205 protein-coding genes, 4 tRNA genes and 2 pseudogenes are annotated in these 214,713 nt (G+C 67.7%); 130 read left to right on the forward strand and 81 right to left on the reverse strand.

What is annotated here, in order from left to right; genetic code table 11:
* The first annotated feature begins 181 nt into the window (after positions 1 to 181).
* Positions 182 to 367, forward strand: a complete 186-nt coding sequence (locus Q9R27_RS11270) for a DUF3073 domain-containing protein (RefSeq protein ID WP_311252479.1) — start codon at positions 182 to 184, stop codon at positions 365 to 367.
* 23 nt (positions 368 to 390) lie between these two features.
* Here Q9R27_RS11270 and Q9R27_RS11275 read toward each other — a convergent pair whose 3' ends face one another.
* Complete coding sequence (locus Q9R27_RS11275) at positions 391 to 1,479, reverse strand: Glu/Leu/Phe/Val dehydrogenase dimerization domain-containing protein (protein ID WP_311252480.1); 1,089 nt, start codon at positions 1,477 to 1,479, stop codon at positions 391 to 393.
* Between the two features lie 194 nt (positions 1,480 to 1,673).
* On the opposite strand from Q9R27_RS11275, the gene Q9R27_RS11280 reads away from it, so the two are divergent.
* The gene (locus Q9R27_RS11280; protein WP_311252481.1) at positions 1,674 to 1,868 is read left to right on the forward strand and encodes a BldC family transcriptional regulator; all 195 of its coding nucleotides are present in this window, start codon (positions 1,674 to 1,676) and stop codon (positions 1,866 to 1,868) included.
* Positions 1,869 to 1,884: 16 nt separating this feature from the next.
* Here Q9R27_RS11280 and Q9R27_RS11285 read toward each other — a convergent pair whose 3' ends face one another.
* Together Q9R27_RS11285 and Q9R27_RS11290 are read right to left on the reverse strand one after the other, a co-directional pair.
* The gene (locus Q9R27_RS11285; RefSeq protein ID WP_311252482.1) at positions 1,885 to 4,479 is read right to left on the reverse strand and encodes an SCO7613 C-terminal domain-containing membrane protein; all 2,595 of its coding nucleotides are present in this window, start codon (positions 4,477 to 4,479) and stop codon (positions 1,885 to 1,887) included.
* Between the two features lie 48 nt (positions 4,480 to 4,527).
* The gene (locus tag Q9R27_RS11290; protein ID WP_311252483.1) at positions 4,528 to 5,190 is read right to left on the reverse strand and encodes a hypothetical protein; all 663 of its coding nucleotides are present in this window, start codon (positions 5,188 to 5,190) and stop codon (positions 4,528 to 4,530) included.
* Positions 5,191 to 5,291: 101 nt separating this feature from the next.
* On the opposite strand from Q9R27_RS11290, the gene Q9R27_RS11295 reads away from it, so the two are divergent.
* On the forward strand, positions 5,292 to 5,690 hold the full coding sequence (locus Q9R27_RS11295; protein WP_311252484.1) for a hypothetical protein: 399 nt from the start codon (positions 5,292 to 5,294) through the stop codon (positions 5,688 to 5,690).
* Between the two features lie 74 nt (positions 5,691 to 5,764).
* Here Q9R27_RS11295 and Q9R27_RS11300 read toward each other — a convergent pair.
* Positions 5,765 to 5,838 (reverse strand) — tRNA-Phe (locus tag Q9R27_RS11300).
* A gap of 134 nt (positions 5,839 to 5,972) precedes the next feature.
* Between Q9R27_RS11300 and Q9R27_RS11305 the strand changes: the two genes are divergently transcribed.
* The 6 genes from Q9R27_RS11305 (at position 5,973) to Q9R27_RS11330 (ending at position 9,041) form a co-directional block, all read left to right on the forward strand.
* Positions 5,973 to 6,045 (forward strand) — tRNA-Glu (locus Q9R27_RS11305).
* Positions 6,046 to 6,096: 51 nt separating this feature from the next.
* The gene (locus Q9R27_RS11310; protein WP_311252485.1) at positions 6,097 to 6,414 is read left to right on the forward strand and encodes a helix-turn-helix domain-containing protein; all 318 of its coding nucleotides are present in this window, start codon (positions 6,097 to 6,099) and stop codon (positions 6,412 to 6,414) included.
* 72 nt (positions 6,415 to 6,486) lie between these two features.
* The gene (locus Q9R27_RS11315) at positions 6,487 to 7,074 is read left to right on the forward strand and encodes a hypothetical protein (protein WP_311252486.1); all 588 of its coding nucleotides are present in this window, start codon (positions 6,487 to 6,489) and stop codon (positions 7,072 to 7,074) included.
* Between the two features lie 210 nt (positions 7,075 to 7,284).
* A tRNA-Asp gene (locus Q9R27_RS11320) sits at positions 7,285 to 7,361 on the forward strand.
* Between the two features lie 68 nt (positions 7,362 to 7,429).
* Positions 7,430 to 8,680: an MFS transporter gene (locus Q9R27_RS11325; RefSeq protein WP_311252487.1), complete on the forward strand. Its 1,251-nt coding sequence runs from the start codon at positions 7,430 to 7,432 to the stop codon at positions 8,678 to 8,680.
* Between the two features lie 19 nt (positions 8,681 to 8,699).
* A complete protein-coding gene (locus Q9R27_RS11330) occupies positions 8,700 to 9,041 on the forward strand; it encodes a metallopeptidase family protein (protein WP_311252677.1) in 342 nt (113 codons plus the stop codon).
* A gap of 12 nt (positions 9,042 to 9,053) precedes the next feature.
* On the opposite strand, the gene Q9R27_RS11335 is transcribed toward Q9R27_RS11330, so the two are convergent.
* Positions 9,054 to 10,058, reverse strand: a complete 1,005-nt coding sequence (locus tag Q9R27_RS11335; RefSeq protein ID WP_311252488.1) for an ATP-binding protein — start codon at positions 10,056 to 10,058, stop codon at positions 9,054 to 9,056.
* 117 nt (positions 10,059 to 10,175) lie between these two features.
* Here Q9R27_RS11335 and Q9R27_RS11340 point away from each other — a divergent pair, with 117 nt between their 5' ends.
* Together Q9R27_RS11340 and Q9R27_RS11345 are read left to right on the forward strand one after the other, a co-directional pair.
* Positions 10,176 to 11,630, forward strand: coding sequence for an NAD(P)/FAD-dependent oxidoreductase (locus tag Q9R27_RS11340; RefSeq protein ID WP_311252489.1), 1,455 nt, complete (start codon positions 10,176 to 10,178; stop codon positions 11,628 to 11,630).
* 331 nt (positions 11,631 to 11,961) lie between these two features.
* A complete protein-coding gene (locus Q9R27_RS11345) occupies positions 11,962 to 14,154 on the forward strand; it encodes an RNA degradosome polyphosphate kinase (protein ID WP_311252490.1) in 2,193 nt (730 codons plus the stop codon).
* Between the two features lie 88 nt (positions 14,155 to 14,242).
* Here Q9R27_RS11345 and Q9R27_RS11350 read toward each other — a convergent pair whose 3' ends face one another.
* Positions 14,243 to 15,217: a hypothetical protein gene (locus Q9R27_RS11350; RefSeq protein WP_311252491.1), complete on the reverse strand. Its 975-nt coding sequence runs from the start codon at positions 15,215 to 15,217 to the stop codon at positions 14,243 to 14,245.
* A gap of 131 nt (positions 15,218 to 15,348) precedes the next feature.
* On the opposite strand from Q9R27_RS11350, the gene Q9R27_RS11355 reads away from it, so the two are divergent.
* From Q9R27_RS11355 to pstB, 5 genes are all read left to right on the forward strand, one after another.
* Positions 15,349 to 16,203, forward strand: coding sequence for an NUDIX domain-containing protein (locus Q9R27_RS11355; RefSeq protein WP_311252492.1), 855 nt, complete (start codon positions 15,349 to 15,351; stop codon positions 16,201 to 16,203).
* A 169-nt stretch (positions 16,204 to 16,372) separates the two neighbouring features.
* The gene (locus tag Q9R27_RS11360; RefSeq protein WP_311252493.1) at positions 16,373 to 17,506 is read left to right on the forward strand and encodes a phosphate ABC transporter substrate-binding protein PstS; all 1,134 of its coding nucleotides are present in this window, start codon (positions 16,373 to 16,375) and stop codon (positions 17,504 to 17,506) included.
* A gap of 94 nt (positions 17,507 to 17,600) precedes the next feature.
* Positions 17,601 to 18,557, forward strand: coding sequence for a phosphate ABC transporter permease subunit PstC (pstC, locus tag Q9R27_RS11365; protein WP_311252494.1), 957 nt, complete (start codon positions 17,601 to 17,603; stop codon positions 18,555 to 18,557).
* 5 nt (positions 18,558 to 18,562) lie between these two features.
* Positions 18,563 to 19,651 carry a phosphate ABC transporter permease PstA gene (gene pstA / locus Q9R27_RS11370; protein ID WP_311252495.1) on the forward strand — a complete coding sequence of 363 codons (1,089 nt, stop codon included), beginning with the start codon at positions 18,563 to 18,565 and terminating at the stop codon, positions 19,649 to 19,651.
* Positions 19,652 to 19,674: 23 nt separating this feature from the next.
* Positions 19,675 to 20,454 carry a phosphate ABC transporter ATP-binding protein PstB gene (gene pstB / locus Q9R27_RS11375; RefSeq protein WP_311252496.1) on the forward strand — a complete coding sequence of 260 codons (780 nt, stop codon included), beginning with the start codon at positions 19,675 to 19,677 and terminating at the stop codon, positions 20,452 to 20,454.
* Positions 20,455 to 20,561: 107 nt separating this feature from the next.
* Here the strand turns inward: pstB and Q9R27_RS11380 are convergent, their stop codons facing one another.
* From Q9R27_RS11380 to Q9R27_RS11395, 4 genes are all read right to left on the reverse strand, one after another.
* Positions 20,562 to 21,563, reverse strand: a complete 1,002-nt coding sequence (locus tag Q9R27_RS11380; RefSeq protein ID WP_311252497.1) for an inorganic phosphate transporter — start codon at positions 21,561 to 21,563, stop codon at positions 20,562 to 20,564.
* 3 nt (positions 21,564 to 21,566) lie between these two features.
* Positions 21,567 to 22,184 (reverse strand): DUF47 family protein, encoded by a 618-nt coding sequence (locus Q9R27_RS11385; protein WP_311252498.1) that lies wholly within the window; start codon positions 22,182 to 22,184, stop codon positions 21,567 to 21,569.
* Between the two features lie 129 nt (positions 22,185 to 22,313).
* Positions 22,314 to 22,490 carry a hypothetical protein gene (locus Q9R27_RS11390; RefSeq protein WP_311252499.1) on the reverse strand — a complete coding sequence of 59 codons (177 nt, stop codon included), beginning with the start codon at positions 22,488 to 22,490 and terminating at the stop codon, positions 22,314 to 22,316.
* Positions 22,491 to 22,715: 225 nt separating this feature from the next.
* Positions 22,716 to 22,919 (reverse strand): cold-shock protein, encoded by a 204-nt coding sequence (locus tag Q9R27_RS11395; RefSeq protein ID WP_045548871.1) that lies wholly within the window; start codon positions 22,917 to 22,919, stop codon positions 22,716 to 22,718.
* Positions 22,920 to 23,460: 541 nt separating this feature from the next.
* On the opposite strand from Q9R27_RS11395, the gene Q9R27_RS11400 reads away from it, so the two are divergent.
* Together Q9R27_RS11400 and Q9R27_RS11405 are read left to right on the forward strand one after the other, a co-directional pair.
* Positions 23,461 to 23,533: transfer RNA gene (locus Q9R27_RS11400), tRNA-Lys, on the forward strand.
* Positions 23,534 to 23,626: 93 nt separating this feature from the next.
* Positions 23,627 to 27,742, forward strand: a complete 4,116-nt coding sequence (locus tag Q9R27_RS11405) for a hypothetical protein (RefSeq protein ID WP_311252500.1) — start codon at positions 23,627 to 23,629, stop codon at positions 27,740 to 27,742.
* Positions 27,743 to 27,748: 6 nt separating this feature from the next.
* Here Q9R27_RS11405 and Q9R27_RS11410 read toward each other — a convergent pair whose 3' ends face one another.
* Positions 27,749 to 28,255, reverse strand: a complete 507-nt coding sequence (locus Q9R27_RS11410; protein ID WP_311252501.1) for a GNAT family N-acetyltransferase — start codon at positions 28,253 to 28,255, stop codon at positions 27,749 to 27,751.
* A gap of 82 nt (positions 28,256 to 28,337) precedes the next feature.
* On the opposite strand from Q9R27_RS11410, the gene Q9R27_RS11415 reads away from it, so the two are divergent.
* A complete protein-coding gene (locus tag Q9R27_RS11415) occupies positions 28,338 to 28,994 on the forward strand; it encodes a PaaI family thioesterase (RefSeq protein ID WP_311252502.1) in 657 nt (218 codons plus the stop codon).
* Positions 28,995 to 29,111: 117 nt separating this feature from the next.
* Here Q9R27_RS11415 and Q9R27_RS11420 read toward each other — a convergent pair whose 3' ends face one another.
* Positions 29,112 to 30,578: a hypothetical protein gene (locus Q9R27_RS11420; protein WP_311252503.1), complete on the reverse strand. Its 1,467-nt coding sequence runs from the start codon at positions 30,576 to 30,578 to the stop codon at positions 29,112 to 29,114.
* Positions 30,575 to 31,675, reverse strand: a complete 1,101-nt coding sequence (locus Q9R27_RS11425; RefSeq protein WP_311252504.1) for a hypothetical protein — start codon at positions 31,673 to 31,675, stop codon at positions 30,575 to 30,577. The genes Q9R27_RS11420 and Q9R27_RS11425 overlap by 4 nt, the downstream gene beginning before the upstream one ends.
* A gap of 70 nt (positions 31,676 to 31,745) precedes the next feature.
* On the opposite strand from Q9R27_RS11425, the gene Q9R27_RS11430 reads away from it, so the two are divergent.
* Both Q9R27_RS11430 and mshD read left to right on the forward strand, forming a co-directional pair.
* Positions 31,746 to 32,813: an alpha/beta hydrolase gene (locus tag Q9R27_RS11430; RefSeq protein ID WP_311252505.1), complete on the forward strand. Its 1,068-nt coding sequence runs from the start codon at positions 31,746 to 31,748 to the stop codon at positions 32,811 to 32,813.
* Positions 32,813 to 33,688 (forward strand): mycothiol synthase, encoded by an 876-nt coding sequence (mshD, locus tag Q9R27_RS11435; protein WP_311252506.1) that lies wholly within the window; start codon positions 32,813 to 32,815, stop codon positions 33,686 to 33,688. The genes Q9R27_RS11430 and mshD overlap by 1 nt, the downstream gene beginning before the upstream one ends.
* A gap of 99 nt (positions 33,689 to 33,787) precedes the next feature.
* Here mshD and Q9R27_RS11440 read toward each other — a convergent pair whose 3' ends face one another.
* A complete protein-coding gene (locus Q9R27_RS11440) occupies positions 33,788 to 34,513 on the reverse strand; it encodes a response regulator transcription factor (RefSeq protein ID WP_311252507.1) in 726 nt (241 codons plus the stop codon).
* A 43-nt stretch (positions 34,514 to 34,556) separates the two neighbouring features.
* Between Q9R27_RS11440 and Q9R27_RS11445 the strand changes: the two genes are divergently transcribed.
* A complete protein-coding gene (locus tag Q9R27_RS11445; RefSeq protein WP_311252508.1) occupies positions 34,557 to 34,850 on the forward strand; it encodes a MoaD/ThiS family protein in 294 nt (97 codons plus the stop codon).
* A 69-nt stretch (positions 34,851 to 34,919) separates the two neighbouring features.
* On the opposite strand, the gene Q9R27_RS11450 is transcribed toward Q9R27_RS11445, so the two are convergent.
* Complete coding sequence (locus tag Q9R27_RS11450; RefSeq protein ID WP_311252509.1) at positions 34,920 to 35,345, reverse strand: thioredoxin family protein; 426 nt, start codon at positions 35,343 to 35,345, stop codon at positions 34,920 to 34,922.
* A 107-nt stretch (positions 35,346 to 35,452) separates the two neighbouring features.
* On the opposite strand from Q9R27_RS11450, the gene Q9R27_RS11455 reads away from it, so the two are divergent.
* Together Q9R27_RS11455 and Q9R27_RS11460 are read left to right on the forward strand one after the other, a co-directional pair.
* Positions 35,453 to 36,271: a hypothetical protein gene (locus Q9R27_RS11455; protein ID WP_311252510.1), complete on the forward strand. Its 819-nt coding sequence runs from the start codon at positions 35,453 to 35,455 to the stop codon at positions 36,269 to 36,271.
* A 12-nt stretch (positions 36,272 to 36,283) separates the two neighbouring features.
* The gene (locus Q9R27_RS11460; RefSeq protein WP_311252511.1) at positions 36,284 to 37,378 is read left to right on the forward strand and encodes a glycosyltransferase; all 1,095 of its coding nucleotides are present in this window, start codon (positions 36,284 to 36,286) and stop codon (positions 37,376 to 37,378) included.
* A gap of 10 nt (positions 37,379 to 37,388) precedes the next feature.
* Here the strand turns inward: Q9R27_RS11460 and Q9R27_RS11465 are convergent, their stop codons facing one another.
* Positions 37,389 to 38,042 carry a methyltransferase domain-containing protein gene (locus Q9R27_RS11465; RefSeq protein ID WP_311252512.1) on the reverse strand — a complete coding sequence of 218 codons (654 nt, stop codon included), beginning with the start codon at positions 38,040 to 38,042 and terminating at the stop codon, positions 37,389 to 37,391.
* A gap of 70 nt (positions 38,043 to 38,112) precedes the next feature.
* Here Q9R27_RS11465 and Q9R27_RS11470 point away from each other — a divergent pair, with 70 nt between their 5' ends.
* Positions 38,113 to 38,814: an FkbM family methyltransferase gene (locus tag Q9R27_RS11470; RefSeq protein WP_311252513.1), complete on the forward strand. Its 702-nt coding sequence runs from the start codon at positions 38,113 to 38,115 to the stop codon at positions 38,812 to 38,814.
* A 21-nt stretch (positions 38,815 to 38,835) separates the two neighbouring features.
* Complete coding sequence (locus tag Q9R27_RS11475) at positions 38,836 to 39,438, forward strand: hypothetical protein (RefSeq protein ID WP_311252514.1); 603 nt, start codon at positions 38,836 to 38,838, stop codon at positions 39,436 to 39,438.
* 142 nt (positions 39,439 to 39,580) lie between these two features.
* On the opposite strand, the gene Q9R27_RS11480 is transcribed toward Q9R27_RS11475, so the two are convergent.
* The gene (locus Q9R27_RS11480; RefSeq protein WP_311252515.1) at positions 39,581 to 41,005 is read right to left on the reverse strand and encodes an MFS transporter; all 1,425 of its coding nucleotides are present in this window, start codon (positions 41,003 to 41,005) and stop codon (positions 39,581 to 39,583) included.
* A gap of 42 nt (positions 41,006 to 41,047) precedes the next feature.
* The gene (locus Q9R27_RS11485; RefSeq protein ID WP_311252516.1) at positions 41,048 to 41,995 is read right to left on the reverse strand and encodes a hypothetical protein; all 948 of its coding nucleotides are present in this window, start codon (positions 41,993 to 41,995) and stop codon (positions 41,048 to 41,050) included.
* Between the two features lie 60 nt (positions 41,996 to 42,055).
* Here Q9R27_RS11485 and Q9R27_RS11490 point away from each other — a divergent pair, with 60 nt between their 5' ends.
* Complete coding sequence (locus Q9R27_RS11490) at positions 42,056 to 43,372, forward strand: lipopolysaccharide biosynthesis protein (RefSeq protein WP_311252517.1); 1,317 nt, start codon at positions 42,056 to 42,058, stop codon at positions 43,370 to 43,372.
* Here the strand turns inward: Q9R27_RS11490 and Q9R27_RS11495 are convergent.
* The 3 genes from Q9R27_RS11495 to Q9R27_RS11505 form a co-directional block, all read right to left on the reverse strand.
* Positions 43,314 to 44,189 carry a hypothetical protein gene (locus Q9R27_RS11495; protein WP_311252518.1) on the reverse strand — a complete coding sequence of 292 codons (876 nt, stop codon included), beginning with the start codon at positions 44,187 to 44,189 and terminating at the stop codon, positions 43,314 to 43,316. The two genes, Q9R27_RS11490 and Q9R27_RS11495, sit on opposite strands and share 59 nt — an antisense overlap.
* 208 nt (positions 44,190 to 44,397) lie before the next feature.
* On the reverse strand, positions 44,398 to 44,679 hold the full coding sequence (locus Q9R27_RS11500) for a hypothetical protein (RefSeq protein WP_311252519.1): 282 nt from the start codon (positions 44,677 to 44,679) through the stop codon (positions 44,398 to 44,400).
* A gap of 10 nt (positions 44,680 to 44,689) precedes the next feature.
* Positions 44,690 to 45,379 carry a CatB-related O-acetyltransferase gene (locus Q9R27_RS11505; protein WP_311252520.1) on the reverse strand — a complete coding sequence of 230 codons (690 nt, stop codon included), beginning with the start codon at positions 45,377 to 45,379 and terminating at the stop codon, positions 44,690 to 44,692.
* Positions 45,380 to 45,592: 213 nt separating this feature from the next.
* On the opposite strand from Q9R27_RS11505, the gene Q9R27_RS11510 reads away from it, so the two are divergent.
* From Q9R27_RS11510 to Q9R27_RS11535, 6 genes are all read left to right on the forward strand, one after another.
* On the forward strand, positions 45,593 to 45,850 hold the full coding sequence (locus Q9R27_RS11510) for an acyl carrier protein (protein ID WP_311252521.1): 258 nt from the start codon (positions 45,593 to 45,595) through the stop codon (positions 45,848 to 45,850).
* A gap of 7 nt (positions 45,851 to 45,857) precedes the next feature.
* Positions 45,858 to 47,213, forward strand: coding sequence for a class I adenylate-forming enzyme family protein (locus Q9R27_RS11515; protein WP_311252522.1), 1,356 nt, complete (start codon positions 45,858 to 45,860; stop codon positions 47,211 to 47,213).
* Positions 47,210 to 47,968 carry a 3-oxoacyl-ACP reductase FabG gene (gene fabG / locus Q9R27_RS11520; RefSeq protein WP_311252523.1) on the forward strand — a complete coding sequence of 253 codons (759 nt, stop codon included), beginning with the start codon at positions 47,210 to 47,212 and terminating at the stop codon, positions 47,966 to 47,968. Before Q9R27_RS11515 ends, fabG begins: the two co-directional genes overlap by 4 nt.
* Positions 47,965 to 48,795: a hypothetical protein gene (locus Q9R27_RS11525; protein WP_311252524.1), complete on the forward strand. Its 831-nt coding sequence runs from the start codon at positions 47,965 to 47,967 to the stop codon at positions 48,793 to 48,795. Before fabG ends, Q9R27_RS11525 begins: the two co-directional genes overlap by 4 nt.
* The gene (locus tag Q9R27_RS11530; protein WP_311252525.1) at positions 48,792 to 49,826 is read left to right on the forward strand and encodes a class I SAM-dependent methyltransferase; all 1,035 of its coding nucleotides are present in this window, start codon (positions 48,792 to 48,794) and stop codon (positions 49,824 to 49,826) included. Before Q9R27_RS11525 ends, Q9R27_RS11530 begins: the two co-directional genes overlap by 4 nt.
* Positions 49,827 to 50,039: 213 nt before the next feature.
* Positions 50,040 to 51,059 (forward strand): type IV toxin-antitoxin system AbiEi family antitoxin domain-containing protein, encoded by a 1,020-nt coding sequence (locus Q9R27_RS11535; protein ID WP_311252526.1) that lies wholly within the window; start codon positions 50,040 to 50,042, stop codon positions 51,057 to 51,059.
* 171 nt (positions 51,060 to 51,230) lie between these two features.
* Here the strand turns inward: Q9R27_RS11535 and gmd are convergent, their stop codons facing one another.
* A complete protein-coding gene (gmd, locus tag Q9R27_RS11540) occupies positions 51,231 to 52,211 on the reverse strand; it encodes a GDP-mannose 4,6-dehydratase (RefSeq protein WP_311252527.1) in 981 nt (326 codons plus the stop codon).
* Positions 52,212 to 52,327: 116 nt separating this feature from the next.
* On the opposite strand from gmd, the gene Q9R27_RS11545 reads away from it, so the two are divergent.
* Positions 52,328 to 53,200, forward strand: a complete 873-nt coding sequence (locus Q9R27_RS11545) for a class I SAM-dependent methyltransferase (RefSeq protein WP_311252528.1) — start codon at positions 52,328 to 52,330, stop codon at positions 53,198 to 53,200.
* A 118-nt stretch (positions 53,201 to 53,318) separates the two neighbouring features.
* On the opposite strand, the gene Q9R27_RS11550 is transcribed toward Q9R27_RS11545, so the two are convergent.
* Positions 53,319 to 54,374: a glycosyltransferase family 4 protein gene (locus Q9R27_RS11550; protein ID WP_311252529.1), complete on the reverse strand. Its 1,056-nt coding sequence runs from the start codon at positions 54,372 to 54,374 to the stop codon at positions 53,319 to 53,321.
* A gap of 171 nt (positions 54,375 to 54,545) precedes the next feature.
* Between Q9R27_RS11550 and Q9R27_RS11555 the strand changes: the two genes are divergently transcribed.
* The 7 genes from Q9R27_RS11555 to Q9R27_RS11585 all read left to right on the forward strand — a co-directional run bounded on the left by Q9R27_RS11555 (position 54,546) and on the right by Q9R27_RS11585 (position 60,611).
* Complete coding sequence (locus tag Q9R27_RS11555) at positions 54,546 to 55,520, forward strand: NAD-dependent epimerase/dehydratase family protein (protein ID WP_311252530.1); 975 nt, start codon at positions 54,546 to 54,548, stop codon at positions 55,518 to 55,520.
* Positions 55,521 to 55,548: 28 nt separating this feature from the next.
* Positions 55,549 to 56,817, forward strand: a complete 1,269-nt coding sequence (locus tag Q9R27_RS11560) for a glycosyltransferase family 4 protein (protein WP_311252531.1) — start codon at positions 55,549 to 55,551, stop codon at positions 56,815 to 56,817.
* Positions 56,814 to 57,530, forward strand: a complete 717-nt coding sequence (locus Q9R27_RS11565) for a hypothetical protein (RefSeq protein WP_311252532.1) — start codon at positions 56,814 to 56,816, stop codon at positions 57,528 to 57,530. The genes Q9R27_RS11560 and Q9R27_RS11565 overlap by 4 nt, the downstream gene beginning before the upstream one ends.
* A complete protein-coding gene (locus Q9R27_RS11570; RefSeq protein ID WP_311252533.1) occupies positions 57,531 to 58,481 on the forward strand; it encodes a sugar transferase in 951 nt (316 codons plus the stop codon).
* Positions 58,482 to 58,945: 464 nt separating this feature from the next.
* Positions 58,946 to 59,407, forward strand: a complete 462-nt coding sequence (locus tag Q9R27_RS11575) for a DUF4395 domain-containing protein (RefSeq protein ID WP_311252534.1) — start codon at positions 58,946 to 58,948, stop codon at positions 59,405 to 59,407.
* A gap of 57 nt (positions 59,408 to 59,464) precedes the next feature.
* Positions 59,465 to 60,313: a sulfurtransferase gene (locus Q9R27_RS11580; protein WP_311252535.1), complete on the forward strand. Its 849-nt coding sequence runs from the start codon at positions 59,465 to 59,467 to the stop codon at positions 60,311 to 60,313.
* 1 nt (position 60,314) lies between these two features.
* The gene (locus Q9R27_RS11585; RefSeq protein WP_311252536.1) at positions 60,315 to 60,611 is read left to right on the forward strand and encodes a DUF1416 domain-containing protein; all 297 of its coding nucleotides are present in this window, start codon (positions 60,315 to 60,317) and stop codon (positions 60,609 to 60,611) included.
* A gap of 241 nt (positions 60,612 to 60,852) precedes the next feature.
* On the opposite strand, the gene Q9R27_RS11590 is transcribed toward Q9R27_RS11585, so the two are convergent.
* From Q9R27_RS11590 to Q9R27_RS11620, 7 genes are all read right to left on the reverse strand, one after another.
* Positions 60,853 to 62,061 (reverse strand): glycosyltransferase family 61 protein, encoded by a 1,209-nt coding sequence (locus Q9R27_RS11590; protein WP_311252537.1) that lies wholly within the window; start codon positions 62,059 to 62,061, stop codon positions 60,853 to 60,855.
* Between the two features lie 138 nt (positions 62,062 to 62,199).
* Positions 62,200 to 63,012 (reverse strand): FkbM family methyltransferase, encoded by an 813-nt coding sequence (locus tag Q9R27_RS11595; protein WP_311252538.1) that lies wholly within the window; start codon positions 63,010 to 63,012, stop codon positions 62,200 to 62,202.
* Positions 63,013 to 63,136: 124 nt separating this feature from the next.
* Positions 63,137 to 64,486, reverse strand: a complete 1,350-nt coding sequence (locus Q9R27_RS11600; RefSeq protein ID WP_311252539.1) for a hypothetical protein — start codon at positions 64,484 to 64,486, stop codon at positions 63,137 to 63,139.
* A gap of 2 nt (positions 64,487 to 64,488) precedes the next feature.
* A complete protein-coding gene (locus tag Q9R27_RS11605) occupies positions 64,489 to 65,883 on the reverse strand; it encodes a polysaccharide biosynthesis tyrosine autokinase (protein WP_311252540.1) in 1,395 nt (464 codons plus the stop codon).
* Between the two features lie 227 nt (positions 65,884 to 66,110).
* Positions 66,111 to 67,073: a hypothetical protein gene (locus tag Q9R27_RS11610; protein WP_311252541.1), complete on the reverse strand. Its 963-nt coding sequence runs from the start codon at positions 67,071 to 67,073 to the stop codon at positions 66,111 to 66,113.
* A gap of 175 nt (positions 67,074 to 67,248) precedes the next feature.
* Entirely contained in the window at positions 67,249 to 67,677 is a 429-nt protein-coding gene (gene dtd / locus Q9R27_RS11615) for a D-aminoacyl-tRNA deacylase (protein ID WP_311252542.1), read from the reverse strand.
* A 196-nt stretch (positions 67,678 to 67,873) separates the two neighbouring features.
* The gene (locus Q9R27_RS11620) at positions 67,874 to 68,704 is read right to left on the reverse strand and encodes a 3-keto-5-aminohexanoate cleavage protein (protein WP_311252543.1); all 831 of its coding nucleotides are present in this window, start codon (positions 68,702 to 68,704) and stop codon (positions 67,874 to 67,876) included.
* A gap of 57 nt (positions 68,705 to 68,761) precedes the next feature.
* On the opposite strand from Q9R27_RS11620, the gene Q9R27_RS11625 reads away from it, so the two are divergent.
* Positions 68,762 to 69,322 (forward strand): hypothetical protein, encoded by a 561-nt coding sequence (locus Q9R27_RS11625; protein WP_311252544.1) that lies wholly within the window; start codon positions 68,762 to 68,764, stop codon positions 69,320 to 69,322.
* Positions 69,323 to 69,454: 132 nt separating this feature from the next.
* Here Q9R27_RS11625 and Q9R27_RS11630 read toward each other — a convergent pair whose 3' ends face one another.
* Positions 69,455 to 69,817, reverse strand: a complete 363-nt coding sequence (locus Q9R27_RS11630) for a DsrE family protein (RefSeq protein ID WP_311252545.1) — start codon at positions 69,815 to 69,817, stop codon at positions 69,455 to 69,457.
* Between the two features lie 210 nt (positions 69,818 to 70,027).
* Here Q9R27_RS11630 and Q9R27_RS11635 point away from each other — a divergent pair, with 210 nt between their 5' ends.
* The 3 genes from Q9R27_RS11635 to Q9R27_RS11645 all read left to right on the forward strand — a co-directional run bounded on the left by Q9R27_RS11635 (position 70,028) and on the right by Q9R27_RS11645 (position 72,123).
* Positions 70,028 to 70,519, forward strand: a complete 492-nt coding sequence (locus tag Q9R27_RS11635) for an FABP family protein (RefSeq protein WP_311252546.1) — start codon at positions 70,028 to 70,030, stop codon at positions 70,517 to 70,519.
* Positions 70,516 to 70,929: a transcriptional repressor gene (locus Q9R27_RS11640; RefSeq protein WP_311252547.1), complete on the forward strand. Its 414-nt coding sequence runs from the start codon at positions 70,516 to 70,518 to the stop codon at positions 70,927 to 70,929. Before Q9R27_RS11635 ends, Q9R27_RS11640 begins: the two co-directional genes overlap by 4 nt.
* A gap of 228 nt (positions 70,930 to 71,157) precedes the next feature.
* Positions 71,158 to 72,123 carry a glycine cleavage T C-terminal barrel domain-containing protein gene (locus tag Q9R27_RS11645; protein WP_311252548.1) on the forward strand — a complete coding sequence of 322 codons (966 nt, stop codon included), beginning with the start codon at positions 71,158 to 71,160 and terminating at the stop codon, positions 72,121 to 72,123.
* 75 nt (positions 72,124 to 72,198) lie between these two features.
* Here the strand turns inward: Q9R27_RS11645 and Q9R27_RS11650 are convergent, their stop codons facing one another.
* A complete protein-coding gene (locus Q9R27_RS11650) occupies positions 72,199 to 72,657 on the reverse strand; it encodes an acyl-CoA thioesterase (protein ID WP_311252549.1) in 459 nt (152 codons plus the stop codon).
* A 73-nt stretch (positions 72,658 to 72,730) separates the two neighbouring features.
* Here Q9R27_RS11650 and Q9R27_RS11655 point away from each other — a divergent pair, with 73 nt between their 5' ends.
* Together Q9R27_RS11655 and Q9R27_RS11660 are read left to right on the forward strand one after the other, a co-directional pair.
* Positions 72,731 to 73,096, forward strand: a complete 366-nt coding sequence (locus Q9R27_RS11655; RefSeq protein ID WP_311252550.1) for a phosphomannose isomerase type II C-terminal cupin domain — start codon at positions 72,731 to 72,733, stop codon at positions 73,094 to 73,096.
* An 81-nt stretch (positions 73,097 to 73,177) separates the two neighbouring features.
* Complete coding sequence (locus Q9R27_RS11660) at positions 73,178 to 73,738, forward strand: ATP-binding protein (RefSeq protein ID WP_311252551.1); 561 nt, start codon at positions 73,178 to 73,180, stop codon at positions 73,736 to 73,738.
* Positions 73,739 to 73,975: 237 nt separating this feature from the next.
* Here the strand turns inward: Q9R27_RS11660 and Q9R27_RS11665 are convergent, their stop codons facing one another.
* Positions 73,976 to 74,926, reverse strand: a complete 951-nt coding sequence (locus Q9R27_RS11665; RefSeq protein WP_311252552.1) for an MBL fold metallo-hydrolase — start codon at positions 74,924 to 74,926, stop codon at positions 73,976 to 73,978.
* A 20-nt stretch (positions 74,927 to 74,946) separates the two neighbouring features.
* The gene (locus tag Q9R27_RS11670) at positions 74,947 to 75,888 is read right to left on the reverse strand and encodes a fumarylacetoacetate hydrolase family protein (protein WP_311252553.1); all 942 of its coding nucleotides are present in this window, start codon (positions 75,886 to 75,888) and stop codon (positions 74,947 to 74,949) included.
* Between the two features lie 153 nt (positions 75,889 to 76,041).
* On the opposite strand from Q9R27_RS11670, the gene Q9R27_RS11675 reads away from it, so the two are divergent.
* From Q9R27_RS11675 to Q9R27_RS11715, 9 genes and pseudogenes are all read left to right on the forward strand, one after another.
* Complete coding sequence (locus tag Q9R27_RS11675) at positions 76,042 to 76,725, forward strand: TetR/AcrR family transcriptional regulator (protein WP_311252554.1); 684 nt, start codon at positions 76,042 to 76,044, stop codon at positions 76,723 to 76,725.
* A gap of 239 nt (positions 76,726 to 76,964) precedes the next feature.
* Entirely contained in the window at positions 76,965 to 78,221 is a 1,257-nt protein-coding gene (locus Q9R27_RS11680; RefSeq protein WP_311252555.1) for a cytochrome P450, read from the forward strand.
* A gap of 23 nt (positions 78,222 to 78,244) precedes the next feature.
* A complete protein-coding gene (locus tag Q9R27_RS11685; RefSeq protein WP_311252678.1) occupies positions 78,245 to 78,448 on the forward strand; it encodes a ferredoxin in 204 nt (67 codons plus the stop codon).
* A 1-nt stretch (position 78,449) separates the two neighbouring features.
* On the forward strand, positions 78,450 to 79,493 hold the full coding sequence (locus tag Q9R27_RS11690; protein ID WP_311252679.1) for an NAD(P)/FAD-dependent oxidoreductase: 1,044 nt from the start codon (positions 78,450 to 78,452) through the stop codon (positions 79,491 to 79,493).
* Positions 79,493 to 79,723, forward strand: a pseudogene (locus Q9R27_RS11695) (indolepyruvate ferredoxin oxidoreductase subunit alpha); the annotation flags it as partial. The gene Q9R27_RS11690 and the pseudogene Q9R27_RS11695, both read left to right, overlap by 1 nt.
* Before the next feature lie 14 nt (positions 79,724 to 79,737).
* On the forward strand, positions 79,738 to 80,469 hold the full coding sequence (locus Q9R27_RS11700) for a CoA transferase subunit A (RefSeq protein WP_311252556.1): 732 nt from the start codon (positions 79,738 to 79,740) through the stop codon (positions 80,467 to 80,469).
* A gap of 1 nt (position 80,470) precedes the next feature.
* Positions 80,471 to 81,118, forward strand: coding sequence for a 3-oxoacid CoA-transferase subunit B (locus Q9R27_RS11705; RefSeq protein WP_311252557.1), 648 nt, complete (start codon positions 80,471 to 80,473; stop codon positions 81,116 to 81,118).
* Positions 81,115 to 82,287 carry a thiolase domain-containing protein gene (locus tag Q9R27_RS11710; protein ID WP_311252558.1) on the forward strand — a complete coding sequence of 391 codons (1,173 nt, stop codon included), beginning with the start codon at positions 81,115 to 81,117 and terminating at the stop codon, positions 82,285 to 82,287. The genes Q9R27_RS11705 and Q9R27_RS11710 overlap by 4 nt, the downstream gene beginning before the upstream one ends.
* Positions 82,262 to 82,645: a response regulator transcription factor gene (locus Q9R27_RS11715; protein WP_311252559.1), complete on the forward strand. Its 384-nt coding sequence runs from the start codon at positions 82,262 to 82,264 to the stop codon at positions 82,643 to 82,645. The genes Q9R27_RS11710 and Q9R27_RS11715 overlap by 26 nt, the downstream gene beginning before the upstream one ends.
* A gap of 10 nt (positions 82,646 to 82,655) precedes the next feature.
* Here the strand turns inward: Q9R27_RS11715 and Q9R27_RS11720 are convergent, their stop codons facing one another.
* The 5 genes and pseudogenes from Q9R27_RS11720 to Q9R27_RS11740 form a co-directional block, all read right to left on the reverse strand.
* Complete coding sequence (locus tag Q9R27_RS11720) at positions 82,656 to 84,362, reverse strand: AMP-binding protein (RefSeq protein WP_311252560.1); 1,707 nt, start codon at positions 84,360 to 84,362, stop codon at positions 82,656 to 82,658.
* Positions 84,363 to 84,730: 368 nt separating this feature from the next.
* A pseudogene (locus Q9R27_RS11725) lies at positions 84,731 to 85,939 on the reverse strand (IS3 family transposase).
* A 331-nt stretch (positions 85,940 to 86,270) separates the two neighbouring features.
* On the reverse strand, positions 86,271 to 86,876 hold the full coding sequence (locus Q9R27_RS11730; RefSeq protein ID WP_311252561.1) for a TetR family transcriptional regulator: 606 nt from the start codon (positions 86,874 to 86,876) through the stop codon (positions 86,271 to 86,273).
* A gap of 1 nt (position 86,877) precedes the next feature.
* Positions 86,878 to 88,290, reverse strand: a complete 1,413-nt coding sequence (locus Q9R27_RS11735; RefSeq protein ID WP_311252562.1) for a TRAP transporter large permease — start codon at positions 88,288 to 88,290, stop codon at positions 86,878 to 86,880.
* On the reverse strand, positions 88,290 to 88,790 hold the full coding sequence (locus Q9R27_RS11740; RefSeq protein ID WP_311252563.1) for a TRAP transporter small permease: 501 nt from the start codon (positions 88,788 to 88,790) through the stop codon (positions 88,290 to 88,292). Before Q9R27_RS11740 ends, Q9R27_RS11735 begins: the two co-directional genes overlap by 1 nt.
* A gap of 369 nt (positions 88,791 to 89,159) precedes the next feature.
* Between Q9R27_RS11740 and dctP the strand changes: the two genes are divergently transcribed.
* The 13 genes from dctP (at position 89,160) to Q9R27_RS11805 (ending at position 105,153) form a co-directional block, all read left to right on the forward strand.
* The gene (gene dctP / locus Q9R27_RS11745; protein WP_311252680.1) at positions 89,160 to 90,251 is read left to right on the forward strand and encodes a TRAP transporter substrate-binding protein DctP; all 1,092 of its coding nucleotides are present in this window, start codon (positions 89,160 to 89,162) and stop codon (positions 90,249 to 90,251) included.
* Positions 90,233 to 92,710 carry an AMP-binding protein gene (locus tag Q9R27_RS11750; protein WP_311252564.1) on the forward strand — a complete coding sequence of 826 codons (2,478 nt, stop codon included), beginning with the start codon at positions 90,233 to 90,235 and terminating at the stop codon, positions 92,708 to 92,710. The genes dctP and Q9R27_RS11750 overlap by 19 nt, the downstream gene beginning before the upstream one ends.
* On the forward strand, positions 92,703 to 93,491 hold the full coding sequence (locus Q9R27_RS11755) for an enoyl-CoA hydratase/isomerase family protein (protein ID WP_311252565.1): 789 nt from the start codon (positions 92,703 to 92,705) through the stop codon (positions 93,489 to 93,491). Before Q9R27_RS11750 ends, Q9R27_RS11755 begins: the two co-directional genes overlap by 8 nt.
* A 57-nt stretch (positions 93,492 to 93,548) precedes the next feature.
* On the forward strand, positions 93,549 to 94,319 hold the full coding sequence (locus Q9R27_RS11760; RefSeq protein ID WP_311252566.1) for an SDR family NAD(P)-dependent oxidoreductase: 771 nt from the start codon (positions 93,549 to 93,551) through the stop codon (positions 94,317 to 94,319).
* 79 nt (positions 94,320 to 94,398) lie between these two features.
* On the forward strand, positions 94,399 to 95,643 hold the full coding sequence (locus tag Q9R27_RS11765; RefSeq protein ID WP_311252567.1) for an acyl-CoA dehydrogenase family protein: 1,245 nt from the start codon (positions 94,399 to 94,401) through the stop codon (positions 95,641 to 95,643).
* Positions 95,640 to 96,677, forward strand: a complete 1,038-nt coding sequence (locus tag Q9R27_RS11770; RefSeq protein WP_311252568.1) for a phosphotransferase family protein — start codon at positions 95,640 to 95,642, stop codon at positions 96,675 to 96,677. The genes Q9R27_RS11765 and Q9R27_RS11770 overlap by 4 nt, the downstream gene beginning before the upstream one ends.
* Before the next feature lie 2 nt (positions 96,678 to 96,679).
* Positions 96,680 to 97,960 carry an acyl-CoA dehydrogenase family protein gene (locus Q9R27_RS11775; protein ID WP_311252569.1) on the forward strand — a complete coding sequence of 427 codons (1,281 nt, stop codon included), beginning with the start codon at positions 96,680 to 96,682 and terminating at the stop codon, positions 97,958 to 97,960.
* Complete coding sequence (locus Q9R27_RS11780) at positions 97,953 to 98,702, forward strand: SDR family oxidoreductase (protein WP_311252570.1); 750 nt, start codon at positions 97,953 to 97,955, stop codon at positions 98,700 to 98,702. Before Q9R27_RS11775 ends, Q9R27_RS11780 begins: the two co-directional genes overlap by 8 nt.
* 564 nt (positions 98,703 to 99,266) lie before the next feature.
* On the forward strand, positions 99,267 to 100,274 hold the full coding sequence (locus Q9R27_RS11785; protein WP_311252571.1) for a glycosyltransferase family 4 protein: 1,008 nt from the start codon (positions 99,267 to 99,269) through the stop codon (positions 100,272 to 100,274).
* A complete protein-coding gene (locus Q9R27_RS11790; RefSeq protein ID WP_311252572.1) occupies positions 100,271 to 102,352 on the forward strand; it encodes a glycosyltransferase in 2,082 nt (693 codons plus the stop codon). Before Q9R27_RS11785 ends, Q9R27_RS11790 begins: the two co-directional genes overlap by 4 nt.
* Positions 102,353 to 102,451: 99 nt before the next feature.
* Complete coding sequence (locus Q9R27_RS11795) at positions 102,452 to 103,393, forward strand: NAD-dependent epimerase/dehydratase family protein (RefSeq protein ID WP_311252573.1); 942 nt, start codon at positions 102,452 to 102,454, stop codon at positions 103,391 to 103,393.
* Between the two features lie 194 nt (positions 103,394 to 103,587).
* Positions 103,588 to 103,977 carry an acyltransferase gene (locus Q9R27_RS11800; RefSeq protein WP_311252574.1) on the forward strand — a complete coding sequence of 130 codons (390 nt, stop codon included), beginning with the start codon at positions 103,588 to 103,590 and terminating at the stop codon, positions 103,975 to 103,977.
* Positions 103,978 to 104,103: 126 nt separating this feature from the next.
* Positions 104,104 to 105,153 carry a glycosyltransferase gene (locus Q9R27_RS11805; protein WP_311252575.1) on the forward strand — a complete coding sequence of 350 codons (1,050 nt, stop codon included), beginning with the start codon at positions 104,104 to 104,106 and terminating at the stop codon, positions 105,151 to 105,153.
* Here the strand turns inward: Q9R27_RS11805 and Q9R27_RS11810 are convergent.
* Genes Q9R27_RS11810 through Q9R27_RS11820 form a run of 3 tightly spaced genes read right to left on the reverse strand, consistent with a single transcriptional unit; the run spans position 105,135 to position 107,755 of the window.
* Complete coding sequence (locus Q9R27_RS11810) at positions 105,135 to 106,058, reverse strand: sulfotransferase (RefSeq protein ID WP_311252576.1); 924 nt, start codon at positions 106,056 to 106,058, stop codon at positions 105,135 to 105,137. The two genes, Q9R27_RS11805 and Q9R27_RS11810, sit on opposite strands and share 19 nt — an antisense overlap.
* A 13-nt stretch (positions 106,059 to 106,071) precedes the next feature.
* On the reverse strand, positions 106,072 to 107,370 hold the full coding sequence (locus tag Q9R27_RS11815; protein WP_311252577.1) for an oligosaccharide flippase family protein: 1,299 nt from the start codon (positions 107,368 to 107,370) through the stop codon (positions 106,072 to 106,074).
* Between the two features lie 10 nt (positions 107,371 to 107,380).
* Positions 107,381 to 107,755: an acyltransferase gene (locus Q9R27_RS11820; protein ID WP_311252578.1), complete on the reverse strand. Its 375-nt coding sequence runs from the start codon at positions 107,753 to 107,755 to the stop codon at positions 107,381 to 107,383.
* Here Q9R27_RS11820 and Q9R27_RS11825 point away from each other — a divergent pair.
* The 3 genes from Q9R27_RS11825 to wzy all read left to right on the forward strand — a co-directional run bounded on the left by Q9R27_RS11825 (position 107,702) and on the right by wzy (position 110,534).
* A complete protein-coding gene (locus Q9R27_RS11825; protein WP_311252682.1) occupies positions 107,702 to 107,944 on the forward strand; it encodes a hypothetical protein in 243 nt (80 codons plus the stop codon). The genes Q9R27_RS11820 and Q9R27_RS11825 overlap by 54 nt on opposite strands.
* Before the next feature lie 129 nt (positions 107,945 to 108,073).
* On the forward strand, positions 108,074 to 109,177 hold the full coding sequence (locus tag Q9R27_RS11830; protein WP_311252579.1) for a glycosyltransferase: 1,104 nt from the start codon (positions 108,074 to 108,076) through the stop codon (positions 109,175 to 109,177).
* A gap of 121 nt (positions 109,178 to 109,298) precedes the next feature.
* Positions 109,299 to 110,534: an O-antigen polysaccharide polymerase Wzy gene (gene wzy / locus Q9R27_RS11835; RefSeq protein ID WP_311252580.1), complete on the forward strand. Its 1,236-nt coding sequence runs from the start codon at positions 109,299 to 109,301 to the stop codon at positions 110,532 to 110,534.
* Between the two features lie 68 nt (positions 110,535 to 110,602).
* On the opposite strand, the gene Q9R27_RS11840 is transcribed toward wzy, so the two are convergent.
* The 4 genes from Q9R27_RS11840 to Q9R27_RS11855 all read right to left on the reverse strand — a co-directional run bounded on the left by Q9R27_RS11840 (position 110,603) and on the right by Q9R27_RS11855 (position 115,666).
* Entirely contained in the window at positions 110,603 to 111,895 is a 1,293-nt protein-coding gene (locus Q9R27_RS11840) for a GTP-binding protein (RefSeq protein ID WP_311252581.1), read from the reverse strand.
* A complete protein-coding gene (cysD, locus tag Q9R27_RS11845; RefSeq protein WP_311252582.1) occupies positions 111,895 to 112,809 on the reverse strand; it encodes a sulfate adenylyltransferase subunit CysD in 915 nt (304 codons plus the stop codon). The genes Q9R27_RS11840 and cysD overlap by 1 nt, the downstream gene beginning before the upstream one ends.
* A 60-nt stretch (positions 112,810 to 112,869) precedes the next feature.
* Positions 112,870 to 114,153, reverse strand: coding sequence for a Vi polysaccharide biosynthesis UDP-N-acetylglucosamine C-6 dehydrogenase TviB (gene tviB, locus Q9R27_RS11850; RefSeq protein WP_311252583.1), 1,284 nt, complete (start codon positions 114,151 to 114,153; stop codon positions 112,870 to 112,872).
* 556 nt (positions 114,154 to 114,709) lie between these two features.
* Positions 114,710 to 115,666: a sulfite exporter TauE/SafE family protein gene (locus tag Q9R27_RS11855; RefSeq protein WP_311252584.1), complete on the reverse strand. Its 957-nt coding sequence runs from the start codon at positions 115,664 to 115,666 to the stop codon at positions 114,710 to 114,712.
* Between the two features lie 254 nt (positions 115,667 to 115,920).
* Between Q9R27_RS11855 and Q9R27_RS11860 the strand changes: the two genes are divergently transcribed.
* The gene (locus tag Q9R27_RS11860) at positions 115,921 to 116,373 is read left to right on the forward strand and encodes a hypothetical protein (protein WP_311252585.1); all 453 of its coding nucleotides are present in this window, start codon (positions 115,921 to 115,923) and stop codon (positions 116,371 to 116,373) included.
* Between the two features lie 21 nt (positions 116,374 to 116,394).
* Here the strand turns inward: Q9R27_RS11860 and tviB (Q9R27_RS11865) are convergent, their stop codons facing one another.
* From tviB (Q9R27_RS11865) to Q9R27_RS11880, 4 genes are all read right to left on the reverse strand, one after another.
* Positions 116,395 to 117,675 carry a Vi polysaccharide biosynthesis UDP-N-acetylglucosamine C-6 dehydrogenase TviB gene (gene tviB / locus Q9R27_RS11865; protein ID WP_311252586.1) on the reverse strand — a complete coding sequence of 427 codons (1,281 nt, stop codon included), beginning with the start codon at positions 117,673 to 117,675 and terminating at the stop codon, positions 116,395 to 116,397.
* A 225-nt stretch (positions 117,676 to 117,900) separates the two neighbouring features.
* Positions 117,901 to 118,176, reverse strand: coding sequence for a hypothetical protein (locus tag Q9R27_RS11870; protein ID WP_311252587.1), 276 nt, complete (start codon positions 118,174 to 118,176; stop codon positions 117,901 to 117,903).
* Positions 118,177 to 118,411: 235 nt separating this feature from the next.
* Positions 118,412 to 118,546 (reverse strand): hypothetical protein, encoded by a 135-nt coding sequence (locus tag Q9R27_RS11875; protein ID WP_311252588.1) that lies wholly within the window; start codon positions 118,544 to 118,546, stop codon positions 118,412 to 118,414.
* 40 nt (positions 118,547 to 118,586) lie between these two features.
* The gene (locus Q9R27_RS11880; protein WP_311252589.1) at positions 118,587 to 119,537 is read right to left on the reverse strand and encodes an SEC-C domain-containing protein; all 951 of its coding nucleotides are present in this window, start codon (positions 119,535 to 119,537) and stop codon (positions 118,587 to 118,589) included.
* Positions 119,538 to 119,621: 84 nt separating this feature from the next.
* Here Q9R27_RS11880 and Q9R27_RS11885 point away from each other — a divergent pair, with 84 nt between their 5' ends.
* Positions 119,622 to 119,810 (forward strand): CopG family transcriptional regulator, encoded by a 189-nt coding sequence (locus Q9R27_RS11885; RefSeq protein WP_311252590.1) that lies wholly within the window; start codon positions 119,622 to 119,624, stop codon positions 119,808 to 119,810.
* Between the two features lies 1 nt (position 119,811).
* Positions 119,812 to 121,014: an L-2-hydroxyglutarate oxidase gene (gene lhgO / locus Q9R27_RS11890; RefSeq protein WP_311252591.1), complete on the forward strand. Its 1,203-nt coding sequence runs from the start codon at positions 119,812 to 119,814 to the stop codon at positions 121,012 to 121,014.
* 348 nt (positions 121,015 to 121,362) lie between these two features.
* Here lhgO and cysC read toward each other — a convergent pair whose 3' ends face one another.
* A complete protein-coding gene (gene cysC, locus Q9R27_RS11895; protein ID WP_311252592.1) occupies positions 121,363 to 122,541 on the reverse strand; it encodes an adenylyl-sulfate kinase in 1,179 nt (392 codons plus the stop codon).
* A 172-nt stretch (positions 122,542 to 122,713) separates the two neighbouring features.
* Here cysC and Q9R27_RS11900 point away from each other — a divergent pair, with 172 nt between their 5' ends.
* The 3 genes from Q9R27_RS11900 to Q9R27_RS11910 all read left to right on the forward strand — a co-directional run bounded on the left by Q9R27_RS11900 (position 122,714) and on the right by Q9R27_RS11910 (position 124,209).
* Positions 122,714 to 123,142: a helix-turn-helix domain-containing protein gene (locus Q9R27_RS11900; RefSeq protein ID WP_311252593.1), complete on the forward strand. Its 429-nt coding sequence runs from the start codon at positions 122,714 to 122,716 to the stop codon at positions 123,140 to 123,142.
* 9 nt (positions 123,143 to 123,151) lie between these two features.
* Complete coding sequence (locus Q9R27_RS11905; protein ID WP_311252594.1) at positions 123,152 to 123,793, forward strand: hypothetical protein; 642 nt, start codon at positions 123,152 to 123,154, stop codon at positions 123,791 to 123,793.
* Positions 123,794 to 123,915: 122 nt separating this feature from the next.
* Positions 123,916 to 124,209: a DUF2516 family protein gene (locus tag Q9R27_RS11910; protein WP_311252595.1), complete on the forward strand. Its 294-nt coding sequence runs from the start codon at positions 123,916 to 123,918 to the stop codon at positions 124,207 to 124,209.
* Between the two features lie 174 nt (positions 124,210 to 124,383).
* Here Q9R27_RS11910 and Q9R27_RS11915 read toward each other — a convergent pair whose 3' ends face one another.
* Positions 124,384 to 126,279, reverse strand: coding sequence for a polysaccharide biosynthesis tyrosine autokinase (locus Q9R27_RS11915; RefSeq protein ID WP_311252596.1), 1,896 nt, complete (start codon positions 126,277 to 126,279; stop codon positions 124,384 to 124,386).
* Positions 126,280 to 126,491: 212 nt separating this feature from the next.
* Here Q9R27_RS11915 and Q9R27_RS11920 point away from each other — a divergent pair, with 212 nt between their 5' ends.
* Positions 126,492 to 128,330 (forward strand): nucleoside-diphosphate sugar epimerase/dehydratase, encoded by a 1,839-nt coding sequence (locus Q9R27_RS11920; RefSeq protein ID WP_311252597.1) that lies wholly within the window; start codon positions 126,492 to 126,494, stop codon positions 128,328 to 128,330.
* Between the two features lie 75 nt (positions 128,331 to 128,405).
* Here Q9R27_RS11920 and rfbB read toward each other — a convergent pair whose 3' ends face one another.
* Positions 128,406 to 129,404: a dTDP-glucose 4,6-dehydratase gene (rfbB, locus tag Q9R27_RS11925; RefSeq protein ID WP_311252598.1), complete on the reverse strand. Its 999-nt coding sequence runs from the start codon at positions 129,402 to 129,404 to the stop codon at positions 128,406 to 128,408.
* Positions 129,405 to 129,478: 74 nt separating this feature from the next.
* On the opposite strand from rfbB, the gene rfbA reads away from it, so the two are divergent.
* Positions 129,479 to 130,339 carry a glucose-1-phosphate thymidylyltransferase RfbA gene (gene rfbA, locus Q9R27_RS11930; RefSeq protein WP_311252599.1) on the forward strand — a complete coding sequence of 287 codons (861 nt, stop codon included), beginning with the start codon at positions 129,479 to 129,481 and terminating at the stop codon, positions 130,337 to 130,339.
* Here rfbA and Q9R27_RS11935 read toward each other — a convergent pair.
* Complete coding sequence (locus tag Q9R27_RS11935) at positions 130,336 to 131,586, reverse strand: LCP family protein (protein ID WP_311252600.1); 1,251 nt, start codon at positions 131,584 to 131,586, stop codon at positions 130,336 to 130,338. The two genes, rfbA and Q9R27_RS11935, sit on opposite strands and share 4 nt — an antisense overlap.
* A gap of 162 nt (positions 131,587 to 131,748) precedes the next feature.
* On the opposite strand from Q9R27_RS11935, the gene Q9R27_RS11940 reads away from it, so the two are divergent.
* From Q9R27_RS11940 to Q9R27_RS11960, 5 genes are all read left to right on the forward strand, one after another.
* A complete protein-coding gene (locus tag Q9R27_RS11940; RefSeq protein WP_311252601.1) occupies positions 131,749 to 132,582 on the forward strand; it encodes an N-acetylmuramoyl-L-alanine amidase in 834 nt (277 codons plus the stop codon).
* A gap of 9 nt (positions 132,583 to 132,591) precedes the next feature.
* Positions 132,592 to 133,518, forward strand: a complete 927-nt coding sequence (locus Q9R27_RS11945) for an NADP-dependent oxidoreductase (RefSeq protein WP_311252602.1) — start codon at positions 132,592 to 132,594, stop codon at positions 133,516 to 133,518.
* A 10-nt stretch (positions 133,519 to 133,528) separates the two neighbouring features.
* Positions 133,529 to 134,437 carry an alpha/beta hydrolase gene (locus Q9R27_RS11950; protein WP_311252603.1) on the forward strand — a complete coding sequence of 303 codons (909 nt, stop codon included), beginning with the start codon at positions 133,529 to 133,531 and terminating at the stop codon, positions 134,435 to 134,437.
* A 265-nt stretch (positions 134,438 to 134,702) separates the two neighbouring features.
* Positions 134,703 to 134,849, forward strand: a complete 147-nt coding sequence (locus tag Q9R27_RS11955; RefSeq protein WP_311252604.1) for a hypothetical protein — start codon at positions 134,703 to 134,705, stop codon at positions 134,847 to 134,849.
* Positions 134,850 to 135,018: 169 nt separating this feature from the next.
* Positions 135,019 to 136,017 carry a type IV toxin-antitoxin system AbiEi family antitoxin domain-containing protein gene (locus Q9R27_RS11960; RefSeq protein ID WP_311252605.1) on the forward strand — a complete coding sequence of 333 codons (999 nt, stop codon included), beginning with the start codon at positions 135,019 to 135,021 and terminating at the stop codon, positions 136,015 to 136,017.
* Between the two features lie 33 nt (positions 136,018 to 136,050).
* Here Q9R27_RS11960 and Q9R27_RS11965 read toward each other — a convergent pair whose 3' ends face one another.
* Together Q9R27_RS11965 and Q9R27_RS11970 are read right to left on the reverse strand one after the other, a co-directional pair.
* Entirely contained in the window at positions 136,051 to 136,812 is a 762-nt protein-coding gene (locus Q9R27_RS11965) for an SDR family NAD(P)-dependent oxidoreductase (protein ID WP_311252606.1), read from the reverse strand.
* Positions 136,812 to 137,981 (reverse strand): acyl-CoA dehydrogenase family protein, encoded by a 1,170-nt coding sequence (locus Q9R27_RS11970; protein ID WP_311252607.1) that lies wholly within the window; start codon positions 137,979 to 137,981, stop codon positions 136,812 to 136,814. Before Q9R27_RS11970 ends, Q9R27_RS11965 begins: the two co-directional genes overlap by 1 nt.
* 102 nt (positions 137,982 to 138,083) lie before the next feature.
* Between Q9R27_RS11970 and Q9R27_RS11975 the strand changes: the two genes are divergently transcribed.
* Positions 138,084 to 138,656, forward strand: a complete 573-nt coding sequence (locus Q9R27_RS11975; RefSeq protein ID WP_311252608.1) for a TetR/AcrR family transcriptional regulator — start codon at positions 138,084 to 138,086, stop codon at positions 138,654 to 138,656.
* A 63-nt stretch (positions 138,657 to 138,719) separates the two neighbouring features.
* Here the strand turns inward: Q9R27_RS11975 and Q9R27_RS11980 are convergent, their stop codons facing one another.
* The 10 genes from Q9R27_RS11980 to Q9R27_RS12025 all read right to left on the reverse strand — a co-directional run bounded on the left by Q9R27_RS11980 (position 138,720) and on the right by Q9R27_RS12025 (position 147,491).
* Positions 138,720 to 139,100: a carboxymuconolactone decarboxylase family protein gene (locus Q9R27_RS11980; RefSeq protein WP_311252609.1), complete on the reverse strand. Its 381-nt coding sequence runs from the start codon at positions 139,098 to 139,100 to the stop codon at positions 138,720 to 138,722.
* A 146-nt stretch (positions 139,101 to 139,246) separates the two neighbouring features.
* The gene (locus tag Q9R27_RS11985) at positions 139,247 to 140,095 is read right to left on the reverse strand and encodes an NAD(P)-dependent oxidoreductase (protein ID WP_311252610.1); all 849 of its coding nucleotides are present in this window, start codon (positions 140,093 to 140,095) and stop codon (positions 139,247 to 139,249) included.
* Positions 140,096 to 140,201: 106 nt separating this feature from the next.
* Positions 140,202 to 140,954, reverse strand: a complete 753-nt coding sequence (locus tag Q9R27_RS11990) for an SDR family oxidoreductase (protein ID WP_311252611.1) — start codon at positions 140,952 to 140,954, stop codon at positions 140,202 to 140,204.
* Between the two features lie 40 nt (positions 140,955 to 140,994).
* Positions 140,995 to 142,491 (reverse strand): aldehyde dehydrogenase, encoded by a 1,497-nt coding sequence (locus tag Q9R27_RS11995; protein WP_311252612.1) that lies wholly within the window; start codon positions 142,489 to 142,491, stop codon positions 140,995 to 140,997.
* Positions 142,488 to 143,135: a hypothetical protein gene (locus Q9R27_RS12000; RefSeq protein ID WP_311252613.1), complete on the reverse strand. Its 648-nt coding sequence runs from the start codon at positions 143,133 to 143,135 to the stop codon at positions 142,488 to 142,490. Before Q9R27_RS12000 ends, Q9R27_RS11995 begins: the two co-directional genes overlap by 4 nt.
* 1 nt (position 143,136) lies before the next feature.
* A complete protein-coding gene (locus tag Q9R27_RS12005; protein WP_311252614.1) occupies positions 143,137 to 143,349 on the reverse strand; it encodes a ferredoxin in 213 nt (70 codons plus the stop codon).
* A complete protein-coding gene (locus Q9R27_RS12010; protein WP_311252615.1) occupies positions 143,346 to 144,788 on the reverse strand; it encodes a cytochrome P450 in 1,443 nt (480 codons plus the stop codon). The genes Q9R27_RS12005 and Q9R27_RS12010 overlap by 4 nt, the downstream gene beginning before the upstream one ends.
* Positions 144,785 to 145,558, reverse strand: coding sequence for an SDR family oxidoreductase (locus Q9R27_RS12015; protein ID WP_311252616.1), 774 nt, complete (start codon positions 145,556 to 145,558; stop codon positions 144,785 to 144,787). Before Q9R27_RS12015 ends, Q9R27_RS12010 begins: the two co-directional genes overlap by 4 nt.
* Positions 145,555 to 146,865 (reverse strand): cytochrome P450, encoded by a 1,311-nt coding sequence (locus Q9R27_RS12020; protein ID WP_311252617.1) that lies wholly within the window; start codon positions 146,863 to 146,865, stop codon positions 145,555 to 145,557. The genes Q9R27_RS12015 and Q9R27_RS12020 overlap by 4 nt, the downstream gene beginning before the upstream one ends.
* Positions 146,862 to 147,491, reverse strand: coding sequence for a TetR/AcrR family transcriptional regulator (locus Q9R27_RS12025; RefSeq protein WP_311252618.1), 630 nt, complete (start codon positions 147,489 to 147,491; stop codon positions 146,862 to 146,864). The genes Q9R27_RS12020 and Q9R27_RS12025 overlap by 4 nt, the downstream gene beginning before the upstream one ends.
* A gap of 137 nt (positions 147,492 to 147,628) precedes the next feature.
* On the opposite strand from Q9R27_RS12025, the gene Q9R27_RS12030 reads away from it, so the two are divergent.
* Together Q9R27_RS12030 and Q9R27_RS12035 are read left to right on the forward strand one after the other, a co-directional pair.
* Positions 147,629 to 148,423: an SDR family oxidoreductase gene (locus Q9R27_RS12030; protein ID WP_311252619.1), complete on the forward strand. Its 795-nt coding sequence runs from the start codon at positions 147,629 to 147,631 to the stop codon at positions 148,421 to 148,423.
* 175 nt (positions 148,424 to 148,598) lie between these two features.
* Positions 148,599 to 149,051: a carboxymuconolactone decarboxylase family protein gene (locus Q9R27_RS12035; protein WP_311252681.1), complete on the forward strand. Its 453-nt coding sequence runs from the start codon at positions 148,599 to 148,601 to the stop codon at positions 149,049 to 149,051.
* Between the two features lie 79 nt (positions 149,052 to 149,130).
* Here Q9R27_RS12035 and Q9R27_RS12040 read toward each other — a convergent pair whose 3' ends face one another.
* Positions 149,131 to 149,988, reverse strand: a complete 858-nt coding sequence (locus tag Q9R27_RS12040) for an enoyl-CoA hydratase (RefSeq protein WP_311252620.1) — start codon at positions 149,986 to 149,988, stop codon at positions 149,131 to 149,133.
* 31 nt (positions 149,989 to 150,019) lie between these two features.
* Positions 150,020 to 151,003 carry an NAD(P)H-quinone oxidoreductase gene (locus tag Q9R27_RS12045; RefSeq protein WP_311252621.1) on the reverse strand — a complete coding sequence of 328 codons (984 nt, stop codon included), beginning with the start codon at positions 151,001 to 151,003 and terminating at the stop codon, positions 150,020 to 150,022.
* A 202-nt stretch (positions 151,004 to 151,205) separates the two neighbouring features.
* Between Q9R27_RS12045 and Q9R27_RS12050 the strand changes: the two genes are divergently transcribed.
* From Q9R27_RS12050 to Q9R27_RS12130, 17 genes are all read left to right on the forward strand, one after another.
* Complete coding sequence (locus tag Q9R27_RS12050; protein ID WP_311252622.1) at positions 151,206 to 152,432, forward strand: acyl-CoA dehydrogenase family protein; 1,227 nt, start codon at positions 151,206 to 151,208, stop codon at positions 152,430 to 152,432.
* Positions 152,432 to 153,187: a glucose 1-dehydrogenase gene (locus Q9R27_RS12055; RefSeq protein ID WP_311252623.1), complete on the forward strand. Its 756-nt coding sequence runs from the start codon at positions 152,432 to 152,434 to the stop codon at positions 153,185 to 153,187. The genes Q9R27_RS12050 and Q9R27_RS12055 overlap by 1 nt, the downstream gene beginning before the upstream one ends.
* A complete protein-coding gene (locus Q9R27_RS12060; protein ID WP_311252624.1) occupies positions 153,184 to 154,557 on the forward strand; it encodes a CoA transferase in 1,374 nt (457 codons plus the stop codon). The genes Q9R27_RS12055 and Q9R27_RS12060 overlap by 4 nt, the downstream gene beginning before the upstream one ends.
* A 1-nt stretch (position 154,558) precedes the next feature.
* On the forward strand, positions 154,559 to 155,764 hold the full coding sequence (locus Q9R27_RS12065) for a CoA transferase (protein ID WP_311252625.1): 1,206 nt from the start codon (positions 154,559 to 154,561) through the stop codon (positions 155,762 to 155,764).
* Positions 155,757 to 156,947 carry a thiolase C-terminal domain-containing protein gene (locus tag Q9R27_RS12070; protein WP_311252626.1) on the forward strand — a complete coding sequence of 397 codons (1,191 nt, stop codon included), beginning with the start codon at positions 155,757 to 155,759 and terminating at the stop codon, positions 156,945 to 156,947. The genes Q9R27_RS12065 and Q9R27_RS12070 overlap by 8 nt, the downstream gene beginning before the upstream one ends.
* Before the next feature lie 14 nt (positions 156,948 to 156,961).
* The gene (locus Q9R27_RS12075) at positions 156,962 to 157,378 is read left to right on the forward strand and encodes an OB-fold domain-containing protein (RefSeq protein WP_311252627.1); all 417 of its coding nucleotides are present in this window, start codon (positions 156,962 to 156,964) and stop codon (positions 157,376 to 157,378) included.
* Between the two features lie 102 nt (positions 157,379 to 157,480).
* Entirely contained in the window at positions 157,481 to 158,785 is a 1,305-nt protein-coding gene (locus Q9R27_RS12080) for an acyl-CoA dehydrogenase family protein (RefSeq protein WP_311252628.1), read from the forward strand.
* Positions 158,782 to 159,900: an acyl-CoA dehydrogenase family protein gene (locus Q9R27_RS12085; protein ID WP_311252629.1), complete on the forward strand. Its 1,119-nt coding sequence runs from the start codon at positions 158,782 to 158,784 to the stop codon at positions 159,898 to 159,900. Before Q9R27_RS12080 ends, Q9R27_RS12085 begins: the two co-directional genes overlap by 4 nt.
* Before the next feature lie 132 nt (positions 159,901 to 160,032).
* Positions 160,033 to 160,830 (forward strand): FCD domain-containing protein, encoded by a 798-nt coding sequence (locus Q9R27_RS12090; protein WP_311252630.1) that lies wholly within the window; start codon positions 160,033 to 160,035, stop codon positions 160,828 to 160,830.
* A gap of 47 nt (positions 160,831 to 160,877) precedes the next feature.
* Positions 160,878 to 162,503 carry a thiamine pyrophosphate-binding protein gene (locus Q9R27_RS12095; protein ID WP_311252631.1) on the forward strand — a complete coding sequence of 542 codons (1,626 nt, stop codon included), beginning with the start codon at positions 160,878 to 160,880 and terminating at the stop codon, positions 162,501 to 162,503.
* A gap of 95 nt (positions 162,504 to 162,598) precedes the next feature.
* A complete protein-coding gene (locus Q9R27_RS12100) occupies positions 162,599 to 163,705 on the forward strand; it encodes a phosphotransferase family protein (protein ID WP_311252632.1) in 1,107 nt (368 codons plus the stop codon).
* Positions 163,706 to 163,800: 95 nt separating this feature from the next.
* On the forward strand, positions 163,801 to 164,094 hold the full coding sequence (locus Q9R27_RS12105) for a hypothetical protein (RefSeq protein WP_311252633.1): 294 nt from the start codon (positions 163,801 to 163,803) through the stop codon (positions 164,092 to 164,094).
* 22 nt (positions 164,095 to 164,116) lie between these two features.
* Positions 164,117 to 165,580 carry an AMP-binding protein gene (locus Q9R27_RS12110; protein WP_311252634.1) on the forward strand — a complete coding sequence of 488 codons (1,464 nt, stop codon included), beginning with the start codon at positions 164,117 to 164,119 and terminating at the stop codon, positions 165,578 to 165,580.
* Positions 165,581 to 165,610: 30 nt separating this feature from the next.
* Positions 165,611 to 166,504, forward strand: coding sequence for an SDR family NAD(P)-dependent oxidoreductase (locus Q9R27_RS12115; RefSeq protein ID WP_311252635.1), 894 nt, complete (start codon positions 165,611 to 165,613; stop codon positions 166,502 to 166,504).
* On the forward strand, positions 166,501 to 166,953 hold the full coding sequence (locus Q9R27_RS12120) for a MaoC family dehydratase (RefSeq protein ID WP_311252636.1): 453 nt from the start codon (positions 166,501 to 166,503) through the stop codon (positions 166,951 to 166,953). The genes Q9R27_RS12115 and Q9R27_RS12120 overlap by 4 nt, the downstream gene beginning before the upstream one ends.
* A gap of 60 nt (positions 166,954 to 167,013) precedes the next feature.
* Positions 167,014 to 167,490 carry a MarR family transcriptional regulator gene (locus Q9R27_RS12125; RefSeq protein WP_311252637.1) on the forward strand — a complete coding sequence of 159 codons (477 nt, stop codon included), beginning with the start codon at positions 167,014 to 167,016 and terminating at the stop codon, positions 167,488 to 167,490.
* Positions 167,487 to 168,809 carry an MFS transporter gene (locus Q9R27_RS12130; protein ID WP_311252638.1) on the forward strand — a complete coding sequence of 441 codons (1,323 nt, stop codon included), beginning with the start codon at positions 167,487 to 167,489 and terminating at the stop codon, positions 168,807 to 168,809. The genes Q9R27_RS12125 and Q9R27_RS12130 overlap by 4 nt, the downstream gene beginning before the upstream one ends.
* On the opposite strand, the gene Q9R27_RS12135 is transcribed toward Q9R27_RS12130, so the two are convergent.
* The gene (locus Q9R27_RS12135) at positions 168,796 to 169,665 is read right to left on the reverse strand and encodes a TIGR03619 family F420-dependent LLM class oxidoreductase (RefSeq protein ID WP_311252639.1); all 870 of its coding nucleotides are present in this window, start codon (positions 169,663 to 169,665) and stop codon (positions 168,796 to 168,798) included. The genes Q9R27_RS12130 and Q9R27_RS12135 overlap by 14 nt on opposite strands.
* Before the next feature lie 167 nt (positions 169,666 to 169,832).
* On the opposite strand from Q9R27_RS12135, the gene Q9R27_RS12140 reads away from it, so the two are divergent.
* The 6 genes from Q9R27_RS12140 to Q9R27_RS12165 all read left to right on the forward strand — a co-directional run bounded on the left by Q9R27_RS12140 (position 169,833) and on the right by Q9R27_RS12165 (position 175,757).
* The gene (locus Q9R27_RS12140) at positions 169,833 to 170,846 is read left to right on the forward strand and encodes an extracellular solute-binding protein (protein WP_311252640.1); all 1,014 of its coding nucleotides are present in this window, start codon (positions 169,833 to 169,835) and stop codon (positions 170,844 to 170,846) included.
* Positions 170,847 to 170,889: 43 nt separating this feature from the next.
* Positions 170,890 to 172,026, forward strand: coding sequence for an ABC transporter ATP-binding protein (locus Q9R27_RS12145; protein WP_311252641.1), 1,137 nt, complete (start codon positions 170,890 to 170,892; stop codon positions 172,024 to 172,026).
* Between the two features lie 80 nt (positions 172,027 to 172,106).
* Positions 172,107 to 173,756, forward strand: coding sequence for an iron ABC transporter permease (locus tag Q9R27_RS12150; RefSeq protein WP_311252642.1), 1,650 nt, complete (start codon positions 172,107 to 172,109; stop codon positions 173,754 to 173,756).
* Between the two features lie 23 nt (positions 173,757 to 173,779).
* Entirely contained in the window at positions 173,780 to 174,310 is a 531-nt protein-coding gene (locus Q9R27_RS12155; RefSeq protein WP_311252643.1) for a thioesterase family protein, read from the forward strand.
* A 33-nt stretch (positions 174,311 to 174,343) separates the two neighbouring features.
* Positions 174,344 to 175,522, forward strand: coding sequence for an amidohydrolase family protein (locus Q9R27_RS12160; protein ID WP_311252644.1), 1,179 nt, complete (start codon positions 174,344 to 174,346; stop codon positions 175,520 to 175,522).
* Positions 175,523 to 175,532: 10 nt separating this feature from the next.
* Positions 175,533 to 175,757 carry a hypothetical protein gene (locus Q9R27_RS12165; protein ID WP_311252645.1) on the forward strand — a complete coding sequence of 75 codons (225 nt, stop codon included), beginning with the start codon at positions 175,533 to 175,535 and terminating at the stop codon, positions 175,755 to 175,757.
* A 193-nt stretch (positions 175,758 to 175,950) separates the two neighbouring features.
* Here Q9R27_RS12165 and Q9R27_RS12170 read toward each other — a convergent pair whose 3' ends face one another.
* From Q9R27_RS12170 to Q9R27_RS12185, 4 genes are all read right to left on the reverse strand, one after another.
* Positions 175,951 to 177,297 carry an FAD-binding protein gene (locus Q9R27_RS12170; RefSeq protein WP_311252646.1) on the reverse strand — a complete coding sequence of 449 codons (1,347 nt, stop codon included), beginning with the start codon at positions 177,295 to 177,297 and terminating at the stop codon, positions 175,951 to 175,953.
* 71 nt (positions 177,298 to 177,368) lie between these two features.
* Positions 177,369 to 178,751 carry an amidohydrolase family protein gene (locus tag Q9R27_RS12175; protein WP_311252647.1) on the reverse strand — a complete coding sequence of 461 codons (1,383 nt, stop codon included), beginning with the start codon at positions 178,749 to 178,751 and terminating at the stop codon, positions 177,369 to 177,371.
* Positions 178,748 to 180,097, reverse strand: a complete 1,350-nt coding sequence (locus Q9R27_RS12180) for a CoA transferase (protein WP_311252648.1) — start codon at positions 180,095 to 180,097, stop codon at positions 178,748 to 178,750. The genes Q9R27_RS12175 and Q9R27_RS12180 overlap by 4 nt, the downstream gene beginning before the upstream one ends.
* Complete coding sequence (locus Q9R27_RS12185; protein WP_311252649.1) at positions 180,084 to 181,109, reverse strand: enoyl-CoA hydratase/isomerase family protein; 1,026 nt, start codon at positions 181,107 to 181,109, stop codon at positions 180,084 to 180,086. Before Q9R27_RS12185 ends, Q9R27_RS12180 begins: the two co-directional genes overlap by 14 nt.
* A gap of 136 nt (positions 181,110 to 181,245) precedes the next feature.
* Here Q9R27_RS12185 and Q9R27_RS12190 point away from each other — a divergent pair, with 136 nt between their 5' ends.
* The 3 genes from Q9R27_RS12190 to Q9R27_RS12200 all read left to right on the forward strand — a co-directional run bounded on the left by Q9R27_RS12190 (position 181,246) and on the right by Q9R27_RS12200 (position 183,883).
* A complete protein-coding gene (locus tag Q9R27_RS12190; RefSeq protein WP_311252650.1) occupies positions 181,246 to 182,091 on the forward strand; it encodes an LLM class F420-dependent oxidoreductase in 846 nt (281 codons plus the stop codon).
* A 6-nt stretch (positions 182,092 to 182,097) separates the two neighbouring features.
* Entirely contained in the window at positions 182,098 to 183,402 is a 1,305-nt protein-coding gene (locus Q9R27_RS12195) for a hypothetical protein (RefSeq protein ID WP_311252651.1), read from the forward strand.
* 151 nt (positions 183,403 to 183,553) lie between these two features.
* Entirely contained in the window at positions 183,554 to 183,883 is a 330-nt protein-coding gene (locus tag Q9R27_RS12200) for a nucleotidyltransferase domain-containing protein (RefSeq protein WP_311252652.1), read from the forward strand.
* Between the two features lie 202 nt (positions 183,884 to 184,085).
* Here Q9R27_RS12200 and Q9R27_RS12205 read toward each other — a convergent pair whose 3' ends face one another.
* Positions 184,086 to 185,159, reverse strand: coding sequence for an Rpn family recombination-promoting nuclease/putative transposase (locus tag Q9R27_RS12205; RefSeq protein ID WP_311252653.1), 1,074 nt, complete (start codon positions 185,157 to 185,159; stop codon positions 184,086 to 184,088).
* 86 nt (positions 185,160 to 185,245) lie between these two features.
* The gene (locus Q9R27_RS12210; RefSeq protein WP_311252654.1) at positions 185,246 to 186,031 is read right to left on the reverse strand and encodes an IclR family transcriptional regulator; all 786 of its coding nucleotides are present in this window, start codon (positions 186,029 to 186,031) and stop codon (positions 185,246 to 185,248) included.
* Between the two features lie 166 nt (positions 186,032 to 186,197).
* Between Q9R27_RS12210 and Q9R27_RS12215 the strand changes: the two genes are divergently transcribed.
* Together Q9R27_RS12215 and Q9R27_RS12220 are read left to right on the forward strand one after the other, a co-directional pair.
* On the forward strand, positions 186,198 to 187,838 hold the full coding sequence (locus tag Q9R27_RS12215; RefSeq protein ID WP_311252655.1) for an acyl-CoA synthetase: 1,641 nt from the start codon (positions 186,198 to 186,200) through the stop codon (positions 187,836 to 187,838).
* Complete coding sequence (locus tag Q9R27_RS12220; RefSeq protein WP_311252656.1) at positions 187,835 to 188,641, forward strand: enoyl-CoA hydratase; 807 nt, start codon at positions 187,835 to 187,837, stop codon at positions 188,639 to 188,641. The genes Q9R27_RS12215 and Q9R27_RS12220 overlap by 4 nt, the downstream gene beginning before the upstream one ends.
* A 25-nt stretch (positions 188,642 to 188,666) precedes the next feature.
* Here the strand turns inward: Q9R27_RS12220 and Q9R27_RS12225 are convergent, their stop codons facing one another.
* Entirely contained in the window at positions 188,667 to 189,428 is a 762-nt protein-coding gene (locus Q9R27_RS12225; protein WP_311252657.1) for an enoyl-CoA hydratase-related protein, read from the reverse strand.
* Between the two features lie 197 nt (positions 189,429 to 189,625).
* Here Q9R27_RS12225 and Q9R27_RS12230 point away from each other — a divergent pair, with 197 nt between their 5' ends.
* The 7 genes from Q9R27_RS12230 to Q9R27_RS12260 all read left to right on the forward strand — a co-directional run bounded on the left by Q9R27_RS12230 (position 189,626) and on the right by Q9R27_RS12260 (position 196,639).
* A complete protein-coding gene (locus tag Q9R27_RS12230; protein ID WP_311252658.1) occupies positions 189,626 to 190,804 on the forward strand; it encodes an ABC transporter substrate-binding protein in 1,179 nt (392 codons plus the stop codon).
* Positions 190,805 to 190,871: 67 nt separating this feature from the next.
* On the forward strand, positions 190,872 to 191,753 hold the full coding sequence (locus Q9R27_RS12235) for a branched-chain amino acid ABC transporter permease (protein WP_311252659.1): 882 nt from the start codon (positions 190,872 to 190,874) through the stop codon (positions 191,751 to 191,753).
* The gene (locus tag Q9R27_RS12240) at positions 191,753 to 192,862 is read left to right on the forward strand and encodes a branched-chain amino acid ABC transporter permease (RefSeq protein ID WP_311252660.1); all 1,110 of its coding nucleotides are present in this window, start codon (positions 191,753 to 191,755) and stop codon (positions 192,860 to 192,862) included. The genes Q9R27_RS12235 and Q9R27_RS12240 overlap by 1 nt, the downstream gene beginning before the upstream one ends.
* On the forward strand, positions 192,859 to 193,617 hold the full coding sequence (locus Q9R27_RS12245) for an ABC transporter ATP-binding protein (RefSeq protein WP_311252661.1): 759 nt from the start codon (positions 192,859 to 192,861) through the stop codon (positions 193,615 to 193,617). Before Q9R27_RS12240 ends, Q9R27_RS12245 begins: the two co-directional genes overlap by 4 nt.
* On the forward strand, positions 193,604 to 194,296 hold the full coding sequence (locus Q9R27_RS12250) for an ABC transporter ATP-binding protein (RefSeq protein WP_311252662.1): 693 nt from the start codon (positions 193,604 to 193,606) through the stop codon (positions 194,294 to 194,296). Before Q9R27_RS12245 ends, Q9R27_RS12250 begins: the two co-directional genes overlap by 14 nt.
* Positions 194,297 to 194,311: 15 nt before the next feature.
* A complete protein-coding gene (locus Q9R27_RS12255) occupies positions 194,312 to 195,871 on the forward strand; it encodes an AMP-binding protein (RefSeq protein WP_311252663.1) in 1,560 nt (519 codons plus the stop codon).
* A gap of 69 nt (positions 195,872 to 195,940) precedes the next feature.
* On the forward strand, positions 195,941 to 196,639 hold the full coding sequence (locus tag Q9R27_RS12260) for a TetR/AcrR family transcriptional regulator (RefSeq protein ID WP_311252664.1): 699 nt from the start codon (positions 195,941 to 195,943) through the stop codon (positions 196,637 to 196,639).
* 46 nt (positions 196,640 to 196,685) lie between these two features.
* On the opposite strand, the gene Q9R27_RS12265 is transcribed toward Q9R27_RS12260, so the two are convergent.
* Positions 196,686 to 197,300: a TetR/AcrR family transcriptional regulator gene (locus Q9R27_RS12265; RefSeq protein WP_311252665.1), complete on the reverse strand. Its 615-nt coding sequence runs from the start codon at positions 197,298 to 197,300 to the stop codon at positions 196,686 to 196,688.
* Between the two features lie 112 nt (positions 197,301 to 197,412).
* On the opposite strand from Q9R27_RS12265, the gene Q9R27_RS12270 reads away from it, so the two are divergent.
* Entirely contained in the window at positions 197,413 to 198,513 is a 1,101-nt protein-coding gene (locus Q9R27_RS12270; protein WP_311252666.1) for a CaiB/BaiF CoA-transferase family protein, read from the forward strand.
* Between the two features lie 62 nt (positions 198,514 to 198,575).
* Here the strand turns inward: Q9R27_RS12270 and Q9R27_RS12275 are convergent, their stop codons facing one another.
* Positions 198,576 to 200,144 carry an AMP-binding protein gene (locus Q9R27_RS12275; RefSeq protein ID WP_311252667.1) on the reverse strand — a complete coding sequence of 523 codons (1,569 nt, stop codon included), beginning with the start codon at positions 200,142 to 200,144 and terminating at the stop codon, positions 198,576 to 198,578.
* A 228-nt stretch (positions 200,145 to 200,372) separates the two neighbouring features.
* Between Q9R27_RS12275 and Q9R27_RS12280 the strand changes: the two genes are divergently transcribed.
* The 3 genes from Q9R27_RS12280 to Q9R27_RS12290 all read left to right on the forward strand — a co-directional run bounded on the left by Q9R27_RS12280 (position 200,373) and on the right by Q9R27_RS12290 (position 204,496).
* On the forward strand, positions 200,373 to 200,999 hold the full coding sequence (locus tag Q9R27_RS12280; protein WP_311252668.1) for a TetR/AcrR family transcriptional regulator: 627 nt from the start codon (positions 200,373 to 200,375) through the stop codon (positions 200,997 to 200,999).
* Positions 201,000 to 201,179: 180 nt separating this feature from the next.
* A complete protein-coding gene (locus Q9R27_RS12285) occupies positions 201,180 to 202,742 on the forward strand; it encodes a carboxyl transferase domain-containing protein (RefSeq protein WP_311252669.1) in 1,563 nt (520 codons plus the stop codon).
* An 8-nt stretch (positions 202,743 to 202,750) separates the two neighbouring features.
* A complete protein-coding gene (locus Q9R27_RS12290) occupies positions 202,751 to 204,496 on the forward strand; it encodes a biotin carboxylase N-terminal domain-containing protein (RefSeq protein WP_311252670.1) in 1,746 nt (581 codons plus the stop codon).
* Between the two features lie 43 nt (positions 204,497 to 204,539).
* Here the strand turns inward: Q9R27_RS12290 and Q9R27_RS12295 are convergent, their stop codons facing one another.
* Positions 204,540 to 205,142, reverse strand: coding sequence for a hotdog fold domain-containing protein (locus tag Q9R27_RS12295; RefSeq protein WP_311252671.1), 603 nt, complete (start codon positions 205,140 to 205,142; stop codon positions 204,540 to 204,542).
* Positions 205,139 to 205,528, reverse strand: coding sequence for a Rid family hydrolase (locus Q9R27_RS12300; protein WP_311252672.1), 390 nt, complete (start codon positions 205,526 to 205,528; stop codon positions 205,139 to 205,141). Before Q9R27_RS12300 ends, Q9R27_RS12295 begins: the two co-directional genes overlap by 4 nt.
* Positions 205,529 to 205,660: 132 nt before the next feature.
* On the opposite strand from Q9R27_RS12300, the gene Q9R27_RS12305 reads away from it, so the two are divergent.
* From Q9R27_RS12305 to Q9R27_RS12315, 3 genes are all read left to right on the forward strand, one after another.
* Entirely contained in the window at positions 205,661 to 207,253 is a 1,593-nt protein-coding gene (locus tag Q9R27_RS12305) for an AMP-binding protein (protein WP_311252673.1), read from the forward strand.
* A 10-nt stretch (positions 207,254 to 207,263) separates the two neighbouring features.
* Positions 207,264 to 210,518 (forward strand): carboxyl transferase domain-containing protein, encoded by a 3,255-nt coding sequence (locus Q9R27_RS12310; RefSeq protein WP_311252674.1) that lies wholly within the window; start codon positions 207,264 to 207,266, stop codon positions 210,516 to 210,518.
* A gap of 376 nt (positions 210,519 to 210,894) precedes the next feature.
* Positions 210,895 to 212,100 (forward strand): acyl-CoA dehydrogenase family protein, encoded by a 1,206-nt coding sequence (locus tag Q9R27_RS12315; RefSeq protein ID WP_311252675.1) that lies wholly within the window; start codon positions 210,895 to 210,897, stop codon positions 212,098 to 212,100.
* A gap of 80 nt (positions 212,101 to 212,180) precedes the next feature.
* On the opposite strand, the gene Q9R27_RS12320 is transcribed toward Q9R27_RS12315, so the two are convergent.
* Positions 212,181 to 214,713, reverse strand: a 2,533-nt coding sequence (locus tag Q9R27_RS12320; RefSeq protein WP_311252676.1) for a LuxR C-terminal-related transcriptional regulator, incomplete at its 5' end; no start/stop codon positions are given.

The raw sequence follows: 214,713 nt of genomic DNA on the forward strand, positions 1-214,713 counted from the left end.
CGGGCAAAAACCGGCTGGTTCTGTTCGCTGGTAGGGAAAAAGGCCCATCCTGCGGACCCTGGGTGTGCGGTAATGACCAGGGAGCAGGTAGCGTTGGCCCCACGAATACCGATCAAGATAGCCCGGGCGCTTCGGCCTAGCAGCCGACAGCCCCGGCCAAGCGCGCGAAGGGGTCGATCCTATGGGACGCGGCCGTGCCAAGGCCAAGCAGACCAAGGTTGCACGCGACCTGAAGTACCGGACTCACGAGACGGACTTCGGGGCGCTCGCCCAGGAACTGCACGGAGCCAAGAAGCAGAGTTCGTCGGAGTCTCGCGATGATGAGTACGACGACTGGTCGGACTACTCCGAACCACCGCGCGACTGACGCCGTGACGCGTGGGGCGTGGCTCAGCGGTTGAGCCACATCCCGCGCAACCGGCCGACCTCACGCATCCGCCGCTCCGCAAGCCGGTCCGCGGCGATCGCCGGGGGTACGCCGTCGGTGCGAGCGACCTCGAAGACTGCACGTGTGGTCTCGAAGATGCCGCTCGCTCGCTGCTGCGCGCGCTCGAAGTTGAAACCCTCGAGTTCGTCGTACACCTGGATCAGGCCGCCGGCGTTGACGCAGTAGTCGGGCGCATAGAGGATCCCGCGGTCGGCCAGCGCCTTCTCGATGCCCGGGTGGGCGAGTTGGTTGTTCGCGGCGCCGCAGACGATCTTCGCGCCCAGCGTCTCCACCACCTCGTCGCTGAGAGCACCGCCCAGGGCACAGGGGGCGTAGACGTCGATCCCGGATGCGAGGAGAGCCTCGGTGGAGTCGACCACGGTGACGTCAGGGTGCTCGTCGCGGATCCGGTCCAGCGCGGGCTGCCACACGTCGGTGACCACCACGTTGGCGCCGTCCTCGAGGAGGTGTCCGACGAGGTGGCGGCCGACCTTGCCGACGCCGGCCACGCCGACAGTGCGCCCGGTGAGGGTCGGTTCGCCCCAGACGGCCTCGGCAGCGGCGCGCATCCCCTGGAAGACGCCGTACGCCGTGAGCACCGAGCTGTCCCCGGCGCCGCCGTGGGCGACGGTGCGGCCGGTGACGTACGACGTCTCGCGGGCGATCTCGTCCATGTCGACGCTGAATGTGCCGACGTCGCAGGCGGTGTAGTAGCGGCCGTTGAGTGACTCGACGAAACGGCCATAGGCGCGGAGCAGCACCTCGGACTTGTCCTGGTTGGGGTCGCCGATGATCACGGCCTTGCCGCCGCCGAGGTCGAGCCCGGCCAGCGCGGCCTTGTAGGACATGCCGCGGGACAGGTTGAGCACGTCGGCCAGGGCTTCGCCGGTGCTCGGGTAGGCGTGGAAGCGGGTGCCGCCGAGGGCGGGGCCCAGGGCAGTGGAGTGGATCGCGATGATCGCCTTGAGGCCGCTGGCCTCGTCATGGCAGTGGACGACCTGCTCGTGCTCGTGGTCGAAGATGTCGTGCCCGTAGGCGGGGGATGCGGTCATGGTGACGACCTCTCTGTGCGGGAGCCGGTGGTGGTGGCTCGATCTCGGTGGACCCACAGGGGTGACGTGGGTCTCACTCCCACCATAGGGCGTTGGCAGCGGCGGAGGGGAATCGACCGGCGAGGTCCGCGGATTAGGTTGGCTGTGTCAAACTCTGTCGGGTAGAACCGGACATATCCGAAGAAAGAGGAGCCATGTCGTCCCCCAACAATGACTCTGACAACCTGCTCACCCCCTCCGAGGTTGCGGCGTTGTTCCGAGTGGATCCCAAGACGGTCACCCGCTGGGCCAAGGCCGGCAAGATCGGGTCCATCCGGACGTTGGGTGGCCACCGCCGCTTCCGTGAGTCCGAGGTGATGCAGCTCCTCGGCACCGAGTCCCAGGACTGACCCGGGGCCTGACTGCTCAGCGCAGGTGGCGCAGCCGGTCCGCGGCATCCTTGACCTGGGCCAGGCTCCGCTCCCAGGTGGCGCCGACGACGATCAGGGTCAGCCCGATCAGCCCGATCACCAGCCACTGCGGGATCACGTCCACGTGCGCCAGTTCGCGGATCACCAGCATCGCCCCGGCCACGCCGCCGATGATGATCGGCGCCGACCAACGCAGTGCTGCCCCGGCCATCACCGCCACCGAGCAGCCGATGCCGAGCAGCAGCGCCCGCAGTGAGACCGGGTCACCGAGCGCCAGCAGCAGTGACGGCATGGTGGCCAGGACCAGGCCGGTGCCCAGCGCCCGGAGCGAGCCCATCTGGGGGCGGCGCGCCATGGTGACCACGCCGACGACCAGGAGCACGACCGCGAGCGGCAGCGTGTAGGCCTCGACCACGTCGACGCCGACCTGCTCCAGGCGCAGCCACTGGGCCAGCGTGAGCAGGGCCAGGGCACCCCACGCCACCCAGCGGCGGTGCGCGTTGACCAGGGCAGTGATCGCCATGAGTACGCCGGCAACGGTCAGGTCGATCGCGGTCCAGGCCTGCTCGTTCCCCGCGCCCATCCCGATCGACAGGGACGTGGCGACCAGGGCAGTCGCGGCCACGGGCACTTCCCGGGTGAGCCGGGCCCGGGTGATCGCCCAGAGGCCGATCACGACCAGGATCGGCGCCGCCCGCCACGACTGGTCCACGTCGGCCAGGTGCAGCACGGTCCAGGTGAAGACGGCCGCCGCCGGCGCCAGGAGTACGTCGCCGATCCCGCGGACCGCGATCCGCCCGGAGGCGGCCAGGGCCAGGGACCCTGCGACGACGGCACCCGTGGTGATCGCGGTCAGGACGTCGGAGATGCTGCCGGTCAGGAGCGCAACGAGGGTTGCCGCACCCGCGACGCCGGTGCCGGCCACCACGGCAACCTCATCGGAGGACCGCAGGGCGACCAGTGCTGCTGCGGTGGCCACCAGGAGCAGCACGATGACTGCCAGCGCTGCGGGGGCGCCGTACGCACCGGGCAGGAGCGCGGCCGACCCGACGGTGAGCACGGCGGTTGGAACCACCCAGCGCGGCGTCTGTGCGGACCTGAAGAGGTGCGGGGTCAGCAGCATGACCGCCACCCAGGCCGCTGCGACCAGGCCGAGCACGGTGAGCGGCAGGGCGAGCGGGTAGTGCCACGGTTCCGGATCGTCCGGCAGGCGGACCCCGGCACCACTGGTCCAGGTGCCGTGGTCCAGGTGGGCCTCCATCGCGTGGCCGAGGCGCATCGTGGCGTGACTGGTCAGGGCAAGTGCGGCCGAGACGACCGGCGCCGAGATCGCCCACGCCCAGGCGTCGCGCCGGAAGGTGACGGTGAGCATGCCCAGGGCGACGAAGAGCAGCGCCACCCCCACCACGACGATCGGCTCCTCGTCGCTGGCCGGGCCGGCGAGCACGAAGGAGATCACGGCCACGGCGGCGCCCAGGCCGGTCACGCGGACCGGGAGGGGCAGGGGGCGGACCACGGCCAGGGCGCCGGCCAGGGCAGCGGCGACCAGGAGCGGCCACACGGTCAGGCCGCCGAAGAACGCGGCGTACGTCGGGTCGCCGTCCAGCCGGCCGAGCCCGGTGACGACCAGGAAGAGCCACCAGTAGATCGTCACGATGGCGAGGGTCACCGCGCTGATCCGCAGGCGGAGCGCGTGGCATCCGGCAGCCAGCACGAGGGTGGCGACCAAGCCGGCGGTGACGCCGGCGGCGCCGTCGATCATGACGGCCAGTGCGCCGCTCCCGGTGGCCCAGGCCAGCGCGCTGATCAGTTGGGCGCTGATCAGTCGGCCGATCCGGGCCCGGGCAGCGACGAGGGCGACGACCAGCGCCACGGCGCCGATCACGCAGCCCAGCACCAGGGTGAACGTGTCGCCGTCCATCTGCGGCAGCCAGCCCGAGGAGCGGGCGCCGAAGACGTCGACCACCAGGAAGCCCAGGGCGACCGTGGTGAAGGCCTCGGCGCCGCCGCGCAGTTCGCGGTGCGCGAGGAAGGTTGCGGTGGCTGCGGCGGCTGCGGTCAGCCCGAGCAGTACGGCGGTGCGTCCGCCGACGCCCATCTGGCTCCAGGCCACCGCGATGAAGACGATGGCGGCCACCAGCAGGCACAGGGCGCCGAGGCCGAGCAGGATCTTCGCCCCCGATTCGGCGGCGAATCCGGTCCGGGCCGGGGCAGGTCGCGGGGCGGGGAACGCGGGAAGGCCAGCGGTGCCGGGGCCTTGGCCGGACGGGGCTGGTGCGGCCGGGACTCGGGCTGGGGCTGCGGGGGCCGGGGCTGGGTTCCCGGCGGAGGGAGCAACCGCGGGTGCACCGACCGGAACGGTGCCGGTTGCCGGGACGGCCGCGGCGGGGCCCGCCGTACGGGCGGCAGTCGAGTTCGCCGACAGCCGCAGCAGGTCGGCGACCAGGCCGTCAGCGCGGGTCAGGGTGCGGAAGAGCTCCTGGGCCACCGACCCGCTCAGCGTGGTGTGGCAGGACGGGCAGGTGTGCGCATTGCGCGCCATGGTGGCGCGGCAGACGGGGCAGACCTCGGTGTCGGCATATCGGAACATGCCCCCATCCTTCCCCCGGGCGGGGCCGACGTACCCCTGCCGAAGGACTCAATCGGGCTGAGTATCCGTACCCATTCCTTCGCGCGCCGGCGCTTGGCGGTCCTCGGGCGAGTTCGGCAGGAACTGGGCAGCGAGGGCGGGCCAGGCATTGTCGATCAGGCTGGGCAGGTCGATCCGCATCGCCTTGCGTACGTGTGGCTTCTCCAGTTCGCGGGCCACGAAGCGCAGGATGAAGCGGCGCAGTTCGCCGTCGATCCCGGCCACCTTCTGCAGCAGCGCGGAGCGGCGCGAGTCGGCGCTGACGCTCAGCACCACCTCGTCCTCGGTCGGCGGGTGGATCACCCAGTTGATGATCAGCGGGTCCTCGAGCTCCATGGTGAGCTCGAGTGGCAGTTGTACGTCGGCCAGGAAGCGGGCGTGGTCGACCTGCATGTCCAGGTCGAAGGTGACCGCGACGGGGAGGATGAAGCGGAAGCCCGGGAGGTCGCCGGGGAGTTCGTCGCCGTACGTCTTGCCGAACGTGCCGGACGCGGTGATCCTGGCGAGCTTGCGTCCCGGTCCGGCTCCGATCGGCCCGAGGTGGAACGTCTCGCCCAGGATCCGGTCGATCGAGGCGAAGACGCGCTCGCGGGGCAGGACCAGGCGGATGAAGTCGGAGCCGAACCGTTCGAATCCGGGGAAGACCGCTGGTGGAGTGGGAGTCTCGGACACGGGGAAGAACCTATCCCGAACGCCTGGTGAGTAGGGGTGCTCAGCACGGTTTGAGTGTTTCGGCCGTGGTGTGCGACGAGTCCGGATCGGAGGATCGTGGCATGAACCAGACACCGCACCTGCACCCCGCCCCCGGTCATCCGTCACCGAGCCGTCCGGGCTCCGGTTCCGGCTTCGGCCCCGGTTGGGTGGTGGCGGCGTGGATGGCGACCGCAGCGGTGGTCGCCGTCCTGGCGCTGAGCGGCTACCTGGTCTGGGACACCATCGACTTCATCGAGAGCACCGGTCCTGAGGACGACGCTTCCCTGGCCGGCGTCGGCTTCATCGTTGCGGGGATCTTCGCGATCCCGGCGATCCTGGCCGGCGCCCTCCTGGTCGCCAGTGTGCTGGCCCGCAACGCGGTCACCGCGCGGAAGGTCCTGGTCGCGCTCGGCGCCACGATCATCGGGCTCGAGGCGATGCTCCTGGCGCCGAACCTCGTCCTGCTGCCGGGCTTCTGAACCGCCGGGACCTGGGTGGGAACCGTCCGGGAATGACCGAAGCCGCGATCCGGGGATCGCGGCTTCGGGGGCTGTGGCCAGGGGCGGGGTCGAACCGCCGACCTACCGATTTTCAGTCGGTCGCTCGTACCAACTGAGCTACCTGGCCGGGCCGCAGAGAAGATTACCCCACTGGCTCGGCTGGGTGAAAATGCCATTCACTTTGGTGCTCGCCGCTGCCTGCGCCTATGCTGTACCGGCCCGGGAGCACGTCGTACGACGCGGTCGCGGGTGCAGCACCAGGCCCCCATCGTCTAGCGGCCTAGGACGTCGCCCTTTCACGGCGGTAGCACGGGTTCGAATCCCGTTGGGGGTGCAAGTGAACAGATAAACTGGCAAGTGTTCATGCGACGGGTAGGCTGGGCTCATGAACCTCGCACTGCGCCTGACTCCGGAAGACCTGGCTGATCGCAAGAGTGCCACCCAGTCCGTCATCGCGTTCCTGCGTGAGGCGGAGAAAGTGGGGGCTTCGGTCGAGCTGTCGGCTGAGGCCCCGTTCCTGACGCCGGAGCAGGCGGCGAAGCAGCTCGGCCTCTCGCGTCCGACCATCTCGCGCCGGATCAAGGCAGGCGACTTGAAGGCCGTCAAGGTCGGCAACCGGAACCGCATCCCGGTCGCCGAGTTCGAGCGCTTCCGCGACGACTACCTCGACGAACTGGCCAGCGGCCTTGCCGACGACCTCTGAGTGACCGGATGACTCGGGTCTATCTGGGATGCCAACGTCCTGGTCCCGTCCTACGCGCGCACGCTGCTGGTGATGGCTGCGCCACTGTCGGACTTCACGGTGACCTGGAGTCTGCATGCAGAAGCCGAGGCCGAGCGTCATCAAGAGTCCGGAGCTGCACCGATCTCGGTCCTTCGCAAGCGGTTCGGTTGGGATGTTCTCGTTCCTGATGGCAACATCGAACTGAATGACACCGACGCCAAGGACAAGCCGATTCTGTCCGCCGCCTCGAATGCGGGGGCTAAGTTCGTCATCACGGAGAACGTCAAGGACTTCGGCGTCAAGGGCCTTGCGAGGTTGCAGATGTCTGCAGTGCACCCGGATCTGTTCCTCGCCAACCGCATCGACGTCGAGACATACCGCGACATCCTCACTCGACTGGGGCGAGTGCGAACTAGAGAGCCGAACACGGCGATAGAGATCCATCGTGTCGAGACGGGGACGCATCTGCCGCTCTTGGCGGCAGGTATGGAGGATGCCTATTCGGTTGCCTTCAATGCGCCCGCGAAGGCCAGTCCGCGCCTGGCCTTCCGCGGTGTCCGGTGTGTCGCATGTGGCGAGCTCCTCGATGATTCCGCCGACCTGAAGACCGGCCTTGGGCCCGAGTGCCGCAAAGCGTGAGCGGTCGACTGGGGGCGACCTCGCGTTCGTGGCGGTGGCTTGTGCGCCACGAGTGGTCACTCGGAGCCATTCCAGGCCGTTTTTCAGGTCTCCCAGTGACCACTCGGCATGCACGTCGAGAGGAGGAGTCGAGTCGCTTCCTGCTCCCGATTGGGAGACACGGGCCGGGATGGGTTATCGTTCATCCGCTTCCTCGTGAAGCAAGCACCTGGCCCCGTAGCGCAGTTGGTTAGCGCGCCGCCCTGTCACGGCGGAGGCCGCGGGTTCGAGTCCCGTCGGGGTCGCCATCGACGCGAGGCCCACTCCAGTGCGGAGTGGGCCTCGCGCCATGTTGGCACCAGCAAGGTGGTTGACCATGGGAGCAGTGCCCGACAGTGCCGAGCAGGCACGGATCCAGCGGCGTACGTTGCGGGTCGTCGTCGCCAGCCAGGTGCTCGGCGGCGCCGGGCTGGCCGCCGGGATCACCGTGGGCGCACTGCTCGCCGAGGACATGCTCGGCTCCGAGGGCCTGGCCGGCCTGCCGACCGCACTCTTCACCCTCGGGTCCGCGCTCGCCGCCTTCCTGGTTGGCCGGACCAGCCACCGGTGGGGACGCCGTGTCGGCCTCGGTGCCGGCTTCGCGATCGGCGGGCTCGGTGCGCTCGGTGTCGTACTGGCCGCGATCGTGGACAGCGTCCCGCTCCTCTTCGTGGCGCTCTTCGTCTACGGCGCCGGCAGCGCCACCAACCTGCAGGCCCGGTACGCCGGCACCGACCTTGCCGAGCCCGAGAAGCGCGGATCGGCGATCAGCGTCGCGCTGGTCTCCACCACCCTCGGCGCCGTCGCCGGCCCCAACCTGGTCGAGCCACTCGGCGACCTGGCCGATGCGCTCGCCATCCCCACGCTCTCGGGGCCGTTCCTGCTGGCAGCGGTGGCCTACCTGGCCGCGGGGTCGGTGCTGCTGGTCCTGCTCCGGCCCGACCCCTACCTCGTGGCTAGGGCGATCAGCGCCGCGGAGGAGGCCACGCGCGATCCCGCGCTGCCCCCGGCCGACCTACCCCGGCCGGAGGTCGGTGCCTACGTCGGCGCCACGATCATGGTGCTCACCCAGATCGCGATGGTCGCGATCATGACGATGACCCCGGTGCACATGCGCGCCCACCACCACGAACTGGGCGCTGTTGGCCTGGTGATCGGCCTGCACATCGCCGGCATGTACCTGCCTTCCCCGGTCACCGGCATCCTGGTCGACCGGTTCGGCAGGACCACGATGGCGATCGCAGCAGGGGCGACGCTGCTGGCCGCCGGTGTGGTGGCCGCCCTCGCCCCGGGCGACTCGCTGGGGATGCTGGTCCTGGCCCTGGTGCTGCTCGGGATCGGCTGGAACTTCGGCCTGATCGCCGGCACCGCGCTCGTCGTCGACGCCACCGTGCCGCAGAACCGTCCCCAGACCCAGGGCACGATCGACGTGCTCATCGCGCTGGCCGGCGCCGGCGGAGGAGCGATGTCCGGCGTGGTGGTGTCGTGGACCAGTTTCGAGACCCTGTCCCTGGTCTTCGGTGCGCTCTCCCTGGTGCTGGTCCCGGTGCTCGTGTGGGCCCAGCGGCAACAGCAACCCGTCAGGTAGGTTCGCCACCGTGATCGAGATGGGGCGGGACGCGTTCGAGGCGCTGGTGGACCAGGCGCTGGACGAGATCCCGGACGAGATCGCGAACCTGGTGGAGAACGTGGTCGTCCTGGTCGAGGAGGAGCCGCCCGAGGGCGAGCCGGACCTGCTCGGACTCTATGAGGGCGTTGCGCTGACCGACCGGCAGGCGAACCATGCGATGGAGTTGCCGGACCGAATCTTCATCTTCATGAACCCGTTGCTGGAGATGTGCCGCGACGAGCAGGAGCTGGTCGAGGAGGTCACGATCACCGTGGTCCACGAGATCGCCCACCACTTCGGGATCGACGACGCCGCCCTCCACGAGCTCGGCTGGGGCTGAGATCGCGCTCGGTCAGCGGACCTTCGGGGCCACCGTGGTCAGGCCCGACCAGGGTTGCGGCTCGAGGCCGTCGTACTGGCGGAGCACCTGGGCGATGAACCAGTCGCGGAACTCCACCTGCTGCTCGTTGGCGGCCACCGAGAGCAGGCGCTCCTCGCGGCAGAAGGCGTCGGCCAGGTCGAGTACGTCGCGCATCTGGGTCAGGAACTCGGGCACCTCCGCGCTGAGCCGGACGGTGAAGTCGGCCGTCGCGGCGCCCTGCTCGATGGCGTGGTTGAGCTCCTCCATCCCCGGCGCCTCCCGGATCTCGGCGTCGAAGCGCTCGAAGAGTGCGGTCAGCGTGCCCGCCACCGGATAGTCGCCCTCGTGGGCCAGTGCCAGGAGGCGCAACTCGCGACGGAGCTCGCGGAACTGGCGGCGCCAGTCCAGGAAGACGGCGATGGGGAAGTCGGAGAAGACGACCTGGTGCGGTGCCTCCCCGGGCCGGGGCGTGGCGATGTGGCCGCTCGGGGCGGAGGAGAAGACCTGGCCGGTCAGGTCGGGCTCCTCCACCGGGCCGTCGGCCGGCTCGAACCAGACGACCTTGCCGTCATCGAGGAGGTCGGAACCCCAGGCGTGGGAGACCATGGCGACCATGGCCAGGCCGCGGCCGAAGGTGGCGAAGAGTTCGTCCTCCTCGGTCATCGCCTGGTTGGAGACCGGTGGGTCGAAGGAGCCGTCGAGCACCTCGATGCGCGGGTGGCGCCGGGTGCCCCGCACCCGGACCTGGATCGGTGGGGAGCCGTGCAGGATGGCGTTGGTGACGAGTTCGGAGATGCCGAGTTCTGCGTTGTCGGCGAGGTCGTCGCGCCCCAGTTCGTGGCAGGCCTCAGTGACCCAGCGGCGCGATTCCTTCACGGATCGCGGACTGGCCTCAAGAGTCAGTTCCCCCCTGCTCAGAGGCAAATCATCACCTTCGGATGGTTTGTTCCGTGCTCCCCAGTGTGGGAGATGCCACAGGCATATTCCCGGCCCCACGCTGGTTGAAACATGGAGTTCCTGAAATTTCCGCGATGGCCGGTTTCAGTGATCCGGACCGTTGGTGGGAACATGGAGCAAGGCACTTGACACACCAGAAGGAAGGCCTTGAGGCAGATGGCAAGCGAGAACAACGGCAAGCACCAGGTGGTCGTCGTCGGCTCCGGATTCGGGGGCCTGTTCAGCACCAAGTCCCTCAAGCGTTCCGACGTCGAGGTGACCATGGTTGCCAAGACCACCCATCACCTGTTCCAGCCGCTGCTCTACCAGGTCGCCACCGGCATCCTCTCCCAGGGCGAGATCGCCCCGCCGACCCGTGAGGTGCTGGCCGGGCAGAAGAACGCCCAGGTCCTGCTGGGCACCGTCACCGACGTCGACCTCGAGGCGCGCACCGTCCGTCACCACGTGCTCGGGCGCGAAACGGTCACGCACTACGACACCCTGATCGTCGCGGCCGGCGCCAGTCAGTCCTACTTCGGCAACGACCACTTCGCCGAGTTCGCCCCGGGGATGAAGAGCATCGACGACGCCCTCGAGCTCCGGGGCCGGATCTTCGGTGCCTTCGAGATGGCCGAGAACGCTGCTGCCCGCGGCGAGCCGACCGACCACCTGATGACCTTCGTCGTGGTCGGCGCTGGCCCCACCGGTGTGGAGATGGCCGGCCAGATTGCGGAGATGGCGCACAAGACGCTGCGCAAGGACTTCCGCTCCATCGACACCCGCAAGGCGCGGATCATCCTGCTCGACGCGGCGCCCCAGGTGCTGCCGCCGTTCGGTGCCAAGCTGGGCGCCAAGGCCAAGCGCGAGTTGGAGAAGATCGGTGTCGAGGTCCAGCTCGGCGCCATGGTCGTCGCCATGGACGAGCGCGGCCTGGAGGTCAAGGACAAGGACGGCACCACCCGCCGGATCGACTCGGTGGCCAAGGTATGGGCTGCCGGGGTCCAGGCGAACCCGTTGTCGAAGACGCTCTCGGAGCAGAGCGGTGCGCCCCTCGACCGTGCTGGTCGGATCTCGGTCAACCCGGACCTGACGCTGCCGGGCTATCCGGAGGTCTTCGTCCTCGGCGACATGATCTCGCTGGACAACCTCCCCGGTGTCGCGCAGGTGGCGATCCAGGGCGCCAAGTACGCCGCCAAGGAAATCGACAACCGGCTCAAGAACAAGGCCCCCCAGCCGCCCTTCAAGTACTTCGACAAGGGCTCGATGGCGATCATCTCCAAGTTCCGCGCCGTCGCCAGTGTGGGCAAGCTGAAGCTGAACGGATCGCTGGCCTGGTTGATGTGGCTGGCGGTGCACCTGATCTATCTGACCGGCTTCAAGAACCGGATCAGCGCCCTCCTCTCGTGGGCAATCACCTTCATCGGCAACGACCGCTCGGAGCGGACCGTGACCGAGCAGCAGATCTTCGCGCGCCTGGCGCTGGAGAAGATCGAGGGCACCACCCGCCTGGTCAGTGCACCGGGCGAGTTCGACGCCGCGATGGAGGCCAAGCGTGCCGAACTCGAGGAGAAGGCCGCCGAGGAGACCCGCCTGACCGACCAGGGCAAGCGCGGGGTCCACGTCGACGCCTGAGGAGTGAGCCGGAGGCGACCCGAGGAACGAGGGTCGTTGGAGGTGAGCCCCGCAGGGCGGCGACAGGTGGGTTGAGTCGACGCCTGAGGAGTGAGCCGGAGGCGACCCGAGGAACGAGGGTCGCCCACCAGGCCGGAACGGTGCACATGCACCCGAACGGCCCCGGAAGCGCCGGCTCCAGGGCCGCAACGGTGCATATGCGCCCAACCGGCCGGCATACGTCGTCAGGTTGGGCGCCCGAGCGGCCGGCGTACGTCGTTGACTGCGCGCGCCCAACCGGCCGACGTACGTCGTCACCTGCTGTTCACCCGGTCCTGTCACACTCGATCGCATGACGCAAGACAGCCTGCCCGCGCACGTCGTGGGTGCCATCGAGGAGGGCCCGGTCGAGCCTGGATTGCATGCGGTGACCAGCACCGGGACGTTCGACATCGAGCCGCCCTATGTCCCGGATGCGGCCGACATCGCCGGGCTGGAGGCGTTCGAGGACCGCTTCGGTGACCGGGAGCTGTCGTGGCTGCACTTCAACGAGCGGGTCCTGGAACTGGCCGAGGACCAGGACATCCCGCTGCTGGAGCGGGCCCGGTTCCTGGCCATCTTCGCCTCCAACCTGGACGAGTTCTTCATGGTCCGCGTGGCCGGCCTGAAGCGGCGGATCGCGGCCGGGGTGGCGGTGCGCAGCGCCAGCGGCCACCTGCCCCGCGAGGTGCTCGAGTCGATCTGGGAGAACACGTCGCAGCTGATGGCCCGCCATGCCGCGGTCTTCCAGGACGAGGTCATCCCGGCGCTGCGGGCTGAGGGGATCGAACTGGTCCGCTGGGAGGCGCTGGACAAGGAGGAGCAGAAGCTGTGCAAGCGGCTCTTCAAGGAGCGCGTCTTCCCGGTGCTCACCCCGCTCGCGGTCGACCCGGCGCACCCGTTCCCCTACATCTCCGGCCTCTCGCTCAACATTGCCGTCCTGGTCCGCAACCCGAAGACCGGCAAGGAGCACTTCGCCCGGGTCAAGGTGCCGCCGATCTTCAACCGCTTCGTCGCGCTCGGCAACCAGCGGTTCGTCCCGCTCGAGGACGTCATCGGGGAGCACCTCAAGCGCCTCTTCCCGGGCATGGAGGTGGTCGAGGCACACACCTTCCGGGTCACCCGCAACGAGGACCTCGAGGTGGAGGAGGACGACGCGGAGAACCTGCTGGCCGCGCTGGAGAAGGAACTGCTGCGCCGCAAGTTCGGACCGCCGGTCCGGCTCGAGGTCGAGGAGTCGATCAATCCGCGGGTGCTGGACCTGCTCATCTCCGAGTTGGGGGTCACTGATGCCGAGGTGGTCCGGCTCCCCGGGCCACTGGACCTGCGGGGCCTCAACGACATTGCCGACCTGCCGCGCGAGGAGTTGAAGTACCCGGGCTTCGTGCCGACCACGAACATCCAGCTCGCGCCGGTCGACTCGGCGAGCCCGGTCGACGTCTTCACGTCCGCCAACCGCGGGGACGTGCTGTTGCACCACCCCTATGACTCGTTCGCCACCAGCGTGCAGCGCTTCATCGAACAGGCGGCCGCGGACCCGCACGTGCTGGCGATCAAGCAGACGCTCTATCGCACCTCGGGTGACTCGCCGATCATCGACGCCCTGGTCGATGCCGCCGAGGCCGGCAAGCAGGTGCTGGTGATCGTCGAGATCAAGGCCCGCTTCGACGAGTCCAACAACATCCGCTGGGCGCGCAAGCTCGAGCACGCCGGCTGCCATGTCGTCTATGGCCTGGTCGGGCTGAAGACCCACGCCAAGCTCTCGATGGTGGTCCGCGACGAGGGGGAGTCCGGCGGGGGCATCCGCCGCTACACCCACATCGGCACGGGCAACTACAACCCCAAGACCGCTCGCCTCTATGAGGACTTCGGCATGATCACCGCCGATCAGTCGATCGGGGAGGACGTCGCGCACCTGTTCAACAACCTCAGCGGTTATTCGCGCAAGCCCTCCTATGACCAGTTGCTGGTGGCGCCGGACTCGATCCGTGACGGCCTGGTCGAGCAGATCCACGCCGAGATCGCCCACCACCAGGCCGGTCGCCCAGCCGGGATCCGGCTCAAGGCCAACTCACTGGTCGACGAGGCGATCATCGACGCTCTCTACCTGGCCTGCCAGGCCGGGGTCGGGGTGCAGGTGCTGGTCCGCGGCATCTGTGCCGCGCGACCCGGCGTACCGGGCCTCTCGGAGGCGATGCAGGTCCGCTCGATCCTGGGACGCTTCCTCGAGCACAGCCGCGTCGTGGAGTTCGCCAACGGTGGTGAGCGGGTGACCTGGATCGGCTCGGCCGACATGATGCACCGCAACCTGGACCGTCGGGTCGAGGTGATGGTCCGCCTGCCCAGCGAGGAACTCGTCCAGCAGGTCGCCGACGTGCTGGACATGGCGTGGGACCCCGCAACCGATGCCTGGGAGCTCGGCCCGGACGGGTGCTGGACGCGCAACCGGGGATCGCAGCACCTGCACGAGATGCTGATCGAGGCGCACCGGCGTACCAAGCGCTGACGATCAGCAGGCGGTTCCGAACGCAACGATTGAGCTTTCGCGCATCAACAATTGAGCGTTCGCGACACAACCGCTGAGCGTTCGTGGGTCAGCAGGCGGCGAGGAGGACCGGGCCCGAGGTGAGGTTGCTCAGCGGGTAGGAGCGGTCGTCCGCCTGCCCGGTGAGTACGACGTGGTGCCCGTCGGCCTCGGCATCGGCCAGGGTGAACAGGGAGCGGTAGTCGACGCCCTGGCCGGGGTCGTCCGCGCCGGCCAGGGCGCGGCGGGGTGCCAGGTTCCGCTCGGCCCGGTCGTCGTCCTCGAAGCCGAACACGATCCGGATCCGGGAACCGGGCTCGAGGGCGACCAGATAGCCGGTCAGCGGGGAGACGCCCCCGGCCTGCTCGACCAGTGATGCGGCAACCGCGCGCGCTTCGTCATCCGCGCTGCTCATGCTCAGTGCCTCGCAGGCGAAGTCGCCGGCGAAGGCGGTGGCGACCAGCGGTTCGGCGCCCGCGGTCAGCCCGGACAGGTCGAGGCCATCGGCGTCGCCCCGGGCGACCCGGACCGCGGACTCCAGGTAGGGCGCCTGGTCGGAGGCGAGCAGCAGGCCCTGGTCGGCCAGGAAGGCGACATTGGTCAGTTCGAAGGTGGTCAGGCCCAGGTCGTTGACGGTGGTGGCGCTGCCCTGCCAGACCGCGCCGTCCATCGCGTCGTCCCCGGGGCGGGGCCACCCGGCGGCGGCGAACCCGTCCGCCACCGACGCGACGTCGTCGAAGGAGAGGATCACCACCAGGCCGTCGCGTGACTGGCCCATGATCTCCCACTGCGCATCGACGGGGGAGAAGCCGATGCCGGCCTCGAGCCGCTCGGCCGAGGAGAGCAGTGAGGAGACGGCCAGGTCGCGGTCGGCGAGTTCGTCGGCCATGTCATCGGGCCCGACCTCGGCGCCGACTTCGTCGCGTACGGAGTCCCAGTCGGTCCAGGTGACCCGGAGCGTCTCGGCCGGCAGCATGGCCGCCGCTCGCTCGAAGTCGGTGGCCCTGGGCCACAGCAGCCAGGCCACCCCGGCGACGACTGCCACCACCAGCACCACCAGGGCGGTGACCAGGGCGACCCGGCGACGGGGAAGCGGTAGCGAATTCAGGACGACTCCTCGGTGGCGTTGTCCGGACAGGGTAATGCGGTCCGGTCGCGATCTCTTACTCTGTGGGCATGCCGCAGCCCGAGGTCATTGCCGCAGGCGTCGTCGTACGGTCCAAGGGGGCGGTGCTGCTGGTGCATCGCCCGGCGTACGACGACTGGTCGTTCCCCAAGGGCAAGCTCGACCGGGGCGAGCACATCACCACTTGCGCGGTGCGCGAGGTGCGCGAGGAGACCGGCCTCGACGTGCGGCTCGGGGTGCCGCTGACCAGCCAGCACTACCCGGTGGGCCGGCGGGACAAGGTGGTCCACTACTGGGCCGGGCGCGTGGTGGGGGAGCGCGACGTCTCCGGCTATGAGCCCAACAAGGAGATCGATCAGGTCCGCTGGGTCCCCCTCGACGAGGCAGCCGGGCTGCTCACCCATGCGCGCGACCGCGACACCCTGGCCGAGGCACGGACGTTGCCGGCGAAGACCGACGTCCTGGTGGTGCTGCGCCACGCCGCGGCCCGCTCCCGCAAGCAGTGGCGCCAGGACGACCGGCTCCGCCCGCTGCTGGCCGTGGGCACCGTGGCGGCACGCCGGTTGGCGCCCGTCCTGGCGGCGTACGACGTGAAGCAACTGGTCTCCTCCAGCAGCCTGCGCTGCCTGCAGACGCTGGCCCCGTACGCCGAGGCGACGGGCCGGGCGGTGGGTGCCACCGATGCACTCACCGAGCAGGACGCGACGCCGGAATCGGTGCTGGAGGTCATCGGCCGGATCATCGAGCAGCAGCGGCGCACGGTGCTCTGCTCGCACCGACCGGTGTTGCCGGATGTCTTCGCGACCCTGGGCGTGGCGGACCCGGGCCTGGATCCGGGCGAACTGGTCGTGGTGCACCACCGCGGCGGCCGGATCGTGGCCACCGAGAGCCATCTGGCCGGCTGAGTCAAGGGTCAACGGCGGCGTTCATGTGATCGTCGTCTCTTCTCCGCGTGGGCGTGGCCAAGGTGACCGGAGCCGTTCACCGTGCATTCACCTGCGCCGCCGGATCCGGTCACTTCGCGCCGCTTCACTTCACGACGTCAACACATTCACGTCCACCAGGAGCATTGAAGTGAAGCGCACTTCCTTCCGCCGCGTCGCGGCACCCGCCGTCGCGACCGCAACCATCTTCGCCCTGGCCGCCTGCGGTGGCGGCAACGAGACCGGCGAGAACCAGATCGAGGGCGACTCCGGTGACGCCTCCGTCTACGAGGGCCTCACCGGCACCCTGACCGGCGGTGGCGCCTCGTCGCAGAAGTCGGCCCAGGCCGCATGGGCCGCCGGCTTCGGCACCGTTGCCCCCGACGTCACCCTCGAATACGCCCCCGAGGGCTCCGGCGCCGGTCGGGAGAACTTCATCTCCGGCGGTTACAAGTTCGCCGGCACCGACTCCTACCTCAAGGCCGAGGAGCTCGCTGCAGCGACCGAGACCTGCATGGGCACCGCGCCGATCCAGATCCCCAACTACGTCTCCCCGATCGCGATCATCTTCAACGTCGACGGGGTCACCGACCTGCAGCTGAGCCCGACCACCCTGGCCGACATCTTCGCCGGCAAGATCACGAAGTGGAACGACCCGGCCATCGTCGCCGACAACGAGGGCAACGCGGGCGCCGCCAACCTGCCCGACGCCGCGATCCGCGCCGTCCACCGCTCGGACGAGTCCGGCACCACGGAGAACTTCACCGAATACCTCTCCAAGGTCGCGGCCGAGAACTGGACCGCCGGTGCGATCGAGACCTGGCCGAAGGAGTTCGGTGGCGAGGGCGCCAAGGGCACCGACGGCGTGGTCAAGTCCGTCACCGACGGTGAGAAGAACGCCATCGGGTACGCCGACGCCAGCCAGGCCGGCCAGCTCGGCCAGGCCAAGATCAAGGTCGGCGAGGACTTCGTCGGCCCGTCGGCCGACGCCGCTGCCAAGATCCTGGACGTCTCCCCGCCGGCCGAGGGCGCGGGCGAGAACGCCCTCGTCTTCGACCTGGCCCACGAGACCACCGAGGCCGGCACCTACCCGATCGTGCTGACGTCGTACCTGCTGGCCTGCCAGCAGTACGCCGACGCCGAGACCGGCAAGCTGGTCAAGGGCTACCTGACCTACATCCTCTCCGAGCAGGGCCAGAAGATCGGCTCCGACGAGGCCGGCTCCGCGCCGCTCTCGCCGAAGTTGAGCGAGCAGGCCAAGGCCATCGTCGAGAAGATCAGCTGACCGATCAGGTCGTCTGTGGATGGGGCGGACCACGACCGGTCCGCCCCATCTGCCGTGATCGGAACCAGTTCGTGAAGCTGTTCATGGAGGTCCAGTGAGCACCACCCTCGACCCGGCGCCCCCCGCCGCGGAGGAGTCGGCCGGAGCACGCCCGCCCACCCGGATGGGCGACGTCATCTTCAGCAAGGCCGCGCTGATCGCCGGGGTCCTGGTCATCGCCTTCCTGGCCGGTGTCGGCGCCTTCCTGGTGATCCAGGGCATCCCGGCGCTGGATGCATCCGGCGCCGACGCGTACGGCGAACCCAGCATCTGGCGCTTCGTCGGGATGCTGATCTATGGAACGATCTTCGCCTCGCTGATCGCGATGCTGATCGTCACCCCGCTCGCCATCGGGCTGGCTCTGGTCATCTCGCACTATGCCCCGCGCAGTATCGCGCGACCGGTCGGCTACCTGGTCGACCTGCTCGCCGCCGTGCCCTCGGTCGTCTTCGGGCTGTGGGGCCTGGAGGTGCTCGCCCCCAGGTTGCTGCCGGCGTACAACTGGCTCAGTGAGAACGCCGACTGGCTGCCGTTCTTCACCGGCACCGTCAACCAGCGCTCGCTGCTGACGGCCTCGATCGTCCTGGCGCTGATGGCGCTGCCGATCGTGACCGCGATCCTGCGCGAGATCTTCGCCCAGACCCCGCGTGCGCACGAGGAGGCCGCCCTGGCGCTCGGCGCCACCCGGTGGGAGATGATCAAGATGGCGGTCTTCCCCTACGCGCGCTCCGGGATGGTGGCCGCGGTGCTGCTCGGCCTGGGCCGGGCGCTGGGCGAGACGATGGCCGTGGCGATGGTCCTCTCCGCCACCGGGACCGGGTTCGTGACGCTGAGCGTCATCTCCCAGGACAACCCGAACACGATCGCGGCCTTCATCGCCAACAACTACGCGAACGCCTCGGGGGAGAAGATCAACACGATGGTCTTCGCCGGCCTGGCGCTGTTCGCGCTCACGTTCGTCGTCAACTTCGCGGGGCGCTGGATCGCCACCCGCGGTCAGGTCAAGGGGTGAGGACGATGACCCAGGACACCGTTGCGCCGGTCAAGCAGGGCCCCACGATGGGCATCACTGCCGGCCAGTTGCCCCGCTTCGCGTCCCTCATCGTGGCTGCTTTCGCGCTCGTCGCCGGGTTGTTGCTCGGCACGCTGCTGGGCGCCGGGATGTTCGGCACCGTCCTGCTCTCCTGGCTCTTCTTCGTGATCGCCCTGCCCCTGTGGTCGCGCGTGGTCGAGGGGCGGCGCAAGGCGGCGGACCGCTCCGTCCAGGCGCTGGTCTGGTCGATCTTCGTGCTCGCCATGGCACCCCTGGTCAGCCTCATCTTCACCGTGGTCAGCAAGGGCGGACCGGTCGTCACGCCGGACTTCCTGCAGCGCGACATGAGCGGCTTCGCCGAACTCGGCCAGGGCGGCGGCATCTACCACGCGATCATGGGGACCATCATGGTCACCGCGATCGCGGCGATCATCGCGATCCCGATCGGGGTGCTGACCGCGATCTACCTGGTGGAGTACGGCGCCGGGAAGCGGCTTGCCTCCACGATCACCTTCCTGGTCGACGTGATGACCGGCATCCCCTCGATCGTGGCCGGCCTCTTCGCCGTCTCACTCTTCATGCTGCTCACCGGGAATCCGCTGCCGCGCCTGGGCCTGGGAGGCGGTGTCGCGCTGTCGCTGCTGATGATCCCGACCGTGGTCCGCTCCGTGGAGGAGATGCTCAAGCTGGTCCCCGACGATCTGCGCGAGGCGTCGTACGCCCTGGGCGTGCCGAAGTGGCGCACCATCACCAAGGTGGTGCTGCCGACCTCGGTGGCCGGCATCGTCACCGGCATCACCCTCTCGGTGGCGCGGGTCGCCGGCGAGACCGCGCCGCTGCTGCTCATCTGCGGGGTGGCCCGGGAAGCGAACTGGAACCCGTTCGAGGGCTCGGTGCAGACGCTGCCGGTCTTCATCTACGGCTCGCTGAGCAGCACTGCCGACGCCAAGTACGGCGACATCTGGCTGGACCGCGTCTGGGGCGCGGCGCTGGTGCTGATCGTCATCGTGATGGCACTCAACCTGATCGCCCGCATCATCGGGAACGTCTTCGCGCCCAAGACCGGTCGCTGACAACAGAAGGACTGCAACAACACATGGCCAAGAGCATCGAGGTCCGGGACCTCAACATCTATTACGGCGACTTCCTCGCGGTGCAGGACGTGAACGTCCACATCAAGGCGAAGTCGGTCACCGCCTTCATCGGCCCCTCCGGGTGCGGCAAGTCGACGGTGCTCCGTTCGCTCAACCGGATGCACGAGGTGATCCCCGGCGCCCGGGTCAGTGGCGAGGTCGTTGTCGACGGCCAGTCCCTCTACGCGCCGGCGGTGGACCCGGTCGCCGTACGTCGCCAGATCGGCATGGTCTTTCAGCGGCCGAATCCGTTCCCGACCATGTCGATCTATGAGAACGTGCTGGCCGGCAACCGGCTCAACGCCAGGAGGATGAAGAAGTCCGAGGCGGACGACATCGTGGAGCGCTCGCTGAAGGGCGCCAACCTGTGGACTGAGGTCAAGGACCGGCTGGACAAGCCCGGGATGGGGCTCTCCGGGGGGCAGCAGCAGCGCCTGTGCATCGCGCGGGCGATCGCGGTGGAGCCCGAGGTGCTGCTGATGGACGAGCCCTGCTCGGCGCTGGACCCGATCTCCACGGCTGCGGTGGAGGACCTGATCCACGAGTTGAAGAGCGACTACACGATCGTGATCGTCACCCACAACATGCAGCAGGCGGCCCGCGTCTCCGACGAGACCGGCTTCTTCAACCTCAAGGCGGTCGGGGAGCCCGGCCACCTGGTCGAGTTCAACCCGACGGCGAAGATCTTCTCCAACCCGGACAACGAGGCCACCGAGGCGTACGTGTCGGGCCGCTTCGGCTGAGCCGCCCGGCCCCACTTTTGCCCATGTAACGCGGGGTTATCGTCGCTCAAGTAGTGCTGTGCGCCCCGTTTCGGTCAACAGCACCGCACAAGTGCGACGGTTTCGCCTCAGAGCACCTCGAGCAGGAAGTGGCACACGTAGTAGCTCGCCGCAGCCATCGCGCCGGCTGCGGGGAAGGTGAGCACCCAGGCCCCGAGGATGGACTTGGCGACGCCCCAGCGGACCGCGGACAGGCGCTTGGTTGCGCCGACACCCATCACCGCCGAGGTGATCGTGTGGGTGGTCGAGATCGGGGCCTCATAGACGTACGCCGTGGTGTAGAGGACCCCGGCCGCGACCGACTCCGCCGCGAAGCCACGGGGAGGGTCGAGGTGGATGATCCGTCGGCCCAGGGTGCGCATGATCCGCCAGCCACCCGACCAGGTGCCGAGTGAGATCGCGGCGGCCGCGGCGAAGATCACCCAGAAGGGCAGGGGGTCCCCACCCGCGACGTACCCACCAGCGAGCAGCGCCAGGAAGATGACACCCATCGTCTTCTGGGCGTCCTGGAGCCCGTGGCCCAGGGCCATCGCCGCGGCGGAGACGGTCTGCGCGAAGCGGAAGCCGCGCTGCGCCTTCGACGGGTTCGCCTTGCGGAAGATCCACATGATCGCCACCATCACCACGAAGCCGGCGCCGAAGGCGAAGAACGGCGAGACCACCATCGGGATGACGACCTTGTCGACGATGGTGCCCCAGTGCACGGTGACACCGGCGGCCATGGCGGCGCCGGCGAGGCCGCCGATCAGGGCGTGCGAGGAGGACGACGGAAGTCCGAAGTACCAGGTGATCATGTTCCAGGCGATGGCGCCGAGCAGGCCGCCCATCACGATGACCAGGCCATGGGATCCGTCAGGTGGTGTGATCACCTCACTGACGGTCTGGGCAACCTTCTGCCCGAGGAAGGCGCCGACGAAGTTCATCACAGCTGCCATGGCCAGGGCCACGCGCGGCGTCAGCGCGCGCGTCGAGACCGACGTCGCGATGGCGTTGGCTGCATCGTGGAACCCGTTGGTGTAGTCGAAGACCAGGGCCACGACGACCACCAGGGTGATGATCGCGAGTTCCACGCGTCAGGACTCCTTGACCGCGATCTGCTCGACGATGTTGGCCACCGTCTCGAAGGCGTCGATGGCACCTTCGAGTGCCTCGACGATGTCCTTGAGCTTGATCACTTCGAGTGCATCGAGCTTGCCGTCGAACATGCTGGCCAGGATCCGGCGGTGGCTCTTGTCGCCGGTGTTCTCCAGGCGGTTGACCTCGATCCAGTATTCGTCGAGGCCCTTCATCGCCTGCAGTCGCGGCATCGCGGCAGCGGTCAGGTCGGCGCACCGCTGCAGCACCTCGACCTGGCTGGACGCTTCGGCCGGCAAGGACTCCACGTCGTACAGGAGGATCAGGTCGACTGCTTCTTCCATATCGTCCATCACGTCGTCCAGCGCGGATGCCAGTGCGTAGATGTCCTCGCGGTCGAAGGGGGTGACGAAGGTGCTGTTCACCCGCCGCACGATGGCGTGGGTGGTCTCGTCGGCGGCGTGCTCGGCGGCGCGCATCTGCTCGGCGATCGCCTTGCGGTCCCCTTCTCCTCCCAACATCTCTGCGAGGAGTGCGGCGCCCTTGACAAGGTGCTGTGCGGATTCGGCGAAGAGGTCGTAGAACGACGCGTCAACCGGTCGGAAACGAAAAGCCACGGAAAACTCCTGATGAGGAGGACCTGAACGCAAACACTGTAGGGGTTGGATCCGCGTGTCGCCCAAATCGGTTCACTGCTCGACCGCGTGGGGCGTGAGCGCCGCCACTGCGTGGGGGCGCCGTGGCGCTCAGGAGTCGGCGCCAGGGCGCTTGTCGCGGTGGGGCTTCACCCCGAGGAGTTCGTCGATCTGCGCCTGGGAGAGGGGCGTCTCGGAGGCACTCGCCGCGATGATCAAGCTGGTGGTCAGCTCGACCTCGTCCAGCAAGTCGGCGTCCTCGAGCGAGACGTCGAACTGATCGCCCACCTCGTGTCACTCCTGACAGCTCGGAGCCTCCCCTGACGCCCGCGCGGGCATGGCTCCCGGGTCCATGGTGCCCCGTGAACGGTGGAAAGAAACCCGGAACGGGGACAAAAGGCCCGGTTGGTGCCCGGAAATGGCCCAGAGGCTCCATCCCGACCGGGATGGAGCCTCTGGTCAAAGTCGGGTCAGCAGACCCTTCTTCGTGTCTCGATCAGTCCAAGGACTGGATCAGAGGGGGCGAACGTTCTCCGCCTGGGGACCCTTCGGGCCCTGGGTGACGTCGAACTCGACCTTCTGGTTCTCGTCCAGCGACTTGTAGCCGTTGGTCTGGATTGCCGAGTAGTGCACGAAGACGTCGTCGCCGCCGTCCTCCTGCGCGATGAAGCCGAAGCCCTTCTCAGCGTTGAACCACTTAACAGTGCCCTGAGCCATTGCTCAATACTCCTTAGTCGGGGCGAGGTGCCGTCACTTCAACGGCCCCACATCAGCTGCGGTGACACGTCGCTCCGACTCGTGGAGGGCCCACGAAGAAGAAACGCCGTTGGATCACAAACTCCGCGGGCGTCAGCCTTGCTGGAACTTGCACCTAATGCAGGCACGAGCCTACCAACCACCGGGGGAAATGGAACCTTCGTCGGACATCAATCTGTGGAAAACGGCGAACTCTTCATTGCGGGTGGGTGAACACGTGTACGCCGTGCGGGTTCCGGGGCCACGACGGCGACCCCGAGTACGCCGAGCCGGCACGTGTTGACGCGTCGGGGCGGGGTGGGTGCGTGGGTCCGGTACGCCTACACCTGCAGCCGCCCAGGCAGCCTGAACCGACGCCTTCGTGCGTGCTTCGATACGCTGCACGCACCACTGGTGGCCCAGGCACAACCGGGCAGGTGGCGGGTCTGATCGAGCAGGTGCGCGGACGGCCCGGGAGGGCTCACCGCCGTTCCGGAACGCCACGCACGTCCTCAGCCAGCCCGGGCCCTTAGCTCAATTGGCAGAGCACCGGACTTTTAATCCGTTGGTTGTGGGTTCGAGTCCCACAGGGCCTACTCATCGCCGTTCGTGGCCGGTTGCGACAACTTGTTGACCAAATGTGAGCAACTAGGCCCATAACGTGCCCGGAAGTAGATAGTTTTGGGGGCATGGGCACAACTCCGGAGGACTCGGGTGATCCGGGCCTGCCACTGATCGACCAGTGGCTGGCCAAGCGGGTCGTTCCCGGAGCGACCCCTGAGACCGATGCGGAGGCCCCGCACGGCGAGCCAGAGGTGGGCGAGGAGGAACTCGACCCGCTGACCGCTCCGCTCCCGCAACTGCTCCGCCACGAGGAGACGCGGCGTACGGGCGAGATCCCGGTGATCAAGGAATCCCTGGCCGAGACGGTGGCACCAGTGGTGGCTGAACCCGTTCCAGCCCCGCCAGCGCCCGAACCGATCGTGCCCCGCGGAGCCATGCCGGCACGCGGGAGCGGCCAACTGAGCGACGAGGAGCGGCGCGACAGGTTGGCGGCCATGTTGCAGAAGCGCCTGGCGCCCAAGGAGGAGGCCGAGGCCCCCGCCGTCGAGGCAGCCCCGCCGCCGGTGCCGCGCCGCTCGCACCGTGCCGCGACGCGGCCCCCGGCGCCCCTCACGCCGGCAGCGAGCAGCGAGTGGCAGCGTGCGCTCTTCAATCCTGCTGATCTGGTGGAGCCGACGTCCCCGGCTGCTGACGAGGTGGTTGCTGGCGCCGAGCCCGTCGAGGAATCGGTGCTCGAACCGGTCGAGCAGCCGGTGATTGAGCCGGTTGCGGAGGTCGCGGCGCCCGAGGACGAGGCCCCCGAGCACCCGGGGCCGGACGAAGCTGCGCCTGCGGAGGTCGTTGCCGAGGAGCCGGCTGACGATGATCTGGTCGCCGAAGAACCAGCTTCCGAAGAACCAGTCGCTGAGTCGTCGGCCGTCGAAGAGGCGCGTGCTTCCGATCCGTTGTCGGACCCGTTCTTCGAGGCAGTCTCCGACGAAGCGGACGCAGAATCCGCCCCCGCCGAATCCGCCCCCGCCGAATCCGACGAGATTACGGAATCGCTGGACACGCCGGCCGTCGAGAGCGCCCCGGACCCGTTGTCCGACCCGTTGCCAGAACCCTTGGCCGCACGTGTGCTTGACCCTCTGTCGGACCCGTACTTCGAGACCGATCTCGACGGGGATGCGCTTGAGGACGAGCCCGCCGTCGAGGAGCCCGCCGCCACGGCGCTTGAGGACGAGGCTCCTGGTGACGTGGCAGCCGATGAGGAGGCGAGTGTCGCCGTCGAGGCGGATGCCGAGGCCGACGAATCGATTGCCCAGCAGCCGGACGCCGGGGCTTCGGACACTGAGGTCTCGGACGCGGATGACGAGGACTACTACGAGGACGACGAGCCGGTCCAGGCTGGGATCGAGGTCGCTCTCGACGAGGTGGTCCCTGCAGCCGAGGCTGAGTACGACGAGGATTACGGCGACGAGGACTACGACGAAGGGTCCGAGGGTGAGGACGAGGTCCACCCGGATGAGGTGATCGAGTCGGATTTGGTGGCTGCCCCGGAACAGGCAGTCACGCCCGAGCCTGAGCCTGAGCCCGAAGTCCAGGTGGTTGCGGAGTCGACGATCGAGGAGACCGCGCCGGCAACGGACGACGTGGACCTGGACGAGATCGGGCCAGCCGCTGTCGTGGAGCCCGCCGCCGAGGAGCCTGCCGCGCACGACGAGGAGTTCGTAGCGGAGGTGGCCGCGGAACCTGGCGTGTTCGACGAGCCGGTCGCCGCGGAACCCGAGGTGTTCGACGAACCCCAGACGGTGCCGACGCCGGTTCAGGTGGACGAGCCGGAAGTTGCGGAGGCCCAGGCAGATGAGGGCGAGGACGCTGCTGATGCGCCGGCCCCGGACGCAGGACGGGACATTGCTGCGCTGGACCCGACACAGTTGGCCAGCCCCGATCGAGGCGGTTATGAGCCCACGGCACCGATGGACGTCTTCGCCGCGCTGCGCGCCGACGAGGAGACCACGGGCGAGATCGATCACCGCGAGGTGCTGGAGGAACTGGCCCGTCAACGGCGGGACGCAGAGCGAGCCGAGGAGCAGCCTGAGCCCATCACTGGGGGTCGTCGCTCGGTCGAGCCTGCCGCACCGCAACTCTCCGACGCCGCCATCATGGAGCCGGCACTCGCCGCTGTCATGCGTGAGATGGAGGACGAGGAACCGAAGAAGCGCGGTCGGTTCTTCGGGCGGCGCAACAAGAAGTCCACCGGTGATGCGATTCGTCGTGCTGCCACTCCGCCTGGCCAGCGGCGCAAGGAGATCCAGGACCCCGACGACGACATTCCCGGTTGGCTGAGCGAACTGGCCACGGAGCGTCCGGGCGAGGCGTTCTCGGCGCTGCCGGACGAGCCGGTGGAGGAGCCCGTCGAGTCGGCGCCCGGGCCGGAAGCGGAACCCCTCGTTGAGCCCGTTGCCGAGGATGTCGTCGAGCCCGCGCCCGAGCTGGTGGTCGAGGACGTCGCCGAGCCTGAGCCGGTCGCCGAGCCCGTGGTTGAGCCCGAGCCTGAGCCGGTGGTCGAACCGGAGCCGGAGCCCGTGCCCGTCGTCGAATCTGTGGTTGAGGATGTTGTCGAGCCCGAGCCCGAACCGGCCGTCGAGTCCGAGCCGTGGGCGGCCGTTGAACCGGAGCCCGAGTTTGTTGTCGAGCCCGCCCCGGAACCGGTAACTGACGAGGCCCTCGAGCCGGATTCGGAGCCGGTGGTTGAGGTTGAGGATGTCGTTGAACCTGAGCCGGTGGTCGAGGACGTCGTCGAGCCCGAGCCTGAGCCCGTCGTTGAACCGGAGTCCGAGTCCACGCCCGAACCGGTCGTCGAGTCCGAGCCGGTAACTGACGAGGCCTTCGAGCCGGAGCCGGTGATCGAGGACGTGGTCGAGCCCGAACCAGAGCTTGAGCCAGAGTCCGAACCGGTGGTCGAGGAAGCTCCTGAGCCGGTGGTCGAGGACGTCGTCGAGCCGGAGCCGGCGCCCGAACCCGAGCCAGAAGCTCCCAAGTTCATGACGCTGGAACAGATCCTTGCTGCGGCCACTGCCCGCACCGGCGACACCACCCTCTCCAAGCCGGTCATCGAACCGCAGCCCGAAGCGGTTACTGAGCCTGAGCCCGTGCCGGTTGTTGAGGACGCCGTCGAACCTGCGGCCGAGCCGCAGCCGCAGCCTGAGCCGGAACCGGGAACCGCGGCCGAGGAACCCACCCTGGACCCGTACGCCGCGTTCAGGCCGCAGACACTCAGCGAGCCCGTGCCAGCGCCCGAACCCGTGCCAGCGCCCGAACCAGACCCGGTGCCTGCGCCGGAAGAGCCTGTGCCGGTCGACGTACCCGAGCCGGTCGCGGAACCCGCACCCGTCGAGGAGATCGAGCCCGCCCCTGTCGCCGCGGCCGCGCTACCGGCGGAGGAGTTCGACGAGGACTACGACGAGGACTACGAGTCCGACCTGGACGAGGACTACGACGAAGACGCCGGTGACTACGAGGACGACGTAGAGGACGAGGAGGCCCCGGCTCCAGCGCCGGCAGTCCCCGCCGCGGACGTCGACCGTCGCAAGGCCGCCGCAGCCGAGGTCTTCGCCGCCGTCACCGAGACGGACGCCCCGACCGCCGACGAGGCACCTGAGGCAGAGGCACCGCGCGAGCCCGCTGCCGAGAAGAAGCCGGCCAAGCCCCTGCCGAAGGTCAAGGAGCCGAAGAAGCCCAATGAGCCCAAGCCCGCGCCGGTCAAGGCGGAACGGCCGAAGAAGGAACCTGCCACCAAGGCAGGATCGGGGCCCCTGCCGGAGAAGATCGAACTGACTCCGCAGCGCGGCACCCAGCGCCTGCTCGGCACGCTGCTGCTCTTCGGCTTCATGGCAACCTGCCTGCTCGGCTGGATCGCCTGGGACACGAGGACCACCCAGCACATCGCCTACGCCGCCACGGCCGGCGTACTGACCCTGATCCTGTGGGGCGCCCACTCGACCGCCGAGCCCGCCAAGATCGTGGTGGAGCGCGGACTGCTCGACATCCGCTCGAACGACAGCCACCACCGCTTCGACCTGGCCAGCCCCTACACGAAGCTGGAGGTCCTCGGCACCCCCGGGCGACGCGGCTGGAAGGTCCACATCCTGCGCAAGTCGATGCCGCCGTACGTCATCGACGACTCGATGGTGGACCCGCACGAGTTAACCCGGATCCTGGACCACTACGAGGAAGCCCGCAGTCGGCCCACCCACTGACCGGGGTCAGATCCAGAAGCGCAACTTCCCCTGGCGCTCGTCCTCCAGCACGCCACCGTTCTTCTCGATGGTGCGCCGCGAGCCGGCATTCTCCACGTCGCAGGTGACCAGCACCCGCTCGATGCAGAGCCCACGCGCCTCGGCCACGCCCAGGGCCAGTGCCCGCGAGGCATGCCCCTCGCGCCGCCGGGAGGGGCGCACCGAATAGCCGATGTGGCCGCCCTGCTCGAGCAGGAACTCGTTCAACTCGTGCCGGATCGCGAGGAAGCCGATGAAGTCGTCGCCGGCGGTGATCCAGCGGAACGTGCAGTGCACCAGCCCGGGCGGCATCACCGTCGCCGGCTCCTCCTGGGCCAGGCGGTCCGCAACCATCGCCTCGAAGTCCTCGCGCGACGGCGCCACCGGCGGCGTACCGAAGTAGCCCGCTCCGTCCAGGCCGACCCCGCCGAATTCGTCGTACGCCGCACGCCAGCGGTCGTACCAGGCAACGTCGGGCCGGATCAGCTCGGTCATCGCGCCAGTCAACCAGCCAGGTGACGAGGGTGACAACGCGATGACGTAGGAGTTGGTGACTACACAGGACTAGGGTTGCGCCATGTCTGACTACCGCATCGAGCCCGTCACCGATGAGCAGCTCGCCCGCGAGCAGGAAGTCCAGGGCGGGCTCGCCGAGAGCACTCGGCGCTTGGTCGATGCGGTGCTGCGCAGCACGGTTGCCGAGGAGGAGCTGATCGCGGCCCGGGCCGAGATCGACGCCCTAACCGAGCGGCTCACCGTCTCGCAGATCCCGAGCAGCTATGGCGTCTCGATCGACCCGGAGCGCAAGTCGGCCCGCAACTACGGCAACGCCGTGGTCGGCCTGCGCAACGCGGTCGCGCCGCCGCTGAAGGTCATCTGGCCCGAATCGGGCCGGGCCCGTTCCGAGTTCCACCTCGGTGCGGCGTACGAAGGTCCGCCCGGACTCGTCCACGGCGGCGTCAGCGCCCTCATCCTGGACCAGATCTCCGGCGAGGCAGCCGCGTCGGGCGGGCACGCAGGGATGACCGGCACGCTCACCCTGCGCTATGAGCGCGGTACGCCGCTGGGTGACCTGTACGCCGAGGCGTGGGTCGACCGCCTCGACGGCATCAAGACCATCGTCAAGGGCGAGATCGGCGACGCCGATGGCCCGACCGTCCGCTGCGAGGGCATCTTCATCATGCCGCGCTGGGCCCGTGAGGGCGGCGACGGACGCCCCTCGATCTTCGAATAGGTCGCCGCGAGGAGCTGGAACGCTGCACGTGCACCGAAACGGCCCTGGAAACCGGCGTACGGGGGCCGCAACGGTGCATGTGCACCCGAACAGCCGGCGCCCCGAGCGCGCCCACCCTCAGAAGCGCCGGCTCCCGCTCGACCGCGACGAGGACCGACTGCTCCGCCCACCACCGGAGGACCGGCTCCGCGAGGACGAGGACGAGGACGAGGACGAGCGGCCACTCGACGAGCCCCCGCTCCACCGGCTGGTCGAGGAGTTTGACTCCCACACGAAGTGCACGCCGCGCGAGGGCTCCTTGGTCGGTCCGCTGAACGAGAGCGCCCGCACCCGCTGCGCGGTCGGGGCCGGGTGGCGACGCCGCTGCCAATAGCCGTCCAGGTAGGGCTTGGAGGCGATGTCCATGTCCCAGTAGAAGACCGGCTTGCCGTCCTTGACGAAGGTGCGCACCTGCGGCTGCCGCTTCGCCTCGACCTCGGCCAGGCACGCGTCGCAGGCCTCGACGGTGCGGGTGACGCCACCCTTCGGCTTGTACGACGTGGTGCCCGTGCTCGGTCCGTGGCGTGGGTCGAAGAAGCACGGCGCCGTACGTCGCGGCTGCTCCTTGCCGGCCCGCAACGCCTCGATCACCGCCAGCCAGTAGCGGGCATCCGCGAGCCGGGTGGTGACCTCACTGGCCTGCTTCGCGGTCTCCATCGTGTCCAGCTTCTGGCGCGCGGACTCGACCAGGTCGAGCACCTTCCGGGTGGCACTGACCAGCTGGTTGCCCGCCTTGCCGGGGACGAGTTCGTCGGCCCCGGTCACCGGCGGCAGCGCGGCGACCCGGGCGGAGAGCTCGACGACCTCCTCGTTGAGGGGGGCGTGCAGCACGGCCATGGTCTCCTCGTTTGCCCGCTTCTCGGCGACCTTGCGCCGCCAGAAGCGCCACAGCCAGACGGCGGCGCCGATGACGGCCACGATCCCGGTCAGCCAGGCCAGGTACCACCAGAACGGGCGGTCGATGTCGTCCCCGGAGTCGATGAACGTGGCGATCATCCGCTCATAGCCGGGGGCGCAGCAGTCCACTGCCTCGTTGACCGCACCCTCCACGTCGTACGTCGGTCCGTCCTCGGCGAACTGGACGGCCGAGAACTCCCGGTCCCGATCGTCATGGACCAGCACCAGATAGATGCCGTCCGCGCCGACCCGGTCATAGAGCTGACCGACCAGTTCCTCACCCATCCAGGCCATCCGGCGTCCCTCGTCGTCGAGGATCTTCGCCTTGTCGATCACCGCGATCCGCATCGGGCCATCCGCGGCCCGCGCGGCAGCGTCCAGTTGCTCGACCTCGGCCTGGCTGAGCTTGCGGTCCTCGATGACGACCGGATCCACCCAGACGCCGGGCCGGGCCACCTCCTCGGCAACCGAGGAGAGATAGGCGCGAGCCTGGCCTTTCGGTGCCGTGGACGGTGCCGGATCGTACGACGGGTAGGGGTCGTTGTCGGTGGTGCCCGGCCCGATCCCGCCCGTCTGGATCAGGACGTAGAACCCGATGAAGGCCACCCACACCAGTCCCTTGACCAGGGGTGCCAGATTGATCCTCATCCTTCTCCTCCGTCGAGTCGTGCTCCTCCGCTGAGTCGTTCCAGACAGGCCCGGCACACCGGCACCGGGCGCTCCACGCCACCAGCCGGCGCCCACGACCAGTCGGTCACCGAGATGCCATGGCCCGGGTCCAGGAAGCAGGGCGCTCGCCGGGCCGGTGGCGGCGTACCGTCGATCCGGGCCCGCGCGCACTCGATCTGCCAGCGCGCATGGTCGGTGATTTCGGCCAGTTCGCGCAGTTCGTCGTCGGTGGTGAGGCCGTCCACCCGGCGCGACGCCTCGGCGTACCCGTCGAGCGCGGCCTGGACATGGGCAGCCACGGCGGGATCGGTGGTCGGCAGGTCCTCGCGGTCGAGTTGCTCGCCCAGGCGGGTGACGTCCTCCCGGGCCAGCGCGAGCCGCTCGACGACGGTGTCGTGCTCGTCGGGCTGTACGTCGAAGCTCGGCCGGTATTCGGCCGGCCCGGACCAGCGTTCCCGGCCGTGGGCGCGGCGGCGACGCCTGAGCAACGCCGGCTTCACGAAGATGGCGCCCACCCCGATCGCGGCGACCAGCAGGCCGATCCTGATGTACGGCCACGGGGAGCGCCCGTCGGGTGAGTCGGGGGCGCCGAGGTCGTCGAGTACGCCGTTGAGTGTCTCCGCGAGCTGGCCCAGGGTGTGCTGGGCGACCTGGTCGGCCATGATCGGGCCGACCGGATCGTCGGTGCCGATCGCCGCGCCATAGGTGCCGACGCCGCCGAAGGCGACGATGTAGATCCCGTCCGGGCCGTGCACGTCGGCCAGCGCCTCGATGAACCCGATCGCCTTCTGCGGGTCAGTGGCGCCCGGCAGGTCGTCGAACGCGGACGCCGGCAGCACCGCAATGAAGACGTCGTTGCGCCAGCCGTCGATCCGGTCACTGATCTGGTTGGCGTCGTCCGGGTCCAGGGCACCCGAGCGGCTGCTGAGGTAGACCGGGTCCTGCGCCCACGCGTCGGAGATCTCGGCCAGGAGGGCGGGGTCCGGCTCGCTCGTTGCTGTGCTGGCTGCTGCTGTGCCGGGCAGGGCCAGGGCGCCGAGGATGAACGCGGCGAGGGCGAGGGCGGCACGGATCACGGGACCTGTCTACCCCGAACCGGGCCGGCTGACACCCCGGCCTGCCGGGGGCGCGGGTAGGTTCTGGACCATGGCATCGACAGTCATCGCATCGACCCTCCGGGCAGCACTGGCCGCCCAGGTCGCCGTGAAGCGGACCGTGCTCACCACCGTGCTGGGCCTGCCCGACGCGGTGAAGCGAGGCATCGCCGGCAAGCCGGTGGTCCGCGACGGCCTCACCCTCGACCTGGAGACGCAGCTGATCCTGCGGCTGCAGCAACTCACCCGCGAGACGCCGGCCGAGTCCGTGCCGATCGAGCAGGGGCGGGAGATCCTGGCCGTGCAGAGTTCCCTGGTCGGGGGCAGTCAGCCGATCGCACTGACCGCCGACGGCCAGGTGGGCGGCGTACCGACCCGCACCTATGTGCCGCGGCGGCTGCTCGCCAGCGACGCCCGACCGACCCTGGTCTTCTTCCACGGCGGCGGATTCATCTACGGCGGCGGGCACACCACCCACGACGCGGTCTGCCGCTTCCTGGCCGAGCAGGCGGGCGTACAGGTGATCTCGGTCGACTACCGGCTGGCGCCCGAGCACCCGTTCCCCGCGGCGTACGACGATTGCCTGGCCGCCTTCCGTGCCGTCGCCGCCGACCCCGTCCTGGTCAAGGCCGACCCCGGGCGGATCGCGGTCGGTGGGGACTCGGCCGGGGGCAACCTGGCCGCCGTGGTCGCGCTCGCCGCCGCCCAGGAGGGCTTGCCGCTGGCGTTCCAGTTGCTCATCTATCCGTGCACCGACTTCGCGGTGAAGTCGGCGAGCCGCCGGGAGCTCAGCCAGGGCTTCTTCCTCACCGACGAGTTCATGGACCTGGCCGAGGAGTCCTACCTGGCCGGCGCGGACGTCCGCGACCTCCGGCTCTCCCCGATCTATGCCGCCGTCCCCGACGGGCTGGCCCCGGCCCACGTGGTGACCGCCGGTTTCGACCCGCTGCGCGACGAGGGGGAGGCGTATGCGAAGAAGCTGCGCGACAAGGGAGTGCAGGTCACCCACGTGCGCGAGGAAGGGATGATCCACGGCTTCCTCAACATGGTCGGCGTGGGGAACTCCGGCCCCCGCGCGGTCGGCGACATCGCCGACCAGTTGGCTGCGGGGCTCTCCTGATGGCCGCCGAACCGGTCGCCCCGGTGGAGGTCGACGCCTGGTCCGACGAGGTGGCCGAGGCCCTGGCCCGGATCCGCGCCGCCTGCCGGGATGTCGACGGGCAGGACCCGCTCGACGAGGCCGCCGACCTGGGCCTGCGCCACCACGGCCTGGCCGGGGCGCGCCTCTGGTTGGCCGGCTCGTCAGGGTTCGCGCTGTTGCGCGGTGACGGGGTGGACCTGGCGGTGGCGCCGTCCGCCCGGGGCACCGGGGTCGGTGCCGCCCTGGCCGAGGCTGCAGCCGACGCCGGTGCCCGCGAGGCCTGGTCGCACGGGGACCATCCGGGGGCCGCGGTGCTCGCTGCGCGGCACGGGTTCGCCCGGGCACGGGAGTTGTGGGTGATGCGCCGGCCGGTCGCGCGCGCCCTCCCTGAGGTGCAGCGCCGCGGAGGGCACGACGTACGGGAGTTCCGCCCCGGTGACGAGGCCGAACTGCTCCGGATCAACGCGGCCGCCTTCGCCGACCACCCCGAGCAAGGCGCGATGGATGCCGCGAACCTGGCCGAGCGGATGGGTGAGCCGTGGTTCTCGCCGGCCGGGCTGCTGGTCGCCGTCGAGCCGGGACCGGACGGGGTGATGCTCGGCTTCCACTGGACCAAGGTGCACTCGGCCGGCGTCGGCGAGGTGTACGTCGTCGGCATCGACCCGACCGCCCAAGGCCGCGGACTCGGCAAGGAACTCACCCTGGCCGGTCTGCACCACCTCGCCTCGGTGCTGGACGACGACGGCGAGGTGATCCTCTACGTCGAGGCTGACAACCTGCCCGCCCGCGCGGTCTACGAGGGCCTGGGCTTCACCCACGCCGACGCCGACACCCACGTGCAATACCGCCGGTAGTCCCACGAACGCTCACCCATTGCGTCGCGAACGCTCACTCGTTGATGTCCGAAAGCTCAATCGTTGCGGTCACGAAATCAACGAGTGAGCTTTCGACCATCAACCATTGAGCGTTCGTGTGTCCTCGGGGGCGTCGGTGGTTTCGCGGGGAGGGGGCATGAAGCGGTAGCCCACGTTGCGGACGGTGCCGATCAGGGTCTCGTGCTCGGGGCCGAGCTTGGCGCGCAGGCGGCGTACGTGGACATCGACGGTGCGGGTGCCGCCGAAGTAGTCATAGCCCCACACCTCCTGGAGCAACTGCTGGCGAGAGAAGACCCGCCCGGGGTGCTGGGCCAGGAACTTCAGCAGTTCGAACTCCTTGAAGGTCAGGTCGAGGGGGCGCCCGGAGAGCTTCGCGGTGTACGTCGCATCGTCGACGACCACGTCCCCGCTGCGGATCACGTGGGACTCGGGGTCGTCGGCCTCACGTTGCGCGGCCAGGCGTCCGATCGCCAGCCGGATCCGGGCGTCGAGTTCGGCCGGGCCGCAGGTGTTGAGCACGACGTCGTCCATGCCCCAGTCCACCGCCACCACCGCCAGTCCGCCCTCGGTGACGATGAGGACGACCGGGACGTCGGTGCCGGTGGTGCGGATCAGGCGGCACAGGTCGCGGGCCTGGGCGAGTTCGTTGCGCCCGTCGATGAGCAGCAGGTCCGCTTCGGGGGCCTCGAGCAGCGCGCTGCCCTCGGCAGGGAGCACCTTGACCTGGTGGCTCAACAGGGCCAGCCCGGGGATCACCTCGGCCGAGGGTTGCAGGGCGCTGGTCAGCAGGAGGAGGGTGCTCACGGCGTCTCCTTCCCGCTCGGACGTTGATGGCAGGATATCGCTTGTGAGCCCAGTCGATGCGCACCAGCCGGAACCCGGACCGCAGGTCGTGGTCCGTTACTGGGCCTCGGCGCGGGCCGTGACCGGCGTCAACGAGGACTATTTCGACGTCGATGACGTGATCACCCTGAGCCAGGTGCGGGAGCAGATCCTGGCCCGTCACCCCGACGCCGAGCGGGTGATCGGGGCCTGCTCGGTGCTGCTCGACGACGAGCCGGTGGGCCGGTTCGATCCCGACCAGGTGCGGATCCGGCCCGGGCAGTCAGTGGAGTTCCTGCCGCCGTTCGCCGGCGGCTGATCCCTCCGCGAGCCACTGCGATGTCGGTTGCTGTCACCACGTGACGGTGAACGACACGTCAACGCGTCGTCAGGACTGGGCCAGCGCGGCGATGACCTGGTCTTTGCTGGGTGCGCCGGCGGCCCGGGTGACCTCGTGGCCGGCCGCATCGAGGACCAGCGTGGTCGGGGTCCGCATCACCTTGAGCTGGCGGACCAGGTCCAGGTGCAGTTCGGCATCGACCTCGACGTGGACGACGCCCGGCACGATGGCCGCGACCTCGCCGAGGGTACGGCGCGTGGCCCGGCACGGCGCGCAGAAGGCGCTGGAGAACTGGAGCAGGGTGGCCCGCTCGCCGAGTTGGTCCTGCCAGGGCGTCCCGGCCAGCAGCGACGGCGGCGCGTCAGCAGGCGGCGTACGCCCGGCACGGAACCGGCCGTCGGTGCTCAGCCGCCAGCCGCCGAGGGCGAGCACCAGCACCACGACGACGAGGAGGATGATCAGGCCGGGGGTCACACGGGGTCAACGACGCAGGCGCCCGCGGGATTCCCGTAGCCTCCGACGCGCTGCGGAGTTGTCCCCGGTGACAGGTGACGCAACCGGGTGACAGGTGGATCGAGGGCATGGGAGCCAGGGACCAACTCCAGCAGGTACGCCGCCTCGTGCCGGCCTCGCGGCTGCCGGGCATGGTGGCCGACAAGGTCGACAAGCTCTGGGCCGACCCTGCCTATCGCGAGCTGAACGAGGCGCCGATGCGGTTCCTGCTGGCGCGCACCGACCGGGCCGGTGAGGTCCCCGAGCTGGCCCGCAAGTACGCCGAGCACGCGATGATGCGCCGCTGGATGCGGTGGAAGCCGCACCTGATCACCCGCCAGGAGATCCGCGGGACCGAGCACATCGACCGCAGTCGTCCGGTGATCCTCAACTTCATGCACCACCACCAGTTCGACGGGCTCTTCGGCTCACTGAAGCGGGTCGGCGTCGAATGCCACGTCCTGGTGCTGGACGCGGCGATGCAGCCGGACGCACCGATCGACATCCGCCAGCACGTGAACGTGGTCCGCCGTGGTGGCCCCCTGGTCTCCACGGCCGGCGGCAGCCAGGCGGTCATCGATGCGATGGCCCCCGGGGTGGTGATGGCGATGGCCTCCGATGTGCCCGGCCAGACCGAGGTCGAGTTCCTCGGCCAGCGGGTCCGGGGCTCCTTCGGGGCTGCCAGGATCGCGGCGCTGACCGACAGCCAGGTCGTGGTGGCCACTGCGGAGCGCGGGGGGGATGCCCCCTATGTGCAACTCCACGCGCCGCTGGAGCCGGGCGACTTCGCCGACCCGAAGGACCTGCTGGACGCGATGCTGCGCCTCCACGAGCCGGCCATCCTGGCCTGGCCCGAGGCGCTCGAGGACCCGGGCAGCCGCTTCGGGAAGCTGGACGAGGTGGTGTGATTGGCTACCGGCGTGAGCGCAACCCTGATCGTTGAACCCGACCCGAGCGGGCACCGCTTCCAGGCTGTGGCGAACGTGGCGCGGGTGGCGCGGCGTACCGGCGAGGCGATCCTGCTGACCTCGACCAAGGGGCGGGAGGACGACGCGTTCGACGGGTTCCTGGCCGACGTCGAACTGGACGTCGTGGTGGTCTTCGACGAGGTCTATCCCGCGACCCGCGAGATGGCCCGCCAGATCGCGGCCGTGTGCCGCGAGCGCGACGTGGCGACGGTGATCGTGATGGACGCTGACCAGTCTCTGAAGAAGTGGTGGTACGTCGCCCGCCCGGCGTTCAAGGGTCTGGCCCGCAAGCCGCGGGTGATCTTCATGCTCACCCGCTATCCGGCCAAGCTCGGCCTGCGCGACACGTTCGGCTGGAAGTTGCGGATCTCCAAGGGTGGCCTGGCGCTGCTCTCCCGCGCCAACGGCACGGTGCACCGCTTCGCCGGCTTCGCGGGCCGCGACGACATGAGCCCGGGGTGGATCGTCAAGCGCGCCCGCGACCCTGCGATCAGCCTGGCCCACTCCCGGGACCGCGCCGAACTGCGCGCGAAGCACGGGCTGGATCCGGACCTGCCCCTGATCGGCATCTTCGGCGTCGTCGGTGAGCGGAAGAACGCCCCGATGATCCTGGACGCGATGGAGCACGCCGGGGTGGAGGGGCGCCTGGTCCTGGCCGGCAAGGTGACGCCCGAGGTCCAGGAGTGGCTGGACGGCCTGGATGAGGAGCGCCGCGGACGGATCGTGGTGCGCCCCGGATTCCTGACCGACCAGGTGATGGACGAGATGGTCGCCGCGGTGGACGTGGTGCCGCTGGCGCTGACCAACAACGGGCCCAGTGGGATCATGGGCAAGGCGCTGGCTGCCGGCGTACCCGTGGTGACCGCGGGTTCCGAGGTCCGTGCCCGCGAGGTGCGTGCCACCGGGGGCGGGATCGCGGTGGCGCTCACCGTTCCCGACCTGGGCGCAGGCATCCGGCAGGTGCTCGACGGCGACGGCATGCGCCCGGGCAGCGTGCCACCGGCGACCGCGGACGCGTTCGCGGAGACCCTGCTCGGCCTGCGCTGAAGCGCCGGGATCAGGCAGTCGCCTCGATCGCCATCTGCGCCCGCTCCGACCCGGAGCGCTGGTCGAGCCCGGCCAGTGCGGCGTGGTCGCTCTCGCCGAGCTCGCAGCGGGTGACCTGGGAGAACCCGGCGCGCTCCAGTTCCGCGCCCAGCGTCTCGGGGTCGTAGACATACCCGGAGTGGTGGCCGAACTCGCCGATCGGGATCCGGACCAGGTCCAGTGGGTGCTCGACGGTCAGCCCCATCGACGCGTAGTGCTTGCCGGCCGGGCTGGCCAGCGGGTCTGCCCCGGAGAGGTAGAGCTCGATGTGATGGCGGATGTCGGGGGTGACCAGCCGGATCACGCCGCCGGGGCGCAGGCACCGCTTCGCCTCGGCGAGCATGGCGCGACCGGCCGCGAGCGGGATGTGCTCGATCACGTTGTCGGCGTACACGAACTCGACCGAGTCGTCCTCGAGCGGCCAGGTGACGGTGGCGTCGAGGTAGTTGCGGGCCAGGGCGCTGACGTTGGTCACCACCCACCCGGGCCGCTTCGCGGTGCCGCCGATCTCGAGCTTGATCGGACGGGCGGCATCGGCCAGCGTGCGGGTGATCCGCCGCTTGGCGACGGGATGGTTGACGACGCGTACGCCGGTGCGGGCCATCGCCCTCAGTCGTGGATTCACGCTCGGAAGGCTACGGCAGGGATGTGGCGCCGGCCACCATCCGGGACGTGTTGCCCCTATGCTCTGGGGCGTGTCCCGGTTCGATCGCCCCGCCCGCTTGGCCGCCGAGTTGCTCGCCCGCCGTGGTTTCGAGGTGCGCCGTCATCCGGCCGCGCGCCGGCAGAATCTCTTCGCCCGCCACGGCGTGGACCTGGTGCTGGACGTGGGCGCCGCGAACGGGGGCTATGGGCGGCAACTGCGCGAGTTCGGCTACACCGGCCGGATCGAGTCGTTCGAGCCGTTGCGTACGGCGTACCTCGACCTGGTCGCCGGCACCGACGCCGGCTGGCGCGCCCACCACCATGCGCTCGGTGCCGAGGCCGGGGAGGCCGAGATCAACGTGGCCTCCAACTCCAACTCCAGCTCACTGCTGCCGATGCTGGACGCGCACCGCGAGGCGGCACCCGAGGTGGACTACGTGGGCACCGAGACGATCACCGTGAAGCGGCTCGACGACCTCGACGTGTTGGGCACCGCACGGGCGCCGTTCCTCAAGATCGACACTCAGGGCTTCGAGAAGGCGGTGATCGAGGGCGGCCCGGCCGTGATCGAGAAGTGCGTGGGGATCCAGCTGGAGATCTCCTTCGTGCCGCTCTACGAAGGCGGGATGCTGGCCGACGAGGCGATCGCTTGGGGCTATGCGAACGGCTTCCGGATCGCCGTCATCGAGCAGGGGTACGCCGCGCCCACCGGTGAAGTGCTGCAGATGGACGCGGTCTTCTTCCGCGCCTGAGTTGTAGGGAAGGATCGACCCATGTCCACACTCACCTCCTCGGCGGGCCTGAGCTTCACCCAACTGGTCTTCTCCGACCTCGAGCGTTATCGCCCGGACCGCCCGGCGAACTGGCCGCGGGTGCTGATCCAGTGCATCGGCCATCCCGGCATGGTCGCCTCGATCATCCTGCGCGCCCAGCAGAAGGCGCACCAGGCCGGGCGCACCCGGCTCGCGTTCGTGCTCCGCTCGGTGGGGATGTATCTGCTCAGCGCCGACTTCGTGCCCGGCATGGACGTCGGTCCCGGCCTGCTGATGCCGCACCCCAACGGGATCGTGATCGGCAACGGGCTGCGGGTCGGTGCCAACGTCACCTTCGGCGGCGGGATCACGGCCGGGGTGAAGCAGCCTGACGCGCCGCCCGAGGATGGCTTCCCCGAGATCTGTGACGGGGCGATCGTGCTGGCCAATGCGGTGCTGGCCGGCCCGGTGCGGATCGGCAATTATGCCCAGGTCGGCGCGAACACGGTGGTCCTCTCCGATGTCGCCGACAACGCGGTGGTCTTCGGCGTACCCGCGAAGAAGGTGGCCACCCGCAAGGCGATCATCCCGGGCTCGTACGAGGAGATCGCCCCCGCCCCCTGAACCCTACGTTCTTCGGTGATTTCCCAGCTGTAACGCGGGGTTACGGTCGCTGGAGTAGGGCTGCGACGCGCCGATTCGTCAACAGCACCGCACAAGTGGCCGGCGTACGCCGGCCTGCCGGACGTACGCCGTGCAGCACCGCTCACAGGTCGGTCAGGGCAGCATCCGCCTCGGCCTGGGGGCCACGGTGCCGCGGCAGCGCGAAAGTGAGCGCCAGCGCACCAGCAGAGGCGGCGATGGTGATCCAGATGGCTACGTCGAACCCGGTCGAGGAGGGGAACGCGTGGCCGCCGACGGTGATCGTCATCGAGGCCAGCACGGCCGCTACCGCTGCCGAGGAGATCGAACTGCCGATCGAGCGCATCAACGCGTTGAGCCCGTTCGCGGCACCTGTCTCCGAGACCGGGACCGCGCCCATGATCAGGGCCGGCATCGCGGCATAGCCGAACCCGACACCGGCACTGATCAGCGACGAGCCGAGCACGATCTGCCAACTCTCCTCGCGCAGCAACAGGAAGACCAGATAACCACCCAGGATCGTCGCGCACCCCAGCGCCAGTGACGTCCGCGGTCCGCGCAGCGCCGAGATCCGGGCCGAGACCGGTGAGGCGAGCAGCATGGCCAGCCCGCCTGGCGCCATCATCAGGCCGGCTGTGAGCATGTCGTGGCCGAGCCCATAGCCGGTCGAGCGTGGCGCCATCATGATCTGCATCGGGATCAACGAGACGGCGAACATCGCGAACGCCATCAGCACCGAGACGCCGTTGGTGACCAGCACCTGGCGCCGGGCGCTGACCCGCAGGTCGACCATCGGGGCGGGGATGCGCAGTTCCCACCTGCTCCAGCCGGCGAAGATGACCGCCGAGGCAGCGACCAGGCCGAGCGTGGTCGGACTGGTCCATCCCCAGGTGTCGCCCTTGGTGATCGCGACGAGCAGGGCGACCAGGCCGGCGGCCAGGCCAAGCGCACCGGGTACGTCGATCGGGCTCGGCGTACGCACGGGGGATTCGGGGACCAGGCGCCAGACCGCGAAGAGTCCGACCGCGCCGACCGCGGTGGCGACCCAGAAGAGCGTGTGCCAGTCGAAGCGGTCCGCGATGAACGCGGCCAGCGGCAGCCCCAGTGCCCCGCCGAACCCCATCGACGCACTGACCAGGGCGATCGCCCCGCCGACCCGCTCGTGGGGCAGTTCGTCGCGCAGGATGCTGATGCCCAGCGGGATCGCCATCATCGCGGCGCCCTGCAGCGCACGCCCCACCAGCATCGGCGCGAGGCCCTCGCCGAGCGCGCAGGTGGCCGAGCCGAGCGTCAAGGCGGCCAGCGCGACCAGCAGCACCCGGCGCTTGCCGAACATGTCCCCGAACCGCCCGCCGATCGGCGTCATCACCGAGCCGACCAGCAGCGTGATGGTCAGCGCCCACGACGCGTCGGCGGCGTCGGCGCGCAGGATCGTGGGCAACACCGGGACCAGCGGCACGATCATGGTCTGGGTCAGGGACGCCGCGATCCCGCACAGGGCGATGACGAGGGTGATGGCGCGCGCCTGCGCCGGCTGCGGGGAGGGCACGGTCGAGCAGCGTAGGCGATGCTTGCCGTGGTCAACGAATTGTCAGCGGAAGCCCTTCAACCGCGGATCCAGGCGGGCCTTGGCCCGGAGCACGCGCTCCGCCGTACGCCGCGCCACACCGCCGCGGCGCGGAGCAGCGGGCATCGCGCTGTAGCGGCGCACCGAGTCGGCCAGCCCCTCGGCCAGCACCGCCGCGGGGTCGGCGTCGGGCAGCACCCGCTGCGCGATCGCGGTCCACACCCGGCGGTCGATCCGGGTCCGTTGCTCGAGCAGTTCCCGGGTCTCGGGCGTCATCTCGCTGGTCAGGTCGGTGGCGACCACCGGCGGATAACTGGCCCGGTCGTTGAGCCGGATCCCCTCCAGTTCGACGCCGAGCGAGGCGCCGAGTTCGGCCATGAACTGGCGGTTCTCCACCACGTTGACGTGGTGGAAGGAGTCCAGCCGTGCCATCGCGGCATCGAAGAGCGCATCATCCTCGGCCGGATCGATGAACGAGGTCGGCGATAGGCGCTCCTCGGGCCAGACCAAGAACCGGGTGATGGTGTTGTCGATGTTCGGCGCGATCATCGCGTGCTGGAGGTATTCGGCAAGCGGTCGCCGCGCGATCCGGGTCGGGTACGCCGGACCCCAGTTGCGCAGGTCGATCTCGGTCATCGAACGCGAGTGGACCCACTGTGAGATCACCCGGCAGGCCGGGTTGCGCAGGATCGTCACGTGGGCGACGCCCGGATAGCGGACCTGGGTGGTGCCCGGTGAGATGTGCCCGGTGACCAGTTCCGCGTCGGGGAGGTCGGCGGGGCGGCGTACGAACTTGGCCTGCAGGGCGGGCGCGGCGTCCTCGAGCTTGTCGTAACCGCCGACCAGGGAGAAGTCGAGGAAATAGACGTCACTGGCCGGCTGGAGCGCCTCGAGCAGGGCGGTCCGCACGGAGGTGCCGGCGCACTTGGGGATGTGGTTGAAGACGAGGGGGAGCACAGGGGAGGTCGCCACGCCCCGCTCAACGTGCCGCTGCGCGGGGAGGTTACGGAGCCGAGGCCCTAGGGTGGCCGCGTGGGCGCAGAGTCGGCAGTGAAGGTGGCGGGCAAGGAACCCGGCGACAAGCTGGTCCTGCTGCTCATCGCTGGATCGGGGATGCTCGCCCAGTTCCTCTCCCTGGTGGCCGGCATCATCGTCGCCCGGATGGTCGGCGTGGAGGGCCGCGGCCAGGTGGTGATGGTCGGCGTCCTGGCCCAGATGGCCTCGCAGTTGACGCTGGGCGGCAGCCTGCCCAATGCGATCAGCAAGGAACTGGCCACCCACGGACTGCGCGCCCGCGACGGGCTGCGTGGCCTGGTCGGTCGCTGGGTGCTGTGGGGATGCCTGGCCGCGACGGCCGCCGGGATCGCGATGTTGCTCAACGAGGGCCCCGGGATCACCCCGGAGGTCGTCGCGCTGGCGATCGGCACCGGCCTGATGGCGCTGAACGGGATGACCGCCCGGATCCTCGTCTCCTCGATGCTCGGCGAGGGGGCGGACGGCCTGGCGATCGCGCTGACCGGGCTGCTGCCGCAACTCGCTGCCGCGCTCGTGCTCGGCGGCGCGCTGGCGCTCGGCGTCGACTGGGGACCGGTCGAGATCGTGGCGGTGATGCTCTTCGCGCAGAGCCTGGTGCTGGCCTTCCGGTTCCGTGCCCTGGCGCCCTCGCGCGGCCGGGACGTACAACCGCTGGACCGCTCCGAACTGGCCCGGCTCGCCCGGCGTACCCACATCGGCAGTGTCGGCCCCCTGGACGGGCTCTCCCTGGACCGGGCGCTGGTCGGCGCGCTGGTCGGCAGTGTCGGGCTGGGCCTCTATTCGGCGGCCGTGGCACTGGGCAGCCTGGCCACCATGCTCGGCGGCATCGTGGCGATGGTCGCGCTGCCCCGGATCGCCGCCGCCCAGGCCGCCGGCGGCACCGAGGAACGTTCGGTGGTACGCCGCTGGCTGGTGCTGGCCGCGATCCTGATGGTCGGCTCCGCGGCGGTCTTCATGGCGGCCAACCCGTTCGCGATCCCGATCCTCTTCGGCGAGGAGTTCCGCGGCGCCATCGCCTGCGGCTACTGGTGCGTCGCGGCCAGCGCCTTCCTCGCCTTCCGGAGGGTGCTGATCGCGGTGCTGCAAGGGCGCGGCCGTGGCGGGTTCGCGTCGTGGGCCGAACTGGCGCTGACCCCGTTCGTGGTGCTGGCCGCGCTGCTCGGCAATCTCTTCGACGACGTGGAGTACGTCGGGATGGGCATGCTCGGCGTCGGGATCGCCTCGTGCGTGATCCTGGGTGTCGCGGTACGCCGACTCACCCCGGCGCCGGCGCTAGCGCGCGCCGCAGCACCAACAGGCGACGCAACAGGGTGACGTCATCGGTCACCCACGGCAGCCGGGTGGCCACCGCATGCACTGCGCCGGGCCGGTTCCAGGCCGCGGCGCGGAGGTGGCTGATCCGTGCCCGCAGCCGGGACCGGGTGGTCGCGACCCGGCGCGACAGCGCGGCGATCGCCTCGGCCGGGATGAGTGGATCCAGGTGGCTGGGCCCGGTGAGCGCACCCTCGACGGCAGCGGGATCGGAGAGCAGCAGGTGGCGCCAGTCGGGTGAATAGCCACCCTGGCTGGCGAAGGGCACGGTGAACGCCTCCGGCGCCGCCTCGCGGATCGCGGCGCGATAGAGCGCCTTGCCGCGGCGCTGCTCGGGGGAGAGGCGGGCAACCAGGTCGAGCACCTGCGAGTCCAGGAACGGGTTGACCACCTCGCGCTGGGCGCCGGCGAACCGCTCGCGCCACGGCATGATCCCGTTGCGGAGCCGCTCGCAGAAGTAGAGTTCATCCTTGACGTCGTGCAGGTCGTCACCACCGCGACCGGTCAGCACCGGCGCCACGGCCGTCTCGACCAGGGAGTCCAGCGCCCCGGCCAGGCCGCGGGTCGCCTCGCGACCGAGCACCGGGCGCAGGCCGGCCAGGGCACGGCCCCCGTGCAGATAGATCGATTCGCCGAGGTCACGCGGGCTGGTCAGCGGGACGTCGTTCCAGCCGAAGCACTCGTCGCCGACGACCACCGGCACGTCCTCGGGCAGGCCGCGGGTCCACACCCGCACCTCGTCGCAGAAGTTGGTGACCCCCTGGCCCAGTTCGGCGTTGTCGGCCAGGAGCCGGGCCAGGTCGGGATCGACCGATTCCACGACCGTGTGGGACCAGCCGGCCTCGGCAGCGATCCGGGCCGCCAGTGCTGCATCGCTGCCGGGTCGGGGGTGCCATGGGCATAGGAGAACGTCTCCACGTCGGTCCGTCCCAGGCGGTGGCTCAGGATGCCGGCGATACCACGCGCGTCGTACCCGGCGCTCAGCGAGAGCAGGGCGGGCTCCGGCACGTGCCGGTCCACCGCGGCGATCAGTGCTCGGCGTACGCCGTCACGTCGGGCGGGCGCGGCTCGGCACGGACCGACGGCCGCGTCGGGTCGCGGCGGTCCAGGTAGTGGCGCTGGGTTCCGGTCCGGTCGGTGACCCACTGCTCGGCCGGGCCGCGGACGAGGTGGAGCAGGAAGGAACCCTCCAGGTCGGCCCACGTCCCCGAGATGGCCGAAGCGACCACGGCGGCATCGCCCCCGACCACCCGGCCGAGCACGCGCACCGGACCGGTCGGGGTGGGCACCTCGCGCCAGGTGCGACTCACGCGCGTCGGCTTACCGGCTGGATGAGCAGAACGCGCACGGGGCCGGGTCGGCCAGGTCCGGGTCGTGCGCGGCAACGAACCCGGCGACGTCGGACGAGTGGATCACCGACTTGTGCGCGGCGACCTTCTCCACGGACCAGTCCCACCACTTGATCCGCAGCAGTGCCTCGCGGGTCGGCTCGTCGAATCGGTAGCGGATGTGCTTGGCCGGGTTGCCGCCGACGATCGAATACGGCTCGACATCCTTGACCACCACGGCGCGGGTGGCGACGATCGCGCCGTCGCCGATGGTGACCCCCGAGGTGATGATCGATTCATAGGCGGTGAAGACGTCGTTGCCGATGACGATCGGGCCGTTGCTGTGGATCGCGCCGGGGGTGTCCACCCATTCGCCGTCCTCGACGTGGGCGTGCACGGTGCTGACCCAGTCCGCGTGGTGCACGCCGCCGGGGATCATCAGCGTCGAGTAGTGGAACCCGCAGTACTTGCCGATCCGGATCGTCTCCCCGTCGTTGGGCACCGTCTTGAGCACCCGCATCGTCGGATAGCTGGGGTATTCCCAGGTGATGTCCGCGCCGGCGGCCGAGTCGTAGTAGGTCATCTGGTGCCCGTCGACCCATTGGCGCACCCGGGCCTTGAGCTTCTCGGTCAGCCGCGCTTTCAGGCCGCGGGGCTGCGGATATTTCATCTCGGCTCTCACGCCGCCGACCCTAGTGCGTCGTACGCCGTTTGGACCACCGCTGTGCGGGTGTGGCTGTCGGCGCGGGCGGGCCGACGACGGGCGGCACGTCGTAACCCGAGCGTTGCTGTTTCGTTGCAGCAGACGAGTGTCCAGCCGGTCACGAGCACGTAGTCTCGGCGTACTGGTCCGTCACGCTGTCCACCTACGCTCATCCCCCCAAGGAGCAACCCGATGGCCATCGCTGCTGCCGACGTCGAGAAGGTCGTCCGCGAGTTCGTCGCCCGCGCCAAGGAGGACGCGCCCGCCTTCGACAATGACACCCCGCTCTATGCCGACGGCGTCGGGCTGGACTCCCTGGAGACCGCGGAGCTCTCCGCCGTCCTCGAGGACGAGTTCGACACCGACCCGTTCTCCGCCGACGAGATGCCGCAGACACTCGGCGAGATCCTCGCCTTCTATGCGGGCGAGACCGCCGCGGCCGGGGCCTGAACGCGCCTTGATCGAATTGGTCCGGCGGGTCGCCGCGACCGACCCGGACCGGGTGGCGGTGGTGACCCACGAGGTGTCGCTGACGTACGCCGAGCTCCTGGCCGCCTCCGAGCGGGCCGCCGCCCGGCTGCGCGCCAGCGGGATCGCCCGACTGGCCACGGTCGACGCGGAGGCGACCACGCTGTTGCCGGTGTTGCTGGCCGGTGCCGAGGCCGGCGTCGAGGTCTGCCAGTACCCACCCGTGGGCCCCGGCGAGGTGGCCGCGCTCGCCGAGCGCTTCGAGCACGAGGTCGTCCTCGGGCCGGCGTACGGGAACCTCGAGTCGGCGCAAATTTGCGCCGACTCGCTGAAGAACACCGCCGAGTCGGCGCGAGTTTGCGCCGACTCGGCGCGGCCGCACCTGGTGCTCACCACCGGGACCACCGGCGCCCCCAAGGGTGTCCGCCACGACTGGGACCGCCTGGTCGCCTCGGTACGCCGCGTGGCACAGGCCCCCGACACCCCCGAGCAGCGGTGGTTGCTGGCGTACGGGCTGCACCAGTTCGCCGGACTGCAGATCCTGCTCCACGTCTTCGCCGCCGGCGCCACCCTGGTCGCGCCGGCGCCGCGCCGCCCGATCGAGGGCCTGGCCGCGATGCGCGCCCTGGGCGTGACGCACGCCAGCGCCACCCCGACGTACTGGCGGTTCCTGCTCGCCGAGATGCGCGCCGACGGCGGCCCGGTGCCGGCGCTGCGCCAGGTGACCCTGGGTGGGGAGGCGATCCCCGGGCCGCTGCTGGAGCGGATCCGTGCCGCGTTCCCCGGGGCGGGCGTCTCCCAGGTGTACGCCGCCAGCGAGTTCGGCTCGTCCGGCTCGATGCGCGATGGCCGCCCGGGCCTGTCGACCAGCGTGCTGGAGCGTGGCGAGGACGCCGACGTGCAGATGCGGATCGTCGACGGCGAACTGTGGGTCCGCTCCCGGGTCGGGATGCTCGGCTATTGGGGCGAGGAGCCCGTGGACGCCGACGGTTGGCGCGCCACCGGCGACACCGTCACCGTCGAGGGCGACCGGATCCTCTTCGCCGGCCGCGTCTCCGACATCATCAATGTGGGCGGGGTGAAGGTGCACCCGTTGCCGATCGAGGAGCGGGTGGCGGCGCTGCCGGGGGTCGATCTGGTCCGCGTCTTCGGGCGCCCCAACGCGATGACCGGCGCCATCGTCGCGGTCGAGATCGTGGCCGCCCCGGAAGCCGACACACCCGCCCTCAAGGACGCCGTCCGTGCGGCCTGCGCCGACCTGCCCGCGGCGGCCCGCCCGCGCAGCATCAAGTTCGTAGACTCACTGGGCACCGCCGGTGACAAGATCGTCAGGAGAACCCCTTGAGCGAGACCCCCACCGCCCAGACCGCCACCGGGCCGCGTGTCGTCGTCGTCACCGGTGGCAGCCGCGGGTTGGGCGCCGGGATCGTGCAGTCCTACCTCGACTCCGGCGACCTGGTGGCCACCTGCTCCCGCTCGGTCACGCCCGAGGTGGAGGCGTGGCAGGCGGCCCATCCGGACCGGTTCTTCTTCGCCCCCGCGGACCTGGCCGTGCGCGAGGAGGCCGACGCGTTCGTGAAGGCCGCGGTCAAGCAGTGGGGCCGCATCGACGTGCTGATCAACAACGCCGGCGTGGCCCGGGACGGGATCCTGGGCACCTTCTCCGACGACGACATCGACACCGTCATCGACCTGAACCTCAAGGGCACCCTCTATGTCACGCGCGCGGTCAGCCGGCGGATGCTGGCCCGGCGCAGCGGCTCGATCGTGAACATCTCCTCGGTGGTCGGCCAGTCGGGCTATCGCGGGCTGAGCGTCTATTCCGCCTCCAAGGCGGCGCTGGACGGGATGACCCGGTCGCTGGCGCGCGAGCTGGGCTCGCGCGGGATCACCGTCAACGCGATCGCCTCGGGCTATCTGCGCACCGAGATGAGCCACGGCCTGGACGAGGAGCAGCTCGGCCAGATCGTCCGGCGTACCCCGGCCGGTCGCCTCGGCGAGCCCGACGACATCGCGCGGGCCTGCCAGTTCCTCACCGACCCGCGCAACACCTATGTCACCGGGACGGTGTTGGTCGTCGACGGGGGGCTGACCGGATGACGGCCCGGAAGTTGCCGCTGCGGGTCCTGGTCAAGGGCGCTTCGACGGTCAACTGGATCTCTCCGATGGGTGGACCGCGCACCGATTTCACTTTCCCCCGGGCGCTGGAGGAGCGGCTGCTCGCCGACGGGCAGCCGTGCCAGGTGCAGACGATCACGATGACGTCGGAACAGACCTCGAAGATCCTCTCCACCTGGCAGCGCGAGGTGCTCGGCTATTCGCCGGACGTGATCGTGCTGGTCTATGGGCACTACGAGACGATCCACCTCTTCCTGCCGCGCTGGCTGGAGCGGCATGCCAACTCACTGCGAGCCAGGCCCCGGCTGTGGAATCGCCTCTATCGTGAGAAGCTGCTCCGCCCGGTCTGGATGGCGCTGGCACAGGTCCAGGCCCGGCTCGACCGGATCGTCCCGACGATCCGAGCCAACCGGCCTCGGCACGTCGTCGCCGACCTGGAGCGCTACATCGGCCACGTGCAGCAGGCCGGCTCCCCGCTGGTCTACTGCTTCGAACTGTTGCCCCCGACCGAGCGCTTCCGGAGCTGGTTCCCGGGGATGGCGGAGCGGATCGGCATCATGAACAACGCGATCGCCGACATGGTCGAGCGGATCGACCTGCCCCACGTCCGTTATTTCCGGGTGGCGCCGATCGCCGACCGGGTCTCGGGCGGCGACCCGGAGTTGGCCACCCCCGACGGCTTCCACTATTCCCCCGACCTGCACCGTGCGATCGGGGATGCGCTGGCCGAGGACATCGGGGCATGGGCGGCCACCCAACCGCACCTGGCCGGCGCCCCGGCGCCGGCACGAGACGAAGGAACCGCATGAACACGTCGTACGAACCGGGTCCGGGCGGCGTCGAGCCGGGCCGCTCCGAACCGCGCAGTGCCAAGCAGAAGGCCCTGCGTTTCCTCCCCGCGCCCCTGGTCGAGCTCCTGGACCGCATCGTCTTCCGGATCCGTCGGCGGCGGATCCGGCTCGTGCAGGGTTTCTTCGGCCTGTTCGGGTTCAACGTGGTGAAGAAGGCCGACTACTACTCGACGCTGCCGGTGCTCTCCGAGATCGAGGAGACGCGGGCGCGGTGGGACCGGCCGAGCGAACTCGCCGGGCTGGACATCTCGGTGCCGGCGATGCGGGAGCGGCTCGGTGCGCTGGCCGACAAGTGGGAGGCGGAGTTCGTCTCCTCGACCGGCGACTACCTGACCAACACGCGCCGCGGCTTCGGGCCGGGCTATCCGGAGTTCGACGCCCGGACCCTCTACTACTTCCTGCGCGAGCACAAGCCGAAGCGCTATCTCGAGGTCGGCTCGGGCCTGTCGACGTACTACGCGTCGCTGGCAGGTGCGCAGAACGCGACGGCCGGTTCGCCACTGTCGATCACCTGCGTAGAGCCCTACCCGTTCGGTGCGCTGCGGACCCTGCCCGACTTCACCCTGGTCGAGGGGTTCGTCCAGGACGTGCCGGTCTCCCGCTTCGAGGACCTGGAGGCTGGTGACGTGCTCTTCATCGACTCCTCGCACGCGCTGAAGATCGACTCCGACGTCGCCTATCTCTTCCTCGAGGTGCTGCCGCGGGTGAAGCCTGGGGTGTTCGTGCACATCCACGACGTGCACTTCCCGTTCAACGGACCGTTCCCGGCCGACACCTGGCTCTTCGGTGAGCGGTGGCCGGTCTACTGGAACGAGGCGATGGTGGTGCAGACCTTCCTCGCCTTCAACGACTCGTTCGAGGTGCTGCTCTCGGTGCCGATGCTCCGCCACCACGACGAGGCCTTCCTGACCGGCCGCTTCCCCGCGTACACGCCCCTGGCCAAGGACCCGAACCCGCCGTCCTCGCTCTGGCTGCGGCGTACCCGCTGACCCCCCCCGCGCCGCCTTTTCCCATGTAACGCGGGGTTATCGTCGCTGGAGTAGTGCTGTGCGGCCCCTTTTCGTCTACAGCACAGCACAAGTGCGAGCGCCAGCGGGCCGGGTGAACCCGCTTTCCGTGCACAGGCACGTCCGCAGGTTGTGTTATCCACAGGTACGACGTCACGCAGCCACCCGGGGATCGAACTGGGTGAGCCTCGGTGCATGCAACCTCAACTTGCCTACTGGGCCAACAAGCAGCACGGACTCGTCACCCGCCGACAGGCGCTGGAAGCCGGCTACACCGAGCGCGAGTTACGCACGCTGACGGGCCATCGCGGGCGGTGGCACACCGTACGCCGTGGCGTCTACATCCGCCGGGAGGAGTGGGAATCCCACGACGCCCGCACGGGCCAGGCGCACCGCCTCGTCCTGGCTGCGCACCTCACGATGAACCGTGACCACGTGATCAGCCACGGGTCCGCCGCACTCCTGCACGGGCTGCCGATGCTGGATCCGCGCGACGGACTGGTCCACATCACCCGCCCCGGCGTGACCGGGTCGCGGACCGAGCATGCGGTCAAGCACCACAGCGCGGCGTACAGCGCGGAGCAGGTGGTCCTGCTCGACGGCGTACCTGCCCTCGACCTGGCCCGCACCGCCGTCGACATCGGGCGCGAGCACGGCACGCTACACGGTGTCGTGGTGGCGGATGCGGCGCTGCAACTGGGGGCCACGCGCAAGGACCTGTGGAACGCCATCGAGCCGATGGCCTGCTGGCCCCACGTCACGGCCGCGCGGGCCGGGATCGAACTCTGTGACCCGGGTGCCGAATCGCCCGGGGAGACCATGCTGCGGACCCTGATCGTGGAGATCGGCCTGGGGCCGGTGGAGACCCAGTTCGCCGTCCCGGTGGGCGACCGCATCTGCTACGCGGACATGCGGGCCGGCCGGCTCCTGTTCGAGTTCGACGGCCGGGCGAAGTATCGCCGCATCGACCAGGGAGGCTTTGCCACGGCGGACCCGGGCGAACTGGTCTTCGCAGAGAAGGTGCGCGAGGACGGGATGCGCGGCGTGGGCTTCGGTGTAGCGCGGGTGATCTGGGAGGAACTCATCGGCCGCCGCGCCCGCGAGGCGACCAAGGCCCGGCTCCTGCGCGAGTACGCCGAGGCGACGGCGCGGTTCGGGACCGAACTCCCGGTCGACTGGCCGATCCTGCCCAAGCGGGTACGTCGCGCTGCCTGACGCGTTCCGGCGCTGAGCGTTCCCGCCGTACGCCGAGTGGGCGGCGTACGGCGGGCGACTTGTGCGGTGCTGTTGACGAAAAAGGGCCGCACAGCACTACTCCAGCGACGATAACCCCGCGTTACAGCGAGGAAGGCGGGCGCGCGCTACAGAGCGGAAGGGCGGAATCAATCAGGAGGACTTGCCCAGCAACCTCGCCAGGTCCTCCCGGTCGGCGTCGACCATGATCCGGGCCAGGTCCAGGGCGGTGGTCTCGGCCTTCCAGCCCAGGAGTTCGTGGGCCTTGGAGGAATCACCGATCAGCGCGTCGACCTCGGAGGGGCGCTCGAACGACTCGTTGTAGCGGACGTACTTCTCCCAGTCCAGGCCGGCATGGGCAAAGGCGGCCTCACAGAAGTCGCGCACCGTGTGCCCGACTCCGGTGGCCAGCACATAGTCGGACGGCTCGTCGGCCTGCAGCATCCGCCACATGCCCTCGACGTACTCCGGCGCGAACCCCCAGTCGCGGACGGCGGAGAGGTTGCCGAGTTCGACGTGGTCCCAGATCCCCTCCTCGATCGCGGCGACGGCCTTGGTGATCTTGCGGGTCACGAAGTTCTCCCCGCGCCGCGGCGACTCGTGGTTGAACAGGATCCCCGACACCGCGAAGAGCCCATAGGCCTCCCGATAGTTCACCGTCGTCCAGTGCGCCTGCAGCTTGGAGGCGCCGTACGGCGAGCGCGGGTGGAACTTGGAGTCCTCGTTCTGCGGCGGCGGGGTCGCCCCGAACATCTCCGAGGTGGAGGCCTGGTAGAAGCGGCAGTCGATGCCGGCGGCGCGGATCGCGGAGAGCAGGTGCAGGGTGCCGATCGCGTTGGTCGAGGTGGTGTAGTCAGGCATCTCGAAGGAGACCTTGACGTGTGACATCGCGCCCAGGTTGTAGACCTCGTGCGGCTCGATCGCGCGAACCAGGTTGACCAGTGACACCCCGTCGGTCAGATCGCCGTAGTGCAGGGTGAGGTTCGGATTCGCGTTGAGGTGGTCGATCCGGCTCCGGTTCAGCGCGGAGGAACGCCGGACCAGGCCGTGTACGTCGTACCCCTTGGCGAGCAGCAACTCGGCGAGGTAGGAACCGTCTTGGCCGGTGATCCCGGTGATGAACGCGCGCTTCATGGGACTCAACACTAGACCGTCCGGGGCGCTTGGATCGTCGAGGTGCGCCACCAGCGTCATCTCCCCAATGCGGACCGGAGGCGGTAGCGTGTACGACGACCCCTCGGGAGGTTCCCATGACGTGTGACTGCTGCGCCGCCGACGACTGGCGACCGCTGTTCAGCGAGAACGACATCAGGCTCGGTCATTGCTCGCAGTGCGACCTGCACTCGATCGAGGAGATCCCGGCCGGCGACGTCCGGATGACCGAGATGGAGGAGGGGCACTACGCGGGAACCCAGCAGGTCCTCGACGCGCGGCGGCAACTTGCCGCCGAACGGGTGCTGACCGAACGATTCTCCCGGTTCGTTTCCCAGGCACAGCGGCACGCACCGGGCGGCGCCTGGCTGGACCTGGGTTGCGGCGGTGGCCTGCTGATGCAACTCGCACAGGAGGCTGGCTATCAGGCCGAGGGGATCGAGCTGAACAACGAGCGTCGCCAGATCGCCGAGGAGGCCACCGGTGCGCCGGTGCACGGTGCCCCAGTCGAGGATGTTGCCTTCCCCGACGACTCCTTCGATGTGATCAGCATGATCAACGTCTTCTCCCACCTGACCAGTCCGGCCCGGACCTTTGCGGAACTGCGCCGGATCCTCCGCCCCGGTGGTGTCCTGGTCATGGCGACCGGTGAGATCACCGAGGGTGCGCGGGCACACCACATGCTCAACTGGAACCTCGGCGACCACCTCCACTTCTTGGGCGATCGGACCATGGAGCAGTACGCCGAGCGGTTGGGGTTGACCATTCTCGAGCACGAGCGTCGGTGGTTGCCCGACGAGATGTTCAGCCGGGAATGGCTGACTGTCAAGGGCCGCTCCCCGGTGAAGAACGGGATCAAGACGGCGATCCGGGTCACCCCGGGTGGGCTCAAGGCGCTCCGCGCGGTGATGCTGCGTCGGCAGGCAGGATCGGCGGCACACTCAGGTGTCTTCGTGATCGCGGCGGCCTGATTCCGCGACGCGCGCACTCTGGTCCATGTAACGCGCCGTTCATGCGACTTTGCACCCTGCCGGCGCGGTGCAAACCCTCGTGGACCGGGCGTTACATGGGCGAGGGGCAGGCCGGGCCTCAGCGTCGCCGCTCGAGTTCCTCGTGCAGGTTCCGCGCCCAGATCCGCGGGGTCAGCCGCGAACCCAGCGCCTGCGATCCGCGCGACATCTCCTCGAGCCGCTCCGGCCCGGCCGCCGTCATCCGCTCCATCGCGGTCACCAGTTCGGACTTCGAACCGGCCGCTGCGGTCCAGCCGTTGAAGCCGTCCTGGAGCAGGTGCGGCGCGGCGCCGACCCCGTCCGAGCAGATCACGGGCAGCCCGGCGACGGCGGCTTCGTGCACGACCACGCCGTACCACTCGATGTGCGAGGGCAGGATCAGGCAGGAGACCTCCTGCATCCGCGCCGCCAGTGCCTCGGGCTGCATGAACCCCTCCAGCCGTACGCCGTCGATCCCGGCGAAGTCCTTCTTCAACGGACCGTCGCCGACGATGTCGAGCTCCCACGGGTCCGGGACGCGGGTGCGGTATTCGGCGTATGCCTCGGCCAGCAGGGTCGGGGCCTTGTGCCAGATCAGCCGTCCGGTGAAGAGGAAGCGGCGCCGCGAGGCGAGCTCCGCGCCGGTGCGCGGGCCGCGGTCGAAGAGGTCGGTGTCGGCCGAGTTGGCGCCGCGGATCACCTGGCTGCCGTCGAAGCCGATCCGTTTGGCGAAGAGTTCCGAACGCTCACCGGGCACCCAGACCGCGTCGAAGAGAGGCGTGACATAGGCATAGCGGGCGACCAGGCCGGCGTACTGCTTGGGGGTGCCGTGCCAGAAGTTGGAGGAGAACATCACCCGCAGTGCGCGGCGGCGGAACTTCTTCATCACCGCGCGATAGCCGGCGCCGTCCCACGACCACATGATCACCACGTCGGGCGCGAACGCCTCGATCTGCGGCACCAGCTCGGCGGCGCTCGGCATGTCGGGGTTCCACACGATCCGCTCCACCTCGCGGGTGAACTTGGTCTTGTCGAACTCCGCGAACGGCATCGTCGGCGGGTGGACCAGCAGGATGTCGTCGCCGAGCGCGGCGAGCTCGCGGAAGCAGACGTCCTGGTAGGCGGTGAGACCGGTCATGAGTACGGCGATTCGCACGGGTTTGCCTCGCAGGGGGAGGGGAGCAGTCGGCGTGACCCTAGCAGCGATGGCGCGTGCGAGAACCTGTTTCAGATTCGTACGTGACCCGCTAGTAGTTCGCTCGTTGCACAGGTCATAGAACCGCTGCACCCCCAGGCAGCGGTCATGGTTGGTGGAGGTTCGTGCCCGATGTCCGTAGACGTCCTTGTCGCCGGTGGCGGCGGCTTCATCGGAGGCCACCTGGTGGCCGATCTGCTCAAGCAGGGCCTCAGCGTCCGCTCGGTCGACGTGAAGCCGACCGACGAGTGGTATCAGGTGCACCCGGATGCGGAGAACGTGGTCGCGGACCTCTCCCGCCGCGAGAACGCGTTCGCCCAGACCGACGGTGCCCGCAACGTCTACATGCTCGCCGCCGACATGGGCGGGATGGGCTTCATCGAGAACAACAAGGCGCTGTGCATGCTGACCGTGCTGACCAGCACCCACATGCTCGAGGCCGCGCGCGCCGCCGAGGTGGAGCGCTACTTCTATTCCTCGTCCGCGTGCGTGTACGCCGCCGACAAGCAGACCGACACCGACATCACCGCCCTCAAGGAGGCCGACGCCTATCCGGCGATGCCCGAGGACGGCTATGGCTGGGAAAAGCTCTTCAGCGAGCGGATGGCTCGCCACTTCGAGGAGGACTTCGGGCTGACCACCCGAGTCGCGCGCTACCACAACGTCTACGGTCCCGAGGGCACCTGGGAAGGGGGCCGGGAGAAGGCGCCGGCGGCGGTCTGCCGCAAGATCGCCACCGCGGTGATCACCGGCGAGCACAAGCTCGACATCTGGGGCGACGGTGAGCAGACCCGGTCCTTCATGTACATCGACGACTGCGTCAAGGGATCGCAGATGATCCTGAACGGCGACGCAGGCGAGCCGGTCAACCTGGGCAGCGACGAGCTGGTCAGCATCAACCAGCTCTACTCGATCGTCGAGGAGATCGCCGGGATCAAGTGCGAGCGGAGCTACCAGCTCGACGCCCCGCAGGGTGTGCGCGGTCGCAACTCCGACAACACCCAGATCAAGGAGACCTATGGCTGGGCGCCGTCGATCTCACTGGCCGACGGTCTCGCCGAGACCTACGCCTGGGTCTATGACCAGGTGAAGCGGAAGATCGGCTGAGGCCCCCCGGGGCCTCGGGAAGCCTCAGATGCGGATCCTTCTCCACGACTACAGCGGTCACCCGTTCCAGGTTGAGCTCAGCCGGGAGCTGGCCCGCCGTGGGCACCGGGTGACCCACTCCTATTGCCCGGCCTGGCCCTCGGGCAAGGGGCACCTGGTCGCGGAGCCGGGGGAGACGCTGGTCTTCGATCCGGTCGGTCCCACCGAGGCGATCGACAAGTCCCGCTTCGTACGCCGCCTCTGGCTCGACCTGGTCGTCGGCTGGGAACTGCTGCGACAGGTACGGCGTACCAAGGCGGACGTGGCGATGCTCTCCAACGCCCAGGTGCCCACCCTGGTCGTCTTCGCGCTCGGCATGGTGCTGCTGCGCCGGCCGTGGGTGTTGTGGCACCAGGACGTGTACGCCGTCGCGCTGCGCTCGTTCGCCGGTGGCGGCAAGCTCGGCCGCAAGTTCGCGGTCGTGGCCGCTGCCTTCGAGATCGCGGAGAAGTGGACCTCGCGCCGCGCCGCCGCAATCGTCGCCATCGCTGAGGCCATGGTCGGCGTGCATGAGCAGTGGGGCACCGCGCACAAGACCACGGTGATCCCCAACTGGGCGCCGCTGGACGAGATCGTCCCGGTCGCGCGGCACAACGCCTGGTCGGCCGAGCACGGGCTGGACGACGTCACCACGCTGCTCTATTCGGGCACCCTGGGGCTCAAGCACAACCCGGAGTTGCTGGTCCAGCTCGCCGAGGCCGTACGTCGTGCCGGTCGGCCGGTGCGCCTGGTCGTGGTGAACACCGGCCCGGCCGAGGAGGTGCTGCGCCAGGAGGCGGCCCGGTTGGGCGTGGACCTGGTGCTGCTGCCGTTCCAGCCCTATGAGCGGCTCCCCGAGGTGCTCGGCTCGGGTGACCTGCTGGTGGTGCTGCTGGAGCAGGATGCCGGTGCGTTCTCGGTGCCGTCGAAGACGCTCTCCTACCTGTGTGCCGGGCGCCCGATCCTGGGGCTGATGCCCTCGGAGAACCTGGCCGCCTCGCTGATCGAGGAGGTCGGTGGCGCGGTGCTGGCGCCGGTGCCGGCCTCGGTCGACGCGGCCGGTGCCTGGGCGGCCGCGCTGCTGGAGGACCCCGAGCGGTGCGCGGTGATCGGCAAGGAGGCGCGTTCGCTGGCCGAGTCCGAGTTCGCCCTGGGCGCGATCGCGGACCGGTTCGAGGCGATCCTGGTCGGTGCTTCCGTTGGCGCTGGTGCTGCCAGTGTCGCGGGGGCTGCCGGCGCGGGACGGGGCCCGGGCGCGGAAGGCGGGGGAGCGCGATGAGCGAGCCGGTCACCGTCGTCCTCGGGCCACGCACCCGCCTGGGTGCGGAACTGGTCCGCAACGCCGTCGCGCGCGGTGAGCGGGTGATCGCGCTGGCCCGCCACGACAAGGACGCCGAGGCGCTGGCGGAGCTCGGCGGCGCGGTCGAGGTGATCGATCCGCCCACCCTGGGCTCCCTGGTCGGCCAGCCCGACGCGGTGCGCCTCCACGTCTGCGCGATGGGCCCGGTGCACACCTGGCAGGAGCAGGTGGACCCGGCCGAGGTGGCCCGCGACCTGTCCATGGTCGAGGCGGTCCTGGAGTGGGGCGGGGCAGCGGCCCACGTCGTCCAGGTGTCCTCCGTGGTGGCGCTGGCCCCGGGCCCGGACCGGCGTTCGTACGGCGGCTGGAAGAACCTCGTCGAGCACGAGGTGCGCGCCGCGGCCCAGCGCCACGGGGCGGAGTTCTCGGTGGTCTATCCGGGGCGCCTGGTGGAGCGCTCGGACGGGCGGATCAAGAACTTGTTGCACACGCCGTACCCTCGCGCGGCCTCGCTCGTTGAGAAGTCTGGAAGCAAGGCACCGACCGCTCGGGTGATCGGAGCAGACGCCAGGATCTGGCTCCTCGTGCATGGCCTGAAGGTCATGGTTCGCGGGGTCGTGGGATCTGGTGGCACTGGTCAGGGACGCAGCGCTGTTGGGGGACGGCCTGCGGGGAAACAGGGAGAGCGTTAGATGCGGAAGAAGCGGGTCTTCGACCTCGTGATGACCACTGCTGGCGCCCTCGTCTGGGTCCCCGTCGTGGCCATGGCAGCCTTGCTGGTCCTGCTCTGCTCGGGCCGACCGATCTTCTACCGGTCGATGCGTCGCGTCTCCGCCGACGAGCCGGTCCGGGTGGTGAAGTTCCGGACGATGGTCCGCAACGCCGCCCAGATCGCCAACCGCGAGACCGTCTCCGTGGAGGAGGCCGGCACCCGGTTCCTGAACATCCCCGGCGACTCGCCGCTCTACACGAAGATCGGTCGCCTCCTGGAGAAGGTGGCGCTGACCGAACTGCCCCAGTTCACCCACGTGCTGCGCGGCCAGATGTCGCTGATCGGCAACCGCCCGCTGCCGCAGAACGTGATGGACTGCCTGGGCGAGGAGTTCGCCGACGTCGAGGACCGCTTCCTCACCCCCGCCGGCCTGACCGGGCCTTCCCAGTTGGTGGGTCGCGACTTCCTCTCCGATGCCGACCGGCTGATGCTCGAGGGCGCCTACTGCCGCGGCTCGCTGCGCAAGTACTCCATCCGCCTTGACCTGCTGATCCTGCTCTACACGATCCTGATCGTGCTCCGGATCAAGCAGCCGTTCACGCCCGAGGGTGTCGTCGAACTGGTCAACCGCTACACCACCGAGCCGATCCGGGTGCCCGCACCGCCGAAGGCGCTCGAGCCGGCACCGGTCCTGGTCCCCGCCTCGCCGTGGGTGGCCCTGCACAACCGGGTCTCTGCCGGCGGCCACGTCGCCATGATCCCGGCCCCGCGTACGACGTCCGGCTCGGTCGCCTTCGGTGGCTCCCCGCTGGCCGCGTCGATGGGCGTCGACCAGGCGGCGTACGCCGGTGCCTCCGGCTTCGGCCGCGGCAGCGCCCTGCGCTCCGGCGCCGACGTGGTCCCGCCGCGACGCGCCCCCCGCCTCCACTGACGCGCCGCCCCTTTCGGCTGTAACGCGGGGTTATCGTCGCTGGAGTAGGGCTGTGCGCCCCTTTTCTGTCAACAGCACCGCACAAGTGTCGGCGTACGCCGCGCCACACCACCGCACGAGTGGACCGAGCGGCATCGCACTCATCTCATAAAGCGAGACGAGTGTCCACGATTCAAGACAAGGATTCGGCCGCCCGGTTTGTCCGGGGTAGCCTTCCTTCCATGTTCTCGACCATGCTGACCAAGCGCCGCGCAGTGGACCACTGCCGCACGCGCTCGGCGCTGTGTCGAATGTCCTGACGGGACACCCCTCGCAAGGCCCAGGTCCGTCGGAGCACCGACGCAGACCGCCGCCGCGACCCCGTGCCGCCACCTGAGCGCGTGCACAAAGAGGTGTCCCCACCCGGTGCGGAGCACACCCGCCGCCCCGGAAGAGTCCATGACCGACCAGGACCAGGGAGCACCATGTCCAGCCATGCAGAATCCAGCCGGATCGATCCGCGCGGACCCCAGTTCGCAGCAGCATTGACCTCGGTCGTTCTAGCCGTCGTCCTGCTCACCGCGCCGGGCGGATTGGGCGTCGGGCTGCTCGGCGTACAGGCGCTCCTGTTCGCGATCGGCGCCGGCCTCGGTGTCCAGAAGACCCCTCACGCAGCGATCTTCAAGGCACTGGTCCGGCCGCGGCTCGGCGCGCCGGCCGAACTCGAGGACGCCGCGCCGCCGCGGTTCGCCCAGGCGGTGGGCCTCGGCTTCGCCCTGGTCGGCCTCGTGGGCTACCTGACCGGCGCCACCCTGGTCGGCCACATCGCGGTCGGGTTCGCCCTGGCCGCAGCCCTGCTGAACGCAGCCTTCGCGTTCTGCCTCGGCTGCGAGGTGTACCTGCTCGGCAAGCGCCTCACCACGCGTACGCCGGCCCCCGTCGCCTGAAACCACGCACACATCCACACCAGACAAGACCTGCAGCAAACCAGAAAGAGAGAAGCAATGAGTCGCGAAGACACCCTCGTCACCACCCAGTGGGTCGAGGAGAACATCGACAACGACCAGATCGTCCTGATCGAGGTCGACGAGGACACCACGGCGTACGACAAGGGCCACATCCGCAACGCCATCAAGTTCAACTGGACCACCGACCTGCAGGACCAGGTCCGCCGCGACATCATCAGCAAGGAGGGCTTCGAGGCCCTGCTGAGCAAGAACGGCGTCAGCAACGACCACACCGTGGTGCTCTACGGCGGCAACAACAACTGGTTCGCCGCCTACGCCTACTGGTACTTCAAGCTCTACGGCCACAACGACGTCAAGCTCGTCGACGGCGGTCGCAAGAAGTGGGAGCTGGAGTCGCGCGAGCTGACCCAGGACATCCCCGAGCGCACCCCCACGACGTACACCGCGCAGGAACTGGACACGTCCAAGCGCGCCAACCGTGACGACGTCGTCGCCGCGATCGGCAACAAGAACCTGGTCGACGTGCGCAGCCCCGACGAGTACGCCGGTCGCCTGCTCGCCCCGGCCCACCTGCCGCAGGAGCAGGCCCAGCGCGCCGGCCACCCGCCGACCGCTGCGAACATCCCGTGGAGCAAGGCTGCCAACGACGACGGCACCTTCAAGTCCAACGAGGAGCTGAAGGCCCTCTACGAGGAGGCCGGTGTCGACTTCTCCAAGGACACCATCGCCTACTGCCGCATCGGCGAGCGCTCCTCGCACACCTGGGTCGTGCTGCACGAGCTGCTCGGCTACGAGAACACCAAGAACTACGACGGCTCCTGGGTCGAGTACGGCTCGCTGGTCGGTGTGCCGATCATCCTCGGCGACGAGCGCGGCGAGGCCTGACATGTGCGGCGCAGTTGAGGGCGGTCTCTCGCTCGACGGCATCGACGTGTCCACCCAGGCCGTGGTCCAGGGCCAGGTGACCCGCAGCGGCGAGCCCGTGGGCAACGCCTACGTGCGGTTGCTGGACCGGACCGGCGAGTTCACTGCCGAGGTGCCCACCTCGGCGACCGGCCACTTCCGGTTCTTCGCCGGCAATGGCGAGTGGACGCTGCGCACGCTGGCTGCCGGCGCGGAGACGACCGACAAGAAGGTCGTCGCCTCCGTTGGCTCGGTGGCAGAGGTCGCCATCGCGATCTGATCCATCTGGTACGCCGCAACGCGGGGTCGCTGGTCGTGTGCCGGTGGTCCCGCGTTTGGCATTTGCGGCCACGCCCGCCCGTTCCGGCGCATATGCACCGCATCGGCCCCGGAATCGCGCGGATCAGGGCCGAACGGGTGCATATGCACCGCATCGGCCCCGGAATCGCGCGGATCAGGGCCGAACGGGTGCATATGTACCCGACCGGAGCCGGGTGGTTGGTCCGGGCGGCGTACCGGCGTCAGGCGAGCAGTTCCTCGACCGCGCTCCGCAAGGCAGTGATCGAGACGGTGATGTCGCCGTACACGTTGCGTCCCGGCAGGCCCGGCGCCGCCGCGGGCCCCTCGCCGACCAGGTAGCGATACCGCGCCTGCCCGAGGTTGGCGGTGATCGCCCAGAACCCGGGGTTGAGGTATGACGGGTTGAAGAGTTCCAGCACGCGTACGTCGGGCGGCGAGAAGTTCAGGTTCGTCAGCCCGGCACCGTGCGGCGCGACCACGACGGAGGCCGCCGCGAAGGTGTCGATCTGCTCCTGGACCGGCAGCGTGCCCGGGTCGATGACGGTGAATCCGAGCGGGCACAGCACGGCAAGCACCTCGGCCTCGTTGACCACGCGCCGCGAGTTGCGTCGATCACCGCGGGTGACATAGATCCGCTCGGGTCGCCCGGTGCTCGCGGAGGCCGGCGGCAGCGTACGGCGCAGGAAGTCGGTGGTCCACCGCGGCGCCAGGCATGCCTTGTTGGTGAGGTTGGGGACCAGCAACCGCTCGGCACGGAAGGCGCTGTGCTTGCGCGGCGAAATCGTCCGGTACGCCGTCAACCCGGCCAGTTCGAGCAGTTCCCGCCCGAAGCGCGGCTCGGTGTTGGCCAGGATCGCATCGGGGCGCAGGTCCGGGAGTGCCTCGCGCAGGATGCCCCACCGCGGCAGCAGGTCCATCAGGTAGTGGTAATAGTTCACCCCGGTCGCCCGGGTGGCCAGCGAAACGAGCGTGCCGTCGACGTACTCGGGCTTCGGCAGCCGGGTGCGCAGATAGATCGGGTGCTCGCGCGGGCCGAACACGTCGAAGTAGTGCGACGTCTCGTGGTCCAGGCGACCCGACGCGGTCAGGTGCGCGGAGTAGTTGCCGATCACCTGGCCGCCGGGAAGTTCCAGGACGAACCGCGGCGGCACGTCGTACGTCGTGACGCTGCGCCACCACTCGATGCCGGCCGGCGTACCGGAGGGAGCGGGGCGGTCAAGGTGCTCGGCAGGTCCGGCCGGGTGGAGGAGTGCCCCGGGTTCGGCGGCCGCGGTGTCGGCGGATCGCAGGTGCGCCTGCACGGGTACGCCGCGGTCCCCGAACGCCGGTGCGAGGGTGCGGGAGACGGCGCCGACGCGGCGGGTGGCGAAGCGGTGGGTGCGCTTGACCAGCGGGAAGAGCGGCTCGAGTGCCGAGGGGAGCCGGGGCACGCGGTCCTCCTTCAATGCCGATGACGGGCCGACTGGTGCGGTGCTGTTGTCGCCACTTGTGCGGTGGTGTTGACGGAAACGGGGCGCACAGCGCTACTCAAGCGACGATAACCCCGCGTTACAGCTGGTTGGGGCAGGTCAGGGGAGCGGCGTGCGGGAGAGCCAGGCCAGGCCCAGGTTCTTGCCGCCGGGGGCGGGGTCGCGCGCGACCTCGGACAGCCCGATGCCGGCGAACCAGTCACGCAGTTCGGACCAGTCGCGGCCGGGCAGGTCGTGATACTCCATCACCACCCGCTGCACCGAGGCCCAGTCGGCCGGGTCCGAGTTCAGGATCATGTCGTATTCGGCGCCCTCGATGTCCATCTTGACCACCTCGACCGGACCCGCCGCCATCGAGAAGGCCTTGACCGCCGGCACGCACGGCACCGAGATGGTCGCCAGGCCAGCCTCGCCCAGGTGGAGCACGCCGTTGTGGCCGGACCCGTCGCCGTGGGAGGCCATCTGCAGTTCGCCCTCGTGGTCGGAGACGGCGATGTTGTGGGCCACTACGCGGTCGCCGATCCCGTTGGCGGCGATGTTCTTCTGCAGGTATGCATACGTCCCCGGGGTTGCCTCGAAGCAGACCACCTGTCCGGTCGGGTGCGCGTGCGCGAAGGCCAGCGCGAACGACCCGATGTGGCCGCCCATGTCGACCGCGACCGGGTTCGCCGACAACCCGGAGGTCATCCAGCCGATCCGATAGGCGTCCTCGACCAGCGCCTCATAGACCGGGAACCGGGCCCCGGGCACGTTCGGCGCGAGCACGTCGTACCCCTTCACCTTCAGGGTGATGTCGGCCGGGCTGCCGGTGATCCGCTTGCGGAGCAGGTCGACCAGGACCTTCGGGCCGTTGTCGAAGCTGGTCACGGTCTGCCTGGTGCGCTTGGCCGCGTGGCCGACGCTTCGGATCACTGGTGCTCCTTGGAGATGCGCGCCCGAGGCGCTGTGGGGGACGACCTCGACGGTAGTGCCCCGACGGGCCGGTGGCGAGGTTCACAGGGCCAACGATCCGGCGCCGGAGAAGGTACGCCGTCCCTCACCGGTGGACGAAGCGTGCGGCGTGCCTGCCCGCGGCCGCTGGATCCGGTTCGGCGGAGAGCAGGTTGGCTCGGATGTCCTCGTCCTCGAGTTGGGACCGGTCGAGCACCTGGGCCGCGAAGGCCAGTGCCAGCGGGGCCCAGATGTAGCGGTCCCAGATCACCGAGGTGATCATCGCGATCATCGCGTAGGCGACCACCGGATAGGCGAGCCGGTGCAGCGGCCGCGGTGAGGTGAAGAGGCTGATCGCACCGGCCAGCAGCACCAGCACGAAGGCGATCAGGCCGAAGACACCCATCGAGAAGGCGACCTGCAGATAGACGTTGTGCCCGAGGACTGCTTCCTCGAACCCGTTGCCGGTGAGCGGGCGCTCCAGGAACCCGTGCCAGTAGTGGCGCAACAGGTTGGACCGTTCGGCGTCCGAGCCCCACGACGAGCCGCCGCCCATCAGCCGGGCCAGGGCGGAGTCGCCGCTCACCGAGAAGAACTGGTCCGCCACCAGCACGCCGACCGCCCCGACGAGCAGCATCCACGCACCGCCACGCAGGGAGCGCTCGATGACCGGCCACATCAGCACCACCGCGATCGCCACGACCAGGGCGGCTCGCGATCCGCTGAACCAGACTGCGGCGGCGTTGACTGCGGCCACGCCGAGCCAGAACCAGCGGTGGTGCGGCTTGATCCGGGTCCAGATGAACGGGATCAGGGCCAGGCCGAGCAGGCCGGTGATGCCCAGGATGTTGGGGTGCTCGGTCATCCCGATGAAGCGGGTCCCGGGGCGTTCGCCGCCCTTGGTCACGCCGTACCCGATCGAGGCGCAGGTGCCCAGCGCGTACGCCATCGCCAGGTGTCCGATCACCCGCACCGGCGGCTTCCAGACCATGAAGACCAGCGGCACGATCAGTACGCCGGCCACGAACCGGGCGAACATCCCCAGTGACGCGACCGAGTCGTCGACCAGCAGCGAGGCGAGCAGGCCCAGGGAGAGGGACCCGATCGCGCCGACCGTGTAGAGCATCGGCACCCGCAGGGAGGTGCGCGAGAGCAGCATCGAGGGGAGCAGCAGGCCGAAGCCCATCGCGAAGAAGACGTCGGCGAACGTGACGAAGGTGGCCATCGGCAGGACGACTGCGCTCCACGGCGCGACGAAGAATCCGAGCACCACCAGCCAGCGGCCCGCGCGCTCCAGGCCGAGCGCGACCACGAAGAGCAGGAACCCCGCGACGATCACGGCCAGCACCATCAGCACCACGCCGTCGCGGGCCGCGAAGACCAGTGCGGCGAGGAGCAGCCCCATCGCCAGCCACGGACCGCTGGCCCGGGCCAGTGCGGAGAGCCGGTCGACCATGATCAGGCCCGGTCCCGGTCCTTCTGCAGCTTCAGTTCGGCCAGCGACTCGTCGTCGGAATAGTAGTAGTACTGGTAGCCGCCGCTGTCGCGCTTGGGCACCATGTTGACCACGACGCCGAACATCCGCGCCCCGACGGATTCGAGCCGGTCGGTGGCGGCGCCGAGTTCCTCGGTGGTGGTCTTGCCGTGGCGCATCACCATCAGCGCGCCGTCGGTGGTGTGGGCCAGGATCGCGGCGTCGGCGACAGGCAGCAGCGGCGGCGCATCGATGATCACGATGTCGAACATGTCGCGCAGCCCGCCGATCAGCTCCCGGGTGGCCGCGGCCTGGAGGATCTCGGTCGGGTTGGGCGGGATGGTGCCGCCGGCCAGGAAGGCGAGCCCGGTCGGTCGGTGCGTCTGGATCGCCTCGGCCAGCGTGGACTTGCCGACCAGGACGGTGGTCAGCCCGACCCGGGACTCGAGGTCGAGCAGGTCCGCGACCCGGGGGCGGCGCAGGTCGCCGTCGACCAGCAGCACGCGGCGCCCGGCCTGGGCCAGCGCGATCGCCAGGTTGGTCGACGTACTCGTCTTGCCCTCGCCGGGCATCGGCGAGGTGATCACCAGCGACTTCGGCGCGGAGTCGAGGTCGAGGTACTGCAGGTTGGTGCGCAGCAGCCGGAACGCCTCGGAGCGGGGAGAGAACCCGCGTACGTCGGAGAGCAGCGGCGTCCGTTCCACCCCGCGGTCGAAGGCGACCGAGCTCATGACCGGGGCCCCGGCGACCTTCTCGATCTCGGTCGGGGTCTTCAGGGTGTGGTCGAGCAGGTCGCGGATCAGCGCCAGCGCCATGCCCAGGATCAGCCCGATCACGGCGGCCGCGGCGATGTAGAGGACGGTGCGCGGCGACACAGCACTGTCGTTGAACGAGGCGGAGTTGGTGATCGTGGTGGTCATCTGCGACCGGTTCTGGCCGCGCGGGGTCTCGATCTCCTCGATGTAGGAGGCGAGCACCTCCGACTCCGCCTTGGCGATCAGCTGGGCCTTGGTCGGGTCCTCGTCCTTGGCGATGACGGTGATGATGACGCTGGTCGGTTCGGCCTCGGCGGAGACCTTGCCGTCGAGCTGCTCGATGGTCAGCCCCGGGTCGTCGATCTGCTCGAGCGCGCGGGCGAGGACCTCGCGGTGGTTGGCCAGGTCGGCGTACGAACTCATCTTGTAGAGCACCGAGGTGACCGCCATCGAGCTCTCCGCGACGGTCTGCGCGTCGGTGGCGACGAAGATCTCCGCGCGCGACTCATACTTCGGCGTCATCAGGAACGAGACCGTGGCCGCGATCCCGACGGCAAGCACGAACATCGCCACGATGGTGATCCGCCGCCTGCGGAGGATCCTTGCCAGTTCTTTGAGTTCCACGCCGAGCCTTTGAACGATTGGTGAGCACCACTGTCCCCCGACCAACGAAGTCTAGGGGCATGGGTTATCCGGGGCTGCCTGCCGCGCCCGGCGGTGCGCCCTTGTTCCGCGGCGTACGCCGTGCCGCGGGGCGGGTGTGGTGCATGTGCACCGGATCGGCCCCTGGACGGTGGGTTTCGGGGCGGGTGTGGTGCATGTGCACCGGATCGGCCCCTGGGCGCACCGGCTCACCGGCCGGCGAAGTGTGTGCGCCACTCCTGGCTCGGACGCGCGGGCAGGTCGGCCAGGCCCCGGTCCCGCAGGATCCGCCAGACCCGATTGATCGTCTGCGCCGGCGTCGTGAAGATGTCGGCAGCGATCACCACGACGAACCTCCAGTCATTGCCCTCCGAGTCCTCGCGGCGAAGCAGGTCGGCATGCCACTGCTGCTCGCGTTCGATGTGGTGCCGGCCGTCGTACTCGATGACCACCTTGATCCCCGGATAGCTGAGGTCGTACTTGCGGAAGACATCGCCGTCGCGGGTGCACAGGGAGAGGTTGACCTCCGGCTCGGGCAGGCCAGCGAGCACGAGCAGCAACCGGAGCCGGGTCTCCATCGGGGAGTCGACCCCGGACCGGACCAAGCGGGCGGCCCGCAGCGCTGCGCGGGCGTGTGGCTGGGTGGTGGCGCGGCAGTGCTGGACCAGTTTGCGAGGCGTGGTCATCCGCTGGCGGACCAGGTGATCGCCCACGATCACCAGGTCGACCAGGCCGAGCCGGCAGGCGAGTTCGACGAAGAGTTGATGGGGCGAAGAGACGTGCATCCCCTGGTGCTCGACGACGCGGCCTCCGGGGGAGACATGGCACTTCAGTTCGGCCCGGCGCCGCCGCATGCTGGCGTGCGGGACGGAGATGTGCACGTCGGATTGGTCCGGCACCGGCACACCCAGGACCCGCGCGGCCGACTCATGGCTTGCCCAGGCAGTGCCCGCCTCGAAGAGGAGCAGGGCGCCGCGGATGCGTTGGAGGTCAGTGGCCCGCACGGAGTTCGAGACATGGACCCCGCGGAAGACAGTGCGGAACCGGGGCCCGCGCAACTCCTTGGCCGAGATGCCAGCCGCCAGTGCGGCACGGGTGCGGAACGGTTGGGTGACATCGAGGCCCGGGTGCGTTAGGGGCAGGTCCGGGATCGAGGAGGCTGGTAGGGACATGCCATCGATCGTGCGACAGATCGCGGTTCGGTGCGGAAGTTATCCACAGGCGCCTGCTGGGGCGGCGTACGGGCCCCGGCGCCTCGAGCGCATATGCACCGAATCGGCCCCGAAATCCGCATCGCAGGGGCCGAACGGGTGCATATGCACCGTTGCGCGCGGGTCGGCCAGCCGGTCAGGGCGTGTCGAGAACGAGCGTCACCGGTCCGTCGTTGACCAGGCTGACGGCCATGTCCGCACCGAAGACACCGCGCTGGACCCGGCTGCCCAGCGATTCCAGCTCGGCGCAGAATGCGTCGTACAGCGGCTCGCTCACGGGTCCCGGCGCGGCCGCTGCCCAGGTCGGGCGCCGCCCCTTGCGCGCGTCGCCATAGAGGGTGAACTGGCTGACCACCAGGATCGGCGCATCGACGTCGGAGGCAGACTTCTCCCCGTGCAGGATCCGTACGTCGCGGACCTTGCGGGCCAGCCACGCGACCTGCTCAGGGCCGTCGTCGTGGGTGACGCCGAGCAACACGACCAGTCCCGGTCCGTCGAAGGAGCCGACCACGTCACCGTCCACGCTGACCGACGCTGACGAGGCCCGTTGGATCACTGCGCGCATGGCCGGAGCCTCTCATGAGGTCCGCCGCGCCCGTCGTACCCATCGGGCGCAGACCCTTGCGCGCATATGCACCGTTTAGGCCCCGAAACCGCTGAGTCGAGGGCCGTTCGGGTGCATATGCACTGTTTCGGCCCCGGAATCGCTGGGTCGAGGGCCGTTCGGGTGCATATGCGCGGAAACGGGCGGGCGGGCCAACTCACCCCGCGCGTACGCCGAGCAACTCCCGCGCCTGCGCGGGGGTCATCAGCGGGCGCTGCGCCAGTTCAGCCAGGGCAGCGGCGCGGGAGACCAGTTGCGCGTTCGACTCCACCGGCACGCCGCGGGCGAGCGTCAGCACGTCCTCCATCCCGACGCGCAGGTGGCCGCCCTTGGAGAGCGCAGCCAGGGCCACGGCCAGCGTGGAGCGCCCGATCCCGGTAGCGCTCCACGACGTCACCGCCGGGGGCAGGGCGGCGACCGCGGCGACGAGCGCGTCGGCGGTGCCGGGCATGCCGCCGGGCACGCCCATCACCAGGTCCACGTGGACGCGGCCGCCGAACGGCAGCCCGTGCCGGTCGAGCAGCCGGGACAGCGACGCCACCTGCCCGAGGTCGAAGAGTTCGAACTCCGGGACCACCTGGCGCTCCTGGGAGAGCTGGTAGAGATCGCAGATGAAGGGCCACGGGTTCAGGAAGACGTCGTCGCCGAAGTTCACCGTCCCCATCGTCAGCGAGCACGAGTCCGGTGCGGCGTCGAGCACGGCCAGCCGGTCCTCGAGCGGATCGTGCACCGAGCCGCCGGTGGAGAGTTGCACGACCAGGTCGGTCTCGGCGCGCAGCGCGGCCACGGTCTCGGACAACGCCGGCAGTGACAGGGTCGGGCGGTGCTCGGCGTCGCGGATGTGCACGTGGATCATCGCGGCTCCGGCCGCCTGGCAGGAGATTGCCGTGGCCACCAGTTCGTCCAGGGTGGTGGGGAGTTGGGGGCAGTCGGCCTTGCTGGTCTCGGCGCCGGTGGGCGCCACGGTGATGAGCAGGGGTGCGGACATGCCTCGATCCAACCAGCCCGCACGGCCCGGGTCGAGGATCACCGATAACCTTCCGCCATGGCTTCGGTCCTTTTCGTCTGCATCGGCAACGTGTGCCGTTCCCCGCTGGGGGAGCGGTTGCTGCGCCTGCGGCTGGACCAGGTCCGTGCCCAGACCGGCCGGGATGCGGCGTACGACGTGGCGAGCGCCGGCGTGCGCGCCATGCGGGGCCGCGCGATGCACCCGGAAGCGGCCCGCACGCTGGTCGAGCGCGGGGGTACGCCGGACGGTTTCGTCGCCCGCCAACTCACCCCGGCGATCGTCGAGGAGAGCCAGCTGGTGCTCACCGCGACCCGCGACGTACGTTCGATCGTCCTGGAGGAGTCACCGCGCGCGCTGCGCAGGACCTTCACGATCACCGAGTTCGTAGCGCTGGCCGAGGCGGACCAGCGCGAGTCGGCGAGTACGCCGGGGCTCGAGGCGCTGGTGGAGCGGTGCGGCCAGGCGCGCGGTTCGGTGCCGGGGGTTGGCTATGACATCGAGGACCCGATCGGCCGCCCGGCCGAGGTATTCGACGAGGTGGCGCTGACGATGGACGCAGTCACCAAGCGGCTCGCCGTGGTGCTGGCCAAGGCCTGAGCGCGAGGAGTGAGCCGGAGGCAGGGCGAGGGACGAGGTCTGGCGGAGGTGAGCCCCGCAGGGATCGGGCGGAACGGGGCTGGCCTGAGCGCGAGGAGTGAGCCGGAGGCAGGGCTGGCCTGAGCGCGCGGCTCAGTAGACGAGCGCCTGCACGTCCTCGCCGAGCACTTCCTCGACGAACGCGGGCGCCCCGGCGATCCGTACGCCGTCGAGCACCTGCTCCGGTGTGATCGAGCGGCGCTCGGCGCACTGCGTGCACAACGTGATCTGGCCGAGCTCGAGCACGGTGTCGCGCAGCGTCGCCAGCGGGGTGGCGAGCGGCAGGGAGAACTCCTCGGCCTTGCCCGGCACGGCGAACCAGGCGGCCTCGCCAGTCAGCCACAGGCTCACCTGGGCACCGGAGGCCACCCCGGCGGCGGCGACGGTGAAGGCCTGGTTGCACCGCTCGGGGTCCTCGGGGCCGCAGGTCACCTTGATCACGAGTCGACGAGCCATAGCCGCAGCATAGGCGGCGTACTCCCGGCGCGGTCCGTCGTACCCGGGCGGTGGTGCGGGACGGTTCCCGCGCATATGCACCCGATCGGCCCCGGAAACCGCCGGCGCGGGGCCGAAACGGTGCATATGCGCCCGATGGGTTGGCGCGCAGGCCGGACGCGTACGCCGCGGGGGCCGGGCGGCGTACGAACACGATCTAGACTGGCGGCCATGTTCGAGCTCCCCGACAACCTCCACCCCGACTGTGGCCCGATCGCCTGGCTGCTCGGCACCTGGCGCGGCAACGGCCACGGTGACTATCCGACGATCGAGAAGTTCGAGTTCGGCCAGGAGTTGATCTTCACCCACGACGGGCGGCCGTTCTTCCACTACATGGCGCGCGCGTGGCTGGTCGACGCCGAGGGGCAGAAGATCCGCGAGGGCGCGATCGAGACCGGATTCCTCCGCGCCCGGCCCGAGGGCAAGGTCGAGTTGGTGCTCACACACGCCAGCGGTGTGGTCGAGGTCTGGTACGGCGAGGCCGAGGGCGGCAAGCTCGACCTGGTCACCGATGCGGTGGTCCGCACCGAGTCCGCGAAGGAGGTCACCGCGGGCAAGCGCCTCTATGGCAACGTCGAGGGTGACCTGCTCTATGCCTATGACATGTCCGCGGTCGGGCAGGCCCTGCAGCCGCACCTGTGGGCGAGGCTGCAGCGGGCGTGAACGACTTCGCCGATCGCCTCCGCTCCAGCGGGAAGCGGATGACTCCACAGCGGCAGATGATCCTGGCCGCGGTGGATGCGCTCGGCCACGGCACGCCGGACGAGGTCCATGCAGAGGTGTGTCGCCACTCCCCGGCGGTCAACCTGTCGACGGTCTACCGCAACCTGGAGGTGCTCGAGGAGCTCGGCCTGGTCCGGCACACGCACCTGAGCGACCGGGCCCCGACGTACCACTCGATCACCGGGCACGAGCACTTCCACATGGTTTGCCGCCGCTGCCACGCGGTGACCTCCCTCGACCCGGAACTGCTGGGCGACTTCGTGGAGCGGTTGCGCGACGAGCACGGGTTCGTCCCGGACATCGGGCACCTGACCGTCTTCGGCACCTGCGTGGCCTGCGCCTCGGCGTAGCGGCCCGGCGCACATCCCCGCTGTGCTTGCCGCGCACGGCGCCTCTTCCCGCTGTAAAGCGCTGTCCATGCGTCTTCCCACCGCGCTGGCGGGGTGCGGAGCCACCACAAGGGAGCGGCAGTCGGTCCGGGGGCGGCCCACAAGGGAGCGGCAGTCGGTCCGGGGGCGGCCCACAAGAGCGCGGTAGTCGAACCATCGGCGCACCCACGCCCTGCGTAGGCTGGAGGCGTGAACAGTCCCTTGCTCAGTCTGCCCGGAGCCGTGGCCGGAGACGGCGTCGACGCCGGTGTCGCCGCGCACTACGGCTCGTTCAACACCGAACAGCGTGCCCTCGAGGCCGGGGAGGGGTTCGTCGACCTCTCCCACCGCGAGGTGGTGCGGATCAGTGGGCCCGACCGGCTGGCCTGGCTGCACTCGCTGACCACCCAGCACTTCGAGTCGCTCGCCCCGCAGGTGCCGACGGCGGCGCTGGTGCTCAGCCCCCAGGGCCATGTGGAGCACGCGATGTACGGCGTGGATTCGGGCGGCGAGGACGGCGCGTTCACCGCGCACGTGGAGCCCGGCACCGCGGCGGCGTTGATCGAGTTCCTGTTGAAGATGCGGTTCATGATGCGCGCCGAGGTCGAGGACGTCACCACCGAGACCGCGGTGACCTGGCGCCCGGCGAAGCGCAGCGGCGTACCGTTCGACGGCTATGAGTTCATCCCGCGCGACAAGCTCGCTGAGTACGCCGAGGCTGCGGGGCCGGCGGCCGGGCTGTGGGCGTTCGAGGCGTTGCGGATCGCGCGCGGCGAGGCCCGATTCGGCCTGGACACCGACCACCGGACGATCCCGAACGAGGCCGGCTGGATCAACACTGCGGTGCACCTGGAGAAGGGTTGCTACCGCGGGCAGGAGACGGTCGCCCGGGTGCACACCTTGGGCCGGCCACCGCGTCGCCTGGTGATGCTGCACCTCGACGGCTCCGAGAATCGGCTCCCCACTCAGGGTGCGGAGGTGACGCACGGCGAGAAGGTGATCGGCTTCGTCGGCACCTCGGCCCGCCACCACGAACTGGGCCCGATCGCGTTGGCGATGGTCAAGCGGAACGTGCCCACCGATGCCACGTTGCAGGCCGACGGGATGCCGGCCGGCCAGGAGGTCGTGGTGGACCCGGAGGTCGGCCTGCATGTGCGGCCGAACCTGCGCGGCTGAGGACCACGTCGACCACAGTGCACCGGATCGCAGTCACCTGGTGCAAGAGATCCGGTGCGCTATCGGGTACGTCGTTCAGCGCATCGCTACCGGTTCGTCGAGGTAGCGCTCGAGCACGGACCGGACCTCGTCGCTGATCTGCCATGCGGTGCCGGTGGCGGTGTCGCGCAGGGCCTGGGTGGTCTCGGCGACGGCCGCAGGTACGCCGTCCGCGGAGGTGCGGATCTCGGTGGAGATGCCGAGGGAACTGCCGCCGATCTTGCTGATCCACATCCGCACCCGGTAGGGCTCGAAGGGGGAGAAATACATCTCCTGGCGGTATTCGACCGACTGGGAGACGACGAGTTCGACGATCCCGTCAGGCATCGCGCCGAGCAGGCCGGTCGGTTCACCGGTGCCGATGTCGGCGAAGCGCATGAAGAGGATCCGCGCCTCGGAGATCACCCGGGCTACCTCCACGTTGTCGACGTGGCCGCCGGCGTTGAGGTCGCGCAGCCGGACCTGGATGTCGCACTCGTACACCTGAGAAGTCATGGTGCGCATCCTTGCACCCGCTTCGCTAGGCTGGCGGCCAACGTCACCCCTTTCACGAAACGGATGGTCGGAGATGGCACTCGATTCGGCTGAGCGGCCCTGGGGGTCCTGGCATGTCCTGGACGAGTCGCAGGGCTACAAGGTCAAGCGGATCCAGGTGAAGCCCGGCCAGCGGCTGAGCTATCAGACCCACAAGCACCGCTCCGAGCACTGGGTGATCATCTTCGGCATCGCCACCTGCGTGATCGACGGCGAGACGATCGTCGCCGGCCCCGGGGAGTCGATCGACGTGCCGACCGGTGCCGCGCACCGGATCACCAACGAGCACTCCGAGGAACTGGTCATCGTCGAGGTGCAGCACGGTGCCTATACCGGCGAGGACGACATCTGCCGCCTGGAGGACGACTACGGCCGCGAGGACGACGCCGAGTCCGCCTGATTGACACTCCCGCTTCGCAGGGAGCGGCAGCCGACGCGGCGCGCTCTTGCGCCGTCCGGATCCTTCGCGGATATCGGCCTCGTGCCCGATGATGCGTGGTTCGAGGGCGTCGTCAATGCCGTGGTGCACCGGTCCTACAGCATGCAGGGCGACCATGTCCATGTGGACATCTATGACGACCGGATCTCGATCGAGAGCCCAGGCAGATTCCCGGGCCTGGTTGACTTGGAGTCCCCCTTGGAGATCACCCGCTTTGCGAGGAACCCACGGATCGCTCGCGTGTGCACGGACTTGCGCATCACCCAGGAGCTGGGCGAGGGGATTCGCCGCATGTTCGATGAGATGCGACGAGCGGGTCTTGCCGACCCGCTTTATCACCAGACCTCAGGGAGTGTGCAGTTGACACTTTCGGGTGAGCCGGGGGAGCGACGTCTCATGGCAGGACTCCCTCTGATGCAGCAGCGCATCCTGACAACATTGCGCGATGCTTCAAGTCTGAGCACGGGTGAGATCGTGGAGGCGCTCGGCGCGGCAAGGCCCACCGTGTTGCGTCACCTCGCCCAACTTCGGGACGCCGGCTTCGTCGAATGGATCGGGAAGAGCCCCAATGATCCTCGGGCCTCATGGCTCATCCCAGACTGAGCGGCGCCTACTGTTACGGCTACTGTAACGAGAATGTGAGAGTAGGCGTTACAGCAGTCGGCGATGACCTGGCAGCCGCCGTGGACTGGGCCGCGGACCAGGGCTATGGGCTCGTGGGCCGGCATCGGCGAGTTCCAAGCCGGCGTGCCGTGGCGGGAGTGGGTGCGTTCGGTAATCGAGCACCTGTCCGCGGTGCAGACGTCGTGCTCCGCCTGGGGCGAGTCCCGCTGGTCGGCGCTACCGTTGGACGTGCTTCGCGCGCCATTGGGCCATGTGCCCGAAGAGATCGATCGGGGTGACCTCGGGAATGCTGGGATCGTTGCGCCGATAGATCTGGTGCACGGAGACAACGACTCGCTCTGAATCTGGCACAGCGGCGTACGGTCCGAGCTCGATGCGGTCGACGGCCTCCTCCCAAGGCAATCCTGCTGCTTGTGCTGTGAGTGTGTAGTCGAGGACGAAGGCGAGGTAGTCCCGCGCGGCGCGAATGCCGTCCACGCCAGTGACTGGACCGTGGCCGGGCACGACCACCTCTGGATCCCAGCTGATCATCGTGTCGCATGCGGCAATCCAGTTGTCCACGGCGCCGGACCACGAGATCGAGGTGCCGTCGATGAAGAGCAAGTCGCCGGCGAAGAGCACGCCGCTGTCCGGAACGAAGGCAACCGAGTCACCCATTGTGTGCGCAGGTGCCAACTCGATCAAACGCACCTCGCGGCCGCCGATCTCGAGGCTGAGTTCGCCATCGAAGGTCACGTCAGGCTCGCGCAGTTCGACGCCCTCAAGATTGAACCTGCCGAAGCAGTGCTGGAGATATGGAGTCAGGACCGGCCCCATGTCGGCCTCCAGCAAGGCCCGAAATACCTCAGGTGTCAGATCGTCGATCTCGTGACCGGTGTGCGTGGTCGAGTGGATCCGCACCGATGGATCGAGGAGCATGTTGCCGTAAGTGTGATCACCGTTGTTGTGCGTGTTCAGCGCAGCGACGATCGGATTGGCATCCGTGTGTGGCTGCATCGCAGTGAGCATCTCACGCGTCATGTCGTAGTCGAAGAGAGTGTCAACGAGGAAGGACTCTCCCTCGCCGCTGATCAAGCCAGCGTTGCTCAGGCACCAACTGCCGTCCGGGGCCAGCCAGCCCCATATGCCGTCGGCGAGTTCGTGCAGCCCTTTGGTGTAGTCGACCATGTGGTCTCAGTCCTTCCGGTTCAGCTCAGGTGGAGCGGGTGGGGTTTGGCGCTGGCGGTGACGCGTTGCCGTGTGGCGCCGAGGGCCTCGCCGTGCAAGGAGACCTCGTCGCCGACTCGCAGCCACGTCTTCTCATCTGCGAGGGTTTGGGCGGTGGCGTGCTCCAGGAGGCATCCCCCAGGGATGGTGCCGGAGCCGATGATGTCGCCGGGAGCAAGCTCGGTGCCGCGTGAAGCGAAGGCGATGACTTGCTCGAAGGTCCAGTCCATGTCGGCGGTGGAGCCAGTGGCCAGCGTCTCGCCATTGACGGTCGCGGCCACCCTGAGGTCGAGTCGACCATCGCGGGTGTGGTCGGCGACCTCTTCAGCGGTCACCAGCCAAGGGCCCAGCGTGGTGGCGCCGTCCTTGCCCTTGCCCTGGCCCAGCCCCATCTCAAGATCCTTGACCTGCAGGTCGCGGGCGGTCCAGTCGCAGAAGAAGGTGTAGCCAGCGATATGCCCTCCGGCTTCGGTCACGCTGATGTCGCGGGCAGGCTTGCTGATCACGACTCCGACCTCGAGTTCGAGATCCCACCACTGGGCGCCAGGCGAGACCTGTGCATCGGCATAGGGGCCGATCACGCTGGCCGGGTTGCCGAAGTAGAACGCGGGGATCTCCTCCCAGACCGGAGCAAGTTGGTCACTGCGACCGAGGGCGCGCATGCACCCGCGCATGTGCTCGAGGAAGCAGAGTGCGTCCCGGATCGCAGGGGGTCGCGGAATGGGGGACTGGACTCGCGCGTCGTCTTGGCCGACGACCTCGAATGGGCGGTTCAACAACTCGCGAGCCAGCGTCCCGATCATGGCTCGGCCGCCTTGGATGAGGTCGATCATTGTGCGGTCGTCATGGGCGATGCGGATCCCGTCGTCGTGGACGAGACCGATGCGCGGTCCATGGCGGGTGGTGACGGTGGCCCAGGGCATGGGACCTCCTCAAGTTGAGAGTCGGCGTCGTGGGGTCGGCCTGTCTCGCCGCCCGGCGGATCACTGTGACTCACGTCATTCGAAAAGTCAACAGTGTGTCGATTTTTTATGCCTGGTCACGAGTGCCGCCACTCGGCGGTCTAGATTGGAGTCATGGCAGATCGCGAGACGGTGGTGGGAGGCGCGCCGTCATCACGTCGGCGGGTCGGGCAAAAACTGCGCAAGGGCGATCGTCGGCGCAATGAGATCCTCGATGCCGCCGAGGAACAGCTCCGCGATCGAGCTGCTCTTGACCTGACCATCGACGGGCTCGCCGAGGCGGTCGGAGTTTCGCGCTCAAGCCTCTACTTTTACTTCGACAGCAAGTGGGATGTGGTTGACGCGTTGGTCGAGCGCGCATCCGCCGAGATGTTCGAGCAGTATCTGGCATTGCCGGCCACGGCGCCTCTCGAGGACTTCCTTGCGGGCGCATTGGAGGCGACGTACCTCGGCTGGAAGCGGCATCGTGTCGTCTTCCTCGCGGCGGCCGAGCGCAGTTCGCACGCGGACGAGGCGACCGATCGCTGGCGCGAGATCATGGAGCGTTTCATCGGGTTCATTGCCGACCGCATTGAGGTCGAGTTCGCGCTCGATCCGACGGTCGATCCGACTCCACTCGGTGGGGCTCGCAGGGCCGTCGAGATCGGTTGCTGGATGGTTGAGCGGAGTTTCTACATGCTCTTCTCGCGGGAGCATGACGAAGCCGAGGAGCGCGAGATGGTCGCGGCGCTCACGGCCGCTTTCGAGCGATTGCTGCATCCGGATTCGGTGAGTCGACGCCCGCGCCCCCGGACATAGGCGCTCCCGTCCGTTTGCCCTGCGCTCCCCGTTCGTCCCGTCATCGGGCGGCCGGAGTTCAGGTGTGCGCGCGTGCTTGCCGGCACCGGCGGGAAGGTCATGTGGGCAGCGCCGACACTCCTTGAATCAACGCAACGTCGAAAATAATCGACAGAGCGTTGACTTTTTGATCTGTGGAGGTGATAGTTGCTCTCGATGTGACGGTCGACACGTGCCGTCCCCGGACCTGGGAGACCCCGATGACGCAGGAAGTAGCCTCCGCGAGCCCGACTGGGCAGGACATGACAGATGTGGTCAACGCGTTGTTGACCGGTGGCGTGCAGGATCCGTATCCGCTCTATGCGCAGTTGCGTGAGGCGGGCGACGGCGTGCACTGGTCAGATGTGCTGAAGGGTCATCTGGTGACCCGATACACGCAGGTTCGCCAGATTGCCGGCGATCACGAGACCTTCTCCAGTGATGTGTTCTGGGGGATGGCCGCCAGCGACCACGACCCAAGCGATGCCGAGCATCTCCGCTTCATCGACATCGCATCGCGGTTGTTCATGTTTGCGGACCCTCCGACGCACACCCGGATCCGCAGCACCTTCCGGCATGTCTTCACGCCCGCGACAGTGATGAACTGGGAAGGGATGGTCAGCCAGGTGGCGAAGGAACTGCTCGAACGCCACCCGCGCGGCGAGGAGCTGGACATCATGCCGGGCTTCGCTGCGGATGTTCCGGTCGCCGTGATTGCGGAGGTCCTGGGTGTGCCAGCCGGGATGCGGCCACGTTTTCGCGAGTGGTCCTATGCGTACGCCTCCACCTTTGACCCAATCGTGCAGGGCGAGCAGCGCGCTCGGGCGATCAGCACTTCCCTGGAGTTGTTTGACTACTTGGCGAGCCTTGTCCGCGAGCGCAAGGAGTCGCCGCGGGCCGATCTCATCTCCGAGCTCGTTCGGACTGAGACGATCGACGGCGACGTCCTGGGGGACATCGAACTGCTCGCACAGATCGCATTGCTCTTGGTGGCTGGCAACGAGACCACCACAACATTGATCGGCACGGGGCTGACCCTGCTGTTCGACCACCCCGAGGTCTTGGCCGCCATTCGCACCGACCGGTCCTTGCTGCCCGCAGCCATCGAGGAAATGCTGCGCATCGACCCACCTCTTCACTTCATCGTCCGGCAGGCCACCAAGGATGTTGTCGTGGGGGAGCATCAGTTGCCGGCTGGATCGTTGATCTGGGGCTGTGTTCCGGCCGCCAACCGCGATCCCCGACGATTCACCATGCCTGACCAGTTCGACATCCACCGTGAGGACAACAAGCACTTGTCCTTCATGCATGGCATCCACTTCTGTGTGGGGGCGCCGCTGGCAAGGCTGGAGGGCCGGGTGGTCTTCAACCACATCCTCGACAACTACCCCGACATCCGGGCCGGGGAGGAAGCGCCGCGTCGCCGTGTCACCAACATCATTGCGCGCGGATTCGAGTCTCGACCGGTGGTCCTGTGAGTGCGCCCAGCCAGCTGACCGTTGTGGCGAGAAGCCAACAGTGTGCGGCCAGCGGAGGGTGCAGAGCTGCAGCCCCGACCGTTTTCGGGAAGGACGAGGACGGTTGGGTTCGGGTGATCGACCCGCATCCCTCGCCGGACTTGCTCGAGGACGTGCTGGAGGCTCGTGACTCCTGCCCGATGGCCGTCATCGACGTGTACGACGCGAAGGGAGTCTCCCTTGTCTGACGTGCTTGGGGGCGCCTCCGACCAGGTCGACGTGGCAATCGTCGGCGCGGGGCCGACCGGACTCTATGCCGCCTACTATGCGGGGTTCCGTGGCCTGGACGTGGCGATCGTGGATGCGTTGCCGGTCGTGGGGGGACAAGTCAGTGCCATGTATCCGGAGAAGGTGATCGCGGATGTCGCAGGCTTTCCCGCTGTTTCTGGTGCGGAGCTCATTGCTCGGCTTGAGGAGCAGGTCCAGCCTTTTGCTCCAACCTTCCACCTCGGCCAACGCGTCGAGCGCATGACCAGCCGCTCCGGCGCAGTTGACGGTGCGGCGGGCCTGGATCTGCACACTGATGCACGGACCGTGATCGGTGCACGCACTGTCATCGTCGCAGGCGGAGTGGGTCACTTCTCGCCTCGACGGCTGCCGACGGCTGCGGGTTTGAGAGCCGAGGACGTCGACTCCTTCGTGACATCCCTCGATCCCTACGTCGATCAGGACATAGTGATCGTTGGGGGCGGCGACAGTGCGCTCGACTGGGCATTGATGTTGTCACCGGTGGCCGGCTCGGTCACGGTCGTGCATCGCCGAGACCGTTTCCGGGCTCATGCGCACTCGGTGTCGCTTGCCCAGAAGCAGGGGGTGCGGTTGCTCACCCGAGCGCAGGTCGTTGGGTCGGTATATGACCATGAACTGGAGGCGGTCCTGGTCGAGCACGCAGACGGGAGTCGCACGACTGAGCCTTGTGGCCGCGTGGTCGCAGCGCTCGGGTTCACCGCTCGATTGGGTCCGATCCTGGAGTGGGATCTGGGCATCGAGCGCCAGCGGCACATCCCGGTTGGCTCACGGATGCACACCAATCGCGAGCGAGTGTTTGCGGCGGGCGACATCACGACGTACGACGGCAAGGTGCCCTTGATCTCAGTCGGCTTCGGCGAGGCGGCGACTGCGGTCAGCAACGCCTGTCGGGTCATTCACCCCGAGGCGCCCCTCTTCGGAGGTCATTCGACAGAGACGACGACACCGGTGGCCCGCTCGGTTGCCGTGGGAGAGGTTGCCTGATGCCTTTCGTCATCGGAGAGCCCTGCATCGACGTTCAAGATCGAGCCTGTGTCGACGAGTGCCCAGTGGATTGCATCTATGAGGGACCCAACAAGCTGTTCATCCACCCGGATGAGTGCATCGACTGCGGCAACTGCGAACCGGTGTGCCCTGTTTCGGCGATCTTTCCCGACCGTGCTCCTCGCCCGGGCGAGGAGCACCACATCGCGGCCAATGCCGCCTTCTTCGAGAGCGGGAGGTGATCATGTCCAAACTTCGTGACGACGTCACTGGTCTGTTGGCCGAAACGCTTGTGGACGGAAGCGTGGTCGCGGTCGGCGGTTTTGGCCTGTGTGGGAATCCGTTCGGGCTGATTGAGGTGGTGCAGCGCCTGGGTGTTCGTGACCTCACTGTTGTGTCCAACAACATGGGTTTGGACGGGAAAGGTCTGGGCTTGCTCATCGATGGTGGCCAGGTTGCTCGCGTGATCGCGTCATACGTCGGGGAGAACACTCTTTTCGCGCAGCGCTATCTGGAGGGTGCCATCGAGGTGGAGTTCACTCCGCAGGGAACACTGGCCGAAAGACTGAGGGCTGGCGGTGCGGGCATAGCAGGCTTCTATACCCGCACTGGTGTTGGCACGGTCGTTGCCGAGGGGAAGCCGCACGCGGAGTTCGACGGCGACCTCTACGTGCTCGAGCGAGGAATTGTTGCAGACGTGGCACTGGTGCGCGCTCACACGGCGGACCCAGAAGGCAATCTCACCTATCGACGTACTGCGCGCAACTTCAACCCGCTGGTTGCCGCCGCTGGTCGATGCACCTTCGTCGAGGCAGAGGTCTTCCGCGCGGACTTCACTGACCCGGATCTTGTGGACACCCCCGGGATTTTCGTCGACCACGTGGTCGAGGCGCCCCCCGAGCCCAAGCCGATCGAGCAGCGAGTCGTACGCCGTCGTTCCAGCGGTGAGGTCGTGCGGCTGGAGAGGGGGGCTTGAGATGTGGACAAGGGCGGAGGTGGCATCGATCGCGGCGGCGGAGCTGCGCGATGGCATGTATGTCAATCTCGGCATCGGCATGCCGACATTGGTGCCGGCACAGCTCCCTCTGGGGATGCGCGTGTTATTCCACAGCGAAAACGGTCTTCTTGGCATGGGCGATCACCCGTTGGAAGGCGAGGAGGATGCGGATCTGATCAACGCGGGCAAGCAGACGGTGACCGCGGCCCCAGGGGCTAGTTATTTCGACTCGGCGACGTCATTCGCGATGATCCGTGGGGGCCACATCGATGTCGCAATGCTGGGTGCGATGCAGGTTTCCGGAGGTGGGGACCTGGCGAACTGGTCGATTCCCGGCCGCTTGGTCAAAGGCATGGGGGGTGCCATGGACCTGGTTGTTGGTGCCCGCCGGGTGATTGTGCTGACCGATCATGTCACCAAGGAGGGAGAGCCAAAGGTGGTGGCCACCTGTGACCTCCCGTTGACCGGAGCGGGAGTCGTCGATCGCATCATCACGGATCGCGCGGTCTTCGATGTGGTCGACGAGCAGCTGGTGCTGGTGCGCCGTGCGCCCGGCGTCACTCGAGAGGCACTGGTCGAGGCCACCGGAGCTGACTTCGAGATCGATGAGCAGGAGGCATCGGCATGACACTGGCAGAACGCTTCGGCGCCGAGGTGCACATCGCGGGATGGTCCCACACGCCATTCGGCAAGTTGGAGGCCTCGCTGGAAGACCTCGTGGTGAGTGTGTCGCGCGAAGCGTTGGCAAGGGCGGCGGTTGAGCCGGGCGAAGTGGATGCGATCTTCTTGGGCCAGTTCAACAGCGGGATCCATCCGCTCGGCTTTGCCTCCTCCCTGGCGCTGCAGGCCTCCGACGATCTCTTCGGCCGGCCGGCAACCCGGGTGGAGAACGCCTGTGCGTCGGGCTCGGCAGCTGTGCACCAAGGTGTGGCGGCGTTGCTGGCGGGCACCGCCCGCACGGTGTTGGTGGTGGGGGCGGAGAAGATGTCGCAGGCGAGCGCCGAAGTGGTCGGCGCGGGTCTGCTCGGCGCTGACTATGAGTCGGCCGGGAGCACCTCGACGACGGGATTCGCCGGGCTTTTCGCCGAGGTCGCGAACGCCTACTCCGAGCGCTATGGCGACTGCTCCGACACGCTCGCCGCGATCGCAGCCAAAAGCCATTACAACGCACTCGCGAACCCTTTTGCTCATTTGCGCAAGGACTTCGATGAGGAGTTCTGTCGCACAGTCTCAGACCGGAACCCGATGGTCGCGAGCCCACTGCGCCGCACGGATTGCTCACCGGTCTCGGACGGCGCGGCAGCCCTGGTCCTCACCTCGGCCTCGACGGCATCGGGAGTCAAGTTCTTGGGATTCGGCCAAGCCAACGACTTCCTTCCCGCGCACAAACGCGACCCGCTGGCATTCGCCGGAAGTGAGCTCGCCTGGCATCTGGCACTGGAGATGTCAGGCGTCACGTTGGCCGACCTGTCGCTGGTTGAGCTGCACGACTGTTTCACCATCGCTGAGTTGAACCTTTATGAGGTGCTCGGGTTGGCTGAACGGGGCAAAGGTGCAGAGATGCTTGCCGATGGGCGTCTGCACCGTGACGGGGTGCTGCCGGTCAATCCCTCGGGAGGGTTGAAGTCGAAGGGACATCCGGTGGGAGCCACTGGGGTCAGCCAGCACGTGCTTGCCGCGATGCAACTCACCGGCACGGCCGGCGGCATGCAGGTGCCGGACGCGCAAGTTGTCGCTGTCCACAACATGGGCGGATTGGCTGTTGCCAACCATGTCAGCATCCTCGCTGGGGCCTGAGCACGCGGTCGAGGAGTTGCCGAGCGTGTGGCGCTCCTGCTTGCGTGACGCTTACGCCGACCTGCGAGCTCTGGCCGCGGAGACCTCGGACCCGGTCGCCGGTCGCCGTGCTCTTGCTGTCGCTGCCCGCTTGCGGGGACAAGCGAGCGATCCGCTTCGCGGAGTGCACCTGACCAACCGCGAGCTCGACGTGCTCACGCTGTTGGGAAGTGGCCTGCCGAACCGCCAGATCGCCGCACGATTGTGCATCTCGCTGCACACGGTCAAGTCTCATGTGCAGAACATCATGCTCAAACTTCACGCGACGACCCGCTTCGAGGCGGTGGTGCAGGCACGCCGATGTGGCCTGCTCCCCTGATGTCATCGCGTCAAGAAGGGTCGTTCTCTCGCAGTAGGAATCGCTGAACCTTGCCGCTCGGCGTCTTTGGCAGCGCTTCGACGAAATGCACGCGGCGGGGGTAGGCGTGCTTGGAATAGGTTGTCCGGACCAGCTCGGCCAACTCTGCCTCCAGAGCAGGACCGGGCTCGTGCCCGGACTCCAGGACGACGAATGCCTCAACCTGTTCACCTCGTACGCCGGTGGGGTCGGGCCGGCCGACAACGGCCACCTCCGCCACCGCCGGGTGTGTCACTATGACGCTCTCCACGTCGGTGGGGCCGATCCGATACCCCGCAGCAAGGATGACGTCATCGTTGCGCGAGGAGAAGGAATAGTTGCCCTGCGCGTCGACCTGGGCCAGGTCCGAGGTGAGATACCACTGACGATCGGGTGTGAACCGCTCGGCGGAGCGTTCCGGGTCATCGGCATAGCCGGTGAACCACATCAACGGGCTCTGGGCGACGTTGACTGCCAGCTGGCCGTCAACGATGCCGAGCGTGAAGCCTGGCAGAGCTTGACCCATCGAACTCGGCGCAACTGGTCGGGCGACGTCGGGGTGCCAGTGATTGCCGGCCACCATGGCCAGCTCGGTCTGGCCGTACTGGTCGCGGATCTCGCAGCCCAAGGCCTCAACCCCGAACTGGATCAGGTCGGGGTTGAGGGGCTCCCCCGCGGAGGAGGCGCGGCGCAGGTGGAGTGGTGGCGAGATGTCACTACTGCGCATCGCGCGATACATGGTGGGTGCCCCAGCGAAGTTGGTGACGCTGAACCGGCGCATGACTTCTGCCGCGCCGGTTGGCGTGAAGCCACCGGTGGTCATCAGTGCACCGCAGCCGGTGGCCAGTGGGCCGAGCAGCCCGAAGTACAGACCGTAGGCCCATCCGGGATCGGCGGCATTGAAATAGACGTCGTCCTCGTGGAGATCGAGGGAGAAGCGCAGATAGCTCTCGATCGCTGCGAGTATGCGCAACGGCACGGGGACGCCCTTCGGGCTGCCGGTGGTGCCGCTCGTGAAGATCTCGATCAACTGTCCATCGCCACCGACTGCGATCCGCTCGGTGAACGGCTCGGCATCCTGAGCGGTGCGCTCCAGGTCTGCGAGATCGAGGATCTCGAGGTTGGCGATGCCTTCTGCCTTTGAGCGCTGGGACTCCTCGGTGATCAGGATCCGAGCACCACTCTTCTGGGTTCGGGTCTCGATCGCGCCGCGAGCGAAGGCTGTGAAGAGCGGGACGTGCACGGCGCCGAGGCGCCACAGAGCCAAGATGGCCACGGGCAGGCCAGGTTGCTTGTCAAGCAGTACGCCGACTCGGTCGCCTCTGCCCACGCCGCGTGCCCGTAGGGTGTTGGCGAGTCGGGCCGAGCGGTCGGCCAACTCGCCATAGGTGAGGGCGGTCGCAGACAGATCGTCAGCAACAAAGGTGAGTGCCACGGATTCGCGTGGATGGCGGTCACACAGCAGCCAAGCAGCGTCGGCGTCCGGGGCGGCGTAGGTGTCCAGCCATGATTGAACACGCTGCGCGATCGGTTCGGTGGCGTCTTGAGATGTCATCACCACGACAGCCTCAACGGGGGAGCCTTTTGGCGCCACCCTCCGAAGAGTGAGATCTCGTGTGCCTCCCCGGAGGAGAGCGGGCGGTGGGTCAGTTTGCGCCTCTGGCCCACTGGCAATGATCTCCGTGACGGCGCGTCTCACGTTCTGGCGGGCGTAGTTGAGTTGTTCGACCTCGGCAGGGTCGGGTTCAGATCTCAAACTGGACGAAGCGTTCGACGCCAGCAGCCCTCGCTGCGGAGGCCAAGCGAGGGAGCTGGAGACGATGGTGGAGGCCTATTTGGCGACGCACCTGGATCGGTGAGGCGTGGCTCCGGTGCAAGCAGATGGGTCGTTCTGTTGGAAGGTGACATGGAACTTCCAACTCCAGGCGCACACGATCCCAGTACTTCCAAGTGATTCGCACTTTCAGTTGGGGTTGCCCGGCCATGGGTCGGCGCGCTGATCCTAGAACTGCACGCAACGCTCCTCTCAGGGGTCGGGACTGCTGCACGGACGGGTGACAGGTTGGGTCACGCAGCCTGAGTGGCTGGCGTGGTCATGATGGTCTCGAACTCGACCGGGGTCAACCGGCCCAGCGCGGCTTGGCGTCGGCGGCGGTGGTAGGTCCGCTCGATCCATCGGACGATCGCGGTCCGGAGCTCCTCGCGGGTAGCCCAGGTGCGTCGGTCGAGGACGTTCTTTTGCAGCAGCGCGAAGAAGGACTCCATGGCTGCGTTGTCGCCAGCCGCGCCCACCCGGCCCATGCTCCCGACCATGCCGTGGCGGTTGAGGGCGTGGACGAATTTCCGGCTTCGGAACTGGCTTCCTCTGTCGCTGTGCACGATGCAGCCGGCCACGTCACCGCCCTCGGCTGTACGTCGGGCGACGGCGTTGTTCAGCGCCGCGACCGCGAGGCGGGACTTCATCCGGTCGCTGATGGAGTAGCCCACGATCCGGTTGGAGTAGACGTCCTTGACCGCGCAGAGGTAGAGCTTGCCTTCGCTCGTGCGGTGTTCGGTGATGTCCGAGAGCCACAGCTCGTTCGGGGCAGCAGCGGTGAACTGATGGCGGATCACGCCGTGCTTGTCCACCACCGCGCACAGGTCATCATGGACCGGTGGCCCGGGCTTCTTCCCGCTCTTGGCGCGCTTGGGCTTGCCGAACACGCTCCACCAGCCCAGCTGCGAGCAGATCCGCCACGCGGTCCGTTCCGCCATCGTCTGGCCGGCCTCGGCTGCTTCGTCGAGGAGGAACCGGTACCCGAACTCGGGGTCGTCGGTGTGGGCGTCGAACAGAGCGTTGGCGCGGTACGCCTCGACGAGTTCGGCGTCGGTGACCGGCGCAGCGAGCCAGCGGTAGTACGGCTGGCGGGCGAGCTTGAGCACCCGGCACGTCGCCGCTGACGGGGATCCCGTCAGCGGCGAGCTCCTTCACGAGCGGGTAGAGCCTTTTCCCGGGAGGTTGGACTGGGACAGGTACGCGGCCGCCCTACGGAGCACTTCGTTCTCCTGCTCCAGCAGCCGGATCTGCTTGCGGGCCTCACGCAGCTCGGCGCTCTCGGCCGCGGTCACGCCGGGCTTCACGCCCTTCTGGCCATCGGCGGTCTTCATCCAGTTCGTCAGGCACGACTCGCTGATGCCGAAGTCGGCAGCGATCTGTTTGAGGTGGACACCATGCTCACGGTTCCTCGCGACGCGGACGACATCGTCGCGGAACTCCTTGGGGTACGGCTTCGGCACAGCACACATCCTTCCAGCGGCACCTCTCGGCACCACAGATCAGATGTCACCTATCCGTGCAGCAGTCCCAGAAGGTGGGGCGACTGCGGACACTCGTGGGGAAGATTGGCGGCGCCACGCTGGTCGCCTCCACTGAAGGCGCAGTTGGTTCGATCGTCGAACTTGCGATGAGTGGAGCCTTGAGTTGAGCCTGGAAAAATGCGACCACTAGCAGTGCCCACCGCGTTCTGACGGCCAGGAACTTCGCCGCCCTGTAAATCGATGGATGGGCGCCAGGCGGGCCAGCTACTTCCACCACACCGCGGGCCTTGATCCAGCAGTGGTCCTGGGGCTAGGTTTCGAGCACTGTCCTAGCCAGCTGAGTCCAAGATTTGATCATCGGGTCATGGTCCCAGTCACGCTCAACCAATGCGTACGATTCTGCTCGTCCGCGCATGCTTGTGTGCAGAAGAAGCAAGGTGGCACTGTACGAAGGATGGTCGGCGTAGGTTCCGAAGAGCCTTGCATCGCAGGCTTCCACGCGTGCTCTGTTCGCTCGTTCCTGCCGCAACACGGCGTCTCGCAGCTCTTCGTTGTAGCGGGAAGCGGTCCACAACTCGGCGAATGCTCCATGGACAGGATTGTGGAAGGAGTGCCAACGCAAGCGGATGGCAGGTTCGAGGCGATGGGCATCATCCGGGACCAGGCGACGCAGGTCCTCCACGCGTAGCTCCATTTCGTCGAGCCAGAGATTCATGGCCCTCCGGGCAGCGCCCACGAGAAGGTCCTCGCGTCGAGGATAGTAATGCAGGAGTGACCCTCGGGAGACCTTTGCTTCGCGTTGAACGGCCACGGTTGTCGTGCCGGCGTAGCCGAAGGTCACGAGGCAGTGCAGTGCGGCCGCGAGGATGTCGCTTTGTATCGCCGACATTTCCGGTGTCGACTGTGAGGCACCCATCTCAGGCACTCCCTACGGTTGATGGGAGCCACAGAGTAATCGCCGGGAAGGCGATCAGGAGTGAGATCACCACAGCTTCGGCAGCCACGAAGGGAAGAACCCCGCGGAAAAGCTTCTCTGGTGGGATGTTGGACGTACCAGCCACGACGAACACATTCATCCCGACCGGTGGGGTGATCAGACTCAATTCGATCAGCTTCACGACCAGCAACCCGTACCAGATCCCGTCGAAGCCCAAGGTTACGACCAAGGGGTGCGTCAGCGGCACGAAGATAACCAACAGGGACAGCGATTCGAGGAACATGCCCATCGGGACGAGCAACAACAACAGGGCGATGATGACCAGAGTGGGTGGGAGGTCCATGCCGAGCACCCATGTGGTCAGGTGTGTCGGCACCTGGCCGAGCACCAGGAAGAACGTCAGCACCATGGCGCCGACCATGATGGCGAAGGACATGCTGGTCACTGCTGCAGCCTCTTCTGCGGCGTCGAGCAACTTGCGCAGGCCCCGCCGCATGCCCCCGGACCAGGATTCCACGATCATCATCACGAGTGCGACCACCGCAGCCACGGCCGCTGACTCCACCACGGTGAAGATTCCCGAGTAGATGCCCAAGATGATCACGGCGAAGATCAGGCCGATCCAACTGACCGCCCGGATCAGTGGCCACCGTGAGGTTTGTTGCGGTACATCCACCAACGTTTCAGTGGCAGTGCTTTGCGCCGTTTGAACACTCGCGGGCCGTGAAGCAGCGGTGACGTCAGGAAGGACGTCGGCAAGGCTGTCCGGGGTGTCAGGTGTGGCCACCACCTTTCGTGCGATGACGACGGTGACCGTGATGTAGGCCAAGGTGGTGAGGATGCCCGGTCCGATCCCGGCAAGTAGCAGACCTTGGATCGATTCGCTTGCCAGTACTCCGTAGAGCACCAAGAGAATGCTCGGAGGAATGAGGACGCCCAGGGTGCCCGCGGCTGCAACGATGCCACCAGCGAACGGCGACGGATATCCCCGCTTGCGCATCTCGAGGATGGAGACCTTGCCGACTGTGGCGGCGGTGGCGACGCTGGAGCCGCACACGGCAGCAAATCCGGCACACGCTGCCACGGTGGCGACACCGAGGCCGCCAGGGATGCGGCGGAATACATGCGCTGCCACGATGAACAGGCGCTCTGCCAGACGGCCATGGAGCACGAACATCCCGAGCAGGATGTACATGGGGATGATCGACAAGGTGTAGGACGACGTCGCGGTGTAGGGCGTGTCGCCGAGCACGGCCGTGACGATCATGTCGTCTCTGAGCAGGTAGACGCCCAAGGCGCCGGCGGCGGTCAGTGAGATGAAGATCGGGCACTCGAACATGAGGAGTGCGATGAAGGCCCCAACGACGATCAGGGTGGCGAGTTCCGGTGTCATCAGGCCACTCCTGCTGTGGAAGCGATGCTGGTCGGGTCGTCGGCCACTATCTCTGGGTCCTTCTGCTCGACCCCGAACATGACTTTGATGGTGCTGGCCAGGAACTCCAGGAAGAGCAGGCCGGCGCCGAAGACGACGACCATCTTGGTCGGCCAGATCGGAAAGGCCGCAGGGCCCTCGTGGAACTCGCGGATCTCGAAGGAATCCATTGCGCTGCCGAGGCAGGCTTTGAAGATCCACGCGGTGATCAACAGCGCGACCGCATGCGCGATGAGTCGGGCACCCATCGCCACCGGCCCCGGGAGCCGATTGGTGAGGAGAGAGATGCGAACATGCGTCTTGGTCCGTTCGCCATAGGCGATGGCCAGGAAGACGGTTACGGTGACCGTCTCCTCGACCAGTGGGAAGGCCCCGACCAGGGAGCCGCCCGTGGTGGTGCGTGAGATCACGTCCGCCACGATCACGACCATGATCACCACGATGCCCAGTGCGCTGAGCACGGCTGCGGCGCTCGTGCAGCGTTCGAGAAGGCCATCGAGTAGGCGCCCTGTCGTACGCAGGGCAGTGAACCGTGGCCTGAGGGGTGCCGTGGTCGTGGAGTGCGCTGGAGCCATCGCTATCGCCTGTTCCTTCGTGAAGCAGTAATTGCAAGAGCATGCCGACAGTCAGAGCAGACTGTCAAGGAAGTGATCAATATTTCCATGAGTACGGGCGTTCCTACATCGATGTATTCGGATCAGAGGTCTTGACAGTCAGCGCTGACTGGTCAACACTCGGGCACCATCCGGGTCATCCGGAGGAAGTTCCATCCACGACGGAGGTAGACGATGCTCGCTGGAATCGCACGTCCCAAGGGACGACGCGGGGGGATGTTGGGTCGCGCAACTCGGGCGCTCGGTTCGCTGCTGTTGGTTGCTGGCTTGGCCAGTGGATGCTCCGGGTCGGGTGACGGCACGGTGACCCTGACGTATGTCAGCTACGTGCCCGAGAGCAACCCGCACAGCGTCGCCCATGAGGCCTGGATGGCCGAGGTGGAGAAGCGCACCGATGGTGCGGTCAAGTTCGAGGCAATCTACAACGGTGCGCTCTGCGACAGCGCCAACATCATGACTTGTGTGCGGGACGGTCGCGCTGACATTGGGATCTTCACCCCGTTGCGCCATCCTGCCGAGTTCCCCTTGACCAACATCATGTCGATCCCATTCCAGACCACGGGGCTGCAGTCCAGCCTGCTGGCACTCAGGGATCTGTACGAGAGCAACGACGCCATGCGTGCGGAGTTCGAGTCGATGAACCAGAAGTTGCTCTACTTCGGTCCGGTGCCGGCCCCGATCTTGGGGCTGCGCACCCCGATCAGCTCCATGGACGACTTGGATGGCATGCAGTTCAGGATCCCGGGTCTCATGTCCGCAGCCTTCGCCACCCTCGGGGTTTCGTCGGTGACCATGACCGAACCGGAGATCTACGAGTCCTTGGATCGCGGGGTGATCGACGGGGCAATGACGGCGCCTGACGGACACGAGTCCTTCCGAACCTTCGAGGTGGTCGAACAGTTCGTCGACGTGGGTCGGGTGAGTGGGCCTCTCGCCGCGATGACGACGACGATGAATGCTGACCGGTTCAATGCCTTGCCCCAAGACGTCCAGGCGGTGATCAATGAGGTCAGCGCAGAGTTCGCCATGTCCGTGGTCCCTGACTACTTCGCTCCGTCCTTCGAAGCAACCTGTGAAGTGCTGAAGTCGGGAGCGCCGATGATTGACTTGGCTCCTGCTGATGAAGCGAAGGCTTGGGCCGAGGCAGCCAGCACAGGCACCCAGCAGGCTTGGTTGGACACGCTGAAGGACGCGAACGCCGGTGTCGGGCCCCAACTGCTTGACGCCTACCACGCTGCACTGCGCAAGTATGAGTCTGAATTGACCGAAGACGTCACCTTCAGCAGCCGATGCGAGGCCAGCCAGTGACACAGGGATCACCTGGCAGTGGGACGCCGAGGCCACCGGCGTTGGCGTCCCACGTCGCAGCGGCACAGGTTTCGCTCGATGGACTGCTCGTGGACGCGGCTAAGCGCGACCCCGAAGCCCAGTTCGTCACCCAGGGTTCGGTGCAGTTGACCTATCGCGCCTTCGACCACCTGGTTGAGCGTGCAGCCACGAGGCTCCGAGACGCGGGGGTGGCACCAGGCGACCGGGTGTTCCTGGCATTGGCCAACCATGTGGACCACTTGGTGCTGATTTTCGCCATCGCACGCTGTGGCGCAGTCCAAGTGGCCGGCAACCCTGAGTTCACGGGGGATCTGCGTGGCCATCAGCACGACATCGCCAATCCAGTCCTAGCGCTGACCGACACGGATGAGCGTGCACCCGAGGGCCAGGCGTGGTCCGGTTGGGCCGATCCGGCCAGAAGGTTCGTGGTCGAGGTCAGAACCGACCGCAGGACGTTGGTGGACGGGCCTTGGCAGGGGGTGGCAAGCGTGATGTTCACGTCTGGAAGCAGTGGCCTCCCGAAGGCAGTACAGACAACGCACGCCTCCTACGTGGAGACCGGTCGGGCGGTGGCCGCGACGATGCGTACCGGGCCCGAAGACGTCTTCTACGTCTTCCTGCCGCTCTTCCATGGCAATGCCCAGGTCATCTCCCTGATGACCATCGTGGCGTCGGGAGCCTCCATGGTGTTGGCCGAGCGATTCTCGGCCTCGCGCTTCTTCGTCGATGTCGAACAGCATGGGGTCACCGCCTTCACCCACGTCGGGTCCGTGCTGCCCATTCTCCTTCGACGCTTCCCTGACTCACGTGTGACGACCTTGCGTTCGGTCTTCGGCGGAGCCCCGCACGAGGAGATTGCAGAGTTCGGTGAGCGATTCGGATGCCTCTCCCAGACCGGATGGGGGATGACCGAGACAGGATTCGTCACGGTCCTCGCTGATCCCGACGTGCCTTCAGAGATGGCGCACGGCCGGCCTCGGGAGGGTTTCGAACTGCGCATCGTCGACGAGGGCGGCGCTGTGCTTGCAACCGGCGCCGCGGGAGAACTCCAGGTCCGGGACACGGGACAGGACCAGATGATGCGGGGCTACCTGGCCGGGCACGACGCGACGGCCTGGACCGAGGACCGCTGGTTCCTGACCGGGGACCGCGGAAGGTTGGGGCATGACGGCAGCCTGGAGTTCCTGGGACGCGACAAGAACGCGATCCGTCGTAGCGGGGAGAACATCGCCGTGGCTCAGGTCGAGGCAGCAATCCTGGCCCACCCCGACGTGCTCGAGGTGGCCGTCGTTGGTATCGATGACCCGGTCGCGGGCCAGGAGGTTGGTGCCGTCGTCGCCCTGAAGGACCCACACCTGAGTCTTGCCGAGTTGGCCGGATGGCTCGACGGTCAACTGCCCAAGACCCTGCGTCCACGATTGTGGAAACTGGTCGACGAGATCCCGAAGCGGGGTCCCCAGAAGGTGGACTATCCGGGGCTGCGCGAGCTCGCCGGATTCTGGGACCGCGAAGCGGCTCGACAGGACCCCGGACTGGAGTTCGATGACCTTCGCGAGCTTGCTCGCGGCTTCGGGCTCGTGGAAGGCCCTGCGTACGACGACCAGAGCGGACGAGTGTTCTTCTCCGACGTGCTGGGCGGGGGTGTCCACTCGGTGCCCCTGGACCAGGACGGGCCCGTGGTGTGTGAGTTCCCGCACCGGCGGGGGATCGGTGGCCTGGCCCGCCATGAGCACGGCGGCTGGTTGGTCTCGGGTAGGGGCTTGGACGTGAAGACAGCGGCTGGGACCAGAAGCGTCGTGGGTTCGAGCCACGGCGTGCACGGCTTCAACGACCTGACCGTTGACTCGTCGGGAGCCGTCTATGCGGGCTCCGTGGCGGAGAACCGGCTTGAAGAGATCGCTGTCGCCAAGACGAGCCCCGCGACGGTTGCGGCTGCGGGTCACCCTGCGGGCAAGGTCTGGAAGGTGCTGACATCCGGCGAGACGCGACTGATCGCGACCGGTTTGGCTCTGCCGAATGGCATGGCGCTCAGCCCGGCCGAGGACCGTCTCTATGTCAGCGACTCCTTGGCCCATCAGATCCGGGTCATCGCGCTGGACCAAGAGCAACCAATCGAACTCATGCGCATCGATTTGGGACCGGGTGAGCCCGACGGGTGCGCGATGGCGACGGACGGGACCCTGTGGGTGGCGATGGCAAACGTGCAGCGCATATTCCGGATCTCACCCGAAGGACACATCTTGGAGCGGTATCGCGCCCCCGGGCCGTTGACGACCAGTCTCGCCTTTGGCGGCCCGGACATGGAAACCTTGTTGATCGCTACCGGGGACTTCTCGACCCCCGACGGAGGGGGACTCTTTGCTGCCACGGCTCCAGTGGCCGGGGTCCCGAGACCAGATGCGCGCGTTCCGGCGCGGGAGGTGGTTCGCGATGCCTGAGTCGTCCGAGGCCCTCCGTCTGGTCGAAGTGGCCGATGGTTTGGCCGAGATCAGGATCGACCGACCGCGAACTCGCAACGCCTTCGACTTGGCGATGTGGCGCACGCTGGCCCACATTGCGGACCGGCTGGCGGGGCGCGCAGACCTGCGATGCGTCGTGCTGCGCAGCGCTGTTCCCGGAGCCTTCTGCTCGGGTGCCGATCTGGGCCAGTTCGCCAGTGAACGGGGATCCTGGGAGGCGACATTGGCCTATGAGGAGGTCGGGAAGTCCGCCTTGCAGGCACTCCGCGGCCTCCCGATGGTCACCATGTCAACAATCGACGGTGATTGTTTCGGTGGCGGCGTCGAGCTGGCTCTCTCCTGCGACCTCGTCCTGGCCAGCGAACAGAGTCGCTTCTGTCTTCCACCGGCTCGGCTGGGGCTCGTCTATGACGAACCTGGGACTGCATTCCTCGCATCCCGTGTCCCCGGTCCAGTCCTTCGCTGGATGCTCCTGACGGCCCAGCCAGTCACTGCAGCACAACTGGGCGCCTGCCAGGTGATTCCCGACGACGGATTCGGCGAGTTCGCGCAGCGGACAGCGCTGTCCGTGTCCCGCTTGGCGCCACTGGCCTTGCGCGGCACCAAGCAAATGTTGGACTGGACGATGGCGCCCACCGGATCCGGGTCGCCCGAGCCGGACTGGCTCCAGCTTCGACGCGAGGCCACCGAGAGCGAGGACCACCGCGAAGCTGTCGCAGCCTTCGCCGAGCGTCGCTCTCCCATCTTTCAGGGCTTCTGATCACTACGCCCATCAACCAACCAGGCCAAGCCAGCCCCCACGCCAGGAGATACCAAGATGACTGAATCCCCCCGCACCCTCGACGGCCTGACCGCTCTGGTCTCGGGAGCCGCCCACGGAATGGGCCGCTCGACGGCCCAACTGATGGCATCGGATGGTGCCCGACTGATCCTGCTCGACCGGGACGCCGAAGAGTTGGCAGCCGTTGCCGATCAGTTGCGCGGATCCGGTGCCCAGGTGGTTGACGTCGTCACGGACATGGCGGATCCCGTGGCCATCGAATCAGCGGTCAGGCGGGGGACCGAGGTATTCGGCGGACTCGACGTGCTGGTGAACAACGCCGGGATCAAGGGTTTCTGCGACCTGGAGGACCCGACGTACGACGAGGTCTGGTCCGAGGTGCTCACCGTCAACCTGACCTCCCAGCAGCGTCTGTTGCGGGCCTGCCTGCCCTGGCTCAAGCGATCCGGCAGTCCTCGCGTGGTCAACATCGCTTCCACCGAAGCGCTCGGCGCCACCGGTGACAACAGCGCCTACGTCGCTGCGAAGGCAGGCGTCGCTGGCTGGACACGAGCCATGGCCGTCGACCTGGGCAAGCACCAGATCACGGTGAACTGCATCTGCCCCGGCCCCATCGACACACCTATGACGTCCTTCGTCTCGTCCGAACACAAGGCGATCTTCGCCAAGCGGCGCACTGCGTTGGGGCGCTATGGCACGCCCGACGAAGTGGCCCATGTGACCCTGAGCCTGTGCCTGCCGGCCTCGTCCTACATCACCGGCGCCGTAATCCCCGTCGATGGCGGATTGATGGCACGAAACGCCTGAGCTGTTCCTGACTCGCCCCCAACGAACCGAGAGAATTGCCGTGTGGAGTTTTGCAAATGACCCGGAGTTCCAACCTGAATTGGATTGGATCGACACCTTCGTCCGCGAGAAGGTCCAGCCGCTGGACTACCTGCTCGGGAGCCAGTGGAACATCCACGATCCCGAATTCGAGAGATTGGTCCGACCGCTCCAGGCGGAGGTGAAGGCCCGGGGGCTGTGGGCTTGCCACCTCGGTCCGGAACTGGGTGGTCCTGGTTTCGGGCAGCTGAAGCTGGCCTTGATGAACGAGAAGTTCGGCATGTCTCGGTTTGGCCCGATCGTCTTTGGAGCCCAAGCGCCGGACACCGGGAACGCCGAGATCTTGGCTCAATTCGGCACTCCTGAGCAGAAGCGCAAGTACCTTGATCCGTTGCTTGCCAACGAGGTGGTCTCGTGCTTCTCCATGACCGAGCCGCAGGGAGGAGCCGATCCACTCGCCTTCGAGACGAGCGCTGTCCAAGATGGCGACGATTGGGTGATCAACGGGGAGAAGTGGTTTGCCTCAGAAGCGGATGTCGCGGGCTTCATCATCATGATGGTGGTCACCGATCCGGAGGCTTCCAGTCCCTATGAGCGGGCATCGATGTTCATCATCGACCGTGGCACCCCTGGGGTGGAGAACATCCGCAACTACGGCTTCTACGGCGAGCCCGAGGACACCCACGCCCATCTTCGCCTGAGGGACGTCCGTGTCCCTGCCACTCAAATGTTGGGGCGGCGTGGCCAAGCCTTCGCCATCGCACAGACCCGGTTGGGGGGTGGGCGGATGCACCATGCGATGCGCACCTTGGCCCAGGCGACCACCGCGTTCGAGATGCTCTGCGAGCGGGTCGTATCGCGCTCCACGAAGGGTGAGGTCCTGGCGCACAAGCAGATGGTCCAGGAGAAGATCGCAGACCTGTGGGTCCAGCTGCGCCAGTTCCGGTTGTTGGTCCTGGAAACGGCTTGGTTGGCTGACCAGGGCAATGACTGGAAGGCCTTGCGCCTCAATGTCTCAGCGGTCAAGACAGTGATGCCTCGAGTGCTCAACGACGTCGCATCCACTGCACTGCACCTGCACGGGTCACTCGGCATCACCCACGATGTCCCGTTTGCCGAGTGGGTGATCAACTCGTTCCATGTCGGCCTGGCCGACGGGCCGACCGAGGTGCACAAGGTGGTGGTGGCACGGGAGGTCCTCAAGGATGTCCAGGAGGAGACCAACATGTTCCCCAGCTATCTGCGCCACGTGCGCACCGACCAGGCCAAGGCGTTGTACGGCGTGGACGAGATCGGCGTCCAGTGAACAGCCCGGTCGATCTCGGTGCCCTCGCGAACTGGATGGACACCCACGGGTTGGGCTCCGGACCGGTCCGGATCAAGGACCGGTTGGGGGGAGGAACCCAGAACGTGATGCTGCGACTGGTGCGCGACGGTCGGGAGTTCATCTTCCGGCGTGGGCCGGAGCATTTGCGTCCAAAGACCAACGCCGCCATCGCACGGGAGATCCGCGTCCTGACCGCACTCGGCAGCACGGACGTGCCGCATCCGCGGGTGATTGCCTCCTGCCCGGACCCCGAGGTGCTGGGTGGTGCGGTCTTCTATCTGATGGAGCCGATCGATGGCTACAACCCGACTGTGAAGAGCCCGCCGAACGACCGGGAACGACTGCGCTGCTTGGCGTTCAGCGCCGTGGATGCCGTGGCGACGTTGGGCACCGTCGACCATGAGGCGATCGGTTTGGGAGACTTCGGCCGACCCCAGGGCTTCTTGGAGAGGCAGGTGCCCCAGTGGCTGGCGCACCTCGACTCGTTCGCCGAGTTCGAGGACTACCCGGGGCATGGCTTCAGTGGCATCGCCGAGGTCGCTGCATGGCTCGAGGGCAACCGACCGGCCCACTGGGCGCCGGGAATCATGCACGGCGACTTTCACCTTGCCAACGTGATGTGCTCGCCGAAGGATCACCGGGTCGCCGCCATCGTCGACTGGGAGATGGCCACGATCGGTGACCCCCTGCTCGACCTCGGATGGTTGGTCGCAACGTGGCCGTGGCCCGGGCAACCCTCGGTGTTCGGCGAGCCAAGCCAGGTGCTGGGAACAGCGGTGACGGCTGAGGAGCTGGTTGCCAGATACCAGGAGATCTCCGGCCGCGACGTCGCCCAGTGGCGGTGGTACGTCGCCTTGGCGGCGTTCAAGCTCGGCATCGTCATGGAGGGAACACACGCCCGAGCCCATGGTGGGCTGGTCGACGCGGAACTGGGCCAGAAGATGCACCACGGTGCCCAAGCAATGATCCATCGAGCACGTCGCGCAGTCCACGCGACGACTGAGGAAGGATGACAATGTTCCAAACCAGCGCCCGCGGCGCGGAGTTGGCAGAGCGCATGCAGGCGTTCCTGGCCGATGAGGTCTATCGGGCCGAGCGAATCCATGCTGAGCAGGTTGCCGAGGCGGGGGCAACACGACGCCAGCCTCCGGTGCTCGAGGAGTTGAAGCAGCGCGCCAAGCAATTGGGCTTGTGGAACCTGTTCCTGCCCCATCCGGAAGAGGATCACCAGCCGATCGCGAACCTGGACTACGCGCACATCGCGGAGCTGTCCGGACGCAGTCCCCACCTGGCGCCGGAAGCGATCAACGGCTCTGCCCCCGACACGGGCAACATGGAATTGCTCTCGCTCTTCGGCACTGCAGAGCAGAAGCAGCAGTGGTTGCGGCCCTTGATGGACGGCACGATGCGCTCTGCCTACGTGATGACCGAACCGCAGGTGGCCTCCTCGGATGCGAGCAACATCGAGACGAGCATCGTGCGTGACGGGGACGAGTGGGTCGTCAATGGCCGCAAGTGGTGGATCTCGGGTGTCTTGCGGCCCCAGTGCGAATTGCTGGTGCTGCTGGGCATCACGGACCAGTCGGACGAGGCCCCCCGACACCGACGGCACTCGACCGTGCTGATCCCGCGGGACACCCCCGGGGTGCGTGTCGTGCGTGAACTGAGCGTGCTGGGATACGAGCCCTTCGAGAGCCACGTGGAGATGGTCTTCGAGGACGTGCGGATCCCCGTGGAGAATCTCTTGGGTGAGGTCGGTGGTGGGTTTGCCATGTCCCAGGCCCGGTTGGGTCCCGGACGGATCCACCACTGCATGAGGATGATCGGCATGGCCGAGCGCGCGCTCGAGCTCATGATCGATCGAGTTCATGGGCGGAGCACTTTCGGTGTCCCGCTCGTGGACCAAGGCGTGGTGCGCGATTGGATCGCTGACTCACGCATGGAGATCGACCAGGCCCGGCTCTATGTGCTCTACACCGCGCACCTGATGGACACCGTGGGGAACAAGGAGGCTGCGAGCCAGATCTCGGGGATAAAGGTGGTCGTGCCCAACATGGCAGCCAAGGTCATCAATCGGGCCATGCAGGCCTTCGGTGGCGCCGGTCTGGACGGCGGGGTTCCCTTGGCCCGGATGTATGCCGAGGCCCGGATCGTGCGGATCGCCGACGGGCCCGACGAGGTGCACCGTCGCAGTCTGGCCCGTACCGAACTGAGGCGCTTTGCCGACGCGGTCACGCCACGACCCCACGGGCTCACCGCCCACTTGGACCAACCATCGGAGGAGAGAGATGACTGAAACCGAGTTCACTGGCAGAACCGTCCTGATCACCGGCGGGAGCCGGGGCATGGGCGAACAGATGGCGCATGCCTTTGCGGCACGTGGCGCCAACGTGGTGGTGGCGAGCCGCAAGTTGGACGCGTGCGAAGCCGTTGCAGAGAAACTCAACGTGGAGCATGGAGTCCGGGCCCTGCCCGTCGGATTCAACGCGAGTTCATGGGAGGACTGCGACTCATTGATCGAGCGGTCCTACGCGGAATTCGGCAGCGTCGATGTGCTGATCAACAACGCGGGGATGTCACCCCACTATCCGAGCCTTGCAGACGTCACGCCAGAACTGTTCGACAAGGTCATCGGCGTGAACTTGCGCGGCCCCTTCCGGTTGGCAGCTGTGATCGGCACCAGGATGGCTGAAGGGAATGGTGGGTCGATCATCAACATCGGATCGATCGAGGCGATCAGGCCTTCCCCGACCGCCCTGCCCTATGCGGCGGCCAAGGGCGGGTTGCACATCCTCACGGAGGGCTTCGCCCAAGCCTTCGGGCCGACGGTGCGGGTGAACACCATCCAAGCTGGTCCCTTCCTGACGGACATCGCCCAGGGATGGACCGCGGGCTTGCGCCAGGAGATGGAGCAGCATGTCGCGCTCGGTCGGTGCGCGGACGCCCACGAGATAGTTGGGGCCGCGCTCTACTTCGCCAGTGCTGCGTCTTCGTTCACCACGGGCGCGTTGCTGCGGGTTGACGGGGGCTGGAAGTAGCCAACCAGAACCAAGTCACAGGGAGTCAACCTGCCGAACCTCCGGGGTCGCGCCGTCCAGGAAGATGGCCAGGAAGTTGTCCCTGATCTGCTCCAGGTTGGTGTGCTCGGTGGACCGGCTCCACCGTGGTGCCACCCACACCGTGTTCTGGATCAGGCGATAGGCCAGCTCGACGTCCAGATCTGCGCGCAGTGCCCCGGAGGCGACGCCTTCCGGCTGGGGCCGGCTGGAGTCGGGGCAGGCTGACCCGGCGGCGATGCCCAGTGAACTGGGGATCCGCAGCGTGCGGTTCGAGGTCGTGGGCCTGTCAGCCGCCGTGGAGATGGCCGCGGCGCAGGGCTATGACTCGTGGGCGGTGTCGGGGAGTACGAGGACTCTTGACGGATGGCGTATGTCCGCGGTTCGGAAGGGTCATCGTCTCGCTCAGCGAGCGCATCGGCTGAGGACGCGTGCCGTGCCCCATGTCCAAAGTTTCAAGCATCTGCCACGTCGGGAGAGTGTTAGCCCTACACTTCTGGAGGACCTTGCTCTATACGTTTGGGGGAACTGCGGGTGGTTACGCCCATGCCATTGATGGCCGCGCCTGCACTGGCTGAACCGCAGGGTCTTTGGCTCGCCGCAGGAGTCGCACTGGTTGCGACGCTGGTTGCGACTGGTCTCATGATCCCGTTGCTCGGTCGTCATGTCGTGGATCAGCCCAACGCTCGTTCGGGGCATGAGCAGCCGACTCCGCGCGGCGGTGGTCTCGCGGTCCTGATCGGCTTGGCACTCGGTCTTCTCGTCTGGTTCCCGGATGCGCTGCCTGCTCCGTGGGCCTGCCTTCTTGCGTTTGCGGTACTGGCCCTGACTGGCTTTGTCGATGATGTGCGGTCCCTGAATGTGCGCGTGAGGCTGATCGTGCAACTCACTGCCGCGGCAGTGATCGCACTGACGATCCTGGCTCCAGACCGGCCGGCGGACTGGGTTGTGGCTGCGGCTGCGGTTGTCTTCGTGGCCGGTTATGTGAATGCCTTCAATTTCATGGACGGTGCCAACGGAGTAGCCGTGATCTCAGGCGTCGTCGCAGGCGGTTGGTATGCGTGGCTTGGATTCCGCGACGACTTGAACGGTCTCGTCGGCGCCGGGTTGATCCTGGCCGCTGCATGCCTCGGCTTCATGTGGTGGAACATGCGCGGTCGGGTGTTTCTCGGCGATGTCGGGAGCTACTTGCTCGGTGGATTGATCTCGGCGCTGTGTCTGCTCGCATGGCACGCCGACGTCACGTGGACGGAAGCGGGAGCGCCGCTCGTCCTCTTCATTGCAGACACAGCGGTCACCCTTGTCCGCCGGGCGCTCAGCGGCGAACCCATCGGTGAAGCCCACCGCGATCATGTCTATCAACGAGTCATTGACTCCGGTGTCTCTCATCCGACGATGGCGATGATCATCGGAGGTATGACGATCGTTGGTTGTGTGACAGCGGGTCTGACTGTGGAAATACCCGCTATCAGCGTCGCGCTCTGGACGATGATCATTGCCGCATACTTATTGCTACCGCGGGCACTGCGGTCAATGCACAGGAGCACGCCGTGACCGCGAACGAATCACAATCGACCGTAGTTGTCTTCGGGGCGACAGGCTTCGTGGGCCGAGCAATCTCATCGGCCTTGGAGCAGCACGGATACCAGGTCCTCAAGCATCCGACCCCACGATTGAACGCCCGCGGCAGCACGGTGTCCGAGCTGTACGACGAACTTGGAACACAGGTCGATGAGTACGCGGCTCTCTCGGAAGCGTTCATGGGCGCAGCGGCTGTGGTTAACGCTGCTGGTCTTTCGAACTCAACCAGGGGCGATGGATCTGACTTGCTCGGCGCGAACGCCCTGTCCCCGGCCCTGCTCGCGACGCTGGCGGCCCGGGCCGGAGTGTCCCGCTTCGTACACGTCAGTTCGGCGGCGGTCCAAGGATCGTTGACCTTGGACGAGACACCGACCTACGCCCCGTTCTCTCCTTACTCCGAGTCAAAGGCACTGGGAGAGCAGTTGCTTCAGCGACTTCCACAGAGCGCATGCGCCGTTACGATTTATCGACCCACTGGCGTTCACAGCGTGGAGCGCTCCGTCACCAAGAGCTTGGTTCGTTACGCGGGGTCAGCCATCAGTGGCGTGGTCGACGACAGAGCGTATGCGCCACAGATCCTCAGCGAGAACTTGGGCGCCGCGGTGGCGTTCCTTGTTGGCCATCCGTCACCGCCAGCGATAGTTGCTCATCCCCCCGAACTGCGCACGGCTGAACTACTTCAGGCTTTGAGCGGTGGGCGTCGTCCGAAGCGATTCCCTCGACGGGTTGCACGCGCCCTGACCAACGCGGCGCTTCGTAGCCGCCGAACTTCCGCGATTGGGCGACGTCTAGAGGTTCTGCTGTTTGGCCAGGTGAGCAACGCTAGATGGCTGGTGGCGAACGGGTGGACACCAATGCTCGGACCCGAGGCATGGCGGCGTTTGGGAGAATCGATCCGCGCCGAGGGTTCTGATGACGACAAGACCAAGATTGTCTTTGGTGTAACCGCCGGGATTCAGTTGCCCTACCTGGGGCAGACACCAGCCACCTTCGCAGACGCTGGGTACGACGTCACCCTCGTTTCCTCGTTGCCCTACCGGGCCGAATACGACGGGCTCGCCCACGCGACGATCAGCATGGAGCGCGAACCGAGCCCATTTGCGGACGTCAGGGGCTGGTTTGCTTGGCTGCGATTCCTAACGAGGCTTCGCCCCGACGTTGTGATGCTTGGAACACCGAAAGCCAGCCTTCTCGGCCTCACAGCAGCGTGGGTTCGCCGAGTTCCAAACAGGATTTACCTGCTGCGGGGATTGCGGTTGGAGACCACCAAGGGTCCGGCACGGATGATCTTTTGGCTTATGGAGTGGCTGACAATTCGTGCGAGCACAGCTGTGATCCCAGTCAGTCACAGCTTGAACGAACGGGTTCATGCTCTGCGCCTGGCAAAGGTGCAGTCGACGTGTGTGCTTGGTGAGGGCAGTTCGCACGGCGTCGATCTACAGCGCTTTGGGATCAGCGAACGGGATCGGTTGACGATTGGAGCACGGACTCGTGATCTGCTCGACCTATCTCCAGAGTCATATGTGGTGGGATTCGTAGGCAGGATCTGCGAGGACAAGGGGATCAGGGATCTTCTGAGTGCCGTCTCGAGCATGGACGAGGATACGTACCTGATCCTTATCGGACGCGAGGAAGACTCGCTGCTTGACTTGGCCCGCCGGGAGTTGGGTGATCGATTGCGCGTGGTCGAGCATGCTGATCGCATCGAGGACTACATCGCTAGTTTCGACGTCCTCGTGCTCCCCTCCTATCGTGAAGGTTTCCCGAACGTCGTCTTGGAAGCGGGAGCAATGTCCATTCCCTCTGTCGTCAGCGACGCCACGGGCTGCCGAGACGCGGTTGTCCACGACGAGACGGGGCTCGTCGTCCGTACACGGGACGTCCCTGCGCTTTGTGACGCTCTTCAGCGCCTTCGTGATCCAACTGAGCGGAGGAGGATGGGGAGCGCTGCCCAAGCGCGGGTGACCACTCAATTCGATCAGCTAGTGGTGAATGAAGGGTTTGTCGATTTCGTCGACCTGCAGTTGCGGGCATCGGGACCACATGAATAGACCAAACGAAGGTCAGAAATCAGAAAGCTGCGGCATCGGGAGTTCGGCGGTTGGGCGCCGACTCCGCTTGCGGCCGTCGACATGGATTAGAGGAAGCGTATGAAGATCTTGATTACCGGTGGTGCCGGATTCATCGGCGGGAACCTGTGCCGTCGACTGTTGGCGGAGCCAGCAATAACGCAGGTCAGGGTGATCGACGATCTTTCTGGGGGGACGCGTGACGCACTCGACGGCTTGAACGTCGAGTTCCACCACGGAAGCATCCTCGATCAAGACGTACTCGGTGCTGCGGGGGATGGTGTGGACGCCATTGTGCATCTCGCAGCGCTTGGTTCGGTCCCGAGAAGTGTTTCCAATCCGGTGGCCAGCCACGAAGCGAACGCCACTGGCACACTTAGGGTCCTCGAAACTGCGAGGGCCAACGGAAATGCGCACGTGGTTCTCGCCTCCTCATCGTCAGTCTATGGCGCGAATCCGACCATGCCGAAGGCAGAGCATCTCCAACTGATGCCGATGAGCCCCTATGCCGTTTCCAAGGTCGCCACCGAGCAGTACGCCATCGCCTACGCCAAGTGCTACGACCTGCCGGTCCTGCCCTTCCGCTTCTTCAACGTCTTTGGTCCTGGGCAGCGGCCCGGCCATGTATATGCGGCGGTGGTTCCCGTCTTCCTAGAGGCGGCGCTCACAGGCAAGCCTCTGCCGATAAACGGAGACGGTCTGCAGAGCCGGGACTTTACTTATGTCGGAACCGTGGTTGACACGCTCACACAGGCGATTCTCGAGCGGGTTACGAGTGGGCCTACAAACCTTGCCTTTGGGACGCGGACGACACTTCTTGAGTTGGTCTCCGTGATGGAGGAGATCCTCGGGACCACGCTATCCATAGAACGCCGTGAGCCAAGGCCAGGCGATGTTCGTCATTCACAAGCCAGCAATGACGAACTGAGGAAACACTTTCCGGGAGTCCAACCTGTCGACCTGCGGAATGGGATCGATGCAACGGTCCGGTGGATGCAGGAGTACTTAGAGGTTCAGGGATGACTTCGAACGTAGGAAGAGGGCGAGACGTTTACTGGCGCCTGCGCCCGGCTCTCTCCGCGTTGGAGGCTCTTGTGGGCGTACTTCCTCGAGGGCTACTCAGGAGGCTCTTCCTACGGCTTCGAAGAGGTCAGGGCCTGATCGCGCGCGCTGTCAGGTTTGCCGTTCTCCGTCACTTAGCCGCTAGTTGTGGAGAGTTGGTTGACCTGCGCGAAGATGTGTATTTTTTTGCGCCGGAACGGGCTGAGATTGGATCGCGCGTGTCGATCCATCCGCTCTCGTACATCGACGCGACTGGTGGTTTGAAGATCGGGAGTGACACGTCTATCGCACATGGCGTGACGATCATGACTACTTCGCATCAACTTGAAGATCCGAAGGTGCCGATCCGCGACCAAGGTTTGTCCAACCGTCCCGTTGTGATCGGCGATGGGACTTGGATCGGCGCGGGTGCCAAGATTCTCGGTGGGGTGACCGTCGGTCGTGGAGCGGTGATCGCCGCGGGAGCCGTGGCGAACCGCGATGTACCCCCGAATGCGGTTGTCGTAGGGGTTCCAGCTCGCGTCGTCCGCATACGAGGCGAGTGAGCCATGGGGCACAGAGTGGTCATGATCACGGACTCACGTCTTGTCCGAGGCCCCGGCGGGGAACCTGCCACCACGGATCCGGCGTTGGTCGGACGTGGCTGGAACCGCGGTTTGGACGTCCCTGACATGAAGTACGTTGTCAGGGTTGAGGACCGGCGGGATGACAGGGCCGAAGCGGTTGACGCCGAGGTCACCCCATTGCCCTACTACGTTGGCCTGGGCGCCTTCGTTCGCAATCTTCCATCGCTGCTGCGCCTCCTCTGGAAGGCCGTTCGCGAAGCCGATGTCGTGGTGACGAGGTTGCCGGGCCTGATCGGGCTCCTGACCGTTGTCGTGACCACGGTCGCGAGGCGCCCGCTCGCGCTGGAAGTGGTTGGTGATATCTCCGAAGCGCTGGGTCGCCGCACGCTCCTTCAACGGATGATCAGTCGAACAGCTGCCCGTCTCACGGCTAAAGCAGTCAAGCGGGCACGGGGAGTCCGATACGTGACGCAACAGACTCTCCAAGCGTCCTATCCCTGCGCACCCGCCGCACGTTCAGTCGCGTTCAGTTCCGTGCAGTTGGGGCCGTGGCTCTCAGCTCCACGGGCCATGCCGGCGGAGGCGCCGACCATTGTGGCGGTCGGTTCGCAGGAGCAGTTGTACAAAGGTCATGACCTACTCATCGAGGCATTACCAGCCGTGCGAGACGAGATCCCAGGGACGCAACTGGTTCTCATCGGCGGGGGGAGAAGCCAAGGTTACTTACGCGATCTCGCCCGACAAGGCGGCATGGAGGACCACGTCACCTTCGCTGGCCATGTCAAGGACACCGCTGAGGTCATCCGTCACGTGGACCGTGGCTGGGTCTACGCAATGCCGTCGCGTACGGAAGGCCTTCCGCGGGCGCTGGTCGAGGCGATGTCTCGCGAGAAACCCTGCGTTGCGAGCCGAGTGGGTGGTATTACGGAACTGCTTGATGATCTGCAACTCGTTGACGTGGACGACCTAGCCCAACTCGCTCGCAGCTTGACCCAGATTCTGGGCGACGCGAACCTCCGTGCGCGCCTTGGGAGGGAGAACAAAGATCGAATCTCGCCCTACCTGCCAGGGGCGCTGGCGAGGGCCTCCCAGGATTGGACCGGCATCGTGTTATCCCTCGGAGACCCTCGACGGACTCAGGTGGACAACCTATAGCGATAGCGCAAGAGACCGGGAGCGGTCAGACTTGTGACGGTTCGACGATCCTTGCGGCTCATCTCGGCACGCCAGGCTTCGTCGAGTTTCAGTTCAACTGGCCCTGAATGCATTCGGATCGGATTGCCAGAGACGGTATGGGCGATCGACAGGTCTGCTTGTGATCCTGCCAGCCAGCTCAGATCAATTGGTAGATCCAGCTTATGGCCGAGGGCCTGGAGTTCTGAGGCCGGATCGTGAATGAGATCCTCGTACCTCAGCAACGTCGCACGTGTGTTACTCGCTCTGAGGAGGTCGCAGAGCGCATTCTGCCGCATCCAACCGGAGGCGCTCTGTCGAGGGGTCAGGCGGGCCATGAGTGCGGCGGAATCCCCGGAGTCGCTCTTCGGTTTGATCCGCATCGCGGAATGCGCCATCGCCCTGCTGTCACGGACGAGTTGGACGACAGAAAGGTCGATGTCCGGATCGCTCGCCAAGAGAAAGCCATGGGCGGCCCTCTTGGAGGAGTCGACGATGAAGGATCGGCCAGAGTCGGCCTGCACTGAGGCGTATAGCTCTTTGAGCAGCGAAAGATAACGATCGCGATCACGGTCCCACCGGCTCCCGTTCTTCCTGAGCATGCGGGGTATGTTGCGGTTGCGAACGACGCGCGCTTGCAGCGCAAGTATGTCGCCTATCTGCTGCTCGATTTCCTGATACCGAGCACCGTGGGCGTTGCTCCACTCCGTGCAGTCTCGGAACGGCGCACCACAGCCACAGTTCTGATTCTCCAAGTAGCCGCGCTGCCAGATGTTGTGCACCTCCCCCAAGGAGTTGAATCCGGGCATCGAGCCAAACATGCGGTCCAGGATTGTGCTTCCACTACGAGAAGCACCTGCAATAAATATAACGCGGAGTTTTGTCACTATCGTCCTAGGATCATCGTGTAGGAAGGGGCCAGAGTCGAATATTCAACAGTTGCATCGCACGGGCACAAAGAACGAAGTTCCAGAAAATCATTGCGCATGCGGAGCCAACAGCCGCCCCAAGGATCCCCCACTGAGGGGTCAATATATAAACTAGGGCGAGTTGAATTGCTGCGGCAAGGGTGTATACGCGAATCGAGGTCTTCTGGTGCCCCGTCACGTTTAGCATGGAACCGACTGGTCCAGTCCATGCGGTGACCAGGCGGGCCAGCGTTAGCACGATAAGACATGAAACGCCCTCCTTGAACTCGGTGCCGAAGATTCCGAGAAGTTGTGGTGCTGCAACGATGATCACGCCTGCAAGCAGGGCCGAAGGCAGGAAGGCGAAGCGTGCGGACGTTCGAGTCTTGTCCTCCACGCTCTTCCATTGTTCAAGTGCGGCGAGACGCGCAATCTCCGGAGGGACAGCAAGGTTTACTGCCTGAGTCACAATGCTGGCCAATGTTGCCGTCTTGACGCATGCTGCATAGATTCCCGCCTCGAGTGGGCCGAGGATCAGGCCGACGATCAGGATGTCCGAATTGTTCAGGACAAGTTGTGCAGCCTTGATCAGGAGAAGGTGGAAGCTTAGACCGAACCAAGCGCGGCGATCGAACTCTTTGCCAACGCCATGGGTGTTCCGGCGGAATGAGCCTCTGATGTAGATCCACTGGAGGCTGAAGGTCAGGGCTAAACCGATCGCGGTGCACGCAAGCGCCGAAGTCTGATCCAAGTGTGCGAAGCTCCACCACGCAAAGACTGCGACCAAGATCGTGCTGGGTTGCACGATGATGGGAATGATCCGCGACACGATGATCCTGCCGCTAGCGCGCAGGATCTCGGCTTGGAGCATGTTGACCGCAAGAAGCGGAATGAGCACTAGGGCCAGAAATGTGGTCGTTGAAACCTCGTCTCTCTTGAAGATGAGAAGGGCCGCTGCCGCAACGCCTGCAAGGGTCACGCTCGCAGTCCAAGTCCAGTTTCGCGTGAAGGAGAGTAGGCCGGCCAGTCGCGCATGCTCGTTCTTGGCCAGGTAGCGCGGGACATAACGAATGACCATTGCCGACATGCCCAGGCCGGCCGGAATCGCGAGGGTGCTTGCCCAAGTCATCGCGTAGGTGTAGACGCCAAATGCGTGTGCGCCGGCCAGTCTCGCGATCGTGACCTGGGTCCCGAACTTGATCGCCATCGCCAGGACCTCGAGGGACGCCACAAACAGAAGGATCCTGTTGTTGAGTGCGCTCTCCAGCATCTTGCGGACACGTGAATTCATGGCGATCGTGTTAGTCCTGAAGATGCTTCGATCTTAGATAGGATCGCTTCTCGTCCTTGGACATCGACTTCGTCGGCACTCCAGCCTCAACGCTGGCCCGGCGATAGTCGTCGAGACTGCGAAGTGGGCGAGCCGGCACACCTGCCGCGACACAGTCAGCAGGTATGTCCCGTGTGACGACAGCTCCAGCACCGACGACGACGTTGTCACCTATGGATATGCCTGGGAGGATTGTTGCTCCAAATCCCAGAAACACATTGTTCCCGATGCTTATCGGGCCGAACACGTCCAGGTCAGGGTGCTCGTGGCGTAGGACCCATACGCCGCCGTCGTGCGTGAGGAACTGGACGTTCCCCGTGACTGTGACATGGTCGCCGATCGTCACCAAGAAGGGTTCCGACCCGAAGGTGCCTCGGTTGATGCCGAGAAGCCGACAATCTTCGCCGATCGTGACACCCAGGCTTCGGGCGAACGCCACCGGGTTGCGTCGCAGGAGGGCCTGGGCGCGCAGGCGTCCGAAGATCCGTTTCAACATTCATCCCCCAAGGACTTCGATGCCAACATGGCCGCCTGAGTGTAGCGTGACGTCAGCGCGAAGGGTCCAGAAAGGAAGGCGATTGGGCGAAGAAGGGCTCGTCCTGGAGGCGAGGCGTGTAGATTGTTGCTCGTGATGGGGGGTTCGCGCACTAATAGCAGCAAGCCCGTGATCGCGCATATCTTCAGCCGCCTTGAACCGGGCGGAGCTGAGATTCGGACGCTTGACATGATCGAACGGATGTCTGGGTCTGCGACGTTCGTCTTTCTGCTCACGGGACGCCCGGGCGGATCGCTTGAGGAGCGGGCAAGGGGCTTGGGTTGCCAGATCGTGTACGTCGGCTCAGGGGTCGAGTTCGTACAGAACCTGAGGCGCGCAGTGCGGCGACATGGCGTCACGGTGCTCCATGCGCACAGCGCTACGGCGTCAGGGTGGTTTGTCCTGAACGGCTGGGTGCTGGGTGTCCCGCGGAGGATCGCACACTTTCGAAGCGATGGAGATGGTCGATCCAGCAACCCCCGGCGGATTCTTCAGAGGTGGCTGCTACGCGGGCTGATCCGTGTCTTTGCGACCGATATAGTTGCGGTCTCGCCGAGCGCCCTGACGTTCGCAACCTCTGGCCTGCCAGGTCGCCCCGGACAGGTAGTTCCGAGCGGTCTCTCCGTGCGGCCACTGCTCCCGGCAGAAGAGCGGCTTGCCCTGCGAGGCGATCTCGTGGGGTCGGATCAGGTGTGTGTCATCCACATCGGACGTGACCGACCGGAGAAGAATCGCCCGAGGGCTGTTCGAGTGCTTGCTGCGACTCGGCGGTCTGGCGTCGACGCAAAGCTCGTCATCGTTGGGCGCCTGGGTCAGGACGAAGCGATGGACCTTGAGGCCATGGCAGCTGGCGAGGGGGTGCTCGACCACGTTCTCCTTCTTGGAGAACGTGGTGATGTCCAGGAGTTGCTCAGCGTGGCGGATGTCTGCCTTGTCACTTCGCTCCGTGAGGGCCTGCCCGGCTCCGTTCTGGAGGCGTGCGCAATGGGCACCCCCTGTCTCGCGAGCGCGCTCCCCGGGGTCAGGTGGGTGGCCCAGACCTTCGCGTCGGTTCACTTGGCAGAACTGGAGTGGGCAGATGAGGTGTGGGCAGAACTGATCAGAGAGATGTCGAACCACAAAGTCACAGACGACGAGCGCGCAGCATCGCGAGCGCGCTTTGAGACGAGCGCCTTCGGGATGGCGACCGCCGAGCGAGAATATGCAAAGCTCTGGGGCGTCGATGCGGTCTAGTCAGAGACCCCTGGCGATCGGTGCTCACCTGATCGCAATCGCGATATGCGTCCTGACTCCACTCCGCGAGCAATCGCTAGAGACTATAGCGTGGTGGTCGGCGGGTGTCGTCTTGCTGACGATGTGGGCGCAGATCTCCATAAATGGCTTTTGGTCCGCTCGATCAATCTATACCGGGATCGTCATACTCTTCCATCTCGGGTTGGTGGTCTATCCGATACTCAACCTCGACCTGCGCGTGTCCGATGCGCCTATGGAATGGCTGACCCTGCCAGCGGGGCCGCGCGCCATCTGGACGTCCTCACTTGGAGTTCTCAGCATGTCCTTGGCGTGCATTCTTGTCTATGCGCAGCCCCGGAGCGGCGAGCCGGCTCTGCCGGAATACGAGCGAGAACTACGAAGGGTCGCTCCTCGACTCGGCTCGTGGACTGTCGTGGTCTCGGTAGCGGCCTGGGTGTATACGACGGCCAGTGCTATGGGTCTCGGATTCTTCCTTGCTTCCTACGGCGCTTATAAGTCTGCGACCATCGACCTTCCGATGGACTATATCTTTTTCGGCATAACCATGGGAATGGTCCTGCTCGGCACCACTCTTGATGGAGTGCCGAAAGCGGCCCTGGTGGCGTTTGTGATTTTCGCGGTCCTCGGATTCCCAATGGGACTCCGGGGCGAAGTTTTGTTTCCCCTGGTTGCGTACGCGCTCATGCGTGCGCGACACCACCCGATGCCCCGCGCTGGAAGCCTAGTTGTACTGGTTCTAATTGCCCTGTTCTTCATATCGGGCGTCAAGGAGCTCAGGCAGACCGGATGGGGGGACGCCCGGGATGTGCTCACTTCTGCGAATCCGATCGCGGGAGTGGGGGAGCTCGGATACACAGTAAGAACCGTCGCGGAGGTTGATCAATGGCACCAAGCAGGAGAGCTGCCAAGGAACGGGGCCACCTATTGGGCTCCGATCGAAAGACTTAGCAACCGTTTGATGCCGGGCGCAGAGAATGTGGCCGCTAAATACGACTATCGTCTCATGAATGTCGAGATGCGCTCGCGCGCAGGCAACTTGGGTGGGTCAATCATTGCGGAATCTTTCCGGAACTTCGGATTGACTGGTGTCTTCGTTGTCATGTTTTTGACGGGCCTGTTATGTGCGGGCATCGACGTAGCGTCCACTGGTGCCGGTAGGCAGTTGATTCTCGGGGTGTTCTTCGTGGTGTTGCTTCAGCATGTTCGGAATAGTTTCACGCCGATTCCTTTACAGCTACTCATGGGCGTGATGCTGGTGACGGTCGTGATATTTATCGCCCGGAGCATAGCGTCAGTTTCTACGGATGCGCCCAACCGTCGGGCAGCGCGGGCATAGCGATCAACCTGAAGTGAGTTCGTGACTTACCTTCACCACGCCTTCGTCACGGGTGACTGGCGGTTGGGTCAGCCGTTGATCATCCCTGCGCCGACAGTCACGCCCGTCGTTTCATCGATCAGGATGAACGACCCCGTGCTCCGGTTCTTCGCGTAAGGATCGCACAGTAGCGGCACCGTCGTACGGAACTGGACCCGACCGATCTCGTTCAAGCCGAGTTCGGTGGTCTCCAGGTCGCGGTGGAGCGTGTTGACGTCCATCCGGTACTGGATGTCCTTCACCAGGGCTCGCCCGGTGCGCGTGGTGTGCTTGATGGCCAGTTTCTGGCGCGGGCGCAGCGGCTCGTTGATCATCCAGCAGACCATTGCGTCGATGTCCTGCGAGGGCGTCGGCGCGTTCTTGACCCGGGCGATCATGTCGCCGCGGGAGACGTCGAGGTCGTCCTCCAGGCGGACGGTGACCGACATGGGCGGGAACGCCTTGTCGATCTCCTTGTCGAAGAGGTCGATGCCGGCGATCTTGCTGGTCATGCCGGACGGCAGCACGATGACTTCGTCACCGGGCTTGAGGATGCCACCGGCCACCTGGCCGCCGTACCCGCGGTAGTCGTGGTGCTCATCCGACTTGGGGCGGACAACGTATTGCACGGGGAAGCGGACGTCGACCAGGTCGCGGTCGGAGGCGACGTGGACGTTCTCCAGGTGGTGCATCAGGGAAGAGCCCTGATACCACGGCATGTTCTCCGAGCGGTGCACGACGTTGTCGCCCTGGAGCGCAGAGATCGGGATGACCTCCAGATCCGGGACGGAGAGCTTCGTTGCGAACGCGGTGAACTCGGCGTGGATCTTGTCGAAGACCTCTTGCGAGAAGTCGACGAGGTCCATCTTGTTCACGGCCAGCACCAGGTGCGGCACCCGCAGCAGGGAGAGGAGCACGGCGTGGCGCCGGGACTGCTCGGTCAGACCTTGGCGTGCATCCACGAGGACGATGCCGAGGTCTGCGGTGGAGGCGCCGGTGACCATGTTGCGCGTGTACTGCGCGTGGCCCGGGGTGTCGGCGATGATGAACTTGCGCCTGGGGGTCGCGAAGTAGCGGTAGGCGACATCGATGGTGATGCCCTGCTCCCGTTCGGAACGCAGCCCGTCGGTCAGGAGCGCCAGGTCGGTGTAGTCGTAGCCCTTGTCCTGGCTGGTCGCCTCGACGGCCTCGAGTTGGTCCTCGAAGATCGCCTTGGAGTCGAGCAGGAGGCGCCCGATCAGGGTCGATTTGCCGTCGTCCACCGAGCCGGCCGTGGCGAAGCGGAGCAGGTCCATGTCGGGGTTGAGCGCCTCGGGGGAGGGCTGGTCAGTCGTGGTGGCCATCAGAAGTAGCCCTCCTTCTTCCGGTCTTCCATGGCGGCCTCGGAGAACCTGTCGTCGCCACGGGTGGCGCCGCGCTCGGTCACGCGCGCGATGGCGATCTCGTCGATGATCTGGGCTGTGGTCGCGGCCTCCGACTCGACGCACCCGGTCAGGGTCATGTCGCCGACGGTGCGGAAGCGGACCGTGCGGGTCTCGATCGTTTCGTTGCCCTTGGGCTGGACCGCGTCGCTGGCAGAGAGCAGCATGCCGTCACGGGCGATCACGTCGCGCTGGTGGGAGAAGTAGATCGAGGGGATCTCGATCTGCTCGCGGTGGATGTAGTGCCAGATGTCCAGCTCGGTCCAGTTGGAGAGCGGGAAGATGCGCATGTGCTCGCCCTCGCGGATCCTGCCGTTGTAGAGGCTCCACAGCTCGGGGCGCTGCATCTTGGGGTCCCACTGGCCGAAGTCGTCGCGGTGCGAGTAGACGCGCTCCTTGGCGCGGGCCTTCTCCTCGTCGCGACGGCCGCCACCGAAGGCGGCGGTGAAGCCGTGGGCCTCGATCGCGTTGAGCAGGGTGCCGATCTGGAGGCGGTTGCGGCTGATCTTGCCGTCGTCGGTGACGACACCGTTCTTGATCGCCTCATCGACGCTGGCGACGATCATCCGCACCCCCAGGCGGTTGACCCAGTTGTCCCGGGTGGCGAGCACCTCGGGGAAGTCGAAGCCGGTGTCGACCTGCATCAGGGGGAAGGGAACCTTCGCCGGGTAGAACGCCTTCTCCGCCAGGCGGAGCATGACGATCGAGTCCTTGCCGCCGGAGAAGAGGAGCACGGGCTTCTCGAACTCTGAGGCCACCTCCCGGAAAATGTGGATCGACTCGGCTTCCAACTGGTCCAGTTGGCTCAATTGATAGTCGGGCTGGGCGCTACTCATGGAGCCAACCTTGTCTCTCTTGACGCATTTTGGGCAACGCCATCCGCTGAGCGAGACGAGTCACAGACGTAGATCTGAGTCTGCTGGGGCAAGAATGCTCTTGAGGTCGAAGAGGACGTGGTCGGGTTTGCCGTAGGCGTGGATGCCTTCGGCGCCGAGTTCGCGGAAGTTGTTGTGGGCGACGGCGAGGACGATGCCGTCGTAGGTGCCGTGTTGGGGGTCGGTGGTGACGTCGATGTCGTATTCGTGCTTGGCTTCGGCGGCGTCGACCCAAGGGTCGTGGACGTCGACGGTGAGTCCGTAGGCTTCGAGTTCGGCGACGATGTCGACGACGCGGGTGTTGCGCAGGTCGGGAGTGTTCTCCTTGAAGGTGAGCCCCAAGATCAAGATTCGAGCTGCGCCGATGTTGATGTTCTTCTGAATCATGGCGCGGACCAGCCGCGATGCGACGTACTGGCCCATGGAGTCGTTGAGGCGGCGTCCAGAGAGAATGACCTGGGGGTGATAGCCAACGGCCTGGGCCTTGTGGGTCAGGTAGTAGGGGTCGACGCCAATGCAGTGGCCACCGACCAAGCCGGGCTGAAACCTCAAGAAATTCCATTTGGTGCCGGCGGCTTCCAAGACTGCCTGGGTGTCGATGTCGAGGATGTTGAAGATCTTCGCAAGCTCGTTGATCAGGGCGATGTTGACGTCGCGCTGGGTGTTCTCGATGACCTTGGCGGCCTCCGCGACCTTGATCGAGGGTGCCAAGTGGGTGCCCGCCTTGACTACGGATTTGTAGAGCGAGTCGACAAACTCTGCTGCCTCGGGAGTGGAGCCCGACGTCACCTTGGTGATGCTCTCGAAGCGGTGCTCCTTGTCGCCCGGATTGATCCGCTCGGGGGAGTAACCGACGTAGAAGTCCTGGTTGAAGGTGAGGCCGCTCAGTTCCTCCAAGAGCGGGACGCACTCCTCCTCGGTGGCGCCCGGGTAGACGGTGGACTCGTAGATCACCACGTCGCCCTTCTTCAGCGCGGCGGCGACCGAGCGCGTGGCGGAGAGCACCGGGCGAAGATCTGGGGTCTTGTGCTCATCGATCGGGGTTGGGGTGGTCACGATGAAGACGTTGGCGTCGTCGAGGCTGGCGGGATCGCTCGAGACCGTCAGGCGACCCGCCGCTGCGAGCTCCTCCTGGGTCAGCTCGTGGGTGCGATCATGACCATCGTTCAGTTCCTTGATGCGAGTCTCGTTGATGTCGAAGCCGACGACGTCGTACTTCTTGGAGAACGAGACCGCCAAGGGGAGGCCTACGTAGCCGAGGCCGACCACGGCGATGCGTGCGTTGGCAAGGTCGAAAATCGTCATCTGTGGTGTTCCCCCGGTATGTAACTGAACGCTGAGGCGGTGAGCCGCCGGATCAACGGTAGTGGATGGGCTCACTGTCTGTGGTCAACCCACCATGAATGGACGATCTTGCTTGGCCTGGTGGATGAGCGCGACTGACTGCTTTCTGCGACGTGCCGGGTCAAGTCCGCTGGGGGTGTACGAGGTTGATCCCTCGGTTGGGCGTGTCGGTCATGCCGTGAGGGGCGGAAGGGTGTTGTAGGGCTCCGATGGGTTCCAACGCATGTGTTAAACCCTTCGACAGATGGAGAAGACGTGTTAAAAATACCGAGAATAACTAGCATTTCCGATCCCACCTTGGATGTCAACCACAATGCTCCGGGCAGGCTCTGCGCTCAGCGGCCCCGGCCGTGCGATGCGCGGTGCGGGCAGGAACCCGGGTGCTTGAGTCGACACCGGATCGTCCGATACAGACGCCTGATCTTGCGCACGCGCCCAGCGCAGTGAGGAAAACTGGCCTTCGTGGCAGAACGGGCAAACTCGTTGGAGTGGGTGTTGGTCGACGTACGGCGGGGTCTCAGCGCCGCTCGGAGGACTCCGCGTCTGCGTCGTGGTCGGGGGCGTGCCAGGCGCCGGCCTTGTGGTCGAAGGCAGGCAGGCCCTGGCTCTGACGTGCGAAGGACCAGGCCAGGGGGCCGAGCAGGAGCAGGCCTGCGCCGATGATGCCGACCGCCTCCGGCGAGACGCCCAGCAGCTTGAGGCCGGTCAGCGACAGGACGATGACGATGCCGCGGCGGATCACCGACTGGCTCACCCGGTGCGCCAGGCGAGCGCCGAGGAAGGTGCCGGGGATGCCGCCGACGATCAAGGGGATCAGCACATCCCAGTCGACGCCGTGGACGATCACGTGGCCCACCGCGGCAGCGAAGACCAACGGGACGGCCTGGACCAGGTCAGTGCCGACCAGCTTGACCGCCGACAGCGTCGGATAGAGCAGCAACAGGGCGACCATGATCAGTGAGCCCGAGCCGACCGAGGTGATGCCGACCAGGAGGCCGCCGATCATCCCCACCATCAGCGTGGGGACGGTGCGGACCCGGGGCGTGTCGGTGGAGACCACGTTGCCCTGGGCGACGTACCTCATCTGGAGATAGATGCGCAGGGTGTAGGTGGTGGCCGTGAAGAGGAGCGCGATGCCGATGGCCATCTTCACGAAGTCGTCGGGAGTGTGGCCGCCCCAGTGGTCGATGATGAAGGCGCCGGCGAAGGCGAACGGGACCGAGCCGATGATCAGGAGCCCGGCCAGCCGGAGATTGGGGGAGCCGTGGCGCCAGTGGACCGCCGCGCCCACCGACTTGGTGACCGAGGCGGAGACCAGGTCATTGGCCACGGCTGCGGTGGGTGGGATGCCGAGGAAGATCAGCGCCGGCGTCATCAGCGCGCCGCCGCCCATGCCGGTGAGGCCGACCACGATGCCGACGCCGAAGGAGACGGCCAGGACGGCCAGTGCGGCCGTGGTCCAGATGTCGGGCATGGGGACGAGTATGCGGGTTCCGGGCCTTGCTTCGCAGCAATCTCACGTAATTTTCTTGTCTTTGGATATTTGATGGAGACGCTGCGTGCGAGTGGACCCGGTTGTTGTCCGCAGGTGTGGTTGAGGACGGAGTTGTCCACAGGTCACGACGAGGCGACGGCGTGGGCCGTGTTTCGTTCCTAGCGTGGTGCTGAGCGCGCCTGCGGGGCGCATGTTGGGCGAATCGCTGGCCGATCGATGGGAAGGGTGTCACCATGACTGTGGAGGAGCAGCATCGTCGTCAATTGCAGGAGGCCCTGGTGGACCGGATTGGTTCGGGTCTTGCGGACACGTTGATGAGCTATCTGCCGCCGGTGGGGTGGGCGGATGTGGCGACCAAGCATGATGTCCAGGCGTTGCGGGTGGCGACGAAGCAGGACGTGCAGGTTGTGCGGGTTGATGTGGAGGCGCTGCGTGCCGATGTTGAGGCGTTGCGGGTAGCGACGAAGCAGGACCTGGACACGCTGCAGGCGGTGCTGCACGCAGAGATTGCTGAACTGGGTGCGGACCTGCGCCGTGAGATGGCCGAGATGGGTGCGGACCTGCGGCGCGAGATGGCCGAGATGAATGCGGGCTTCCAGGCCGCGCTGCGCACGCAGTTCTACTGGACCATCACGCTGATGGTGCTGCTGATGACCGGCTTCGTGGCAGCACTCAAACTGGTCTGAGCCACCGCGGCCCGACCGGTCTCAGAGGCGGAGGTCGGAGTCTTCCTTGTCGAGGACGCTCTTGAGGTCGAAGAGGACGTGGTCGGGTTTGCCGTAGGCGTGGATGCCTGGGGCGCCGAGTTCGCGGAAGTTGTTGTGGGCGACGGCGAGGACGATGCCGTCGTAGGTGCCGTGTTGGGGGTCGGTGGTGACGTCGATGTCGTATTCGTGCTTGGCTTCGGCGGCGTCGATCCAGGGGTCGTGGACGTCGACCTGGAGTCCGTAGGCTTCGAGTTCGGCGACGATGTCGACGACGCGGGTGTTGCGCAGGTCGGGGGTGTTCTCCTTGAAGGTGAGGCCCAGGACGAGGACGCGGGCGTCGCGCAGGTCGATGTTCTTGGCGATCATGGTGCGGACCAGGCGGGTGGCGGCGTACTCGCCCATGGAGTCGTTGAGGCGGCGTCCGGCGACGATGACTTCGGGGTGGTAGCCGACGGCCTGGGCCTTGTGGGTGAGGTAGTAGGGGTCGACGCCGATGCAGTGCCCGCCGACCAGGCCGGGTTGGAACTTGAGGAAGTTCCACTTGGTGCCGGCGGCCTCGAGGACGGCCTTGGTGTCGATGTCGAGGAGGTTGAAGATCAGGGCGAGTTCGTTGATCAGGGCGATGTTGACGTCGCGTTGGGTGTTCTCGATGACCTTGGCGGCTTCGGCGACCTTGATCGAGGGAGCCAGGTGGGTGCCGGCGGTGACGACGGAGGAGTAGAGGCCGTCGATGAACGTGGCTGCTTCGGGGGTGGAGCCGGAGGTGATCTTGAGGATGTTCTCGAAGCGGTGTTCCTTGTCGCCGGGGTTGATCCGTTCGGGGGAGTAGCCGACGTAGAAGTCCTTGTTGAAGGTGAGGCCGGAGAGTTCTTCGAGGAGGGGGACGCAGTCTTCTTCGGTGGCGCCGGGGTAGACGGTGGATTCGTAGATGACGGTGTCGCCGGGGTTGAGGACGGCGGCGACGGTGCGGGTGGCGGAGAGGACCGGGGTGAGATCGGGGTTCTTGTGTTCGTCGATGGGGGTGGGGGTGGTGATGATGAAGACGTTGACCTCATCGAGGGTGGCGGGGTCGGCCGAGCAGGTGAGGCGGCCGGCTTCGGCAAGTTCTTCGGCGCTGAGTTCGCGGGTGCGGTCGTGGCCGGCGTTGAGTTCGGCGATGCGTTCGGTGTTGATGTCGAAGCCCACCACGTCGTACTTCTTGGAGAACGAGACCGCCAGTGGCAGTCCGACGTACCCAAGGCCGATCACGCCGATGCGTGCAGTGGCAAGGTCAAGGCTCATGTCATTCCCTCGATCGTGGGTGAGGCGTGGTGCGGGGTGTCCGACTGCCCAACGGTAATCGATCGACGCGCCGAAGCCGTGATGCACCCGCGCCGGGGGAGTCGATGTGATCCGAGCCTCGCCGGGGAGGAGACCGCCTGGAGCGACGGTCGGCACGCCAGTGGGGGCGTGTGTCTGGTGCACGAGAAGCTCAGAAGAGGCTGGCTTGCGCCGGTGGTGCCGGATTCAGGCTTCGGCACCAGGCCCGGATTGAGGCATCCGGGTCGAGGCGGCAAGTGTTTGGGCACGCAACTCCTCGCCACGTGCGGGCAACAGTTGCAGTGCTGCCAACCTGGCTGACTTGTGCGGCCAGGTGAGTGATTGATCCAGCAACGGTCCGGCGGTGCCGGGGGAAGCGGCCAACGGTCCGGCGGTGTCGGGGGAAGCGGCGCGGACGGTACCGGTGACCACGACCGCAGCGTCCCGGGCAGGGAGTTCCCCTGCCCGCGTCAAGATGGCCACTGCGCCGACCAGGCTCCGCCGGATCAGATCACCAACCGCCCGGGACCGCAACGGCGGCATGACCCACAGTTCACTGACCACCATCGTCCCGGGGGCTACCCCCGCCGGCACGGAGTGGTCGTCGGGAACGTCACCATAACGTCCAGTCGGTGCGTGAACGGGACCTTGTCATGCCGCAGGAGCAGGCCTGCGAGGTCGTCCTGGGCGGCCATGGTGAGGATGCCCGTCTCGAGGATCACCGGGAGCACCTGGCCGCTGACCCCGCGCCATCGCCGTGCGCCTCGGCGAACATCTCGGCGGCCAGCGCTGCAGGGAATAGACCGCCGGTCCAGTTGATCAGGAGCCGGTGCATGTCTTCGCGGCTGGTCACTGCAGCGAGTTCGTGGAGATCGGCCGTCTGTCCATGGGTCTCAGCCCGGGGCCGACAAGGGATCCGGTGCGTCGCAGCACTTCTTGTACTTGCGCTCCGAACCGCACCAGCAGGCCTCGTTGCGTCCCGGCGGCCACGCCAGGATCTCCCCGCCCGCGTGCGCCTCCTCCATGTAGGCCAGGCGCGTCGCCTCCTGCAGCGGGTCGTTCCCGGTCCGGGTCAGGTGGTCGTCGAACCCCGCCACGCTGGCGATGACCAGTTCGACCCGATCGGCAGGGTTGGCCCGCGCTCCGTCGCGCAACTCCGCCTCGACGGTGCGATGGTTGCCGAGCACCTTGGCGGTGAACACTTCGGGCCAGCGCTGTGCCGCCTCGGCCTGCTCGGCACGTCGCCAGACCAGGAGCCGGACCAGCCGCTGCCCGGAGTCCTCACGTTCCTGGGCAGCGGCGTACGCCTCGATCCGTTCGCCGAATTCCCTACCGCGGCGGCGGAGTTCCTCGGCGAGGTCGTCGTACTCGTCCGGTGCCAGCCCCAACTCCCGGCGTACGTCGCGTCGCCCGAGGAACATCGGAGCCATCGGGCTGGGCAGATCGCTGTTTCGGAGCTGGGCGACGGCTTCCGCGCCGTACAGTCCGATGGCGAGGTCGAACCAGCGCAGCGCCTCGGCGTACCGACCGTACTCGGCCAGCAACTCGCCAGCCATCTCTGCGGCGCCGCTGTTGTCGTTGAGCACCTCCTCGGCCTCGGCCAGCCAGGCGTGTGCCTGGTCGTCGTCACCCTCCTCGAAGGCCAGATCGGCCAGGGTGACGCAGGCGTACGCCGCGTCCTCGCCGCCGAGATCTCGGACCTGCTCCAGGAGGGCGTGGGCGCGTGTTGCATCATCCCCGAGCCGCCACTGATGAGCGGCCTCCATCAGGAGTTCGCCAGCTTCGTCGGGATAGCGCGCGGCGTCGGCCTCCAGGTCGAGCGCGTACGTCGAGGTGTCGGCCATGGAGGAAACGGTACTTCGTGCGCCTGCCCACGCGATGGGCCCGTCCGTCTGATCGCGACGGGAAGGTGATGGATGATGTGGTGTATGCAGCGCACCAACATCTACCTCGAGGATCGCCAGACCGCGGAACTCGACCGACTGGCCGGCGAGGAAGGGATCTCGCGGGCCGAACTCATCTGGAGGCTGATCAACCGGGCGCTGCGTGGCCAGATGGATCAACTGGCCGAGGACCTGCGCAAGATCGACCTCAAGACGCCCTGTGCGTTGGGATGAAATGAGCGCCACGACGCCGGACGTGATCGTCATCGGCGCGGGCATCGTCGGCCTGGCGGTGGCGCGCGAGGTGCTGGCGCGCCGGCCCGGGGCTGCGGTCGTCGTCATCGAGCAGGAAGCGACCGTGGCCGCGCACCAGACCGGCCACAACTCCGGGGTGGTCCACGGCGGGATCTATTACGAACCCGGGTCGCTCAAGGCCCGGCTTTGCGTCGAGGGTGCGGAGCTGATGTATGCCTACGCCGCTGAGCACGGGATCGAGCACCAGCGCTGCGGCAAGCTTGTCGTCGCATTGGGTCCCGAGGAGTTGCCCCGCCTGGATGAGCTCGAGCGCCGAGGCCGCCTGAACGGCGTACCGGGTCTGCGCCGGCTCGACGCCGCCGGCATCCGCGAGGTCGAGCCGCGTGCGACCGGAATCGCTGCCCTGCACGCGCCGAACACCGGGATCATCGACTATGCCGAGGTCGCCCGCGTGCTCCATGCCGAACTGGTCGAGGCCGGTGTCGCCTTCCACTTCGGTGCCCGGGTGGACGGCGTCGCTGACGGTGCACCGTGCCGGATCCGGGTGGGTGCCACCGAACTGCGCGCGCGACGGGTGATCGCTTGTGCCGGCCTCTGGTCGGACCGGCTCGCACGCGCCTCCGGTGCAGAAGCGGATCCCCGCATCGTGCCGTTCCGGGGCGCCTACCTCCGACTACGTCGTACGCCGGAACCCGTCGTACGAGCGATGGTCTACCCGGTTCCCGACCCGACGCTGCCCTTCCTCGGTGTCCATGTCACGCCGCATGTTGACGGGTCGGTGATGCTCGGTCCGACCGCGCTGATGGTGGGTGCCCGTGATGGGTACCGGCTGCGCACCGTGCGGCCCCGCGATCTGCTCGAGACCGTGGCGTGGCCGGGCACCTGGCGGGTTGCGCGACGCTTCTGGCGCACCGGCATCGATGAGATCCTGATGGCGGCGAGCAAGCGCGCCTATCTGCGTGCGGCCGCGGCGTACGTGCCTTCCTTGTCGCTCGAGGACCTCGACGGGAGCGTCCATGCCGGTGTGCGCGCCCAGGCCATCGGCGCCGATGGCGCGCTGGTCGACGACTTCGTCATCTCACGGGCCGGCGCGGTTGCGCACGTGCGGAATGCGCCCTCGCCCGCGGCGACCTCGGCGTTCGCGCTGGCCCGCGAACTGGTGGACCGGATCGGGCTTGGTTGAGCATTAACCGCCGCCGCCGACGCGACTGCGGTTCGAGGCCTTCCGCGACCAGCTGGCATTTGTTGCCCTCATGAACCTCGGTGCGGATCCGCTGCACGCATGCGATCCGTAGCGGGATCCGACCGGGGGCGCTGATGCACTGTGCGGTGGGGCCCAACTGGACCGAGCCTCCCGCCTTCTCGGTCCGATTGGACCGAGTGGCCGGCGAGTTGGCCCACTTGGGCCCCACCGCACAGTGCTGTCGGATCTGGTTGTGGACGGCCGACGTCTCCGGCAGCCGGCCGAGGCAGGTGAGCCTCTGGCCAGTTCTCGGCCCGCTGCGACTGCGACGCGCGGGAGCGGACCGGATCAGAGCAACGCCAGCACCTCGTCGAGCACGTCCTGGATGGAGCGGCCCGTCGTGTCGACGCGCAGGTCCGCGTCCTCGGGTTCCTCGTAGGGCGAGGAGATCCCGGTGAAGTCGCCGATCTCGCCGGCACGGGCCTTGGCGTAGAGGCCCTTGCGGTCCCGCCGTTCGCACTCGGCCAGCGGCGTGGCCACGTGGACCAGCACGAACCGGCCGCCAGCCGCCTCCACCATCGCCCGCACCTGCTGGCGGGTGGCGTCGAACGGCGCAATCGGCGAACAGATCGCGATCCCGCCATGCCGGGCGATTTCGGCAGCGACCCACCCGATCCGCCGGATGTTGGTCTCCCGGTCCTCCTTGGAGAATCCCAACCCGGTCGACAGGTTCCGCCGTACGACGTCGCCGTCCAGGCTGGTGACCGTCCGCTCGCCGGCCTCCAGCAGCGTGTCCTGCAGGGCGCGGGCCACCGTTGACTTGCCACTGCCGGAGAGCCCGGTGAAGAAGACGACCAGGCCTTGCTCGTCGGGTCCGGGCCGTTCGAAGTCGAGGACCTCGACGATTCCCTCGGGATGATCGTCCCCGTCCTTGCCCGACGAGGGCAGTGCCACCACATCGTCGTCGAGTGCATAGTTGTTCACCACCTGGAGGCCCAGGAGGTGGTCCGCCTCGGCGTCTCCGTGCGAGGCCAGGGGCACGGCCACCACCATGGCGTCGTCAAGCAGTTCTGCGGCCGCCAGGGTCGCGCGGAGCAGTCCGACGGGGCTGAGGTCGTGCGGCGTACCGTCTCCGACCAACGCCAGGAAGGTGACCGCGCCCAATCCGCGCAGCGAGGCGACTTCTTCGGTTGTGAGCGCGTCGTTGACCGGGACGAACGTGGTGCCGGCCCGCTGTTCGCGCACCTGACTGGGCGTCAGATAGAGCCTCCGGAACGGGCCGAACTGGGCCTGGGCAAGGGTCGTGACACTGCCCCGTGCGTCGAGGTGGGCCAGGGGCAGTCCCTCCGGATCGACCAACTCGACCGACGCGCCGACGAGGTCGGGCGGCAGGGTGAGGGTGACCGGGGAGCCCGGCTCGTTGAAGCCGGTCAGCGGGGCCAGCGCCCCGGAGGTGAGGAGCTCGAGGTCGTCGAGTTCGCGGGCGCTGGGGCAGTGCTGGGGCAGTGGCTGGGCGGCTTTGGTCACCGGCCCATTCTGGCAGGCCACGTACGCCGCTGCATGTGGCACGACATGCTGACTGCGGCTAGCAGGGGCTCGATCGTCAAACACGTTGGTTTGCCGAGGTTTCTGTTTGGTGTGGGCCAGATCATGAAGCCGCGCAGTTGATTTTGCTAACTTTTGTTAGCACGATGGAGGCATGGCGAAGGGCAGGGTCGGCAAGACCGTCGAAACACTGGGGGACTACCTCAAGGAGCAGCGCACGCTTGCGCAGCTCTCGTTGCGGCAGCTCTCGGAGCAGGCGGGAGTGTCCAACCCTTACCTCAGCCAGATCGAACGCGGTCTGCGCAAGCCCTCCGCCGACGTGCTTCAACAGATTGCGAAGGCGCTCCGGATCTCCGCCGAGCAGCTCTACATCCGTGCGGGGATCCTCAGCCCCGATGCGGGAGCTGGCAGCTCCGTGGAGTTGGCGATCCTCGCCGACAACCGGTTGACCGAGCGACAGAAGCAGTCACTCCTCGATGTCTACTCCTCATTCCTGGCCCTCAACGGCCCGGTCGAGGGTGACGAGGAAGCAAATAACCCCCATTCCGGATCGGCCCCTGCGTCGACCTCCGGCAACGAATAGGAGATCGATATGGCCAAGGCCAAGTTCGACATCAAGACCGAGGCGACCCGCCCGTTCTACGCCACCGTTGGCGCCACCGACCTCGCCGTCGAGGTTGCCCGTCAGTACCTCGCCGACGTCCAGGCCAAGGTTGCCGACGTCCAGAAGCGGGTCTCGTCCTTCGACTACGAGCCGAAGAACCTGAACAAGCAGGCCCAGGGCATCGTCAACGCCCGCGTCGAGACCCTCACCAAGGAGGCCAAGGACGCGCAGGCCAAGCTCGAGGCCAAGCTGGCCGAACTGCAGGACGAGGCCAAGAAGGCCCAGGCCCGCGTCGAGGCCCAGGTTGCCGAGCTCCAGGCCGAGGCCAAGGCGTTCCCGGCCAAGGCGCAGAGCGCCGTTGCCGAGGTCGTTGCCGACGCAGGTGAGACCTACAGCGACCTGATCGCCCGCGGCGAGAAGGCTGTTGCCCGGATCCGCAAGATCGAGGTTGCCGCCGACGTCGAGGTCAAGAAGACCAAGACCACCGTGACCGCCACCGCGAAGAAGGCTCCGGCTCGCAAGGCTGCCGCCAAGAAGGCGCCCGCGAAGAAGGCTGCTGCCAAGAAGGCCCCGGCCAAGAAGGCTGCTGCGAAGAAGGCACCGGCCAAGCAGGCTGCTGCCAAGGCCTGAAGAGAGGTCGATGAAGGGCAACTGACGCTCTTCTGAACCCAACTCCGTCGAGAACTCGGAGGAAACCTTGCACCAGGTGCAGGAGATCCTCCGAGTTCTTGCGTTTCTGTAGGCTTGCCCGCGTGATCGAGGTCCTCCAGGCGCAGAGCTACTTCATGCTCGCCATCACGCTGCTTGCGCTGGCAGTGAAGTCGTTCGCCTTCGTCAACGCCCTGCTCTGGTCGGCGGAGGCGTACGTCGCCGCTGGCAAGCTGACCAAGCCTGCCTGGCTGGCGATCCTCGGCCTGGGGCTCGGTGCCCAACTGCTTTTCATCGGGTCATCGCCGCTGGGGATCCTGCAGTTGCTCGGTGCGATTGCTGCGATCGTCTACCTGGTCGACGTACGGCCCGCGGTCGCCGGGCTCACCCGGCGCTGAGCATTCGGCCGGCAGTTTCGGTACGGCGGGGCCGATCAGGTGCATGTGCACCGCAACGGCCTGGGATCCGAGCTCGGCGGGGCTGATCGGGTGCATGTGCACCGCAACGGCCTGGGATCCGAGCTCGGCGGGGCCGATCGGACGCATGTGCGCCGCAACGGCCCGGGAGCCGGTTCAGCGCCGGGTGCGCCGCCGGCGTCGCTTGCCCTCGCCCTTGCCGCCAGTGGTGCCGGTGCCGTTCTCGGACGGGTCGACGTCGTTGACCCCCATGTCCGACTCCTCGATCGGGAACTCGGGCCAGCCCGGGTCTTCTCCACGCATCGGGGCAAGGCGCCGCTCTGCGGTGCTGGAGCGCCAGTCGTCATCGCCCTCCGGGCTGGGCCCGAAGAGCGGGTCCGTTTCCGGGGCGGCGGAGGAGAAGACGTCCAGGCCCGCGTTGGTCTCCTCGGCAGGCTCACGCAACTCACTGAGCCAGGCGAACTCGTCGGGCTCCTCGGCAGGGGGTGCTGCAGCCGCCGGGGCCAGTGAGTCGCCACGCTTGGCCGGGCGCTTCGTTGCTTCCTCGTCGACCGGAGCCTCCGGCGCACGGGCCTGGATCGCCTTCTCGACCGCCGGTTCCACAGTGGGCGCTGGTCCGGGTTCGGCTGCCTGGTTGGCCTCGATCTGCTCGGCGACGGCATCGTCCTCCTGGGCCGCCAGCTTGGCCGGGTCCGGCGCATAGCCATACCCATACCCATAGCCGTAGCCATAGGCACTGCCCTTGCGCTTCTGTGGGGTCCGGTTGATCACGACGCCCAGGACACGGGCGTCGACCGCCTCGATCCGCTCCACCGCGTGGGCGAGTTGGTCCTTGGTCGTCTTGCCATGGCGTACGACGACGAAGGCGCCGTCGGCTTGCCGGGCAATCAGTGCCGCATCGGTCACCGGGAGCAGCGGCGGAGCGTCGATGATGACCACGTCGAAGCGTTCGCGCAGGTCGTTCAGCAGCCGATCCATTGCCTGCGATTGCAACAGTTCAGAGGGGTTCGGTGGGATCGGTCCGCTGGTCAGCACCTGCAGGCCGGTGTCCTCGTAGGGCTGCAGGGCTTCGTCCAGGCCGATCTTGCCGACCAGGACGCTGGTGGTGCCCACTGCGCCGACCAGGCCCAGTCGCTCGGAGATCAGGGGACGACGCAGATCGGCCTCGACCAGGACCACCCGCTGCTCGGCCATCGCCATCGTGACGGCCAGGTTGATCGCGGTGGTGGTCTTGCCCTCGGCGGGCAGGGAACTGGTCAGCACGAAGACCTTGGTCGGGCTGTCCACCTGGACGAACTGCATGTTGGTGCGCAGCACCCGGTAGGCCTCCGCCCACGGGGTCGCCTGGTCGAGGGAGACCGACGGCGCCTTCTTGGTGGCCGCTGCGTCGAAGAAGATGTTGCCGACCACCGGCGCGGCTGTCGACTGCTCGATGTCCTCGGCGCTGGAGATGCTGGTGTCCAGCAACTCACGGACGACCGCGATGCCGACCCCGAGCAGCAGTCCCAGCACCACGGCCAGGCCGAGGTTGCGCGGGATGTTGGGGGAGACTGCGGTGTAGTTGGCGCGCGCGTCATCGACGATCGAGGCCTTGATCAGCGGGGTGTCGCTGCCCTCGGGGGTCTCCAGTTCGGCGACCATCTGGCTCAACTCGTCGGCGTACGTCTGGGCGATGTCGCGCGCGGTGTCAGCATTCGGATCAGTGGCCGTCAACTCGAGGATCACGGTCTCCGGCACGACGACAGCCTTCACCTTGCCGACCAGGTCCGAGCCCTCGAACCCCTGGTCCATGGCGCCGGCGACCCGGTCGGCCAACTGCCTGCCCTTGACGATGTCGGCGTACGACGAGACGCGCTGCGTGGCGAAGAGGTTGCCCTGATAGGCCTGGGACGTGTCAGCGGGGCTGGTGGAGACGAAGAGCCGGGCCGTGGAGGCATACTGCGGTGTGGCGGAGAGCGTCAGCGCAGCGGCTGCGCCGACCGTGAGGACGAGCAACAGGACGATGGTGAACCATCGCCGCCGCAGGATCCGCAGGTAGTCCTTGAGTTCCACGTGTGCACTCGTCCCCGTCTGAATAGATGCCTCGAGCGGATCCACCATATCGGCAGAGCCGGGTCTTGGTGGTTTTCTTGGTCCATTTGGTCCGCCGTCACCATCGCCAGTGGAGGTTTGTCCCGTTCGGGTGCACAATGGCTGGCAGTGTGTGTCCGGCTGCCTGGCTGCGGCGCCACACTTCCTGCAGTCGAATCCGGGGGGATTTATCGATGCCTGAGACGAAGTTCGTGACGAGGTCGCGTTCGTATCGTGCGGCGATCCTGTCCACGGTTGATGCCGTGGCGTGGGTGGGGGCGTTCCTGATCTTCGGGGCGTTGCGGATGAGCGCGGATCGGGTGCCGTGGCTGGAACTGCTCGTCGTCGGTGGCATCTGTGCGCTGCTGCACGTGATGGTGGGCCACTTCATCCGTCTGCATGAGGGCCGCGCCGCGATTGCATCGTTCTACGAGATGGTGTTGTTGGGCTTCGTCACGCTGAGTGTGGGCGGGCTGGTCTTCGTGGCGAACCTGTTCGGCCAGTGGGTGCCGCGCAGCATCCCGGCGGCGGCGGTCTTCACCACGTTGGTGGTGGCGGCCTGGTCGCGGGCGGCGATGCGGTGGATGCGTGAGCAGGGGGATGCGCGTGACGTGCGGGCCAGTGAGGGGGCCGCGCGGGTCGTCGTGATCGGTGCTGGTGAGGCCGGTCGGGAGATCATCGGCTCGATGCTGCGCGACCCGGGCAAGCAGTGGTGGCCGGTCGCGCTGCTCGATGATGACCCGCTGAAGCGTTATCGCCGGATCCGCAACGTGCCGGTGCTTGGCAACCGCGATGACCTGGATGCGGTGGTGGCGCAGACGCGTGCCGAGGCAGTCGTGGTGGCGATCCCGAGCGCGTCGGCCGAGACGATCACCGACATCTCTGACCGGGCCAAGCGGGCCGGGGTCGCGGTGAAGGTGCTGCCGGCGATGCCGGAGTTGTTGAAGAGTCGCCCGGGGATCCGGGATTTGCGTGACATCAACTTGCATGACGTGTTGGGCCGCAAGCAGCTCGACACCGATGTGGCCTCGATCGCGGACTATGTGCGGGGCAAGCGCGTCCTGGTGACTGGTGCGGGCGGCTCGATCGGTTCGGAGTTGTGTCGTCAGTTGCACCAGTTCGACCCGGCCGAGTTGATGATGCTGGACCGGGATGAGTCGGCCTTGCATGCGGTGCAGTTGTCGATCCATGGTCGGGCGTTGCTGGACTCGGACGAGGTCGTGTTGTGCGACATCCGGGACCTCACGGCGCTGAAGACGATCTTTGCTGCACGTCGCCCGCAGGTGGTCTTCCACGCAGCGGCGTTGAAGCACCTGCCGATGTTGGAGCAGTATCCGGCCGAAGCGTTGAAGACGAACATCCATGGCACCTGGAATGTGTTGCAGGCCGCGGAGATGGTGGATGTCGAGCGGTTCGTGAACGTGTCGACCGACAAGGCGGCCAACCCGTCGAGCGTGCTGGGTTATTCGAAGCGGATCGCGGAGCGGATCACTGCGGCGCATGCCGAGCACAGTCCGGGCACGTATCTGTCGGTGCGGTTCGGGAACGTGCTGGGTTCGCGGGGGTCGGTGTTGACGGCGTTCGCGAAGCAGATCGCCGAGGGTGGCCCGGTGACGGTGACGGATCCGGAGGTGACCCGGTTCTTCATGACGATCGAGGAGGCCTGCCAGTTGGTGATCCAGGCCGGCGCGATCGGTCGTCCGGGCGAGGCGCTGGTGCTGGACATGGGCGAGCCGATCAAGATCCTCGACGTCGCGCACCAGCTGATCGAGCAGTCCGGCACCGACGTACCAGTGGTGTTCACTGGCCTGCGCCCCGGCGAGAAGATGCACGAGGAACTCTTCGCCGACGACGAGCCCAAGGACGTGCGCCCGGTGCACCCGATGGTCTCCCACGCGCCGGTGCCGGCGGTCTACCCCGACGAGATCGACGCCCTGCCCGCCCGCGGGGAGCGGGAACTGATCATCCGTGCCATGGCCGCCCTGTGCGTGATGAGCCCGGCCAGCGTCGCAGAGCAGAACGCACTCGACTGACGGTTGCTGAACCATGTGGACCACGTGGTCCACATGGTTCAGCGCGGGCGCGGCGACTCTGCGCGCGGCGGCAACCTATTGGCCGCGAGCCGCGTACGACGCCTCGGTGGCGTCCTTGTGCGGGCGCCACCACGCCTCGTGGTTGCGATACCAATCGATGGTGTCGGCCAGGCCCTGTTCGAAGTCGTGGAATCGCGGTGCCCAACCGAGTTCGGCGCGCAGTTTGTCCGGGGCGATCGCATAGCGACGGTCGTGGCCGGCCCGGTCGGCGACCCGGTCCCAGGCGTCGGCGGGCTGGCCCATCTGAGTCAGGATGGAGCGGACCACGTCGAGGTTGTTCCGCTCTCCGTCGGCGCCGACCAGGTAGGTCTCGCCGGGGCGTCCGCGCTCCAGGATCGCCAGCACCGCACTCGAATGGTCGTCGGCGTGGATCCAATCGCGCACGTTGAGCCCGTCGCCGTACACCCGGGGTCGGATCCCGTCGAGCACGTTGGTGATCTGGCGCGGGATGAACTTCTCGATGTGCTGCCATGGCCCGTAGTTGTTCGAGCAGTTGCTGATCGTCGCGGCCACGCCGAAACTGCGCACCCACGCGCGCACCAGATGATCCGAGCCGGCCTTCGATGCCGAATAGGGACTGCTCGGGTGGTACGCCGTCTCCTCGGTGAACCGCTGCGGGTCATCGAGCGCCAGGTCGCCGTACACCTCGTCGGTCGAGACGTGGTGCAGTCGTTTGCCGTGCCGGCGCACCGCCTCCAGGAGGGTGAAGGTGCCGATCAGGTTGGTGCGGATGAACGGACTCGGGTCGTCGAGGGAGTTGTCGTTGTGCGACTCGGCGGCGAAGTGGACCACCGCATCCGTGCGCGCCACGCACTCATCCACCGGAGCGGCGTCGGCGACGTCGGCGACCACCAGTTCCACCCGGTCCTGCGGCAACCCGGCCAGGGCCTCGCGCGAGGCGGCGTACGTCAACTTGTCCAGGACGGTGACGTGCAAGTCGGTGTGGGCGACGACGTGGTGGACGAAGTTGGAGCCGATGAAGCCGGCTCCGCCGGTGACCAGGATGCGATGCATGGATGCGATCGTAGGCGGTCGCGGCGTTGAGCGGGACGTTGTGACGCCTGCGTCGTTGGGCCAACATGGGAACGATGAAGGGGATCATCCTGGCCGGTGGCACCGGCAGCCGACTGCACCCGATCACGCTCGGGGTGAGCAAGCAGTTGGTGCCCGTCTATGACAAGCCGATGATCTACTACCCGCTCTCCACGCTGATGCTCGCCGGGATCCGGGACATCCTGATCATCACCACCCCTGAGGACGCGGCAGCCTTCGAGCGACTCCTCGGCGACGGGTCGCGCTTCGGGATCGAGTTGACGTACGCCGTGCAACCCACACCTGACGGTCTGCCGCAGGCCTTCCTGATCGGCGAGGAGCACATCGGCTCCGACAACGTCGCACTCGTCCTCGGTGACAACATTTTCTACGGCACCGGCCTGGGCCGGACCCTGGGTCGCTTCGGCTCCATCAATGGCGCCGCGGTCTTCGGCTACCAGATGGCCAACCCGACGGCGTACGGCGTGGTCGAGTTCGATGCCGAGGGCCGTGCCCTGTCCCTGGAGGAGAAACCCGCGGTGCCGAAGAGCCGGTACGCCGTGCCCGGGCTCTACTTCTTCGACAACACCGTGGTGAAGCGGGCCGCGATGCTCGAGCCGTCGGCGCGCGGTGAACTGGAGATAACGGACCTGATCCGCTCCTATCTGGACGAGGGAGCCCTGCAGGTCGAGGTGTTGCCCCGCGGCACTGCCTGGCTCGACACCGGCACCTTCGACTCCCTCAACGACGCCTCCAACTACGTGCGCACCATCGAGTCGCGCCAAGGCATGAAGATCGGTGCCCCCGAGGAGATCGCCTGGCGCTCCGGCTGGCTCAGTGACGAGGAACTCATCGCCCTCGCCGAGCCGCTGGTCAAGTCGGGGTACGGGTCCTACCTGCTGGGACTGGTCGGCTAGTCGACGCGCCCGCCGGCGGGCATCTCGTCGACGTCGTTGCGCGCATACCAGCTCTCGAACTGGTCCTTCTGGATCGCGTCGAACATGTCGATGGCGCGCTCGTCGTCGAGCACCACGATCGACTGGTTGCCGGCGCGTCCGGTGCCGTTGTTGGGGACGGTGACGAACCTGATCGCACCACTGTGCAGGCCGCGGCTCGCGATCGCCAGGTCACGGATCTCGCTGTTGCTGAAGCCCTCGTCCACCGCGATGAAGTCGCCGATCTCCTCGAGCAGGTTGGTGACCTTGAGCGGGTTGAGGAGGGTTCCCCGGGAGACCGTCTTGTCCAGCACGGCCTTGAGGTAGGCCTGCTGGCGCTGCACGCGGTCGAAGTCACCGCGGGCCAGGCCATGACGCTGGCGCACGTAGAGCAGAGCCTCTTCGCCGTTCAGGTTGCGCATCCCTGTCGGCCAGGCGCCCTGGGAGAGGCGCTGGGATGCCTCGGAGCTGATGTAAACGCTGACCCCGCCGAGCACGTCGGTCAGGTCCTTGAAGCCCTGGAAGTCGATCAGCACCATGTGGTCGATGCGAAGGTTGAAGTGATCCTCGACTGTCTGCGCGGCGAGACTCGGTCCGCCGAAACTGAGCGCAGCATTGATCTTGGCCTTGCCGTGGCCCGGCACCTCCACCCAGGAGTCGCGCGGGATGGAGACCAGTTGGGCCGACTGCCGGTCAGAGTTGATGTGCAGCACCATCAGGCTGTCGGAACGGAACGAGCCAGCCCGCCAGTCGCCGCTGCTGATCTGCTTCTTGAGGTCGGGCCCGACATTCGGGAGCCCGTCCGGGTCGTCGACGCCCATCAGCAGGATGTTGACCGAGTTGTTCTCGACCTTGGCCGGGCGGCCCTCGCGGTCGAGGTCGAGGTCGAAGCGGGGGATGTTGCCGATCTGGCGGTTCAGGTACCAGAGCCAGCCGAGGATGATGGCGATCAGCAGGAGCAGGATGGTGAGCAGGATGACCAGGGCCTTGTGCCGTTTGCACCATGCCTTGAAGCGTGCCCACCGCGTCACCTTCACCCTGCGGCGGCGACGGGTTGCGGTGGTGGCGCCGGCTGCCGCGCTCTCGTCCCCGGTGGTCGACCCTGGGGAGGCCGTGGCGTCGGTTGCATCGTCTTCGGGGGCGCCGTCGGCCTCGGGGCCATCGCCGGGGGCGTCACCCAAGCCACGGAAGAGTGGCTCGTCCGGCGTCTCGTCGTCATGCGTTGGCATCTTCGGTGTCGGTCCCGTTCGGCTGACTGGTCTACTCACCTGCCCGGCGTACGGGCGTCGGTCTTCCCAACGAGCGTAGTGGCGCGAGGGTGACGGTGCGCGCACCTTCCGCCACTGTGGGACATGGTGTCCTGTGGGGGGAGTGTCCGTAGACTGCGCGCCATGCTCAGGTGGGCGGTGGCAGTCGCGTCGGTCATCGCCGTACTCCTCGGCGGCGCCCTGTTGCTGCCGGAGCGCGCCGCCACGCCCGGACCGGCCCCGGCCGCTGAGTCGTCAGCGGCGCCGTCGCCGTCCGCACCACCGCCCTCGTCGAGTGCGCCCGCCCTTCCGCTGGAGGGCCGCACCGTGATCGTCGACCCGGGCCACCAACTCGGCAACGGTCGCCACCCCGCCCGGATCAACGCAGCCGTCCCCGACGGTGCGGGCGGCATGAAGGCCTGCAACACCACCGGTACGTCGACCAACGACGGCTACCCCGAAGCCACCTTCACCTGGGAAGTGGCGCTCCTGGTCCGCGACGCCCTCGAGGAACTCGGCGCTGAGGTGGTGCTGACCCGGTTGACGAACTCGGTCGAGGAATGGGGGCCGTGCGTGGACGAGCGCGGCGAGGCCGGCAACGACCTGGCAGGTGGCGACGACGGCACGGTGATCAAGGTGAGCATCCACGCGGACGGATCCGGGCCGGGCGGCACCGGCTTCCACGTGATCTCCTCACCGGTGTCCGCGACCTCCGCCGACGCCTCTGCGGAACTCGCCACGGTCATGGCCGATGCGCTGGCGGAGTCCTTCCCGCGGGCCGACTACATCGCCGGCGGCGACGGACTCGACGTACGTCGTGACCTGGCCACGCTCAACCATGCCCGGGTCCCGACGGTGATGGTGGAGCTGGGCAACATGCGCAACGCCGAGGAGGCGGCGCGGATGCGCTCGAGCGAGGGGCAGGCGGCGTACGCCGAAGCGCTGGTCGCCGGGATCCGCGCTTTCCTGGAGTCGTAGGTTGGCCCCATGACCCATGTCGTCCAGTTCAGCCGGACCGGTGGACCCGAGGTCCTCGAGTACGTCGCAGTCCCCACGCGGGAGCCCGGCCCCGGTGAGGTGCTCGTCGAGGTGCGCGCAGCCGGGTTGAACCCCGTCGAGTGGAAGCAGCGCTCGGGCCTCCGTCCGATGCCCGGACCGGCCCCGTGGCGGCTGGGTTCCGACGGTGCCGGGGTGATCGCGGCCGTTGGTCCCGACGTCAGTGGATGGGCGGTTGGCGAGCGCGTCGTGATCAGCAACGCGGGCGGTGTCCAGGCCACGCACGTGGTGGTGGGCCAGGGGCTCCTGGATGCGCTGCCGGACGGGGTTTCCTTCGCCACCGGCGCGGGTCTCGGCATCCCCGCCGGGACTGCGTACCAGGTGCTGACCTCACTGGGTCTTGCCGAGGGCGAGACGCTGCTCGTCCATGGTGGATCGGGCGGCGTCGGGCAGGCGGCGATCCAGATCGGACGGGCCCTGGGTGCCCAGGTCGTGGCCACGGCCTCGTCGGCCAACCACGACCGGTTGGCGGAACTGGGTGCGACACCGGTTGCCTATGGTGACGGGCTCCTGGAGCGGGTACGTGCCGCGTCGCCGGGTGTCGATGTGGTCCTGGACTGCGCCGGGACGGACGAGGCGATCGAAGTCTCGCTCGCTGTCGCTGCACCGGATCGGGTCGGCACCATCGTCCGGGGGCGTGACGCCGCTGAGTTGGGGGTGCGGGCCTGGCTCGGTGGTTCGCCGGATCCGTTGACCGAGGAGGAGGTCGCGCTGCGGCGGGCAGCGATCCCGTTCGTGCTGGGGTTGCCTTCGTGGTCGGTGGAGGTTGCTGCCGAGATCCCGTTGGCAGAGGTCGCTCGGGCACACGCCATCAGCGAGGAGGGCCACGTCCGCGGAAAGATTGTCCTCGTCCCCTAGCCTCGTCACCATGGCACTCGATCCCGGCATTGCGAACCTCCTCTCCTTCATCGAGCAGGCCGGCTATCCGCCGATGCACGAGGGGACCGTCGAAGCGGCACGGAAGGGGTTCGCGGCCCTGGCTGCTGCCTCGATCGGCCCGGACGGCCCGATCCCGGTGGGGTCGGTCGAGGAGTCGAGCGTGGCCGGGATGCGCGCCCGCATCTATCGACCGGAGGCCGAGGGCCCGGTGCCGACCGTCCTCTTCCTGCATGGCGGAGGGTTCGTGATCGGCTCCCTGGAGACGCACGACAACGTCTGCCGCCGGCTCTGCGTCGACACCGGCGCGGTGGTGGTCTCCGTGGACTATCGGCTTGCCCCAGAGCACCCGTTCCCGGCTGCAGCGGAGGACGCCATTGCCGCGGCGAAGGAAGTCGTGGGGTCACTGGATCGCTATGGGGGCTCGGACGTCGTGGGCGTTGCCGGTGACTCCGCCGGCGGGAACCTGTCGGCGATCGTCACCCAGGCCGTCGCCGGGTTCGCGGCGCAGTTGTTGATCTATCCGGCGGTGGACATGCTCGGGTCGTATGAGTCCCGCACCACCAACGCCGAGGGATATTTCCTCGACATGGCGACGATGACCTGGTTCTTCCTGACCTATGTCGCTGGCCAGTCGGTGGAGCCCGGCGACCTGCGCCATTCGCCGATTGCCGGCGTACGCGGGGACCTGCCGCCTGCCGTGGTGGCCACCGCCGAGTTCGATCCCCTGCGCGACGAGGGCCTGGCGTATGCAGCCGCGCTCGAGGCCGCAGGCGTCCCGGTCGACTCGGTGCAGTGCGCCGGCATGGTGCACGGCTTCGTGGACATGGCGCTCCACTCGCCCGCCGCCGACGCCTGGATCCGAGACATGAACCGGCGCTTCGCGGCACTGCTCCGCTGAGTGCTGTGCGGTGGGGCCCAAGTGGGCCAACTCGCCGCTTTCTCGGTCCAATCGGACCGAGGTCAGCGGAGGCTCGGCCCAATCGGACCGAGAACAGCGGAGGCTCGGTCCAATCGAGCCGAGTAGGGCGGAGGCTCGGTCCAATCGGACCGAGTAGCGGGGAGGCTCGGTCCAATCGGGCCGAGCCGTTAGTGCCCGCAGGAGGTATCCGGAGAAAGCGGCATCCTCCGGGTACGACGGCGGTTCCCGGCGTATCGTGGGCCACATGAAGACCCAACTGAACTGCCCCTGTGGCGAACACATCAAGGGCGTCGACGAGGATGACCTGGTCGAGAAGACCCAGGCCCACCTGGCTGCCGAGCACCCGGGCATGGAGTACGGGCGCGAAGAGATCCTCTTCATCGCCCGCTGACGATCCTGCGCCCTTCCTGGCACTCGACCTCGACGAGCCTCACGAACTCGGAGGAAATCACGCACCAGGTGCGGGTTTTCCTCCGAGTTCGAACGCCCGCCACCGTGTTGTCCACAGGCGCTGACCAAGCCCCTTGCCCGATGGCGCCCAGGCGGCGCAGGGTCGCCGGATGGACACCAACGCACTGAGCAGGCTCGTCGAGCACCAGGCCGGTGTCGTGTCGCGGCGCCAACTGGTCGCCCACGGAGCCAGCGACAACGACATCACCAGGCTGTTGCGCCGTCGACAGCTTGCCCGGGTCGGACACGGCACCTATGTCACGCACACCGGACCGCTCACTCGTCTGCAGCGCGAGTGGGTCGCCGTCCTGCGACACCACCCCGCCGCACTGAGCGGTGTCTCCGCCCTCGCGGCCTGGAAGGTCCGGGGCCCGTGGGTCCACGATGAGCGGATCCACCTGCTGGTCGACGAGTCGCGGCGTACGGACGCATCCCCGGGAGTGCTGCTGACCCGCAGCCAGCACTACGACCGCATCGCGCGCACCGACCTCTCACCACCACGTGTCGCACTGGAGCCTGCGGTGCTCCTCGCCGCCTCCTCGGCGACCACGGAGACCAGCAGCATCGCGGTCCTTGCCGACGTGTGCCAGCAACGGCGTACCACTCCGCCCCGGCTGCGGGACGCCCTGGACCTGTTGCCGCGACTGCCTGGCAGGCGCCTGTTCAGTACCGTCCTGGACGACGTCGCCTCGGGTGCCCACTCGGTCCTGGAGCGGGTCTACCTCCGTGACGTCGAGCGAGCGCACGGCCTGCCTCGTGCCGAGCGGCAGGTGCCGATCGACCGCGGCGCGTTCGGGCGAAGGGGGCGCACCTGGCGCGACGTGGAGCATCGCGAGTACGGCGTGGTCGTCGAACTGGACGGACGCCTCGGCCATGAGTGGTCCAGCGATCGCTGGCAGGACCTGACGCGCGACCTGGTCACCGCCAGCAGGCTTGAGATGACGGTGCGCGTCGGTTGGGGCATGGTGATGGCACCGTGCCGGCTCGCCGCGGGGGTGGCCGCCATCCTGCGTGCGCGGGGGTGGCGCGGGCAACCGGTTGCCTGCGGGGCAGGGTGCACGGTCGGGGAATGGAAAGAACTCGGAGGAAAACACGCACCAGGTGCGTGATTTCCTCCGAGTTTAGGACCGATCCGGCAGGGATCAGCGAGGAGCCATGCGCAGGGCGCCGTCCATCCGGACGACTTCCCCGTTGATGTAGTCGTGCTCGATGAGGAACTTCGCCAACTGGGCGTATTCCTCGGGACGCCCCAGGCGCTGCGGGTTGGGTACGCCGGCGGCGAGGCTCTGGCGGAACTCCTCGGCAACGGTGGCGAGCATGGGGGTCTCGACGATGCCGGGGGCGATCGTGTTGACGCGGATGCCGTACTGGCCCAGGTCGCGGGCGGCGGGCAAGTTGAGCCCGACGATGCCGCCCTTGGAGGACGAGTAAGCGGCCTGGCCGATCTGGCCCTCGAAGGCGGCGATCGAAGCGGTGTTGATGATGACACCGCGCTGGTTGTGCTCGAGCGCCTCGGTCTCGGCGATCTTCTCCGCGGCCAGGGCCAGCACGTTGAAGGAGCCGATCAGGTTGACCTGGATGATCTTGGCGTAGAGGCCGAGGTCGTGGACGCCCTTCTTGGACAGGATCCGCGACGAGGGCCCGATGCCGGCGCAGTTGACCACGATCCGCAGCGGGGTGGTCGGGTCGGCGGCAGCCTGGTTGACCGCGTCGGCGACCTGGGCCGGGTCGGTCACGTCGACGGCGACGTACGTGATGCCCTTGACCTCGGGCGCGCCCTCGATGGACTGGGCCAGGTCGAAGGCGTAGACCTGCGCGCCCTGGGCGGCCAGTTCAGCGGCGGTTGCGGCGCCGAGGCCGGAGGCCCCACCGGTGACGATGGCGGCTGTGTTCTCGATCTGCATCAGTTGATTCCCTTGATCGTTCCGTTGTTGTCACGTGCGAGCGCACGGCTGATCACCATGCGCTGGATCTGATTGGTGCCCTCGAAGATCTGCATGACCTTCGCCTCGCGCATGAAGCGCTCCACAGGGAAGTCCCGGGTGTAGCCATAGCCACCGAGCACCTGGACGGCGTCCGTGGTCACCTTCATCGCGTTGTCGGTGGCGACCATCTTCGCGATCGACGCCTCCCGGCTGAACGGGAGCCCGCGGTCCTTGAGCCGGGCCGCGTGCAAGGTGGTGGCGCGGGCAGACTGCACCGCTGCCTCCATGTCGGCCAGCACGAAGGCCAGCCCCTGGTGGTCGATGATCTTCTTGCCGAAGCTCTCCCGCTCCTTGGCATAGGCGACCGCGTGGTCGAGCGCCCCCTGGGCCAGCCCGGTGGCGACGGCGGCGATGCCGAGGCGACCCGAGTCGAGCCCGGCCAGTGCGATCTTGAGCCCGTCACCCTCGGCGCCGAGCCGACGCTCGGCCGGGATGCGGACGTTCTCCAGGCGCATGGTGGTGGTGTGCGAGCCGGTCAGCCCCATCTTCTTCTCCGGCGGGTCAGCGACCAGGCCGGGAGTGTCGGCAGGGATCAGGAAGCAGGAGATGCCGGTGCGGTCCTCCGACGTACGGGCCATCAGCTTGTAGTAGTCCGCGTTGCCGCCGTGCGTGGTCCAGGCCTTCGCGCCGTTGAGGACGTAGTCGTCGCCGTCCCGCTTCGCCGTGGTCCGCATCGCGGCAGGGTCGGAGCCAGCGTGCGCCTCGGAGAGGCAGTAGGCGCCGAGCAGTTCGCCGCCCAGCATGTCGGGGAGCCAGGCCTGCTTCTGGTCCTCGGTGCCGTGCTCGAAGAGGCCGAAGCAGCTCAGCGCGTGCACGGAGACGCCGACGCCGATGCTGGACCAGACGCTCGCGATCTCCTCGAGCACCTGCAGGTAGACCTCGTAGGGCTGGCCCCCGCCGCCGTACTCCTCGGGGTAGGGGAGGCCCAGCAGGCCGGTCCGGCCGAGCAGGGTGAAGATGTCGCGGGGGAAGGTCTCGGTCGCCTCGTCGTCGGCGGCGCGGGGGAGGAGTTCCTTGGCGGCGATGTCGCGGACGAGGGTGAGCAGGTCGGCCGCTTCCTCGGTGGGGAGCACGCGGTTGGCGGGCATTCGTTCTCCGTGGAGTTCGTCGGGTACGCCGCACCGGAGCGGGCGTTATTGATACTGAAGCCGAGCCTAGCGTACTGTTCTGGGTATCGAAAGGGGGAGCTCATGGCACGGACACGGCGTACGGCGCGACAGGCGGACCTGCTTGCTCGCCTGGTCGACCTGATCGCGGCCGAGGGCTTCGCCGACTTCACCCTCGACCAGGTCGCCGAGCGGATGAGCTGCTCCAAGACGACGCTCTATGCGCTGGCGCCCTCCAAGCTTGAGCTCGCGGTCGCCATCACGCGCGAGTTCTTCCGGACGGCGACCGAGCAGGTCGAGGCGAAGGTCGCCGCCGAGGCCGACCCGGGGCGCCGGGTCACGGCGTACCTGACGGCCGTGGGCGAGGCGCTCGCGCCGCTCTCGCGCGCGTTCATGGACGACCTGGCCGACTTCGCCCCGGTGGCCGAGGTCTACCAGCGCAACACGGCGTTCGCGGCCGCGCGGATCCGCGACCTGATCGTCGAGGGGATCGCCGCCGGGGCGCTGCGCGAGGTCAACGCGGGCTTCGTCGCCGAGATGGTCGCCGCCACCATGTTCGAGATCCAGCGCGGCGAGATGTTCGAGCGCCTCGACCTCTCCGATGCCCAGGCGTATGCCGAACTGGCGCGCTTCGTCGAGGTCGCGCTGGGGCGTTGAGCCGCCGCTGGTCGCGACCGCTGGGGGCGGCTGCGGTGCCGGGCCCTGACCCGGCCGAACAGGTCAGCCCTTCCGCTTCGCCTTCGCGATGGTCTCCTCGACCACCGAGTTGATCCGGGCGCCGCTCGGCCAGCCCGCGTAGTGGCTGAGGAAGACCACGATCTCCCGCAGTGCCGCGTCGTCGAGTTCACCGTTGGCGTGCGCGGCGGGGATCTGGATGCCGAGTACGTCGTGGCCACCGGTGCCGGCGAGCAGGCCGATCAGCAGCAGGCGCCGGTCGCGGTCGGTGAGGCCCGGGCGCGTCCAGATGTCGGCGAAGAGGTGGTCGGCGGTGTAGCCGAAGAAGTCGCCCTCGCCGTCGGTCATGTCGAATCCGTAGACCTCCTCCATCTTGCGCAGGCCGCGGGCGCGCTGTTCGGGGAGGTCGGAGAACTTGTCGGTCACGGTGCTGCTCCAGGTGCTGGTCGGTGGGGTGATGCGCTTGCGTCCATGCTCGTCGAGGCGGCGTCAATTGACGCCGACTCGACGCGAAATCACGTCAACTCGTGCCGACTCGGCGTCGTACGGCGTCAACTCGTGCCGACTCGGGGTCACAGGCCGAGGCCGGGGCCGAGCCGGTCGAGGGCGAGCCGGGCCAGGGGTACGTCGACGCCCAGTTCGTCGGCCAGGTCCACCGCGAAACCGAGGTCCTTCTCACCGAGAGTTCGGACGTGGTCGAAGACGCCGTGCCAGAAGTCGTCCTCGGCCAGCGGCGCAGTGGTGTCGCGGTGCATGATCGCGCCCGGTCCACCGGTGATCGCGTCGGTATGGCGCACCACCTGCCCGAGTTCGACCAGGTCCAGTCCGGCCGCCTCGGCCAGCCGTTGTGCCTCGGTCGCGGCGGTGAAGGAGACGAAGTGCATCAGGTTGCGGGCCAGCTTGAACTGGGTGCCGGCGCCGATCGGACCGGCGTGCACGACCTTGGAACCGAGCACCTCCAGGACCGGGCGGGCCAGGGCGAACGCCTCGTCCGCGCCGCCGACCAGGATCGCCAGTGTGCCGTCCGCGGCGCCCATCGCACCTCCGGAGACGGGCGCGTCGAGCACGAGTACGCCGTGGGGGAGCGCGGTCTCGGCCAGGGAGGCCGGCGTACGCGGGGCCACGGTCGAGTGGACCACCACCGCGAGCGGCGCGCCGTCGCGCTGCTCGGCGACACCCAGCACGGCGCCGAGCACGTCGCGGACCTGGTCGTCGTCGCGGACCATCACGCAGAGTACGTCGACCCGCGTGGCCAGTTCGGCCACGGAGCCCGCCGCGGTGGCACCGGCAGCGACGAGTTCGGCCACCGGCGCGTCAGCCACGTCGTACACGTGGAGGTCGACCGCTTCCGCGCCGGCCAGGCGAAGCGCCATCGGCTTGCCGATGTTGCCCAGGCCGACGAATCCGACACGGGTGGTCATCGGTGCTCCTTTCTCGACCGCGCCAGCGCCCAGGAGGCATCAACGATTGAGCTTTCGAGCATCAACGAGTGAGCGTTCGCGACACAACGAGTGAGCGTTCGTGGGTTCATGGGCGGAAGGTCTGTCCGCCGTCGACGGCCAGGACCTGGCCGGTCACCCACGAGGCCTCGTCCGAGAGCAGGAAGAGGCAGGCGCCCACCATGTCCTCGGGCTGGCCCATCCGCTTGAGCGCCAGGCCCTTCACCAGTTCCTTCGACGCGTCGCCGGCCTGGGTGCGCGTCGCCTCGGTGTCGGTCGGGCCGGGGGCGATCGCGTTGACCCGGATCCCCATCCCGCCGACCTCGTGGGCCAGTTGCTGGGTCAGGCCGTTGATGCCGGACTTGGCCAGGCCGTAGAAGCCGGAGTAGAGGTACGCCGCGGTGCTCGACTGGTTCACGATCGAACCGCCGCCGCGGGCCTGCATCGAGGGATAGACCGCGCGGGTCATCACCAGGGCACCGTCCATGTTCACGGCCATGAACTTGCGGTAGTAGTCCCAGTCCACGGTGATCAGCAGGTCGAACTGCATGGCGCCATAGATCGCGGCGTTGTTGACCAGGCCGTCGATCCCGCCCCAGGCCTGCGACACCTGGTCGACCAGCGCCTGGGCCGAGGTGTGCGAGGAGACGTCGCAGGTGACGAACATTGCCGTGCCGCCGTCGGCGTTGATCTGGTCGGCGACGCGTTGCCCGGCATCGGCGTTGATGTCGGCGACGACGACCTTCGCGCCCTGGCCGGCGATCGCGGTGGCATAGGCCTCCCCGATGCCCTGCGCGGCGCCGGTGACGACGACGACCTTGTCCTGCAAGCGGTTGCTCATGGTGCTCCTGGTTCGTGGAAGGACGGTTCGTGAAGGGGGATCAGGCGGGCGTGGCGATGGTCTTGGTCTCGAGGTATTCCTCGAACCCGGCCACCCCCATCTCCCGGCCCAGCCCGGACTGCTTGTAGCCGCCGAACGGCGCGTCCGCGCCGAACCACTGGCCACCGTTGACGCCGATGGTGCCGGTGCGGATCCGGCGGGCGACCGACTGCGCACGCTCCAGCGAGGCGGAGTCCACCGAGCCGGAGAGCCCGTACGGCGAGTCGTTCGCGATCCGGACCGCGTCGTCGTCGCCGTCGTGGGGGATCACCACGAGCACCGGCCCGAAGATCTCCTCGCGGGCGGTGCGCGCACTGTTGTCCAGCCCGGCGATCACGGTCGGCTCGATCCAGAAGCCGCCGGCCAGGTCGCCCTCCTGGGTCGCGACGTCGCCACCGGTGGCGAAGTGGCCGCCCTCCTCGAGCGCCAGGTCCAGATAGCCCAGGACCCGGTCGCGTTGCACGGCCGAGATCACCGGGCCGCAGATGGTGCCGCCGTCGGCAGGGTCCTTGGCGCCGAGCGCGGCCATCGTCGCCGCTGCTGCCTCGACCGCCTCGTCGTACCGTTCGCGCGGCACCACCAGTCGGGTGGTCAACGCGCATCCCTGGCCGGCGTGGACCGAGACGCCGAACGCGGCAGCCCCCGCCGCCGAAGCGACGTCGGCGTCGTCGAGCACGATCGCGGCCGACTTGCCGCCGAGCTCCAGGAAGACCCGCTTCAGGGTCGGTGCCGCAGCGGCGGCGATGGCGCGGCCGGTGTTGGTGGAGCCGGTGAAGGAGACCAGGTCGACCCGCTCATCGGTGGTCAGTTGCGCGGCCAACTCGTTGGAGCGCGGGGTGACCACGTTGAAGACGCCCGGCGGCAGGTCGGTCTGCTCGGCCGCGAGCCGTCCCAGTTCGGCGGCCAGCCACGGGGTGTCCGGGGCCGGCTTGAGCACGACCGTGTTGCCGGCGGCCAGGGCAGGGCCGATCTTGGCCAGGTTGATCTGGTTGGGGAAGTTCCACGGCGTGATCGCGGCAACCACCCCGACCGCCTCACGACGTACGGTCCGGCGACTCTGCACCCCCATCACCTCACCGATGCCCAGGTCGGTCTCCCACTCATACGACTCCGCCAGGTCGATGTTCCACCGGAACGTCTCCACCGGCATGTCGTACTGCGGACCGGCCACGAAGAACGCCGGAGCGCCCACCTCGGCCGTGGTCAGCGCCCGCATCGCGTCCGCGTTCTCGACCAGCGCCTGGTGGAGCTGGCGCAGGCAGCTGATCCGCAGCTCCAGATTGGTCGACCAGTCGGTCTCGTCGAACGCGCGCCGAGCCGCGGCGATCGCGGCGTCCACGTCGATCGCGGTGCTGTCCGGGGCCACCCCGATCTGCGCACCCGTGGCCGGGTTGAGGATGGGGTACGTCGCCCCATCACTCGCCCCGGACAGCTTGCCGTCGACGTACTGTTGCGCGGGCGGGTTGGTCGGCATCCGCGCCGGGTTCGCCGCGTTCATTCGCCCGCCTCCGTCGCGGACGTCGGCGCCGGGGCCTGCTCGGCGTACAGCCCGGCCTCGACCGGCGGCGGCCACAGGGTCGAGGGCATGTCCTTGTAGTGGTAGTGCCCCGGTACGCCGTGCCCCGTCACCTCGAGTCGCTTCATCAGGGTGTCGGGTGCCTTGCCGGACTTGAGGATCTCCATGAAGGTGTGGCCGGTCGAGGGGAGGTCGAACCAGTCGCGCTGCCAGTCGATCAGCACCTTCCCCGCGTCGGGACCGTCGGCGATCCGCTTGAGGCCGAACCAGGAACCGCCGATGCCGAGGATCTCGTATTCCTCGCCGGTCTCGTCGTTGATGATCCCGGCGCGCTGCTTCCAGAAGCCGAGCACCATCGACTTGGTCTCGTCGATCATGGTGCACACGTAGTCGTAGTGCCATCCGTCCAGGCCGTCCATCTCGATGCCGATTGCCCAGTCGCGGATCTGGTCGCGGCCCACGGCCATGAAGTGCTCGTCGGGGTGGTACATCCATCCGTACGTCGCGTCGGTGGCGAACCACTCGGCGAGCGGTCGCCAGTCGCCGGCGGCCTCGACGTCGCGGTTGGCCTGGAGCCATCCGGCCCAGAACTCCTCGATCTCGGCCCGGGTCAGGGTCTCGGTCATGTCAGTCCTCTTCTTCGGAGTTGATGGAGAGCGCGAAAGCGGGGCAGTACTTCACGGCCTGGCGGACGGCGTGGTGCTGCGACTCGTCGGGGTGGTCGTCGAGCACGACGACCACGTCGGCGTCCTCGTCGAACCCGAAGACACCGGGCGCCTCGCCCTGGCAGAGCTGGTGGCCCTGGCAGACGCTGACGTCGGCGGTGACCCGGAAGCTCACGGGTTCCTCCTGCGATAGCGGACCTTCGCCGGCTGCGCGAGCTGGATCACCATCTTGGTGTAGTCGTCGCGATAGGAGTCCAGCTCCTGCGCCGGCTCGAAGGTGAAGTCGCGCAGGATCACCGAGAAGATCGCCTTCATCTGCATCATCGCGAAGGCGTTGCCGACGCAGCGGTGCTTGCCGGCGCCGAACGGGATCCACGTCCAGCGGTTCTGCAGGTCTTCCTGGCGCGGGTCGATGTAGCGCCCCGGGTCGAAGGAGTCGGCCGCCGGGAAATCGGACTCGATCCGGTTCGAGACCCGCGGCGAGGCGGCGATCAGGGTGCCGGCCGGGATGGTGTGGCCGAGCAGTTCGAAGTCCTGGCGGACCAGGCGCATCAGGATCACCAGCGGCGGGTGCATCCGCAGCGTCTCCTTCAGCGTGGACTCCAGGAACGGGATGGAGCGCAGTGCCTGGAAGGAGACCTCCGGCGCCTGTCCGTCCGCATCCGGCGCATAGAGCTCGTCCAGTTCGGCGACCACCGCGGCCATCACCTCGGGGTTGCGGAGCAGCTCGATCATCGCCCACGACGCGGTGCCCGAGGAGGTGTGGTGGCCGGCGAACATCAGGGAGATGAAGATGCCGGTCACCATCTCGGCGTCGTACCCGACCGCGATCAGTACGTCGAGCAGGTCGCGGTCGGCCTTCGGGATCTCCCCGCCGAGCGACTCGGCCAGGGCGATGCGGTCGCGGATGATCGCCTGCACCCGCGCGACGAGTTCCTCGCGGGCCTGGTCGCGGATCCGGAAGGAGTCGATGTCGGCGTGCGCGTCGACGTACGCAATGGCGTCGGTGCCGTGCTCGAGGCGGTGGTAGATCTCGGCGATCGACCCGTCGAGCTGGTCGCGGAACGGCTTGCCGATCAGGCAGGAGGAGGTGGTGTAGATGGTCAGCTCGGCGAAGAAGTTGAGCAGGTCGATCTCACCCTCGTCGCCCCAGTCGGCGACCATCCGGCGGATCTCCGCCTCGATCGTCCGGGCGTGCCCGCGCATCATGTCGCCGCGCAGGGCCTGATTCTTCAGCATCTGCTGGCGCTGCTGGGGGGTGGCGTCGAAGACCACGCCCTTGCCGAAGATGGGCGTCATGAACGGGTACGCCGCGGCCTGGTCCAGGGTCTCCTCCGGGGCGCGGAAGAACGCCTCGTTCGCCTCGGCGCCACTGACCAGGACGACGTGGGAGTCGGCCAGCCGGAAGCGGCCGATGTCGCCGCATTCGGCGCGCACCCGGTGGAAGAGGGCGATCGGGTCGACCCGCATCTCCGGCAGGTGCCCGGTGCCCTTGATGATGTCCGGAACCGACGGATCCTGGTCGTCGAGGACCACGGAGACCTCGGGGATGGTGGCCAGCTTCTCGGCCGCGGCGGGATCGATGCGGTCCGGGCCAGTGCTCTGCAGGGTCATGCGTCCTCCACGGGGGCTTCGGGGTTCACGTCGATGACGGAGAGGTGTACGCCGCGGGGTGCGCCGACAATGGTCGCAATCGCATCCGCGTGGGCGCGGGCGGTCAGGAAGTGGCCGTGCCGGGCGAGGCCGAACTTGATCCACTGCTCCAGGACGAATCCGCCGAGCTCGGCGTCCCAGTCCGAGCCCATGCCGGTGCCGGTCGGGCCGGGGCGCACGATCGAGGCCCGTACGCCGGTGCCCTCCAGCTCCATCTGCAGTGCGTTGACCATGCCCTCCAGGCCCCACTTGCTCGCGGCGTACGCCGCCATGAACGGGCGGGCGCGCACCGCGACGTCGGAGGAGACGAAGACGAGGTCTCCGCGGCGGCGCTGGACCATCGCCGGGGCGAAGGCGGCGACGACGCGGTGCGCACCGACCAAGTTGAGGTCGAGCTCGTCGGCGAAGCGTTGCGAGGTGATGTCGACCAGGGCACCGGGAGCGACCAGACCGGCGTTGCTGACCACCACTTCGATGTCGCCCAGGTCGGTGGTGACCCGCTCGGCGAAGGTGGCCACCGACTCGTCACTGGTCATGTCGAGCGGGTGGGCAACGGCCTCCCCGCCCTCGGCACGGATCGCCGCGGCGATCTGCTCGCAGGTCTCCAGGCGTCGGGCGCCGAGGGCGACCGGGTGCCCGGCGGCGGCCAGGACCCGGGCCGTCTCGGCGCCGATGCCCGACGAGGCGCCTGTGATCACGACCGGTCGGCGGGGCGGGTGGGGCTGGTTCATCGGGCCGCTCCGGTGTCGGTGTAGGTGCTCGCGTTGGGGTTGGGGGTGCGCAGGGTGAACGTGGTCGGAAGGTGTGCGAAGCCGCGGACGCTGGTGGAATGCACGCGCACCGCCCGGTCGACGTGGACCTGGAACCCGGAGACGCGGCGTACCAGTTCGTTGAGCACGACGCGGGCCTCGAGCCTGGCCAGGTTGGCGCCGAGGCAGAAGTGGCGCCCGGTGCCGAACGAGAGCGACTTCGACAACTCGTCGGAGGCGCGCGCGATGTCGAAGCGGGCCGGGTCGGAGAAGACCTCTGCGTCCCGGTTGGCCGAGCCCAGCAGCACCAGCAGCTTGGCGCCGGCGGGGATGGTCTGGCCGTGCAGTTCGACGTCGCGGGTGACCAGCCTGGCCAGCATCTGGCTCGAGGTGTCGAAGCGGAGCGTCTCCTCGATCCACGGGGTGACCAGCGCCTCGGGGGCCTCCGGCGCGGCCAGCACCCGGTCGCGTTGCTCCGGGTGGGCGCTGAGGTGGAAGAGGGCATTGCCGAGCAGCTTGGTGGTGGTCTCGTTGCCGGCCACGACCATCAGGAAGAGGAAGGCGATGATCTCGGAGTCGGTGAGCCGATCGCCCTCGATCTCCGCCTGGACCAGCGCCGTGGTCAGGTCACCCTCATGGTCGTCGGGGGCCGCGCGCCGCTCGGCGACCATGGCGCCGTAATAGCCGATCAGGTCCATCGCGGCGACCATGCCGGCCTCCGGCACGTCGCGTACGCCGTCCTCGCGGTGCACGACCAGGTCGGCCAGGCGGCGTACCTCGTCACGGTCGGCGACCGGGACGCCCATCATCTCGGAGATGACGTCCATCGGCAGCTTCCCGGCGAACTCGGTGATCCAGTCCGCGGTGACGGTGGTGCCAGACTCACCCGTGCCGGAGCCAGCGGTGAGCATTGCGTCGAAGTAGTAGTCGGCCAGGCGCTGCACCTCCGGCTCGAGTTCGCGGACCCGGCGCGGGGTGAACCCCTTGGAGACCAGCTTGCGCAGCCGGGTCTGCTCGTGGCCGTCGAGGGCAAGGAAGCTCATCACCCGGTGTGCCTCGACGTTCCAGGCGCTCGCGTCGAGGGAGACCCCCATCCGGTTGGAGTAGGTCGCGTCGTCGCGGAGGACGGCGAAGACGTCTGCATGCCGCGAGACCACCCACAGGTCGTCGGGGGTTGCGTGGAAGAGCGGTGCCTCGGCGCGCAGGCGGGCGTAGAGCGGGTACGGGTCCTCGTGGAACGCGTAGTCGTAGGGGTCGAAGGCCAGGGGGGCCGTGGTCGCCGTACTCATGCTGATCCGTTCCTGTCTGTGCCCGCCAGGATCACCGCGACGGCAGCGACCAGCCGCTCGGACATCTGGTCATAGGAGAAGATCCCCATCCCTGCCTGGAGCAGCGCCCCCGACAGGGTGAGCACCAGTGTGTCGAGGACCGCCGGGTCCGGATTCACCTCGGGGCGTGCCGGGTCCCGCAGCGCCGCGTCGTACCGGCCCACGAATTCGGCACCGATCCGCAGCCTCAGGCGCGCCACGTCCGGGTCCGCGCCGAGCAGCGCGGGGGTCACCGCGGCCGCCAGCTCGGGCTCCTCGACGATCCGGGCGACCAGGTCGCGGGCAGCCTGCTGCACCCGCTGCGTGGTGCTGGCCCCCGCGTCGTACGTCGCCGGCTCCTCGTCGGTGATGTGCTCGGCGAAGAGCTCGGCGAAGAGGTGGTTCTTGGAGGCGAGATAGGTGTACGCCGTGGCAGGGGAGACGCCGGCGCGCTGGGCCACGGTGCGGACGGTGAGCGCCTCGTGACCCACCGCCCGTAACTCCTCGAGGCCGGCCTCCATCAGCTTCCGTGCGGTCTCGGCCTGGCGACTGTTGAGGCCCTGGCGCAGTGCTGACGTCGCTGCGGCGGGTGCCTGGCTGGTGCTCATGGCGAGAACTCTGCACCGAAACTGGACACTTGTCCAGACAGGATTCCAAAAGTGAACGACGCTTTGCTGGGCGCAGCGTTCATGGCAATATCATCATGAGAAATATGTTGCTGAATTCGGCTGCTTGGAGGATTGCCATGGTTGCTGTCGACTCGCAAGGTCACACCGGCCTGCGTGCCCTCGTGATCGGCGTCGGATCCTCGATCGGTGCTGCTTGCGCGAAGGAGCTCCATCGCGGTGGTGCGGACTTGATCGTCGCCGATCCGGCGCAGGCCGTGGCGGACCGGGTGGCGACCGCCTTGGCCCGGCCCGAAGGGCGAGCCCATGCGTTGGCCAGCGCTGATTGCGACGAGGCTGACGCGTTGGTCCTGGCCCAGGCATGTCGGGACCGTTGGGGTGCACTGGACGCACTGGTGGTCTGTACGACGCTGGTCGACTGGTGGGAAGGGGAAGGCTCTGCCGACCAGTGGACCAGCGTGTTCCGCAGCAACGTGGTCGGTCCGATGCTGCTGGTCAGGGCCATGATGCCGCTGCTGGGGGAGTCCGGTGCCGGCGCCGTCGTCCTGCTCACGTCCATCGATGGCGTGCACGGAAACCCACGCTTCCCTGCCTACTCCGCCTCCAAGGCCGGACTCGTCCCGCTGACCCACATGCTGGCTCACGACGGCGCGGCCCTCGGCGTGCGGGTCAATGCGATCGCGATGGCAGGCATCATGCCGATGGGTTCCGGTCCAGAACTGCACCCGAGCCGTCGGCTCGGGCCGGGCTCCTTGGCGAGCACCCCCTTGGCCCGGAGACCGAATCCGGAGGAGTTCGCTCGGGTCGCCTCGTTCCTCGTCAGTCCCGGAGCAAGCTTCGTGACCGGCACGATCATTCCCGTCGACGGGGGCCGGACCGCGATCACCCCGGGGACCGGCATCGGCACGCCTTGAGTCCACTGCACCGCCTTGAATCCAACGACAGGAAGGAAGACCCATGGCACGCGTCCCAACGGTTCGCCCCGAGGACTTCGACCCGGACCTGGCCGCCGCACTCGGCCATCCGTCCACCGCTGACATCGTTGCCCTTGGATCGGTGCCGGCCTGGGCGGTGCGACCAGACATCGCCATGGCCATGAGGTCGTTCCAGCAATCAATGACAGCAAGCAGTGTGCTGGCTCCAAGGCTCCGAGAGCTGATCAGGTTGCGTATCGCGTTCCACAATCGCTGCCGAAGTTGCATGGCCACCCGCTCGGGGGCGGCGATGGCCGACGGGATGACCGACGGCGCCGTGTGCAGTCTGGAACGACCCGAGGAGTCGGAGGACCTCACGGCCGCTGAGAAGGTTGCCCTGCGCTACGCCGACTTCCTGGCAACTGATCATCTTGCGGTCGGTGACCGTGAGTTCGAAGAGTTGCGCCAGCACTTCGATGATGGCGAGGTCGTTGAGTTGTGCGCGTTGGTTGCCTTCTGCGTGGGCTTCGGGAGGGTTGCGGCAACGTGGGATCTCATCGATGAACTCCCCGACCAATACCGCGGCGACGACGCTGCACCGTGGCTGGACGGAGCCACGATCCGTTAGTGCCGGTTGCGCCACGCCGAAGGAGCGGCGCCGACCTTGCTGTATCGATCATGATCGTGGGAGTGCGGCGCTTGCGCGCTTAGGGGATGATACGGCGCGCGGACTTCATGGCGTCGATGTCCTGACCGGCCAAGGAGTCGCCGGAGGTCTCGGCGTTGTGGGCGTGGGCGAGGTGGTGCAGACCGAAGACCGCATCCATTCCGCCGCGCATTCCTTGGGCGTCCTCGGCAAGGTTCACCGCCCGCTTGGCCAGCGCCAGCCCGAAGGCGGGCATCGTCGCGACCCGGTTGGCCACAGCCATTGCCTTCTCGTCGAGGTGCTCCCTCGGGACGACGTGGTTCACCATGCCCAAGGCGTGCGCCCGGGATGCGCTGATCGGGTCGCCGGTGAAGAGCAGCTCCTTCGCGGCGCGCGGGTTCGTCACCCACGGGTGCGCGAAATACTCGACCCCCGGAATTCCCATGCGTACGACGGGATCGGCGAAGAAGGCGTCCTCCGAGGCGACGATGAAGTCACATGTCCAGGCCAGCATCAGGCCGCCGGCGACGCACGCCCCTTGCACCATCGCGATCATCGGCTTGGGCATGTCCCGCCAGCGGCGGCACATGCCCAGATAGACCTCGGACTCACGGGCATATCGGCTGTCGCCCCCCGCGCGGTCGACGTGGTCCCACCACATCACCGCTCGACGGGGGAAGGACTGGTCCACATCACGCTCCGGGGTGCCGATGTCGTGCCCGGCGCTGAAGTGGTCGCCGCTGCCAGCCAGGACGATGACGGCGACCGTGGCGTCGTCGGTGGCCTTGGTGAACGCGTCGTCGAGGGCATAGGTCATGGCCGAGTTCTGCGCGTTGCGATAGCGCGGGCGGTTCATGGTCACGATCGCCACCGCTCCACGTTGTTCGTAGCGGACCACCGGCTCTGATGTGTGGCTCATGCCGGCCTCCGGGCGACGGCGGTGGGCCGGTTCATGGATCCACCGTGAGCACGATCTTGCCCAGGTGCTCACTGGCCTCGAGCATGCGGTGGGCGGCCGCTGCCTCCTCCAAGGGCATCGTGGCGTGGACGACGGGTTTGACCTGGCCTTTGGCGAGCATCGGCCACACCTCTTCGACCAACTGGCGACAGATCTCGCCCTTCTCCGGGACCGGACGTGGCCGCAGGGAGGATGCCATCACCGTGGCCCGCTTGGTGAGGAGCTTGTTGATTCGCAACTCACCCCGGGTGCCTCCCTGCATGGCGATGATCGCGAGTCGACCGCCTGTGGCCAAGGCGTCCAGGTTGCGGTCGAGGTACGAGGCCCCCATGTTGTCCAGGATGACGTCGACGCCGCGCCCATCGGTTGCCTGGAGGACTTCGTGCACGAAGTCCTGCTCCCGATAGTTGATGACGGCGCTGGCGCCGAGCTCGCGGCACCTGGCGGTCTTCTCATCGGTGCCCGCGGTGGTGAACACCTGGGCGCCGAAAGCGGCCGCCATCTGGATGGCGTAGGTGCCGATGCCACCGGCCCCGCCATGGACCAAGATCGTCTCTCCCGGGGCCAGCGCGGCATCCATGAAGACGTTGGACCAGACCGTGGCGCAGGCCTCGGGCAGACAGGCTGCGGTGACCAGGTCGACCCCGTTCGGCACCGGCATGACCTGTGCCGCGGGAGCGATGACGCGCGATGCGTAGCCGCCGCCTGCCAGGAGGGCGCAGACCTCGTCGCCGACGGCAAGGTGCGCCACGCCCTCACCGAGCTCGGCCACCCTCCCACTGCATTCCAGTCCGATGATGTCCGAGGTGCCGGGAGGAGGGGGGTAGTACCCCATGCGCTGGAGCGTGTCCGCTCGGTTCACCGCGGTGGCCACCACGTCGATGGCAACCTCTCCGGGGCCGGGCCGGGGTGTCGGGAGCGTGGTGGTTGTGAGCACGTCGGGCCCTCCGGGCGCGGACGCAATGATGGCTTTCATGATGAGAAATAGTGCCACATCGGACAATCTTGGAGCCTGGTCCACGCGTCATTGCCCCTTCAGGCCCTTGGAATTCAACGAACTCCCCGGTTTTTCGGGCGTGGACCCTTGTGTTAAATCTCATGATGAATTATATTTTCGGTGGTCGACCGAGGAAAAGCGGCGACGACTCAGCAACGACCTCGAGGAGGCAAGGCGCACGATGACGGCTCTGGAGGCCTACCGCGAAGAGGCGCGGCGCTGGCTGGCCGCCAACGCCCCGAGCGACGTCTCCGTGCGTGAGCCTCATGACGTGTCGATCTTCCACAACCTCAGCCACGACGCGGAGAAGGCCGTCCTCGACAAGCTCCGGGACTGGCAGCGGGCCAAGTTCGACGCCGGGTACGCCGCCATCGCCTGGCCCGTCGAACTCGGCGGGGCCGGGCTGACCACGGAGCACGCCGACGCCTTCAGGGCGGAGGAGGCCGCGCGGGTCGATCTGACTCGTCACGAGCTCTTCTCGGTGACCCTCAACCTGATCGCCCCGACGATCCGCCTCTTCGGGAGCGATGCCCTGAAGGATCTCCTCTTCCCCGGTATGCACAGCGGCGAACAGCTCGCCTGTCAGCTCTTCTCCGAGCCCGGGGCAGGGTCAGACCTGGCCGCGGTCGGCACCCGGGGAGTGCGCGAGGGCGACGACTGGGTGCTCAACGGGCAGAAGGTGTGGACCTCCGGGGCCCAGTTCGCCCAGTGGGGACAGGCCATCGTCCGCACCGATCCAACGGCCGGCAAGCATGCCGGACTCACCACCTTCCTGGTGCCGATGGATGCACCAGGTGTGGAGGTGCGCCAGATCAAGCAGATGTCCGGTGGCACCAGTTTCAACGAGGTGTTCCTGACCGACGTCCGGATCCCGGATGCGTACCGCATGGGGGAGCCCGGGCAGGGCTGGACGGTCACCCGGACGACGCTCGGCTTCGAGCGTGCCAACGCCTCGAACAAGGCAGGCGTGGGCGGCAGCTTCGAGCAGCTGCTCGAGCTCGCGCACCGGACCGGATCCCTGGGCCACCGCGACGTACGACGCCGACTGGCCGAAGTGCACCTGAGCGAGCGTGCCGCGGAGGTCTCGCTGCGCAGGGAGCAACGCGACCGGGATTCGGGTCTGCCGCCGGGAGCTTCGGGCTCGATGCGGAAGCTCCAGTGGGTGGCCCGGCTCGGGGTCGTCTCCGAACTGGCGCGCGACCTGCTCGGGACCGACCTGATCACCGACAACGGCAGGCCCGGAACCTATGGGTGGACCGCCCATCTGCTGGGCGCTCCGGGCTATCGCATCGCCGGGGGAACCGACCAGATCCAACGCAACATCGTGGCCGAGCGCCACCTGGGACTGCCGTCCGACCCCAAGCAGGTCACCGCTTCCAACGGTGGCCACGAGGAGAAGAAGGCCTGATGAGCACCACCATTTCACTCCAGGGCAAGGTTGCTGTCGTCACGGGCGGCAGCCGTGGCCTCGGCCTGGAGATGTCTGGGGCACTGGCTGCGGCCGGGGCCAACGTCGTGGTGGCCAGCCGCAAGGAAGCGGCCTGCGCCGCCGTGGCCCAGGAACTCACCCGGGAGCACGGGGTCAAGGCGATCGGCGTGGGTGCCCATGTCGGTGACTGGGACGGTTGCGACGCCCTGGTGGACCGAGTGCTTGCCGAGTTCGGTCGCATCGACGTCCTGATCAACAACGCCGGCATCGCCCCCACCTATGACTCCTTGGAGACGCTCTCCGAGTCGCTCTTCGACAAGACCCTCGACGTCAACCTGAAGGGTCCGTTCCGGCTGACGACACTCGCGGCACCGCGCATGGAGGCGGGCGGATCGGTGATCAACGTCAGCAGCATCGCCTCGATCCGACCCAAGACGACCGACCTGCCCTATGCGGCGGCCAAGGCCGGCCTCAACACGCTCACCAAGGGATTGGCCCAGGCCTACGGACCGAAGATCCGGGTGAACACGATCATGGCGGGTCCCTTCCTGACGGACATCTCGGAAGCCTGGTACACGCCGGCTTGGCGAGAGCGGGCGAAGGCCTTCCCCCTGGGACGTGCGGGACAGCCGAGTGAGGTGGTGGGCACGGCCCTGTACTTCGCCAGTGATCTGTCGAGTTTCACGACCGGGACCGTCCTCCCGGTGGACGGTGGCCGGACGGCGATGTCATGAGCGCCCGGACCGACAAGCCAGCGAGCCGTGGAGCCGAGACAGGAATCGAGGAGACCGTGTCGAGTGCAGTCGGGGCCGAGCCTCTGCCGGACGATGATCGTCGCCCAGTGCCCCGGGTGGGGCCGCTGGCGGGAATCCGGGTCGCGGACTTCTGCTGGATGGGGGTCGGCTCGGTGGCCACCCGTCTCCTGGGCGACTTCGGCGCCGAGGTGATCAAGATCGAGAACCGCCGACGCATCGACCGGCCACGACTGCTGCCGATCTACAAGGGGGAGGCACGCAACTATGGCGAGGAGCTTGCCGACGCCGACCCGAACCGGGGTGGCTTGCACAACAACTACTCGCGCAACAAACTCGGCATCACCGTCGACATGAAGACCAAGCGGGGCAGTGAACTGGTCGACCGGCTCATCGCCGCCTCGAGCGTGGTCACGGAGAATTTCGCGCCGGGCGTGATGGAGCGTTGGGGCTTGACCTATGAGCGACTCGAGGAACTCTCCCCAGGTGTCATCTACGGGCGGATGAGCGGCTTCGGCCACTCCGGCCCCCACGCCCACTTCAAGAGTTACGGTCCCATCGTCCAAGCGGTCAGTGGTCTCTCGTTCATCAGCGGGCTGCCCGGCCGTGAGCCCTCGGGCTGGGGCCTGTCCTACATGGACAACCAGGCGGCCTACTACAACTCCGCCGCCCTGCTGATGGCCATCCTGCGCAGGAACAAGACCGGCCTCGGAGCGGAGATCGACGTCTCCGCGGTCGAGGTGGGGATCAGCATGCTGGGCCCCGACCTGCTGGACGTGTCGGTCAACAAGGCAGTCACCCGCCGGGCGGACTTCCCCTATGGGAACAGGCTGCCAGGGTCCGGTGCCGCGCCGCACGGCGTCTATCCGGCTGCCGGCGAGGACCGATGGGTCGCCATCGCGGTCCTCGGACAGGACGACTGGGAGCGCTTCGTCCGAGTGCTGGGTGAGCCGGAGTGGGCCATGGCCGAGGAGTTCCGAACCCAGGCGGCGCGACAGGCCAACCAGGATGCCCTCGACGTCCACGTGTCCGCATGGACCCGGGACAAGACGCCACACGAGGTGATGGAGGTGCTCCAAGCGGCCGGCGTGGCGGCGGGAGCTGCCCAGAATGCCCAGGACCTCAACGAGGTGGACCCACAGCTCGCCGAGCGCGGGACGTTCTTCGAGATGGACCACCCGGTGATCGGCCAGGCACGGTTCGAGGGCACCCCGATCAAGTTCTCCCGATCGGTCCAGCAGAACTGGAGGTCGGCACCGTTGCTCGGCGAGGACAACGACCACGTCTATCGCCACATCCTCGGTCTCTCCGAGGACGAGGTCGCGGACCTGGCTGACGAAGGAGTGATCTGAGGTGTGGGACGGACCCACTGGAGAGCTGACCTACAGCGGTCTGCGGGTCGTCGAGCTGGGGCACGGCACCCAGGGCGAGATCGTCGGGAAGCTGCTGGCAGACGAGGGCGCAGAGGTGATCAAGGTCGAGCCGCCGGGCGGTGTCCCGGGGCGTCGGGTCGGGCCGTTCGCCAATGACGACCCCACGAACCCCGACGGCAGCCTCCACTTCTGGAGCTACAACACCGGCAAGCAGAGCGTCGTGGTGGACCCCGACGACCACGCCACCCGCGATGCCCTCATCGCCTCGGCCGACGTGCTCATCACCACGGACGGGCCGGCGGAGCTGGCCCATTCCGGACTCGATCTCGAGGAGATCGGGGAGCGTCATCCGGGTTTGGTGCTCCTGTCCATCTCGCCCTTCGGCCTGACCGGGCCATGGCGTGATTGGCGGACCAGCGACCTGGTCGGCCTCGCCGCCGGCGGACCGCTGATGAGTTGCGGCTACGACGACCATGAGATCCCGCCGATCCGCCCTGGCGGCAACCAAGGCTTCCAGATCGCCGCCAGCTTCGGCCACTCCGGGCTCCTGCTGGCGCTTCTCGAACGCCAGGCAACCGGCCTGGGCCAGTTGGTCGATGTCTCGATGCACGAGGCGATCGCGGTGAGTGGCGAACTGGCCAACCCCTACTGGTTCTATCCTCGCGTCCTGCTGCAGCGACAGACGTGCCGTCACGCCCAGCCATCGCCCACTCAGCCAGCCCTCTTCGAGTGTGCCGACGGCGTGAGTGTCTACTTCGCCCTGATCCTCAGCGATGCTCGGACCTGGACCACCCTGGTGGAGTGGTTGGACACTCTCGGCCTGGCCCTCGACCTGGGCGAGGAGAAGTATCTGGCACTCTCCTGTCGTCAGGAGAACTTCGGATACATCCAGAACATCATGGAGTCGTTCTTCCTGATGCAGGACTCGACGACGGTGTACGAGGAGGCGCAGCGTCGCGGCCTTCCGCTGGGTCCGGTGTTCGCCCCCGAGGAGCTCTTCGAGAACGTGCACCTGCAGGAGCGCGATTTCTTCGTCGAGGTGGAGCTGCCGACCGGGGGCGATGCCCTCTTCCCGGCCAGTCCCTACCGGTTCTCCTACGGCAACGGGCGGCCGGGCACGCCCCCTCGACTGGGGGAGCACAGCGCTTCGGTGCTCGCCGAGGTCGGGGGTGGTGCTCGTGGCTGATCACGAGAACGCCTGGGTGCCCGACGCCTGTGCCATCGCCGGGATCGGTGCGACGGCCTACACGAAGGCCTCCGGCGTGAGTGTCACGGCATTGGCCGCCGAGGCCGCACTCGCCGCAGTTCGGGATGCCGGCCTCGAGGTCGACGACATCGACGGGATGGTGCGTAGCGACTATGACGAGGTGTCCCAGGCCGCGTTGGCCGACACCCTGGGCATCGACGACCTCCGCTACTGGGGCCAGACCGGAGCCGGCGGCGCCGCGCCCTGCGCGATGGTGGGTCAGGCCGTTGCCGCCATCCGCAGCGGACTGGCCACCACAGTCCTCGTCTACCGTGCGCTCAACGGCCGCTCCGGTCGACGCCTCGGCAAGGGAGTGCACGTCGAAGGAGGAGTCGGGGGCAACTCGACGTACCTGGAGCTGTTCTCGCCCTGGGGGATGACGTCGCCCGGCCAGTTTTTCGCGATGCTGGCCCGCCGGCACATGGAGGTCAACGGTCTCACCCCGCAGGCTCTGGCGGAGATCGCCATGGTCTGTCGTCGACGGGCGAACGCGAACCCGGCCGCGCTGATGTACGACCGCACGATGACCGAGGACGACTACTACTCGGCCCGCAAGATCGCCGATCCCCTCCGGCTCTTCGACTTCTGCCTGGAGAACGACGGGGGTGCCGCCGTGGTGGTGACCACCGCGGAACGGGCCCGGGACCTGGCGCAGCCGCCGGCCCTGATCCGCTCGGTCACCCAGGCCACCGGAGTCCGGGTTGGCCCCGGCCAGATGTATCCGGTGCTGATGGGCGAGTCCCTCACCGAGCTGCCGTCGCGTACGGCGGCCGAGCTGCTCTACGCACGAGCAGGCCTGAGACCTGCGGATGTGGACGTCGCGCAGTTCTACGACTGCTTCACGATCACCCTCCTCGTGCAACTGGCCGACTACGGGTTCTGTCGCCCGGAGGAGGCGAGTGACTTCGTCACGAGTGGTGCGCTGGACCTGGCGGGAGCACTGCCGGTCAACACGGCGGGCGGACAACTTTCGGAGTCCTACATCCACGGGATGAACCACATCCTCGAGGGTGTGCGTCAGATCAGGGGAACCTCGACCAGTCAGGTCGACGGTGCGCGGGTCTCCCTGGTCACCTCGGCGCCGCCACCGGGCACGAGTGCGCTGTTGTTGGTGGGGGAATGATGGAAGGAACTCCGATGGTCGAACGGCTGCTGCCGGTGATGGATGACCCGGAGACGGGCGGGTTCTTCGCCGCTGCAACCGAGCATCGTCTGGTGGTGCAGGCGTGCGCCGCCTGCGGAAGCCTGCAGCAGCCGCCGCGCCCGCGGTGCCGGACCTGTCTGGGGCAGGACCTTGGATGGCGAGACCTGCCGCAACGCGGTCGCGTTCACACGTGGACCGTGGTCGAGCACCAGATCAACCCTCACTTCCCCGCGCCGTACACGGTGGTCCTGGTCGATGTGGACCCGGCCGACGACGACGCGCCCGCCATCCGGTTCGTCGGACACCTGCCGGGGCGCCCCGAGGTGGCGGTGGGGACTCCGGTGCGCGTGGTGTTCGAGGAGCTGCCCGGTGGGATCGTCCTGCCCAACTGGGAGTTGGCGACGGCCTGAGGGGCCTCGTTGCGCCGGGTGCCCGATGGCGCCCCAATCGCGTCCGCGCCGGCACGGGCGGACCTCAAATCATCTGAATCAGCACTTGTGGAGGAGCTAGGCATGGCGTGGGATTTCGAGACCGACCCGGACTACCAGGCGAAGCTGGACTGGGTGGAGGAGTTCATCCGCGACGAGGTCGAACCCGCCGACCGGCTGTACGACCACCCCCTCGACATGAGGGATCCCGTTCGCAACGCCCTGATCAGGCCCTTGCAGGCCCAGGTGCGCGAGCGGGAGCTCTGGGCATGCCACCTCGGCCCCGAGTTGGGGGGACCCGGGTATGGGCAGCTCAAACTGGCACTCCTCAACGAGCGCATCGGCACCACCCTCAGCGGCCCCGTGGTCTTCGGGACCCAGGCGCCGGACTCGGGCAATGCCGAGGTGCTGGCCCACTTCGGCTCCGACGAACTCAAGGAGCGTTACCTCAAGCCCCTCCTCGAAGGTGAGATCGCCTCCTGTTTCTCGATGACCGAGCCCGCCGGTGGCTCCGACCCGACCGGATTCACCTGCCGAGCCGTTCGTGACGGCGACCATTACGTGGTGAACGGCGAGAAGTGGTTCTCCTCGAACGCACGATTCGCGTCCTTCCTGGTCCTGATGGCCGTCACCGATCCCGACGCGGAGCGTCACAGGCGGGCCTCGATGTTCATCGTTCCGGCCGACACTCCCGGGATCGAGATCGTCCGCAACGTCGGCGTCACCGGTCACGCCAGCGCCGAAGGCACCCACGCTTATGTGCGCTACAACGACGTCCGGATCCCGGCCGACCACCTGCTCGGCGGGGAGGGCGAGGGCTTCAAGGTGGCCCAGGTCCGACTGGGTGGCGGGCGGATCCACCATGCGATGCGGACCGTGGCGTTGGTCCGGAAGGCACTGGACATGATGTTGGAGCGCGCCGTCTCGCGTCAGACGCGCGGGGCCCGGCTGGCCGACCTGCAGATGGTGCAGGACATGGTCGCGGAGTCGTGGGTCCAACTCGAGCAGTTCCGGCTGTTGGTGTTGCGCACTGCGTGGAAGATCGACAAGCACCAGGACTACAAGACGGTCATCAAGGACATCGCGGGCGTGAAGATGGCGATGCCCCAGGTGCTCCGCGATGTGGCCGGGAGGGCACTGCAGGTCCACGGCTCGCTCGGCATCTCCACCGAGATGCCACTGGGGAAGTACGTGCTGGAGAGCTTCCACATGGCGATCGCCGATGGCGCCACCGAGCTGCACAAGCAACAGGTTGCCAAGCAGCTGTTCCGAGGGGTCGAGGCGGCGCCCGATCTCTTCCCCTCCCAACACGGTGTGCGCCTCGACGAGCAGGCCCGGGCCAAGTATGCCGAGGTCCTCTCTGGGATTCCGGTCGAGGACGCATCGTGATCCTGGACGATCCGGAGGTCGCCGGCGTGCGCGAGGAGTTCGCCGACGTCCTCGAATCACTCCTGGGCCGGACCAGTCCCGAATCCGAGGTGGTGCACCGCGCCGATGCCTGTGCGGCCGGACACCTCGACGAGGCGCTCTGGACGAAGCTGACCGAGGAGCTGGGGGTCACCGGGCTCACCGCGCCGGAGCGTGTGGGTGGCAGCGGCGCGACGTTCGGTGAGATGTCGGTGGTCCTCCACGCACAAGGTGCTCATCTGCTGGCGATCCCGCTGCTCGGGTCCTGGCTGGCGCTCGAGGCGGTGCTCCGCTCAGGCTCCGAACCGGCCGTCGCCGCTTGGGCGCGGGGCCTGGCCAGTGGCGCGACCATTGGTGGGATCGCCTTCCACGGAAGGCTTGCCGCCAGCGCGGGCGAGGAGACCACGGTGAGCGGCACGCTCGAGGTGGCCCTCGATGCCGTCGATGCGGAGGTGCTCGTGGCACGGGTGCAGGGCCCGGACGGGCCGGGACTGTGCGCCGTGGACCTCAGCGGGGCGGTCGTCGAGCAGACCGAGAGCCTCGATCTCGTACGACGCCTCGCCCGGGTGCGGCTGGTCGATGCCGCGGCCATCCGACTGGCGGATGGCGACGAGTTGTTCGACACCGTGGTGGATCTTGCCGCGGCCGCACTCGCCTGTGAGCAGTTGGGGGTTGCGGAGAAGGCATTGGCCGACGCGGTCGGCTACGCCATGGAGCGGGAGCAGTTCGGTCGGATCATCGGCTCCTTCCAGGGCCTCAAGCACGAGCTCGCGAACATGGCCACGATCACCGACCAGGCGAGGTCGCTCGTGGAGCATGCGATGTGGAGCGTCGTCGAGGCTCCGGACCAACTGCGCGTGACCGCGGCCATGGCTCTGCTCAAGGCGTCGGAGGCCGCCCTGCATGTGAGCGCCGAGAACGTCCAGGTCCACGGCGGCATCGGTTTCAGTTGGGAGCACCCTGCGCACCTTCACTTCCGCAAGGCGCGCAGCAATGCCGTCCTGATCGGGGACGAGCACTTCCTCGCTGATCGGGTGCTGCAGGCGAGCGCCCGGTGGGAGTCGGTGCGAGACTCAGTGTTGCCAGAAATATCATGAGATTCTACCTTGGCCGTGGACTGAGTCACCCTCGGACTGGACCGGCCGGGACCGGAACACGCCCAGCATGCACTCTCTCGGGGGCAGCGATGTCCACCGCACAACTCATCGCATCCAGATAGTGAGGCACCAGTGGACGAGGCCAACGCCCCGAGCGCAACGACCGATTATCCAGGCATCCCCATCGAGCACCGCGGCTCGGTGCTCCGCCCCCTCAAGGCTTCAGAGGTGCTGGCCCGGAGCCTCGTTCGTGACATCCGGACCCGCCAGCTGAATCCCGGCGATTCGCTGGAGTCCGAATCGGACATGCTCAAGAAGTACGGCGTCAGCCGTGAGTCACTGCGTGAGGGGCTACGGCTGCTCGAGGTGCAGGGCATGATCTCCATCCGTCGAGGCCCCGGTGGGGGACCCGTGGTGGGCACGGTGGACCCGGCGAACCTCGGCCGGATGCAGGCACTCTTCTTCCACCTTGCCGGCGCCACTTATCAGGAGCTGTTCGATGCATGGGTGCTGGCGGAGTCGACCTTGGCCCGCCTCGCCGCCGGCAATGAGGATGCTGACCTGCGGACCCGGGTGATGGCTCCCTATCTGGACGGGGATGCGCACATGGACGAACACCAAGACCTCGAGGTGTACGTCCAGGGGCATGGTGGGTTCCACAGTGCGGTGGCCTCATTGGCCGACAACAAGGTCCTGGAGGTGACCTTCCGGTCCTATGGACTGATCGTCGGCCACCACATCGCGACGGTGGGTGACCCCAGGAGCATCCGCAAGGCCCTGGTCGACGACCACATCAGGCTGGCGAGCGCGATCCAAGCCGGCAATCGAGACCTGGCCGCCGGGCTGATGGACGAGCACCTGCGCCAGGTGATCGCCACCAGCCAGGAGCAGTTGAAGGACCTGGTCACCGGACCCATCGAATGGCTTTGACTGTCCTCGAGTGAGGCGGCGGCCACTGACAGACAGGAGCTTTCCCGATGTTGTTCCACGAAGCAGTGGCGCGCGCCATGACCGATCACGGGATCACCACGGTGTTCGGCCTGATGGGTGATGCCAACCTCTACCTCACGGATGCCTTCGTCCGGCTCCACGGCGGAGTCTTCATCTCCACCTCCAACGAGGCCGGGGCGGTGCTCGCAGCGCACGGATATGCCCAGGCGACAGGGCGGCTCGGGGTGGCCACGGTGACCCACGGACCAGCGCTGACGAATACGGTCACGGCCCTGGTGGAGGCCGCGCGGGAGCGAACGCCGCTGTTGCTGCTCGCCGGTGACACCGCCGCGGCCGACCGTGACAACTTCCAGAACATCGCGCAGCGAGACGTGGTGATCCCGACCGGAGCCGGCTTCGAGCAGGTCCGCACGCCCGACACGATCGGGGAAGACCTGGCGACGGCGGTACGGCGCGCCGTGACGGAGCTCCGTCCGATCGTCCTCAACATCCCGGTCGACTTCCAGTGGCAGGAGATCGACTATCGCCCCCAGGCAGGCCCGCGATGGGTGGCGCCGGCGCCACTCGCGCCGACGGGAGATGCCCTGGACGAGGCGGCCGGCATCATCGCCTCCGCGAAGCGTCCCGTCATCCTAGCGGGGCGCGGTGCGCAGGAACCGGAGGCCAAGGAGGCGCTCATCCGCCTGGCCCAGCGAGTCGGGGCCCCCTTGGCCACGACGTTCCGCGCCCGTGACCTGTTCCGCGGCGAGCCTCACGACCTGGGCATCTGCGGGACCCTCTCCCATGAGATCGCCCTGGAGACGATCCTGGCCGCGGACTGCATCGTGGCCTTCGGGGCGAGCCTCAACAAGTGGACCACGGCGCAAGGCTCCATGCTGGAGGGGCGGGCAGTGGTCCAGGTCGATTCCGAACGAGCCGCGCTGGGCCGCTTCCAGGCCGTAGAGGCTGCAGTGCACGGCGACGCCGGAGTCGTTGCCGATGCCCTGGTGACCATGCTGGACGAGGCGGAGGTGAAGCCGACCGGGTTCGCCTCGCCGGGACTGGCGGAGAGACTGACGAAGCGAAGTGACGCGGATTTCGTCGACCAGAGCACGGAGCACTCGGTTGATCACCGCAGCGCGATCCTCCGGCTCGAAGCGGCCTTCCCTGCTGAGAAGACCCTTGTCTTCGACGGTGGACGGTTCATCATGCAGTGCCTGCACATGTTCCATGTGCGGCACCCGAAGGACTACGTGCACACCATCAACTTCGGTTCGATCGGCCTGGGCATGGGTCACGCCATCGGAGCCGCCCAAGGGTCGGGCAAGCCGACCTTGTTGGTGACCGGGGACGGTGGCTTCATGCTCGGTGGCTTGGCGGAGTTCAACACCGCGGTGCGCCATGGGCTCGACCTGGTCGTCGTCGTCTTCAACGACGGGGCCTACGGCGCCGAGCACATCCAGATGCGGAGAAAGCAGATGGATCCGGTGCGCACCACGTTCGATTGGCCCGAATTCGCCGCGGTGGCGGATTCCCTGGGTGGCAAGGGCTACACGGCGCGCAACCTGGCCGAGCTGGACGTGGCTCTGGAGGAGCTGCCGCGCCGCAATCGGCCGGTGTTGATCGACGTCAAGCTGGATCCCGACCGGGTAGCTGTCCCTGACTTCTACTGAACCCTCCGCCGATCGACCACCTTGCCTTATTCCTCATGATGAATTAATCTCCTGTTTCAAGGACCTCGCCGAGGTCGTCGAACGAGGGAGGCATCGTGGCTGCCGAGTCAGGGAACATGACCGCTGATGTGGCACCCGTGCGGGCGGGAGAGGAGTTGCCCTGGGATCGGCTCGAGGCATATCTGCGCGAGCACCTGCCAGGACTGAGCGGCGATCTCTCGGTGCTCCAGTTCCCCCGAGGATCCGCGAACCTGACCTATCGGGTCACGGTCGGCGAGACCCATCTGGTGGTGCGGCGTCCTCCCTTCGGCAAGCTCGCGAAGGGAAGCCACGACATGGAGCGCGAGCACCGGGTGCTGTCGCGCCTCCATCGCGTCTATGACCGTGCTCCACGGGCCTTCCTCCACTGCGCCGACCCGGCCGTGATCGGCGCCGAGTTCTTCGTCTCGGAATATCGCGAGGGCGTGGTCGTGTGGGACCACGTTCCGGCCACGGTCTCGGCCGATGCCGACGCCGCGCAACGGGTCGGCCTGTCCGTCATCGACGCCCTGGTCGACCTGCACGCTGTCGACCCCGAGGCCTGCGGCCTGGCCGAGCTCGGTCGGCCGGAGGGCTATCTCGAGCGGCAGCTTGCGGGCTGGCAGCGTCGTTGGGATGCGGTGCAGGACTACTCCGATCTGCCCGACGCGGCGGAAACGAATCGGATCGTCCGTGAGGTTGCCCATCGGCTGACCGGCGGGCGTCCGGGCAGTCAGCGTCCGGGCATCGTGCACAACGACTACAAGGTGGACAACTGCCAGTTCGCTCCCGGGGACCCTGACCGCGTGCACTCCGTGTTCGACTGGGACATGGCAACCACGGGCGACGTGCTGGCCGACTTCGGAACACTGCTCAACTATTGGCCCGAACATGGCCTCGACGCCGCGGACCCGCGAGCCTTCATTGCTGCCTCGGCCAACCGCGCGCTCGACCTGCCGTCCAGGGCGGAAGCGATCGAGCGGTATGCGACGCGTAGTGCCCTCGACCTTGCCGACATCGCCTGGTATGAGGCCTTCGGATGCTGGAAGACCGTGGTGATCCTGCAGCAACTGTATGCGAGGGCGGTGCGAGGTGAGTCCACCGATCCGCGGATGCTCCAGCGCGGGGAGATGGTCGGCCCGCTGGCCCGTCGGGCCCTGCTGACGGTGGGTGGCGAGGCCTGAGCTGCCCATCGGGCAGTCCGAAATGAACTTCCGCCGACCCGGACGGTCGGTGGTTCCTGATGACCCCTGTGAAAACGCGAACGAGGAGAACCCCAGTGAAGACTGGAAGCAGAATGCTCAGCGCGACGTGCGCCACCGAGGTGATGGTGGTCCGCGGCGCCGATGTCGTGCTCGAATGCGGCGGCCTCCCCATGGTCGGTAGCGCTGCCGACCGTGGCACCACGGGTCCTGTTGCCGAGCTCGCCCACGGCACGATCCTGGGCAAGCGATATGCCCACCAGGGATCGGGCCTGCAGGTGCTCTGCGTCAAGGCTGGTGCGGGAACCCTGTCCATCGGGGGAGAGGCCCTCGTGCCCGTGGAGACCAAGCAACTGCCTTCCTCCGACTGATCGGCGTGTCATGAATCTGACCATGTTGCTGGAGCTGGCCGCTGAGGGTGACCCGGACCGGGTCGCCGTCACGTGTGCCGGTGTCGATGTCTCCTATGCCGGTCTCCGGGACCGGGCCGCCCAGATGGCCGGCCAGATCGCCTCGGTGCAGTCCGGCGCGGTGGCCTACCTCGGTGCGAACTCCCCGGATGCGGTGGCGCTCATGTTCGGCTCCGCGTTGGCCGGCGTCCCGTACGCGCCGATCAACTATCGGTGGACGGACGCCCAGATCGCGGAGGCCGTCGGGCGGATCGCCCCGGTGGTCGTGGTGAGTGACAGTGCCAACGAGCAGCGGATCTCGTTCGCCGAGCAGACCATGCCGCTTCCCGCACAGGCCGATCCAGCCGCCGTGGCGACGCCCGCAGAGCCCGAGGATCCGGGTGTCCTGCTCTTCACCAGTGGCACGAGCGGGACGCCAAAGGCGGCGATCCTGCGGCACCGTCATCTCGTGCCGTATGTCCTGGAAACGGTGGAGTTCCTCAGCGCAGACCCGGAGGAGGCGATCCTGGTCTCCGTGCCGCCGTACCACATCGCCGCGGTCAGCTCGGTCCTCACCTCGGTCTATGCGGGACGCCGCATGGTCCAGCTCGAGGCCTTCACGGCAGAGTCCTGGGTGGAGGTGGCGCGTTCGGAGTCGGTCACCCAGGCGATGGTCGTGCCGACCATGCTCAACCGCATCCTCGACCTGGTCGAGGCGGACGGACACGGGTTGCCGGCTCTCCGGCATCTGTCCTACGGGGGCGGTCGGATGCCCGCCAGCGTGGTGGCCCGGACCATGGAACTGCTGCCCCACGTGGACCTCGTCAATGCCTACGGCCTCACGGAGACCAGTTCCACCATCACCCTGCTCACTCCCGCAGACCATCGTGAGGCAGCGGCGAGTGACGATCCTGCGGTGCGGGCCCGGTTGGGCTCGGTGGGCAAGGCGCTGCCCAGCGTCGAGATCCAGGTCAGGGACGCCGACGGTGCTGCGGTCGCTGCTGGGGAGCCGGGCGAGATCTGGGTCCGAGGGGATCAGGTCTCGGGTGAATACCTCTCGCACAGTGCCATCGACGCAGACGGCTGGTATCCCACCCGCGACCACGGTTGTCTCGATGCCGAGGGCTTCCTCTTCCTCCAGGGCCGCGCCGACGACGTGATCGTCAGGGGAGGGGAGAACCTGTCCCCAGTGGAGATCGAGGAACGTCTGGCCGCCCATGGCACGGTCGCCGAGGCGGCGGTGATCGGTGTCCCCGACACCGAATGGGGCGAGCGTGTCGAGGCATTCGTCGTGCCGGCCGAGGGAGCAGTGATCGACCCGATCGAGTTGCGTGAGTGGGTCCGGGCGGAACTGCGGTCCACGCGGGTCCCGGAGGCGATCCACGTCCGGCCCGAACTTCCCTACAACGAGACCGGCAAGTTGCTGCGACGCGTGCTCCGGTCGGATCTTGCCGCCGTACGCCAGTGACGCCACACCTACGACAGACGAGGCAGGAACATGGGAATCAGTGAAGGCCGAGTGGTGATCGTCACCGGGGCCGGTGCCGGCATCGGGCGGGAGCACGCCCTCGAGTTCGCGCGCCAGGGCGCCCGGGTCGTGGTGAACGACGTCGACTCACCGCGACAGGTCGTCGAGGAGATCGAGGGAATGGGCGGTGACGCCCTGGCGGACACCCACGACGTCTCCGAACCCGACGGGGCGCAGGCCCTGGTGGATGGAGCCGTGAACCACTTCGGTGCCCTGCACGCGGTGGTCAACAACGCGGGCATCCTGCGTGACCGGATGGTGGTGAACATGGATCCGGCCGAGTGGGATGCGGTCATCAAGGTCCACCTGCGGGGCACCTTCCTGGTCACCCGCAGCGCCGCGGCGTACTGGCGAGCCCGGGACAAGGCAGGCACGCCGATTCCCGATCCCCGAGTCGTGAACACCTCGTCCCCCTCGGGACTCTTCGGCAACGTGGGGCAGTCGAACTATGGGGCTGCGAAGGCCGGGATCGCCTCCTTCACGGTGATCACCGCCGACGAACTGTCGCGCCTGGGGGTGGGGGTGAACGCGATCGCGCCAACGGCCCTGACCGACATGACCGCGGGCTTGACCGCCTACGTGGACAAGGTCCGCAAGGACAGCGAGGAAGCCGGGTTCGATGTCGGCTCGCCCGCCAACATCGCGCCGCTCGCGGTGTGGTTGGCAAGCCCGGACAGTGCCGGGATCACCGGCCGGGTGCTGACCATCAAGGGTGGCGAGATCGCCGTGGCCGAGACCTGGGTCAAGGGCCCGCGAGCGGTCAAGCAGGGCCGTTGGGAGGTCGCGGAGCTGGGCGGCATCATCCCTGACCTCGTCGCCCGGGCACGAGACAACAGCACCATCTCGGGAGAGTCACGCGGATGAGGATCTTCGAGGACCTCGACGCCTTTCGGGCGGCGGACGGTGAACGGTTGGGCGCAGGGGACTGGTTCCAGATCACCCAAGCGCGGATCGACGCCTTCGCCGACGTCACCGAGGACTGGCAGTGGATCCATGTGGACAGTGCCAAGGCGGCGCGGGGCCCCTACGGGGCCACGATCGCGCACGGGTACCTGACCCTGTCGCTCATCCCCAGGCTGGGCGGCGGCATCTTTCGGGTCGAGGGCCTGAGCATGGCGATCAACTACGGCGTGAACAAGGTGCGCTTCCCCCAACCGGTCCGTGCCGGCGCACGGATCCGCGCCGTCGCGGACCTGGTCTCCGTGGTCGACATCGCGGTCGGAACCCAAGGCGTCATCCGCTACACGATCGAGATCGACGGGGAGGACAAGCCGGCCTGCGTGGCAGAGACGGTTCGCGTGATGATGCGCTGAGATCCCCCCTCCCCCTGGGGCGCCCTTGGCCAACATAGATGCATGTGGTACACATGTTTCGTGGATCACGACCTGCACCACCTCGACGTCCTGATCGTCCGGTTGCTGAAGGCAGCCCAGCGCCCGGGCTATCGCGCCCGGATCCTTGATGGCGTGGGCACCGGCCCGGGGATGAGCACGTTGCGGGTGCTGCGTGCGGTGGAGCGCCGGGCGAACGCGGACGAGCCGGCCTCGGTGAACGACGTTGCCAGGGAGCTGGAGGTCGAACAGTCGACGGCCAGCCGGGCAGTTGCGGCAGCGATTCAGGGCGGATTCCTCGAGCGCAGGGCCTGTGCCCAGGACCAGCGGCGGGCCCAGCTCGAGCTCTCCTCGTCGGGGGAGGCCGCTCTGGGCAGGGCAACGCACAACCGTCAGCAGATCCTGCGCGAAGTGGTCCAGGACCTCGACGACCAGGAGGTCCGCACGCTGATGGACCTCCTGGATCGCCTGCTGATCGGCTATGACGAGGTCGAAGGCAGGCAAGGGCACAGCGGATGACCGTCGAGCCCCGGGTCGGACAGCTGCCCGCGCCTGCCATGCGTGGCGCATCTGCGGTGACCGGTGAGAGCGCCGGTTCTGCCCCCCAGGAACGGGCCAGGGGCATGGTCGGTCTGCTGTTCGACCGCGACTTCGGGTTGCTCACCTGGGGCAAGTTCTTCTCCGTGACCGCGGTCTGGACCCACAGCGTCGTGGCCGCGATCGCGGTGTACGTCGCCACCGGATCCACGTTTGCGGTCGGCCTCGTCGCAGTCGTGCAGTTCACCCCGCAGTTGGTGTTCACCCCCATGGCCGGCACCTGGGCCGACCGGGGAAACGTGAAGGCGCAGCTCTTGCTCGGGCGGCTCATGTCGGCCGTGGCAACCATCGGCATCGGCTTGGTCTACTGGCTGGCCGCCCCGACCGGCTGGTCCGCCGCCGCTGCCGTGCTGGCCGCGTCACTCCTGCTCGGTCTCGGATTCGTCGTCGGAGGTCCGGCGATGCACTCGGTGGTGCCGGAACTGGTGACCCGTGAGGAGTTGCCCGCCGCGATGGCCCTGAACTCCGCGCCGGTCACCATCGCTCGCTTCCTCGGGCCGATGGTCGGTGCCCTGCTGGTGAGCGAGGTGAGCGTCACTGCCGGCTTCCTGATGGCGAGCACCGGTCACCTGGTCTTCCTGGCCGCGCTGGCCGCGATTCGGATCCCTGCGCGCGTGGTCCGGACGGAGGAGGTCGACTTCTCCGTGGCCGCGGGGGTTCGGTACGTGCTGGGGGACCGAACCGTCCGGCTGTTGCTGTGCGCCGTGGCGGCAGTCGGGTTCGCTTCCGAGCCGACCCTGACCCTGGCCCCTGCCCTGGCAGACGCGCTCGGGGGCGGCACCACGATGGTCGGGGTGCTGACCTCGGGGTTCGGGATCGGAGCCATCCTCGGTCTGATCGGCCTGGGGACCCTCACGGCACGGGTGGCGCCGGAGCGCTTCACCATGCTCGGGCTCGCCCTGGTCACCTGCGGTGCGCTCCTGGCGGCGCTCTTGCCCTGGGCCGTCGCGGTGATGGTGGGATTCGCCTTCGTCGGTGCCGGGTTCACCGTCGTCTCCACTGCTGTTGCGACGGCGATCCAACTGCACACGCCCGACTACCTCCGGGGACGGGTGATGGCCCTGTGGATGGTGGGTTTCGTGGGCGCGCGTCCCGTTGCAGCCGTGGTGGTCGGATTGGTCACCGACCTGTCGACGGTGCACCTCGCCGTCCTGGTGACGGGCCTGCCGACACTCGTGGCCCTGATCGCCTGTTGGCGCGGGCGGTTGTGGGGCCGCCGAGCACGGGTCAGGACGGATTGATGCCCAGCGCTCGAGCGTGTTGCGCGATCACGGCCGCCCGGTCTGTGGCGGCCTCGGGCCAGACCTGGTTGGCCCACACCACCACGTCCTCGAATCCCTCGTCCGCCCATCGTGACAGGTTCACCGGATCGGCGCCCGGCACCCGGAACCAGGTGCGCAGGGGGGTGGTCCGGCCTGCAGCCTCGGACTCCGACCGGAGCAACTCACGCAGGGCCAGTGCCTCCTCCAGGGTGGGCGTGCCGCTGCTGAACCACCCGTCCGCCATCCGTACGGCGCGGCGGATGGCCGCCGGCGAGTTGCCGCCCATCACGACCGGGACCGGGACCGGAGCCTGAGTGATCTGGACCGGTGCGAAGGCGTAGTCCGCGCTGTCCCGCTCGACCCAGCCGCCCGCCAACGCGTCGCGGAGGATCTCGACGCCTTCCTCGAGCCTGCGGAAGCGGCCCTTGAACGGCACGTCCAGCGCTGCGAACTCCTCCTCGAGCCATCCGGCGCCGAGCCCCAGGACCAGACGACCGCCGCAGACCTCTTGGGCGGTGGCAACGGTGCGAGCAACCATCAGCGGGTGTCGCAGCGGTGCCACGAAGACGCCGGTGGCCAAGTGGATCTGGTTGGTGACGGCGCCGGCCGCGCCCAGGGTGACCAGGGGATCGACCAGCTTCACGCTCGGATCCGCGTGGGGGAAACTGTGCTGCTGGAACGCCGCGCTGCTTCGTGGGTGGCTGGTCTCATAGCCCTTCGGAGCAAGGATGTGCTCGCCGAGCCAGAGGATGTCGAAGCCTGCCGCGTCGGCGTCCTGGGCCAGGGCCAAGACGTCCGGAGCGCTGAGGTTGTAGGCAGAGAGGCCGATTCGCATGGGTTCTCCTGGTGTCGTAGGAAGCGCCATTTAAACATCATGAGGAAATATTGCGCCACCCGTTGACTTTATTCATCATGATGTTTACGCTCCACTTGTCCGTGTGGCGCGGATCACCGGTCCGCCCGGGGTCCGCCCTGATAGTTCGAGGAGCTCGAATCGTGAAAATGCGCAGCATCGTTGGAGGGATCTCGGCCCTCGTCCTGACCGCCACCCTGGCGGCATGTGGAGGAAGCGACGAACCAGGCGTCCTGGCAGATGACTGGGACGGCATCGTCCAAGCTGCCAAGGACGAGGGATCGTTGACCCTGTACACCTCGGCCGGCACCGTGCCGTCAGAGGAGCTCATCAAGGCGTTCACCGACAAGTACGGCGTCGACGTGACCCTGGTCCGGGGCATCGACAGTGAACTACTGCCCAAGATCGAGACCGAGTTGAACATCAACAAGGGCATTGCCGACGTCTTCATCACCTCGGACCAGTTGTGGACCGAGAGTCACCCGGACGCGGTCACCGAGCTCAAGGGCCCCGCGGTCGACGAGGATGCCTACAACGCGGCGGTCAACGCGCCGGAGAAGACGTGGGCCGCCACGCACGCGTTCATCGCGGCGCTGTCGTGGAACACTGATCTCGTCAGCAAGGATCTCGCCACCTTCGCGGACCTGCTGGACCCAAGCCTGTCCAACGGGAAGATCGGCCTTCCGGACCCCGATGTCTCGCCGTCGATTGTGCAGTTCTACCAGCACCTCGAGGCCGTCGAAGGGGTCGACTACGTCGAGAAGCTGGCGGCCCAGTCGCCACGGATCTATTCCTCGACGGCGGCGATGATGCAGGCGATCGCCTCCGGCGAGGTTGCGGCCAGCCCCTACACCCAGCTGATGGTCGACGAGAAGGCGGCCGGCGCGCCGGTCGAGTACGTCGTGCCTGAGGACGCCTGGGGTGTGCGGTCCTACGGCGGTGTGATGAAGACGGCGCCGAACCCCAACGCTGCGCAGCTCTTCATGGACTTCGTCCTCTCCCACGACGGCCAGGTGGCGTTCACCGAGCCGAAGTACGGCACTCCGCGCAACGACGTCGAAGGCGCGGCAGCCTCCTTCGACAGCGTCTCGCTGGTGGAGAGCTATCCGGATGCCACGGAGGTCAGCGATTTCCGTTCCCGCTTCAAGTCACTGATGAAGTGACCTGCCTCCAGGCCGGCAATCCACGTACCCAAGGATCAATGTCATGACCGCACTGACCATCAACAACCTGACCAAGAGCTACAAGGCGCGCAAGCGGGTCACCGTGATAAACGACCTTGACCTCGAGATCCAGGATGGTGAGCTCCTGGTCCTCCTGGGCCCGAGCGGCTGCGGGAAGACGACGACCCTCAGGTGCATTGCCGGCCTGGAGAACCCGGATCTCGGCACCATCGACTTCGATGGGACCGCGGTCTTCGACGCGGCGCGTGGCGTCAACGTGCCTCCCGAGCGCCGCAGCATCGGCGTCGTCTTCCAGTCCTATGCGTTGTGGCCGCACATGACCGTGCGCAAGAACATCGAATACCCGCTGCGCCGCCGCGGTCTCAAGGCGAAGATCGCGGAGGGATGGGTCGAGGAGGCTGCCGAGCTCGTCGACTGTGCGCAACTGCTGGACCGGTATCCGGGCCAGCTCTCCGGTGGGCAGCAGCAGCGCGTCGCGCTGGCGCGAGGCCTGGTCGCGCGACCCGACCTGGTCCTCTTCGACGAGCCGCTGTCGAACCTCGACACACGTCTGAGGGACGCCGTGCGCTCGCAACTGCACGAGTTGCACAGGGCCCTCGGCTTCACCGGGGTGTTCGTGACCCACGACCAGTCCGAGGCCCTGGCCCTGGGCAGCCGGATGGCGATCATGAAGAGCGGGAAGATCGAGCAGCTCGGCACTCCCCAGGAGGTCTACGAGCAGCCGCGCTCCGACTACGTCGCGGACTTCATCGGCCTGACCAATGCCCTCGACGTCGAGGTCCACGACGGTGCCGAAGTCGTCAATGGAGTCGAGGTCGTGGGCCGCTCCATACTGGCCGGGGCGCCGGGCCGCGCCACGCTCAGGCTCCGCCCGGGTGATCTCTCGCTCTCGCCCGCCGGGATGGGTGTCGAAGGAGCCAGCAACGTGCCCGCCGTCGTGGCCGACGCGACGTACGGCGGCAGTCACCTGGACCTGATGGTGAGCATCGGGGAGCGCCGGATCCATGCGCGGATCCCCGCAGGGGCGCCCGGCGGCTGGGAGCGCGGGCTCTCCAGCGGTGACGCCGTCAACGTGAGCTTCCGCACCGAGGACGCGCGGCTCTACGGTGAGGATGGCGAGGCGCTGGGCAAGCGCGCGAAGGTCGTGGTCGCATCATGAGCGTCGACGCCCCCATCCGGGAGGAGGCGGCTCCGGCCCCGCCACAGTCGGTCGGGCCGCGAACCAGTGGTCGTGGGCTGGTGAGCAAGTGGTTGCGCAAACTGCCGCTGGCAGCCTTCGTGGCGGTCCTGGCCTACTTCGTCGTCTGGCCGCTGGTCATGCTCCAGCAGCGCGCGGTCGAAGACGGTGGCCGCGGCTATGACGTGGCCTTCAACACCGATGGCGTCGGCCAGGTCATCTGGGACACGATCCTGCTCGCCGGGGCATCGACCCTGATCGCGACAGTCCTGGGGACCGGGCTCGCCTGGGCCGTCACCCGACTGCCGTCATGGCTGCAGTGGATGCGGGTGCTGCCGCTGTTGCCGATCGTGATGCCCATGGTCGCCGTGGTGCTGGGCTGGACCTTCCTGCTCTCGCCGCGACCAGGCTTCCTGAACTCGCTGATGCGCAAGCTCCCCTGGTGGAACGACCTGGACTCCGGCCCGGTTGACGTCTACTCGTTCTGGTGGATCGTGCTGATCACCGGATTCGCACTCACAGCCTTCGTCTTCCTCTTCGTCAGCACGGGCATGCAGAACGTGAGCGCTGACCATGTGGAGGCCGCGCACACCAACGGCGCCCGGGGCACCCGGGCTTTCTTCACCATCGTGTTCCCCCTGCTCCGCCCCTCCCTCATCCAGGGCATCGGTGTCTCGTTCCTGCTGGGCATCGGACAGTTCACGGCACCACTGCTGTTGGGAGCGAATTCGGGGATCGATGTGGTGGCGACGTGGATGCTCATGTTCACCGCGAGCTCTCCGATCGACTACGGCGCGGCGGCAGCGATCGGATCGCCGCTCCTGGTCGTCGGACTCGTCGTGATCGTGGCCCAGCGAGTGGCGCTGGGCGATCAAGGGCGCTTCGTCACGCACGGGGGCAAGGGATTCCGCTCGGCGGGCAAGCCTTCCGTCTGGGCGGTGTTGGCGGTGGGATTCTATTTCCTGGTCTCGACCCTGTTGCCCCTGCTCGCGCTGGTGGTGGTGGCCCTCTCTCCCTACTGGACGGGCACTCCGGACACCTTCACGCTGGACAACATCAAGACAGTGCTGACCGACGATCGCATCGTGGACGCGATCCGGACCAGCATCGTGGCGTCGTTGGGCGCCGCGCTCCTGATCCTTCCGGTGGGCTTCGTCGCCGCCTTGGTGATGGTGCGCAACCAGCACAACCGAGTCCTGCGGTGGCTGCTCGACGTGATCGTCGCGCTGCCGCTGGGGGTTCCCGCGGTGGTCTTCGGTGTCGGGTTCCTCCTCGCCTACACCACCGGGCCGTTCATCCTCTACGGGACCACGTGGGTGATGGTGCTCGTCTATGCGACATTGATGCTCCCCTTCGCCACCCGGACCCTGTTGTCCGGACTGATCGCGCTCGGAGACACCTATATCGCTGCCTCGAGGACATGTGGCGCCAGTCCCTTCCAGACCGGCCTGCGGATCCTGATGCCGTTGTTGCGTGGCAGCATCGCGGGTGCTGGGGCGATCATCTTCGTGATGCTCACCCACGAGTTCTCGGCCTCCCTCCTGGTGCGCGCCCCAACGGTGCAGGTCATGGGCACACTGCTCTACGACTACTGGACCAACGGCATGTTCCCGGTGGTGGCGGCGATGGCACTGGTGATGACGGCCGTCACGGGCATAGGCGTGGCGATCGCGATGCTCATCGGTGGCCGCAACGTCATGCAGAACCTGTGATGTCGCCCGGGCCGGTGGATTCGATGAGGGTGCCGACCCTGGAACAGGTGCGGCGACTGCCGACCTCGGCCTCCGTGACGGTGGGGGCGGAGCGGATCGATGGCAATGACCACCTGAGCGTCCACCACGTGGTCGAGTTGGCGGCGCACGGCGCTCACGAGCTGCTCGTCGGGTGCGGCCTCACCGACGAGAGGCGTTCCCGGACAGGGAAGGGCGTGTTCACCGCCGAGCACCACCTGGCCTACCTCCACGAGGTGCGCCAAGGCGCCAGACTGACTGTCCATACGCGGATCCTGGATCGCTCGGAGCGAGCAGTGCTGATGGCCGCCTTCGTGGTGGACCAGAGCAGGATGCGCACAGCCAGCCTGCTGCGGACCGTGGTGGTCAGTGTCGACCTGTCCACGCGCCGGTCCGTGCCGTTCCCCGACGACGTCGCCGGAGCGCTGGATCGGCTGCTCGAGGAACATGCGGCGCTTCCGTGGGACGCGCCGGAGCCGGGATGGGGTGCCCTGAGGCACTCCTCCCACAGTGATGAGAGCAAGACCCAAATCTGACCCAACGATCACCAACCAGAAAGGGAAATCCCCATGCCCCTGGAAGACCACGTCCAACTCGTCTCGGTCGACGACCACTTGATCGAGCGGCCCAACGTGTGGCGCGACCGCCTTCCGCAGAAGCTTCGCGATCGCGGTCCGCGCATCGTCGAAGCGACCGGCGAGGAGACCGACCAGTACGGCTTCGGCCAGAAGGTCACCAAGGGCAATCAGGTCTGGATGCTCGAGGACAAGGTCTATGCCCAGCTCGGCCTCAACGCCGTCGCCGGCAAGCCGCGGGAAGAGATCGGCACTGACCCCGTCCGGTTCGACGAGATGATCCCGGGCTGCTACGACCCGAAGGCCCGCGTGCAGGACATGGACCTGGACGGCGTGCAGGCGGCCGCCCTGTTCCCTTCCTTCCCGCGCTTCGCCGGCACCTTGTTCGGCACGCTGGAGGATCGTGAACTCGCCCTGCTGTGCACCCAGGCCTGGAACGACTACGTGCTCGACGAATGGTGTGCGCCGTACCCGGACCGATTCATCCCGATGATCATCCTGCCGCACTGGGACATCGAACAGTCCATAGCCGAGCTCAAGCGGGTCGAGGACCGAGACATCCGGGCCGTCTCGTTCCCGGAGAACCCGGCGAAGCTCGGGCATCCGTCCTTCCACTCGGCGCACTGGGACCCGCTCTTCGCCGAACTCGCGGAGCGGGAGATCGTCACGTGTCTCCACTTCGGGACCTCGGGTCAGGTGACCCTGACCGCGGATGACGCACCGATGGCCGTGATGACCACATTGATGGGCACGAACTCGATGGCGGCGATGGCGGATCTGCTCTTCTCGCCGGTCTTCCACAAGCACCCCAACCTGAAGGTATCCCTCTCCGAGGGCGGTGTCGGCTGGATCCCGTGGTTGCTGGAGCGTGCGGACGCCACCTGGGAGCGCCACCGTTTCTATCAGAACGTGCACCAGACGGTCCGTCCGTCTGAGCTCTTCCACAGCAACATCTGGGGATGTTTCATCGTGGATGAGTACGGCGTGGACAACCGGAACGCGATTGGTGTCGACCGACTCACCTGGGAGTGCGACTACCCGCACTCGGACTCCTACTGGCCCAACAGCCGCAAGGTCGTCACCGAGATGATGCGTGAGGTCCCGAATGATGAGGTGGAGAAGATCGTGGAGACGAACGCGCGCGAGCTCTTCCGCTTTCCCCGAGTGAAGTGAGGAGAACATGATGGAGGAACACCAGATCCTCGGCGAGTCCGACTGGGACGAGCAGGACCTGCTCACCATCGACGAGGCCGGTGAGCGACTCGAGCAGGAGATCGCGGAGCTTGACAAGGCCATCGAGGCGGCCGATGACTCGGCAGTGCCGGTGCTCAGGCAGCGACGGGATGCGATCGAGACCATCCGTGCCAGCATCGCCGCCGGGCCGACGGAACTGGCCCGGATCGACTGATCCCGCGGCCCCAGGCAGTGACGCGCACCCCCGCCCGCGGGGGTGCGCGTTCGCGCATTTGCCGACCGGCACGGCTCAGGCACGGCAGCAGCCCAGAGCCGAGCGGCTCTGCCGCCATCGGGCTCGAGTCGTCACTGCTTCGGGCCGCCATGGTTCGGTGAGTGGAGTTCGAGCCCTCTTGGTCGCAGCCGGGTCAGTCGCGCGTCGATCCCAGTGCCGTGCCCACGGCACGAGTGGCGAAGGCGGCGGCGGTGGCCAGGCCGCCGGCGTACGCGCGGTGATAGATGCCACCCGTGTCCGAGCCGGCACACAGCAGGCCCTGGATGGGCCTGCCGGCCTCGTCGAGGACCCGCGCCGATGGATCGATGCGCAGACCGTGGAACGGGTACGTGATCGCGGGCTGGCACTCGACCACGTAGTAGGGCCCCTCCGTCAAGGGGGTGCGATCACGCTCGCGATCCGGTTCGATGGCGCCGCCGGCCAGCAAGGCGTCATTGTGGCGGCCGATGGCGGCCGCGATGGCGCCCCCCGGATAGCCCCACTCCTCGGGCAGGTACGCCAACTCGGCCAGGTCGTCGGCGACTCCGACCCTTCCGCCTCGCCTGCTCGCCAGGGCGAACCGGTCGAGGGTCACCGACCCCTTCACATAGGGCTGGGTGATCCACTCACGATGCACCCGGGCATCAGCGATGAGCAGGCCCCGCGCCTCCGGCTGCTCGAGCAGCGCCATGTTGGTCAAGTGGTCACCGCGGGATTCGTCGGTGAATCGTTCTCCCCGGAGGTTGAAGAGCAAGGCGTGCTCGCTGAAGAAGAGGGAGAGGGGAAGGAAGTCCTCCGGCCCGGTGAACGGGATGTGGGTGGGCACCAGGTGCCCGTAGAAACCGGGGGCAGCACCTGCCGAGGCCGCCCCCGCAGCCAGGCCCAATCCATACCCGCCCCCGGCGCTGTGAGCGTTCGCGCGCACCGGCATCCGCCCGGCAGCGGGATGGATGTGCTGCGAGAGCAGTGCCTCGTTCCTCGCGAATCCGCCGGTCGCCAGCAGGGTCCAGGCGGCCTCCACTTCAAGGTCCACGTCCTGATGTCGCACCCGGGCTCCGCGTACGGCAGGGTGAGTCGACGCGGACCCATCCACGGCCAGACGCTCGCTCTGGGCGCTGGTCAGGATGCGGCCCCCGGCCTCGCGCACGATGCCCGCGCAGGCGTCGAGGTAATGGTTGGTGTCGAAACGGTGGCCACGGCCATAGCCGAGCACGGGCATCTCGGCGGCAAGCTCTGTGCCGGTGGAGCGGATCCAGTCCAGCGTGGCAGGGAACTCGTCCACCACCACACGTCGCAGCTCGGGATCTCCGTCGGGGTTGATGCGATCCATGACCTCGTGACTCGGCGCAGTCCATGCGACCCCTGCGAAGCGGGCCGAGCCACCCACCTGGGGCGCCACGTCGACCACGAGGACGGAGGCGCCGGCCGTGGCCGCCCGCGCTGCAGCAGTCATGCCCGCCATGCCGCCGCCGAGCACCAGGAGGTCCACCCGCTCGGTCATTCGTCGCCCCTCATCCGTCCGGAGTGCATTCCTCCGCGAAATTATCATGATGAATTATTGGGGTCAAGGAATCATCGTTCAGCGCAGGGCCGGAAGCGCCCGGTGCGCATGGTCCCGGCGACCCACTGCGCCCCTGGTTCGGCGAGCATCTCGGCCAGCGGCAGGTGGAGCAGACACAGGTCTGCCGGGGCGCCAGGGTGGACGCGCCGAGGGGCAGTCCCCGGGGCCCGGGGCGGGGACAGGTAGCCGGCCAGGGCCTCGACGGCCGAGATCGGCTGGTCGACGCCGACCCGATGCCCCGACCGGGACCGGCGCGTGGTGGCGGTGGCGATCACCTGCCAGGGGTCGAGTGCCCCGTAGGGCGCATCGCTCGATGCGACGGTCGGAATCCCCGCCTCCAGCAGGCGATGGTGCGGATAGAGGTCGGTCACCTCACGCCGGTCCACCTCCCGGAGATAGTCGTCGCCTCGGGTGCGCAGGAAGTCGGGCTGAGTGACCACCGTGACGCCACTGCGGGCCAGCAGTGGCACCACGTCCTCGGGGACGACGCTGGCGTGCTCGATCCGGTCCCCGGGGTGAGGACCGACGGCCTCGAGCACGGTCAGGGTGAGCAGCAGTGACTCGACCGTCACGCAGTGCACGCCGACCGGGCGACCCGAGTCGTGTGCGCTGCGCACCATGGCGGCCAACTCGTCCCACGTGGGCAGGTCGTGGTCACGCAGCAGGACCTTCCGGGGGCCGATGTCGAGGCCCGGCAAGGGTGCGCCGTCCCAGCCCATCAGTGTCACCCCGATGTCGAGGACGCCGTCGGCGACCGCGTCGGCGAGCAGACCGGCGCTGGACGCGGACAGGTCCGGGGTGGCATCGGTGACCCCCGTGATCCCGAGGTCGCGAAGGCGAGTCCCCAGCGCGGCCAGGTCCGGAGTGCGTGCCGGGAAGGCATCGCGCAGCCGGGCGTCATAGCGCCACAGCCTGCCGTTCGGCTCACCGTCGTTGTCCCGTTCGACGTCACCGGAGTCGTCCAAGACACCAGACACATGTGTCATGGCTGCCGAGTTGAGCATCCACAGCGAGCCGGAGCGGTGCTGGATCCGCACCGGCCGGTGCGGCACCCACGCATCGAGGCGGTGTCGGTCCAGGACGCCCGCCACCGACTCGTGGTAGAGCACGCCCCGCACCCACCCATCGGGGTGGGTGTCGGCCCGTAGGGCCGAGGCCAGGGCAGCATCGTCCGGGACCGCCTCGGGGGAGCAGTCCACCGAGGCGAAATGGGCCGCCGTGGCCAGCAGGTGGACATGGTGGTCGTGCAACCCGGGGAGCAGAGCGCCGCCCCTGCCGTCGATCTCCACGTCGCCGGACGGCAGCCCCGTCTCCACGGCGGTGACAGTGGCTCCGGTGACCGCGACGTCGACCAGGTCCCCTTCGACCTCGACATCACGGAAGACGAGTCTCACCACGCTCCCCTTGGGACGAGTCCCAGACGGCGGAGCACCACTGCGGTGTCGGCACCGGTGGCGGCAGCGTTCCCGTCGGACACCCTGGCCGTCGGCTCGGCGACGGGAAACAGCGTCGCGCCGTCATCGACCCACCACTGCCCGCCGCGCCGGACCAGGTCGTGATCGGCCGGCCCTGGCGCGGCCAGTGCTCGGCGTACGACGTCGAACATCGACACCTCCACCAACGACGGCTCGGGGGAGGCAAGCGCCTGGGCGCCCGCCACCGCGGCGGCCACACCGGTGAGCGGATCCGCGATCGCGTCCCCGCAGGGCACGGGGTGTCCATCCAGCCAGGTGATCAGGCCGGCGTCGGCGGCCACGTCGTCCCCGAAGCCGACGGTGTCCGACGCCCTTCCCCTGGCGGTGATGGAGATCCACGACGTCCCGTCGGCGACGATGTCCTCGGCGACGATCCCGCGTTGACGCAGCGCCCGGGCCCGTGACCCTTCAAGGACCAGGTCGGACCTGCGCATCAGGTCGCGCAGCAGGGCGATGTCGGCCGACGCGTCCAGGTCCAACGCCACCATGCGATGCCCGCCGTGGAGGAGATCGAAGAAGGCCCGGCTGCCCCGGCGAGCGCCGTCGGGGCGCCCCGGGCTCTCGACCTTGACCACCGTTGCCCCGAGGCGGTGCAGCAGATGTCCCGCCAAGGGGCCGGCCCACAGCGCGGTGAGGTCCAGGACCAGGGGACGAGACGGCCAGGACCCGCTCGGCAAGCGGTGCGCCTCCCAGAGTGTCGCCGGTCGCTCCGGCCCGACGTGGTCTGGTTCTACGTGCTCCGGACCGGCGTGCTCCGGGCCGGCCGGGGCCGTCGCGCAGGCCAGGCCGAGTAGTCGGGCCCGTTCCAGTGCGGCGGTCGCCGTGGTGCCTCGGGCCCACTCGGCTGCAGCCTGCCAGGCCAGGTCGACGGCATCCGGGCGGGCATCGAGTTGACCGGCGAGCGCATCGTCACCGGTCAGCGCGGGGACCAGTTCGACATCCGTCAGCCGCGGGAGTGAGAGACCGAAGAACCCGTCGGTGCTCGGGAGGAAACGGAAGGCCCCGCCGCACGACCAGGGTGCGTTGCGGTGGAATCCGGCCAGCGCCGCCCGTTCGGAGAGCACCGACACTCCCGGCAGGTCGGGAGTCCGTCCGGTCAGCTCGGTGCCCAGGCGCCTCAATTGGGCGAGGTCACGGGCCACCTGGCCAGCGGGGTCTCCGGGAGCGGCTCGTGGCGGGCCGGCGTACGTGCCGGTCAAGGCCATGGCCCCTGACGCCGCCCAGGCGCGCAGCGGAGTGGCGAGCGGATCTTCAGCAGAACTCATCGACCAGCCCCCAGGTCCGGACCTCGGCCACCGGGAAGTCGCGTCCGGTCAGGGCCATCGCAGCAGTGCGCCAACGACCGATCCGGGCGGGAATGCTGATGGTCCCGCCCGCGCCCGGGATCAAGCCCATGCCGAGCTCCGGCAGGCGGAATCGGGTGTCGGGGGCCGCCCTGACGGTGCCGGCGAAGGCCGGGATCTCGATGCCCGCGCCCATGCAGGCGCCATGGAGGTCGGCCCGGACTCGTTGGCGCAGCTCATGGACCATCCGGCCGGCGCTCTGCGTGGTCCGGATCAGGTGTGCCATGACGACATCCTTGGCGGTGCCGAACTCGTCCAGGTCGCCACCGGCGCAGAAGGAAGGCCCACGGCCTTGCAGCACCACCTCGTGCACGGTCGGGTCGTGGCGGGCGATCTCGAGTCCCGCGACCAGGTGGTCACGGACGGAAGCGCTGAACGCATTGTGCCGATCGGGTCTGTTCAGCGTGATCCGCAGGGAGTGCCCCTCGCGCTCCACGATTACCGGATCAACCGTGGCGCGTCGCTCGCGCGGAGAGCGCGCCTCGATCCATTCCAGGAACTCGGGGCCGGCCAAGAGCATCGAATACGCGCTCGACTCGGCGAACAGGCCGTTGTCCACGTCCACGTGGGCGGTCAGCCGGAGCAGGCCCTCCAGCACGAGCGTGGCCCGGGGGGCTCGCCGGACCGTCGTGTCGATGCGGTCCAGGTCGCCGGGCGCGGGGCTGAACCAGGCGCGGCCCGGGCCTGCTGGGGCCAAGGTGCAGGTGAGGGCCTCCAGGATCGGTGCGCATCCTTCGGGGACCGGGCGATCGCTGATGCCGAGGACAGGGGCGGAGGGATGCGCCAAGGCGGCTGCCAGGTCGGCTGCCAGGGCGGCATCCGGTGCCACGTCGTCAAGACGTACGACGAGCAGCGGTGGGGGGTCCCCGGTTGAACGGTCCACATCTGCGGCGGCCGCTCCGCTGGCAACTGCAGCGAGCGTGGTCGACTCCATCGGCCTCCGTCCTCTGGTGCTTCCTCCAAGTATCGCAGTCCCACCACGCACAGGACTTCGCCCTGCTTGTCCGGGCGAGCCAGACACATGTCCAGACAGCATTCCAAAGTAGTGGAACCTGTTCTACTATGCCTCCATGCGCAACGGAATCGTTCTCTTCACCTCAGACCGCGGCATCACGCCGGCAGCACTGGCCAAGGCTGTGGAGGAGCGGGGGTTCGACACGATCTACGTGCCGGAGCACACCCACATCCCGGTGCGCCGCGATGCACTGCACCCGACCGGGGGCGAGGACCTTCCCGACGATCGCTACCTGCGCACGCTGGATCCGTGGGTCTCGCTGGCCACCTGTGCCGCGGTCACCGAACGGATCGGGCTCTCGACCGCGGTCAGCCTGCCGGTCGAGTCCGACCCGATCACCCTGGCCAAGACCCTGGCCACCCTGGACCACCTCTCCGGGGGTCGGGTCACCGTCGGCGCCGGGTTCGGTTGGAACACCGACGAGTTGGCCGACCACCATGTCCCCGCCAACAAACGGCGTACCGTGCTCAGGGAGTACCTTGAGGCGATGCGGGCGCTGTGGACCGAGGAGGAGGCGGCGTACGACGGGGAGTTCGTGACGTTCGGACCGAGCTGGGCCTACCCGAAGCCCCCGCAGGGCCGGATCCCGGTGATCATCGGTGCCGGCGGCGGACCGAAGACGATGAAGTGGATCGCCGCCCATGCCGAAGGATGGATGACCACTCCGATCGACACCGACATCGCCGCCAAGGCCGCGTTGCTGCGTGAGGAATGGGCGGCGGCCGAGCGCGAGGGGGAGCCCGACATCCGGATCCTGGTTGCGAAGAAGCCGACTGCCGAGGACTTCGCCGATTGGGGAGCGGCCGGGGCGAGCGAGATGATCTACGGCCTGCCCGACACCGAGGAGTCCGCCGTGCTGACGTACCTCGACAACCTGGCCGGCAAGCTCGGACTGGGCTGACCTGCCATGAGTGAGGCGGCGCGGGTGCGGGACGGGCAGGGCGTGAGCGCGGTGCCGGCCAGCCGGTTCGCCGGGCTGTCGCGGGCACAGCTGGCCGTCGTCGTCCCGGAACTGCTGCTGATCGGCCAGCTCATCGACCGCTCCGGGATGGCCTGGTGCATCTCCGCCTTCGGGCGTGAGGTGATGGCCGAGATCGCGATCGAGGAGTGGGCCGCCTCCAGCCCGATCTATACCCGACGGATGCAGCACGCGCTCGGCTATGCGCCCGAGGTGGCCGGGCACGGCGACGTACCGACGATCTTCAAGGGCCTCCAACTCGACATCGGGGCGCCGCCGCAGTTCATGGACTTCCGCTATCGCGTCGATGATCCCTGGACCGGCGAGTTCCACCTCGACCACTGCGGTGCGCTGATGGACGTCGAGCCGATGGGGGAGGAGTACGTCCGCTCGATGTGCCACGACATCGAGGACCCCACCTTCGATGCGACGGCGGTGGCGACGAACCCGCGGGCCCAGGTGCGCCCGATCCATCGACCCCCGCGTGCGCCGGCCGACCGTCACCCGCACTGCGCCTGGACGGTGCGGATTCGCGACGACCACCCGCCGGTGAGCGGCATCCCGCTGCTCGCGGTGAACGAGGCCTCCCGCGCGGCCTCTCTGGAACTGGCCCCGATCGAGCCCGGTGGGCCGGGGCTGGACGACTATGCCGGCCCCCTGCTCTCCGACCTCGACTTCACCGCGTTCTCGCATGCGGCCCTGGTCCGGATCGCCGACGAGGTCTGCCTGCAGATGGCCCTACTGGATCGTGCCTTCGGGCTCGCGGTCGGCAAGCGCGCAACCGATGTGGACCAGTTGCTCGCGATCCGGCGCAAGCAACTGACCGGGATCGCCGGCGTCGCCTCGGCGCGACTGGCCCGGGCGCTGCTGGCCCCGGCGAGTGTCGCGGGCGCGATGTCCGTGCTGGCGGTGCATCCGTTGTTCAACCCGGCCGCGTATGTGACGGCCTCGTTCGATGCCGCGTCGGTCACGGTGACGCCCGGGCCTGCCCACGAGGACGACGCCTGGATCTCCCTGTGCGGACCCGACTGGACCGATGCCCTGCGGGCCGCGGTCGGTGGTGTCGACCTGCACCTGGACGTTGCGGTCTCCCCGGTGCCCGCTGCGGCCGGAACTGGCGCAGGGTGGCGGGCCGACGTCGTACGCCGTGACGAACCGGTCCGCGAGGCCGACGAGGTGGCCGTGGTCCGCTTCTCCACCGGCACCGACTTCGCCTTCGAGACCAGGCGATCGTTGCCGATCTTCGTGGTCTGAGTAGCGCTGCCGCTGGGGCGGCGTGAGCTGGCAGCCTGAACTCGGAGGAAATTCGGCACCAGGTGCGGGTTTTCCTCCGAGTTTGCGGCCGTTGCCCCAGGCCGTTTGCTTGACTGTCGCGATTGGTCCGGCTCCCCGGTAATCTTGGGACATGTCAACGTCGGTTGTTTCGCCCGAAACGCTCGCACTGCGTGAGTTGCTTGCTGCGCGGCGTGAGGAGTTCGTCCTCCTCTTGGACAAGTACGCGGCGAGGAACCCGAGACTCTTCGGTTCGATTGCTCGTGGGACTGCAGATGCGAGCAGCGACATCGACATCCTTGTCGAGATGGATCCAGCTGACGGGAACCTTCTCTTGCGCGCTTCCGGCCTCATGGAAGAGACGAGGTCACTGTTCGACCGCGAGGACATCGACATCTTTCCCGTCCAGTTGCTGAAGCGTCCGATTTCTCAATCAGCGCTGGCGGACGCGGTTGCGTTGTGAGTCGCAGCGCCGAGCAACGGGTCGCTGACATTCTTCAAGCGGTCGCGCGCTGCGAGCGGTACGTCAGTTCGCTCCTCAGCGACGATCCAAACGCGGCAACACGCTGAGGCGGGGCCACAAAGTCGGAGGAAATTCGGCGCCAGGTGCGGGTTTTCCTCCGAGTTCGGTGATGTCGCGGAGCGGCCCGCGCTGACCGAAGGCGTCAGGGGACGAGGTCGTCGAGGGTCAGCGTGCCTTCGACGAGTTTCATGCTCCACGCGGTGATCTGCTCGGTGGTGGCGGTGTCGATGGCGGCCATGACGGCCGGGTCGAGGTCCCCGAAGCGATATGCCGCTTGCGTCGCGAACAACGCAGCGTGCCCTCGCGCTTCGCCCTCGGTTCGCGCTTCGGCCATGCCCCGGTCCCACGTCGAGACGAATGTGTCCGCGACCTCAGGTTCCAGCGTGGTCATGAACTCCTCCATCCGCTCGCCCGACACCGTGCTGATGTTCCAAGTATAGATCGCGATCGTGACCAGGAGACGTTCTCCGCCAGGGCGGCCCCGGACCCGGGCAAGGAGGTCTCGCCACGGCCCCAACACCGGATCGGGGTCATCGAACCCCGCCGGCGCACCGAGGAGTCCGAGGGCCAGCATTGCCTCTTCGGTCAATGGTCGCGACCGCAAGATAACCTCGGTATCCGCTCCGCTGAGATCATCCAGCAGATAGACGAACCGAGGCACGCCCGCGGTGCCCGTCCCGTTCTCCAGGTCCAACTCGGCCCGCTCATCGGGGTCCAGGTCAAGCAGGTCGGCGAACTCCGTGCTCGCCTTCCAGGGCCGCTCGCCCTGATAGATGACGACCGGCACGATCACCGGCAGCCGTGACGCCTCGGGGTTCTCCTTCAAGTGACGTTCCCAGATCCGCACCTGATAGCCCAGCATTCGCCACGCCATCCATGGATCCGGAGTGCTCTGATGCTCCAACAGGACGAACAGGTACGCGTCGCGGCCAGCCCACCGCGTGGCGAACAGCGCATCGGTGTGCTGCTGGCGCAACGCCTCACTCACGAATGACCCGGGCACCACCTCAAGTCCGTCCAGGTCAAGGCGCTCCAGCACCCGTGCCGGCAACACTGACCGCAACTCCGACGCAGCATGCACCGGCTGGGAGAACACCGCACGGAACAGGCCGTCACGCTGCTGGCTCGCCCGCCGAGCCGCGGCTGCACGTGGTCGCTTCCGTCCATGGGCCGCCACGGTATGCGCTGTCGCCCGCGGCCCGCTGGCGTTATCCACAGCCAGGCCCCCGAGCAACGGCAGGGGCCACGAACTCGGAGGAAAACCCGCACCAGGTGCGGGTTTTCCTCCGACTTCGGCGCGGGTCAGGCGGAGCGCAGGCGATCCGCCGTACGCCGGGCGGCGTGGGTGACCATCGGCACGAACGCCTCCACGGGGGCGTCAGGCCCGCGGACCGCGCACGAGATCGCGGCGACGGGGCCGTGGTCGGTAATCACCGGCGCGGCGACGGCGCGGATCGGCGTACGCATGTCGTGCGGGGTGAGGGCCAGGCCGTTGCGGGAGCGGATCGCGGCGAGTTGCTCGTGCAGGCGGTGCAGCCGCTGCTCGGGGATGTAGGTGCCGGCATAGAGGCGGTCCACCTGCTCGGGGCGGAGCGCGGAGAGCAGCGTCAGGCCGGCGACCGAGACATGTGCCGGGAGCCGTACGCCGACACGCGAGGGCACCGAGAGGGAGGCCGCGCCACCCACCTTGTCCAGGTAGTGCACCTTGTTGCCCTCCAAGACGACCAGGTGGACGACGGCCGAACTGGCCAGGTGCAGGCGGTTGAGCACGTCGGCGGCCGCGGCGCGCAGGGCGGACTGGTCCACCACCCGCTGCCCGAGGCGCTGCATCCGTGGCCCGAGGCGATAGCCGCGCTGGTCGTGCTCGAGCCAGTCGAGTTCGATCAACTGGCGCAGCATCCGGAACGCCGTCGACTTCGGCAGTCCGGAGGCCGCGACGATGTCCTCCAGCATCAGGTGGTCGGGCCCGTCGATGAAGACGTCGAGCACCTCGGTGAGGCGCTCGATCATGCCCGGGCGCGAGGCGGCGGCGCCTTCCGCTCCGGGGCCGATGGCGGTGGCGGTGGGCCTGATGGCGGTGTCTGTCATGGTGCTTCCTCCCCGGGATGCGATTGGGCCCGAAGCGGGGCCAGTCCTGTGATCCCGGACACAACCTAGCATTTGTTTGGTCCGCCCAACAGATGTCTGGTTGTCTGGTTCCAGTAGCCGAAACGAGGGGTGGGCCGGCGCACGAGTGCCCCCGATGGTTGTGCCCATGGCCCTCAACATCGCAGACCTCTTCGAGCACGTGGTGGACGTCGTTCCCGACCGGCTCGCCCTGATCCTGGGCGAGGACCGACTCACCTATGCCGAGCTCGACGCCCGCGCCAACAGGTTCGCCCACCACCTCGCCGATGCCGGCGTCAAGCCCGGCGAGCACGTGGGCCTGATGGCCCGCAACGTCACCGAGCACGTGGTGGCGATGCTCGGCACCTTCAAGGCGCGCGCGGTGCCGATCAACATCAACTACCGCTATGTCGAGGGCGAACTCGACTACCTCTTCGACAACTCCAAGATGATCGCGCTGGTCCACGAGGCGCGCTATGCGCCGGTGCTCGACAAGGTGGTGCCGCGGCACGCGCTGATCCGTGAAGTGGTGGTGATCGCCGACGAGACCGACCACGCGCCCACGACGTACGACGCGACGCCGTGGGCCGAAGCAGTGGCGGCCCAACCCGACGTACGTGACTTCGGCCAGCGCAGCGCCGACGACGTCTTCATCGTCTACACCGGCGGCACCACCGGCTATCCCAAGGGCGTGATGTGGCGCCACGAGGACGTGTGGCGCACGCTCGGTGGCGGCATCGACTTCGCCACCCGCGAGCGCCTCGACGAGTTCGACCAGGCGCGCCAGGCCGCTGCCAACGACCATCCACTGCGGTGCCTGCAACTCGGCCCGATCATGCACGCCAACGGCCAGTGGGGGATGCTGCTCCGCTTCTTCACCGGGCACACCAACGTGCTGCTGCCGAAGTTCGACCCGGCGGAGATCTGGCGCACGGTCGAGGCCGAGCGGGTGCAGACGATCTCCCTGATCGGGGATGCGATGGCCCGTCCCCTGATCGAGGAGTACGAACGCGGGGGGTACGACGCGAGCACGCTGGTCAACGTCAACAGTGCGGCCGCCATCTTCTCCGTCGAGGTCAAGGAGCGCATGCTCAATGCGCTGCCGAATGCGGTGCTGATGGACATCATCGGCTCCTCGGAGACCGGGTTCACCGGCAACGGGCGGGTGGAGAAGTCGAACCTCGCCGACAAGGGCTCCCTGGTCAACATCGGCGTCGACATGGCCGTCCTCGACGAGGAGATGAACGTCATCGACCCGGCGACCAATGTCGGTGCGATCGGGCTTATGGCGCGCTCGGGCAACATCCCGCTCGGCTATTTCGGTGACCCGGAGAAAACCGCACGCACCTTCCTCGAGATCGGCGGCACCCGCTATGCGGTGCCCGGTGACTGGGTCCAGATCGAGCCGGACCTCAAGGTCACCCTGCTCGGGCGCGGGTCCAACTGCATCAACACCGGCGGCGAGAAGGTCTATCCCGAGGAGGTCGAGGTCGCGCTCAAGTCGCACCCCGGCGTCTTCGACACCGTGGTCATGGGGCTGCCCGACCCGACGTACGGACAGCAGGTCGCCGCCCTGCTCGAGGCCCGGCCCGGACACGAACTCGACTTCGACGAGGTCCGCGCCTTCCTGCGCAGCCGACTCTCGGGATACAAGGTGCCCCGGACCATGCACGTCGTGGAGAGGATCCCGCGCCATGTCACCGGCAAGGCGGACTACAAGACGGCGCGGGAAGTCGCCGACTCCCTGGCCGGGCTCGGACGGACCCGGGGTGTGGAGGTGGACGAGTGAGGTCGTACGTCGAGGTGACCCGCCCGGCCGAGCACGTCGCCGTGGTCACCCTGAACCGGCCGGAGCGGATGAACGCGATGGCATTCGACGTGATGGTGCCGGTGCGGGACGCGCTGCTCGAGACCGGCCACGACAACACGGTCCGCGCGATCGTGCTGACGGGTGCGGGCGAGGCATTCTGCTCCGGTGCCGATCAGGAGTCGGCGGGACGCCCGCCGCACGTGGAGGGCTTGGCCCGGCCGGCGTACGCGCTGCGCTCGCTGGAGATGCTGGAGGACGTGATCCTCACGTTGCGCCGATTGCACCAGCCGGTGATCGCGGCGATCAACGGGCCCGCGATCGGTGGTGGGCTCTGCCTCGCGCTCGCCTGTGACCTGCGGATCGCGTCGTCCGCGGCGTACTTCCGGGCAGCAGGGATCAACAACGGCCTCACCGCGAGCGAACTGGGGCTGAGCTTCCTGCTGCCGCGCGCGGTCGGGTCGACCCATGCGGCGGACATCATGTTCACCGGGCGCGACGTCGACGCCGAGGAAGCGGCGCGGATCGGGCTCGTCTCGCGGCTGGCGGACCCGGTGGTGGAGGCAGCCGTGGAGGTCGGTGAACGGATCGGGTCGCTGTCGCAGCCCGGGATCGAGCTGACCAAGCGGACCCTGCATGCCGGGATCTCGGCGACCTCACTGGAGAGCTACATGCCGACCGAGGGGATCGGGCAGCTCTACCTGCGGCTGCTGACCGACAACTTCGAGGAGGCGACCCGGGCGCGCAAGGAGGGGCGGGCGGCGGTCTTCCGCGACGGGGCCTGAGGGCTCGTCGGCGGAACCGTGCCGCCTACCAACGCGGCTGACGCTTCTCGAAGAAGGCGGTCACGCCCTCGGCGCGATCGGTTGAGGCCGCAGCGTGGAGGTTCGCCAGTTCGGTGTGCGCCCATGCTGCCGCTTCGCGCCGCGCTCGTTCAGCATTGACTGCGTGAAGGGTCCCCGCCACGGCTTGCGGGCTGGAGAGCACGATTTCCTCAGCAAACTGCACGGCCCATTCCAGGGCCTGCCCTGACGGTGCCACCCGGTTGACCATGCCCAGCGCGTGGGCGCGGTCGGCGTCGATGCGGGTGTTGGTCAACAGCAGTTCGAGTGCAGTGTTGGGTGACAACTTCTCCGGGCCGCGGAACAAGGCTCCGCAGACTGCGACCACGCCGCGTTGAGCCTCGGGGAGCCCGAAACTCGCGCTCTCGGCAGCCACGACCAGGTCGCAGGCGAGGGCAATCTCCATGCCACCTCCGAGGGCGAAGCCCTCGACTGCGGCGATCAAGGGGCGAGTCCGGGCGCGCCGGATGACGCCGTACTCACCGCCTGCTGCGGAGACGGGGCTGGTGGTCAGCGACAGGTCGGTCCCGGCGCAGAAGAAGTCTGGTCCTCCGGTGAGGATCCCGACGCGAAGGCCGGGCGCCGTCTCGAGTTCGGTCATGGCCGCATCGATCTCATCCGCGAGTTGCTGGTCCACAGCGTTGCGTTGCCGCGGACGGTCCATGGTCATCACGAGGATCTCCCCGTCCTGACCAGTGCGGCTGACCTGCAATCTGCGTGACGTGTCCATGGGGCTCCTCGTGGTTGACGTGACACGGCCGCAGAGCGGCCCTGAGCGCGACTTTACAGAAATGTAAAGAAATTTCTCCAAAACGCTTTACGATCACGTGTTCAGTTCGTAGGATCACCGGTGTTGTGAGGGCTGCCACAAGCCGTCTCAAAGGGTCGCTGGCCTCCAGGCCGGCACAACGGAAAGAGGACATGACCATGCGCAAATTGCGTTGGGCCGCAGCGGCCCTGGCTCTGGGAATGCTGACTGCTGCCTGCGGTGGTGGCGGCGATGAGGTCGCTGAGGATGGCGTCATCAAGATTGCGGCCATCTATCCGATGACCGGTCCGGCTTCCGTCTGGGGCACCACGACCGTCGCGGCCATGCAGCAGATGGCCGAGGACGTCAACGCCGAGGGCGGCGTCACCGTGGACGGCGAGGACTACACCATCCAGATCGACGTCTTCGACGACGAGCAGAACCCCGAGGTCGCGCAGTCCGTGGCCCGCGAGGCGCTCGATGACGGCTACCACTTCATCATGGGTCCCTTCGGCTCGGGCACGGCGACGGCGACCCAGTCGCTGATGGCCCAGTCCGACGCCTACTGGCAGCTCATGGTCGCCACGGTGGAAGGACCCACCAAGAACCCCAACGTCTTCCGTAGTGGAGCTCGTGTCTCCGTCTACACCCAGTCGACCCTGGACTGGCTGGAGCGGCACCCCGAGATCAAGCGGATCGCGATGATCACCGACCAGATGCACACCGGACTGGTCTCCGAAGAGGACGCCCTGGTCGCCGGCATCGAGGCATTGGGCCGCGAGGTCGTCCTGCAGCAGTCCCACCAGCTCGGCGACACCGACTTCCGGGCGCCCATCACCGAGATGCTCAGCAAGGACGTCGACCTCTACATGACGCGCGCCTACCCGGCCGAGACGGTCCTGATAACCCAGCAGGTCCGCGAGTTGGGTGGCGAGATGCTGATCCAGTGGAACGGCGGCCTGACCAATGCCGAGGTCGACGAACTCATCGGTGACGAAACCGTCATGGAGAACGTCACCCAGGCCGGCCCGCTCGGCAGCCTGGACTCCTTCATCGCAGCTGAGAACCCGATCGCCCTCGCTTTCGCCGAGAAGGTCGGGGACAAGGCCGGCTCCTTCACCGTCAACGCCCACGACGGCATGGTGATCTTCTTCCAGGGCCTCGAGAAGGCAGATGAGCTCTCCGTCGACGGCCTGATCAAGGCACTCAACGAGTTGCAGGTCAGTGACATCGAAGGCAAGACGCTCGCGACCTACGCGCCGCACGAGGGTGGCCTGGTCTACCAGGACCGCGAGGTCAACATCGAGGGCGCCGTGACGATCTGGGAGAAGGGGACCGGCTGGGTCCTCGCTGACTGATCCGACCAGCCGGTGGCGGGGACCCCGCCCGCCACCGGCTTTCCCCTTCTTCACGAGGAGATCCTTGATGGATGTGTTCCTGCAGCAGGTCACGAATGGGCTGGTCCTGGGAGGCGCCTATGTGCTGGTGACCCTGGGCCTGTTCATGGTGTTCACCACGTTGCACCTCCCCAACTTCGCCCACGGCGAGATGTTCGCGCTGGGCGCCTACCTGCAGTACGCATTCGTGGTCACCCTCGGTATCCCCTTCTGGATTGCGATGGTGCTCTCGGTCGTCGTGGTCGGCCTGATCGGCTGGGGGCTGGAACTGGCGATGTTCCGGCGCCTCCAGAACGCCAGCATCCTGGCCGTCCTGGTCGGATCGCTCGCATTGGCGATGATCCTGCAGGAGCTGATCGCCCTGCAGTGGGGCCAGGACCCGCTTGCCGTGCCGCTCCCGTTCTCAGGCGTCACCGAGATCGGCCCTGTCCGCATCGCCAACTATCGTCTGTTGATCATCGGTGTCGTGGTCGCGGTCTCCGTGCTCCTCGGCTGGCTGGTCTACCGTGCCCGGTTCGGTCGCTCGCTCCGGGCACTGGCCCAGAACCGCGAGATGGCACAACTCTCCGGCCTCAATGTCAAGCAGATCGGCACCATCACCTTCGTCCTGGGAGCCGCGGTCGCGGGCCTGGCAGGTGCACTGCTCGCCCCGACGACCAACCTCAACCCGCACATGGGCTTCCACCCGACGCTGGTCGCCTTCGTGATCCTGGTCGTCGCAGGTGGTGGTGGCCGGATGGCCACGATCGTCATCGGCGGCTTCACGGTGGCGATCCTCGAGACCCTCGCAGCCGGCTACATCGACAACATGGCGCGCAGCATGGTCGTCTTCGTCGCCCTGGTGGCATTCCTTGCCCTGCGGCCCGAAGGGGCATTCCGCGTGGCATCAGCAGAGAAGGTGCAGTTGTGATGACCCAGTCAACGAGCCACGCCCCGAAGCACTCTGCTCCCGAGGTGCGCTCCGGAGCGGACACGGTGCCGAGCACTGGCATCTGGCGGGACAAGTTCGGTCTCCGGCTGTGGGTCCGCCTGGTGATCGCCGCCCTGGTCGTGGTGGCGACCATTTCTCTCTCGGGTGGGCTCAACAGTCACGACACCTACCTCTACGGAACCCTCGCCGCCTGGGCCCTGATCGCGAGCAGCCTCAACCTCGTCGTGGGGTACGCCGGGCAGCTCAACCTGAGCTCGGGTGCCTTCCTGGCGCTCGGCGCCTACATTGGCGTCCTCGGCACCGGCCGCTATGACTGGCCGGGATGGAAGAGCCTGCTGATCGCGGGCCTGATCGCGCTTGCCTTCTCGCTGCTGCTCGGCCTGGTCATCTTCCGCGCCCGCGGTCTCCACTTCGCCTTGATCACGGCGGGAATCTCGATCATCGGCTACAACGTCGCCCTGCTGTGGAAGGAGAAGACAGGGGGAGCGGCGGGGATCTCGAGTGCCGGACCGATCGAGGAAGGCGGCATCGCCCGCCCGTTCGTCCTCGGCCCGATCGAGCTCAGCCAGGAAGTCCACTACCTGCGAGCCATGGTCGTGGTTCTGGTGGTGATGCTGCTGGCGACCTCGGTCCTGGTCCGCCGCAAGCTCGGACTCTCCTGGCAGGCCACCCGCGATGACGAGGTCCTCGCTGCCTCGGTGGGTGTCCGGGTCGCCCGCAGCAAGCGGACCGCCTTCGCCGCCTCGTCCGTCCTGATCTCGCTGGTCGGGGTGCTCTACGGACACTGGCTGGGCTTCATCACGCCGGGGTCGTTCGACTTTGCGACGGCGGCATTCGAGCCGCTCGCGATGGTGATCATCGGCGGAGCAGGCACGCTGCTCGGACCAATGGTGGGGGCCCTGGTGGTGGTCGGGTTCCCCGAACTCTTCAATGGCCTCAAGGACTACTCCACCCTCGTCTACGCGGCCCTGCTGTTGCTCGTGGTGATGGTTGCTCCCAAGGGTGTCGTCGGCGTCGTCGAATCCACCTGGCGACGGGTACGCCGCGGCAAGCGCCCGAGCGAGCAGGAGAAGGAGACAGAGCGATGACCCAGTCGAACCTGGCCGAGGGGCCCAGCCCCACCCAGCAGCGGCCCGACGTACTCGCGACGCAGGGCGTCTCGATGGCCTTCCGGGGTCTCAAGGCCCTCCAGGACGTCACCATTGCCCTGCCCGAGGGCACCGTCACCGGGCTGATCGGTCCGAACGGTGCAGGCAAGACGACGCTGGTCAACGTGCTCAGCGGGTTGGCGGCGCCGACCGAGGGAGAGGTCTTCTTCGAGGGCGAGCGAGTGCGCCGATGGACGCTCGGCAGTGCCGCTCGGGCAGGCGTTGCCAAGACCTTCCAGCAGAGCCGGGTCTTCGGCGAGTTCACCGTGCTGGAGAACGTCGAGCTGGGTGCCCTGAACTCACGCCACGACGTCGATGCATTCCATGTACTGGAGATGCTCGACCTCGCACCACGGTGGAACCTGTTGGCCGGGGAACTCTCCTTCGGCGAGCTTCGCCGGCTCGGAGTGGCGATCGCGCTGGCGACCCGCCCGAAGGTGCTGCTCATGGACGAGCCCGGAGCAGGGCTGACCGGTGTGGACCTGGACCAGTTGTCGGTGGCCATCGGGCGCATCCGCGACGAGGGCACGACCATCCTGGTGATCGACCACAACATGCGGTTCCTGATGAACAGCGTCGAGCGGGTGATCGTCCTCGAGGGCGGCATGGTGATCTCGCAGGGGACGCCGGCGCACGTGCAGACCGATGAACGCGTCATTGCCGCATACCTGGGAGGCAGCCATGTTGCAGATTGAGGGACTCAGCGCCGGCTATGGCAAGCGGGTGATCCTCCGTGACATCGACCTGACGGTCGAGCAGGGTGAAGTGGTCTGTGTGCTCGGCGCCAACGGCGTCGGGAAGAGCACGCTGCTGCGCACGCTCGCCGGGTTGATCACTCCCCTCCAGGGTGAGCAGAGGTTCAAGGGACAGTCGGTGAGCGGCCATTCCGCGCACCGCAGGGTGCGCGACGGACTGGCCTTCGTCCCCGAGGGACAGCAGTCCTTCCCGGCCATGACCGTGATGGAGAACCTGCAGATCGGTGCATCGCTGCGGGACAACCTGGAGGAGGGACTGGAGTCGACCTTCGCGCTCTTCCCCCGGCTCGAGGAGCGGCAGGGCCAGTACGCCGGAACCCTGTCGGGCGGGGAGCGCCAGATGCTGGCGATCGCCCGGGCACTGCTGACCAACCCGGACCTGCTGATGCTCGACGAGCCATCGCACGGGCTGGCGCCGATCGTGGTCGAGCAGTTGGCAGAGAACATCGCCGCCGTCGCCGAGCGGACCGCGATCCTGCTCGTGGAGCAGAACTTGACCATCCCGACCAGGTGCGCCACTCGTGTGGTGGTGCTGGAGGACTCGACGATCACGATGGGTGGGGACCCCGACGAGATCCTGCAGTCCGAGCACGTCATCTCGGCCTACCTGGGCATCTGAGCAGGAGGAGGAACTGTGACCATCTACAACGAGGCCCTGACCGTCGGGCACCTGCCGCACCAGCACGCCGCACTGCATTCGCGCCGCGACAAGGTTGCCGTGGTCGAAGGCGAGGAACGGTTCACCTGGGCCGAGGTGAGCGAACGGACCGCGCGGTTGGCGAATGCGTTGTCCGCGCTCGGGATCGGCAGGGGTGACAAGGTCTCGGTCTTCCTCCCCAACCGTGCCCAGTACGTCGAGATCGTCTATGCCATCGCGGGGCTCGGTGCCGCCGTCGTGCCGATCAGTTATCGGTTCGTCCCCTCCGAGGTCGAGTACGCCGTCCGCTTCTCGGACTCCAAGGCCGTGATCCTCGATGCCACCCTCCTGGACACCTTCGTCGCAGCCCATGAGTCCCTCGACCACATCGCGTCTGACCGGGTGGTGGTCCTGGGCGGGGCAGATCCCAGCACCGGATACCGCGACTACGACGAACTCCTGGCCTCGGCGGAGGCATCGCTGGACTACCTGGTGCTCGATGAGTGGGACATCTACCACCTGGCCTTCACCGGAGGAACCACCGGCTATCCGAAGGCCTGCGAGGTGCCACAGCGGATGGCCCGCCAGAACTGGTACGACATCACGGTCGAGGTCGGCGTACGTGAGGACGACACCACCCTCATCGCCGGGCCCTTCTATCACGGGCTCGGATTCATGTGGGGCCTGCAGCAACTCATGGTGGGCGGGACCGTGGTGATGCAACGCAACTTCGACGCGCGCGGTGCCCTGGCCCTCATCGAGCAGGAACGGGTCACCTTCACCCCGATGGCGCCGACGATGTACACGATGCTCCTCGAGGTCGAGGAGAAGGACACCTTCGACGTCAGTTCGATGCGTGGCCTCGTCTCGGCGGCCGCGCCGCTGCTGACCTCGACCAAGGAGCGGCTCCTCGACTACTTCTCGGGAGCGGGGCTCTTCGAGTACTACGGCGCCACCGAAGCCGGTTTCTACAGCGTCCTCAAGCCCGCCGACCAGTTGCGCAAGGTGCGCTCGGTCGGCCAGGCATGGTTCGGCTGCGAACTGCGGATCCTCGACGCCGAGGGAAACGACGTGCCTGTCGGCGAGGTCGGCCAGATCTACAAGCGCGGGCCCGGTCTCGGGGTGCGTTACTACAAGAACCCTGAGGCAACCGCGGAGGCGTTCCGGGGCGAATGGCTGACCAGCGGCGACCTGGGCAGGCTCGACGAGGAGGGATACCTCTACGTCGTGGATCGGGCCAAGGACATGATCATCTCGGGAGGCGTCAACATCTTCCCCACCGAGATCGAGGAAGTCGTGGCGGCGCACCCGGACGTGGTGGAGGTCGCGGTTATCGGTTTGCCCGACGAGACCTGGGGTGAGACGGTGCACGCCTATGTGGTGATGCGGGCTGGAGCGGAACTGGACGAAGGCGTTCTGAACGCGCTCTGCGCCGAACGGCTCGCGAAGTACAAGCGGCCACGGCACTATCACGCAGTGGCAGAACTACCGAAGAATGCATCGGGGAAGTTGCTCAAGCGCGTGCTTCGTGACCAGGTGGCGGCATCCGGCCACTGACCGCCGGCTCCGGTAGATCGCGCACCGCCCGATGGCGCGCGACGTCGACGGATGGCCGATGATGGCTCGATGACCGCAGCAGGAAAGGGACGGGCGATGCAGGTGGACGGGCAGCGCGTGCCCGAGCGACGGGGGAGTCGCGCCAACATGGAGGCGACCCGGCAAGCCGCTCTGGACCTGTTCGTGCGCAACGGTTTCGAGGCCACGTCGATGCGTGAGGTCGCTCGGCAGGTGGGGGTCAGCGCCGCGACGATCTACAACTACACCGAGTCCAAGGAGTCGCTCCTGTGGGACCTGGTCCGCCAGGTGCGGCAGGATCTCGACGCATTGCGTGCGCTGTCCCGGCAGCAGTCCGGCTGCCCGGCCGACGTTCTTCGTGAGGCGCTGGCGACGATGACGCGCTATCACGTGGAGCATGCGCGTGAATGCCACGTGCTCTCCACTGCTGCAGGAGCGTTGGCGCCCGAGCACGCCCGGCAGCTCTCGGAGTCGCTGGCAGAGGAGGTGACCTTCTTCGCGGAGCTGGTCCGGGCAGTGTGGCCCGAATCCGAGGTGCAGCACGACGAGCTGCGCGTCACGGTGTTGATGCTGATGGAGTCCGCCAAGCTCGGCAGTCGCGCGGTCGAGCAGCCGACTGGTGTCGATGAGTCGCTTCCGATGCTGGTAGCACGATTCGGCTTGAGGTCCGTGGGCGTCCGGTTGGCCGATCATGCGAGCACGTGCCCGGACCCCGGGCAGTGTGCGGTTTCCCAACTCGACCAGCCCTGAGCGGGCCCCTCAGGAAGATCTCCACAGGGTTATGCGTCCTTGCGCGTCACACGGCTGGCGTGCGATCGCCTGCTGCGACGGTGCTCGGCTCAGGCTCCGGGTCGGAGATGTGGCTCAACGCGAAATGCAGGGCCACGAACTCCTCCATCAGGTGGTCGCGTTGCTCGGGCCGGCGGACGATGAGTTCAGCGAACCGCATGACGATGCCGCTCGTGGCCTCCACCAGCATCTCCGTGGGGACGCTGGGGGAAGCGTTCCCCTCGCGGACCAGGCGATCCAGGAAGCGCGTGTGCCGGCTGTTGATGTCGGAGTGGATTCCTTCCCAGAGTTCCGCAACCTGGGGCTCGACGATGGCCTGGTGTGCGATCACCGTGATCATGCCGAGGTGCTCGACGTACGCCGCGAGGTAGTTGGTCAGGGTCTGGCGGATGACCTCGCGGGGAGGCGTGTCGGCGGGAACGTCCTGGATCCGCCGGAACTCGTGGCGCACGTTCTCGGCAAGGGTCTGGAAGACCTCGTCCTTGGAGCTGAAGTAGGCATACACGGTGGGCCTGGTGACGCCGGCCGCCTTGGCGATGTCGCCGATCGTCGTCTGGGCATAGCCAAGTCGGGAGAAGACGTCTGCCGACGCCGCCAGGATCTGTTGCCGTGTGTCTCGCATGCGGGAGAGCCTACCCATCTTCCCTGTCCACCAATCCCAAAAGTTTACACTAGTGTAAAATCATGTCGTCGGTGAGTCGCCCGACCGGGCAACGCCAGAGAAGAGGAATCCCGTGACCGGACCCCTGGCCGGATTGAGAGTGGTTGAACTGGCGGCGGTGGGCCCCTCGCCCCAAGCGGCCATGGTCCTGGCGGACCTGGGCGCGGAAGTGGTGCGGGTTGATCGGCCCGCCGGCGCGCGCGGCCTGGAGCTGGGTGACCAGGGAATGACCGACCCCGCGTTGCGTGGCCGTCGATCGGTGACGCTCGACCTCAAGTCGGATGCGGGTCGCGAAGGCGTGCTGGCCCTGGTGGAAGGCGCCGACATCCTCCTGGAAGGCCTCCGGCCCGGCGTGCTCGAACGCCTCGGGCTCGGGCCGCAGGAATGCCTGCAGCGGAACCCGGCCCTGATCTACGGCCGCATGACGGGGTGGGGCCAGGACGGCCCGTTCGCACGGGCGGCCGGCCACGACATCAACTACATCGCGGTCACCGGGGCCCTTCAGGCCATGGGGCGCCGGGACCAGCCGCCCAGCCCGCCGCTCAACCTGGTCGGTGACTTCGGCGGTGGGTCGATGCTGCTCCTGCTCGGGCTCCTGGCCGCCCTCTATGAACGGAACACGTCCGGTCGTGGCCAGGTCGTCGACGCGGCCATGGTCGACGGGACCGTGCTCAACAGCCACCCCATCATGGCGCTGCGCGCGATCGGGGCCTGGCAGAACGAGCGGGAGTCGAACCTGGTCGACGGTGGCACCCCCTTCTATGGCACCTATGCCTGCAGCGATGGCAAGTACGTCGCCGTGGGTGCTCTCGAGCCGCAGTTCTATGCCGTGCTGCTCGAGGGACTCGGCATTGCTCCGGACGAGTTTGCGCCACAGATGGACCGCAGCGGATGGCCTGCCATGCGGCAGCGCTTCATTGATGTGTTCGCCCGGCGCACCCGCGATGAGTGGGCGGAACACTTTGAGGGAACCGACGCCTGTGTCACGCCAGTCCTTGACTGGGACGAGGCGGCCAGGCACCCGCACGTGGTGGCGCGTGGATCGTGGATCGAGCAGGACGGCGTCCTCCAGTCGGCGCCGGCTCCCCGCTTCTCCCGTACGCCGGGCAGCCCCGGCAATGCGGTGCCGGAGGTGGTCGAACTCGAGGACCAGGTGGCCCGCTGGGCCCGCTGAGGCAGGAATGAGACCGCCCTTCCGGCCCCGAACGGGCTGGGAGGGCGGTCTCATGGTCGGGATCAGGCAGGCCGTGTCCGGTCGAAGGTCTCGGTGCCGATGCCGCGGGTGCGCAGGACGGCCTTCTGGACCTTCTGGGTCGGTGTCTTGGGCAACTCGTCGAGGAACTCGACGTACCGCGGGACCATGAACCGGGCCATCCGCTCGGCGAGGTAGTCCAGCAGATCGGTTGCCGTGACACTGTGGCCCGGCCGGGTGACCACGTAGACCATTACCTCGTCCTCGCTCTGGTCGGACGGCACGGCCACGGCGGCGCTCTCCAGGACCGCCGGATGCGAGTTGACGTCTGCCTCCACCTCGGCAGAGGAGATGTTCTCGCCGCGGCGCCGAATGGCGTCCTTCATCCGGTCCACGAAGTAGTAGTTACCCTCGGCGTCGCGTCGGAAGGCGTCTCCGGTGTGCAACCACTGGTTCCGCCAGGCTGCGGCTGTGGCCTCGGGCTTGTTCCAGTAGCCGGCCATCAAGGTCCAGGGCTCGTCCGAGCGGAGGACCAGCTCGCCGATCTCGCCGTGCGGGACCTCGCGGTCGAACTCATCGACGATGCGGGCGTCGAAGCCGGGGCGAAGGACCCCGCAACTGCTGGTGTTCGCCAGGTTGTATCCGTCGCTGATGATCTGACACGAGGTCTCGGTCATGTTGAACGTGGTCCGCGCCTTGAGGCCGAAGCGCTGCTCGAACTCCGGGAGCGGGTCGGCCAGGGGGAGCATCAACGCATCCCGCAATGGCGAGTCCGCGTCGTCCGGGTGCTCGTCCTGGCCGGCCAGGAACTGGACCATGGCTCCGAGCAGGATCGTCGTGGTGACGCCGTACGTGCGGATGTCCGACCAGAAGGTCTTGGTGTCGAAGCGGGATTTGAGCACGACGCGCCCGCCCACTCCGGCCATCGAGCAGAGCGGACCCTTGCCGCTCATGTGGAACATCGGGAAGGGGGAATAGAAGGCGTCCTCTGGGCCGAACAGGGCAGGAGGGGTGATCCCCTCCCCGGTGGCGATGACCTGGGCCCAGGGCAGCATGACGCCCTTGGAGGGCCCCGTCGTGCCCGAGGTGTAGATGATTGCCGAGATCTCGTGCGCCTGTGGCTCGGTCAGGTCGACCGGGTCAGCATCGGCCAGGAAAGCGTCCGCCGAGAGCACGCGGACCCGGTCGGTGCCCTCGGGCAGGTCTCCGCCAACCACGATCAGGGTGGTCAGGCGGGAGTCCTCGGGAAGATCGGCGAGGATGAAGGGCGCGTAGTCGGCGTGCGCGAGCATGGTCGTGGCTTGCGAATCGTCGATCACGTACTGCAGCATGCGGCCGCGGTAACCGGTGTTGATGGGCACCTCGAGCGCGTGGAGCCACGCGATGCCGAGCCATGCCGCCACTGCTTCGGGGATCGGCGGGAGCATGGTCAGGGCAGTGTCTCCCGGGCCGAGGCCGGCCCGGGCATAGGCGGCAGCCCACGCGCGTGCCTGCCGGTCGACCTCGGCGTAACTCACCGATTCCCCGGTGTCGGCGACGTTGAGGTACGTCGCATCCGGGGTCTTCCGGCTCTGGGCTGCAATGGCGGCTGGCAGGGACACGGCGTTGCTCATGCGTGGGGCTCCCACTCGTTCAGGAACGACCGGGCGCGGGCGGCCCGGACGGTGGACTCTTGGCATGAACGGTAGACCTCGTTGACACATCCGTCAACGAGGTGGCCCGGCGGCGTCCGTAGGATGCGGAGACGTGCCGGGCACTGCCATGGCTGCGGCCCGGGTGGCGCTGCTGCCATGGCGGACGCGGCGGATGGAAGCGGTTGCTCACAGAGACAGGGAGCCTTCATGGGTGAGTCGGAGCGGGGACAGTGGTTCAAGCGGACGGACTACGACCGCAGCGACAGCGAAACCCGTGAGCGACTGCTCGTCGCGGCCGAGCGGGTCCTGTCCGAGTCCGGCTATGCGAAGGCCTCGATCGCCAGGATCACCGACGCGGCGGGCGTCTCGCGGGCGACCTTCTATGTCTACTTCGAGTCGCGGAAGGAAGTCCTGGTCAAGCTCGCCGAGTCCCTGGTCGAGGCGGCCGCGCAGGCGCAGCGCGAGACATCCGCGGATCCGGACAATCCGCGGATGGTGATCGGCGAGGCGATCGACACGGTGCTCGACATCTATGCCGATCACGGCGGCCTGGTGCGGGTGATCGAGCAGCAGGCCGAACTGGATGACGACATTGCCCACCTGTGGCAGCAACTCTGGTCAGGGCAGATCGAGCGTGGCGCCAAGTTCATCCGGAGGCTGCAGCGAGCCGGGCGGAGTGCTCCCGGAGTGGATCCGAGCATTGCCGCGGAGAGCATGATTGCCGTCCTGCTCCACTACGGGCTGCGACTCGGGACCGCGTCGGAGGCCGAACGGGACAAGACGGCGAAGCGGCTCGCTGAGCTCTACGAACGGGTTGTCGGCCTGCCCGGCTGAGCCTGTTCGAGGTCCTCCTTCGGCTGCCCGGGCACGGCGCGATCATGGTCGGCCATGCAGGGAGGGTGACCGGGCAACTCCGGCGTGGGCCCGGGGTGCGTTGACGCATTCGATGCGTTGACGGTAGTGTCAACGCAACGCCGCAGGTGGTGCGCGGCACCGTGATGTCGAGGAGTTCTGATGACTACCCACTCGCCCACTGGCCCGGGGAAGGCCGTTGCTGCGGCCCGTGCCCTGGCCCTCGACGAGGCGCGGCCTGCGGCTGTCGCCCGGCAACACGACCTGGGGAAGCTCACTGCGAGGGAGCGCATTGACGCCCTGACCGACAGCGGTTCGTTCGTCGAGTTCGGCAGCCTGGTCATGCCCACCCGCGATACCTCCTTCGAAGGGGAGATCGATGCTCCTGCCGACGGTGTGGTCACCGGACGCGCGACCGTGGACGGACGACCGGCGCTGATTGCCTCGTTCGACTTCACCGTCGCCGGCGGCAGCAACGGACAGGCCGGGTCGTTGAAGATGTTCCGGCTGGTCGAGATCGCCATCAACGAGGGAACTCCGGTGATCATGCTGCTCGACGGAGGCGGTCACCGCCTGCAGGAAGGCCTGGACTCCTGGCACTTCGCGGCCGGCTTCCCGCTCTTCAACGACATGGTGGCCCTCTCCGGCCATGCACCGATGGTCTCGGTCATGCTCGGCCCCGGATTCGGCGGACCGACCAACTTCGCCGCTCTCTCCGACTTCGTGGTGATGGTGCGCGGGACGTCCTCCATGGGGATTGCCGGGCCCCCGCTGGTCAAGGCAGCCACCGGAGAAATCCTGACCAAGGACGAACTGGGCGGGGCCGACGTCCAGACCGAGCGCGGCACGGCCCATCTGGCGGTGGACAGTGAGCTGGAGGCGTTCGACGCCGTACGTGCCTTCCTCTCCTTCCTGCCCTCCAACTGCACCCAGGACGCGCCGGTCACCGACGAGGTCCAGGCACATCCGGATGCCGCACGCATCGGTGAGATCGTGCCGGCAAACACCCGGCTCGCCTACGACGTGCGCGAGGTCGTCGAACGGCTCGCGGACGAGCACAGCGTCTTCGAGATCCGGCCCCGCAATGCCGAGAACGTGGTCACCGCCTTCGCTCGCCTCGGAGGGAGGCCGGTCGGCTTCATCGCCAACCAGCCCCTGCACCTGGGCGGAGCACTGGACAGTCCCGCGGTGGAGAAGGTCTCGCACTTCGTCTCGGTCTGCGACGCCTTCGGTGTCGCTCTGGTCTACCTGGTCGACGTCCCTGGCTTCCTGGGCGGCTCGGCCGCGGAGCGTTCACAACTCGGCCGGCGCAGTGGCCGGATGCTGTTCGAGCTCGGGCAGGCAACCGTGCCCCGGATGAGCGTGGTGCTCCGCAAGGGATACGGCGCCGGCTACATCGCAATGGCGGGCGGGCGAAGCTTCGCCGCCGACCCCGCCCTGGCGTGGCCGACCGCCGAGATCAGCGCGACGTCAATCGACGGCGCCCTCGACATCGCCTACCGACGGGAGATCGAGGCCGCTGCGGATCCGGCGGCGCATCGCCGCCAACTCCACGACTCCTTTGCCGTGCACATCTCACCGCTCGCCGCGGCCCAGGGGTTCGGGGTGGATGACGTGATCGAGCCAGCAGACACCCGCGCCAGGTTGCTCGCCGCGCTGGCCCGGCAGCCCCGGCGCTGGCCGGCCAGGGGACCCCAGAAGGCCCACGCGATCTCACCGATCTAGGACGGACGATGAAGAAGATCCTGATAGCAAATCGCGGCGAGATCGCCGGCCGGGTCAGTGAGGCATGCGCCGCGCTCGGCATCACGTCGGTGGCGGTCCACACCGAGGAGGACGCAGGCGCCCTCCACGTCGCCCTGGCCGACGAGGCCGTTCGCCTGGATCCGACTCCGAGCGGTACGCCGTACCTCGATGCCACCGCGCTGATCGACGTCGCGGTCGATGCCGGGGCGGACGCCATCCATCCGGGCTATGGATTCCTCTCGGAGAGTGCGGATTTCGCGCAGCGGGTGGAAGAACGCGGTCTGGTCTTCATCGGGCCCCGGGCAGAGACCCTGGCAACGCTCGGGGACAAGGTCAGCGCGCGGTCGGCAGCGATCGATGCCGGGGTTCCCGTTGTCCCGGGGTCGGGTGGTCCGGTCGGCGGCCCAGTCCAGGTCATCGAGTTCGGCGACACCCATGGCTGGCCGGTGCTGGTCAAGGCTGCGCACGGTGGCGGCGGACGTGGCATGCGCGTCGTACGTGCGGCGTCCGAGGTCGATGCTGCCTGGCAGGCGGCCGGGCGTGAGGCTCTGGCGGCCTTCGGTGATGGGACGCTCTTCGTGGAGCGATACATCGAATCGGCCCGGCACGTGGAGGTCCAGGTCATTGCCGACACGCACGGCAACGTGGTGGCTGTGGGCGATCGTGACTGTTCGGTGCAGCGGCGGCACCAGAAGCTGATCGAGGAGGCCCCGGCCGCAGGCGTCGCTCCTCGGGTGCGGGAAGCGATGGCGGAAGCCGCCGTTCGGCTCTGCCGTGCCGCCGGCTATCGCGGTGTGGGCACGGTGGAGTTCCTGCTCGAGGGCGAGGAGTTCTGGTTCCTCGAGGTCAATGGGCGGATCCAGGTCGAGCACCCGGTGACCGAACTGGTCACCGGAGTCGATCTCGTCGCCGAACAGATCCGGATCGCCTTCGGGCAGGAGTTGTCGATCACCTCGACTCCCCAGCCGCGTGGCCATGCGATCCAGGTCCGGGTCAATGCGGAGGACCCCGGTCGTGGATTCCTCCCGGTGCCGGGCCGTATCGAGAAGCTCGAGGTCCCCCAGCGCGTGGGTGTGCGCTTCGACGCCGGTTATCGAGGCGGGGACACGGTCTCCCCACGGTTCGACTCACTCATCGGGAAGCTCATCGTCTGGGCGACCGACCGCGACCAGGCGATACGCCGGCTCCTGCGGGCGATCGACAGCACCGACATCACTGGCGTCCCCACCACGCTCCCTGCGGCGACGGTGGTCCTGTCCAGTGAAGAATTTGCCTGCTCTGACGTCACCACCCGGTGGTTCGAGATGCAGATCGAGCCCGGTCTGGCATCGAGCGGCGGCACCTCGTCGGCCACCGTCGCTGAGGATGGCGGTGATGGGCGTTGGGTCGAGGTCGCCGGACAGGTGATCCGGATTCCCCGGGCTGGCGGCATCCGGGGTGGCACCGCTGCCCAGCGCCCGCGCACCCGGATGAACCGCGGGCCAGCGGGCCCGGGCGCGGCGGCCCAGCCGGGGGAGGTGCGCTCTCCGATGGCCGGCACGGTGCTCGCCGTCCATGTCCGGGAAGGCGACCAGGTCGAGAGTGGTGACCCACTGCTGACCCTGGAGGCGATGAAGATGGAGAACGTGGTGCGTGCGGCTGCGCCAGCCACTGTTGCGACACTGCACGTGGAGACGAATGCAATCGTCGAAGGCGGGTCCCTGCTGGTGACGGTGTCGCCTCGAACCGACTGAAGGGGTGTAGGAAGAGAGGGTCTCGTCAGCACGCCGGCGCTGCTCAGGCCGATGGGGGACGGGTCTCTATCCAGAGGCCCTCTGCCTCGACAGCGGTCTCCCCGCCGTGTCCCAGGGCAACCCGCAGTCGCCGCTTGCGTCCGTCTCGCGATGCGACCCGGGCCGTGAACTCCATGGGCTGTCCGACCGGGACGAGTCGCCGGAACTCGATGTGCAGGTTGGCCGTCCGGGTGAGGTGCTCGCTCACGCCATGGGCGAGTCGCCCCAGGATGTCATCGACCCACAGGGCGAGTGCTCCGCCATGGACGGCGATGCCGGCGCCCAGGTGGAACCGGGAGAAGGTGATCGTGCCGTGCATGGTCGAGTCCTCGCTGCTGAGGACTTCATAGTGCGGCACCATGGTCTGTCCGGTCCCCTTCCAGCCGGGTCGCAGATCCATCTCGCCGAGCTGATCGGCAGCACCGGCTGCCTCGAGTTCCGCCGTCAGGCGGTCGAGTTCGACCGCGACAGCGCGGGCCCGTTCCGGGGCCAGGCGATGGCCGCGGAGCGTGTCCTGGAAACGCCGGGCCGCGTCGGTGAGTTCCGCTGTCGCGTCGTCGACGACATCGATGCCGCGGCGTATGTCGGTGACGTCGGGACCGGTCACCGGGCGGCTCCGTTCGTCGCCGCCCCCGTTGCCTTGACCTCGACCCGCGCATCGGGGACCGCGAGCGCAGAGACACCCAGGATGGTCGTGGCCACGGCGCCGAATCCGAGGTCGCGCGCGGCGCGTCCCATGCCCCGATAGACCTGGGCAAGATCGTCGGGCCGGAGGTCGACGACGAAGAGGTCGAGCGAGGCCAGGGAAGCGGCGCCGCTGCCCCCGCCCGCCAGGGCCGTGATGGCGTTGGCGACCGCCATCCGTGTCTCCTCGGCAAGGTCCGGCTGGGGATCCGTTGCGAGCGTGGCGCGAGACTGCCAGGTCTGGCCCGAGGTCAGGACCAACGGCTGGTCGAGGACCACGGCGTGGTGATAGCCGTGGGGTTCAGGCAACTCTGGGTGATTCGCAAAGGTAAGCACGAGTGACCTTCCTGAAGCTGTTGGTTGATTCCCTCGAACGTTGACTTTACATTAGTGTAAAGTCGCAGAGCCAGTGCCAGAACACACCACCGGAGGTCCCCACCCATGCCATCGCTGCCGCCGATCCAGGACCGGACCTTCTCCCATGCCTATGCTCGCGCGCTTGCCACCGTCCCCGACAAGGCCGCCTACATCGAACCGGACGGGCGCGAGTGGACCTATGCACAGACTCACGAACGAGCGCTCACCGTCGCCGCCGGCTTTGCGGCCCTGGGGATCCAGGAGCAGGAGGGCGTGGCGCTCATGCTCGACAACTCGGTGGACTTCCTGCACGCGCTGCACGCGCTGGGCCTGACCCGCCGGATCCAGGTACCGGTCAACACGGCGTACAAGGGGGACTTCCTCGCCCACATCGTGAACGACTGCGACGCGAGGGTCATCGTGGTCGAGGAGCACTATGCCGAGCGACTGGCCCTGATCGAGGACCAGCTCCACCACGTGCAGACGGTCGTGGTCCGTGGCGATGCCACACCGCTGGCCCAGTCCCGCTTCACCGTCGTCGAATTCTCCAGCCTGCTCGGCCACGGGCGGGCCGACGCCGTGCCGGCCGACGCCGCGGACCTGATGGCCATCATGTACACCTCCGGCACCACGGGCCTTTCCAAGGGAGTCGAGGTGACCCATGCGCACGCCTACACCTACGCCTCCCGTGAGGACGCGGCTCGCCCCCGCGAGGACGACCGGATCCTGGTGGTGCTGCCGATGTTCCACCTCGCAGGGCAGTGGTACGGCGCCTATCAGTCGCTCATCGCCCGGGCCACCTGCGTGATCCAGCCCTCCTTCTCGGTCAGCGCCTATTGGGACTGGATCCGCGACTTCGGCATCACCGAGACCGTCATGCTCGGTGCCGTCGCCGAACTGCTGCAGCAGGCCGAACCGAAGCATGACGACGCGGAGAACCCGTTGACCCTGGCCGTGATGGCCCCGCTGGCCAGTGACATCGACGGTTTCCGGGACCGGTTCCAGATCCAGCTGGGCGCGGTCTACGGGATGAGTGAGATCGGTGCGGTGATGTTCACCGAACCCGAGGACGTGGTGCCCGGCGAGGCCGGCATGGCACGGGAGGGCTTCGAGCTCCGCCTGGTCGACGACCAGGGCAACGACGTACCCGACGGCGTGTTCGGTGAACTGCTGGTCCGCCCCGAGTCGCCGCTGTTGATGATGCGCGGCTATCGCGGGCTCCCGGAGAAGACGGCCGAGACCATCCGCGACGGATGGGTGCACACCGGCGACATCTTCAAGCGCGAGAACGGCCACTACTTCTTCGTCGACCGCAGCAAGGACGCCCTGCGCCGCCGCGGCGAGAACATCTCCAGCTTCGAGGTGGAGCGCACGCTGAACCGCTATCCGGACATCCTGGAGAGCGCCGTCGTCGCCGCCCCCTCCGACCTCGGTGAGGACGAGATCAAGGCAGTCATCGTGGTGCGACCGGGCCGCGAGATCGACTTCGTGAAGCTGACCGAGTTCCTTGTCGAGCAGATGCCCTATTTCATGGTCCCGCGCTATGTCCAGACCGTGGCCGACCTGCCCAAGACCCCCACCCAGAAGATCCAGAAGCACCTCCTGCGCGACCCTGCATTCAAGGGCCAGACGTGGGACCGTGAAGCGGCTGGCATCAAGCTCAACCGGCGATCGTGAAGGACGCACAGTGACCATCAGCAAGCTCCTCGTCGCCAACCGCGGCGAGATCGCCGTCCGGATCATCCAGACCGCAGCGACGCGGGGAATCGCCACGGTGGCGATCGCCCCCCGCGACGACCTCGGCGCAGGACACGTCGTCCGTGCCGATGACTTCGTCGAACTCACCGGCTCCGGCCCGGCGGCGTACCTGGATGCGGACCAGATCGTCCAGGCTGCCGTGGCGTGCGGGTGCGACGCGGTCCACCCGGGATACGGCTTCCTCTCCGAGAACGCCGGCTTCGCGGCAGCGTGCGAGGAAGCCGGCATCGTCTTCCTCGGGCCGACCGCCGAGACCCTGGCCGCGTTCGGCGACAAGACGGCCGCCCGGCGCGTCGCCGAGTCGCTCGCCGTCCCGCTGCTGGCCGCCACCTCGGGACCGACCACGCTGGAGGAGGCCTACGCCTTCTTCGACGGACTCGGCGCCGATCCGCACGTCATGGTCAAGGCGATCGCCGGCGGCGGGGGCCGCGGCATGGCGCCGGTCAGCCGCCGCGAAGACCTCGCCACGGCGTACGAACGGTGCGCCTCCGAGGCACGCAGCGCCTTCGGCAACGGCGACCTGTACGTCGAGGAGTTGCTGACCTCGGCACGCCACATCGAGGTGCAGATCATCGGGGACGGCCAGGGCGCAGTCTCCCACCTGTGGGACCGCGACTGCAGCGTCCAGCGGCGCCGGCAGAAGGTGGTCGAACTGGCTCCCGCCGCGGGACTCCCCGATGACGTCCGCGCACAGATCCTCGACAGCGCCGTCGCCATCGGACGCTCACTGGACTACCGGGGACTGGGCACCGTCGAGTTCCTGGTCCAGGGCGACAAGGTTGCCTTCCTCGAGGTCAACCCCCGCATCCAGGTCGAGCACACCGTCACCGAGGAGATCATCGGCCTCGACCTGGTCGCGCAACAGCTCGCGATCGGCGAGGGGGCGACCCTGGCCCAGCTCGGCCTCGACCAGGCGGACATCGCTGCGCCACGCCGCTCGGCCATGCAGGTCCGGGTCACCACCGACACCCTGGCCAGCGACGGCTCCGTGGTCTCCGGATCCGGCACACTGACCGCCTTCCAGCCCCCGTCAGGCCCCGGCGTCCGGGTCGACACCCATGCCCATGTCGGCATGAGCGGCAACCCGCGCTATGACTCACTGCTGGCCAAGGTGATCGTCAGCGAACAGGGCGACGGGCTCAGCGGCCTCGCCGCCCGGGCAAGCCGGGCGCTGCGCGAGTTCGTCGTCGCCGGGGTGAACACCAACATCCCGCTGCTCCAGGCGATCCTCGGCCACGACCGCTTCCTCGCCGGCGACTTCGACACCAACTTCGTCGAGCGCCACCTCGAGGAACTGCTCGGCGCGCCCACCCCGACGGCCCTGATCGGATCCGGGACCGCCGCGCAGGAAGAGGAGCGCCGGGAAGTGCTGGTGCCCGAAGGCATGGAGGCGATCCGGGCCCCGATGGCAGGCATCGTCGTCTCGGTGGACGCCGCGGAAGGTGACGACCTCGCCCCCGGAGCGACCCTGCTCGTGCTCGAGGCGATGAAGATGGAACACGTGGTGCTCGCCGAGCTCGGTGGCCGCGTGGAGCAACTGACCGTCGAGGTCGGCGACGTCGTCGACCCGCACCAGGTGCTGGCGCTGATCACGGTCGGCGAGGACCACCAGGCTGGCACCGGGGACGAGGTCGAGCGCGACCTCGACGAGATCCGTGCGGACCTGGCCGAGGTGCTCGACCGCAAGCAGTCGACAATGGACGTGGCCCGGCCCGACGCCGTTGCGAAGCGGCGCTCGGCAGGACGGCGTACTGCCCGGGAGAACATTGCCGACCTCCTCGACGACGACAGCTTCGTCGAGTACGGCGGCCTGCTCCTCGCCGCGCAGCGGCAACGCCGCAGCCTCGACCAGCTCGTGGAGAAGACCCCGGCTGACGGACTGGTCGGCGGCATCGGGTCGGTGGCCGGGAACCAGGTCGTGGTGATGTCCTATGACTACACGGTCATGGCCGGCACCCAGGGCTTCTTCAACCACGCCAAGATGCGCCGCCTCTTCGACATCGCCGACCGCCAGCAACTCCCCGTGGTCATGTTCGTCGAGGGCGGTGGCGGCCGACCGGGCGACACCGACATGGCGGCCATCGCGCAACTCGACGAGGAGACCTTCTCCATGGTCGCCCGGCTCTCGGGCAAGGTGCCGCTGGTCTCGATCGCGGCCGGGCGCACCTTCGCCGGGAACGCGGCGCTCGCCTCGGTCTCGGACCTGATCATCGCGACCGAGGACGTCAGTATCGGCATGGGTGGCCCCGCGATGATCGAGGGCGGCGGACTGGGGGTCTATGCCCCCGAGGAGGTCGGACCGATGGACATCCAGGTCCCCAACGGCGTGATCGATGTCCTGGTCAAGGACGAGGCCGCTGCGGTGGATGCCGCGAAGTCCTACCTGCTGCAGGTGATGGACCCGCGTCGCGAGGAGTACGACGGCCACGACGAGCGGCTGCTGCGCCACGTCATCCCGGAGAACAGGCTGCGGGCGTACGACGTACGTGAGGCGATCCGGCTCATCGCCGACGTGGACAGCCTCCTGGAGATCCGGCCCGAGTTCGGCGTCGGGATCATCACGGCGTTCGCGCGGCTCCACGGACGGGCGATCGGGATCGTGGCGAACAACCCGCGCCACCTGGGCGGAGCGATCGACTCGCCCGCGGCGGAGAAGGCCGCACGCTTCCTGCAACTGTGCGATGCCCACGGGCTCCCCGTGCTCTCGCTGGTCGACACCCCCGGCTTCATGGTGGGCCCGGACGCCGAACGGACGGCCTCGGTACGCCGGTTCGGACGGCTCTTCCTGGCTGGCGCGAACATCACCGTCCCGGTGGTCGCGGTAGTCCTGCGCAAGGGGTATGGCCTGGGCGCGATGGCGATGGCCGGAGGAGACCTGAAGGCGCCGCTGGCCACGCTGTCGTGGCCGACCGGCGAGTTCGGTGGGATGGGCCTCGAGGGCGGCGTACGCCTGGGCTTCAAGGCCGAACTGGAGGCCATCGAGGACCCAGACCTGCGGCAGAAGCGCTTCCAGGAGCTCGTTGACGAGCTCTACGAGCGAGGCAAGGCCCTCAACATCGCTACGGTTCATGAGGTCGACGACGTGATCGACCCCAGCGACACCCGTTCCGTGGTCGCCGCGCTGCTGGCAGCCGCGGCTCCGCGCCGGGAGGCGGTGGGCAGGCGGTACATCGACGCGTGGTGAGCGCCGCGCGGCGCTGGTGGGCACAGTGAGTGCCGCGTGACGCTGGTGTGGGCACGTTCGTCCGCGCTTCGGGACCGGCGGGGGACCGACGGACATGCAGTTCGCCCGTCCCGGGCCGGCCGTCAGGCTCAGTCGGCGGCCACCGGAGCCGAACCGCATGTCCGTCCGCACGCCGTACGCCACGCGTGGGGCGTGCATGGAGGCGGGCGGCGGCCGCGCGGGTGGCCCGGAACGCGCCGGGGGTCAAGCTCGCGTGGACGAACACGTGGCGGACCACGTAGTTGCCCGGATCCGCTGACCCCCTGACCGGCGGCACTGTGGTGGTCGTCACACGTCCAGCGCCGGGCCCGAGCCCGGCACGAGAGAGGGCCACACCATGACTGCCGTGCTCAACGAACCCACCACCAGCGCCGACACCGACGCCCGCGACCACCTGGCCCGGGCGAAGGCCGTTGCCGAGATCGTCGAGGCCGAGGCCAACGACATCGAGGACCAGGCCACCATCACCAAGCCCGTCTATGAGGCCCTCGCCGAGCAGCGCCTCTTCTGGATGCTGGTGCCCAAGGAACTCAACGGGATGGGCCTGGGGCTGGTCGAGTCGTTCGAGGTGATCGAGGAACTCTCCCGCGCCGACGGGTCCACCGGCTGGGCGTTCATGGCCAACAGCCTCAGCACCTCGCTCGCCGCCGGCTTCCTCGCCGACAAGGGCGCCCGCGACCTCTTCGACCACGAGGTGCCCGGCATCACCGCCGGGATGATCCTGCCCACCGGCTCGGGCAAGCAGGTCGAGGGCGGCTACATCGTCACTGGCAATTACCAGTTCGCCAGCGGATCGGCCCACGCATCGTGGATCGGCGCCGGGTTCGTGGTCACTGATGAGGAGGGCAACCCGCTCACCACGCCCGACGGCGGCCCGGTCTGCCGGACCGCGTTCGTGCCCCGGGAGAAGGCGGAGTTCCGCGGCAACTGGAACGTCTGGGGCCTGGTTGGCACCGGCTCCTACGACTACGGACTGACCGAGGTCTTCATCCCCGAGGAGCACGCCTTCGACACGTTCTCCACCACCCCGGTCCGCTCCGAGCCGGTCTACAAGTTCGGCCTGCTCGGCATCGGTGTCGGTGGCCATGCCCCGGTGGCCCTCGGCATCGCCCGCCACGCGCTCGACGAGATCGTCAAGGTGGCCACGGTCAAGGGCCGGGTCGGCTATCCGACGGTGGTGGGTGACTCGGAACTGTTCAAGCTCGAGTTCGCCAAGAAGGAGGCGCTCTACCGCGCCGCCCGCGCCTACGTCTACGAGGTGCACCGTGAGGCGGAGGAGTGGATCAACGCGGGCAACGACCTGACCGAGGTGCACAACGCCCGGCTGCGCCAGTCGATCACCTGGGTCCAGGAGGTCGCCGCCGAGGTCACCGGCTTCGCCCACCGCTGGGGCGGCAGCCAGTCGTTCCGAAACCCGACCGCCCTGGGCCGGGCCACCCGGGACGCGATGATCGCCACCCAGCACCTGCTGGTCGACCCGATGACGATGGTCGACGCGGCCGGTCCGATCATGGCCGAGTACGGCGAGGGCCGCGCACGCTGATCCCCCAGTCACGCCCCTGCATCGTGCTCGAGCGCGGTGCAGGGGCGTTTCCATGCCCGCGACCGAAGCTGAGGGAACGCTCAGGCCAGGACGCCCGCGATCTGGGTGCGGCTGGTCAGCCCGAGTTTCTGCAGCGCATGCTCCACGTGGCCCTCCACGGTGCGCGGGGAGAGCACCAGCCGGGCCGCGATCTCCTTGTTCGACAGGCCCTCGGCGACCAGGCCGGCCACCTCGCGCTCGCGACGGGTCAGCTCGGCCAGGGCGGCGCTCACGCCACCGGCCGCAGGTGCCTCGGTCTCCTCAGCGAGGGCGAACGCGATCGCCTCGGTCACCGACTTGGCCGCCCCCTCGGCATGCAACGCGTCATAGCGCTGCGGCCCGAGCGCTTCACGCGCAGTGGCGACATAGGTGTCGCGCACCTCCACCCAGTCCACCGATCCATAGAGTTGCCGGCCGAATCCGCCCCACAACTTCGAGGCGGAGCCGACCAGGATCGCTGCCCGCTCCGCGTTGCCGAGCACCGCCTCGCTCCACCCGAAGAGGTCGAGGATCAAGGTCGCGCCGATCTCGTCGTCGAAGTCGCGGATCAGCCCCAGCCCGTCGTGGGCCATCTCCCGGGCGCGTTCCGCCTCGCCGCCCATCAGCGCGACCACGCCGAGGCCGAACTCGGCGTACGCACGGAACCAGCGCTCCCCGGTGCTGTGCGCCCGCTGGGCAACCACGGAGAAGTGGCGCTGGGAGAGATCGAGCTGGCCGGTGAACGCATAGAGCATGCCCAGGTGGACGTCGAGGGCGGAGCGGAGTCCGCCGCGCGGCTCGCGTGCCTGGTAGCGCTCCAGTGCCGAGAGCAGCAGCGGCTCGGCAGCCGTGAAGTCGCCCGCGAAGTAGTTCCACAACCCCCGGGTGTGCGCGATGAAGTCGAGGCTGGCCTCGTCCCAGGCCTCGGTGGCGATCGCCTCGGCCGCATCCAGGGATCCGGTGGCCGCCTCCCGCTCGCCCTGCAGGGTCTGCACCAGCGCCTGGGTGGCGAGCACCTGCCCCTCGGTGCCGGTGCCGGCCACCCCGGTCGCGGCCCGGGCCAACCAGAGGCGGTGCTCGCGCACGGAGAACCCGCCGGCCCACAGGAACCACGGCTCGGCCACCACCTGGGCGGCGGTACGCCGTACGCCGGGGTCGGCCTGGGCGTCCAGCGCCCACTGCAGTGCGGCGCGCAGGTTGGCCCGGTTGGCGCGGAACCAGGTGTTGATCCGCACCTGCGCGGCGCCCGCCCACGCGGCGACGAGTTCGCGGACCTTGCCGTGGATCCAGTCGAGCAGGCGGCGGTGCAGCGCATGGACCTGGTCGTCGTCGAGGCGGGCCTGGCCGTATTCGCGGATCGTCTCCAGCATCCGGAACCGGACGGCGCCGTCGACCTCCTCGCGGACCAGGATCGACTTGCCGACCAGCGCGGTGATTGCGTCCAGCACCTGGGTGGTGGGCAGGGTGTCATCGGCGCAGACCTGCTCGGCCATGGCCAGGTCGAAGCCGCCGGTGAAGATGGAAGCGCGGGACCAGAGCAGGCGCTGCTCGTCGGTGCACAGGTCGTGGCTCCAGTCCAGCGTCGCGGCCAGGGAGCGGTGGCGCACCGGGGCTGCGCGGTTGCCGGTGGTGAGCAACTCCAGGCGCCGGTCCAGGCGGTCGGCCAGTTCGGCGACCGAGAGCACCGGCAGCCGGGCGCAGGCCAGTTCGATGGCCAGCGGCAGGCCGTCGAGGCGCTGGCAGACACGGCGTACGGCGTCCCGGTTGGTGTCGTCGATCGTGAACCCGTTGAGCACCGCGTCGGCGCGGCTCTCGAAAAGTGCCATGGCGGAGTCGAGGTTCTGCTCGGTGCGGCCGGCGTGGTCGGGGATCGGCAAGGGATCCAGGGTGAAGGCGAACTCGCCGGGCAGGGCGAGGACCTCGATGCTGGTGACCACGATGCGTAGATCCGTGGTGCCCTGGAGTAGCGTGTGCACGAGGGTTGCGGTGGCATCGACGAGGTGCTCGCAGTTGTCGAGGACCAGCAGCATCCGGCGGTCGGCCAGGTGGTCCAGCAGGGCGTCCTCGGCAGTGGCGCCGTGCTGGTCGCGGCCGGCCAGGCGGAGTCCCTCGAGCACTGCCTGGGCGAGGAGTTCGGGGCTGCGCAGGCCAGCAAGTTCGACGAACCGTACGCCGTCGGGGAAGGCGCGGCGTACGTCGTGGGCCAGGTGCACCGCGAGCCGGGTCTTGCCGATCCCGCCGATGCCGGTGATGGTGACCAGGCGGTGCTCGCCGAGCAGGGTGCGGAGCTTGGTCAGTTCGGCGCGACGGCCGATGAACGCGGTGGAGAACTGGGGGAGTCCGGGCGCGGGCCCGCTGCTGTGCGCCGGTGCGGAGGGTGCCGTGGCGGGTGCGGGAGTCGCGCCCAGGTCGGTGCGGGCGCGGGCGACGCACTTGGCCAGGGTGGAGGTCGCGTGTGGCCAGGCCAGGGCGTCGGCAATCTCGGCGATCGTGGCGCGCGGCGAGGCCTGGAGCAGGTCGCGGATCCGCTCGCCGTGCTTGTCATAGAGCGTTGCGGAGGCGCCGCGACGATCATCGGGCGCCTCAGTGAGGCTG

Source organism: Nocardioides sp. AE5 (assembly GCF_031844485.1).
In the GTDB taxonomy this organism is placed as follows: Bacteria; Actinomycetota; Actinomycetes; order Propionibacteriales; family Nocardioidaceae; genus Nocardioides.

Bases quoted from the DNA above. Each gene is read 5' to 3' on its own strand.
- Q9R27_RS11270 (WP_311252479.1), top strand. From the start codon at position 182: ATGGGACGCGGCCGTGCCAAGGCCAAGCAGACCAAGGTTGCACGCGAC.
- Q9R27_RS11275 (WP_311252480.1), bottom strand. From the start codon at position 1,479: ATGACCGCATCCCCCGCCTACGGGCACGACATCTTCGACCACGAGCAC.
- Q9R27_RS11280 (WP_311252481.1), top strand. From the start codon at position 1,674: ATGTCGTCCCCCAACAATGACTCTGACAACCTGCTCACCCCCTCCGAG.
- Q9R27_RS11285 (WP_311252482.1), bottom strand. From the start codon at position 4,479: ATGTTCCGATATGCCGACACCGAGGTCTGCCCCGTCTGCCGCGCCACC.
- Q9R27_RS11295 (WP_311252484.1), top strand. From the start codon at position 5,292: ATGAACCAGACACCGCACCTGCACCCCGCCCCCGGTCATCCGTCACCG.
- Q9R27_RS11310 (WP_311252485.1), top strand. From the start codon at position 6,097: ATGAACCTCGCACTGCGCCTGACTCCGGAAGACCTGGCTGATCGCAAG.
- Q9R27_RS11315 (WP_311252486.1), top strand. From the start codon at position 6,487: ATGGCTGCGCCACTGTCGGACTTCACGGTGACCTGGAGTCTGCATGCA.
- Q9R27_RS11325 (WP_311252487.1), top strand. From the start codon at position 7,430: ATGGGAGCAGTGCCCGACAGTGCCGAGCAGGCACGGATCCAGCGGCGT.
- Q9R27_RS11330 (WP_311252677.1), top strand. From the start codon at position 8,700: ATGGGGCGGGACGCGTTCGAGGCGCTGGTGGACCAGGCGCTGGACGAG.
- Q9R27_RS11340 (WP_311252489.1), top strand. From the start codon at position 10,176: ATGGCAAGCGAGAACAACGGCAAGCACCAGGTGGTCGTCGTCGGCTCC.
- Q9R27_RS11345 (WP_311252490.1), top strand. From the start codon at position 11,962: ATGACGCAAGACAGCCTGCCCGCGCACGTCGTGGGTGCCATCGAGGAG.
- Q9R27_RS11355 (WP_311252492.1), top strand. From the start codon at position 15,349: ATGCCGCAGCCCGAGGTCATTGCCGCAGGCGTCGTCGTACGGTCCAAG.
- pstA (WP_311252495.1), top strand. From the start codon at position 18,563: ATGACCCAGGACACCGTTGCGCCGGTCAAGCAGGGCCCCACGATGGGC.
- pstB (WP_311252496.1), top strand. From the start codon at position 19,675: ATGGCCAAGAGCATCGAGGTCCGGGACCTCAACATCTATTACGGCGAC.
- Q9R27_RS11395 (WP_045548871.1), bottom strand. From the start codon at position 22,919: ATGGCTCAGGGCACTGTTAAGTGGTTCAACGCTGAGAAGGGCTTCGGC.
- Q9R27_RS11405 (WP_311252500.1), top strand. From the start codon at position 23,627: ATGGGCACAACTCCGGAGGACTCGGGTGATCCGGGCCTGCCACTGATC.
- Q9R27_RS11410 (WP_311252501.1), bottom strand. From the start codon at position 28,255: ATGACCGAGCTGATCCGGCCCGACGTTGCCTGGTACGACCGCTGGCGT.
- Q9R27_RS11415 (WP_311252502.1), top strand. From the start codon at position 28,338: ATGTCTGACTACCGCATCGAGCCCGTCACCGATGAGCAGCTCGCCCGC.
- Q9R27_RS11420 (WP_311252503.1), bottom strand. From the start codon at position 30,578: ATGAGGATCAATCTGGCACCCCTGGTCAAGGGACTGGTGTGGGTGGCC.
- Q9R27_RS11430 (WP_311252505.1), top strand. From the start codon at position 31,746: ATGGCATCGACAGTCATCGCATCGACCCTCCGGGCAGCACTGGCCGCC.
- mshD (WP_311252506.1), top strand. From the start codon at position 32,813: ATGGCCGCCGAACCGGTCGCCCCGGTGGAGGTCGACGCCTGGTCCGAC.
- Q9R27_RS11455 (WP_311252510.1), top strand. From the start codon at position 35,453: ATGGGAGCCAGGGACCAACTCCAGCAGGTACGCCGCCTCGTGCCGGCC.
- Q9R27_RS11475 (WP_311252514.1), top strand. From the start codon at position 38,836: ATGTCCACACTCACCTCCTCGGCGGGCCTGAGCTTCACCCAACTGGTC.
- Q9R27_RS11510 (WP_311252521.1), top strand. From the start codon at position 45,593: ATGGCCATCGCTGCTGCCGACGTCGAGAAGGTCGTCCGCGAGTTCGTC.
- Q9R27_RS11525 (WP_311252524.1), top strand. From the start codon at position 47,965: ATGACGGCCCGGAAGTTGCCGCTGCGGGTCCTGGTCAAGGGCGCTTCG.
- Q9R27_RS11530 (WP_311252525.1), top strand. From the start codon at position 48,792: ATGAACACGTCGTACGAACCGGGTCCGGGCGGCGTCGAGCCGGGCCGC.
- Q9R27_RS11535 (WP_311252526.1), top strand. From the start codon at position 50,040: ATGCAACCTCAACTTGCCTACTGGGCCAACAAGCAGCACGGACTCGTC.
- gmd (WP_311252527.1), bottom strand. From the start codon at position 52,211: ATGAAGCGCGCGTTCATCACCGGGATCACCGGCCAAGACGGTTCCTAC.
- Q9R27_RS11545 (WP_311252528.1), top strand. From the start codon at position 52,328: ATGACGTGTGACTGCTGCGCCGCCGACGACTGGCGACCGCTGTTCAGC.
- Q9R27_RS11555 (WP_311252530.1), top strand. From the start codon at position 54,546: ATGTCCGTAGACGTCCTTGTCGCCGGTGGCGGCGGCTTCATCGGAGGC.
- Q9R27_RS11560 (WP_311252531.1), top strand. From the start codon at position 55,549: ATGCGGATCCTTCTCCACGACTACAGCGGTCACCCGTTCCAGGTTGAG.
- Q9R27_RS11565 (WP_311252532.1), top strand. From the start codon at position 56,814: ATGAGCGAGCCGGTCACCGTCGTCCTCGGGCCACGCACCCGCCTGGGT.
- Q9R27_RS11570 (WP_311252533.1), top strand. From the start codon at position 57,531: ATGCGGAAGAAGCGGGTCTTCGACCTCGTGATGACCACTGCTGGCGCC.
- Q9R27_RS11575 (WP_311252534.1), top strand. From the start codon at position 58,946: ATGTCCAGCCATGCAGAATCCAGCCGGATCGATCCGCGCGGACCCCAG.
- Q9R27_RS11580 (WP_311252535.1), top strand. From the start codon at position 59,465: ATGAGTCGCGAAGACACCCTCGTCACCACCCAGTGGGTCGAGGAGAAC.
- Q9R27_RS11585 (WP_311252536.1), top strand. From the start codon at position 60,315: ATGTGCGGCGCAGTTGAGGGCGGTCTCTCGCTCGACGGCATCGACGTG.
- Q9R27_RS11600 (WP_311252539.1), bottom strand. From the start codon at position 64,486: ATGGTCGACCGGCTCTCCGCACTGGCCCGGGCCAGCGGTCCGTGGCTG.
- Q9R27_RS11610 (WP_311252541.1), bottom strand. From the start codon at position 67,073: ATGTCCCTACCAGCCTCCTCGATCCCGGACCTGCCCCTAACGCACCCG.
- dtd (WP_311252542.1), bottom strand. From the start codon at position 67,677: ATGCGCGCAGTGATCCAACGGGCCTCGTCAGCGTCGGTCAGCGTGGAC.
- Q9R27_RS11620 (WP_311252543.1), bottom strand. From the start codon at position 68,704: ATGTCCGCACCCCTGCTCATCACCGTGGCGCCCACCGGCGCCGAGACC.
- Q9R27_RS11625 (WP_311252544.1), top strand. From the start codon at position 68,762: ATGGCTTCGGTCCTTTTCGTCTGCATCGGCAACGTGTGCCGTTCCCCG.
- Q9R27_RS11630 (WP_311252545.1), bottom strand. From the start codon at position 69,817: ATGGCTCGTCGACTCGTGATCAAGGTGACCTGCGGCCCCGAGGACCCC.
- Q9R27_RS11635 (WP_311252546.1), top strand. From the start codon at position 70,028: ATGTTCGAGCTCCCCGACAACCTCCACCCCGACTGTGGCCCGATCGCC.
- Q9R27_RS11650 (WP_311252549.1), bottom strand. From the start codon at position 72,657: ATGACTTCTCAGGTGTACGAGTGCGACATCCAGGTCCGGCTGCGCGAC.
- Q9R27_RS11655 (WP_311252550.1), top strand. From the start codon at position 72,731: ATGGCACTCGATTCGGCTGAGCGGCCCTGGGGGTCCTGGCATGTCCTG.
- Q9R27_RS11665 (WP_311252552.1), bottom strand. From the start codon at position 74,926: ATGGTCGACTACACCAAAGGGCTGCACGAACTCGCCGACGGCATATGG.
- Q9R27_RS11670 (WP_311252553.1), bottom strand. From the start codon at position 75,888: ATGCCCTGGGCCACCGTCACCACCCGCCATGGACCGCGCATCGGTCTC.
- Q9R27_RS11675 (WP_311252554.1), top strand. From the start codon at position 76,042: ATGGCAGATCGCGAGACGGTGGTGGGAGGCGCGCCGTCATCACGTCGG.
- Q9R27_RS11680 (WP_311252555.1), top strand. From the start codon at position 76,965: ATGACGCAGGAAGTAGCCTCCGCGAGCCCGACTGGGCAGGACATGACA.
- Q9R27_RS11700 (WP_311252556.1), top strand. From the start codon at position 79,738: ATGTCCAAACTTCGTGACGACGTCACTGGTCTGTTGGCCGAAACGCTT.
- Q9R27_RS11705 (WP_311252557.1), top strand. From the start codon at position 80,471: ATGTGGACAAGGGCGGAGGTGGCATCGATCGCGGCGGCGGAGCTGCGC.
- Q9R27_RS11710 (WP_311252558.1), top strand. From the start codon at position 81,115: ATGACACTGGCAGAACGCTTCGGCGCCGAGGTGCACATCGCGGGATGG.
- Q9R27_RS11715 (WP_311252559.1), top strand. From the start codon at position 82,262: ATGTCAGCATCCTCGCTGGGGCCTGAGCACGCGGTCGAGGAGTTGCCG.
- Q9R27_RS11730 (WP_311252561.1), bottom strand. From the start codon at position 86,876: ATGGGTGCCTCACAGTCGACACCGGAAATGTCGGCGATACAAAGCGAC.
- Q9R27_RS11735 (WP_311252562.1), bottom strand. From the start codon at position 88,290: ATGACACCGGAACTCGCCACCCTGATCGTCGTTGGGGCCTTCATCGCA.
- dctP (WP_311252680.1), top strand. From the start codon at position 89,160: ATGTTGGGTCGCGCAACTCGGGCGCTCGGTTCGCTGCTGTTGGTTGCT.
- Q9R27_RS11750 (WP_311252564.1), top strand. From the start codon at position 90,233: ATGCGAGGCCAGCCAGTGACACAGGGATCACCTGGCAGTGGGACGCCG.
- Q9R27_RS11755 (WP_311252565.1), top strand. From the start codon at position 92,703: ATGCCTGAGTCGTCCGAGGCCCTCCGTCTGGTCGAAGTGGCCGATGGT.
- Q9R27_RS11760 (WP_311252566.1), top strand. From the start codon at position 93,549: ATGACTGAATCCCCCCGCACCCTCGACGGCCTGACCGCTCTGGTCTCG.
- Q9R27_RS11775 (WP_311252569.1), top strand. From the start codon at position 96,680: ATGTTCCAAACCAGCGCCCGCGGCGCGGAGTTGGCAGAGCGCATGCAG.
- Q9R27_RS11780 (WP_311252570.1), top strand. From the start codon at position 97,953: ATGACTGAAACCGAGTTCACTGGCAGAACCGTCCTGATCACCGGCGGG.
- Q9R27_RS11785 (WP_311252571.1), top strand. From the start codon at position 99,267: ATGCCATTGATGGCCGCGCCTGCACTGGCTGAACCGCAGGGTCTTTGG.
- Q9R27_RS11795 (WP_311252573.1), top strand. From the start codon at position 102,452: ATGAAGATCTTGATTACCGGTGGTGCCGGATTCATCGGCGGGAACCTG.
- Q9R27_RS11805 (WP_311252575.1), top strand. From the start codon at position 104,104: ATGAAGTACGTTGTCAGGGTTGAGGACCGGCGGGATGACAGGGCCGAA.
- Q9R27_RS11815 (WP_311252577.1), bottom strand. From the start codon at position 107,370: ATGAATTCACGTGTCCGCAAGATGCTGGAGAGCGCACTCAACAACAGG.
- wzy (WP_311252580.1), top strand. From the start codon at position 109,299: ATGTGGGCGCAGATCTCCATAAATGGCTTTTGGTCCGCTCGATCAATC.
- Q9R27_RS11840 (WP_311252581.1), bottom strand. From the start codon at position 111,895: ATGGCCACCACGACTGACCAGCCCTCCCCCGAGGCGCTCAACCCCGAC.
- cysD (WP_311252582.1), bottom strand. From the start codon at position 112,809: ATGAGTAGCGCCCAGCCCGACTATCAATTGAGCCAACTGGACCAGTTG.
- tviB (WP_311252583.1), bottom strand. From the start codon at position 114,153: ATGACGATTTTCGACCTTGCCAACGCACGCATCGCCGTGGTCGGCCTC.
- Q9R27_RS11855 (WP_311252584.1), bottom strand. From the start codon at position 115,666: ATGCCCGACATCTGGACCACGGCCGCACTGGCCGTCCTGGCCGTCTCC.
- Q9R27_RS11860 (WP_311252585.1), top strand. From the start codon at position 115,921: ATGACTGTGGAGGAGCAGCATCGTCGTCAATTGCAGGAGGCCCTGGTG.
- tviB (WP_311252586.1), bottom strand. From the start codon at position 117,675: ATGAGCCTTGACCTTGCCACTGCACGCATCGGCGTGATCGGCCTTGGG.
- Q9R27_RS11880 (WP_311252589.1), bottom strand. From the start codon at position 119,537: ATGGCCGACACCTCGACGTACGCGCTCGACCTGGAGGCCGACGCCGCG.
- Q9R27_RS11885 (WP_311252590.1), top strand. From the start codon at position 119,622: ATGCAGCGCACCAACATCTACCTCGAGGATCGCCAGACCGCGGAACTC.
- lhgO (WP_311252591.1), top strand. From the start codon at position 119,812: ATGAGCGCCACGACGCCGGACGTGATCGTCATCGGCGCGGGCATCGTC.
- Q9R27_RS11900 (WP_311252593.1), top strand. From the start codon at position 122,714: ATGGCGAAGGGCAGGGTCGGCAAGACCGTCGAAACACTGGGGGACTAC.
- Q9R27_RS11905 (WP_311252594.1), top strand. From the start codon at position 123,152: ATGGCCAAGGCCAAGTTCGACATCAAGACCGAGGCGACCCGCCCGTTC.
- Q9R27_RS11920 (WP_311252597.1), top strand. From the start codon at position 126,492: ATGCCTGAGACGAAGTTCGTGACGAGGTCGCGTTCGTATCGTGCGGCG.
- rfbB (WP_311252598.1), bottom strand. From the start codon at position 129,404: ATGCATCGCATCCTGGTCACCGGCGGAGCCGGCTTCATCGGCTCCAAC.
- rfbA (WP_311252599.1), top strand. From the start codon at position 129,479: ATGAAGGGGATCATCCTGGCCGGTGGCACCGGCAGCCGACTGCACCCG.
- Q9R27_RS11935 (WP_311252600.1), bottom strand. From the start codon at position 131,586: ATGCCAACGCATGACGACGAGACGCCGGACGAGCCACTCTTCCGTGGC.
- Q9R27_RS11940 (WP_311252601.1), top strand. From the start codon at position 131,749: ATGCTCAGGTGGGCGGTGGCAGTCGCGTCGGTCATCGCCGTACTCCTC.
- Q9R27_RS11945 (WP_311252602.1), top strand. From the start codon at position 132,592: ATGACCCATGTCGTCCAGTTCAGCCGGACCGGTGGACCCGAGGTCCTC.
- Q9R27_RS11950 (WP_311252603.1), top strand. From the start codon at position 133,529: ATGGCACTCGATCCCGGCATTGCGAACCTCCTCTCCTTCATCGAGCAG.
- Q9R27_RS11955 (WP_311252604.1), top strand. From the start codon at position 134,703: ATGAAGACCCAACTGAACTGCCCCTGTGGCGAACACATCAAGGGCGTC.
- Q9R27_RS11960 (WP_311252605.1), top strand. From the start codon at position 135,019: ATGGACACCAACGCACTGAGCAGGCTCGTCGAGCACCAGGCCGGTGTC.
- Q9R27_RS11965 (WP_311252606.1), bottom strand. From the start codon at position 136,812: ATGCAGATCGAGAACACAGCCGCCATCGTCACCGGTGGGGCCTCCGGC.
- Q9R27_RS11970 (WP_311252607.1), bottom strand. From the start codon at position 137,981: ATGCCCGCCAACCGCGTGCTCCCCACCGAGGAAGCGGCCGACCTGCTC.
- Q9R27_RS11975 (WP_311252608.1), top strand. From the start codon at position 138,084: ATGGCACGGACACGGCGTACGGCGCGACAGGCGGACCTGCTTGCTCGC.
- Q9R27_RS11985 (WP_311252610.1), bottom strand. From the start codon at position 140,095: ATGACCACCCGTGTCGGATTCGTCGGCCTGGGCAACATCGGCAAGCCG.
- Q9R27_RS11990 (WP_311252611.1), bottom strand. From the start codon at position 140,954: ATGAGCAACCGCTTGCAGGACAAGGTCGTCGTCGTCACCGGCGCCGCG.
- Q9R27_RS11995 (WP_311252612.1), bottom strand. From the start codon at position 142,491: ATGAACGCGGCGAACCCGGCGCGGATGCCGACCAACCCGCCCGCGCAA.
- Q9R27_RS12000 (WP_311252613.1), bottom strand. From the start codon at position 143,135: ATGACCGAGACCCTGACCCGGGCCGAGATCGAGGAGTTCTGGGCCGGA.
- Q9R27_RS12010 (WP_311252615.1), bottom strand. From the start codon at position 144,788: ATGACCCTGCAGAGCACTGGCCCGGACCGCATCGATCCCGCCGCGGCC.
- Q9R27_RS12015 (WP_311252616.1), bottom strand. From the start codon at position 145,558: ATGAACCAGCCCCACCCGCCCCGCCGACCGGTCGTGATCACAGGCGCC.
- Q9R27_RS12020 (WP_311252617.1), bottom strand. From the start codon at position 146,865: ATGAGTACGGCGACCACGGCCCCCCTGGCCTTCGACCCCTACGACTAC.
- Q9R27_RS12025 (WP_311252618.1), bottom strand. From the start codon at position 147,491: ATGAGCACCAGCCAGGCACCCGCCGCAGCGACGTCAGCACTGCGCCAG.
- Q9R27_RS12030 (WP_311252619.1), top strand. From the start codon at position 147,629: ATGGTTGCTGTCGACTCGCAAGGTCACACCGGCCTGCGTGCCCTCGTG.
- Q9R27_RS12035 (WP_311252681.1), top strand. From the start codon at position 148,599: ATGGCCATGAGGTCGTTCCAGCAATCAATGACAGCAAGCAGTGTGCTG.
- Q9R27_RS12040 (WP_311252620.1), bottom strand. From the start codon at position 149,988: ATGAGCCACACATCAGAGCCGGTGGTCCGCTACGAACAACGTGGAGCG.
- Q9R27_RS12045 (WP_311252621.1), bottom strand. From the start codon at position 151,003: ATGAAAGCCATCATTGCGTCCGCGCCCGGAGGGCCCGACGTGCTCACA.
- Q9R27_RS12050 (WP_311252622.1), top strand. From the start codon at position 151,206: ATGACGGCTCTGGAGGCCTACCGCGAAGAGGCGCGGCGCTGGCTGGCC.
- Q9R27_RS12055 (WP_311252623.1), top strand. From the start codon at position 152,432: ATGAGCACCACCATTTCACTCCAGGGCAAGGTTGCTGTCGTCACGGGC.
- Q9R27_RS12060 (WP_311252624.1), top strand. From the start codon at position 153,184: ATGAGCGCCCGGACCGACAAGCCAGCGAGCCGTGGAGCCGAGACAGGA.
- Q9R27_RS12075 (WP_311252627.1), top strand. From the start codon at position 156,962: ATGGTCGAACGGCTGCTGCCGGTGATGGATGACCCGGAGACGGGCGGG.
- Q9R27_RS12080 (WP_311252628.1), top strand. From the start codon at position 157,481: ATGGCGTGGGATTTCGAGACCGACCCGGACTACCAGGCGAAGCTGGAC.
- Q9R27_RS12095 (WP_311252631.1), top strand. From the start codon at position 160,878: ATGTTGTTCCACGAAGCAGTGGCGCGCGCCATGACCGATCACGGGATC.
- Q9R27_RS12110 (WP_311252634.1), top strand. From the start codon at position 164,117: ATGTTGCTGGAGCTGGCCGCTGAGGGTGACCCGGACCGGGTCGCCGTC.
- Q9R27_RS12115 (WP_311252635.1), top strand. From the start codon at position 165,611: ATGGGAATCAGTGAAGGCCGAGTGGTGATCGTCACCGGGGCCGGTGCC.
- Q9R27_RS12120 (WP_311252636.1), top strand. From the start codon at position 166,501: ATGAGGATCTTCGAGGACCTCGACGCCTTTCGGGCGGCGGACGGTGAA.
- Q9R27_RS12130 (WP_311252638.1), top strand. From the start codon at position 167,487: ATGACCGTCGAGCCCCGGGTCGGACAGCTGCCCGCGCCTGCCATGCGT.
- Q9R27_RS12135 (WP_311252639.1), bottom strand. From the start codon at position 169,665: ATGCGAATCGGCCTCTCTGCCTACAACCTCAGCGCTCCGGACGTCTTG.
- Q9R27_RS12140 (WP_311252640.1), top strand. From the start codon at position 169,833: ATGCGCAGCATCGTTGGAGGGATCTCGGCCCTCGTCCTGACCGCCACC.
- Q9R27_RS12145 (WP_311252641.1), top strand. From the start codon at position 170,890: ATGACCGCACTGACCATCAACAACCTGACCAAGAGCTACAAGGCGCGC.
- Q9R27_RS12155 (WP_311252643.1), top strand. From the start codon at position 173,780: ATGAGGGTGCCGACCCTGGAACAGGTGCGGCGACTGCCGACCTCGGCC.
- Q9R27_RS12160 (WP_311252644.1), top strand. From the start codon at position 174,344: ATGCCCCTGGAAGACCACGTCCAACTCGTCTCGGTCGACGACCACTTG.
- Q9R27_RS12165 (WP_311252645.1), top strand. From the start codon at position 175,533: ATGGAGGAACACCAGATCCTCGGCGAGTCCGACTGGGACGAGCAGGAC.
- Q9R27_RS12170 (WP_311252646.1), bottom strand. From the start codon at position 177,297: ATGACCGAGCGGGTGGACCTCCTGGTGCTCGGCGGCGGCATGGCGGGC.
- Q9R27_RS12180 (WP_311252648.1), bottom strand. From the start codon at position 180,097: ATGAGTTCTGCTGAAGATCCGCTCGCCACTCCGCTGCGCGCCTGGGCG.
- Q9R27_RS12185 (WP_311252649.1), bottom strand. From the start codon at position 181,109: ATGGAGTCGACCACGCTCGCTGCAGTTGCCAGCGGAGCGGCCGCCGCA.
- Q9R27_RS12190 (WP_311252650.1), top strand. From the start codon at position 181,246: ATGCGCAACGGAATCGTTCTCTTCACCTCAGACCGCGGCATCACGCCG.
- Q9R27_RS12195 (WP_311252651.1), top strand. From the start codon at position 182,098: ATGAGTGAGGCGGCGCGGGTGCGGGACGGGCAGGGCGTGAGCGCGGTG.
- Q9R27_RS12200 (WP_311252652.1), top strand. From the start codon at position 183,554: ATGTCAACGTCGGTTGTTTCGCCCGAAACGCTCGCACTGCGTGAGTTG.
- Q9R27_RS12210 (WP_311252654.1), bottom strand. From the start codon at position 186,031: ATGACAGACACCGCCATCAGGCCCACCGCCACCGCCATCGGCCCCGGA.
- Q9R27_RS12215 (WP_311252655.1), top strand. From the start codon at position 186,198: ATGGCCCTCAACATCGCAGACCTCTTCGAGCACGTGGTGGACGTCGTT.
- Q9R27_RS12225 (WP_311252657.1), bottom strand. From the start codon at position 189,428: ATGGACACGTCACGCAGATTGCAGGTCAGCCGCACTGGTCAGGACGGG.
- Q9R27_RS12230 (WP_311252658.1), top strand. From the start codon at position 189,626: ATGCGCAAATTGCGTTGGGCCGCAGCGGCCCTGGCTCTGGGAATGCTG.
- Q9R27_RS12235 (WP_311252659.1), top strand. From the start codon at position 190,872: ATGGATGTGTTCCTGCAGCAGGTCACGAATGGGCTGGTCCTGGGAGGC.
- Q9R27_RS12240 (WP_311252660.1), top strand. From the start codon at position 191,753: ATGACCCAGTCAACGAGCCACGCCCCGAAGCACTCTGCTCCCGAGGTG.
- Q9R27_RS12245 (WP_311252661.1), top strand. From the start codon at position 192,859: ATGACCCAGTCGAACCTGGCCGAGGGGCCCAGCCCCACCCAGCAGCGG.
- Q9R27_RS12250 (WP_311252662.1), top strand. From the start codon at position 193,604: ATGTTGCAGATTGAGGGACTCAGCGCCGGCTATGGCAAGCGGGTGATC.
- Q9R27_RS12260 (WP_311252664.1), top strand. From the start codon at position 195,941: ATGACCGCAGCAGGAAAGGGACGGGCGATGCAGGTGGACGGGCAGCGC.
- Q9R27_RS12265 (WP_311252665.1), bottom strand. From the start codon at position 197,300: ATGCGAGACACACGGCAACAGATCCTGGCGGCGTCGGCAGACGTCTTC.
- Q9R27_RS12275 (WP_311252667.1), bottom strand. From the start codon at position 200,144: ATGAGCAACGCCGTGTCCCTGCCAGCCGCCATTGCAGCCCAGAGCCGG.
- Q9R27_RS12280 (WP_311252668.1), top strand. From the start codon at position 200,373: ATGGGTGAGTCGGAGCGGGGACAGTGGTTCAAGCGGACGGACTACGAC.
- Q9R27_RS12285 (WP_311252669.1), top strand. From the start codon at position 201,180: ATGACTACCCACTCGCCCACTGGCCCGGGGAAGGCCGTTGCTGCGGCC.
- Q9R27_RS12290 (WP_311252670.1), top strand. From the start codon at position 202,751: ATGAAGAAGATCCTGATAGCAAATCGCGGCGAGATCGCCGGCCGGGTC.
- Q9R27_RS12305 (WP_311252673.1), top strand. From the start codon at position 205,661: ATGCCATCGCTGCCGCCGATCCAGGACCGGACCTTCTCCCATGCCTAT.
- Q9R27_RS12315 (WP_311252675.1), top strand. From the start codon at position 210,895: ATGACTGCCGTGCTCAACGAACCCACCACCAGCGCCGACACCGACGCC.